This window comes from Bacteroides sp. K03, from assembly GCF_019734355.1.
GTDB lineage: Bacteria > Bacteroidota > Bacteroidia > Bacteroidales > Bacteroidaceae > Bacteroides > Bacteroides nordii.
On the sequence record NZ_JAASHC010000006.1, the window covers coordinates 1 to 217,269 of the forward strand.

Here is a 217,269-nt window from a genome sequence, read left to right on the forward strand (position 1 = left end):
ACTTCTGCCTAGATAACGCAATAGGTCACCTGCTTTCCTTGGTTAACTTGTTTTAACTACAAAGATAATATTTCAACATCTATTTATTATGATGCAAATCTAAAGGATTAACGCAGATTTTCGCAAAGGGAAACAAATCTAAGATAAAGAAATACAGTCTTTTAATCTGTGTTTATCTGTGTTAATCCGCGTTTCATCAGATAAATAATACTCTGTGAAACTCTGTGCTACTCTGTGGTGAGTTTTGCTCATATCTATTCAATTATAAATCAAACCTATCTCAAACTCAGTTTTTTATATTTTTTCATTGTATATTTGTAACAACTTTATATATCACAACACGATTTCATATTAGCGACCTAAATAACCAAGGTCTAATTAAACATTTATATACCATGAGAAAACTAAAAATGACCCTGCTGTGCAGCCTGTTTCTGATAACCACAGTTTATGCACAAAAACAATTTACGTTGACTTCACCCAACGGACGTATCAGTACAACTATTAACATCGGCGAAAAAATCACCTATGACATTACACATGATGGACAGTCTGTCCTGTCCCCCTCCCCTATTTCATTAATGTTAAGTGATGGAGAAGTATGGGGCGACAATGCCAAACTATCCCAAAGTAACAAACGAAGCGTGAATGAAACAATCCTTTCACCATTCTACAAGAAAGATAAAATCCAGGATACATATAACGAATTGAAACTGACATTCAAAAAACAATGGGGATTGGAGTTTCGTGCATACGACGATGGAATAGCTTATCGTTTTATCAATCAACGGAAAAAGCCATTTAATATCCAAAGTGAAGAGGTCAATTACCAGTTTAACGATGATGCTATGGCTACAGTGCCCTATGTAAGGCCCGGAAAAGATGGAGATTATGAGTCTCAGTTTATGAATTCATTTGAGAACGCTTATACCACCGACCGGCTTTCAAAACTAAACAAAGGAAGAATGATGTTTCTGCCGCTGGTAGTCGAAGTAGGGAACGGAAAAAAAATCTGTATCACAGAATCGGATCTGGAAAGTTACCCCGGACTCTATCTGACTAACGCAAACGGCAATAACAGCCTGACCGGCAAGCAAGCTCAATACCCCAAAGTTACCAAACAGGGTGGGCACAACATGCTACAAATGCAAGTACAACAACGCGAACACTATATAGCCAAAGTGAATGGCCCACGGACATTCCCCTGGCGCATAGCGATCCTCTCTACTACAGATAAAGATTTGGCAAACAGTGACATGACTTACAAGTTAGGAGCGGCCTCACGAGTGGCTGATATCTCATGGATCAAACCCGGTAAAGTAGCATGGGACTGGTGGAATAATTGGAACATTGACGGAGTAGACTTTGTATCCGGAATCAACAATGCAACTTATAAATATTACATAGACTTTGCAGCAGCACATGGTATTGAGTATGTTATTCTGGATGAGGGCTGGGCAGTAAACCTGAAAGCTGACCTGATGCAGGTTGTAAAAGAGATCGACATCAAAGAACTGGTAGATTACGGCGCGAAAAAGAACGTAGGCATCATCCTATGGGCAGGTTTTCACGCATTCAACCGGGATATGGAGAATATCTGTAAACACTATGCCGATATCGGTGTGAAAGGATTCAAGGTAGACTTTATGGATCGTGATGATCAGGAAATGGTAGACTTTAACTACCGTGCCGCTGAAACCTGTGCAAAACACAAACTGATACTCGACCTGCATGGCACATACAAACCTGCCGGAATGAACCGCACATATCCCAATGTTCTGAACTTTGAAGGAGTGCACGGACTGGAACAAATGAAATGGAGCCCTGCTGTAGACCAGATGAAGTATGATGTCATTATTCCTTTCATCCGCCAGGTGGCAGGACCTATGGATTATACGCAAGGTGCCATGCGCAATGCGGCAAAAGGTAACTATTATCCTTGCAATTCAGAACCAATGAGTCAGGGTACAAGATGTCATCAACTGGCCATGTACGTTATACTGGAATCTCCGTTCAATATGCTTTGCGACGCACCAAGCAACTACATGCGCGAACCGGAATCACTGGATTTTATTGCAAACATACCCACCGTATGGGACGAAAGTATCACTCTTGATGGCAAGATCGGCGAATATATAGTAACAGCCCGCAGACACGGTAATACCTGGTATGTCGGTGGAATGACTAATTGGGATGCACGCGACATAGAGGTCGATTTATCATTCTTAAAAGAAAAAGGGAAAACAGTTACCTTGTTTAAAGATGGTATAAACGCACATCGCAGCGGACGGGACTATAAAAAAGAAAACATCAAGTTGAATGATAAAGATAAAGTGAAAATACATCTCGCACCCGGAGGTGGATTTGCAATGAAAATAGAATAAGGGATCAAATAAAAATCTTTGTTAGTGTTATTTTTAACACTTTTGACAAGCCTGTTTTTTATTGCTTAAAAGTACGTACTTTTACAGTATAAGAATACGTATTTAAGACGCTGTTAATATGCATTTTAACAAGGTATTAAATACGTATTTTCATGGAATAAAATAAGTAAGCCGGATCTATACATTCAGATAATCTGCCAACAGCATTTTTCATTTGATCCAAAATAAGGATACTTCTTACAGATACAAGAGAGGCAATTAATTCATTACGAATTAGTTGCCTCTCTTGTATCTGTAAGTGGGGGACATTCAAAAAGTATCCCTATTCTTATTATGAGTCATTACATCAAATTACTTGCCAATTCACTCAACTGGCTACGCTCACCTTTCACCAAATTGACATGGGCAAAGATATTTTGCTCTTTCATACGATCAATCATATAAACTAATCCATTGGATTGACTGTCCAGATAAGGCTGGTCAATTTGCTGGATATCTCCGGTAAACACCATCTTAGTACCTTCACCCGCACGGGTAATGATCGTTTTTATTTCGTGAGGAGTAAGATTCTGAGCTTCATCAATGATACAATAAGTTTCACTCAGACTACGTCCACGAATAAATGCCAATGCTTCAATAACCAATTGCTCACTTTTCTGCATATCTTCCAGACGTTTCACTTCAGTGGAATTAGCAGCAAACTGGCGTTTGATTACATTCAGATTATCAAATAAAGGCTGCATATAAGGAGCTACCTTCTCTTTTGCATCACCCGGCAAAAAGCCCAGATCTTTATTGGAAAGAGCCACAATAGGACGTGCCAATAAAATCTGCTTATAATCAATCAGATTGCCTAAGGCAGCAGCCAATGCCAAAAGAGTTTTACCAGTACCGGCCTTACCTGTCAAAGCAACCAGTTTCACATTGGGATCATTCAATATTTCAAAAGCAAAACTTTGTTCGGCATTGCGAGGTTCAATTCCATAATTCTTCGTTTTATTGACCCGGCAAACCGTATGGGTAAAAGGATTGTAACGGGCAAGTACACTACTACGATCACTTTTCAATATAAAGCACTCGTTAGGACGAATAATATTTTTAAAATCAAACTCGTTGATATCCAGTCCTTCCCGGGCAGAATAGATCTGATCGATTAGCGTAGGATCAATTCCCTCAAATACTTCATTGGACTTCTCAAAGATATCTACATTCACCACTTTGTCAGTAATGTAATCTTCACAAATCACACCAATAGAACGGGCTTTCATACGTAGATTGACATCTTTAGTCACTAATATAGTCTTCATATTAGTATGCTTGTGCGCCAGATAGTCTGCTACAGCCAGAATCTGATGGTCGGGCTTACGTGAAGGAAAAGAATCACGTACAGCCGGAGAATCGACTTCACCCGTAATAACAAACAAACGTCCCAGTCCCTCTCCTAATGAGGCACCACTCGTAAAAAGATTATCATCTGTAATCAAATCGAGTTCTCTGACAAATTCGCGGGCATTGTAATTAATCTGTTCATTGCCTTTTTTGAACTTATCCAGTTCTTCAATCACTACGATGGGGAGATAAATATCATTCTCTTGGAAATTCTTCAAGCAATTGTAGTCGTGAAGGATAACATTTGTGTCAAGCACAAAATTTTTCTTAGTTCCCATACTCTTCTTAGATTTAAAATGTTGATATTTGCAATCCGTTAAAGCAATCAGTCACTACGATGAAGGATTGTGGCACCTAAGATAAGAAATAAAAGGGCAATAAAGATTTCTTGCCAGTTAAATATTATAAAAGATGGACTATCAGAACACTTTAACGTACTTATATGAGAGTGCACCCATGTTCCAGCAAATAGGAAGCGGAGCATATAAAGAAGGACTGGAAAACACTAAAATATTAGATGAATACTTCGGACATCCTCATCGTGAATACCGCACCATTCATGTAGGAGGAACGAACGGTAAAGGATCCTGTTCCCATACGCTTGCCGCCATTTTGCAAGAAGCAGGTTACCGGGTCGGGCTTTATACTTCTCCCCACCTTGTCGATTTTCGCGAACGTATCCGTATCAACGGAGAGATGATGCCTGAAGAATATGTTATAAACTTCGTAGAAAAACACCGGTCTTTCTTTGAACCGCTCCATCCCTCCTTTTTCGAATTGACTACAGCTATGGCTTTCCGTTACTTTGCCGATGAAAAGGTGGATGTAGCAATCATTGAAGTGGGACTGGGAGGACGACTCGACTGCACCAATATCATTGCTCCGGATCTATGTATCATTACTAATATCAGCTTTGACCATACACAGTTTCTAGGTAATACACTGGCAAAGATTGCAGGAGAAAAGGCGGGAATTATTAAAAAGGAAATCCCGGTAATAATTGGAGAAGCGACAGAAGAAACCCGACCGGTATTTGTTGAAAAAGCGAAAGAGAGGGATGCTCCCATCGTATTTGCAGAAGATAATACACTTGTCTTAAATGCGAACTCCCAAAGCAATATGCTGGTATACGAAACTCAGGAGTATCCCCGTTTGGAAGGAGAACTTGGAGGATGTTATCAGATAAAAAACACCAATACAATACTGCATGCTTTAAAAGAGCTGAAAGCTCTGGGATATCGGATTGAAGAGAAAAGTGTTCGTAATGGGTTTTCTCATGTCAATGAATTGACAGGACTAATGGGGCGATGGCAGAAATTGAGTGATGCTCCCCTGTTAATATGCGACACGGGACACAATATCGGTGGAATTACGTATATCACCCAACAAATAAAATCGATCCCATACCACCATCTGCACATTGTAATAGGTATGGTAAATGACAAAGACATTCGCGGTGTATTAAGTCTGTTGCCTCAGGAAGCGAGTTATTATTTCACAAAAGCAAGTGTAAAACGAGCCTTGCCGGAAGGAGAATTGCAAAGTATAGCCAATGAATTTGACCTGAAAGGTACTACCTACCCAACAGTGGAGAGCGCCGTACGTGCAGCACAAGAAAAAAGCCTCCCCAAAGACTTTATCTTTGTAGGAGGCAGTAGTTTTATTGTTGCAGATTTATTAGCGAGCCGCAATGCACTCAATCTCAACTAAGGCATCTTTCGGCAAAGCTTTCACTGCCACAGCAGAACGGGCCGGGAAGTCTCCGTTGAAATAAGTTGCATATACGCCATTCATACCGGCAAACAAAGACATATCCTGCAGAAATACAGTCGTTTTGACAATGTCCGCCATTGTCAGTCCGGCTGTTTCCAGGATGTGCTTAATATTTTCTAAAGACTGGCGAGCCTGTGCCTCCACTCCTTCCGGCATTACTCCGGTAGCAGCATCGATAGGCAGTTGTCCTGATACAAACACCATACCATTGGCTTCAATAGCCTGACTGTAGGGTCCGATCGCTCCCGGAGCCTTTTCACTACAAATTACTTTTTTCATTCTATTCTCTATTTTATTATTAATGATGTACAATGTGTCAATTAACACACACAGTTAACCTGCCAACCGGTGTATTCAGCTCATTAACACGTTATTTTACGCTTCGAAGATAGTAAAAAAAAGATTCTGATAAAAATTCTAAGAAAAAAAGCAGAAGCCAATGCAGTATTCTGCATACCTCCGCATTTACTATATAGTTATACAAGAGAAAATACAAGACTAACTTTAAGGAACTAAAACCTGAGCTTGACTAAGTAAGGAGATGAGAGAGAGTGTTTTTATGGAAATCTCCAAAAAGAAGCCCCTATCCAACTGCGTGGACAGGGGCTTCACCATTTCTGTGAAGTTTTTTAGTAAGTTTTTGAGTTGGTAAGTTGGTAAGTTGGTAAGTTTTTAAGTTGATGAGCTTTTAATACATCCTTTCTATACATATAGTATCATATGAGGATTTACTATGAGAACTCAAAAACTTACCAACTTACCAACTCAAAACCTATTTACAGTGTTTCTTTATCAATTCATCCACATTGGCATCACCCAGTTCCTTTGCCTTGGCAAAGTTGGCACAAGCCTCTTCTTGCTTTTTCAATTGTATCAGGCAGATTCCTTTCAAACGATAAGCTTCAGCATATTTAGAATCAATTGCTAATACCTCATCCAACACTTTCAGCGCTTCCTCATAACGTCCCACACGTAAATTTATTACTGCCTGTTCAGCACGATAAGTCAGCTCTTTCGGATTGAGTTCAATAGCTTTAGCAATATCATCCAGAGCACGCTGATACTGACGGGCCTTAAATTCCGCCTGCTCACGGTAATAATAGAATACATCATTCACTTGTCCATTTACTGCTTTGAAATAAGTGTCATAATCAAGCATTGCCGAACGATATTCTCCTGCATTCATATTCATCTGGGCGCGCTCCAGCACGTAAGGAGCATTATCTGCGGAAACCGGTTGTGGACAGTGCGCTACGCAACTATCCATCACAGCAAGTACTGCCTTCGGATCGGCATTCATTAATTCCATCGTTTTAGCAGCACTGAAGAAGGTAGCAGGTGAAGCAAGATTGGTACGATTCACTTTTTCGTAGCTAACCAATGCTGCCGGATAGTCTTGCTTTGCAAACTGAATATCTCCTTCCAATTGTACATAAACAGACAAAGAATCAATAGCCAATGCTTTATGAACATACTCTAAAGCCTTGTCATACGTCCAATCTTTATAGACTTTCTCAGGTTTGCCAAGTTGGTAACTATAAATCTGTTTTGCCATATTATAGTACACATCATCTTTCTTCTGTGCTACTTTTAAGGCTTGTTCCATATCGGCCGCTGCTTTATCAAACGCAGCATCATCCTTTGCATTAAAAACAGTTGTTGAAGCCCGGCGAAGATATCCATCCGGACTGTTCGGAAACTGCTTCACAAAATCATCCAATAAAGACATATATACTTCGGGAGTAGATTGTGAAGAAGCCATATATAAATACACGAGTGCCTGTTCTTCTGTTTCAGGTAATCCTTTTTTGATACCAATATTCCGCAAAGTAAGATCACCGAGAGACAGTGCACTAATGCTTTGAGACATGGCAAAAGCGGCTCCGGCAGCATAACAGATGCTGGTAGTATCCTTGCCGGATGACTTCTGTGCAAGCCCGAACACCTGACCATCCGTTGTAGCCACAGGACAGCTCACCATCTTGTCTTTCAAACGCATATCAAGCGTATAATAATTATAATTCTCTCCTACCTTAGTCACCTTTTGTACTTTTCCCGGTGTACACGTACGATCTTTCTGAGTAGAATACGGTAGCAGATACACCTCTGCCCCTACAGCAGGAGCTGTAGTAGCTATTACCAGCGCAGGAACTTTCTTCTCAGTGATAGCCACGCGAAACTTGATAACATCATACATATCATCTGCTCCGAGAATAGCATTTACCGGCATCTGTTTTCCTTCAAAGTTAATAATAACGGCACGTTCCGCTCCTTTGAAAAGAGAATAATCCGACAGGGCTATACCATCTTCAGTAACGAAGAAGCCATTTCCGGTATTGAGTATTTTATCGTTCTTGTCATAAGTCACTACAGAGAATACAGCACGCTTAGCTTTTTCTACCCACTTAGGGGCTTGTGCCATGCTCCATTGTACCGACATACAAATAAGTATTAAAGGTAACAGAATCTTTTTCATAAATTAAAAATTAAAAAGTTAGTAGTTAGTAGCTGGCAGTTAGAAGTTAGTAGTTAGAAGCTGGTAGCTGGAATCCATTCGGTTTAAAAGTTATCACGCTGCATAGATTCTGACTACTGACTACTAAATTCTAACTACTCAAAGTTTAAAGGTCACTGTGACGTTGTTTCACAGCCTCATATATCAAAATGCCGGCAGCCACAGATACATTAAGTGATTCAATACTACCCAGCATCGGAATCTTCACCCATTCGTCACATAGTGCAAGATTCTCATAAGATACTCCTTTGTCTTCGGCCCCCATAATAATACATGTCGGAGTAGTATAATCGGCTTTCGTATAGTCATAATCTCCTTTCTCGGTGGCAGCCACAATATGAAAGCCACTATCTTTGAGGAACTGTAAAGTACTCTTCAAACTTTGTTCACGGCAAACAGGTAGAGTATGCAAAGCTCCCGCAGAAGTTTTCACAGCATCTGCATTTACCGTCACACTACCCCGGGCCGGAATGATAACGGCATCCACCGCAGCACACTCACAAGTACGGGCTATAGCACCAAAATTACGGACATCCGTCATACCATCCAGCATTACGAAGAACGGATTCTTACCCTGTTCAAACAAAAAAGGTACAAGATCTTCCGTCTTCTGATAAGTCACAGAAGAGATAAATGCTACTACTCCCTGATGATTCTTACGGGTAATGCGGTTGATACGCTCTACCGGAACACGCTGCACCGGAATAAGCATACCTTTCAAGGCTGCAAACAACTCTTTTGACAAATCACTCTGGATATCTTTCTTTACCAGAATTTTATCAATCTCTTTACCTGCTTGTATAGCCTCTATTACGGCACGAACACCGAAAATCATTTCACTTTGATCAATCATCTTATTTATTTACTATTTAACTATGTACAATTTACTATAAAAAAATACTCTCTATTTGCGATTCTTCCATTTCTACATTTACTCTTCCTGCCTTACGCAGCTAGATCGTAAATAGTAAATCATCAAATCGTAAATCCTAATAACGCTTTTGCATTACTCAACGCTGCCTCCGTCAAAGTAGCACCGCTCAGCATATGCGCTATTTCTTCTACCCGTTCTTCATCAGTAAGACGACGAATGTGGCTATTTGTTTCAGTATCACTATCACGCTTATACACCTTATAATGTGCACATCCACGGGAAGCGATCTGCGGCAAATGGGTGATACTTATCACTTGTCTTTCCTGCTCTCCCATCTCCTGCATAATGTCTGCCATGCGATCAGCAATCTCACCGGAAACACCGGTATCTATTTCGTCAAACACAATGGTAGGGAGTTTTACCGCTCCAGCTATCATTGCCTTAACAGATAACATGACGCGAGCGATCTCACCACCGGAAGCTACAGACGAGATGTTTTGCAATGCACTGTTCTTATTGGCAGAGAAAAGAAAGCTAACTGTATCCTCCCCCTGCAATCCGGGTTCTTTGCGTACCCCCATCTCTACCTGAAACCGCACATTAGGCATACCTAGCGGCACTAACCTGGAAGCCATCTGCTTCTCTACTTCACGGGCAGCAGTAACACGAGCCTTCGTAAGAACCCCGGCTTGTTTTTTCACATTATTATATTGGATATCTCTTTCGGCTGTCAGAGCAGCAATACGATCGTCAAACGAAGTGATAGCCGACAATTTCTCTTTATATCCCTCCGTCAATCCTATTAACTCCTCAACAGTCTGCACACGATGCTTTTGCTGCAAAGAATAGATCAGATTCAAACGGTCGTTAACTTCATCCAGACGAGTGGGATTAAATTCTATATTTTCACTCTGGGTACTAATTTCATCTACTATGTCTTTCAGCTCAATGAAACTACTATGCATACGTTCTGCAAGTTCCGTTGCAGGTGAATACACCTTTTGTAAGGCAGAAAGAGAACCAGAACTTTCTTTTAATGCAGCCAATAAACCACCCTCATCGGAAGTAAAAACCTGTTCAATACGGTATAGCCCTGCTTTTATTTCTTCAGCATGGCTCAATGTTTCCGACTCCTGTTCCAGCTCTTCTTGCTCACCTTCGACAAGATGTGCCTCTTCAAGCTGTTCAAGCTGAAAACGAATATAGTCTTCATCCTCTTTACTTTGTCCGGCCAACGAAATCAACTCGTCAAGTTCTTTATCCAAACGCTTCCAGTCTGTATAAAGCCGATGATAAGTGTTCAACGCATCATCATTGTGTGCCAAAATATCAAGTACGTTGAGCTGGAAACCTTCCTTATTCAATAATAAGTTCTGGTGCTGGGAATGCACATCAATCAGCTGTTCACCCAATTCTTTCATTTGTGTCAACGAAGCCGGGGTATCGTTAATGAAAGCCCGGCTCTTGCCCGACGCTTGCACTTCACGACGAAGAATACATTCATCTTCATACCCAAGTTCATTCTCTTCAAAAAAAGGTTTCATACCATAGGAAGAAATATCAAAACGAGCTTCTATAATACATTTAGATGCCCCCTGACGGATCGCTTTCACATCAGCCCGCTGCCCTAACAGCAAACCAATAGCCCCCAATATAATTGACTTCCCGGCACCGGTTTCACCCGTGATGACAGAAAATCCTGTATCGAAGTGGATATCCAACTTCTCTATTAAGGCATAATTCTGAATATACAGTGAACGTAGCATATATAATAACGTGCTAATATGCCAATTAGTCAATGTGCCAATTGGCTGTGCACATAATTTTATTAATTATTTAATTATTTAAATCTCTCTATTCTTTAAGTCTCTTTTCATTGGCACACAGGCACATTATTTTGATTTGATCTTGTCCCATACGCTATTTTGCGAAGGATTAATATTTGAAAGAATCTGATATACCTGTTCTCGTTCATTCTGAGCTGCAGGTGATTTTCCACCATAAATATTGACCAGTTCGTCTTTCTTTATTTCCGTAAATATCACAGGCAATGAAGACATAGGTTTAGTATCACGCGCCTGTTTCAATCCGGCAAGTGAAGCAGTAATAGCCGCACGCGCACGGGTGGCATTGGTTACCATTTCATCCATTCCTTTTCGATGATACTCATACATCATCTGACGAAGCGGACTCATACCCTCATCCAGATAGTCGGAAACAATAGCATAACGGTTACGACTATCATCAAAAGCCTTCCAACCTTTTTCATTCAAAGTTTGTGCAGCAGTCACTACATTCTCAGCTGCACGAAAAAGCTCTGTTCCACCTTTTAGTGACATCGTATCCATATCCAGGCCAATCATCAGATAGGCATAATAGGCAATAACAGCAGTGAGATTATTATCTATCAGATTATCACGTAACTCCAACGGATCAAACTCACGATAATTAAACTCTACATTATTATCCTTGAAAGTAAACACGGTAGACTGATAACCAGACTGATAAACCGGACGGGTGGATTGCACTATAAGCTCACACGTCCATCGACCTTCATTCTCATTATATCCTTTCACAGTAAGATTCATGGAACAACGAATACGCTCATTAATCTCGTACTGTGCTTGTGTCCAGTGGCGCTCATTGATAAATTCGGTCAGTGCGGTTTCAAGTGTTTTGAATACCTGCACATTCGTTCCCTGCACCTGAGCATGGTTGACAGTCACTTTACAATCAAGTTCCTGGGCCGAAAGAAACAGAGGAAATAACCATACCGCAAAAGCACTCAATATCTTCCACATTACATCACATCTTATGTTCCATATCCCCCCAATCCGCTTCATTGCAATTCCTCCACCAAACGGTTAATTATATCTTGTGCAACCTCCGGCTTCGACTTCAGCGGATAATCCGTATGTCCTTGCCGATCAATGATGCTGATCTTATTTGTATCATAACGAAATCCTGCTCCGGAATCGTTCAAAGAATTAAGTACGATAAAATCAAAATTCTTCCGTTCCAGCTTACTCTGGGCATTGTGCTGCTCATCATTCGTTTCGAGTGCAAAGCCTACCAATTTCTGCTTTGCTGTTTTAATCCGTCCCAGCGTAGCAGCAATATCCTGTGTAGGCTTAAGACGAAGCGTCAGATCGTCGTTCTCCCGCTTTATTTTATAGCCGGCTGTCGTTTCCGGTGTAAAATCTGCCACAGCAGCGCAAAGAATACCAGCATCAGCCTGCTGAAAATATAATTGTGCCTGATTGGCCATCTCAACAGCACTTTCCACATCAATACGATGAATACGCGGATGGGATGTCTGTAAACACACCGGGCCAGTAACCAACATCACTTCTGCACCTCGACCGGCACACTCTTCGGCAAGTGCAAACCCCATCTTTCCGGAAGAATAATTACCAATAAATCGTACCGGATCTATCTTTTCGTAAGTCGGACCGGCAGTGATCAATATCTTTTTTCCTGCCAGATCACCACTGGCCGAAAAATAAGCATTAAGAACACGAATAATATTTTCGGGCTCTTCCATACGTCCTTTCCCCACAAGATGGCTCGCCAAAAATCCCGTACCAGGTTCTATGATATGATTGCCATACGAACGTAAAATGTCCAGATTCTTTTGAGTGGAAGGATGAGCATACATATCGAGATCCATTGCCGGTGCTACAAAAACAGGTGCTTTGGCAGACAGATAAGTAGTAATCAGCATATTGTCGGCAATGCCGTTTGCCATCTTACCGATAGTAGCAGCAGTGGCGGGAGCTATCAGCATGGCATCTGCCCAAAGGCCAAGATCCACATGACTATTCCATGTACCATCCCGCTGTGCAAAAAACTCACTAATAACAGGCTTGCTGGTTAACGCCGACAGTGTGATAGGAGTAATAAATTCCTTCCCTGCAGGAGTAATAACTACCTGCACTTCAGCACCCAGCTTTATAAGTCCCCGAATAATATAACAGGCTTTGTAAGCAGCAATACTACCAGTGATCCCAAGAATTATTTTTTTACCTTTCAATTTTGTGATTTTTAATTTATGAATTATGATTTATCGGCTATACTATGTATCACACCCAACATAAATCATAATTTATAATTCATATTACTCATTTCTCTCAGCCTGATTTTTGTCAACATCGCTTTGGTATTGAGTGTAAAGTCACTATTCAGAATCCAACTGTAATATCCCGGATCTTTCTTCAAAACTTCTATCACGGACTGACCTTTATACTTACCGAAATTAAATACTTCTACCCCATTATCATCATATACCATACGCCCGGCAAAATCTACATTCTTATTGAAGCTGGAGTAATCTGCCAGAAATGCAATATCATTCTGCAACTCTTCTGAATAGCGGTCAAGCTGTGCTTTCAATACCTCATAGGTAGCACGGGTATCGGCTTCGGCAGTGTGTGCATCTTCCAAGCTTTTCTCACAATAAAACTTATAAGCAGCAGAAAGTGTACGCTGCTCCATCTTATGGAAAATGACCTGAACGTCTACAAATTTACGTTTACTAATGTCTATATCCACTCCTGCTCGCAAAAATTCTTCTACCAGCACAGGTACATCAAAACGGTTAGAGTTGAATCCTGCCAGATCACAACCTTCAATATCATTGGCTATATTTTTTGCTACTTCCTTAAAAGTAGGGCAATCTGCCACATCTGCATCAAAAATCCCATGCACGGCAGAAGAAGCTTCAGGAATATGCATTTCCGGGTTGATACGCATGGTTTTAGTCTCTTCATTTCCATTTGGATGTACCTTGAGGTAACAGATTTCTACGATCCGGTCTGTATTGATGTTTGTACCTGTCGTTTCAAGATCGAAAAAAACGATAGGATTCTTAAGGTTTAATTTCATATTCTGTTTAAAGTCTTTATCTGTAAAAAAAATAAAAGTTGAAAATTGAGAGTTGAAAGTCAGCTGCGCTATCATACTGCATAGCAACTTTCAACTCTCAACTTCAACTTTCAACTGAATCAATCGTTCAGCATCATCGGCATGAGTAACATCAACAGGTCTTCATTCTCTTCCTGCTCCACAGGAACAACCACACCAGCACGCGATGGATCTGCCAATTCAACTATGACTTCTTCTGCCGAAATATTATTGAGAATATCAATCAAGAACGTTGATTTAAAACCAATACTCATCGGAGCGCCAGCATATTGACATACCTGAGTTTCTTCTGCAGAAGTTGAGAAATCGATATCCTGTGCGGAAATTACTATTTCGTTCTCCTGGATACGGAGTTTTATCAAACTGCTGGCCTGCGACGAGAAGATTGACACACGACGCAAAGCTCCTATCAGTTGCTGACGGTCTACAGTCACCTTATGCGGGTTATTCTGCGGAATTACTGAGTTATAGTTAGGGTAACGGCCTTCAATAAGACGACATACCATACGATAGTTTTCAAGTGTGAAAACAGCATTGCGTTCGTCAAACTCAATCACTACCATGCCATTTTCTTTCGGCAGCAGATTCTTGAGCAAAGTAGCCGGCTTCTTTGGCAAAATAAAGGCAGCACGCTCATTGCCACGGGCAGCAAGTGTTTTACAACGTACCAATTTGTGCCCATCCGAAGCTACCATTGTAATATCTTCAGTAGTGATATCAAAATAAATACCATTCATCACAGGCCGCAATTCGTCATCTGCAGTAGCAAATACACTGCGATTAATACCACCCAGCAGTATATCTGCACTCATCTCCACCCTAACAGCACTTTCACCCAACGTGGCAGACTGAGGAAATTCATCGGCATTCTGCCCCATAAGGCTATATTTTCCGTTCTGATACTGCACAGTAATTTCAAGAGTTTCGGTATTTACATCGAACGTTAACGGCTGTTCGGGTATCTCCTTTAAAGCATCGAGCAATGTTTTGTTAGCCACTGCAAAGCGACCATTCATATCACTTTCATTGACCTCGACAGAGGTTACCATCGTCGTTTCACTATCAGAAACGGTCACAGACAACGTTCCGTCTTCCAGTTCGAAGAGGAAACAATCCAAAATAGGCAGCGCATTTTTTGAGTTTATCACACGGCTAATAGCCTGTAAATGGCTGAAAAGCGCAGTACTAGAAACGATAAATTTCATATATTTCCGAATGTTTAATTTTTAATTTTATCAATGCACAAAGTTACAAAAAAAGATTGGGGTGCACCAACAAAACGAAAGAAAAAACACCGGGTTGTGCTTTAGATATTCCTAAAAAATTGTAACTTCGCCGCAGAATTTAAATTTATCGCAATGGAATTTACAGGAAAAATTATCGCTATACTCCAGCCCAGAGGCGGAGTTTCTAAGACTGGGAACGAATGGAAATCGCAGGAATATGTTATTGAAAACCACGACCAGTACCCACGTAAAATGTGTTTTGACGTATTTGGTGCTGACAAAATAGAGCAGTTCAATATCCAGATGGGCGAAGAGCTCACCGTATCCTTTGACGTCGATGCACGTCAATGGCAGGATCGTTGGTTCAACAGTATACGTGCATGGAAAGTGGAACGCGTAGCAGCAGGTGCACCCATGGCTCCGGGCGCTCCGGTTCCTCCTCCAGCCCCGACAGCAGCACCCGAGTTTATCGCTGGTGACGCAAAGGATGACCTGCCATTCTAAGAAAAAAAAATTATCAGAGAGTTCTTTTTGTATTATCCCTGGTAAACCCTTACTTTCCTCGGGAGTAAATCCCGCTTTTCTCCCGAGGAAAATTAAGCATTCCCGCACACTTCTCTTGAGTGAGTTCTATGCTCTATATCTTTACGCGTGTTATTGCACAAGCACGTTATTAAGACCATACACAACTGATTATTAAAAAAAGCGACATTAAACTTTAGGATTATTTCTGACGAAATTCAGAAAGCACCCGGAAATCAGAAGCTTTTAACACAATAATTATCCAGCTAAACGAAGCTTAAAAAGCGCATCTTTATCCCGAAAAAATCAATAGTTCTCACTCCCTTTATATTGCAAAACTACGTTCGGATAAATCTGCCCATCCATACTCGTAAATTGGGCAGAAAGAACAAAATGACGGAAAAAGTCAGGGTTACGGAAGAAAAAACCTGGAACAAGCCTGACATAACTTTCAGGCTGAGCAAACATATTGCCCAAGTCGGCAACAAGCATAAAATTATACACATCAGATAAGCCTGATACACTTTCCTGATACGCAGGCAATTCTTCCAACACTTCTTTTTTATCCAAATGCCCAATGTAACAAGAGAGGCTCTCAGAATCAGGAGCTAACAACAACCGACCATCGTACAAACATGCATAAACATACAATGAAGATTGCGTCACACCAGTCAGTTGTGCAAACAACGTATTACGCGGCAGCACATAGAGGGTATATGCCCGATTAGAAGTATAACAAAAAGTCATAGGAGGTACAGAAGGCGCATCTTCCTCCTTTGGGGTATTCTCTATCAGCGATTTCAACATTCGTTCAGCCTGCACCACATCATCAACAGGCAAACTTGCCACGGCAGCCGGAAAAGTAACAGTATCATTACGGTGAAAAAGACAAGTCATTATATCATGTTTACCATTCTCTTTGAGATAAGACAATAACGCCTCATCACGTGCACTGATATAATCCGAATAAGTAGCTGTAGCATACTCCTGACCACTTGTAAAATCGAACATCGCCTGCAAATCACTTACCGAACGCTGACTGAAAAAGAATGTGGACACCGGAAGAATATCCCCAGGAAAACCCTCCAGCGGTTGTTGCTGACGCAACATGTTCATAAACGTCAGACATGTATCCGTATCATGGCTGATACCCGAGAAATAAATAGCATCTCCATTGAGCTTCATATCAAACTCTGTCCAGCCGCCAAGATCCGTATGCGAGCGGATACCATCAGTCATTTTACCCATATCCAGCGACTCCATGCGAGCATAAATCGTGGCAGCCACATTACTTTTTTTAGCCGCATGTATCTTAGAAAAAGAATCATCTCTAAGTAACGACTTACCTGACAAACGTGCATCAATCACCTGTTCTATCAATTTCTTCTGATAACTGACAGCTAAAAAACCGGAAGTAACATAACAAGCCAGAAAATCATCGTCCGGCAAAGGATAGATACGTATCTCCTCTCCTTTATAATCAAACAATTTGGAAGGAAATGTACTCGAACAATATTTTTTGATGAATTTTTCCACCAATTCATAATCCCCCGAACCAAGAGCACAATAGAGTACCTGATTACGATCGTTATCCGGCTCATGAAAACTAAGCAACATTTTACTCATCTGCCTGCTCAGCCCATGGGGAGTATCCTCGAGAAGCGTATAAAGATGCAGTTTAAGATAAGAGAAAATTTTAGAAATATACAAATAATTATTATCCCGACTACAGTTCAGTTCATTAATTTCCTGTACCAGGGTACACATGTCATCTGTCTCAAAAACAACTGTTGCCGTAGGCGGTACAAGTGTATAAAGTTCAAAGTCCTCCTTATTTTCTGCTGCCGACAACTTGAAAAATGAGAACACAACAAAACCTGTACACAAAAGCGCAACAGAAGTGGTAATTGCTATTTTGACGAAGGTACGAAGTTTCATAATATTGCTTCTTTTACCGACTGCAGGCAAAAATAAGGATTTCCGTTAAAGAATCAAAACTTTTGCGAAAATATTTCTGTTCCGTCCGATGCAAAGTGCACATGGGGAGGCAGTTGTTTTTCAACTTCCGCCTGAAGCCCTATGTGATGGCTCATATGAATGAAATAAGTTTCTTTAGCTCCAATCCTCCGCGCAGTGTCAAGGGCTTCTGCCAGGTTCTGATGCGTTGGATGAGGAGCAATCCGCAGCGCATTTACCACCAGAACATCAAGCTGGCGTAATTGTTCATAAGATACATCAGGCATTGTCAGCATATCAGTAATATACCCTATATTCCCAATGCGATACCCCAGAATAGGAAGCCTGCCGTGCATTACACGCAAAGGGGTTACCGGGATATGATTAATCAAAAAAGTACGATTTTCTTCAATCTCCTGCAACGGAATATTGGGAACTCCGGGATAACTATGATCCACAAAACAGTAAGGCATACGGGTACGCAGACGTTCCGCCGTATGTGGCTCAGCATAAATAGGTACTTCACCAAAACGGCAAAAAGGCCGCAAATCATCCAAACCACCTACATGATCGTAATGTTCGTGAGTGATAAGTACTCCATCTATCTTCTTAAAGGGAAGTCCGAGCACCTGAGTCCGGAAATCCGGGCCACAATCAATAAGTATACGCGTATCGTCTGTTTCAATAAGAGCAGAAGCACGCAGTCGGTGATCACGAGGATCAGAAGAAGTGCAGACAGGACAAGTACAACCTATCTCAGGCACTCCTGTAGAAGTACCGCTTCCTAATATTGTTATCTTCATGAGTTATAATTTATGATTGATGAATTATGAGCTGCATAGCATAATTCATTAAACAAAGTTTACTTCCGGATGAATGTCAATCCCGAACTTTTCGCGTACGGAAGCCCGTACCGCATCTGAAAGCGCAATAATGTCACTACCTTTTGCACCGCCACAATTCACTAACACCAATGCTTGTTTATCATGTACAGCAGCCGGTCCTAATGCTTTTCCCTTCCAGCCGCACTGGTCTATCATCCATCCGGCAGGAATTTTCACCCTTCCGTCTGCCAATTCATAGAATGGCATACGCGGATATTCCTGTTGCAAAGCTTCAAATTGCTTTCGGGGAACAATAGGATTCATAAAGAAGCTACCGGCATTACCCATTACTTTCGGATCGGGCAATTTACTCTTACGAATATCGATAATCACACGGCGTACTATTGGCAATGTCACCGCCGGATACTTCTCCAACTCCTGACGAATTGTGCCATAGTCCAATGTATAATGCTCTTGTTTACTCAGACAGAAACATACATGAGTAACGAAAACATCTTTCATTTCCGCACGCTTAAAGATACTATCACGATAAGCATACTGGCATTCATCTACGCTATAAACACGCTGCTCCCCTTCTATGTTCATTGTCACCACAGCCGTAATCAGGTCTTTTACCTCTACACCATAAGCCCCGATATTCTGCACAGCACTTGCCCCCACTTCACCGGGAATCAATGAAAGATTTTCGGCTCCATACCATCCCCTGGCAACACATTCGGCAACAAAATCATCCCACTGTACACCGGCACCTACCCGTACCCGTACTTCCTGCTCATTCTCATCGAGAATTTCCAGTCCATCAATGAGGGAATGAAGAATTGTACCCGGATAATCTTTGGTAAAAAGCAAATTACTTCCACCACCAATATGTAAATAGGGTTTAACAATCAGCCCCTGAAGTATCAGTTCACGGAGTTCATCCACAGAAGAATATTCCAATAAACAGGCGGCTTTCACATCAATGCCAAATGTATTGTGAGATAAAAGAGAGCAATTTTTTTGTTTCATAATTTAACCAATTATTCAATATAATAAAAGAATATACCGACTATATTCCTCTTATCTGTTGTGCCGCAAAATTAATGAAATTATTCTTTCTTTTGCCTTGATACAAAAGAAAGACAGAATAACCACACAAAATATTAAGTTCAAAACTGATGGAAAGGGACTAAATAGCTTTTTTTCTTAAAAAGGAACATTCCTTTTCCCGGTGCGCAGTCTTGTTTTAGATGTACATGTAAAGCTGCATGAGATGCGCATGTCGTACTGTCCCACATGCGCATGTCGTACCGCTTTACATGTACATCTAAAACAACGTTACACACCGAGGCTTCATACGTTGCTCCACGAGAAGGGGCTTTATCAATACCGGAGAAAGGGATGGATAGTTATGGCAGACAACATTTAGCATAAACGGATCAGAAATAAGGGAAATTCACCACAGAGTAACACAGAGTTCCACAGAGTAGTATCTATCTGATGGAACGCGGATTAACACAGGATTAACGCAGATTAAAAGACTGTAGTTCTTTATCATCATTTGTTTCCCTTTGCGAAAAACTACGTTCATCTACGTTTTGACGATGTAGCATCGCCTGTCGCACCTCCCTGTGCGGGAAGCACTCAAATACTCACATCCTCAAACTTATACAGTTCCCACTCTCCGCTATTTTCTTTCCTTTTGAAATAGAGAATATTAGAAAGTCCGTTTCCTATTCCCTTCAGGGCAAGAACTTTAGTAGAAGAATTATTAGTATTCTTTTGTCCGTAATTAATATTCGACAATCTATCGGTAGGTAATGTCGGTTTGAAGGCAAACCACTGGTTAAGATCAAGGGTTGTTTCCAAAACAGAAAAATCATCGTCCGGATCAGTAGTTACAAACATCAAGGGCTGACGTACACGACGACATTGAAAAAGACTATCCGTTGCAAAACGTCCGAAGAATTCTACAAAATCCTCAGTATCCCCTTTCTCTACAGGACGCAGATTAATAGCTTCCAGCATCCATGCTCCCTTCACCCGCTCGAAATAATACTTCTTCACCATGTGAGTACGGATAAAGATCCATTCTACCTGCACGGAAGTAAGCGCAGTATCGCCTACCAGATCCATATCTTCCTCGCTATCAAAAAGTAAAGTGTAATAGCTCTGCTTTGTAAACAGATCATCATGTTTCCAGTACTTCTTTTCAATTTTTGAAGGTTCATCTCCGTTATAATAAGCCAACGGAAACTTTACGCGCTGCTGCTGCAACTCGTCATCGGAAGCAAAATTATAAATAAAGTCATCGAATGATTCGTCAGCCTCTATCGGCTTCGGTCCCTCTGATGTCTTTGATTGGTGGAGCGTATCAGCTCTGTGAAGAACCGAATCCACCTCATTTGTAAGTGATGCGAAGGGGTCAAGATTCGCTCTCTTGTTTCCACAAGAAGCAAGAAGAGCGAGGGCAACAGCCCCCGCAATAAGTTTTTTCATTATTTCAGTTTAGCTCTTAATTTTTCAAGCATATCCACTGTCATACTTTCCAAATCATAAGCCGGTTTCCACCCCCACTCTTCACGAGCGCAGGTATCATCCAGGCTATCGGGCCAACTATCGGCAATACGCTGTTTCAAAGGATCTACCTGATAGATCATTTTGAAATCGGGCACATGCCTACGGATGGCTTCGTAAATTGCCTCCGGATCAAAACTCATGGAAGCAATATTGAAAGCATTACGGTGAATCAGTTTCTCCGGATCAGCTTCCATCAGCGAGATGGCAGCATTCAAAGCATCCGGCATATACATCATATCCATCAACGTACCTTTGGCGATAGGACATACAAAGGTTTCACCTTTTACGGCAGAATAATATATATCAACAGCATAATCCGTTGTTCCGCCACCCGGAGGGGTCACATTGGAAATAATTCCGGGGAAACGAACTGCACGGGTATCTACTCCGTATTTATTATGGTAATAGTCACTCAACAACTCAGTAGTCACCTTGGAAATGCCATACATCGTACGCGGACGCTGAATGGTGTCCTGCGGCGTTTTCGTGTGTGGTGTATCTGCTCCGAACGATCCGATAGAACTCGGTGTAAACACCGCACATCCATGGATACGCGCTGTTTCAAGTACATTCCACAAACCATCAATACCTATTTTCCAGGCAAGCTTTGGTTTTGACTCAGCTACAACAGACAACAAGGCCGCAAGGTTGTATATTGTGTCAATATTATATTCTTTTACTACGGACTCAATCATTTCGGCGTTCGTTACATCAACTACTGCCGCGGGGCCCGATTCTTTCAATTCTCCTTTAGGTTCTGCACCGGGAATATATCCGGCTACAACGTTCTCATTTCCATAGCGATTACGCAGTTCCATCGTGAGCTCCGAACCAATCTGCCCGGTAGCTCCAATTACCAAAATATTTTTCATTCTTCCAACTTATAGGGTATATTAAGCTAAATGGTGCGCAAAGTAAGCACTTTTTTTTCACTTTTATAGCAAATAGTCATTGTAATTTGGAGAAAAATAATGTCCTTTGCATAGAAACTAAAACTCCAAACGCTATGTACGGTAAAATGAAAGAACACCTCAGCAATACACTTGCTGAAATTAAAGAAGCCGGACTCTATAAAGAAGAACGACTCATTGAAAGTGCACAACAAGCAGCGATCACTGTAAAAGGAAAAGAAGTACTGAACTTTTGTGCTAATAACTATCTGGGACTCTCCAATAATCCCCGTTTGATAGAGGGAGCAAAGAAGATGATGGACCGTCGCGGATATGGTATGTCATCCGTCCGTTTTATCTGTGGGACCCAGGATATTCACAAAGAACTGGAAGCTGCAATCTCTGACTATTTCCGGACAGAAGATACAATTTTATATGCCGCTTGTTTTGATGCCAACGGCGGTGTTTTCGAGCCATTATTCACAGAAGAAGACGCTATTATTTCGGATTCACTGAATCATGCTTCTATTATAGACGGTGTACGCCTCTGTAAAGCTAAACGTTATCGCTATGCCAATGCTGATATGGAGGAACTGGAAAAGTGTCTTCAGGAAGCTCAGGCACAACGGTTCCGCATTATAGTGACAGACGGTGTATTCTCAATGGATGGCAATGTGGCCCCTATGGATAAAATTTGTGATCTCGCCGAGAAATACGACGCACTGGTAATGGTAGATGAATCTCACTCGGCCGGTGTGGTAGGTGCAACAGGTCATGGTGTGAGCGAACTCTACAAGACCTACGGACGTGTGGACATTTATACCGGTACATTGGGCAAAGCTTTTGGCGGTGCACTGGGAGGATTCACCACAGGACGTAAAGAGATTATCGACCTATTGCGCCAACGCAGTCGCCCCTATCTGTTCTCTAACTCATTGGCTCCGGGCATTATCGGTGCAAGTCTTGAAGTATTCAAAATGCTGAAAGAAAGTAATGCGTTACACGATAAACTGGTAGAGAACGTCAACTACTTCCGTGACAAAATGATGGCTGCCGGATTTGACATAAAACCGACACAGAGCGCAATCTGTGCAGTTATGTTGTATGATGCCAAACTTTCTCAAGATTACGCTGCCCGCATGCTCGAAGAAGGTATTTATGTGACAGGGTTCTACTATCCGGTAGTTCCGAAAGAACAGGCACGCATTCGCGTACAAATTTCTGCAGGACATGACAAAGAGCACCTGGACAAGTGTATCAATGCCTTCATTAAAGTAGGCAAAGAACTTGGCGTGCTGAAATGATCTTTAAATAAGTAATTAAGAGTAGTCAAGTAGTAAGTAGACGATAGCCCGGTTTCTGTGATTCAGATACTCAATCACTATCGTCTACTTACTACTTGACTACTTACTACTCTCTCATCTACTCTCAACCACATACCACTAAAAAAAACATTATGGAAGAACTTACACTCACAACGCCTGCCCTACTCTTTTCGGCAGTTTCACTTATCCTGTTAGCATACACGAATCGTTTTCTGTCGTATGCCCAACTGGTACGCCAATTGCGTGATCGTTATATGGAAAATCCTACCGACATCACCGTTGCACAAATTGAGAATCTGCGCAAACGTCTCAACCTGACCCGTACCATGCAAGGGCTGGGCATTGCAAGTCTGTTCTTTTGTGTTGTCAGCATGTTTCTTATCTATATCGGACTGCAATTACTATCTGCCTACGTGTTCGGACTGGCACTACTCTTGCTGATAGCTTCATTGGGAGTTTCTTTCCGGGAAATACAAATATCTACCCGTTCACTGGAGATCTACCTGAGCACAATGGAAAAAAAGATAAATTGACCAAAGTATGAACCGACAGCGGTCTTAGAAATCACAATTTAAGATACAACGTGACAGGGAAGTACCACTGTAAACCGGCTTCCCTTAGACGGTTCGGACCAAAGTTCAATGCTCCCACCGGACTTCTCAACAATCAACTGGCAAATGGATAATCCAAGCCCCGTCCCCTGTGCAAATTCATCCTGTTTATAGAACCGACTGAAAATAATACGTTGCTCTTCCACAGGGATACCAATACCGGTATCCTCCACATAGATACGTACCTGATTTTCTTCGGGTACATAGCGATACCCCAGCTTAATATATCCTTCTTTTGTGAATTTAGACGCATTGTTCAGAAAGTTAGTCAGCACTTGCGTCAGACGATCCTGGTCCACTTCTATTTCCATCGGAATATCATCCATCTCTTCTATAAACTCCAATTGAGCAGGAATCAATACCTTATGGGTAGTGTAAACCCTATTAACCAACTCAGATATCTGGCATTTGCTCTCCTGAAAAGTCATATTCCCCGACTCAATACGCGACAGTTCGAGAATATCATTAATAAGCTTTAGCAGCAACTCGCTATTCCGGTTAATAGTATCTATATATTCCATTTTATCTGATTCTTCCAAATCATCATCCATAGCCAGAATATTTGAAAAGCCAACAATCGCGTTGAGAGGTGTACGTATCTCATGGCTCATATTTGCCAGAAACGACTGTTTAAGCTCTGCCTTTTCAGCCAGACGACGCGCATCCTCCAGCTCTTGTTCACGGTCTTTAATGGTTTGAATATTTAATAGTAAACCAGCGGTTTTAGTCTGCCCGGAAACCGAATAAGAAGTTGTATAACGAAACTCCCACCATTGGTAACCCTGCCCGTCAAAATCACACTTTAACTGTACAATCTTCTTTTTTGCCAATGGCAAACTCTCCCGGTTCAACTCAAACTTATTACGCTGTTCCGGATGAACATAACTCTCCAATTCATCGATTGTTAACTTTCGGGGTAGTCCGTTTATAGATTTCCAAAAAGCATTTTCAAGTACAATACATTCATCCTGTAATTTCCAGGCATATGTATTCCCTCCCTCAATAGACAGTGCCAGCGTTTCTTTCTCGTCTGCTAAGGCATAAAGAGCCATTTTCTTTCGTTTCTGTTCACGCAGATAAAGAAACATCAACAAGCTGAATATACTAAACAGCAAAATGAAAACAAGTACCATCAATGCAGTCCAGATTCCTTTATACTGTTCTTTGAAAGGCATATTGATAAAGTGATACTTCTCCGGAATCCTTTCCTTATCCCACTGCAACTGCTTCAGTACCTGCCAGTCTATCAAAAACTCTTTCTTACTCTCACATACAGGTATATCTGCCGGGGAAGCTCCTTTAAGAATACGAACAGCAACCTTTACTTCCTCATTTGCTTGTACAGTTATCGGAGTGATATATCCTCCCAGTAATCTCTCACCATATCCAAATGCCTCATTAATCACCGTCATCCCGGGACTGGCTGAAACATTTCCCATATTTACCGTCGTAAAATCACGCTTCAACTGCACATAACATCCATTAGGGACATATTTGCTAAGACTCCATATAAGCGCACCTCCATAAGAATTACTACCTCTCGCAGCCATTGCATTGAAAGGTGTATAGCCTTCTTTCTTAACTAATGAATCTCTTTTTGCATTATTATATTCGGGATGGACTATCCCCGTTACCTTTTCGTCTTTCAGCTGCTCCTTCATATCATCCCGTATAGCCCTGTCAAGAAAAGTTTTGTCTAATATTGCAAAAGGACGTACATTTTCTCCAAACAATTCTTTCGCAACATGAAAATTCGTCCTGTAATCTATCTTATCATAAAATCCTGTCACATTAGGATATTGTTTTATCAACTCCCAGTTCGGATAATTAACACCGGCAAACACTATCGGAACCTCCTTTACCAAAGGATGTCCACACTTCAGTAATGAGTAGGTAGCCTGATCCTCATTCACCAAGATTACTTCCGGTTTCCAATCCTTTAATGAACTAAGTAATCTTCTCATTCTCTCCAGTTCAGGCTGCTCCTGATAGCTCTCGCAATCCAGGTAGAGTGTCCTTATATCCGGATCAATGGCTAATTTATTAAAATCTTCCTCTATCAAACGATTAAAATCAGGATAGGCAGCATAGCTAAATTCATAGGCATGAACAACCAGTATACGATGTGTATCTTTCTCTGAACACCCAGTAACAGATAACAGCAAAAAAAGCAAATATGTAAGTTTAAGAAATTTCTTATACATGTATTTTTTACTAATTAAAGATATAACGTATACCAAACTGAAGCTGCCAGCAATTACCGGATAAACGATTGGACATAAACGTTTCCGAAGGTAATGTAACGATTCCGTCATTCGACTGTGTCACCATAGTATAAACCGGCTCATTTGCAGAATTTACTCCCCTAAAGTTCAACAACTTATTAGTTCTGACACTCTTTGACACTCCCCAGGAACTATTCAACAAATTACCAATATTCATGATGTCTACACTAAACTGTAAAGTATTCATTGTCTTCCCGGCTTTTACCCGGAAGTCCTGCGTGAGACGTAAGTCGATACGATTAACCCAAGGCAAAAATGCTCCGTTTGTTTCAGCATATTCTCCTTTATGTTTTTTAAGATAAGGGTCCTGATTTACAAAAGTCCAAAAGGCATCCCGTTGTTCTTCGGCTGTAAATGTGCGATCCCCTACTTTCTGGTCCTGAAAGTTCAGTTCTGTTGAATTGGACGGAATATACATCAAATCAAATATATAACCGTCATTATTCATATCATTATCGTACAGATAAGAATAAGAACCTTCACGTTGTCCGGTATAGAAAATAGAAACAGACGTTGCATAATTATGTGCATACCGTATAGCATACGATGCTTCTGCTATCAACCGATGAGGAGAATACAGATAGGAAGCATTATGTAAAGCCAGGTAGTTGGCTCCCTGTACAGAAGCTTCCTGTTTCCAAGCCCCATCTATCTGATTACTCTGATTATTGGAAAGTGTACGTGAACAAGTGTAGGTGTAAGATGCCATCAGATTCAGCCCTTTTACCGGCATCATATGCAATGTAGCACTCAGGTTGTAACTATATCCTTTATGCGTATTCGTCATCAACATAGCATCCGTAATTTCCGGATGAATGTATTTTTCATCATTTCCCGGATAACGATAACGTTTGTCAGGACCTGAAAAAGTAGACATCTTTGGGTCATCCAAAGCTATCACATTAACATTCTGCTGTAAAATGGCATTGATATCCTTGATGAAAGTTCCTTCCAAAGTCATATCTGCCTTAAAGGGTAATAACAACTGATAGTCCAAGGCCAGTGATGTTTTCCATACCTGAGGCATCTTGAAATTACGGTCGATTGTAATAATATTGTTTACAGCTCCGGGTTCCGTCGGGAAACGGTCAGGAAATTGAGGAGCTATTTCCTGTAACACTTGTTGGGGCATACGAATACTTCCGGCCAGAGCAGTAAGCAAAGGGTCTCCCACAGTGGTTGTCGAAACCGTTGTCTGCAGTATACCACTTCCTTCCTGCATCTTTGAAAGGAAAATTAAAGGAAACCGACCGGTAAAAAGCCCTGTACCTCCACGCAGTTTGAGCCGGCTATCACCCAACAAATCATAATTAATACCCACTCTCGGAGAAATGAGCGGAGTGGCTTTAGGCCAGCTACCAGTACTCAATGTCTTTCCGTTAAAATCATATCCGGTAATAGAAGGATTCTCATATCGCTTATTTACATAGAAAGGAACATCCATACGGACACCATACACAAGTTTCAGACGGGAAGATACATTATAATCATCCTGTGCATATACTGAAAACTGATTGTAATGTACAGCCGATAATGCACGATCTTCTCCTGTCAGTGAATAGGTCATTGCAAAAGCAATCGGAGCCATCCGGTTAATAAAGTCATCATAGCTGGCATACCGGTAATATCCTGCTCCATAGCGCATGTAGCAGTTGGATACATTTTGTGACTCAAAGCTAAGTCCAGCACCTAAATTATGCGCCCCTAGCTGCGTAGAAAAATGATCGGTAACAGCCCATACTTTTTCTGTAATACCATTTCTCCATGCATGCTGATCGTAACCGGCATTCATAAAAGCACGGTTTATCCCTCCTTCGTCAGGCTTCATAATATCTACTGTCGGGAAGTCTCCGTTACATTTACGTTTGTTGCCGTCATTAAAAGTATAGCTTACCAATAGTTTATTATTCATCATCATCCCCAACCGGCTATTCAATTCGGCTGTCAAAGAGTTCACATTATTCGACTGCTTCCAAGTAGAATTTCGGAAGGTCATAGAGTAACGGCCCACCGGAGCCCCATTTATATTTAAAGCTGCGCCCACTACATTATTATCTTTCTGCTGGGAAGTATAGTTATAACGTACCATGAGTTTATGGCGTTCTGAAATATTCCAGTCCATACGCGCCATTGCACGGTAAGTATTTGTTCCTCCGCTAAAGTCGGTCCATGAACCTGTATCATAACCGTACATTGTTTTCAAGTCATTGGAAAAGCGACGCATGTCCGCGTCGGTAACACGCGATATCAAATGCTCAACATCTTCGGTTCCATCAGCAGAAAGTTTCCATTTATGCATTGGCTTCGGTTCATTCTCATACTCTCCATTGGCAAAAAAGAAAAGCCGGTTCTTCACAATTGGCCCTCCCAGAGTAAAGCCATAGATATTGCGTCGCTCTTCAGCACGTTCACCCAAATCTTCTCCATTCACCTCATTCCCACGGAGATTCTCGTTCTTAACATACATATACCCAGAACCACGAAACTGATTCGTACCACTCTTGGTCACAGCATTGACAGATGCTCCGATAAAATTAGTCTGCCGCACATCATAAGGAGCAATACTCACCTGGATTTCATCCAATGCATCTATGGAAATCGGATTACCACCGCCCGGTAAGACAGCTCCATCCAGTCCCATAGTATTATTAAAGTTTGCTCCATCAATACTATAATTATTCATTCTCTGATCCCGTCCTCCAAAGCCACTACCACTGGCATAAGGTGATAGTTTTGTAATATCACTCAAACTACGGTTAATGGTTGGCAACCGATTGATATCCTCAATAGTTATATGTGTGGAAGCACCTGTTTTCTCTCCGGCAAACTTTGAAGACGTTCCTACGACCACCACCTCATCCAATTCTGTCGATGAACTCAGCAAAGCATTACATGAGTAATTCTCAGCCAACCTCAAATAGATATCAGTAAATACAGCTCTGCGATGACCAACATAAGATATTTCAATCCGATAAGGCCCACCGATACGCATTCCCTGCAATTGATAATTCCCCTGAAGATTAGTGATAGTTCCATATTGAGTTCCCGAAGGCTCATGAATAGCCATAACAACAGCACCAGGTAGCGGTTCTTTATTTTCATCTGATACAAGACCACTCACAGAAGAGGTGGTAACCTGAGCATAACTCACTGTATAGCAAAATAAACAGCAAATTAGAAATATTATTTTGTTCATGCTTTCCACTTTATAAAAAAGATAAACGATCTTTTATCTTCTTTATGATAATTGGAGCAAAGATAGATAAATTTTGTAAAAATATGGGGGCTTACATTAAAAAAATCTTATTATTCCTATACAAAGAAAATATCGGATAACAAACAAACATTTTTCTTACATAAAAAAGGTCCCGAACGAATTGTCCGGGACCTTTTTATGTGAAAAGAATAGTTCGATCAGCGCTTACCCAACTGAGCATCAATAAAAAAGACACCTGCCTCACCTGCGCGTTTGATTTTATCTACAATCTCCATAGCAGTAGCTTCTTCTTCTACCTGCTCACGAACAAAGCCCCAAAGGAAATCTTGTGTGGCATTGTCTTTTTCGGAAGAAGCAATGGCTACCAGGTCGTCAATCATTTTAGAAACGTGGCATTCATGTTCATATACATGCTCAAAAACTTCCAATGGTGTACCCCATCCGGTAGGCACCACATCGATTTTGTCTACTTTTGCTATACCACCACGTTTTATGATATAACCGGCAATAGCATAAGCATGCTCCATCTCTTCCTGTGATTGCTTTTTCAACCAGGAAGCAAAACCGGTATACCCCTCTCTTTCAAGGTGGAAAGACATAGATAAATAAAGGTTAGCAGACCACATTTCTGCCGTAACTTGCTCATTCAGAACTTTCTGTAATTTCTCTGTCATCATAATAATTATATATTAGTGAATTAAACTCCTTACTTTGATTTCACAAGAAATATAAACATCGATAAATCACTATCTGTAAAATCAAAATTCATTTTATATAAAAACAATTGATGCTTCTTATTTGTTCTAAACAAATTTATTTTTTTAGACTAATTCATCCGATGTATAACCTTTCGGCAGTTCACGACAATTATAGGATGAAGCCATAATTTCGCCATATGCACCCGCAGAACGGAGAGCAATCAGGTCACCACGTTTCACTTTATTCAAATCGATCGCTTTACCGAAAACATCAGACGATTCACAAATAGGACCTACTACATCATAAGTCTGCATCGCCTCATCAGAAGTAAGATTCTCCATCTTGTGATGTGCCTGATAAAGTGCCGGACGAATCAAGTCCGTCATTCCGGCATCGAGAATAGCAAATTTCTTATTGGTGCCTTGCTTCACATACAACACCTTAGAAATAAGCGTACCACACTGCCCCACTACTGCACGTCCCAGTTCAAAATGCAATGTCTGATGCGGACGCAACTTCAACTGGCCTGCATAGGTAGCAAAATAAGCCTTGAAATCAGGGATTGGCTGGCGATTGGGATGATCGTAATCAATACCAAGTCCACCACCCACATTAATATGCTTTACAAAAATCTGGCGTGCCTCAAGTTTATTCTGCAGTTCGTTAACCCGGTTACAAAGAGCAATAAAATCACCCATATCAAGTATCTGCGAACCAATATGAAAGTGCAGACCGATAAAGTTGATATGCTTCATCTCCAAAGCCACATCTATCACTTTATCCATATCTTCCATACTGATGCCAAACTTATTCTCAGCAAGTCCGGTAGTGATATTTGCATGGGTATGTGCACCTACATTGGGGTTGATACGAAAAGCAACGTTTGCCACTTTTCCTTTGGCAGCAGCCAGTTCGTTAATAATTTCCAGTTCAGGAATAGATTCTACGTTAAAACAGAAAATGTCATAATCCAATCCAAGTTCGATCTCCCAATCGGCTTTCCCCACACCGGCAAATACAATCTTCTGTGCTGGGAAACCAGCTTTAATAGCTGCACGTATTTCGCCGCCACTTACACAATCGGCACCCAATCCACTCTCACGGATGACGGTGAGTATCTTCGGGTTTGCATTTGCTTTCACAGCATAATGCACGTCAAAATGTTCGTAACGGGTTACTTCTTTATTGATAGCAGTCAGTGTGTCACGCAGCACTTTTGTATCATAATAATAAAAAGGGGTACGCAACTCACGAAATTTATCAATAGGGAATATTCCTTTCATAAAAGATACTTTATTTAGGTCTACTACAGAGAGGACAGAGGGCACAGAGTTTGAATTTCTTTTAATCCTCTGTGTCCTCTGTGCCTTCTATAGTAGATATGTGATTATTATTTTCCGTTGAACAACATATCGCTCAGCGATTGTAATGCTACCTTCTTATCACACTCACGGATAAGGAAGGAGATGTTGTAATTACTACCACCGAAAGAGATCATACGTACCGGAATATTACGCATCGCATCAAGCGCTTTGGCTTCAAAACCTACATTTTCCCATTCAAGGTCTCCTACCACGCAAATGATGCACATATCTCTGTCAACCGTTACCGTACCATATTTCTTCAAGTCGTCCAGTATTTCATTCAGATGCTTGGTATTATCTACGGTAACAGACACACCCACCTCTGAAGTACAGATCATATCGATAGAGGTCTGATAACTTTCAAAAATCTCGAATACTTTACGCAAGAATCCGTGAGCCAGCAACATACGACTGGATTTAATCTTAATAGCAGTAATGTTTTCTTTAGCAGCTACAGCCTTAATCTTTCCTTTCTCCGTATCATTAGAGATCAATGTACCCGGAGCCTCAGGAGCCATTGTGTTAAGCAAACGTACCGGAATATTAGCATACTTAGCTGGCTGAATACAAGTAGGATGAAGAATCTTGGCACCAAAGTAAGCCAACTCAGCAGCCTCTTCAAAATGCAACTGACGCACCGGAGAAGTCTTGTCTACAATACGCGGATCATTGTTATGCATCCCATCGATATCTGTCCAAATCTGTATTTCAGAAGCATTGATAGCCGCACCAATCAAAGAAGCAGTATAGTCGCTACCACCACGTTGCAGGTTATCAATTTCCCCATAAGCATTACGACAAATGAACCCCTGCGTAATATAAATCTCTGCATCCGGATAGAGCTCCAGTTGTGCCAGCAATTTCTCCTTGATATAGATAGGATCGGGCTCTGCGTTTTTGTCAGTACGCATGAATTCTAAAGCCGGAAGCAGTACAGACTTCACGCCACACTCCTGTAGATAGAAGTTTACCATGGCAGTAGAAATCAGCTCGCCTTGTGCCAGTACTACTTTCTCTTCGAACAATGTGAAGAGATCCTTCGTGTACGAACGAATGTAGTCGAAATGAGATTTGACAACTTCCAGCGCTTTCTGTTTATATTCCGGGGTAGCATAAAGTTCATCAACGTGCTGTTTATATTTAGATTCCAGCTTATTGATAATCTCGTTGGCACCTTCCGGATTCTTCTTGTACAGATAGTCGGAAATCTCCACCAATGTGTTTGTTGTACCCGACATAGCCGAAAGAACAACAATCTTTTTTTCACCATCGGTAATCAATTTGGCTACTTCCTTCATCCGCTGTGCAGAGCCTACGGAAGTTCCTCCAAACTTTAAAACTTTCATTTTCGTTACTGTATTAAAATTAGTATGTATATTAATTATTTTTCTCTGTAAATTCATCCGTCACATCATTGATATGATGCTCCGAACACCGGTATACACGTCCGGGATATTCGCGCAACAACTGCAGATTATGGGTAGTCATCACTACAGATGAACCCGATTCGCAAATACTATGCAACAATTCCACAATGGCCTTTCCTGTTTCCACATCCAGGTTTCCAGTAGGTTCGTCTGCCAGGATAATAGCAGGTGAATTAAGTACGGCACGCGCAATAACAATACGTTGTTGCTCACCTCCGGAGAGTTCGTTAGGCAACTTGTAACCTTTGTTGCTCATGCCTACCAACTGCAATACTTCTTCAATACGCTCCTTTATCTCCTGTTTATTCTTCCAGCCGGTAGCACGAAGCACAAACTCAAGATTGTTATATACGGTACGATCTGTCAGCAACTGGAAATCCTGAAAGACAATACCAAGTTTACGCCTCAGTTGCGGGATGTACTTACGTTTGATCGTTTTCATATTATATCCCAACACTTCCGCTTCACCATCAGCGATATCGAGTTCACCATAGAAGGTTTTGAGCAGGCTCGTTTTTCCCGACCCTACCTTACCTATCAGATATACAAACTCACCTTTGTGCAACTGTAACGTAACGTCACTCAGCACGCAAAGTTCTTGCTGATGTATCTCTACATTGTTATATGTAATCAGTGCTTCGTCCATGAGGCGCTATGTCTTACCTGCAATTCGCGTGCCAGGTCTTCGATGCGATAGCCTTTAGAAGTTAGCAGCACGATGAGGTGATAGATCAAATCGGATCCTTCGTAAATCAACCGTTCATTGGTTCCATTAGTAGCCTCTATAACTGTTTCTACCGCTTCTTCGCCCACCTTTTGAGCTATCTTATTGATACCCGATTCAAAAAGGCTGGTAGTATAAGATTTCTCCGGCATCTCTTCGTGACGCTTATCAATAAAATCCTGCAGCAGTTTGAGAAACATTACAGGTTCTTCATTCTTTTCGCCCCAACAAGTATCTGTACCTGTATGACATACAGGGCCAACCGGGTTAACCTGAATCAACAGTGTGTCATTGTCACAATCGGCTTTGATAGAAACCACATTCAGGAAATTACCGCTCTCCTCTCCTTTGGTCCAGAGACGATTCTTGGTACGGCTGAAAAAAGTTACTTTCCCGGTCTCTACTGTCTTGTCATAAGCTTCCTTATTCATAAAACCAAGCATCAGCACCTTACGGGTGTCATTATCTTGTATGATAGCGGGAACAAGCCCATTCATTTTATCAAAATCCAACATTTTATTTACAATTTATTCCCTACGGTCATGACCATTATTTATTTTTTAACACATAGGTACGTTAACGATTTACGATTTACGATTTACGATTGAAATTACTTCTCCCTTCTCTCCTCTCAATTCTCCCTTCTTACAGTAATTCCCTGGCTGCAAAGATACGATTTTAAATCGGGAATTTTGATTTCTCCGAAATGAAAAACACTGGCAGCCAGCGCAGCATCCGCTTTGCCAAGAGTGAAAGCATCCCGGAAATGTTCCATCGCACCTGCCCCTCCCGAAGCAATTATAGGTATAGAAAGTTGCCCGGCAAGCGAAGCAAGTGCTTCATTGGCATATCCGGTCTTCACACCATCATGATTCATACTAGTAAAAAGTATCTCTCCGGCACCCCGTTCCTGAGCCTCTTTGGTCCACGCCAGCAATTCTTTATCTGTTTCTATACGGCCGCCATTCAGGTAACATTTCCAACCATTTTCAGTCATCTTGGCATCTACGGCAAGCACGCAAACCTGCGAACCGAAGTGCTTTGCTATATCATCAATCAATTGCGGATTACGAATGGCAGAAGAGTTTATAGATATTTTATCGGCACCGGCATTCAGCAAACGATCCACATCACTCAATTCATTGATCCCTCCTCCCACTGTAAAAGGAATATTAATATTAGCAGCAATTCGTTTCACCAATTCGGCAAAGGTCTTACGTCCTTCATGGCTGGCGGTAATATCAAGAAAAGTCAGTTCATCAGCTCCCTGTTCGCTATAAGCACGTCCCAGTTCAACCGGATCACCTGCCTGACGGAGGTTGACAAAATTGGTTCCTTTTACAGTCTGTCCATCTTTTATATCAAGACAGGGAATAATTCTTTTTGCTAACACGATACTAATATTTACGATTGGACAATTTACTATTTACGATTGAAAATACTATAAAAAACGGTAGAGATCTTTCAGGGTAATATGTCCTTCATAAAGCGCTTTGCCAAAAATAACGGCAGGCACTCCGGCTTCATGGAGGGCTTCAATATCACCCATGTTACTGACTCCACCACTTGCTATCAGATAGAGAGTGGGGTGTTCAGCAAGTATCTCTTTATACAGTTCAATAGAAGGTCCGGCAAGCATACCGTCACAACTGATATCCGTACAGATCACTTTCTCTATCCCTTTATGGATATACTCTTTCAGGAAAGGGAAAAGATCACAGGCACTTTCATCTTTCCAGCCATTGACAGCAATCTTATGATCTTTGACATCGGCACCAAGAATAATTTTCTCACTGCCATACTTGTCTATCCAACGGCAAAACAGTTCAGGATTCTTCACAGCTATACTTCCTCCGGTTATCATCTCTGCACCACTCTCAAAAGCAATAATAAGATCCTCGTCACTCTTTACCCCACCACCAAAATCGATAATAAGAGAAGTACGGGTAGCTATTTGCTCTAACGTACGGTAATTTACCACATGATGAGAGGCAGCCCCGTCAAGATCTACCACATGCAAGCGACGAATACCGTTGGCTTCAAACTCCTTGGCCACTTCCACCGGGTTCTCATTATACACCTTTTTACTGTCATAATCTCCCTGAGAAAGGCGAACGCATTTCCCATCGATAATGTCAATAGCTGGAATAATTTCAATCATATTATTATTTACAATTTGACGATTTACGATTTGACGATTGAAAATACATCAGACTGTACTCTCCATCGTATAATCATGAAAGTTATAGATCCAAAAAGTTTCTCAATATCTTCTCTCCTGTCCCACCACTCTTTTCAGGATGAAATTGTGTAGCATAATAATTATCTTTATGCAGAGCAGCACTGAACGGATGTATATAATCTGTCCGGGCAGCCGTAAAATCACAAACGGGTACATAGAAGCTATGTACAAAATAGACAAATTCATCCTGCGTGAAACCCTTAAAAAGTTCACTATTCAGATGTCCTATCGTATTCCAGCCCATATGTGGCACCTTATCCTCATGCTTGTGTGGGATAAAACGTTTTACCGGCACATCAAAAACTCCCAAACAGTCCACATCCCCTTCTTCAGAATAACTACACATCAACTGCATCCCCAGGCAAATACCCAGCACCGGCTGACGGAGATTCTTGATCAATTCATCCATCCCGGTAGCCCGCAAGTGATTCATGGTAGTCTCAGCCTGTCCTACTCCCGGAAAAATCACCTTATCGGCAGCCTGCAGCACCTCCTTATCGGCAGTGATCACAGCCTCCACTCCAAGACGCTTCAAAGCATAGTCTACAGAGCGGATATTCCCGGCATTGTATTTTATTACTGCAACATTCATCCTTATTTAGTTGACAGTTGACAATTGACAATTGACAGTGAGTTCAAATAACCAGACGCTTACAACGCAGTAACTGTCCACTGTCAATTGTCAATTATCAACTAATTAAATATTACCGTTTTATTTTTATAAGCCAATACCTTGCGTTCGATATGCTTCTGCACGGCACGCGAAAGTACAATTTTCTCCAGGTCCTTACCCTTATTAACCAGATCTTCTATCGAATCTTTATGTGTGATACGCACAACATCCTGTTCTATAATAGGTCCGGCATCCAACTCAGTCGTTACATAATGACTGGTAGCACCAATAATTTTCACACCTCTTTCAAAAGCAGCATGATAAGGTCTTGCACCTACAAAAGCCGGAAGAAAAGAGTGGTGAATATTGATAATCTTATTAGGATAAGCATTGATCATCTGCTCTGAGATAACCTGCATATAACGCGCCAACACAATAAATGTGATGTTATGTTTAGCCAGCAGTTCCATCTCTTTGCGTTCCTGTTCTTCCTTCGTCTCTTTTGTGATAGGGAAAAGGTAGAAAGGAATTCCAAAACGCTCTGCCACATGCTGCAAATCAGGATGATTACTAATGATAAGAGGAATTTCCACATTCCACTCTCCTGCCGTATACCGTGCCAACATATCAAAAAGACAGTGTGACATTTTGGATACAAAAATAGCCATTCGTGGTTTCACATCTGAGAAATAGAGACGGAAATTCATACCATACTTCTGGGCGTAGAGTGTTTCAAAATAATCTTCAATCTTTTCCTGAGGAACCAGAAAATCTTTCAATTCCCATTCAATACGCATAAAAAAGATGTTTTCCACATGGTCTACGTACTGGTCCAGATAGATAATATTTCCTTTGTTTACCGTGATAAAGTCTGTCACCTCGGCCAGGATACCCGGTTTATCGGGACAGTGCAATAACAGTTTGGCAGTTGTCATCATTGTTTCTACTATTTTACTAATTCATGCAGTGTTGTTTCACTGCCTGCGATTTTAGCTTGCAAAAATAACTAATTATTGCAAAATAGCGAATAATTTGAGCAAAAAGTTTACTCTAAAAGCAAGAAATAGATCAGATAGAAAGATTGAAGCTCAAAATTCAAAAAGAAATAAAGAAAATAATGTCATCATTTTAAGGTATTCAACCGCACGACAGGCAGAAAAGCATACATGAGATAAGACACGAATATACAGACTGAGGCAAAACAACGCCATATGCTACTGTATTACAGGTGGTTAAAAAGTACGTACTTTATAGATATAAACTATCCGTTTTAACACTGCCTTAATTAGGTAATTAAGACACATTTAAATACGTACTTTTACAGCCTATAAAATCAATTATCTAAATGCAGAAGAAAATATATTAACAACACACACTTTCTAAAGCATTAAAATCCCTCTATGGAGAAAGAAATAAAAAGAATTTCTATTTTTTATTCTAACAGAAATACCTCATAATGAAGCACAAAGCAAAAAATGACTATTTTACTCACAAAAAAACTTTTTGAAAGTATTGCAAATTACGTAAAAACAGCTACCTTTGCACCCGCAATCGAGAGAGAAAGCTGATTAAAATGAAATACTGGTGCGTTAGTTCAGTTGGTTAGAATACATGCCTGTCACGCATGGGGTCACGGGTTCGAGTCCCGTACGCACCGCTTCTTAATTTATCTAAGAAGTGTAAACGGTAAAATCTGATTAATCAAATAAATATTTGGTGTGTTAGTTCAGTTGGTTAGAATACATGCCTGTCACGCATGGGGTCACGGGTTCGAGTCCCGTACACACCGCAATCTTAATTTGCAAACATCAAGTAAAGCTCTGAAGCCAAACGCTTCAGAGTTTTATCATTTTTAGTTCATTTTACAAAAGATAGCCCATAAATAGACAATTTATTCAAAACTTTGAATCTTGGCTGAAAACAACCAAACATTACTATAATAATTCAGTATTAAAGCACTTGAAGAACCTACCAGAAAATTATTCGTATCGCCTTAGCTAATGAGTGGATTATAAAATTCCCTTTTATGGCATTCATTCCAAGTATGACGAAGTGAATGTTGAATTCTTATCTCGTGAGGAACAAGTGTCTATTTACTACAAGATAAATTACTCTCTAAACATCAAAACCAAGGTTTTCCATATTCAATACATGGGAATATCATTCTCTCAACCCCGTGAGTCAAGCAAAACTCTTTGAGAAATTCTTCAAGTTTTGTATAATACAAAAAATCAGAAGTCAGTAAATCATCTTTCCGGCAGAAATAATACAAGCCTTTTTTTGTGGGTGAATATTCATAAAAGGTATAAATAGGAACTGTCTGTTTATTGCGCGTATAGGTCGGCACAACAAATTTACCTTTTTTCAGATACTTTCTTTGTAATAGATGCAGATTACTTTTATACAATGAATCCAATACCTGGGCCTTTATAATAGCCCTGCCTGCATTATCAAAATATCTGGGAGAAGACATCTTTTTATAATCATAGATATAGATTTCGAGAGGAAGATGTAAGAGTTTCATAAGATCGCATGGACCTGTTAGCTTTGGATTTTTATACAATATCCAATCATTCAGTTTTATCACTACATCGCTATCGTTTTTCATAATCACAATATCGTTTTGATATTGTTCGAGAAAAAGAAAATCGTTTTTTAAAAGCACATCTCTTTCCGATTGCTCCCAAGAATTCACATCCGGATAAGCGAGAAAGTAACTTTTCTCAAAATCAATCAAAGATGTCATATTATCCGGATAGTCGTAATAATACAAGAAATAGGCTTCTATCATTCCACTGAATATCATTAAGTTAACCTTTTCTTTATCAATTGCAGTCTCTGGTATTTTCTCATCCTGCGCATACATAATATCTGGAAACAAAAAAAGCGGGAACAGGAATAAACAAATATATATCTTCATAAAAATTACTTTATAAACAGTCTATCATAAATTTTATTTATCTTTCTTGCAACGACTGGATTAGTAAAAACCATATCGGCAGAATATACAATTCTTGTTCCAGAAGTATTTACGCGTTCAAATCGCAATGACAAACTATAATATGTATTTCCATCATTATGAGTCTTGCTGTGATATGTGGCATCCTCCATTACTTTATCCAATGCTTTTTACGAATGGATATCAACATTATAGGTATAAACAGTATATAATCTTCATCTCGATAACTATAGCAGTCTTTCCCTCCAGGATCAATATTTCATAATTTTAGATTTAATAATCCAAATATATAAATATTTCATATAGCATCTATCTTATTTACAGACTTTTTGCAAAAATATTTTCAAAATAATCCTTCATAATAACCAATAGATGGAAAATGACTCAAGAACATGATTGCGAAAAGGAATAAATCTCTTTAAAATTTGATGATTTAAATGTGATTTCGTACATTTACAGTGTTCCAAGCAACAACAAAAAGCCAAGCAGAACAGCGAACTTAATATGTTGGACTATTCGTCGAACTAAATAGCAAGAGCATTACTAAGATATTAGTTATGTAAAGAATAGAATTTAGGTTCATCTTCCGTACGCACCGAAAAAACGAAAAGCAAATTCAAAAAAGCTCTGAAATTCAAGTATTTCAGAGCTTTTTTGAATTTGCTTCGGTGATCTAAAGTAGTTTGCATACGCATCAACACAAAGAAGCCACTAGATAAAGTTATCATTTTTTCACACAACGCACAAAACAAGCATCCCGACGGCTTCCTGTGGAGTAACTACCTATCGGATAGAAATCGAATGAGAAATAGTTTATATCCCAGCCTACGTATGGTCCGTCAGGTATATTTCCTCCCTGTGTTTTATACCAATATACAGCTCCCGGTCTCATATATATGTCATGCAACAACGGGGCATCTTTCACACCTTCAGGGTAAACAGCCGGTTTACTAGTGTCAGCCGGAACACGTCCCGTGGTGTAATATCCGGTCTGCCCCGCAGAATATCTTAATATTCCGCCTTCTAAGTGCTTTCTGTGTCCGTAGCCAGAAGCTCCTATCGGGAAGAAAAGATTTTTGCCTGTCATCTTGTTATATACAAAACAACCTCTCATTCCACATCCCATTACTCCATGGCTATAATCATATCCATATGCATGGTCTATATGATCAGCTGTCTCTACCGCATCATCTCCGTAAAGGATACCGTATCCTTGTTCTATATCTTTGCTATTATATAAGGCCTCATAGTCCTCCCATTTAGCAACTTCCATTCCATTTCCGGGATCATCAAATGAAACTACTATTTGCGGATTGTTTACATCAACCTTTGTTATTATCTGATCCCATGTTTTTTTCGTATCCGTTTTTCCGGCTATAATAAAGCCATCTGTCGGCTTTTTAAAATCTGCCGAGGTGACATTTATCCAAGGTGTTTTCGAATTTTTATTATTCAACGCATCAATCGGATCATCCCAGTTTCCCAACTTAAATAACGAACCTTCATCCAGCGGACTTGCCGCTAATTGGTTCTTGGTTTTCATATTTTCGGCATACCATAACGCACCACCATCAATCAAATTGTCGGGTTCGTTTCCCTGTCTTACAAATATCAGATGATAACAAGTATAATTATGATACTCAACCCTAATTATAGCATATCGGTTACCAACCGGCGTTCCGGAAAAATCAATGTTAAAATCCATATTTGTTCCCGTATTACCATATATAGTGTCATTTATACATTCCGACTTTCCCTGATATCCTGAAAGTTCAATCCCATCTCCATTATAATGTCTTACAATATAAGCTTTCCATGGACCTTCTGATTGAAATGTTTCAAAGCGCTCTGCATTTTCCCGCGGCAATCGTTTCAATACCACATGAAATGATTTATTATTATCGGCACTACGATAAACTCCTTTGGGATTCACGATACGACGTACTTGATACATGGTTACATTATTTTCAAATACTTGTTCCAACCCTTCCAACTTGGTTGTAATCTTTACATTCGCTTTACGCTGATATGCCACGTAAGGATTATTGCCGGTATAACCTGTTGCCTTAATCAACTGTTTAGCCCGCGTGTACATAGGAATATATACATTGAATGTATTCTCTTCCGTAGGATGTTTCTGTACACGATAAATATCGGTTATATTCGCATTGTCAGTCGTATGTTCTCCTTCTGTAAAGTCATTGTACTCCCGTTCACCTCGTTTGGGAGTTCTATTATAGTATTCCATATTCGATGTAGCGGTAAAAGGTTGGGTCCCGGTAATACGCGTCTCAGTCGTTTCATGCAACGACAGGAAACCATTCCATTGGTTTTGATTGGGTAAATCCATTTCATGAAAATAAACTTCCTTATTGGCATTATCCGGCGCCCAGCGATTATCGGTTATTTCCGCCTTTATGTATTCTATTTTCCTTCCGCCTGTATTGATTTTGAGCGGATACATCAATGAGTGGTTATACAGATAGGAAATATAGTAAGGTTCGGGAGTCATCACACCCGGCTCCGGCTCTTCATACTCTATATGCCAATCCACATCATTAGCAAAGTTGTTGAATATCAACGTCAGCTTATAATGACAGTTCCGTTTAGCATTATAGTCTGTCTTTACATCCTGTCCCAACATAAAACGATATATGATACGACCATTACCCAGTTTTTCCGAATTATTAGAAATATAGTGCGCTTCCACTTCTATATATGTGCCATACGGCTTGCCGTCTTTGAACACATAAGTCACATCCCCCGGCATTCCCGGTGCATCAAGCACTTTATCACCATCCGAATCCTGCCGTTTATCCTTGCCAATATCCTGCATATTCTCGTAAAAGAACAAAGCGTTAGCATTTTCTTCATGAGAACCATATTTTGGAGTTCCCACCGTAATACGAGGTCCTTTATAGTCAGGGCCGAATTCAGCCGGTTCTTCTTCTCCTTCATAATATTTGATTATCTCTCCGTCAGGCATGTCCGGTCCCTTTCCCGGACATTTTAACGTATATCCCTCAGTACCCACATTGTTGTCTTTCCCCAGATAACACTGCTCCGGTATATCTTTAATCTGTACCGACTTGAGATAAATAAAAACCCCTTCTTTCAAATTACTTCCGTCATAAGCGATAGTCACCTTTGAAGTTGCACGGCGTAACCATGCATGCAAGCGAACCTCCGATTCGTTTATAACAAGTGGATTGTCCTCCGGCTGTACAGTAGTGTTCTTTGTGAAATATCCTATCATCTGACTGTTTTGGCTTATATCCTTATCGTTCCATGTAAGCGGTATGCTCTTAAGTCCATCCACCGTTTTAATATTTTCTTCATAATTTTCAAGTAAATCGGGGATATTCGCCACTGCATACATAAGATATTTACCTTTGCCGATAGTTTTATTCAACTCGAAAGAGACGCGCTTCGTCTTTGCTTCTGCAGTTATCCCATTTTCCGCATCCGTGTCAATACGGTCCACATCTTTGGGTTGATAGTTCTCAATCTTCCAACTTTCTGTCAGATTCTTAGTTTCATAGTCGTATAACAACACATGAAGACTGGTAATATCTTTGATTGCATCTCCGGCAGTTCTTGTTTGTATCAGTCCCGATGACATTGGTTCAAAATCCACAACAGCAGACACTTTCGCCCTGCCTTCTCCAATAACAGAATCATATGCCATAAAATCATCACGGCAGCTTGTACTGGCAAAAGCCATCATACAAACAAGAATATATGATATCCAAAGTTTCATCTTTACATGTTTTTTACGGGTTTACAATCCAAATTCAGGTTTAAGAACAACCTCACTGTAAGGTATCACATCTACCTGTATTCCCTTTTCCAGAAAAGTAACATCTACCACTACATGGGTATTGCGGAAAAGGGCTTTTAAGTTGTCAAAAAGACAAGTAAAATTTTTCGTTTCATTTTTGTCATCCGTCAGACTGAGTATCATGGTGTATTCTTGCTCACCATACATTTCTTGAGAATTCTTCAAGTCCTTGCTTTCCGGAAGATAAAAAGTCGGATAAACCTTCCGACCCGGTTTCGGTACTCCCATATCATAAGCAAGCCCCGGTATCTGAAAATCATCCGGTGCCTTCACGGTGACTTGTCCGGATGTTGTTTCCTCAGGAATATCATAGTCTTGTATCCAGCCTCTCTTATCCGCCAGCTCCTTGTCATCCGGATTCAGTTGCGATTCGTCCGATATTTTTTTCAACCAATCTATCCAGAAAAGTTCGGTTTCACCTCCGTCCTCTTCCTGAAACTTCATCGTCAGATTCTTTTTGTGAGACATCAGGTAAGTCTTATCGGCTATATCTGAAACTGTGACACTGTTCAGTGTAACAGATCCACTACGCATATTCGTGAAGCGGAATGTAAATTTCGTAGCGGCACGCACCAAATAGAACTGACATTCTTTCCGCGGTTCATCTTTAATCTCAACCTCGTACACGGAACTCATAGGAATGGGTTTAAGGTAATCAGGACTAAAAGATTGACCGTCAATCGCATCCTTAAAACCGTCTGTACCCACCGTAAATTCATCTAAAGTATTATGCAGGCCATCATGTACGCTCCTTTCATTGGCTATCAGATAAATCGTTTTCGTTTCGTTCTGCTTTACCTGGATAAACCGTGTACACTCTGACAGCATCCCATCTCCAAAATCCATGAATTGGTTATGTTCCACCGTGCCATCCGGATGCAGGATAACAATACGAAGCGTGTGCATTTTGTCCCTACCCGACTCAGCCTCTCCGGCATACAACGAACCTATAATCTCAGTATTCAATACGAGCATAACCGAACCTTCATCACTGGATGACTTGTCCATAAAACCGGCGGCTTTGTTACAGGCCGTCTGCATCAAGGCAAGACAAAACACCGAAACCATCCATAAGATATGTCGCAATGTACATTTCATTTTATCTCTTTGAAAAAACTGTTTGTCAATTCAAATCCGAATTATTAACCACTACCCGCCAGGAAAGAATTTGTACCACAGTGCTTATCCAGTTGTTGTCCTGATCAAGAAAAAATGTCATATTGTATTCATCAGCCCGGTCCAGATATTCCTGATCATCCATTTGCCTGTGATGTTCACCTTTCACCAACAAGACATAATCAATAATCGGAATTGAAGCTACAAGCTTACCATCTGCAACAGTACGTATTGTCAACACAGAACGTTTATATTTTGTCCAATCCCTCATGAACAACCTGTTTACGGTCAGTTCCGCCACAGCTACTTTGACAGAGGTTATGGCACGCTTTGGGGTGGTTTCCACGCCCGCTTCACCAGAATAGACAGCCCATGGACGATATACGACAGGAACATCCCTCAACATCGAGTTATCATAAGCCAGCCAGCCGTTGTTGTCTTCTATGCTGAATTCAAAATCGTCGGCATCTATATCTTCACCGGACAGATGTTGTAACACGACACGGAACACGTTTGTATTTTTGGTAAGCGACATTTCGAAAGTATATTCTCCTCCATCGTCATTCACCGGCAGTTCCACATCCATCATACCATGAAACAGTGGCTGTAAATCTTTATCGGAACAGGCAGGAGATTCTCCACCACTTGAAGTTCCGACCGATGTTCCGGAAATACAATTCAGGCAGCAATGTAAGCCTTCGGGGCCGCATGCGGGTGACACATCAGGCAAACAAAAAGACTCCTCATTACCCAGTCCGCACCATGCTACCAGCCGATACTTACCGGGTGCGAGATCCAATGCCATGACATAATTTTCAGACGCAAGAACCTCTCCCTGTTCAGATGCCTGCCACACCAACTCTCCCTCCATATTGAACGCATAAAGCCTTACCGATTTCACCTCATGTGCGAAGGCATCAGCAAACTTCAAGTTCATGTCATAGCGGAACTTCAGACGGTAACTCACCAGGCAATCCCCCTCGTGCTCATAAATCAAGCTGTCGCAGGACGTAATCAGAAACAGTATCAATAGTACTATCCCAAACCGTCTGATATAAAACAATGTGTTCATCGTATATTATGTATATGTTATGTCAACCTACAATCTGCTGGTCACTATTACAATAAAATCAAGTGAAGAGACTGCGACATAAGAAGCCGCAGTCTCAAGGTTATACCTTATTATACCAATTACGAGGTGTTTTTAGAATAAAATCATTACCACACTAAATCAACATCATTATTCACAATTCGCCATGACAGGATGTTTATTTTTGCAGCAATATATGTTTCATCTTCACCCGGTTTTTGCGGAACAATCACTTCATCCGGATTATAGACTGGAGTACCCAGACCTACTACAGACTGAACGTTGACATCATAAATATGATTGCGCACTACGCCATACAACCCTTTCGTTGCTTCTGTTCCCAAGTGTCTGAGATCTGTGTAATAGTAAGTCATTCCGGTTTTCCATACTTTAGCGCCAGGTATACTTTTCAGAATAGTGTTCACAGCATCTACTGTCAATTTCGCATCTTCTGAGGTACTTGAATAAAAATCTAAAGCTTTAGCTTCCTCTGTCAATTGTAAATAACTTAAATACCTTGCACTGTTTTCACTTTTATCATCAGCCTCTCCTGCATTTGTACCGGTAACCAATAATACATGTTCAGGCTTAATCGAAACAAATTTTTCATTTCCACCACCATCTGTTTCTTTTATGTAAATCTGATTTGTCATTGTATTCAACATGGCTACCTTCACACTCTCTTCTGTATAATCCCTTCCTGCCCATTTTGCCAAATCGATAGGAGATGCTTGACTTCCATCAACAGTAACCAATACTGCAGCAATGATTGCCTGAGTACGATTACAAACCTGTGCATCAGGATTATAAGCGCTCTTGGTTCCATTATCAAAATTATCCGCTGCATTTTCCAGACAATATGCTACACCGTTTTCTCCAACTTCACAATCGATATCGTTATAACTGATATATCCCAGCTTTACATCTTCGGGATTCATTGCCCAAAAAGAACGGAAGAAGTCGGAATTATTCCATATCCAACCCAAATTCCATGCAGTTACAGAATTTACCTTTTTGAAAAGATATGACTTGTCTACAGTACCGGTAATATCCCAAGCTGTGAAAATGACATATATTTGTTTTTCATTAACATTAATATCATTACCCTTGTGGTCTTTCAATGCGACTGCCGTATAGGTTTTACCTTGATAGGTAACATTTTCTTTGACTGTTACCTTCTCAGTATTCCATTCAGCATTCAATTTCGTTTTTGCAACCACACGTTCTATATAAATATTTACAGGATTATTTTTGGCATCCTCCTCAGATTTACAGAGATTTACAGGATTAATCGTTGCCACAGTAATTTGTCCGTCTGTTCCTGCATAAGATGAACTTGTCATCAGGAAATGTGGAATCTTACTACCATTATTCTCTTCTTTTTCTACAGAGCTATAATCGCCTATTTTTTTACAGATTTCCGTAAGAGATAAAGCCCCTTCTCCAAGTTCTACCGTTTCATGATTGGCCACAGCAACCATGGAACTAACGTTGGCATTATTACCATCTTTCGTATTAATCACAACAATTGCCTGTAGTTTTTTCTCCACATTCGGCATATCATTCTGACCTTCCGATATAATTTCCGTACAATCCACATAATTTTTATCTCCGACAACATTTACAGAAACTGGTGCCCCTGTACCATCAAAGAAATAGAATCTTAAAGAATTGACCTTGTTCTCACCATCCAAACCAGCCTCGTAGTCACCATCTAATACACTTTCAGCTCTTGTCGTGGCCGGATTTGCAATTTCAACAGCTAAAAAACGACCGCCGTTTTTAACTTCCAAATCGTTCTCTTCCGACATTTCATTTTCGGAACAAGCACTAAGTGCCATTATTCCGAACAAACTCCATAATAAACTTGATAGCTTCATTTTTTTTAACTTATTTAATCATTCCGTATATCCTCTTTTTGTCAATTCCACAAGTGTGATTTCTGCCATTTGAAGTCCCATTTCGCGAGCTTTCTCCAAATGTAGTACCGCCATCTTATAATCTTTTTCACGTATGGCAAGCGAACCTCGTGCATAAACAGCTTCTGCCGAATTACCCGCCTTTGCCAAATACTTGCGCGCGGCATCCTGATTGCCCCGACGTATAGCGGCATTGGCTGCATTCAAGTTGGCTATTTCATCATGGGGAAACATACGTACCGCCGTTTCAAACACATCGGTAAATTCCACTGTACCAGGTTCGTACATTCTTGCCACGAGGTAGAATTCATTCAGGCTCAACTTCTGTGGCTGCTCCGCCATAATACATTTGATTTCCTCCACGTCGTTGTAATTACGTATATTGTAATCTATACGATAATCCGTGTGACGTAATGCCGGATAACAATGCTGTAACAAAAAACGGTATTCTTGGGGATAGCTTCGTTTTATTTTCTCCTCCTTGGCATCCGGTTCGATACTGCTGTCTATCATCTCCAAAATTTCCTTACGATGTTCAATATTAGACAGTTCCACATATCGACGCAGTCCTTCCCAGTCTTCCGGTTCATATTCCGTAACAATAATGTCATCGCCAAAATTATACAACTGTCGTACATACTTTTTGAGCGCCTCAGTACGCCCTATTGCCAAATCTTTGTTATGCGAATACGGGCTTTCGGGTGAGGCATATCCCTTGAGCCATACCGAAATAATAGACACATCTTTGTCGTTCCTCACAGAATCTATAGTAGCTTGTATTTTGCCAAGTTCTACCGTGTTTCGGCGATATTCAGGATAAATCACTGTCTGATCTACCGGAAAGTCTATAAAAGCCGATCCTGACAACGAACGGCTTTTCATGGTCTCAGCTTCAGGACGCACAAATACCAGTTCCGGAAAGAATGCTTCATTATGCCGTCCCAGTATGCCTTCATATTCTGCCAATATTTCATGGCAACATCCCCAGTCACTGCGATAAAACTTAAGAGTCGCCCCATTCATCCACTCCTTGTAAACAACAGGTTGATGATAGTCTAAATTGTCCGGTTTTCTTAAAGCCCGGCAAGCCGTTTCAGTTTCTCCTGAAATATTACTTATTCCATTTCTCACGTAATAATAATATCGCCTGCGTCCATAAATCCCTATCGATGGTAAGTCAAGTGAATCTATTCCATTAATAAGACGCGGCGTAAGTAATACAGCACGGTTAGCGTCCACGTCAAGTCCCGTTAAATCTATATTCATCTCCACAGTAAGGTACTTGCCGTTACGATCCATTTTGAAATGACTAACGGAAACATCGGGAATGATATTTTTTACACTCTGTGCCACACCTTCCATCATATCTCCAAACCCTAACAGGGCTGCCAATAGAAATATTGTCCTTCTCATGTCCATCCGCTTTAAAACAAGTAAACTAAGTTAATGGCTACCTTTGTAGGCCCCACATAATGATGCGGTTTGCTTGCTTCAATTTTTTTTCCGCACCCGGAACATCTGAACCTGTCGTAACGAGTATAAGAATATCCGAAACCGATTTCCGCTTCCAAGTTCCAATGACGATTCAGTATCCATGCGTAACCGTATGCTACCCCCACACCTAAAAACCAACCCTGATAGCGGGCGTTTTTCAGTTTCCGCGCATTCGTTCCCAAAAAGTTAGCTTGTCCATTGAAGCCTCCTATGTTATACTGCCCCCCATGCAAATGTGCCCCAAGAAAATGTCCGGAAAAACGGTCGCAGAACCAATAACGAGTCTCAGGTTGTACGGCCCAGTGTTTCCATCGCCGATTATGCGAAAGCGTCCAACCATTGAATTCGCTCGTAAAATCAAGTGTCCATTTGGGGGCAAGACCAATCTCTATCCCAAGATTGACATTCATGAAAGTATCGGAAAGCAAATTCGTTTTTATCGCCGCCTTTTGTGCCTGAAGTTCTTGTGAAATACCTGCCACAGCAATTGCCAACAATAAGATTATACGTTTCATTACCTTTATTATTTTAACACTCAAAATCACCCTCTCTTTGCAAGAGAGAGTGATAACAGACAGGCTATCTGAAAACGAGAACTATACTTAACTACGTTTACCTCTTTTACTCAACAATCCCCTTATCGTACTCAACAAAATTATTCATTCGCAAAACTTTTTTTATACATATATTGAGTCATTTGCAGATTTTTTCGTATTTTTGCGTCGTTAATCACTTCTCTTGCAAAGAGATAATAATCTCTTGCAAAGAGACACACAATTCGCTCAACAATTCTTTTCTTACAAAGATTTCAATATCAGACTATTCGCCTTGTCTATCGCCATGTTATCCAACGAAGCTAAATAGATGCGTGTTGTAGCTTCTGAATCATGCCCCATTCCTTCACTAATAACCGACAGTGGAACATTCTTGCTCTTGGCGATACTGGCCCATGCGTGTCGTGCGACATACATTGTCAAGGGTATAGACAGTCCTAACTCCCGACCGATAATTTTCAGGTTACGGTTTATATTATGACCGGCATAAATGTACTGCGTCCGTTCCTCTATGGAAGAGTGCTTGATAATTGGTAACAGGTAAAGCGAATTTTTCGTATCGTATTTATCCGCAATCTCCTGCATTGGTTTTTCCCACTTTATAAACAGCTGTTGTCCTGTCTTACGACGACGATAGGAAAGAATACCATTGGTAAGGTCTTTCTTCCTTAAATACGCCATATCCACGAGTGACATCCCACGAGTATAGAACGAAAAGAGAAACATATCCCTCGCAAAATCCAATGATGAACGATACGACAAGTCCATTTCTTTAATTTGCTTGATAACCTTTATCGGAACGGCCCGTTTTACGGTCTTGCCTATTCCTGTATAAACATGCTTGAACGGAAATCGCTGTGGTGTAAGTTCCTTTTCCACTGCACGATTATAAACAGCTCGCAAATTTCGCATATAGAACGATGAGCTGTTGAGACTAACACCACTTGCTTTCAGGAAGGCTTCATATGCTATCATTATATCAGAATCCACCTTATCCAATGCCACATCTTTCTCCTCTCTAAAACGACAGAAACTGTTAAGCGTAGCGGTATAGGTCTCAGAAATTCGTATCTTTCCCAACTTTCTCAGATTGACAATTACCTCCTCCATAAATCCGAAAAGAGTATTCTGTGGATTTAGAGATACAAAATCTGATACTACATTATTGGAATCATAGTCTACACCCTGCTGCTCTAATGATGTGATAATTCGTTGGAATTTGCGTATATCACTCTGTATATTGTCTCTTATCTTAGACAAATAAGCTCTTCTCTCTTCATCGAAACGGGACAATATAATCTCCGATAAACTACTGTTCCATTCACTTTCATAAATTCGGTACTCCGTTTTTACCTGACGAGCGACACGGTTATGAATCACTTGATAATATATGGTTCCTTGGCAGCCCTCTACGGTAGAGGTACGGAACTTAATCTTCACACTTGCCATAGGCTCACTCCTCAGATTCGTCTGTTTGAATGGTTTTACCTTCGATGGACTTCGTCATGCTATCCAGCCCCTTTATAGCCTTCTCTTTCAGTTGTGCTTGTTCGGCAAAGGTTAATTGTCCTATGACAGTATATGTACAGCCCTCCTTTTTGCATATCTGCTTAATTCGAACAATATCACGGTTTATTTCAAAAAGAGTTATCTGACCGAGAAGTATCTCATCTTTCATCTCTGTATAGCAATACTTCAAATTGCTGTTACTATGAGTTTGATCCGACTGCATTGTTTTATTAGTACTGTTATCTACTTCGTATCTTCCGTCGATCACTTGAAAATCAGATAATCTGTTTACCTCATTCTTTATTCTTTCCAAACATCTGCAAATGTTTTCCATAAAATCTTCAGGTTTCATATTATATTATTTTTAGATATAACATTTTAATAATCACTTATTATAGGTAAAAGTATAATCCTAACCTTTTTTGCATTTCTTTTTCTTCCATTTGCTTAATAACACATCATGGAAAATCGATAGCATATTGCCCCCCATTCCACAAGTGTCGCTGCCTTTATCAACTATTTTATCCTTCCCCCTTTGTACCCAAACAAAAATACCCCTGCTAAGTATTATGCTTGACAGGGGATTTTGATGTAAATTCGGTTTTCGTCGTGGCCGACGATATAAAACTCAAAATACAATGACAAAATTAAAAAATGTTCTCCATAACTATGCAATGGGTATGGGAATAAAAGGTATACGGAAGTAGGCACGCATCTTAGGCAACCCTCACATCATCGGGTTGATTTAAAAAGCACCCATACAGAAAAAAACGCCTCAGTACATGGGTTCATAGAAGATATGAAGAACAGATGTACATTGACCTCGCAAAAGACCGATTTGAAGTGACAGATGCCGTTACCAATGAAATAAAAAAAATTAAAGTGTTTATTACAATTCTACTATACACCCATTATACTTACTGTGAACCAGTATGATCCCAAAGTTAAAAATATCTTATCGAAACTTACGAGAACAAATTACATTGCTATGTTCGATCTGAGTTGATAGTCTTTTCTCTTTTAGCTATACGATGAGTTACTCTTTCATATTTATGGTTCTATACTCACAATTACTTTTCGATAGTCCCCATCACTTTTTTTCCTGAAACCGTTACCAAGAAGTGTTTTTACAGAGATAATATTCTCTTCACAGGGATCTGCCACCACCTCTTTAGCTCCGATTCTAATAAGTTTTGCTTCCAGCAACTGAATGATAATCTTACCGATACCTTTGTTCAAATACCCCTCTTCGCCAATCAGGTAACCTATTTCATAAGTATGATTTTTCGCTGTAACATCGCCATACAATGACTTAAAGTCATGACCCTCTTCCTCTAAATCTTTGATATAAAAACAATCGCCATAGAGACAATATCCAATTTTCCGGTCATTGTGATAAACGATGAAATGCGTTAAGAAACTGTATTTCCCGTTTCTTTCGCTTATCTCATGCAACCAATCCTCTTTGTCACCAAACCATTTTTTGATATATTCTTTGTCAAGCCAACTTTCAAACAATGGTATATCTTTGTCTGTCAGCTGCTTTAATGTAATTTCCTCCTTATTTATTCCCATAGTGTAAAATATGTATTATTGCAGGTTAATAAAATATGCAATGAAACTACTCAAAATCCTTCGCAAAGAAACTCTCAAAGCCACTCAGAAGAAATTACTGAAAAGAAGATACATTCCAAAATCACAATACTATCTTATACAAAATGTGTCTGTACAGAGGATGTTCGGGCTCCACTAACGGATGATTGAACTCTTTTATGCGTGCCATACCTATTTTTTGCATCACATGCTCTGAACGTTTATTTAGCAATGAAGTAAAAGAGACTATCTCTTTTAGCTTTAATTCATCTTTTGCATAATTCAAACAAGCAATAGCAGCTTCCGTAGCATACCCTTTGCCCCAAAACTCGGGTAACAGTCTCCATAAGATTTCAACAGCCGGAGCAAAGTCTACTTCAAATGTAACATTGTGCAATCCGACAAAACCAATAAAAATGCCAGTCTCTTTCTCCTCAACAGCATATGCACCAAATCCACATTCGGCAAACTCCTCTTGTATTTGATTGTACAAAGCAATCGTCTCTTGATAAGACAATTTATTCAAAAAATATTCCATAACCCTATCATCGCTGTTCAATCTGGCAAGGTGTGGAATATCCTCCTCTTGCCAGGAGCGGAGAATGAGGTGCTGGGTTTTAATATATCGTTTCATCTGTTTTTGCTTTTTGTATAATTCCAATTACTTTTCCTTATTTCCGGCATACACAGCCCATCAGGTGATCGTTAATAAACCCCGAAGCCTGCAAGTGAGCGTAACAAATCGTAGATCCGAAAAATTTGAATCCACGCTTTTTCATATCCTTACTCATCGCATCGGACTGGGGAGAAGATACAGGAATTTCGCTCAATGAACTAAAGGTGTTGATAATCGGTTTTCTGTCGGGAAAGAATGAGAGCGTATAGTTGTAAAAACTACCAAACTCTTTTTGTATAACGAGAAATTGTCTTGCATTAGTGATGGTTGATTTTATTTTCAGGCGGTTTTTCACAATACCATCAAACTGGACCAATCGTTGTACATCTTCATCGGTCATCTGTGCCACCCTCTCAACATCAAAATCACAAAAGGCTTTGCGATACCCCTCTCGTTTTCTAAGAATGGTGATCCAACTCAGTCCTGCCTGGGCACTCTCCAACACAAGAAACTCGAACAGTATCTTATCGTCAGTCACCAATCTTCCCCATTCTTCATCATGGTATTTTACATACAATTCATCGGTCCCACACCAACCGCAGCGTCCATTTGTTATATCTTCCATAAGCATATATTCTTTATTTTACCCCCGTTTGAGTTTTAGAAAAGAAGTTTTCAATGTTAATAATACGATTATTCAATTTCAGGCGCTTCCCAAACACCTGTTTTATTCATTCGATAACTTTTCTCTATCTTCTTCGGAGTATCTGCCTCTAAAACATAGAGTATTTCACGGGCAAATTCCAAAGCAGAAAAGCCGTTAGCTGTTACAATGTTGCCGTCTCTCACTGCTGGTTTATCGATATAGTGGCATTCGCCCTTATAGCCCGCTCCACCATATTCTTTCAGATAATCCAATCCATTGCTGGTATGATTCACCTCGTTTAGAAATCCGTGCATTCCAAGAAAAACCGAAGCGTTGCAGATACCTGCAACCAGTTTTTTGTTCTTAATGGCATCTTCTACTAACGGGACAATAAGTTCGGCCTTTGGAGTAAACCAACTCATACCTCCTATTAATACTACTCCGGCATAATCGGCAGGAATATCATTGATGCTGTAATCGGGTAATACCTTGAATCCACCACACGAGACAACAAAGCCTTCCGCTACCGATACCGTTTTAACTACATATTTATTTTCACTTCCGGGTTCAACTCCCCAATTCAGGCTCGGAGCAATATAGGCTCCTTCCCAATCAGCAAAGTTATCGAGCAGTACAAATAAAATTTCTTGTTTCATCCTTATATTTTTTGTTTAAAGTAAATCATATCTTTTAGTAATACACCCTCTTCAACCATTTCGTACTTCGTTAAAGCCTATTCGCTTTAATAAGTCACACCCTCCGCCTCGTTGTAATAATCCTTTTTAAATAGTCGATATTTAACAAATTCACTGTTTCAAAAACTCCTTTATAAAACACAGCAAAATTATTGAAAACGCAAGGTAATCCCTTGGCCTTCTGCAACGTATCTACTTGAATTAAAGATATAGGAAGGTCATTCATCTCACAATACCGTGCTATCATCTCAATGTTTTGATAGACGTAAGGGCATTGCATATCATAATAAATCGTCAGTTCTTCATTTTCTATTTTCAGCTTTTTAGCATTTTGCGCAAATGTCGGTACATTTCCGTCAAAAGAAAGAGCAAGCAATTCATATCCGTTATCGGTAGTATCAACAACCTCAAAGCCAAATTTCTTTGCAAATGATTGATCGGAAAGCCAGTTCTTCTGTTTTTTTGCCCCAAGCATACAAATACCGGATTTACCCTTTTCTATGGCATCAGCCAAGCAATACTCCATCAGTGATTTCCCATATCCGTTTCCTTTGTGGCTGCCCAAAACCCATAAGCAATATATGTAATAATAGTTGTCGCCGACTATGGGAACCCAAGCTGTTTCAAGAGGTGCATATTCAATAAAAACCGTAGCTTTTACGTTTAACTTCCTAAAGACATGACCTTCATTTAGCCGATCAGAAAGCCATTGCCGTTTTGCATCAATACCAGGATGGACTTTCTTACTGCGAATAATGCAGCACAAATGCTCATTGACAAGGTTTTCTGTTGTTAAGTTTACAAAATCAGTATCCATGTGTACCCTTGCTTTAAATTAGATATTATCAATATAACTGGCCACAATCATACCGATTTATTACCATTACAGGTAGATTGTAAAGTACAAATATAGTAAATTTATGCAGATCAGCTCTATTTGTGTAAACTATTTTTCCACAACACCTCATCCTGTATTTCTTTCTGCTCCTTATCACCCGAAAGGTCTGAATCTAACCTTTCCAATTAGCCTGGTTTTATTTCATGTAATCAATATATTACAAAAGGACATCCGCCACAGAAGAAAAATATAAAATATTTTATATAAAGCCATCCCTACTTTGCTGAAATTATACTACTTTTGCATGATATAAATCAATATATGAAAATCATTGTCCCCCAATTTAAATATATTATTGGCTTTACTCTCTTATTAGGAACTTTCTTATGCGGATATAATTTCAAACAGTGGTATGTTACAAATCACCGGGTGCAAAAACATATATATCTTATATATTCTTTTTCAAAGAATAGTATTGGCTACGGAAATTTTGAAGAGCTCATAACACAGGAACTCAGAAGAAAAGGTATAGAACCTCTATTCAATCAATTTTATCTCGACTGTAATCAATTCAATCCAGAAGTTTGTCTTGATAACATGAATAAATATCTCAATGTTATTAAAAGTAAACCAGTGGATCTTATTCTGGCTATAGGAGATCAGGCTACCAGTTCTTTATTATCGACCCGCCACCACCTCTTGTCTTCTACCCCGGTAATAGCCTGCAATGTACATTTTCCCGATGAGAGACTTATAAAAGAATACAGTACTAAAGAAATTTATATCCTCAGAGACAGTCCGGATTTCAAAAGCAACATAGATTTCATACAATCACTGCAACCTAAAGCAGAAATAGAAATTGTATACAATATCGATCTGACTACACTCGGACGTAAATCTTATGATTTATTGACTAAGGTTGTGGATAGGAGAAATGTACAAATTTTAGGCCACAAGTCAGCATATTCTATGGAATATGAATACAAGGAAATGAGCGAAATGATGGAGTATTACAATCTTATGGCGGCTGTAGCAAACCAACGTATCAAAGTAAAAAAAGATAAGTTAACCGTAAGCCTCTGCCCTTTCCGTTATATAAAAGGAGCTTCTTTACTTGTGATGATGGAAAAATCGAAAAGTGAACAGAAGAAAAAAGCATTTTTACTAGATAAATTTGATTCAATGTCGCTCCCAATAGTAAATGCTGTTAATATACCTTCTTTCAGTTGTATTTGCGAGGGGTTCGACGAAGGAACCAAGATTGTGGGTGGTTATATGGCTACAAAAGAAATTTCAGCTAAAATTGCCGCTAACCTATCTATACGATTAATGAATAAAGAAAAGACAGGCGTACCCCAAATAAGTGATTTACCTAAAGAATATATACTCGATTGGGGCAATATTTCTGTATATGGCAGCCAGGTCACCCAACAGATCCCAAAGAATGTACGCCTTGTCAACTATCCGTTTTATGACCACTACCGTGTTGAGTTATATCTCCTTGCAGTGCTATTCATCTTCGCATTCATTTTTATATCACTCAGTTTGCTGAGAATGCGAAAACGCTCGCAGATAGAGCGCAAAAATCTGCAAATACTTGAAGAAGCCCATAAACGCTTAACACTTTCTACAGACGGAGGCCAGATATCATTGTGGAACATGCAAGGAAATACAATCGAGTTCGATACCAATTATACACGTTTAATGGGTTTAAAACAACGTTCATTTACCAAAGATGATTTCTTGCAATACACACACGCCGATGATAAACAATTGCTGAGCTCATTTTATGAAACTCTGTATCAATCTCCAGGTATGGAAATACAGCGTGCACGTTTTGACTTCGGAAAAACCGAAAGCAACTACCAATGGTATGAACTACGATGCCGCAGCCTGAAAAATGCAAAGGGTGAAATGATGTTGGCAGGTATCATGCAAAACATCCAAAAATTAGTAGAACATGAACAACAACTGATTTTAGCCAAACAAATGGCTGAAAAAGCAGAATTAAAACAGTCGTTCCTAAATAATATAAGTCACGAGATTCGTACTCCGCTCAATGCCATTGTAGGCTTTACTAACATACTGGCGAGTGAATATGCCGACGAAATAGACCAGGAGGAAAAAGAAAGTATGCTCGAAATAATCAATCTTAATAATGAACTACTTTTGAAACTCATTAACGATATGCTGGAAATATCCAATTTAGACTCCGGTAACATGGACTTTGACATAAAGAACTATAATATAACGGATATTGTCAGAGAAATATATAATAACTATCAACCATTAATCCAACCTTCCCTAAAGTTCCATCTTGAATTAGATGACTCACTCTTTTTGCCAGTCAACATAGATCGTATTCGTTTTACACAAGTTATTTCCAATTTCTTAAGTAATGCTAATAAGTTTACCCAAAATGGCTCTATTACATTAGGATGCAAAATAGACAAAGAACATAATGCAGTTTGCGTGTATGTAAAAGATACAGGCAGAGGAATAGATGAAAAAGAACTCATGATGATTTTTGACCGTTTCTATAAAGCCGATGAATTTGAACAAGGTAGTGGCCTGGGGCTATCTATCTGTAAGGTTATTATCGAAAAACTTTCGGGGCGCATAGAAGTACAGTCGGAAGTAGGTATAGGCAGTTGTTTCGCTACAATTTTACCTTTAGCCACCCTCTCTTAAAAATGCACTTATTTGGAAAAATTAAAGATTCCTCGATAGGGATATTTTTATATATCCCGGTCTTTTTATATGAGAAGGTTAACATTCCCTTGAATAAATAAGGTAATCTATAACTTCTTATAAACATTTATATATTAATTAATAATACATCAAATGAAAAAATTACTCTTAGTTTTATGTGCCACAATCGGATTATTGACCGGATGTGGTGATGATGAAAACGAACCTGTTATCCCCCAAGAGTCAGAAGTGACCTTATTCGATAAAAGCACCCAGCCTATTGCCTACATAAACTATGTAGACAAAGATTCTACAATTTATATGTGGGATGGTACTCCAGTAGCTTATTTTGATGGAAAAGAAGACATTTATCATTTCAATGGCCGCTTTTTGGGATGGTATATAAATGGTGTACTATATGACACAGATGGTTATGCTGTTGCAGCCCAAAAAGAGATTGTAAGAGGAGAAATCATAATGAGTAACACTCACTTGGAATCAGTTAAAGGAGTTAAGCACATAAAACCTGTTCCCCATATTCATTCATTAAAACCGATAACTCCGTCTTTTAAAGATAAATGGAGTACCCGTTCACTATCCCAGCTACTTCTTCAGGAAGACAATACCTCTACAGATTCTCCAATAAAAGAGAAACAATATTAGTGTCGGAACAGAGACTTCAAACCGTCAAATATTCCCGGAAGAGCAACAGTACCATGCATCTCTTCCGGAAACTTTTTATAAACAACCCGTAGATGCCGGTTTTCCATATCGGGAACAATCTTTATTTTCAAACTATCTGCCAGCGAGAACTGATTTAATTTCACTCCGGGACGTTGCTGAGTGGCAAAAGCAACATATAACTGTTTACCGGAAAAATCCTGTCCTGACGCTTTTTGCCTCCACTGCCTTAGGAAAACTCACCGATCCCACCATAAGCTGGGATCTATTGCCATAAACGTATCAAATGATCCGGGGTGCTGAAGAAGCATCTCTAAAGTGAACAGACCTGCATATGAGTGTCCTACCAGAATTTTACTACCGCCACCAGACACTTTTTTTTCCACTTCAGGACGTAACTCCTCCGTCAGAAAACGATAGAATTGCTCAGCCCCTCCTCCCTGCGGTTTATCTCCGGAATGAATAGTTCCGTCCCGTCGTGCAGCCGAACAAGTGGGAGTAAAATCCCTGGTACGGTCCGTATTTAGTACCGCGACAACAATACATGGAGGCAAAGAAGAAACTTTGGAAGAAGAGAAAAAACGGGTAAATCCTACTACTGAATGAAAAAAAACATCCCCATCCAGTAAATAAAGAACAGGAAGGTTTCTAATCGAGTCCCCAGCCTGTCTTTCGGGTTCATAAACCCAATAAGCCCTCTCCTCATTTAATATCTGCGAAAACAGGGTATGCCGGGTTCCTATATGGATAGAATCCTGTGCTTGCACTGAAAAAGGAGTTAACCCTCCTATCACAACAAGCAATATTATTATATAAACATATTTCATTTATCGGATTTTTGGTGCAAAGTTCATGGAAAATATTGAGTTTATCAATCCCCACTTCTGGGTATTTATTTCCAAAAGAGTAACTACACAGAAATCATCCCAAAGACTTACATGCCAAATCGTGACGTATCTACTGATTTACTTTCTTTCTTTGTATATCCACCAAAGCGATAAGAGAAATGTACTGTAAATGCCCGTGAATAAAAAGCATTATCCATATCTAAATGTTGTCCTTTAAAACGGATTTTAATGTTAGGCATTCCGGTTTCAAAAATATCACTGCAACGAGCAGATACAGTCGCCTTGTCTTTGGCAAAGCTCCATTTCAAACCAGCCGTCAGATTAAAAACACTATTTACATCAAACGTCCCCTGTATGGCAGGTGTCTGCACATTCCCATTCAGTTCTAAAGACAAACCCTTATAAACTTTAAATGTATTATCAAGTGATCCGCTGAACAGCCATTTCTTCCGATTGAAAGGTATATCAAAAAAATTGTCACAGCGTTGATGCATTTGCATTCCTGTCAAAGTCAGCCGGGAATCCAGCCAACTCCCGCCTTTAAAAGGTAATATGACATTTGCACCCCACAAGCGCATATAGTTCCAGTTCGTATTTTTATAAATCAAAGCAAGCCTGTCTGTTGACTGATAGGCCGCTTGTACGAAATAATCTGCCGTGTGCATAAAGAACATACCGAAAATATACTTTTGCTTCAGGATATAATTACCATTCAGATTGTATGTTGTCATAGGCCTTATTCCCGGAGTTCCCCACAATTCGGTATATCCGTCTATATAACTGACGGATGATTGCATATCCCAATAGCTCGGATAAGTTTTATCCGTTGACAGCGAAAACTGGAGAATATGCTTAGGTGTCTTCATATAAGTGAATGTTGCTTGCGGATAAACAGCCCATTTATGATAATTGCCAATGGTATAATATTCTCCCGTAGCTGAAGCAGAAAACGAAGTCCCTGTTTCATACTCCTTGCTCACCGACACATAAAAATTAGTAGTCTGCTCTTTTAACTTTGAATCCGTATTTTGTGTCTGAATACCACCACCGACTTCATTATAAATCTGATAGTCATGGTCATTGGCAAATCTGTAAGAAGCTCCATAACCAAAGTTCCAGCCTCTGGTTAGTTGATGGCTCTGGTCTGCATAAATAGAATAACGGTCTATTTTCTGCCCGGCTGACAAATTAAAATGACTCTGACTATTATCTTCATAATTGACGTTCAGGTTTTGTTCATTATCTGAAGTATAACGGGTATAATCTCCTCCTATTTCCAATCCGAATCCTGAATGATATTGCAGTGATATGTTATGCATACGGGTATCTATGTACTTATCAGTATTACTGGTCTGGTAGTTTCCGACGGTCCGGCTGTTATTGTGTTGATCGGGGCTAAAATTCCCTGTATAAGACACATTCAGATTGTTTTTATCATTAAAATTATATTCAAACGCTGTCCTCAAATTATGATTCCAATATTTGGTACTTATCCGGTTATTCTGATTAATCTCGTATATTTTGTTTTTCAATGTATGTCTGGAATAAATATTCATATATTCCATCTGTTTTACATCACTTGAACCATACATTACATCAAAAGCCATTTTGGGAGTAGACAACCGAAAATTACCGTTCATACTTCCACTATTGAAATAATGGTTCGTATAATCAGCATTTACTTCTCCCTGAAAAGAATAATCATTCGAACGTTTCAACACTACATTAATGACAGCCCCTCTTACATGATATTGGGGTGGCGCGCTATACATTACCTCTGCCTTTTCCACATGATCAACAGGAGTATTTCTCAATAAAGTTTCCAGCTGAGCAGCGTTCATCGTCATAGGTTTGCCATTCAAAATAACAGTAACACTTCCGGCTCCTGCCAAAGTCAATCCCTCTTTATCTTCTTGTACACCCGGTAACTTTGTTAAAGCCTCATAAGCATTATTCACCACCTTACCATCAGCCAATTGTGCAAGATTATACCCCAAACGCCCCTCCTCCACTTTCACAAAAGGGCGCTCCGCCTTTATGACTACTTCATCCAAAGCATAATCTTCGGGTTCTAATGTGACAATCCCGATGTCATTCTTCACGTCTGACAGCAATCTGGTTTTATATAACAGATGTTGGATGATCAAACGATATTGTTCCGGTTGATGATTCAGCAGAAACACTCCATCCATATTCGATATCGAAGCGCCTATATAAATGGAATCCATCGTTTGTAACACAATAGTTGCTCCATCTATTGGTTGTTGATTACTATCTACAATCTTTCCTGTTATTGTCTGGGCTTTTAGTGCTACAGCAGCAATAAATATAAATGAAATTGAGACAAATAGTTTTCGTGTCATCGTTTGTTCTTTTAGGAAGCAAAAAGTGCTACACTATATTTGTCGGTAAAGGTATCGAATTTAGTCCTGTTCTTAGAAACTAATTATGAAAGATTATGGAACATACAACAAAACTAATGAATCGGATAGATGGGCATAACCTTAAAATCAGACTATACCCTTATTTTTATACTATCATTTACCCAATCCTACCAAATACTCTACTATTTTGGGGGCATAATGTGAAATCCGCAATCACCGGCTACAATCAACAGAGTATCTTTCATCTGATATTGTACACAAAGTTTTAAAACCAACTGATTAAAGTCGCCATGTACATCACCCGAAATGACAATATCTTTTGCTTCGAAAAAGGAAAGTGTGAAACACTCACTATCGCTTTTATTCATGCTTTAAGTTCTCCCAATAGGGTTTTAATGCAATTTGTAAGTAGCGAACCATATCTGAAAATGACAATTCACTTTTACTCGTTATCTTGCGGATGAATGCTTTCCATCTGGTTTGCATTTCTATATTGTCAGGGAACTCTGCTCGGAAGAACATTGTGTCGCTCATATATTCCGTATGCCGATTCTCAAAGGTTCGTTTAATTGCCTTTTTAAGTACTTCAGCATCATATTGACTGGCTGATAAAATCTGATAAAGGTCGTAGTAGTCCTTCATACGGCTACTTTGGTCTACCAAATCAACTACAGCATGCATTTTCTCTGCAATGACTGTTTCGATGGAATATGCCAAGATGTTAGTAGTTGGGAGATGCTTGAGTAAAATAGGGTAATCAAGAGGTATAGCCCCGGGAGTTACCACATCGCCAAATCCAATATCCATTGTCATTACCTGTGCAATGGTATCCATAGTAACAGAAATACTCAATCTGACACCATGATAATCTTTGAACTCTGTGATATTCTGTGCTGAGATGCGAGTAAGATCAAAGCATACACCGTCTTCATCGCAAGGTACAGCGCATATTTCTTTGAATACATTGACTATTTTTTCGCGATCATTACTAATGTCAGCTCCTAAGAAATCTATATCCAAGGTAGGTCGAGCTGAAAAACGTTCATAAGCATACATAAGTGCTCCACCTTTCAGGTAGAAGTTATTCTTGTAGTGTGTCTGTGACATACGATAAAGTAGCCGTTCCTGGAAATAGCGAGTCAATATCGTTTGGAAAAAGATATTTTCCTGTTTGGCTATATTAAGCAAACGAGCTCTTATAGATTTTCCGTAGTTCTTTATTTCTTCACTCATAGCTTTATTTCGAGATATTTTTCAAGAGTCTTTGTAACACGTAGTTTGCTTGCATAGTCCATCAGGAGAGTTAGGTTACGATTAGAAAGTGCTAAATAGCTGTTAACTACTTCGGAACATACATCCATACCAATCTTATTTCTATATTTAATAGCGTCACAAACAGAGCGTTCCACATTATATACTTTAACATGATAACCACTTACAATTCGGTCCTCAACACCAAGCTCCAATAGTGGCTCAGTAATGGAGTGTAGTTCTATCGGAGGATATTCGGGTAGCTGTATCTTTCTTCCTCTTTTGATGGCCACATGATAGGCCTGAGGCAAAGAAGTGGTAAGTCCATGGATATTCCATGCAGAAAACAAGCATAGAATACCAGCCGGCACCACAACATCAAGGTCTATCATGGTATCGGCCAACTGTTCCATTGTAGCGTACACACCTCGCCGGATGCAGACCATATTTCCTTCACGGGCACTCTTGAGGAGCTTATAGTATGCACTACGGCTCTTTTCCTTTACTTCTGAAGAAGAGATGAATCGATTTTTACTTTCTTCTGAATTCATTTCTGCAATTCTTTTATCACTGTACAAAAGTACTACAAATAATCAAATATGCAGTATGTTTGTACAAAAGTTATGTACTTTCTTTATTCTATTTGCCTTATTTTTCATATCTTTGCCCCTGCAAAACCATTTGTACCCAAGAGCGGTAAATGGCAGTAAATCAATCTTCTGAAATTAACTCCTACCAATTGTACAAACAGGGTTAAAAAAGTGCGGTACAACACGTATATCTAAAACACTGAAAATAAACACATTGCATTTGTGCCTACTTTCAATGTAATTGTAAAAATGAGGTTTGTACCATTTAAAAGAGCAAAACGCTAATAGTCAATAGTGTAAACATGCTGCCTTCACATAGTATCCCTATCATTCGCCTGTGGAGCTTTCAATCGTAAAATTCTCTGATTTAAAATTGCTATAGTATCTTCCGGAAACAGCAGTAAACTTTAAGACACAATAATCAGGATCCGTTACACCTTCTTTATAATACATCGTATCCCCTTCCCGCCATATCATTTCTTTACTTACATGATCTGTCAGGACTTCCACTCTTCCTTTTAGCATTATTCCCTTAAAGAAACGTGTATCACAGAAATAAAGACAAGAACGAGACTCCTTTAAAAACTGAGAGACGCGCAGGGATGAAGTATTTGTTGTTAAATAAATCACACTGATTCCCTCCCGTTTACGAGGTTGTAACATTGCTTTTATATTAGGAAAACCTTCTGTATCAACAGAACCGATAAAAGCGATTTTCTGTTTGTCTATCATATTTCCTACTGTTTTTTCTACATCTTTCATGATTTTACTGTTTTATGGTTTAATAAGTACCACAAAGATAAAGGGATAGAAAAGAAGTAATGTAATAGAAACAAAGGGGAAAATAGTACTTTTTACGGTTTATGCTCTTTACGATAAGCCAAGGGAGTGTAACCTGTACACTGACGAAAAGCACGAATAAAATAAGAGACGGACGAAAAGTTGAATTCAAATGCAAGTTCAGAGATAGAAGTATTTGTATAAACGAGCAATCCCCGGACTTCATCTATTACTCTATCCTATATATATTGCTTGGCACTAATGCTCATAACAGTGTTCATCAACTCATTCAGATAGTTGGGAGTAACACAAAGTTTATCTGCATAGAATTGAACAGAATGGTGCTCTCTCAAATGAATATCAACTAATTTTATAAATCCACTGATATGAATATTACGGCTTTCCTTATTCATTGTTCCTACAGGTATCTCATTTTGATAGGTTCTGTCCAGCAACATGAGTGCTTCATAAAGCAGTGCTCTCAATACATGTATATCATTTTGTTTATACCCGTCTATTTCTGCTTTAATATTCTGCAAAAGCCGGAGCATGCATTTATAAAGTTCATCAGACAGGTGTAGCTTGGAGCATGATTTATCCCATCCAAAAAATGAAAGATGCTGCACAAACAAAGAATCTTTAAAGACGGAAGATAAAAACCGATCTTCAAAAATCAGCGCATAGCCGTTTGTTATATGATTCGTATCCCAACTCCGTATTTCCCCCGGTTGAGAAAAAAACACGTCGCAAGAAGTCGCTTCATAATTCTTATTATCGATAGAAAAAGTCCCCTCCCCCTCAGTAATGAAAGTGATATCATAATATGTCAATGTATGAATAGGGTTTTCGGATAAAAACCTTTTTATGTATTTTAATTCTACGACGTCAATTAATAATTCACTTCCATACTTAGTCTTGTAAAAAGTATATTGAGGAATTGGGTTCTTCATATTCTATATTTAACTTCTGAATAAATATTCAGCAAAGATATTGAATCTCACGAAACTTTTATCACTCCATATACTTTCTTTATACTCATCTATTAAGGATCTCTTTATATCAACAGACTCTGACACACGGAATATCCAATAAGAAAGCAACTTTCTCCAGTTTATCCGCTATATGTCCTATTCCAATTGTACAATGATGTGAAGATCCCGATTTGCTCCATCTATCCATAAAAGTACGTGCACCACAAGAAAAGCGATAACGACTATTTGTATTACCAATCTGCAAAGTAGGTCTCCTTCTACTGATTCTGTTACTGGAATCCCCAAAATAAAATTTTAGAAAAAGACAAAATATAGAACTCACTTCAAAATTTGAAACATCATAATGAAACACATTTATATTACACAGCGGAAGAGAAAGAACGAATCGTCCGTACTTTAAAGCAGGCGAACGGAAACAAACAGCTTGCCGCCAAGCTCCTCGATATTGGAAGGACAAAGCCGTATACCCAAATGAAGGAATACGGGATAAAAAAGAATGATTCATAAAATCTTGATATAAGATGATTTTGATTGAATTTTTCTTTGTAATTTTGCTAAGGATAAAAACACTATTTGGTAAATGCAAATTTGAAAAATCTAATGAAATCGGTAAGTTGGCAAATCGTAACCCTGTGATAATGAATTTTAGTGTAATTCATTAGTAACCATCAGTTAATCAAAATTGATAAGCTTTTGAGCAGAAATAGGACAGCGTGATAAAAGGGACACTATATAATGAATGAAACAAAAAAGTGGTATAGTATAGAGAAACAATACATTCAAAAAGAATAACATAATATCGATAAAAAAGAAGCGCAATATGGAAAAGAAGTACGACCAATGGATATCAAAGTGTAATATGGCAATCTGTTTGAATCTTGATTCAGCAGATTTCTCAGATCGCGGACTTCTTTCCGTGAATATATTGAGCCAATTACGTAACTTAATAGATCACATTTGCGTGAAGATTTTTGCAACAAACGGAGGACATCTCGACGCAGTATATTACAATAACATCACGGAGGCAAAAAAGTATATACAAAGCAAAGGGGAATATCGTTTTATAAAACAGTTTTATGATTTATTGCAAATTTCCGCATCACACTATACTCTCGACCCTGAGAACTCAGAACGTCTGATGCTGAAATATTATGAATATTTGCTGCGAATAAAACAACTTATGAATGAAAAATATGGAGTGAAAATTTTGTATAACCTCAATAAATTCCCACTAAATACAGACCCTGCCTTTTCGACCTATTACAAAGCAATAGCAGACAAGATTACAAACCTTGATCTGTCAAATGCTTTAACCGAAGAAAGACGTTTCTATATTTATAAAATTAAACCTCTGTTCGTAGAAGATTCTATTTATTACGAAATCACATTCTCTCTTGCAAACGAAAGAGTGAGTAAATTCGACCGAATCATAGCCTTTTCCAAGGCAGAAATCATGCCTAATTATGCTACATTCCTACGTTTGACAACAACTGAAATCAGCGTATTGGGAGTGAATATGCCCATATTGATCATTGTAGACTGGAAGCCTTCAATAAGAATATGCGAATTGAAAAATTTTGGAAAAATATTAGGATTAGACTTTCCTGACTCGCGTACCAAGGAGTACGGTAATCTGATGAATTATCTGATGGACAGCCGATGCTCACTAACGGAAATTATAAATTTTGAGGACTCCCGTTTTAAGGATTTTTTATCAAAAATCCAACATGGAGGAAAAACACAGCACATCAGTTTGCTATTGGAGCGCTGCCGTTCTATCATTAAAAAGAACGATCCGGGAAGTAACGTATTACGCTACCTTTTATTAAGGATGAATAACAAAATTATCAAAAGCCAATACAATTGTACACCATGTTCTTCTCTCACCAACTTGTATCTTAGTATAAAAAGCAAGCCATTCGACAACATGCCTTTCAGCTTTTCGTTGTCCAATCACAATCCTCTATTATCCGATTTGTTGGAGGCTATTCCAACAGTTGGTCATGAGCCTGAATTTCTTGCCCGTCGCTTGGCAAATAACGCCGAACACAACGGAACACTTTATACTCCACAAACAGAACTGACAACTTTCACCAATGTTCCGTCGTTGGCAGAAGAGTACAATAACCGCCTATACTATAAGCATCAACACGCACGAATTGAAATGTTCAAGGAGTATTCATACATACGCAAATACGAAGAAAATGTCCATAGCATCTTACAAATACTGAACAATAAATCCAAAAGCGGGATTTCCAACTATACTGCAATTGCGAACAAATGGTTGGCAAACCCAGGAGTATATATAGATTGCAACGAAAAACGTACTGCCATACAAAATATCTTCTCCGATTCACAAGTAGCTTTTATCTATGGGGCTGCAGGTACGGGAAAGTCGACCCTTATCAATCACATTTCTCACATATTCAGCGATAAAGACAAACTTTATCTTGCAAACACAAACCCGGCAGTGGATAATCTGAAACGCAAAGTCAATGCTGCCAACACAAACTTTATAACCATTGCAAGTTATTTGAGTCGCAGAAACATCGAATGTGATATTCTGTTTATTGATGAGTGCAGTACAGTATGCAATGAAGACATGCTGGCCATATTAGAAAATGAATCATTCCGCCTTTTAGTACTCGTTGGGGATATGTTCCAAATTGAATCCATAAAATTCGGAAATTGGTTCAGTATTTCACATTCTCATTTCAAAGGTAACAACGTGGTAGAACTGACACAACCATATCGGACCTCATGCCTTGATTTGATAGAGACATGGGGAAAGGTAAGAACATTATCACCAGATATTCTTGAACATATCACTCGAAATGACTATTCGGCAAACCTTAACGAATCAATCTTCAGCAAGACAGAGCCGGACGAGATTGTCCTTTGTCTTAACTATGGCGGTCTATATGGTATTAACAATATAAACCGTTTTCTACAGAGTAGTAATCCCAATCCTCCTGTCCAATGGGGCATACATACTTACAAGAAAGGAGATCCTATTCTATTCAATGAGACAGACCGTTTTTTCCCTATTCTATACAACAACCTGAAAGGTGAAATCATAGACATCTCAACAAGTGACCATTCAATCTTTTTTACCCTAAAAGTAAACACACCGCTTTCTGATTTTGATCTTGAAGGAAGCGACATCGAGTATATTTCCACAAGTATGGATGGAACCACAACAATCCGCATTCAAGTGGAGGAAGAAGAGGACGGTGATTTCGATGCAAACTCCGACCGGGGAGTAATACCTTTCCAAATAGCCTATGCCGTCTCCATCCACAAAGCCCAAGGATTGGAATACCAATCAGTAAAAATAGTTATCACCCATGATGTGGAAGAACTCATAACACACAATATCTTCTATACCGCAATAACACGCACACGTGAAAAACTAAAAATCTACTGGACCCCGGAGACGGAGAATAAAATTCTAAGCAATATGAAATTCCAATTTAGCAAAAAGGACTACGGGATTATAAGGAATAAATACCATGACTTTTAACAGTATGAAAAAGTACTGCTTTATGACACCCACGAATTTTCGTCTCGATGCAATGAGCAAAACAAAAGGTATTTTATATGCAGCAGTGTCCTCCTCTACTTTTGGACTGGCACCGTTCTTCTCCATCATGCTTCTCACAACAGGATTCTCCTCATTTGAAGTACTGAGCTACCGTTGGGGAGTCGCTTCCGCTACATTAATACTTTTCGGTTTAATATCCGGATGCAGTTTCCGATTAAATAAAAAGGATTTCGGTACTGTGTTTTTATTGAGTTTATTCCGGGCAGCCACATCACTGAGTCTGGTGATTGCTTATCAGAATATAGCCAGTGGAGTGGCCTCTATCATTCATTTCATGTACCCGTTGGCTGTAGCTCTGGCCATGATGCTCTTTTTCCATGAAAAGAAGTCACTATGGACTATTACAGCTATCCTGGCATCTATCGCCGGAGCTGTATTTCTTTCATCGGGAGACATCAGTCACAGTGGAGGTAACACTACCGTAGGAATCATAGCCGCCTGTATCTCTGTATTTTCTTATGGAGGCTATATCATAGGAGTACGAAAAAGCCGTGCAGTACAGATCAACTCTACTGTGCTCACTTGCTATGTAATGGGAATAGGCGCTCTCCTTTTTATTATATGCGGCTGTTTCACCAGCGGTATCCGGATCGTGACAGACTGGAATACATGGCTGTATATATTAGGACTTGCCTTACCTGCCACCGCCATCTCTAACATGGCTCTGATCAAAGCAATCAAACACATCGGTCCTACCCTTACTTCTATCTTCGGAGCCATGGAACCGCTAACAGCTGTCATCATAGGGACGCTCGTTTTTCAGGAATTGTTCACTCCAAAGAGTGTTATAGGAATTGTTCTGATAGTAACAGCGGTTACTATCGTGGTTTTTAGAGAAAAGCGATCAGCGATAAACGATCATTCATCATCCACTGCAAATTATTTACCGTAAAAAAATATCTTTATCAATCGAAAACAAATCCATTCCGGCAGGTGTTGGTATAGGCAGTAAATAATAAAACCTAGACCAAAACGGAAATGAAAACAATTAAATTAATTTTAGCAGTAGGATTTCTGCTCGCCTTTGCTACGGGTACATATGCCCAAAAGCAAAGAACTCAAACCTATCTACCCAAATTTGCCATTAAAACAAATGCCCTTTACTGGGCCACAAGTACTCCTAACTTAGGATTTGAAATAGGACTGGCAAAGAAATTAACCCTTGATGTATCGGGCAATTACAACCCCTGGAAGTTTTCGGACAACAAACAGTTCAAGCATTGGTTAGTACAGCCAGAACTACGTTACTGGCTCTGCGAACGTTTTAATGGTAGTTTCTTCGGCCTGCACGGACACTATGCCGATATGGACATTAGTAACCTTGACATGTTCGGCCTGGGGCATGACCGGTATGATGGTAAACTTTACGGTGCTGGTATATCTTACGGCTATCAGTGGATATTAAACAAACGCTGGAGTATGGAAGCCACTATCGGACTTGGCTACGCTCACATCAAATATGACAAATATGAACCGGGAGACAACGGTCAGAAATTAGGTCATAGTACTAAAGATTATTTCGGTCCTACCAAAGTAGGTCTTAGCTTCATCTACATTATTAAATAATAACCTATAAACCAACTGTAACAATGAAAAGAAATGTTATATATCTCCTGCTGGCACTTGTCATAGCACTTCCCGCCAGTGCCCAGAAACTTTACAATGATGCCATCAGTTTATCTGACGTATCACTGTGGCAACAGGGCAACTCTCTTTATATCAGCATGACGATCGATATGAAGAATCTTGTAGTTAGTCCTCAACGTTCACTTACGTTGACTCCGCTGCTGACAGACGGCCAGCACAATGTACCCTTACAGGATATTATAATCAACGGTCGTCGTCGTCAGAAAGCATATATACGGGGGTTGGCAATAGAAAAAGAAAAGCCTGCAGGTATCGTTATCCCTTATGATAAAAGAGAAGTACTAAACTATACGCAGGTAATCCCTTATCAGCCATGGATGCAAAATGCAGCACTGAATCTGGTTGAAAACCTCTGCGGCTGTGGCAATAATGAAGAGATGATTGCACAGGAACTCATTACCAACGATGTATCTACCGAGGCGAAACGTTTGGCAGCCATGTCTCCGATAGTCGCTTATATTCAACCAGCTGTAGAAGTAGTAAAAACCCGTAGCGAACAATACGAGGCTCATCTGGATTTCCCGGTAAGCAAATCTGTTATCCTGACCGATTTCATGAACAATCATAAAGAGTTGATGAATATTCACTCTATGTTCGATAAAGTTCAGAATGATAAGAATCTCACCATAACCGGTATCAGTATTGAAGGTTTTGCTTCTCCCGAAGGTCCTTTGAAATTCAACGAACAGCTTTCTCAGAAACGTGCCGAAGCACTGAAGAAATACCTGAGTGAGAATGAAAAAGTTCCGGCTAACCTCTATAAGGTATCCTTTGGCGGTGAAAACTGGGATGGATTGGTGAAAGCCCTGGAAGCTTCTTCCATGAAAGATAAAGAGACGTTTATCAATATCATTAAAAATACCAGTGATGATGCTTTGCGCAAAAAAGAAATTATGCGTGTAGCAGGTGGTGTTCCTTATCGTGCCATGTTGAAAGATATCTATCCGGGATTACGTAAAGTAGATTGCAAGATAGATTATACTGTAGTAAACTTCGATGTTGAACAAGGACGCATCGTTATCAAAACAAATCCGAAATACCTGAGTCTGAACGAGATGTACCAGGTAGCCAACAGCTATCCGAAAGGAAGTGACGACTTTGTAAACGTGTTCGATATTGCCGTACGCATGTACCCGAACGATGAAGTAGCCAACTTGAATGCCGCTGCCGTAGCATTAAGTAAGAAAGATGTGAGAACTGCCATAAAGTTTATGGAAAAGGCAAACAAACAGACTGCCGAATACATCAATAATAGTGGTGTATACGATTTCCTTAACGGGGATATAAATCAGTCCATTGCAGCTTTCACGCAAGCTGCCCACATGGGTAATGAAGCAGCAAAAGCCAACTTGAAGCAACTGCAAAAAATACTGGATATGAAGAAGATGCCTAACAAATAGACATCCCATCTAATAAAAAGAAGTCCGGATATGGTTAACTAAATAAATCATATCCGGACTTTTTATTCAACTCTATAATGTAACTTATCGTTTTTTGTTTAAATCCGGCATATCACGGATAAAATCATAAAAAAATTGCTTTTCGGGCAGTCAAAACGATCTCCAGTTTTGTTATAAGAATATTATACATTATTAAATCTGACGATTATGACACTGATTCTTGCTATTATTCCGGTTTTACTCCTTATTGTATTAATGGCTTTTTTAAAAATGCCAGGCGATAAAAGTAGTGTCATATCTCTCATTGTAACGATGCTGATAGCCATCTTTGGTTTCCATTTTGCAGTGGACGATCTTGCTTATTCATTCCTCTATGGTGCATTGAAAGCAGTTTCTCCCATCCTGATCATTATCGTAATGGCTATTTTCAGCTATAACGTATTACTAAAGACCCAAAAAATGGAAATCATCAAGCAACAATTTTCCTCTATCTCTACCGACAAAAGCATTCAGGTGTTACTATTGACATGGGGATTCGGAGGGTTACTTGAAGCAATGGCGGGCTTCGGTACCGCAGTTGCTATCCCTGCTGCCATACTTATCAGCCTTGGTTTCAAACCCGTTTTCTCGGCAGTAGTAAGCTTAATAGCCAACAGCGTGGCCACGGCTTTTGGAGCTATCGGCACACCGGTACTTGTACTGGCTAAAGAAACCAATCTGGATGTATTAACCTTAAGCACCAATGTCGTACTACAGCTTTCCGTACTTATGTTCCTCATCCCATTGGTACTGCTTTTTCTCACAGATCCCAAATTGAAATCACTTCCGAAGAATGTGTTCCTCGCACTATTAGTGGGTGGTGTATCCCTTGTCAGTCAATATGTAGCCGCACGTTATATGGGAGCAGAATCTCCGGCCATTATCGGTAGTATTCTTTCTATTATCGTAATCGTGATTTATGGTAAACTCACAGCTTCTAAAGAAGAGAAAACACGCAAAAGTTCTCTTCGCGGAAAAGATATCCTGAATGCATGGAGTATTTATCTGCTCATTCTCTTGCTGATAATCCTGACCAGTCCCCTATTCCCGGGACTGCGCAATACACTTGAGAACAACTGGATAACACGTATCAGCCTTCCTATCAATGACTCTACAGTGAACTATACCATCTCATGGCTTACCCATGCAGGTGTACTTCTCTTTGTCGGTACTTTTATTGGCGGACTAATACAAGGTGCAAAAGTCAAAGACCTATTCATCGTACTTTGGAATACAGTGAAGCAGTTGAAAAAAACATTCATCACAGTAATCTGCCTTGTCGGCCTGTCAACCATCATGGATACTGCCGGAATGATCTCAGTTATTGCTACTGCTTTAGCTACTGCCACAGGTAGTCTTTATCCGCTTTTCGCACCGGTTATCGGATGTTTAGGTACATTCATCACCGGTAGTGATACTTCATCCAATATTCTTTTCGGAAAACTGCAAGCCAGTGTTGCCGGGCATATCAATGTAAACCCCGACTGGCTATCAGCCGCTAATACGGTAGGTGCTACCGGAGGAAAAATCATTTCTCCCCAAAGTATCGCCATAGCTACTTCAGCAAGTAATCAACAGGGAAAAGAGGGCGAAATTCTAAAAGCAGCCATCCCTTATGCACTTGCCTATATAGTGATAACAGGAATCATTGTATTTATTTTCAGCTAAAAAGTTAAGATATAGAAGAAAAGACTTATATTTGCCAACGAAATTTTAAAAATCATTTTTTGAAAACAACTCTTTCATATTTGTATATAATTGTGCGCTAAATAGCCTGTTGGTTTTATTTGCCCACTCAGGCTATCCCTTCCTAAATCTATTCGGGTTATTCTATCCGAAGAGAAAATTATTATATTTTTTTATCGGGACAAATAACGAAGTTGTCCTTTATATTCAGAATTTTATCAAAAAAATAAAATGATTGAAACAAAACAATTAAGAGTTATTCCGCTTACTCCGGAACAGTTCGCACTATTTCTAAATGGAATCAACTTTATGGAAGATGTATTAAAGTTAACTCCTTCGGGTGAAACATTAGACGCCCATACTCAGGAGGCTATGACCTGTCAGTATCAACTTGCCACAAAATATCCGGAGAGTTTCCCTTTGCTGACAAGCTGGCAAATCATCCTGAAATCAGAAAACAAAGCCATTGGCTCCGCCTGTTTCAAAAATCTTCCGGATAAAGAGGGAAATGTTGAAATAGGATATGGTATATATGAAGCTTACAGAAATCAGGGGTATATGTCCGAAGCTTTAGAAGGCATGTGCCAATGGGCATTCGCTCAGCAAGGAATACAATCCGTTATAGCAGAAACAGAAGAAAAGAATGTGGCTTCTCAACGCGTATTGCAAAAAAACGGAATGAAGCAATACAAAAAATCAACAAACAGTATTTGGTGGAAATTAAATAAAGAAAAAATGGAAAACAATAAAGCAATGATTATCAGACAAGAGACAAAAGAAGAGTATCAGGAGATATATAATTTAGTCCAAACAGCCTTTCAGACGGCCAAAGTAGCTGACGGAGATGAGCAGGACTTTACCGTACGCTTATGGAACAGCGAGAATTATATCCCGGAATTAGGATTAGTAGCCGAACAAAACGGTAAACTCATCGGGCATATCTTGCTGACACGTATGTACGTCATACAGGAAGACGGAAATAAATTTGAATCTTTATTAATCGCTCCCCTTTCCGTCCTGCTTGAATACCGGGACCAGGGAGTAGGTTCCGCACTAATCAAAGAGGGCCTGAAGCGCGGGCGTGAAATGGGATATAAAGCTGTATTCCTCTGTGGAGATCCTAATTACTATCATCGGTTCGGTTTTAAATCAATTAGTGAATTCGGACTCACTAATCCTGATATTCCCGAACCATACGTGATGGGATACGAACTGGAAGCTGGTGCATTGGATCATGTTACAGGGATAGCAAAGCTCGTATAATTATAATTTCCGGATAGGATGAAAAAGAAAGCCGATATGTCTCTTGTGAAAAGAGATGTATCGGCTTATTATTTTAAAGAAGTGTTTTTTCCTGAAACTCCCGCACAGCTTGCCTGATTGTTTCTTTCATCTTTTCCCACTCTACGGGAATAAGCATTTCAGGAGCTATTTGTGGCTCTGCATCATCAAAATAGGTTAAACTCATCAAAGCTCTAAACTCTGAGTTTTCAGGATACTTTGCTTTATAAAAAGATAGAATCTGCTCTAATGTAAAATGCCTCAATAAGAAATAGATATCAACAAAATCTTTTTTTGTACCTCGTCCTTCCACTGCATTAATTTTCATTGCCGCAATATCTTTCATGGAAGCCAAACGAATATCACCATCACACAAAGGAGCATCAATCCACTTATATACATAGTCAACAAAATCTATTTTTATATCATCCACCATATATATTTTTATATGCCGCGATTCCTTAATAACAGATAACTGCCCTATATCACGAAGAACATCCTTTATCTCTTCATTTTCACTCTTTATGCAACCAAAGAAGTCTAAGTCAATAGACTTGCGATGTCCTAATTGCAATGCCAATGAAGTTCCACCAACCAAACGAGTCTGTGAAAATATAGCAACAGACATAATAGCCCTTAATATCTCCAGTGTGCGTGGTTCGACTGTTGCATATGATAGCATCGATAATCCTCCTTCTTTGTATCGGAAAGACAACAAATGAAAGACAGCGCCCGAGGCTCCAAACTACGAAGCTGCTGACTCTCTTTCACTATCTTTTCCAACCCATAATAGTGTAGTATTAATTTCCAATCATCCAATGTACCATATTCCAACACACGTTGAATTATCTGCCCCGGGCAGGTATTCAAATCCAATAACCTTTTATCGATATCCCAAAAAAGATGACTGGAAAACGCATTTATACATTCATTTGCTGACATAGAAATTTTTCTTTGAAAACAAAGGTAATGCATTTTATTCAATTTACAAATCTTTCTTTCTCAGATAATAAGGATTAATTGAATTTATGTAAGCAGAAGAACCTCTTCATAAATAATAGATATAGCATGCTTAATAAAAAGACACTACCCAATAAATACCAGTATCCATATTCCCGTAATATCAAATACCCTATTACAACAATTGCCTGCACCATCATATAAATCAATGCCACCACCACATGAGGCATTCTCAGTTCATTAGCCATAATCTGATACATATGTTTCCGGTGAGGTAAACCAATGTTTTCATGCAACATCAATCGATGAACAATAGTTAACACACTATCTATCCCATACACTACCAGAAGTACAATCCAGCTAAAATCCCCAGTTTGAATAATCAACCTCCCAATCAAAAAAAGAATGGAAAATGCAATACTAACCGCCCCCACATCTCCGGCAAAACACTTCGCCCTCTTTCGGAAATTAAAGAAATTGAAAACCAGCACAGCACACAGCATTGTATAAATAAGATCCGGCTCAACAAACGAAACAACCGAATGATTAATAAATGCTAAAGCTCCAAGTATGATCAAAGAATACCCTCCCGTGATCCCATTGATGCCATCCATAAAGTTATAAGCATTGATAATACCAGTACAAATGATTAACGCTACAAGGATTGTCCACCAGGGTAAAGAGAATAATCCCCACTGATAGAACATCAAAGCCATAGCAGAAAAATGAAACACCAATCGCAATGCCTGAGAGGTAGAACGGATATCATCTATAAAACTGATTAAGGTGATCAATGTCAAGGCAAGCATAAACCAGGGATATTCAAAATGGTTCGTAAGGAAATAAGCCAATACGCCAAAATAGAAGATAACTCCCCCACCCCGTAAAGTGATCCGGGTATGTGAACTGCGTTCATTGGGTTTATCGATGATGTTGTATTTATCGGCGATATAGAAATAAAAAAGTTCTGCCAAGAAGAGCAGAACTAAGACTATAATGTAGTACATCATTTCTCAAATAAGATACAAATAAGAAATATTAAGCAACAGGTATTTCTATATCAAATCTTTATAATCATTCAAATCAAAATAAAGCAAACGCGTATCAGACTTTACATCTTCACAAGTCAAAAGCAAAAAACCATTTTTCTCATAAAAAGGAACAGCAGCAGAATACGCATCTACAGTAATAAAACGGCACCCTGTCTTATTATCCTTTAGAAAATAGGCTTTAATAAAATCAATAAGAACCGATCCCATCCCCATACCTTTTACCATTAAGCTAACTCCAAAACGACACAACTTTACAGCCGGATAACTTTTTAAGCGCTTTTCATTTACAAAACGATGTTTACGGAAACGGTTAAAATCCGTTTTTGATTCAAAATCAGAAAGAGACACTTTATCATTTGCCAAACTAAAATATGCCAGAACTGAGCTATTTTTATCTTCCAGAATATAAGTAACAGCCAACAATGCATCCCTATAAACATGAGCCTCATTCAAAATAAAATCATTCAGATCCTCATCTTCACAATCAAATGCCGTAACAATTTCCTTTTCTTCAAGTCGACGTACCTGGCATTCTTTTAGAAAATCTGATGTCTTATCTCTCATTTCAACTACTTCTTCAATATACTCATTATTGATTCATAGTTTCTCTTTACACGCTCAATTTCCTTTTGCGAAACCTCACGTTTTTGCTGCATCCGTTTCTCGAAACGACGTGCATCTTCTCCAAACAATATAGGAGTTTCTTTTACAGGTTTAGCCATAATTCTTTTTTCTCATTTATATTTAGATGCAAAGGTACGATTAAAAGTCTGATTTCAAAAGTATTTTCTTTGATTTACATATCATTCATACTTATTCATCAATAGCACCTATCATCATATAAAAGAAGCTCGGATAATATAAAGTTTTATATATTTAAAAAGTATCTTCAATCGTAAGTCGTAAATTGTCCAATTGTAAATCATTCAAAGGACTTTACTGTCTTTATCAGTCCTTCTTTTGCAGTAACAGGCATTTTATCTATCCCCAAAGCTGCTTTTATCTTTGCGTTACTTACTACATAATTCTCCGTCAACTTCCGAAGCCGTTCTGTATTTAAAGGTAAGTGAAACAAAGTGCCAAGCCCGGCACATCCTTCCATTATTCCCCTATTTATTTTCCAAATGTGCGGTTTCTTTCCCATCACCTCACACATAGTAGCAATCAATTCATTAGTAGACATCGCTTCATCATCCCCCATATGATAGATACCACCCGGAACATCCTTCGCCAATAACCCTTCTACCACGTAGCAAAGATTATCTATCGAAGTAAACGAACGACGATTCTCAAAAGCTCCCAAAGGCCACGGAATACCTTTCTTCACCACATTATAAAGCAAATTCAGGTTCCCTTTATTCCCCGGCCCATGTATCATACAAGGTCTTAATATATAAACTTGCTTGTTCAATTGACAGTTGACAATGGACAATTGACAATTAGCTGCGCTATCATGCTGCATAGCAACTGTCAATTGTCCATTGTCAACTGTCAATTTATTAAGAATATATTCTTCCGCCTTGATCTTGCTTTCTCCATAAGGACCAACAGGAGTTGGAATAACATCCTCGGTGAGTATATCCCCCACAACGCTATCGGCAGCAGCTTTTACAGAACTGAAGAAAATGAATTTCTTGGCAGAAGATTGAAGAAAGAAATCAAAAATCTTTTGAGTCAAACCTGTGTTGATATCAAAATAAGACTGGGCAACCGATTGATTCTTAGTGTCATGCGCTTTACCGGCTAAATGGATGATGGCATCAAGCTTCGAGAAGTTTTGAAAAGAAAAAGATTCCGGTTTTATATCCTCCCATGAGAAAGTTTTTATTACCCCATCTTTTTCTGTAGCCACAATATCCAGCCCATAAAGAGTATGACGACTCTTTAAAGCCATAACAAGATTAGAACCCACGAAACCGTGAATTCCGGTAATAAGAATGTTCATTGAATTAAATTATAGATAAAAACTAATCTATAGGATAAAAGTTATTTTTTACCAAATCATAAAAAGCAGCAATCAGTACATCCTTTTGCTGATTTTCTTTATTTAAATAAATAGAAACATACAGCTGATACCCCTCCGTAGAAGCAGACGCATCGAACTTTATTATTTTACCTGCATCATTATAACGAAGAAACCACTTGGAAAATAGCAATCTGCGTTTTTCCTCTTTTCCGTCCAGATTATCACAGACCATAATCATTGCACGTTCTTTTACAGCAAAGAAAAGTTTCAGTATATGTACTATTGTCAATGCAATTCGGGTATCTATAGGATGAGGAGTATCGGTTTCAGGCTCTATATTGAAAGTATAAACCTCACAAAATGCAGGATGATAAATAGAGTAATCAATAAAATAAGCATGATAAACAATACCATGCTTCGTCACGAATGAATAATTCCACTCGCTTTCTTCTGCTATATCATAAGGGAGTTGCAAACTTTATGCCTCGCTCTTTAGCCAACTTCTTCACATCTCCACCTTCTTGAATACATTTACGTATAGCACGTTTGTCTTCCAAAATTTTCTGGAAAAACGAAGTATTCTTATTTTTGATATCTTTATTCATACAGAAGTGTGATTATATTTGTCCATACAAAGATAATACTTTTCCATAAATGGCCCACTATCTATTCACTTTTTTGGAAATATTTAAGACGTATTTCAAGGCTGATACTTTATTATACTCCACAAAATCGTGAATCTCCGTAATAAGTATATTCATTCTTTTACCAATAACAATTCAAATACTTTCACTAAATACTTCAAGAATAAAAGTGGCATACAAGTCCAAATACCATTTTCTTTACAAGCTCTGACTATCTCTTTATTCAATAAAATATTGCTTCTTATAGATGCAGTACTGGTCCCCCCTGTACGCATTTTCATAAAATCGAATGGCAAATATTTACTTTTTAATTGATGTACATACAAGAAACGAATAAGGAGTTCATAATCAGCAGCTATTTTATAATCAGTCTTATAGTAACCAAACTCTTCAAAATATTTCCGATAAGTGAAAAAAGTGGGATGAGCAGGCATAAAACCAAATCGAAACATCTCAGGAGTAAACCTCTTAGAAGAGTAATAACGCACTGTTTTATCTAAATTCTGAGGATTTACAAAACGCACGTCTCCATAAACAACTTGTATATCATCATTCTTGAAGGCTTCAGAAACCTTCATTACAGTATCCTTTCTATGATAAAAATCATCCGAGTTAATAATGCCGATAATATCTCCGGTAGCCATCCGGATACCTTTATTCATGGCATCATAAAGACCTTTATCTTTCTCACTGATCCATTTTAGTCGACCATGAAACAAAGGTTCATACTCTTTTATTATATCAATGGTTTTATCTTGAGAACAGCCATCTACAATAATATATTCAATATCCGGATAAGTCTGAGATAAAACAGATTGAATGGTATCACGAAGAGTTTCGCTACTGTTATAAGTAACGGTAACGAGAGACATTTTTTTCACAAGAGTTAACCTATTAAACTTTCGTATATTTTTAAATATTCTCGAAAGCAGATATTTTGATTAAAATGATTCTTTGCATAATTTATAAGAACTGATTTTTCTTCCATTTCTCCATTTCGAATTTTATCAATACATCTAAGAACAGCATTGATATCACCTTTATCAACTACATATCCATTATTTGGAAAAATAGATTCCGGAGAACCGCCTGTATTATAAGTGATAACAGGGGTTCCACAAACTATAGATTCAAGATTTGTAGTAGGATAATTATCTTCATAAGTAAGATTAAGAAAAACATCAGCTCGATTATAGTACGAAGCTAACTCCGAGATACTTCCAGTATGCGAAATACCTATTATATTGGGAGGACATTTCCTCATTTGCTTTTTATTCAAGCCTATCAATATTATTACAAAATCATCTGATAAAAAGTGAGCTAATTTTATGAAATCAAGAAATCCCTTCCGCTTTTCCCACACATTGGCTACACCTAAAATAATAAACTTTCCTTCTAGCTCATTAAAGTGTAAATTTGGATTTGGAATAAAGCTCTCAATATTAATACCATTCCGTATAACAACAGATGGATATTTTTTTAGAAAAGACTCCTTCAGTAGTTCATTCAACCATTCCGAAACAGGAACAAAAAGAATTTTATCAGGTAAAGTAAAAGCCTTTTTCTTATCCAAGAAGTTTTGCTCGGCTCTATCAATAAACGCTTTAGGGTAGGTATTTATCTGAGGACAATCCTTGCAGCATACTTTCCATTTATCACAACGACAAGTATCAAAATAGACGCAGTGTCCAGTAAAAGGCCAACAATCATGTAGCGTCCATACAATCGGGATATTAATTTTAGATAAATATTGAAACAATACCCGATAATTAATATAGTAACCATGTAAATTATGGATATGAATAACATCAGGATTGATTGAACTTATCTGCTTTATCAAATTCAATGTAGCTTTTGTTGAATATAAACCATGCCTGTCAGTCAAACGAGTTCCTAATACATGAGAATATACACCTACCTGATTACCAATTTTAATCAAACGAAAGTTATCGCTTCTGCCATATCTAGCATAAGCAATATAGCTCTCCCAACCATTATCCTGTAACACTTCACCTATACCTTGTACAATACGCCCTACAGATCCTTTGTTGAGAACAGTATTAATTTGTAATATAGTTTTCATAAACTAATAAAAAAATATCACTCACAATAACATGACACCTGATACTGTTCGATGGATTTATAATCTATCTTCGAAATATTCTTTCTCAAATTATTGTAGAAATCAACATTTCTTATCATACACAACTTCTCTTCAAAGTTATCTGGTTGCAAAGAGAAGATGACACCATTCCCCTCATTGATAACCTCATCAATACATCCTACCTGATTACTCAACAGTACAGGAGTACCATTATTTAAGGCCTCTTCAACCACCACTCCCCAGGTCTCTGAATAAGAAGGTAAAACAAACACCTCCGCTTCCTGATAATATTTAGGTAACAGTTTATTATCTATAGCACCCACAAAATGAATATTGCTGTTAGCTATACTCTTTAATTCTTCATCCAGTACTCCAAAACCTACAATAGTCAGTGACAACTCTGGATAGCTATTGAATTTTTCAATTAAAAAAGTCAAATTCTTGACGGCAACAAGACGACCTACAAAAAGAAAATGTTTCACTTCTGAACGGGGTTGATAAGATGGCTGAGGTATAATATTAAATAAACCTACTCCTTTCGTAATGACGGAAACACCATCAAATCCCAAAGTACGAACCAACTGTTCATGAGATTTTCCCGACACATAAGCCTTCGATATTCTCTGAAGGAATACCCTTTTAAATATAGCCTTTAAACCACTTACACCAGATTCCTTGATAGTACTCTCAACCACAATAGAATTATAACTTTTAGGAAATAGAAAGACAGTAATCCACATAATCACACTATCCCATCCTCCTACAATGATTTCTTGATACGGATTCTGTTTCAAGAACCGGAATAATTGAAATGACTTGACTAATGAATTTCCTTTCAGAAAAAAATGAGGAAAATTCATTTTCCCACTGAAAAAATCAGTATTACGCCCATTGCTATCCTGCCCTGTATATATTACAAATATCTCTGTTTGTTTACATATTTTATTATAAAGATTTATTTTATAAAATGAAGGTAGATTAGTTACAAAAATTTTCATACATATAGTACATTGAGGATTATTTGATTAAAAAGTACCTAATTCATAAGGTACAACGCCACCTGAATTGGCATTTAAGAGTGTTAAATAAAGAGTGAAACCATAGATTATCATTGCCACCTTCATAAAAATAATATTACTTTTATATGCAGAGACAAAGTTGGAATAAATAAACAACTGACAGATAGTAAAATAAAGGGCCATACGCCCTACAGCAGGATTGGAACAGAAAAGATTATAAATCAAAATGCCTATAAAGAAACACTTGAGATAAAAATCTTTCTTATTGTTACTAAAAAGAAGCAAGACAAAGAAGATATTCAAAAGTAGACGAGAAGCAGAACCAGAAGCCCCTTCGCTAACGGCATAAAGTCCAAATTTACCAAATACAGTAAGGAGTGACATCAAATGTGGCACCACATAAATACCTGCAAAGTAAGATAGTGGTAATATCAACAGAACAACGTATTTAGATAAAGGAAGTTTATTCAAAACAGGAACAAATAAACCAACCAAAGCTGTATAATGAAAAGTGGCAGCAACTACTACAAACCAATAATACTTCTTCAAATGGTTACTTAAAATATATTCATAGGCATAAAATACAAATGAAATAGCTATCATCTGCCGAGTCCCATTGAAACAATTAAAATAAAAATAAAGTAATACGTAAAAAAGAATAGCTTCAAAAGGCCTATCACACGATTTCCAAACACGTATAAATACAGGAGTTATAGACAGGAAAACTCCAATATATAGAATAGTCCTATATTCGTATTGACACGTAGCAACAAACAGGTTTAATAATGCCCAAGAGGGTTCAGATAATGTTAACATATACTGTACATTTGGGTTATCCACAGCATAATTGAATATATTATAATAACTAAGCGTATCAGCCCCTACTGTATAATCCCTAAATGCACCTATATAAAAAAGCCCTGCATAAATAAGTAAATAAAGGAGCAAATTTTTACAGCCCAATAAAGCACAAAACAATAAGATTATACTTAAACAGATGTATATTTCCATTCAATGCCGCAGATAAGAGACTACTCTTATTATATAGAATAAAAGCTGAAATTGATGGATGTTTGAAAGATATAACAACAGCTTTCGATAGAAAGAGAGATTCAAATCAAAAATATTCAAATCAGGATATAACTTTGAAACTTCAGAATAAAGTTCATAACGTACCGAACAATACAAATTAATTTTGTTCATTGCTTTACATTCGGCCAACGGCCACAATGAAACATCTGGCTTTGAAGAAAAAAAATCTATTAAAACCTGATTCGCCTTCACCAAATCTCGAAATCCCTGCTTATCCACAAAATGAGTCCTCAGATGCTCATCAGATCGTAAATAACAATACAGAGGCTTCTCCACCTTCGTTATTTTATTAGCAAAATAAACGATTCTTGGCATAGTAGCATAATCCTCTCCATGGTACAAGCCTGGAATTGACAGTATAGCATGTTCTATAATCAACTCTCGTCTAATTAACCGACCTGCCATATTAACTGTGGTCTCACGCTTAAGAATGGCAGAAAGATAATCAACTTTAGAAGATGGTACAAAAAATGTAGTATTTTGAACATAATCTTCATAAATATAAGCAAAATCACAAACAACAATATCTGCCTCTTCCTTCAATGCTTCTGAGAGCAATACTTCAACAATCGTCTTATCCACATAATCATCACTATCCACATGCATCACATAAGTACCATTAGCACTTAAAAGAGCAGTATTTCTCGCATTGGACAGACCCATATTCTTCTCATGTTTCACAATCTTCACTTGTTCCTTCCTCTTGGAATAGCGTTCCATTGTGCTTTCCAGCAAAGCTATACTATCATCCGGCGAACAATCATCTACAAATACATACTCTATATTATCGTAAGTCTGCTCAAATAAAGACATAGCACACTTCTCAATGTACTTTTCCACCTTATATACAGGTACCAAAATAGAGACAAGTACAGATTCAGAATTAACTATCATATCTTAAAGTCTATTTACCAAAAAACGAAAACAACTTTTTTTCAAACGGACTATAACCGCAAAGTTATCATTGCCTATCATTCTTACAACTCTTTCTGTAATCTTTTGCTTGGGTGTTAACCAACTGCCTGCGAAATGATGTATAGCAACTGTATTTTCCGTTAGATAGATTTTCCCGTCATCATAAGATTTTGGACAAAAATATTCCTTCGGAAAAAGAGTAAAACCATTCACCGTCTGAAACCGGTTATTCGGAACCAAACCGTATTTCAAACAAGCATTAGTAATACGAACTACATTTGTAGTAAAATCCAGACTTCCATCCGTCTGTTTGAAGTGTATACCCTCATATTCGTCCAATAATTCTTTAAATAAAGGATACCCCTCCCGACACGCCATTAAACCTGTTGGGATTTGAGTTTTCGACTCAAACCCCGACACCGCATCATACTTTAGAAAAGTGTCCAAAGGTTTCAACACTTCCACATCCGTATCCATATAAATACCTCCTTCATGATATAAAGCATATAATCGCACAATATCAGTTACAAAGGCAAATTTCCGATTGTCGTATGCTTCACGGGCATAAGGATACGCATCCAGATCGAAATTATCCTCATTCCACTCTTTAATCACATAGTCCGGAAGATGTTTCTTCCATGACTCAAGACACTTCAATGCCAATTCTGGCATTTTACCTCTGCCAAACCAGCAATAATGGACTATCTTTGGTATCACACTTATCTATTTTTAAAAGAAACTATAACGTTAAAATACAATACCCCCAATAAAAGAGCTGACAACAATTACTGCCAGTATCAATAGGATATTTATGAAAATATTAAATGTTAATCTGAGTATCAAGAAAACTCCCAACACGAAAACTTAATAAGGGGAGGTGTAGTAAGTAAAAGATTAGTTATCAATCATTTTTATAAACAATATGACAGCTAACAAGTGTACTTCGTTAGATAATCATATTTTGGAGTTATTCAAAGTTTCCACAATTCTTTTGCAAGCAAAACCATCTCCATAAGGATTTACAGCTTTACTCATTCGTTCATAAGCCTGATTATCATCAAGTAAAACAGATACCTCGTTTACAATCTTATTGAAATCGGTTCCCACCAGTTTCACTGTACCTGCAGACAACGCTTCAGGACGTTCAGTAGTATCGCGCATCACCAGTACAGGTTTACCCAAACCCGGTGCCTCTTCCTGAATACCACCACTATCTGTGAGAACAATCGTCGATCTCTCCATCAGATAAACAAACGAAAGGTACTCCAGCGGCTCAATGAAAAACATGTTTCCTAAGCCAGACAAATCCTCACCGAATACCTCGTGAATCGGCTTTCGTACATGAGGATTGAGATGCATAGGATATACAAAGTCCACATCCAAATAAGTTTCTGTGAGATGTTTAATGGCCAGACACATACTAATAAATCCATCTCCGAAATTTTCACGGCGATGACCAGTGATAAGTACTAACCGTCTACCTCCCTCCAACCGCCGAATATCATACCCTGCCTTCAGCACCACTTTCTCCAGTTCAGTACCCAACACGTAATCATTACCGATACGGTTCAGTACCCAATAGAGGGCATCGATTACCGTATTTCCCGTTATGTTGATTCTTGCTTCACTTACCCCTTCCTGCAGCAAATTTTGCCGGCTGAGTGAAGTAGGTGCAAAATTATAGGTAGCAATACGTCCTGTGATCTGTCGATTCATCTCCTCTGGCCAAGGACTGTAAATATCATGTGTTCGCAATCCCGCTTCCACATGCCCCACAGGAATTTGCTGATAAAAAGCAGCTAACGCAGCCGCCATAGAGGTAGTGGTATCGCCATGCACCAAGACAACATCGGGATTCACCTCTTTAAGAATATCACGCATCCCTAACAATACCCTTGAGGTAACATCATACAAATCCTGCCCCTGTTTCATTATGTTTAGATCATATTGCGGGGTAATATCGAAAATACGTAGCACTTGATCCAGCATCTCTCTATGCTGACCCGTCACGCAAACAATTGTTTGAAAAGTTTCTAAATGTTTTTGAAACTCCTTCACTACAGGAGCCATCTTTATTGCTTCGGGACGTGTGCCAAAGACAAGCATTATTTTCTTAATCATAGTAATAATATATTTCGTTTTGGATATCAAGAACTGTAAAGGATAAAATGTGAAAACGATTATTTTATATCTTGATTCTTACTATCAAAGAGTAAATCAAAATCCATACGTTCAAAGGCATCCAAATATCCTCCCCGAGTAGCATTAAAAATCTTTATACCATGTTCATCAGCATAACGACGGGCAAAGTCATAAGCTACATTCATTTCCCATGTAGCAGCTACAGTAGCCCTATCCTTCTCGTCACTTCCTGCAAAGTAAGAAGCAGTACCATTATCCACTATAGTACCGTCCTTCTTTACTTCCTTGCCATAAGAATTATCACAGCCAATAATATAAATTTCACGGAAACCCATGTGAACAGCAATTTGCAGCATAGCATAAGTCACAGTAGCAATCCCATAGAGTACCTTACTACAATCTTCGGCAAAACGCGGATGGTTCAATAGAGCACGATCACCATTCATATTGATATACACACAGTTTCCGCCAGCTCTACGGGTTGTCATATAGCTAACAGTACGAAAAAACTTCACTTTAGCCGGTATCCTTTGCATCGTTTCTAATAAAGAGAATTGAAATGTCTCATCTGAAACACAATAAAAAGTAGGTCTCCAAGTTGTTTGACTAAATATTTTATCAATTTTATTCGATGCAAACGAGTAATCACCACTCCTAGCTATCTTATCAAGGTCAGCAGCAATCAAACTGGGACCATTACATACAATGAATATTCTCTTTCCTTTATAGGCATCTTTCAGCTTACTTAATTTTTCACTATTAACTAAAGAAGTATTACCCAAATTGAAAATGAACACCGACCAATGCTCTCTAAAGATCTGCCTCAACCTCACTATATAACTTTTAAAATTCATAATTGTAAATTTATTTGATTACAATCTATATTATCACAGACCAGTATTCTACTTTATATAGTAGGTATTTACTTCAATACATATATTTAATAGCAGATAATAATCCATTGACAGAATAAGAAAGAAACATGACATTTTATTTATGTTACTTCTCACAGTACAAAAGAAATGAACATAAAGTAATCATTTCGGAATATACAATTTATTTAATATCATTAATCCCTTTATAAATAATCTCTGCAAACTCAAAATCATCTTCCCAATCAATATCAAAGGAGTGGATTTTGTCTAATTCAAACAGCATCGGTTTTGAACCTATACGATCATGAAATTTAAAATAGTTTTCTTTACTATTAATATAGAAAGCATGATTAATTTCATAAAGAGGTTCCAAATCCTGAGTACGAGGCCACTTTACGATGCTTCTATCATGGTTCACACAGTCATTTTTTCTCTTTGACCATAAGAATTGCTGAACTTTAGAAACACTAAGGAGGCTATCATAAGACCTCTTTTCCAAGACTTCTGATTCGTAGCTGTCAAGTGCAGAATTCAGAATATCAACATCTGCAAAAGGAGCAGTAGCATGTACCCAAAAAATATGTTCAGCATCAACAACTGTCGGAATATAGTCAATAAAGTCTTCTATAACTGTAGAAGACAAGCATAACTCAGAAGGACGTTCTATTACTTTAATTCTATCATCACTAAATGAATGAGCTATTTCCATAGTTGATTCATCATTTGTCGATACATAAATAGAATCGACGCGCTTTACATCCAACAACTGTCGAAGTTTAAGCTTAAGAATACCACCCTTTATTCCAGCAAAAGTACGAGTGTTCTTGTTGGGCACTCGCTCACTACCTTTTCGAGTAGGTAAAAAAAATGCAATTTGATCCATACTACAAAAATTGATAAATTGATTTTACACTAAGTTCTTTATAGAGCGAAGGTGTAAGAGAGTGTAACACTGCCATGTTACTTTTCTCGAATTCTTTAAAAAGAGTCTTGTTCTCATTGGAAAGCTCCATCTCTTTCTCGGATAATACTTCACCCTTATAACCATCATAACCTACAACATTCACCTCGGTTGCTCCGAGAAATAATGCAGTCTGCAAAGCCACAGTAGTACAAGAGTCAGGATAGGAATTGGTAAAATTTATCTCCTCCAACTCAAAAGTTGATTTTTCAGCATAAACAGGTACCTCAGTTCCCATCAGTCGAGGATAAGGGGCAAGCACACATGTACCATTAAAGTCCTCTTCAACAACATTACGCTCCAATCTCTTCGCCTCATTCCCCACCAGGCAGTAATATTTCTTATTAGACACGTCATTATAATAAGCGACGTAGCGGGAAGTCACAAAGATAATGGGCATATCAGGATAAAGACGGATATACTCTTTAATAGCATCCAGATGCTCTATACTGGTATTGCCACCACCAATGATGAGCACCTTAGATACTTTATCTGTCTTTAGTAACGGATAACGAGCATTATCCTTCACCTTATTTTTTTTGTTATCAATTGCCCGTACTATACTATTGAAACTATAAGCACGGTTGGTCACCCACTCCATCACTTCTTTCTGTGGAATAGAGTTAGCACCAGAAAGCATATAAGGCAAGGTTGTTCCCCATTTATGGTTATCATAAAGCGGCTGAAAAGCGATGATGGCATCACCTAACACATTGAAATCAACATCCAGCCCCCGCTTATTGAGACAGGTAAGAAGTAACTCCATATTGAGATTACCGGCACCACGCCCCATACCAAGAATTGTAGCATCTACATAATTCACGCCACAATCAATAGCAGTCAAAGTGTTGACCAACCCCATTTGAAGATTATTGTGTCCATGAAAGCCAATGGGACAAATGGTGTTGGCTTTCACAATTTGAAAAACATCCTTGATATCATCAGGAGTTACACCGCCGAAAGAGTCGACCATACAGAAAAGGTCAGCTACCCCATTAAGCTTATTAAGTTTATTAAGAAAACCTTCATATTCGTGCCACTTCGACATATACATAGTGTTAAAGCCTACTTCAAATCCCATCGCCTTTACAGCTTCAGCAAGTATCAGTGCACGATCGAAGTTCTGTGGGTCAATGGCAAGGCGTACCATATCTGCCAAGCCCTGTATCGGTTTCAAAAGGTATTCAAGATCAGAAGGCAAAGTACCCTTCTCATTGAGCATCACCACCAGCTTCTTGCCACAAGCCTCTCTCAACTGCCGCAATACTGATACAGGAGTATAACCAAACTTACCAAGATACTCATTACTTATATTATTTCGATACCCCACCTCCAGATAATCAATAGGCAATTTATTCATCGCCTGTATATAAGCATTCACCACTTCGGATGAAAAATCCCAGTTAGTGTAGTAACCACCATCCCTGAGAGTACAGTCTAAAATCTTAAACATAAAATCATTTTTAGGAGAATCAACAATGGACATAATACTGTTTTAGTATATTATTATTAAATCAGGAATATTGTCAGATTAAAGAAAAAGACAATATATAATCTCACTCAAGCTTTTTAGTCAATTTTGATTTTATAAATGTAACGATATAATTCCTTTGACTATATGTAATTCCAAAGATCCAGATAGTAACGACAACCGATGAAACAATCAAAAAGATAAGTAATATAGTGTATGGTAATGTATCAGGTAGTAATCTGCTCAATCCGAATGCAATAAGTAAAGATATGGAAATCACCTTAGCTATAGGCAGGATGACATTCCGAAGATATTTATAACCTGAGAAATGAATATATCGATTAATAATAGTCAGTACTACTAATATATAACAACACCTTATACTAAACAGAATGACAAAAACAATCACTGGAGAACAGCCCCATCTCAAAGCTACATATGAAAGTGGAAATACCATAAGAGACACACAGCTTTCATAAGGAACGTATCGTTTCAAATCTCCTATCGCAAGTGCAATAGTCCAAACCGGATTATTAAACACAGTTATTAACGAATAGCCTAAAATCCATACAGTAAAGACATTAGCATATTCAGGTACTTCTGTCAGCCACAGATGAAAAATGGTGTCTATAGAAAAGAAAATAGGAAGACATAACATCCAAAGCAGCATGAATGAGAATTTAGAACTATTAAAAAAGAGTTTAATCAAATATTCGCGTTCTCCACTGGCATATGACTTAAAAATCTGAGGACGAACAGAAGTAAAGAAATTGATCGCAAAACTATTGACAGCACTACTTACCTGATAAGACACTGCACGAGCCGCATTCACTGCAGGACCAAAGAAGATATTCAACAGAATATTGATACCTGAATCATTCACTGCATATACAGTTGTTGAAACTATATTCCAACCTACTATAGAAGACGTTTTCGTCAACAAGACTCTGTCCCAAATAAACCTAATCTGACATTCCTCATAATGCTTCAATCCATAATAAGCATAATAACCTTGAACAGCCAACGTTGTAATCAGCAGCAACAATCCGTAAACAATTAATCGGTCAAAAGGTGATACGCTTATCAAAAAAGCAACTGCCAACTTAGCCACTCCCTCAAATATCCCTATATAAGAGTAGATGCGCATATTTTCGTGAACAACAATCTCGGAATTGAATACAATGCCAATCAACGTAATACATAAAGAAAGTACTGTGAATTGATATACACATACAGCCGCCACAACCCTATCAGGAGGAATAACAAGCTTATTCCATACAAACCAAAGCCCTATAGTCTCAGCAGCCACAATAACAACTATTGCTATAATACAATAGAATAAAAAATACTGACTGAATACATTTTTTGCACCATTCAAATTATTCTGCCCTAACTCAATATTTAAGAATCGCTGAGTAGCATTAGATAACGATGAACTAAAGAAAGTGAACATCGCAGCTAAACCACCTACCACATTGAATATACCAAAGTCTTCAACACCCAATTTGTCCAAGACCACTCTTGAAGTATATAATGAAATAAACATCAGAAACAACATTCTGACGTACAAGAACAGTGTATTCTTAGCTATACGCTTGTTATTAGAAGAAAGATTTGACACAAAAGTAAAATCTGAATGTAAATACTCTTTTCATATATAGCCACCTTTTGCTTTACAAAGTAAAAAGGTCGAGAACGATTCACTCACTTTTAGCTTTGGCTTACAGCAATATAAAATATTTCAGAGGAATATACAATCACAAAATCATCATTAGTAAACATAAATAATATGTTCGTCCAAATGAAAGTAGCATGTTGCGAGGCCTCAGCAGCAATGTAGCTTTTATCATTTAAGCAAATAGTATGCAGACAATTTCTACTCGTCAATATACTCCCACGGATAAGGATTGTCCACCACATTCTGAAATTCTGTGATGGCTTCCTGCTCTTCAGTAGTAAGCGACGCGGAATCCCACGACGCGATAATGGCACGGGCTTCATCCGCCAAAGGCTCATCGAACACTTCACCATAGCAGACGGTTAGCAGACGGAGCTTCAATAAGGAAGCGGGAAGGGCATCAAGAAGATCCCAACAACGGTCCAGAACTTCCTGAATGTGTTGCTGCTTTTCACCGTAATCGATGAAAGAGGCATTGTAACCCATCAGGAGAGCTAAGCAGACATGGGCCTGTTCTTCAAGGGTGGAGCCTTTGGCACCGGAATTATACAAAGCGGTGGTCAAACGGTAAACCTCACTGTTACGACGGGACAAATCATCACTATAGATGGGACTATCGTCCATACCCAAATACATCAGTTCATGCGCAGCGCGCTGAAGAGAGGCGGCTTCTTCGGAAAGAGTCATACTATTTAAGGAATTTGAATTATTTAATTACTTCTATCAGATCCGGATGGATGGACGCCATGGCAACGGCGATGACACCCTGGATTTTTATGACCAGACGACGGTCACGGGCACCCTTCACTTTCAGAAAAATGCCTTCCTGACCCTCGAAGTCACCACCCGTGACACGGACTTTAGCGCCTTTGGACAAATTCAATTCATCAGGACGGAAGTAAAGGAGCTGCTCATGATAAGTACCGGCCACGGCAATGAAACGTTGCATCTCATTGTCGGGGATGATGATCTTCTGACCACTTCGGGTATCGGTGATGTACTGCAAATAAGAGACCATGGACTTGACACGTTTCACTTCGGAAGGACAGGCATGAACAAAAATCAGATTGTAGATGACGGGAACCAAAACACGGACTTTTTTCCCGTTTTTGATGCTTATTTTATATTGCATGGGAACGAAACAGTCGATATGTTCCTTCGCAAACAGTCGCATGGCATCAGGCTCTCTACGGTAGGTGGCACGCATGGCGTACCAGATTTCAGTCTCTTTATCCGCTTCCATTTTTCTATGAGTAGTTCAAAAAAGGGTATTCTTCCGGGGCTTTGAATATCTGATATATTATTGATATTCAATCATTTGCGATGCATTCATGTAATATACAGCAATATTTGCATCTCTCTTTCCAAGTGGTTTTCTGTAGTTGTTCATTAACTGACAGATAAAATGCTATAAACGAGTCAGTTGAAAGCAAAAAGTGTTTCAATAGACGTTCGTTTAATGAAACACCTATTTGGGGAGATTTACGGCTGAGCATTCTTACGGAATAATGCATCAAATAACTAATTTTATCAATTACATAAACCGCTGAATATAAAGGATCTGAATCTTTAACTTTCAAAAACAAAAAAATATTTATAAGAATATTTTGTCATTTCAGATATACGTTTTAACTTTGTGCCATTAAACGAACGTCTATTGAAACACTTTTATAATTTCATCGACACCACATTAGCATTTACCAGATTTATCCCCTCTTTATACTCTTTTCTCTATAATAATGTACGCACGTGCTACACGCGCACAGACGCGTATTTTCTTCTTTTTTTAAAAGAAAAATCCCCGTGTATTAAATAGAGGGTAGGGTACCCTACCCTCTATTTAATACACGGGGATATATTTTATAAATATTGAAGTTTTTCTCATAAAACTTGTATTCCATGCTAATAACCATTAATTTCGCATCGTAAATATTAATTTATGTTTTATTTTAAAACCATTATTAGACATTTATGATTAAAACTACAAATTTTAAAAAGTGACGGTAATAGAGGACAAAGTGTTCATTATTATCACAGAAGGAACGGAGATAGATACGGAACGGTTAGTTGCAAGCGTGAAACTGGCATTATCGGAAAAGATACCGATAGAAGATCAGAAAGAGAACATCTTAGAGGCATTTGCCAGGCAAGCGCATGAACAGAAAAAAAAGGATAAGAATCAGAATGTAAGAAAAATAGCAAGGATATTATCGTTGTTTTTCAAGTTCCCGAAAACAAAAGGGAAAGGCAATCTGAGAGAAGAAAGTGCCGAGGCGGAAATCTATAAATCCATCCGGGACATAGCCGAAGCGGAGGAAGAGGCACTCAACGATCCGAAAAAATAAAAAGTTAAAAACAACCCTGGAAGATTAGGCTTTTTCACCGGAAAAGTCTAATCTTTTTTTTGAAATCTACTGTTTACCTTTGTACCGCTCAAGACAAACAAACATTGGGCACAAACAAACAGCTTAAAAAAACGAATACCATGAAAGACATCACAATCACCACCTACAACGGTTACAGCACCGTGACGGGAGAAACCACCCTCACGCAAGTGATAAAAGAGATACGGGAAGGGAAAAACCTGGCAATCGTACAACGGATAGAAAAGCTTGTGCAGCAAGGTGAGACGGAGAAAGCGGACCGGACAAAGAAGCAGCTACCCTACCTCACACTGACGGCCAATTACCACCAGGAGAGGTTAGCGTACAGCATCAAAAACTACAATCCGGTGATCACCATCGATATAGACAAACTGAAAGACGAGCAGATAGGCCCCCTACGCGAACGCATTGAAAGTGATCCGGACGTACTGGCGGATTTTCTCACTCCCAAACGACATGGATTCAAGGTATTTGTATACCTGCAATCGGCATGGGCCTGCAAAATGAGAAAAGCGGCATTCTCAACCCGGGAGATCACATACGAGCAGTTGGAATATTACCACGCACAGATGTACAAGGCATGTCAGGAGCACATTGAAATGTGGTTGGGAATACCTGTGGACAAAAGCGGGAAGGACATCGGACGGGGCTTCTTCACATCGTTCGATACGCAGGCTTATCTGAACACAGAGCTGATGGAAAAGATAGAGACGGTGGAAACGAGCATTATTCCTCCGGAAAAGAAGGAGAAAAAGCCCGGAAGGAAAAAGGAAAAGAGTAAAGGGCAGGCTTCTGAAGAGGGAGAAGCGGGCACGGTAGAACCCTGGGAGAAGTTAGAGTACAGAAAGGCATTACAAACCACCCGCCGCTCGGAGAAGTTCGAACCGGGAAACAGAAACACCTTCCTCTACACCTTAGGCAACCGATGCTACAAGAAGGGATTGAGCGAGAAAAGCGTACAGCAGCTGGTACGGCAGGATTTCGCAGAGGCAGAAATAGATATAGCCACCCCCATACACAACGCATACCTCTATACGAACAAGACCGAAGAGGCGGAAAAGAAAAAGGAGGATAAGAAACCGGTCATCACCCAGGTACTGGAATATCTGGAGGCACATTATGACATACGCAGAAATACGATATTGGAACGGTTGGAGTTCATCGACTTTGAGGAGCATGCGTCCGGGATGAAAGGAAAATACCGACCACTGAGAAACAAGGACTACAACTCGATATTCGTAAACCTCCAAATGGCGGGCATATCCTGTTTCCAGAACTATCTCAAAGCGGTGATAGACTCGAATTACGCGAAGAACTTCAACCCGTTCGAGAGTTATTTCTACGGACTGAAACCCTGGGACAGGACTACGGACTACATCGGACAGTTAGCGGATACGGTGAAAACAAAGGACACGGACTTCTGGAAGGAGAGCCTGAGAAGATGGATCGTGGGTATGGTGGCGTGCGCACTGAAGGAGGAGGCGGTGAACCAGTATGTGCTCATTCTATACAGCGAACAGGGAAAAGGAAAGAGCACCTGGATCAGGAAGTTGCTACCACCCGAACTCGCAGAATATTACCGCAACGGGATGATAGACCCGGGAAACAAGGATGACCTGTTACTGCTGTCCAACCGGCTGCTCATCAACATGGAGGAGTTTGAAGGGGCGAAACAGGGAGACATAGCGGCATTGAAACGGATCATCACACAGGAGAGCGTGACGGAGCGGAAGGTGTACGACGTACAGGCGGAACGGTACACCCGCAGGGCATCGTTCATTGCCAGCACCAACAACCGGCAGTGCATGCAGGACATGGGAGGAAACCGCAGGTTTCTGCTATCCGTACTCACGGAGATTGATTTCCACACACCGGTAGACTACGAAGGGGTATATGCACAGGCAATATATCTCTTGCAGAACGGATACCGGTACTGGTACGAGGGAGATGAGATTACAGGACTGAATAAACGGAACGAACAGCACCGCATGAAGGAGCCGGTGGAGGAGAATCTGTACGTCTATTACCGGGCGGCTACCCCCACGGACATTGAGGTGAAATGGAGGCCGGCGGCAGCACTGATGGGAACCATCAGTTTGTACGGACGCATACAAGCGAACAGGCAGACACAGCAGGTACTGGTACAGGTGTTGGAGAGGGACGGATTCCCTAAAAGAATGAACGAAAGCGGAATAACGGAATACGCGGTGATAGAGTTCACACCCGATCAGGTGAGTGCGAACAGCAGGAGAGTTGAAGAGAAGGGAAAAGGGAGAATGGAGAAGGGAGAAGGAAAGGGGGAGAGACAGGAGGAGCTGCCGTTTTGAGGAAGGGGATTCACCACAGAGTAACACGGAGTTTCACTGAGTTTTTATTATCCGGATAAAACGCAGATTAACGCGAATGATCGCAGATTAAAATCCTGTTATTCTTTATCTTATACCTGTTTTTCTTTGCGAAAATCTGTGTTAATCTGCGTTTCAATTAGATAAGTATACATATCATGCCCCGTAACGTATATTCTAACGTAGCATGGGATATATTGTCACGGGGCATGACATATTAGGGCGTTTTATTTACAAATATTTTATCAGGGGGCATCGAGGTAGCGGACGATCAGGCTGACCTGACGGCGGGTATAGGAGTGGTCGTTCTTCCCTTCCCCACCCTGATAAAGGAGGCTATGGAGTTCTTTGTTCTTACGGATCCAGCCACGGAGCTTACACATGGCATAGGGAATGGGCAGGTTGGGGTGATACAGATGGGCAAGGTCGGCTTTGAGGTAGGACTTGACGATAAACTTCGTTTCTTCTTCATTTTCATTCATTACAGTATGTTTTTATGGTTGTTTTTTGTTCTTCAAATATAACAAATATTACGGACATCAGCAAGCTATAACACAATATAAACGACTATGAATCAAAGTGTTTACAATACAGAATAATCTACAAAAAAGTACGTTCACCCACTCTTATGGAAGAGGTTATCTTTGTCACATCGGAAAGGAAAAGAAGCGCTGTTTCCTACCGGTAAATCAAATTTTAAAACTAAAAAATCATGGGAGTACCTTTTAAAAAGATTGCAAGAAAAGACCCGAGAAAGGCGGATGCGGTGGAGAAGTTCTACCCGCAATTGGTGACCACGGGACCCAATGCGGATCTGGACGCAGTAGCGTTCAAAATGAAAGAGAAGAGTTCGCTTACATTAGGAGACATACAGAGTGTGTTGACCAACTTCGTAGAGGCGATGAGGGAAGTGTTGTACAGCGGACAGTCAGTCAATATCAAGAACTTCGGCGTGTTCAGCCTCTCAGCACGGACCTTAGGGACGGAAGATGTAAAAGAGTGCACCGCCAAGAACATCAAAGCGGTGAAAATAAATTTCCGACCTTCAACCAGCATCCGACCGGATATTACAACCACACGCGCCGGAGAAAAAATAGACTTCTATGACCTGGAAGCCTTGCTGAAGAAGAAAGAGGAAGAAGGGGGCGAAGGAGAGGGAGAAGACCCTTCAGTTTAATGGAAAATTGAAAGTTGAAAATTGAAAATGGCTATGCAGTGTAAAAGCAATGATCAATTAAGAAAAGAGTGCTTAGAAAATTAAGAAAGCAGGTATAATGTAACTACACTGCGCAGCCAATTTTCAACTTTCAACTTTCAATTTTCAATTAATTAAGTTCTTCTCATTTTCAATTTTCAACTTTCAATTTTCAATTAAATAAGTATGAAGAAATCAATCTGGGATAAAATCCTAAAAATTGTGATAGCAGTAGCTTCGGCTGTGTTAGGGGCGTTAGGGGCAAATGCGATGAACGTATAAGTTCGGAAGGCATGAAAATGCGACAGGTTCGCAGATCGTTTTAAATTGAAGGCTGGACAGTAGAAGATACTGTACAGCCTTCATTTTTGTTTAGTTCTTGTTCAAATATTCCTCTTTATAGATTACAATATCACTGTATCCGACTTATCTCCAGATAATCCAGATTGCAATCATTGGCATCTTCCCTGCCATGAGACATATTAGAATCAAATCCTTTTCCTTCCGGATTGAGTCGCAAACTGACCACATGACGTCCGGCTTTCAAATTTTTCAATATATAATTTGACCTCGTCCATTTGTTCCAATCACCTGTAGCTTCCAGAATAAATGTCCCGGAATCAACATTATCGACAAAGACAGAACGGATGGTGCAGTAGGTTCCATCCGGACCGTGCCCGTTAGCGCCGGAAAGGACAAGAGCATAATCACCATCAGCAGGAACATCAATTGTAAAGGCCACATCTGCCGGTTTAGTATATAAGTCCACTACAAATCCCTTCCCGGAATAGCCGGGATGAACATTACTGAACGTTCCCTTCGATACAGCATCTTCCGCTTCAAAAACTTCCCGCCAGTCAGTTTTAATCACCGGATTGGAACAGTCGGACTTAAAACCCCGTTTGTCCACCGAATACACAGAATAAAAACCAGCAGGTTCCCGGCTAAGATCATATGGGAACGTTATTTCTTTATCTTCTATCTTTGTGCCACACAAGAAATAACGCAAGCCGGATTCTACCGGACAGTTAATAATCTGTCCTTTTTGTTCCAGTACAGGTTCTATCGGTGACCAATCCTCACGAGGTCCCGGCTGAACCAGATTCATTTTATCACTTGCGTGTGTTGCTGTCATCACAATATCAATTGTATAGTCTCCTTGTGCCGTAGCAGGCAACACATAAGGTAATTTTTGGTCTTGTCCGTTCACTGTAATTTTTTTGACTGTATTCCCTTTTCCGGTAATATTGATATTCAGTACTGCATCCCGATAACGGAAGTTCTCCAATGAAATTTTACCGGCCACAAGATCGGGTACTACCGGAGTAAAAGTAATCCCTTCTTCTTCCATGGTCATGCCAAACAATACACGGTAAACCATACTGATATAAGATGCCACCGACCACAACTGACGGGAAGAATTCAATGCCGTACCGCAATCATAACCCGTATCATAAGTCATATTCTCTTTGTGAGTCAAAAATAATGCACCGGCACGGACCAATGATTTTATCATATGTTCCACAACTTTCGTATTTTTTACATCACGGGCGGCATACATATAAGGGGTTTCCCAGACCGGCCATACACTCTTGTTGTGATAAGAAAAGTCATCCGGAATGCTCGGATATAGTACGGCAGCTCCATAAGGATAAAGCGGAAAGTTCTCTACCATTTGTATACTCTGCCCGGTAGTCGCTATATCCAATACAGCTGCCAGACCATTGGACATCACCCCTACTCTTTGAGTCGGCCTGTAACCCAGGTATTCCGGATAAAGATAGCAAGTATAGCATCCTTGTTTTTCATCCCAAAAGTGCTTATTTATATTCTCCTTCAAAAGACCGGAATATTTCTCCCACATAGCAATCTCTTCTGCCGGTTTCTGAATAATACGCCCTGCAGTTCCAAGAAATTGATAAAAGAATTTATGTAATGCATTAGTTCCACTGGAAAAAGAATCAGCAATCACAGAATTTATAAACCAGTTGGGATAGGTATGTGTACGCCAGTCCATCGAACAGGTTTCACCTTTAAACAAGCCAACATTGGCATCAAATGCCACGTGGATGTCTTTCAACGCCGTGTATTTCAGACCGTCATATACAGATTCCAACCAGCTCTTATCACCTGTGTACAAATAATATTCCCAGGCGGCCATTGCCCACACGACACGATCGGTAGAAATAGGCCAGGATCCGCCGCTACCTGTATCCTGAAGTGCTTCTTTCGGATTTTGTAAAGTCTGTTTTTCTAATGTCTTACGTGAAACCTCCGGCAGTATCCAGGCATAAGAGAAATATATACTGTACACAGCATCACGTGTCCATGTATCGGGCCATAAAGCGCCTGCCATAAACGTACTGTCCGTGCGGATATCAAGCTGCATCTCTTCCAGGGCCATATTATAAAGGGCTACCAACATACGGTTGTTTTCAGCTGTAAACCGAGGAAATGTAGAAATGTCTTTTTGTAACTTCCAACGATTTTCTCCATGATAATTCGACTCTATTTCCGTATCAGAAATAGCAACAGCTTCTCTTGTCCCAAGGAAAGAAGCATCAATCACTTCCTCCGGAGTTATCATAAAAGAAAGGTCTGTACCTTTTTCACGTACAATATTCCAATGTGATTTAAAGTCTTTTACACGATCGGAAGCTCCCATTGCGATTCCATCTCCCCGACGCATCAGATGTAAATCCCGTGAAGTAGCCTTGTTCTCAAGTGTATACCAACCGCAGTTCTTCTGAGTCAAGAAATCAAAGCCACCATATTTCCATTTCAGGTTTTCTTGTCCCTTACCATCAGAAGTTACGCACACAACCTCTTCTCCGTCAAACTGCAGGTATTTCCCGCTTTTCTTATTCTTGATCAGAAACTCTTCTCCGGAGGTACTTTCAATAATCCAAAGGAAATCATCTCCTGAGGGCTCGGCAGCGAAACAAAAAGTTCCCTCTTTCTCGCCTAAGTACTCTCCGGTATCACGATTCTGTAAACTCCACTCGGAATAGACTCTATCAGTACGACAGGAAACCAAAGACAATAATACAATCAGACTAAAACATAAATGTAATTTCATATAAGTAGTACTTCAAATTTAATTCATACTATGACAACCTATCATTGAAACGCAGATTATCGCAAATTCACGCAAAAAATATCGTCCCTCAAGTACAGCAAACCTTCTAATTTGCGAAAATCTGCGATCATTTGCGTTTTAATAAAACGTTCATTTAATGAGGATACAGTACTTAAAGGAATTATTTTATAATCAATTTTTTAGTAACCACATTATTTCCGCATTCTACACGAACGAAATAATGTCCACTGCTCCAACCATCCACTTGTATGTCTGTGGTATGACCTGCAACAATCGTTCTAACCAGTTGTCCGGTCACGTTATAAACAGAGATCCGATTATTATCAGAATTCGTCTTTACGGCAAACGAAGCATCTTTTTCAACGATTACAGGATAAACAGATACAGCTTCTTCCTGCTTTTGCGTACTTACGCCTGTCCCACTTCCCTTACCAAGTTTTACACCACGTACACAGGTCGGCTTAATCCCGGCAGGCATAAAAAAGGTTTCATCAAAAGAACCACGACCACTTTTACTATACCCGTTATTCTCAGGCTTAGTAGCCGGATTACGAAGGTTAACATTTACTTCTTCGTCGTTCACCGAACAGATTGCCATATCATCATATCCGTCACCATTAAAATCCAACAATAAAGGAATGTCATTTTTAGTTCCAAACTGCATATTCGCAATATCCTGATTTGCAAAATCCGGAGTTTTATATTCTGTAGCAGAAGGAGTAAAAGAGCATAGCCAATTTCCTTTATCATATAAAACAACATCTGCCTGTCCATCATTATTCATATCTCCAGCCAACAAATAATCGCTTTCCGTAATACCAAAAGCAAGATTTACATCCGGAGCCATTGCTATAAAATGCATAAGCCACCAAAGTCCGTACTCATTGTCACGGCGAATAGCAACATCACCCACACCGTCACCGTTGAAATCTGCCGAGAGTGCTTTATCGCCTACTGCCATTCCATACACAACATCCTGCGGATCAATAAAATTATTATTTCCATCGTTATAATAGAATCTCCAATGAATAAGCTGGTCTACCGAACAGGAACGGTCTACCTCGCATAAATCAAAATAACCGTCACCGTTGGCATCATATACAAAGACTTCGGATATCTGCAAATCTTTAGTCTGCGTAGGAACCGTAAGGTCAATCTTTCCATCCAAATCGAAATCGAACTGATAACCTGCCCCGTAAGACCAATACACGATACCATCGGATTTTTGAGCATACATAAAAACAGCCATCAAACAGGCCAGAGTTGCAAGTATTAACTTTTTCATAACCATTAAATTTAAATTATACAATAGTAATTCATCGACATTTATTTAAAACTTTACCGAAATACAACTGAAGAATATAAAGAGTTAAGACTCTTCTCTTCAGTATCATTAATAGTCAGCAGATAAGCACCCTTCGGCAATGGAGGAATGCTGCAAGAGAGTATTCCGTTATTAAACCGGAGTCTGTCTTCGTAACAGATACGGCCTCCCATATCCATTAACCGGATTTCGTAAAGATGTTCCTGTTGCATTCCACCAGATACAATCATCAGAGAACCTTCGTCAGTAAAACAGATTTCTATTTCCTCTTTTTTTTTAAGAGAATCAATTCCTGTATACCCGTCAGACATGAAAATCAAATTATCATAGTCGGCACTATTCCTGTCTACCGGTCCCATGAAAACAGATATTACGATAGCGTCCGCCCAGTCTTCTCCCCACAATCCGATGAGGTCTTGCTGGATATTCCTTTCATATTCCACCCATTCACCATCTTTGGGCTTTACGGGTGTCAATGTAAGGTAAGCCAATCCCGGTTGAGAATATCCTACCCGATAGAATATGTCTTTCGTTTCCCATACAGGAGAACTGGCAGACGGTTTTATCAGACGGAAACCAAACCAACAAGCCGTGGTGTTGTGAGAACGAATCGCTATTTTAAAGCGGTTGAATTGATCAATAGGTACACGTATGGCACCATCCGAAGTGGTGGTGAAACGAATCATTCCCGGAGTTACCTGCAATGCTCTCTCACCTGTAAATGCATCCGTTATCCCATCGGCATGAGATACATTACCGTTATAATCATTGGATACGATGAGAGGTTCCTGATCATCAAGAACTGTAATAGCACTGACTTTTCCGGAGCGTAGGGTTTCTCCTTTGGCATCGTATTGGAAAGGAAACAGATCAAATGTAGCAGCCTCTTTTCCGGGTTCCTGCGGTATTCCAACCGTATTATTCAGATTCAGTACCAAGGTGGCAAATGTATCCAATGAAGGAAGTGACACCCGTATTTTAGTACCTTCCAGGGTATAATCCACTTTCCGGCTTTCTTCCAAAGTAATGCAGTAAAGGTCTGTCGGAGTCACATTGTCCGGCAGTGTAAAAGATACCTCTACTGTTTTTGTCTGAGGGACTGCATTAACTGCATCCCAGCGTAAATCTACTGTAGAACCATAATTTACCAAATCGACAATCAGAGCATCCATCCGGCGAGTTCGTTTGTCCCAGCGTCTCTTTAACTTGGCATAGATACCGGTGGCATTACTCAATGATAAATCCGAATAATTATAATCGGCAATCACATAGGCATGATTGGAATAATACAGATAGGCTCCGTAAGCTTCTGTAAACTTATTCCAGCTGGCTATCCGTTCGAGTACTTCCACCGGATAATTTACAGCATGGAAAGGTACGGGATCTGTAAAGCTTGCCACTCCGTCTACGACCTGTGCAGCCGGATAACCACCGGCAGAAAGGCAGGTAGCAAATTGATAATCGATATTCTGTTTGGGCCAGCCAGTCGTTAAATTCATCTCAGCAGGCGGATAAAAATTGGCAAATACAGGCTTATCCGGATAACGTGATTTTGCTTCATAAACATCACGGTAGAGGTCTGTATATTTGGTTCCCGTACCAAAAGGCCAAAGCTCCATAAACTGATGGTTGGCTACGGCTCCCGTAGTATAATGGGGAATATTTCCACTTGTAGAAGGCAGTTGCAAAGCCGTAGTAGTGACATCTGCACGTACCTCTTTCACTGCCAAATCCAAACGATTAACCAATGGAGCCATTTCGGATGAAAAGTTGCAAGCTGCAGAAGTTCCGTCACAAACATAGTTCTCAGGTAGTCCATACCAATCCCAACGATATCCGTCCCAGTTATACTCCTTCTGCGCCTTTACAGCCTGAGATACAAAATAATCATTGAAATTTTTAAAAGTCTCCCCTCCTATTGTATAGGAGGCATCGACTGATTCGTTGGTAGACATCAAGTAAAGATAAGAGTTGCCATAAGTAATGAAACTGCGGTCAGCTACATTCCGCATAGCCCAATCGGGATAATTATGAGCGAAAGCCGGAGTGGCGGCATATATACCGGTATAGCAAACAGAACGTCCTCCGATACTGCGGAATTTCTCTATTTTCTTTTTCATTGTCTCTTTGCTTGTCCAAAGGCGATCGTCTCCTACATAGGTGTTCCACGTTTCCGTTTGAGGAGCAATCTCTTCGTGAGCTCTCATCCAGGGATGATACTCCAATGTATTAATTCCTACAGCTTCCAGATTATGAGCCCATTTATCCACATTCAAGGAATTATCAAAAATACAGGTCCACCCGTGACGGAGATTCACCTCCCGGCCCGTTTCTTCAAAGGTAGCCAAAGGCAAAGCCGCAGGACGCGAATTATCCATATCAGCAGACATGACAGCAAGAACACCCGTTAGCGGTACCATTACAGTACCATCGACAGTACCATACCCTTTTGAATCGGCATAATGTTCATAACGAGGCTTGTCTGCCGACCAATAATTAATAAGAACCTGTCCGGTAGAAGGACGATAAAGAGCCATATCGGTATAGCCGTCGCCATTAAAATCACCGGTAAAAGGAATATCTTCTGTCGTACCGAACACTACTCCGTTAATAGCCAAAGGCATATCGAATTCAGGATAACCGGTCAAAGAAGAGAACGCAACATACCAGGTTCCCGTAGAAGGACGATAAACAGCAAGATCATCTACCCCATCACCGTTAAAATCACCCGATAAAGGGATATCTCCGGGTAATCCGAATTGACCTCTGGCATCGACATTCCCCTCACAAGGGGAAAAGTCGATATACCAGGTGGCCAGTCCTCCGGCTCCGGAACGCATAACGGCAATATCAGTCTTTCCATCACCATTAAAGTCACCAGTCACGTACTTATCGGTAGCACTGATACCAAAACTTACCGAAGGGCTTGTTATCCAATCTTTTTTACCATCATTTATTTTCCATACCCATTTTATATTTTCACCGCTAATCTCTACCTCACAAATATCCACCAACCCATCGCCATTATAATCGCCCACACAAGCTCCCCCTATAAAAGCAGCATCCACCGTTTGAGTAATATGAGACTGATTGCCGATATCATAACTCCATCCCGATTGTGTCCTGTAAATCAAATCGTCGTGTGCATTCATCCAGGAAGCCAGAGCCCCAAAGGCAACTAACAATAGAAATTTCTTTTTCATACTTTTTCTGATTTAAATTAATATCCGGGATTATTCGGTCTCAAATTGGGGTTAGCATCAATATCATCCATTGGAACAGGCAATAACAGATGTTTGGGAGTAGTGAAATTGGTTTTGCCTATACTATGAAAGAAATTCTTTGCATACTCTCCGTTTTCATCATAACGAATCAAATCGAACCAACGGTGACCACCTTCAAAAGCCAATTCCATACGACGCTCGTGACGAATGATTTCACGCAACTCTGCCTGGTCTTCGGTAGTAACATTGGGTAATCCCGCCCTGACACGAACACGATTCAACGGACCTCCTTCTTCATAAGAAGCAGCAGGAGCACATGCCTCTTCGGTATGCCCGGTTTCATTCAAAGCTTCGGCATACATCAGCAACACATCCGCATAACGCAATATGGGAAAGTTCAAAGGACTATCCATTGCACGGTCCTGCCCAATATCTTCACACAAGAATTTCTTCACATTATGTCCGGTTTGAGAAACCGAAGGATTATAGGCCCATCCTTTATACTGGTCGCCCTGACACCAGACAGATACTACCTTACGCAAATCTCCGGCTTCATATGAATTCACAAATTCCGGATAAACGGCAAACCAGCCAAAGTTTCCCCATCTGCCACCAATGGCTACCGGAGCCAAAGGAGCCATATAGTCATTGTGCCAAGCTCCCTGTCCAAGTATGTCAAATTCGGAATAGGTAGTTATATCTTTTTCGTACTGTACCTCAAACAAGCTTTCGGGGCCATTCTCACGCAAATAATCAAAGTTCCAATCGTACCTTCTGTTTAATGAATACACATTCAAAGCATTCAATTCTTCGATGGCCTGAATGGTATCATCATATCTTTTCAGCGTAAGATAAACCTTTGCCAATAATCCTAAAGAAGCACCTTTGGTAGCACGACCAATGTCGGAAGATTGTTCATATTGCACAGGCAGCATGGTAGAAGCATCTTTCAAATCCTGTATAATCAGTTCATAAACCTCTTCTTTGGGTGTACGATGAACCTGTAAGTCGTCTCCTGCTGTCTGCTGAGTCTTAATCAGCGGAACATCTCCAAACAAACGTACCAGATTGAAATAATACAGAGCACGAAGGAAATGTGCTTCTCCCTTATATTGAGTAATCTTATCCGGACTTACATGGACAGCATCATCTATGTTATTCAAAATCCAGTTCGTACGACTGATGCCTGCCCAAGGGCCCCGCCATAATTCTTTTGCACCAGAGTTATCACTGGTAGTTATAAAATTGGCAAGTTGGGTAGTTTCCAACCCATTGCCTCCCGCTTCATTGCCTACACTACCCTCTCCAGCCACAATATCCAGTGTCCACATACGGAGATTGTACATATACGAACTTTGCAGACGCTGGTACATGGAGTTGACTCCACTTTCTATTTCTTCTGCCGTCCCTTTCTCGAAGAAATTATCGGTAATAATCTGGTCACTGGGTAATATTTCCAGCTTATCCATACAACTCTGACTACAGAGTGACAGTCCTAAAAAGGCGAATATATAAATATACTTTTTCATGGCTTTATCATATTAGAATTTAACGGATACACCAAACATATAGGTACGGGCGGAAGGATAAACTCCATAGTCCAGTCCACTTAATCCGACTTCCGGATCCAATCCTGAATAGTTGGTTATAGTACAGAGATTATCGAAACTAACATAAAGGCGTAACGCTTTTACTTTTGCCCTGTTTGTCCAGTTTTCCGGAAGCGTATAACCGAATGTCAGATTTTTGAGCTTTGCATAAGAACCATTTTCCAGCCAACGGGTAGAAGCACGTGAGTTATTATTCGGGTCGGCATATATGGCACGTGGCATAGAACTGCTGGTTCCCTCACCCGTCCATCTCTCTAAAGTAGATGCCAGTTGGTTATAGGTACTGTTCATACTCTCATGGCTGGCTCTCACACCATTCCAAACCTGATTGCCCAAAGCACCCTGAAAGAAAATACTCAAATCAAAATTTTTATAACTGAACGTGTTATTGAAACCAAAAATACAATCCGGAGACGGATTACCGATAACCGTACGGTCCAAATCATTAATTTCACCATTTCCGTCCACATCAACAAACCACATATCACCGGGAGAAGTGTTTTTATAAGGGTTGTGAGATGCTTTGTCCGCTGCACGATTTTCCATTACAGGCCCGGTGAACACTTCATCAAGTGTCTGGTATACTCCTCCCAGTTTGTAGCCATAGAAAGAGTTTATAGGTTGTCCTTCCCGAATAAGGCTTACACCGTTCATAATTTCAGGACCGCCAATAGAGACAACTTCATTATGGTTGAAGCTCATATTAAGATTGGTCTCCCACTTAAACTCTCCTACAAAGTTCTTTGTATTGATGGTAAATTCAAAACCCCGATTCAGTACCTTACCTATATTTACCGGTGGCCAATCTGCCTGTTCCAAGGAAGTACCACTTGTTTGGGGAACCGGTTTTTTAGTTAACATATCACGTGTGTTTTTCACGTAAAAATCAAGATTTGCAACAATACGGTTCTTTAAGAAACCAATGTCAACACCCACATTATACTGTTCTACAGCTTCCCATTTTACTGACGGGTTGGATAAAAGATAAGGATATATCAAATTTACCAGATTTGATTCGAAACCACGTTGAGAACCAAAATTGTAAACTCCGTTCACGCTCAGCTTATCGGCAAAAGTATAAGCACCGATATTCTGATTACCTGTCTGTCCGTAACCGGCTCTGAGTTTCAGTTGAGAGATGGGCTTCACAGATTGCATAAAAGATTCGTTGCCTATATTCCATGCGGCAGCAAAGGAGGGAAAGTAACCAAAGCGATTATCTTTACCGAATTTCGACGAACCGTCTGCCCGGAAAGTTGCTGTCACTAAATAACGGTCATCATACGAATAATGTAAACGTGCCATGTACGACATCAACGCCCAGCGTAATGAATTACCTCCTACATCGGTTGCTTTAGTTGCATTATCCAGTTCCGTAGTCAGTTCGCTGGCACGCCCGGAACCAGAGGCAGATACACTCTCTTTTTTATATTCCTGATAAGAAGTACCTGCCATGGCATTTATCCGGTGTTTCCCGAAAGACTTATCATAGTTCAAAGTATTATCCCACAAATACAACTGTTCATAAGCAGAAGAAACAGTTTGCATGGTATTCTTCGATTCATTCATTCCCCATTTGTACTTAGGAATATACGAATTATTATAATCATACCCTAACTCAGCTCCACCTGTGGTTTTGAACTTCAGTCCTTTTACAATTTCCCACTCAAGAGAAATATTGGATAACATACGGAATCCTTTCATCCGATAATTTTGCTCATTGATAATAGCCACCGGATTTAGTGCATTTCCATTCCATTCTGCATTACCGGTAGGACCGGCATATTCACCATTTTCATCCTGAATTGGAATAGAAGGCAAAATACGCATTGCATTTTGAATAACTGTGCTGACCGGTTGAGTACGACGATTCTCCGCACTCAGGTTTACGTTTGCTCTTACCGTTACATTCGATACAATTTTAGAGGATATATTCGATTGCAGACTCAAACGATTATAAGACGAGTTCTTCATAATACCATCCTGCGTATAATAGCCCAATGAGGTAGCATGGCTTATCTTCTGATTTCCACCTAACATGGAAAGATTCACCTTTTGCATGGGTGCAGTACGGAAAATGGCATCCATCCAGTCGGTACCCGTTCCTAACGATTCCGGATCGGAGAAAGCCGGGTTTAAAGAATATTCAGGTCCGGCATTAGTACGCATTTCGTTATGTAAAGCGGCATATTGTGATGCATTCAGCATATCATATGTTTTTGCCGTATGTTGTATGCCGTAACTATAATCAAAATTAATTTCCGTATGCCCTTCCTGTGCTTGTTTAGTAGTAACCATCACTACGCCGTTGGCTCCCCGGGAACCGTAAATAGCCGTAGCCGAAGCATCTTTCAAAACATCGATAGATTCTACATCATTAGGATTCAGATACCACATACCGCCACTGACAGGTACCCCATCGATAACATACAAAGGAGATGCATCATTTATGGTACCAACTCCACGTATAAGAATAGAGACATCACCTCCCGGAGTTCCGGAATTTTGTACAACCTGTACCCCCGACATCTTTCCTGCAATGGCTTGCATCACATTAGAAGTAGCATTCTTAGTAATATCCTCTGTCCGGACTGAAGATACGGCTCCCGTAACGTCTTTCTTACGCATGGTTCCGTATCCTACTACCACTACCTCATCCAATGCTTCGACATCTTCCTGTAACACTACTTCAATAAAAGCCCTTCCTGACACATTTACTTCCGTAGTGACATATCCTATATACGAAATAACCAGAACAGGGTGTTGTCCTGTAATATTCAGTGTAAAGTTACCATACAAATCGGTAATGGTAGCATTATTAGTTCCCTTCTGGGAGATATTGGCAGCAATAACGGGCAATCCGTCCGGTCCTTTTACAATACCTTTTACAGTCTGTTGTTGCTGTGCCACATTCATGATTCCGGTTTCAGTATTAGTATTCAGGTCTACTGTAACACCGGCATAAAGGGTAATGGGAGAAATAAGAAACATTGCAGTCCCTATAAGCAAAATATGCTTTATACGACTCTTACATAGATACTCTGTTTTCATATTCATTGTGTTTTCATTTATTATAGTCTATTTATATCCCGATCAATAAAAGAGTTTTGGTTAGCATCGAATGACGAATGTAAAAGTACGGATAAGCAACATACCTTCTTTTCGCCATTTTAGCTGATAATTATGATATCTTACCATAATAATCATTTCAAGGTCTGTTTATTGGTATTATTCCAATATTTCGTTCGGTTTTTCTATTTCAGAAAGCGTGGTTTGCCACCTTTGCGCCAATACTCCTCGATCTTTTCCAAAGAGATTCCTTTGGTTTCCGGAACATAGAAGTATCCCCATATCAAAGCTGCTAAAGCCACTACTGCATAAAACCAGAATGCACCGGCCGGATTTCCCAGATTCTCACCTTCCACATATATCTCGGTGCCACTGATAGTGAAAGCATGCACAATTTTGAAAAAAGTAAAAGATACAATACTATTAAAAAACCATACGGACAAAGAACCGATGGAGGAACCCAGCCCTCTGAGTTTCTGAGGAAATACTTCGGAAATGATAAGCCACCCCAACGGACCAATGCTGATAGCGAAAAAAGCCACATAGAAAAAGACCAATGTGACGGACAACCATTTACCCGCATCGCCTAACGAAGCGGAGAAAGCGAAACAAATACCTAATAAAATCAGAGAAACCGTGATTCCTGTCAGACCAGTGAAAAAAAGTTTGCGCCTTCCCAACCGATCTACAAAATATACAGAAACGATGGTAAAAAGCAGATTGACGGCTCTCACTCCCACAGAAGCCCAGATAGCAGAAACCGTACCGTCAAACCCAGCCATAAGAAATATTTTAGGGCTATAATAGATGACTGTATTAATTCCCACAAACTGTTGAAAAAACATAATGCCAATACAAATGATCACAGCGTTGCGTAACCAGGGTTTAAACAATTCACGATACCCGGCTTTCTCCTCGCGACTTTTGACTACTTCTCTCTTAATTGCTTCAAATGCCTCGTCTCTCGATTCCGGACTCTCGATACGTGACAGAACGGCCAATCCTTCCGATTCTCTTCCACGACTCATCAGCCATCGCGGAGTTTCGGGCATATATAGCATACCTACAAACAAAACAATAGCCGGGATAACCCCGACGTAAAACATCGGCCGCCAACAATCTATCTGACTTTCATCGGCAAAAAATAAATCGGAAAGATAAGAAACCAATACTCCTATCGTAACCATCAATTGAAACATCGAAACCAAAGCTCCCCGTTTTTTTGCAGGAGAGATTTCTGCAATATAAAGAGGTACGGCAAAAGAAGAAACTCCGATAGCTACACCCAAAAATAAACGTGAAGCAATCAGATGATAAACATCGGGAGCAAATCCGGACCATAAAGCGCCAATGGCAAAAATGACAGCGGATACCAATATTACTTTTTTACGTCCGAGCGTATCTGTAATCTTTCCACAAAAGAGTGCTCCTAAAATAGCACCACACAATCCGGAAGCCGTAATTATTTCAATCATACTATTATCGATTCCAAAATCTTTCTGGAAAAAAGGAATGGCTCCTGATATCACTCCGGTATCAAATCCAAACAACAGTCCACCTGTAGCAGCAACTACTGCTATGACATAAATAAGCTTACTATTATACTCTGTTTTCATGGTAGTTAAATTGGGTTGTTTATTAATGTTTCTCTGCTTTATTAAGGTTCATAATTCTCCCATACTTCTTTTTTCAGTTCCGGACGGGGAACATATAAAAATGTATCCGGGTTCTTTTCAAAAGTTGTATAGATTGCTTCGCCTTTTACAATACCCAGCTCTGAATAACCGGCAGGAGATTTACATATCAGTTCCGACTTATCATACAATGGATTTGCCTGCCACTCTATCTCATTTTTATCGTTGAAAACGGGAAACCAGGCGATGCCTTTATGCTTACGGACTCCATCATATTCAAAACCATAATCACGATCACACCAGGCACCGAATGTCAATGGTTTATCCGGATTGGCACTAATAGTGGCATGTGCCCAGTATGGAGGTACAATCACAACATCACCGGGATGGGCATAAACGGCAAAGCAACGTCCGGGATTGTCTTCTGCAAACTCCTGCATATAAATAATAGCTTCACCCGACCATATCTCATAAACTTCCGGAGTAGACCAATGACTGAACTTTGAAACCCAATGAATGTGCCCCTGGCTACGTATCGGTTCTTTGCCTAATTTTCCGGCTGCATAGGTCACTACTCCATAAAGAAGATGTCTCTCTTTCAATAACTCTGCATGGATCTTTTTACCAACATCCATAGCAATGGCATACACTACTTCCGGACCCTCACAATCAGGATCGGATAAACTTTTGCGAATGTCTTTCAACAAACGATTCTCTACCTGAGGACCAAAAACATCGGCCCCATAAACGAACCCCATGGGGTTCGTTGTAGGTTCTATATTAAAACCCGGATTAAAAATCATATCAAAAAGCAGATTAAGGATTATGTTTGACAAAAGCTTTAATAGTAGCACATTGCTTTCCTTCAGATTCTCCGTAAGGACGGATCGTATACTCCTTCACAGATTCGGGAACTATAAAAGTCTCAGCATAATGAACCACAAAAGGCTCAAATTTTCCTGTCGGACTTTCTACAATAGCTTCTCTTCCTTCCACCAGATTAAGCACATTCACACTACCATCTGTCCGATGCAAAACAGGAACCGTAAACCAATGCCGGCGGGTTTCAATAAACTCATTCTCATGCAAACCGGTTCGCTCTTCTTTCCAGCCTTCCCCTTCAGCGATTCGTTCTATCCGATTGAATATTTCTTTTTTAACCCAGGATTCTGTACGGTTCCACTGAATAACTTCCTGACCATGCTTTATATTGATAGGACGTGGACGACCATCCAATCCTAAACGTCCCCAATCCCAGAGTTTGAAAGTAAAAATATAAGGGGTTGCACTAATTTCAAGTACCATCCCGTTTGTTCCGGAACAATGTATCGTACCTGCCGGTATCAACAAATGATCGTGCTTCTTAACAGAGTAATTGCCCACATATTTCTCCGCATCAAAATGTCCGCTCTCCTGTGCCTCATTAAGGGCATTAATCATCTCTTGCGGATCAATGCCTTCTTTCACACCCAGATAGACAGTAGCATCTTCTGCGGTATCCAGCATATAGTAACTCTCATCTTGTGTGTAGTGCATACCAAATTTCTCTTGTATATATTGTGTCAGAGGATGTACCTGTAAACTCAGATTTCCCCCTCCCATCGTATCAAGAAAGTCAAAGCGGATAGGGAATTCATCGCCAAAACGTCCATATACCGGATTGCCCAGCAAACGTGCCGGATAAGCAAAAACAAGATCAATAGACGGTATTTCAAAACGAACGTCTCCAAAACTGAAATAAAGGCTGTTTTCTTCAGGAACACAATCAAAGCACCAGGCAAAATTAGGAACATCGCGGTCCAGGTCACAGACCTCTTTCATCCATTGTCCGCCCCAAGGTCCCGGATCAAAAAAAGGAACTACCCGAAACGGCGTACGGGATGCTTTTTCCAATCCGTTCCATACTGCCTTTGCTGTCGCCATCTTAGGAGTACCAGCTATATTCGTATCGAGCACGTAATCCCATCTCTTCATCAATTTCTTCTTAAACCGGTCACAGATGCGCCAATCAACAAAAAAAGCACGTTTATACTGTAAAGAAGCACGTTCCTCTTTGTTTTCAACACCAACGTTGGATACTTCATTACGACGGAAACGCATCTGTATTTCCCAACGGGCCATATCGGCATAAACCAATAAGTCGGATGTCGGCTGTACATAAGCAGCTCCAACTCCATAGACAAAAACAATACCTTCGGTAACGGCAGCAATCTCCGAACGGACATCTTTCAACTTCTCTTCGTCAAAATAACAATCCATTGTCTGACGAGTCATATAACCGAATATTTCATCGTCTGTAATATCCTGTTTTAAAAGAGCATTTATCCTTTCCGGTGACAACATAGCATCCTGCGAAAAGAACCAGTGAGAAGAAGAAAAAAAGGACTGTAAAGCCGTTACTACCTCATCATCCAACACTCCCTGATAACATTCCAGAACTACGATCTTTACTTTTTTATCTATTTGCGACAAGTCTTTATTCAAACAATCGGAAATAGCTTCCCAACCCACCCGGCATTCTTCTTCCATACCCGGTACATTTACCACCGGATATTTATCATAATTAGATTTATCATTAAAATATCTGTTCATAGCATTTTTCTTTTTTTATTGTTGACAACGTACATGAAATTCCCAAAAGGGCTGCATTATCTCCTAATAAAGAAGTTGTTATTTCCACTTTATTTTCCGGAGCCCACACCAGACGATTAATCCGTTCTTTGAGATAAGGTAGTATGATATCCGCACTACGCATAATGCCACCACCAATCACAACGATTTCAGGATCATAAGCATGAATATAATTGATGATGGCTGCCGCCCATACATCCATACAATCTTTACACAACAGAGTAGCTTCCGGCTCTCCCCGTCTCATCAGGTCAAACAAGGTCTTAAAATCATAAGAAGAAGCTTTTGCTTTATATTCACTGCTGATTTTGGGATGGGTACGAATTATTTCCGGCAGAAAGAAAGAAGAAGCCATTGCTTCTACACAACCAATATTACCACAGGTACAACGTCGTCCCCGATAATCCACAACGATGTGTCCTCCCAATGAACCAGCCTGATAGTGAGTCCCTTTAATAATCCGTCCATCTAAAACAACTCCGGTACCAATACCTGTCCCGATAGTCATCATTACCATATTCCGGCTATTTTTCCCGGCCCCCATGTACCATTCTCCGGCAAGTGCCAGACGAGCATCATTATCGATAATAAATGAGGTTCCCCAATTCCTGTCAACCCAGGAAGGCAGATCTATGTCACAAGCATCATCGTATTTATCATTGGTAGAAGTTACTCTCTTTTCCTTCGGATTTACCATACCCGGAAATGCGAGACCAATACCTGAGAGCTCTTCTTTCGGCACTTTCCATTTGTTCAGCAGTCTGTTTATTACTCCTCCCATAGCAGGGAGATTACTATCCAGACTACCAGTTATGGCAGGAAATGAACTGAATTCAAGTATCTCATCTCCTTTTACCAAACCGATTTTAATAATCGTCCCTCCTAAATCTATTGCTATACAAAACATCGCAAATCAGATTAAATGAGGAATACCATTTACTTCAATCAGCCTTGCGGAAAATCCTTTCTCGGCAATTTCGGCATAATTGTGTCCCGCATCCGAAGGCCAACAAGCTGCAAATGAAAAAAGAGAACTTCCTACATTTGCCATCCGGTGGGCCACTCCTCCCGGAATATAATGCAAACTGCCGGGAAACACCCGCTCTGCCCATACATTGCGTTGTTCGTCCATGAGAATAAGCATTCCTTCTCCCTCTAAGCCCCAATAAAATTCTGCCCGGTCGATACTCGCATGATAATGTCCTTTCGTCATCATATACTCATTGCCGACTTTTCCCGGATACAAATAAGTAATACCGAAATACAATCCTCCCGGAGTCCCTTCCTTTTCGGGTAAAAAACTACTGACTTCGTAGGCAAGCTTGTCCTGAGGCATTTTCTCAAAAGCTTCCACATCGGCAAAGATGCCTTTTAAATCAGATAAATTCCGGGAAATTTTACAAACATCACGTCCAACTAAATTCTTATCGGTAAAGAACAGTTCAGGAAAGATAATTTTTTTATTTTCCATAATCACCTATATTTTAAGATTCCACATGTAATTCGATGGGAACAAAGGTAGGTGATAGACACAGGCGTCCTGTCTCCTATTTTCCCCGATAATTATGTTATCTTATCATTAATATAGGTATATAGATTTTAATTGATAATATTCCAGAATACAGAGTACGCGTTAAATAGCCTTTTTGTTTTTTACACCATACTGTTTCTGGTACTCAGTGGGCAACATATTAACTGTCTTTTTGAATTGCTCAATGAAGTTGGATAGATTATTAAATCCCACTTCCATACTCACGGTAGAGATTTTCATCTTACCTTCTATCAAGAGCCGCTTGGCATGCCCGATACGCATATCATTCAGATATTGTACAAAAGTTTTCTTTGTCCGTTCTTTAAAATAACGGCAGAAAGCAGTAGGGGTAAGTCCTACTAAACCGGCTACATCTTCAAGTTTTATCGGCTGATTAAAGTTTTTCACCAGATATTGGTATATCTTATTAAAACGTTCAAAATCGGAAGAATTGACTGACTGGGTAAAACCAACACTAGCAAGCAACTCATACTCATCCGTATTAGCCATCATTTCCAATAGAGTGATCAGGTTGGTAACCCTCACTACCCCATTTGAATCAAAAGTATTACGGATAAAATCGGCAATACGCTCACGTGCCGTTCCTGTGAACTTTATGCCCCGTCGGGAACGTTCTATCAAACTCCGGATATGCATAAATTCCGGCAAGTTGATCATCACTCCTTCAAATAGCTCTTTACGGAAGTAAACACACAAACATACAGATCGCAATCCGGTTTCTTCTCCAAAAAACTCTTTATTGTTTCTCCACTCATGAGGCAGCTGAGGACCAATAATACAAACATCTCCAACCTCATAACTCTCAATATGATCACCCACAAAACGAGTTCCACTACCTTGTTCTATACACATAATCTCTATTTCGGGATGATAATGCCACGGAACAATAAAGTAAGGTAAATCTTCCCGATAAAAATTAATGTAATTCTCCACAGAAAACGGAAGTTCTTGATAAAGTGGTTTCATAGTAATACACAATTGGCTAAGTAATCGTTCTAAATTATATGATATTATTATTGAAACGCAGAGAAACTCGCAGATTCACGCAAAAAATATCATCGCTCAAGTATAGCGCAGCCATTTAATCTGCGATCATTTGCGTTTCAATAAAACGCTGTCATAGTATGAACTAAATTTGAAATGCTACTTATTATTTAATTCAAAACTATAGATGGAGCAAATATAGACGATAAATGCATAAATACAGTCTTTAGCAAACAAAAAAAAGAATGAGATGTGTTAAAGAAGACACATCTCATTCATTATTTAAAGTATATATTTCAAATGCATCATTTGGCATATATACTTATGTAAGAAGTACTAAAAGATAGACTTTGCAATACCCAACTCAAGACCACGTAACTCTGCCAGACCACGGAGACGTCCCAGGCATGAATATCCAGGATTCGTCTTTTTCTTCAGATCATCAATCATCTGATGGCCATGGTCAGGACGCATGGCAATAGAGCACTGGCGACGTTGCTGCAACTTCAACAGGTTCTTCATCACATTGTACATATCTACGTCTCCTTCCAGGTGATTGGCTTCATAGAAATTACCTTCAGCATCACGTTGTGTACTACGCAGATGAACAAAGTTTACTCGATCACCCTGACGCTCCATTATTCCGGCAAGATCATTATCGGCACGCACACCGAAAGAGCCAGTACATAGACAAAGACCATTTGATTCGTTAGGAACCGCTTCTATCAGTTTAACAAAATCCTCCTCCGTACTCATGATACGGGGTAAACCTAAAATAGGATAAGGAGGATCATCCGGATGAATCACCAGCTTCACTCCCACTTCATCGGCAACCGGAGCTATCTCTTTCAGGAAGAAGATAAGGTTGGAACGAAGTTTCTCCGCATCAATATCATTGTATCTGTCAAGAGCTTCCTGGAATTGCTCAACAGTGAAACTTTCTTCTGAACCCGGAAGTCCGGCAATCATATTACGAACGAGAAGTTTCTTATCGTCCTCATTCATCTGTTCGAAACGTACTTTTGCCTTGGCTATCTCTTCATCCGTATAATCCTTTTCAGCATTGGGGCGTTTAAGGATGAACAGGTCAAAAGCTACAAAAGCTGCCTTTTCAAAACGAAGTGCTTTAGAACCATCGGGCATTGTATAGGCAAGATCAGTACGTGTCCAGTCAAGTACAGGCATGAAGTTGTAAGTAACGACCATAATACCGCATTGGGCCAGATTACGGATACTTTCTTTATAATTCTCAATATATTTCAGGTAATCACCGGTCTGGGTCTTAATATGTTCGTGCACAGGTACACTTTCAACTACCGACCAGGTAAGACCCACTTCCTCAATCATCTGCTTGCGCTTCATGATTTCTTCTACTGTCCACACTTCTCCGTTAGGGATGTGATGAAGGGCATTCACTATTCCGGTGGCACCAGCCTGCTTTATATCCCACAGACTCACAGGGTCATTAGGACCATACCAGCGCCAGGTTTGTTCACATAAATACATACTATTTTTATTTACGATTTGACAATTTACGATTTACGATTGAGATTACTCTCATTCCAACTTCCAGCTACTAATTTATTTACGATTTGACAATTTACGATTTACAATTGAGATTACTCTCATTCCAACTTCCAACTACTAACTCCCAACTTCTAATTTAAATTGAGAAAGCATCGAAGCCACCATCAATAACAGCTACTGTACCGGTTACGAATTTGGAGGCATCACTAATAAGATACTGGATGGTTCCGTACAAATCTTCCGGTTCACCAAAACGGCCAAACGGAGTATGAGCAATGATAGTCTTTGCACGGTCAGTCAGAGAACCATCGGGATTGGTCAACAGAGTACGATTCTGTTCAGTCAGGAAGAATCCCGGCGCAATTGCATTTACGCGCAAACCATCACCAAATTTCAAAGCCAGTTCACCAGCCATATATTTAGTAAAATTAGCGATAGCAGCTTTGGCCGTTCCGTAACCTACTACGCGAGTCAACGGACGAAGAGCCGATTCTGAACAGAAGTTTACAATACTACCTTTCTTCTGATCAACCATGATACTGGCAAATACCATCGTAGGCAAAACTGTTCCGAAGAGGTTCAGATCTACCACCTTTTTAAAAGCATCGATCTCAAGGTCAAAGAAAGTCTTATCCGGCGCAATGGTAGCTCCCGGCATATTTCCTCCGGCAGCATTCAGCAATACGTCGATACGTCCGTAAGCTTTCATAATTTCAGCTTTATTCCCTTCAAGTACTTCCTTATTCATCACATCAGTATAAAGGAACATTGCATCCCCTCCATCGGCTTTAATGCTCTGTACAAGTGCATTTCCAGCTTCTTCACTACGATCAAGAATTATAATCTTAGCACCTTCTTTTGCCAGATAAGCGGCAATACCTTTACCTAAAATACCGGCACCACCGGTGATTACAACAACTTTGTCTTTTACACTAAATAATTCGTTCATGATTCTCTGTTTTATTAAGTTATAATTTATTGTTCAAATAATATTTCAGATTCTCTTTAATGAGAATATCTATCGGCATCAGATTTACTTTTTCAGGGTCTTGTTTCAACACAAGATGATTACACAAAGACTTAATGCCGTTATATCCTTGTTGTTCGGGACGTTGGGCTATCAAAGCAGTAATCACTCCCTCGGAGAGTAATTCTGTGTTTTTATCAATCAAGTCGTATCCCACCAGTTTTATATTTTTCAGCCCTCTTTCTTTGAGATAATTCCCTAAAATGTAACAGGTTGAATTGAATATAACAGCTCCTTCTATCCGGGGGTTATCACAAAATATCTTATCCAGTTTTGCAAAATTATATTCAGAATTAGCAATCTTTAGCTCAACCTCATGCAGTTTTCCTCCAAATCCATTCTCGTTCAGGTATTGTAAAAAGCCTTCTTTACGGTTCCTCCCCTGATTGGAATCATTCTTTCCATTATGAATGATCCGGGATATCAGAATGTCCGGTTGATTGCCAATCTGACTCGTCAGTAGCTTGGCTGCAATAAATCCTGCATCAAAAGATTCTGTACCAAAATAGGCCAATTGGTGCTCACCCGCGATATTGGAATCCACATAGACATAAGGGATATTTCTGATATCGAGCATACGGGAAAGGCGACTCACAGAATCGGTAAATAAGGTAGCAATCAGTACTCCATCTATCTCTTCTTCATCAAAGAGATTGCGTACAATCACATCAAAGGTATTATTATCGTACTGATTAAAAAAGAGTTTGGTTACATTGATATTATAAAGTTCCGTCTCGGAAGCGGCTTTATCTATCCCTTCGGAAATGGCTTCCCAATACTCTCCCGGCTCAAAAGAGGGAGTGATAGCAATAAAATGATATTGTTTCTTGGAAGCGAGAGAACGTGCCATCAGATTGGGCTGGTAGTTTGCCTTTTCAAGGATGGCCTTTACTTTTTTCTCATTCTCTTCGGATACACGCCCACGATTGTGGATCACCCGATCTACCGTACCAACGGATACCCCTGCCATTTCGGCAATGTCTATAATACGAATATTTGAAGATTCTTTATTCATAGGATAAATAGCTTAAACTCTATTTTTCTTCTGCAAAAGTAAGATGAATAATCTGAATAAGCAACAATGTGTGCGCACACACGTTGCGCATATAAAAAGTTATATATCTATAATTCAGCAAATTAAAGCAACATCAACGAATAAGAATATGTTGTCAAACATATAAAGAACTTAAGTTTAGCTTTCGTTAAACTAGAATAGTATAATCGGTTGATATATTGGTTCGTTATTCTTCAACCTGTTTTATTCTATTTTAAGTAATATACCTCTTAATGGTGATTGCAGCGTATTACATCCACGACATTTTCCATGCATAGATTACCTAATCATAGTGATTGTGCAGAATCTAAATAATAAAGACCTTTGCAAAGTTTTAAAAACAAATAATAATAAAAGCACATTGAAAACAAAAAGATTTAAACTGGTTCTCCTATTTTTAATAACTCTCAGCCTGTTTTCTGTCTCTGCACAAAAACAGAGAGCAATGTTGTCAGGGAAAATTATATCTACCGAAACCAAAGAAACCATTGACTTTGCCACCGTCTATTTAAAAGGTACCACCTTTGGCTGTACCACCAACGAAAAAGGCATTTATCACTTAAAGGCCCCGGCCGGACATTATACATTGGTTGTGTCTGCTGTAGGTTTCGAAACAGTAGAAAAAAAAGTAGAACTGACACAAGATGAGAGAAACAAACTAAATATTATGATCAACCCGGCTACTACCGAACTGGATGAAGTAGTAGTGACCTCTACGGGTGTAAGCCGAATAAAAAGATCGGCATTTAATGCTGTAGCAGTAGATACGAAAGAACTTCAGAATACCACAAAGAATCTAAGTGACGCACTAACCAAAGCACCGGGAATGAAACTCCGTGAATCGGGTGGTGTAGGTTCGGATATGCAACTCATGCTTGACGGTTTCAGCGGTAAACACGTCAAAGTGTTTATTGACGGTGTACCTCAGGAAGGGGTGGGAAGCTCCTTTGGATTGAATAATATCCCCGTGAACTTTGCTGATCGCATCGAAGTATATAAAGGGGTAGTACCGGTAGGTTTTGGAACTGACGCCATTGGTGGTGTCATTAATATTGTCACCAACAAAAAACGCCAGCGTTGGTTTCTGGATGCATCTTATTCTTACGGATCGTTCAATACTCACAAATCATACGCCAACTTCGGACAGACTTTCAAAAATGGATTTACTTATGAAATCAATGCTTTCCAAAACTATTCGGATAACGACTACTATGTGGATTCTCCTGTAGAAGATTTCGAAACCGGCAGAATTGACAGAGATAAGAAGGTGCGTGTGAAGCGTTTCAACGATACCTATCATAATGAAGCCGTTATCGGTAAACTCGGAGTAGTAGACAAGAAATGGGCAGATCGGCTGATGTTTGGTTTTACCTACTCCAATATGTACAAAGATATCCAGACAGGCGTACGTCAGGAGATTGTATATGGCCAGAAGCATCGTAAAGGACATTCGCTGATGCCCTCGTTGGAGTACAACAAGCGTAACCTGTTTACAAGAGGTCTGGATGTTGTGTTAACGGCCAATTACAACAAAAATATGACAACGAATGTAGATACCGCTTCGTATAAGTACAACTGGTATGGAGATAAGAAGTTACTGAATTCACCGGGAGAACAATCCAATCAGTATTCAAAAGCGGATAACAATAACTGGAACGGTACTTTAACCCTTAATTATCGTATCGGCAAGGCTCATATGCTGACTTTCAATCATGTGTTAAATACCTTCCATCGCTCTAATACCTCTCTGCTTGCCAAAGAAGAACAAAAAGATGCCATTGCCAAAGAGACCCGCAAAAATATTTCCGGTTTGTCTTATCGCCTGATGCCATCTGAAAAATGGAATCTCTCCGTATTTGGTAAATACTACGACCAGTTTGTGGCAGGTCCGATAGCTACGACTACCAACCAAGATAAATATGTACGTACCACCCGTAGCATCAATTCCATGGGTTACGGAGCAGCAGGTACCTATTTCATTCTATCCGGTTTACAGGTGAAGGTATCTTATGAGAAAGCCTACCGTCTGCCCACCATCGAAGAGATGTTCGGTGATGAAGACCTGGAGATGGGAGATATCGGCATCAAACCGGAGAGCAGTGATAACCTAAACCTTAATCTGAGTTATAATAAAACTTTCGGTAAGCACTCCATATACGTAGACGGAGGGTTGATATATCGTAATACAAAAGATTATATCCAACGTAATATTGCAGATCTGAGTGGAGGGAAATATGCCGCTACTTATATTAACTATGGCAAAGTATTGACAAAAGGATATAACATCTCCGCCCGTTATGGGTTCGGAAAATGGTTGAGTATAGGAGGGAATTTTACACAAATGAATGTACGTGACAACATGAAAACCTCCATTTCCAGCAACGCAGCCAATCTTGCCTATGGTGAACGTATGCCCAACCTACCCTATATGTTTGCCGATTCGGATGTATCCTTCTACTGGCGGAATCTTTGGAAGAAAGGCAATACACTGACCATGTCTTATGACAATCAGTATTTGCATAGTTTCACTTATTATTCATCCAATCTTGGTTCAAATAAAGGTGATTATGTGGTACCCAATCAATTCTCACACAATCTGGCACTCTCATATAGCCTTCAGAATGGCCGGTATAATATATCGTTTGAGTGCCGTAACTTCACGAACGAGAAATTGTATGATAACTTCAGCCTTCAAAAAGCCGGACGTGCATTCTATGGAAAGGTTCGCATACATTTTGGAAACTAAAAAACAATAAGTAATGGTTCAAAATTATATGATACTATTATTGAAACGCAGATTGTCGCAGATTCACGCAAAGCATATCATCGCTCAAGTATAGCGCAGCCATTTAATATGCGAAAATCTGCGATTATTTGCGTTTCAATAAAACACTATCATTGTATGAACTAAATTTGAAGTACTACTTAGATAAAAATAAATAACAAATCGTTTTAAATTAAAAATAACATGAAGAAAAACTTCTTTTTAAATGGACTATTTGCAACAGCAATGGTCGGATTGACATTGACAGCCTGTTCAGATGATGAACAGGGTAATGGAGCAGGTACTGTAGGCAAAGGTGAATATGTAATCGCATCCTCTGTCACAGCCTCCGGAAATACAACTAACGTTCTGCTGACTTCCGAAACTTTAAACGGAGGAACTGTTTCTACTATAAATAATGGCCTTGTGAACGATGGTGCAACCCAATGGGTATTTTATAAAGACCAATATCTGTATGGGTTGACATACAATCAGGGAAATGCCGGTACAACCCGGTCGTATTTCATGAATGCCAACTATGAAATGCAGGCACGCTCAGGAGAATATGCCGTCAAGAGATTTACCACCTACGGTATCTATGACAAGTATATCATGACTTCTTCCACCGGCGACGGACCTACGGAATATGCTGACGAGAATGGATATTTGCCAAAGATGTTTTTGTTATCTTATCTGGATGTAGCAGCCGAAACATTTACGACCAATAATACCCAAAATAAAGCATACATGTCAGAAAACTTTTTGGGTAATGGCGAATTTGTAACACTTGCAGGTATCCTGGAACATAACAATAAAATTTATAGTGCTGCAGTTCCAATGGGTTTGAGCCAATATGGTGGAAAAGCCAACGGGGGTCAATGGATATTGCCGGGTAACGAAGATCTGGTAAAAACTGAAGATGGTGGTTCGAACAGTAGCAGCTATAAAAAAGGAGAACTACAGTGGACACAATACCCTAACGAATGCTGGGTAGCAATTTTTGATGACGAGACGCTTACAACTAAGAAGCTTATCAAAACAGAACAGATCAGTTATGCCTGTGGCCGTATGAAGTCTCAGTACTACCAGACCATCTGGAGCGCAGATAACGGCGATATCTATGTATTCTCCCCCAGCTATGCCAAGACAATGAGTGATGCCCGTCAACGGACTACACTGGATGCCGGAGTGGTACGTATCAAAGCCGGAACAGAAGAATTTGATCCGAACTACTATTATAGCATTGAAGCACAAAGCGGCGGGAAGTCTTTCCTCCGTTGCTGGCACCTCACAGGAGATTATTTCCTGATGTTGATGTACGACCGTCCTTTAAGTGAAGAAGATTTTGTTGCCAACCAACTGGCTATTTACAAAGGAACAACCGGAAAACTTACTTATGTAGATGGCCTGCCATCAGCTGATCAGATCTCTGGTTTCGGTAATACCCCGTATACAGAAAACGGTTTCACTTATATCACAGTTACAACTACTACCGGCCATCCTGCTATCTACAAGATTGACCCGACAAATGCTACCGCAACAATGGGTATAGCAGTAGAAGCAACACAAGTCAGCGGTGTTGGTAGATTGAAAATAAAATAAATAATAGCATAAAATAAACAGATTGAAGAGCCTGCAAGCCTTATGTGCTGCAGGCTCCTTTCATGACCTTACTAAAGAAGATATATGAAGAAGATATTTCGCCAAATACATCTCTGGCTTTCTATTCCTTTCGGCTTAATCATTACTGTCATCTGCTTCTCCGGAGCAGCTTTAGTTTTCGAGAATGAAATTATGGAATTGTGCCGGCACGACTTTTATTATGTCAGTAAAGTAGAAGAGACTCCCCTACCCGCTGGAGAACTGGTACAGAAAGTAGCAGCAACTCTGCCTGATAGTATATCAGTGACGGGAATCAGCATTTCATCCGATCCGGCAAAAGCATATCAGGTCAACCTCTCCAAACCCAGACGGGCATCTGTATATATTGATCAGTATACAGGTGAAATAAAAGGAAAATATGAACGTGCTCCGTTTTTTACGACCATGTTCAAGCTACACAGATGGTTGCTGGATAGCATGAAACCAGATGGAGGTATCTTTTGGGGTAAGATGATTGTTGGCGTCAGCACGTTGATGTTTGTCTTTGTGCTGATATCCGGAATTATTGTCTGGATTCCACGTAATGCCAAAGCTCTGAAAAACAGTCTCAAGATTTCAGTGAATAAAGGCTGGAGAAGATTCTGGTATGATTTGCATATAGCAGGTGGACTGTACACATTTATCTTCTTACTCGTACTGGCTCTCACCGGACTGACCTGGTCTTTCGGTTGGTATCGCACTGGATTCTATAAAGCATTTGGCGTAGAAGCCACACAAGGAACCTCTTCTCAGGAAACGACCTCTCAGACATCAAATAAAGAACGACAGGGAGAAAGAAACAAAGAAAGCAACAAAGATGGACGTCACAGAGGAGACGAAAAAAGATATAGCCGGAGCGAAGGCCGTAATCGAAGCGAAAGTCACAATCGTGGTGAAGATCGTGAAGAAAGAAGAGGAAACAGAGAATATTCTCCTTACGCCTTGTGGCAAAAAGTATACGAACAACTGAAAGTTCAAAATCCCGATTATAAACAAATCACTGTATCAAACGGTACAGCAAACGTCTCTTTCAACCGTTTCGGTAATCAACGTGCATCAGACCGTTACAGTTTTAATCCGAGAAATGGAGAAATAACTGAGGCTACACTTTATAAAGACCTGGATAATTCCGGCAAGATACGTGGCTGGATTTTCTCTGTACATGTAGGTAGCTGGGGAGGTATGTTTACCCGGATTCTGAGTTTTATAGCTTCACTGTTAGGTGCTACCTTACCCCTGACAGGATATTATCTATGGATAAAAAAAGAAATAGCCCGCTCGGCAAGGAAAAGAAGAAAATGATGCATTCATCAAACACAGGGCTTGTTAATATTGTTAACACGTTTTTTAACACTCTATTTTTTGCTTTACAAAAGTGTACTATTTAGTACATCAGGAATGTACAGTTAAGTATGGCAAAAGTGTACAATTAACACTCACAGAAATGTACACTTTTGCCTACCTCTAAAAAGAGGTTTATATTCGTTATAAATCAAGCAATTACATAAGATCAAGAATCCATACTCCATCTTAATATTTCCTCTGAAAGGATCTTTATAATTACTTTTTTGGTAACTATACATTTATCGAATGAAGCATAGCTATTATGTATCGAAGAAATCATTGGAAATAATAAATTAACAACATTAACAGCGTTTCTTAATCATAAATTTTAGTCTGACAAGAGTACGTACTTTTTATAGATAAGAGTACGTACTCTTCTTATATAAAAGTACGTATTTAATACACACTTAAATACGTACTTTTACAGCATAAAGAACACATTATTTAACCACACTGTCATTCAATAATTTACATTCATATTTACTCTTTACCATCCATAACCTTCAACGACGATTATCAGTCAATAAGTACTGTTTTGATAACTGAGAACGAATAGAAAAAACTGTTCGAAAATAAATATTTATCAAAATGAATCTGATGAATGACAATTAATTACTATGTTTGCAACAAGATATTTAACGAAGATAAAAAACTATTTTATGCAACCAACAGTAAATAAAACACCACGTATTGAAGTGATAGATGCCTTGAGAGGATTTGCCGTAATGGCAATTTTATTGGTACACAGTTTAGAACATTTTATATTTCCTGTCTATCCGACCGATTCGCCCGAATGGCTGAACATTCTTGATAACGGAACACTTAATGTAGTATTCTCACTCTTTGCCGGAAAGTCTTACGCAATATTTGCTTTACTTTTCGGATTTACATTTTATATCCAATGCCACAATCAAGAGAAGAAGGGAAAAGATTTTGGTTATCGCTTTCTTTGGAGGTTAGTATTATTAGTTGGTTTTGCTACCATAAACGCCGCATTCTTTCCTGCGGGAGATGTATTACTGCTTTTCTCTATTGTGGGGATTGTATTGTTCTTAGTGCGGAAATGGAGTAATAAAGCTATTCTGATCACAGCAATCTTTTTCCTGTTATAGCCCATTGAGTGGTACCATTATCTGATGAGTTTATTCAATCCGTCATATACGTTGCCCGATTTGGGTGTGGGTGCAATGTATCAGGAAGTGGCCGATTATACCAAAGCAGGTAACTTCTGGGATTTCATTGCAGGTAATGTCACTCTGGGACAAAAAGCCAGTCTGTTTTGGGCTATCGGAGCAGGACGTTTTCTGCAAACAGCCGGACTTTTCTTAATGGGTCTGTACATCGGCAGAAAAGAGTTGTTCGTAACCACCGACTCGCATCTTCGTTTTTGGATTAAGACGCTCATTGTTGCTGCCATATGTTTTGCCCCCCTCTATTCACTAAAAGAGTTGATTATGCAAAGCGAAAGTGACATAGTCAAACAGACAGTTGGTACTGCTTTTGATATGTGGCAAAAGTTTGCATTTACGTTTGTCCTGGTTGCCTCCTTTGTGATCCTGTATCAAAAAGAAAAATTCAGAAAGGCGGTAACAAACCTACGTTTTTATGGAAAAATGAGCCTTACCAATTATATCAGCCAATCTATCATGGGAGCTATCATTTATTTTCCGTTCGGATTCTATCTGGCTCCTTACTGTGGCTATACAGTCAGTCTGATTATCGGTATTATTCTTTTCTTACTGCAAGTCCGGTTCTGTAAATGGTGGCTATCCAAACATAAACAAGGACCTTTGGAAAGTATCTGGCATAAGTGGACATGGTTATTGGCTGAAAAGTAATGAATATATTTCACCACAGAGTTATTTGTTTAAGTAGTTAATTCATACTATAACAGCGTTTTATTAAAACGCAGATGATCGCAGATTAACGCAAATTAAGAGACAGTTGTTCTTCCTCTTTATATTCTTTGCGAAAATCTGCGATCATCTGCATTTCAATAATTAATCATCGCTTGTCGTACCTCCCCGTGCGGGAAGTACCCGAAAGCCTACAAATTCGGATTGGCATCGATCTCAGCTTTCGGGATAGCATACAGATAGTTGATACTGTTTGGCACAAATGCATCTCCTCCGGAGAATGTAAGGAACCAATGCCCTAACGGAGTGCGTTTGGCAAATCCTCCTCCTTCCTGCCAGGCATCTACTTGCTGCGCCTGCTCTTCGACGGAAAGTGCAACACGCTTCACAGACTGCTGTGTACGCAAGATATCAGTAATACTGAAACCCTCTCCCCAAAGTTCACGACGACGCTCCATCAGGATCTCATTGACAACATCTTCCTGTGATTTACCTGTTAAATCATAGTCACCCAATCCGCGGGCATGGCGCAATTCATTTAATGGTATTACTGCTTTCTCCGGGAAACCTTCACGGGCAAGGGCCTCAGCCTCTACCAGAAGCATCTCGGAGGCACGCATCAACACGATATCGGCAGTATCATCTGCACGCATATGGAACTTTTTATAACCCAGATATCCCTCACGCATCCACTGGAATAATCCCAAACGAATATCTCCTTCGGAGAATGTATCCCTGAAATGAGGATCGGCCATGAAACTACTGTAAGCACCTACATAGGTTGCGTCCAGGTAATAAAAGTTATAGGAAGCATCGGATTGGGCAAGTGTCTGCGGATGCCCCCAGATCCATTCTTTATTAGATACGTTGTTGAATCCTTCGTATTCGGCAGTCGTTGTCATCAGCGAATATCCCTGACGGGCAGCGACGGCTGCCTTTGCTGCCTCCTCCCATTGTCCGGTCAACAGATAGGCACGGGCAAGCAGCCCATTGACAACATTGGTATTCGGCTTGAATTTCTGCCCATCCCCTTTACGGGTATAGTTCTTCAAATAACTTTGTGCCAGGTTAAGATCATCAAAAACGCGCTGATACACCTGAGCTACAGTAGATTTCGCTTTAGGCACCGTTTCACTTGTAGTTGGCTCTGTATAGATAGGTACACAGAGAGCAGTGGGATCTTTCAGGTAAGTGAACTGATAGTGTTGCGCCAGATGAAGGTAACAAAACGCCCGCAAAGCAAGTGCCTGTCCTTTTGCCTGAAAAAATTCTTCCGAATCACCATCAATAGCAATGGCGGTGTTACAGTTATCAATCGTTTTATAAATGAGATACCAGGCAAAAGAGGTTCGGCTATTGTTCGGTATTGCTATATCATTGAACTGATAAGATGAATTAAACCCATAAGCAGGACGGGAAACGACATCATCCGCCATCATATCGTCCTGGCACTGAAGAGCACGATAACCAATATTGGCATAGGTTGTGCCATACTCAAACAGATTATACCAGGCACCATTAAACAATCGTTCGGCATTACCGGGTACACCAACCTCATCGGAACTAACAGAGTCCGTAGGTTCTTTATCAAGAAAGTCACCACTACATCCCGCCAATAAAAGCAGGAAGGCCATATAAGGATAGATATATTTTTTCATAAACTATAAATTAGTTAGTAGTAAGTAGTTAGTAGTTAGGAATTGGGAGTTAGAATCCTAAAACGTCACATTCACTCCTCCCGAGAAAGTTCTCATTGCAGGATAACGATAATAGGTCAGTCCGGTAATGCCTTGTTCCGGATCGAGCCCCTGATTACGATGAATAGTAAACAAGTTATCACTTTGTACGAAAACCTGTACATTACTCAACGACGCCCGGTTGACGAGCTGTTTCGGCAATGTGTAAGAGAGGGTAAGGTTCTTCAGCCTCATGTAGGAATTGTTCTGCAAGAAACGTGTAGAGTAGGAAGTCCAGTTATTGGAAGTAGTACCCAATGCCGGAACATCCGTATACCGATTCTCCGGTGTCCAGCGATCCAATATCTCTTTTGACCATGAACGCCCTTCGGCACTACCATTATGCAGAATCATAGTGATATCACGATTCATGATATACCCACCTACGCTATAGGCAAAGATCGCCGAAAGCTCGATGCCCTTATAAGAAAACGCTGTATTGAAACCACCATATATCTTGGGCAAAGATGACTTGTTGACATAATAATCAGTAGCATCTTTATACACATTGGTTGTACCGCGACCTATCACATTTTCATCCTTATCGAGTATATCCATATACCACAACGGATCTCCGTTTTCCGGGTCTACCCCAGCCCATTCCTTCGTATAGAAATCATAGACGGAACGCCCCTCTTTTAGCTTGTTCACCCCTACCGGAGGCATGTCTTTCAAAGGTAGTTCGGTGACTACGTTCTTGTAATGTGTCAGGTTGAAACCAAGTTTCCACATGAAATCCTTTGTATGGATCACCGTACCATTCAGCGTCAGTTCGATACCGGTATTTTTCAGTGCCCCCACATTTTCATCAACCGAACTATATCCCATAGAAGGAGCTACAGGGCGTGAATAGAGCAAATCTTTGGAACGGCGCTGGAAGAAATCGAACGAACCGGATACACGATTGTTCCATAAAGAGAAGTCCACACCCACATTGAAGTTGAGATTGGTTTCCCACTTCAGTTTCGGAGTGGCAATACGGTCGGATACAAGTGCATTCTCCCCCAGGTTGGATACAATGGCATAAAGTCCTTTGCTGGCATAGTAAGTACCTAAGTTATCATTTCCCTGTGCTCCGTAACTGGCTTTTAAAGTCAAAGCCGAAAGCCAATCGGAAGTAGAAACCATGAAGTCTTCACGATCGATACGCCAGGAAGCTCCTACCGACCAGAAATTACCCCAACGGGTCTCCGGTGCAAAACGGGAAGAACCGTCACGGCGGTAAGAGGCAGAAAAGAAGTATCTGTCCTGGTAATCATACAGGAACTGAGAGAAATAACCCACCAGGGCATAATCAATCCGATAACCGGAACCTCCGGTGAGTTGCGAACCAACTACCAGTTCGGGCATATTAGGTAACGCCATTTTCGTACGGGAAGCAGAAAGTTCATCATAACGGTAGGAATAAGCTTCCTGCCCAACAAGTATATTGAAGTGGTGCTCACCAATCGTCTTATCATAAGTTGCAATATTGTTCCACGTCCAGGAGAAGGTACGGGTGTTGACACGACTTGAGCCACCTCCGGTAGTGACCGAAGGACCGATAAGGGAATTTGTGAAATCGAGAGAATTGTAATTGATAAGGTCGAAATTAAAACTCGTCTTGAACTTCAAACCGGGAATAAAGGTAACTTCCAGAAAAGTACGTCCCGAAAACTCATCTTTCATCCGTTCGGACTTATCGAGCGGAAGAGTAGCGGGCAGGTTCCAGTTTGCCATAGAACCGGAAGGACGATAGGGTCCGAAATCAGGTACAGGACTTCCGTCTTTATAAATGATACTTCCATCATTGGGATTTACCTCGTAGATGGGATAGAAACCGGGCATCGTACGTCCTGCATTGATCACATTACTGGTTTTGGTATCCGAAGATACCGGATAGTTCTGCATGGAATGCGCAAAACTCATGTTAACGCCACCTTTCAGCCAGGAGGTCATTTCACTGGTGATGTTGGAACGCAGATTGAAACGCTGATATCCGGATTCAAGCGCAATCCCCTTATCATTCAGATAACCGGCGGAAAAGAAATACTGATTCTTCTGTCCGCCTCCGGATACATTGAGGTTAAGTTCCGTACGCAAAGCTTGCTGTTCCATAGCATCACTCCAATCAAAATCCCACAGAGGGGTAGCACCGTCTACAAGTTTGCCGTCCGTGCCTACAGGTTGTGAATAATTGGGTCCATAAGGGTTGGGACCATCTCCCATAAGTTTGGTTACCAAGTCTTTTGAAGCCTGTACGGCAGCTGTAGCAGGAGTATAGTTCTGCGTATCCTTGGCATATTGATTGCGCAAGGCTTCCCAATAGAGTTGGAAATAATCATTTGTGCCTATACGGTCATAATCACGTACGGCACGATTGGAACCACCGAAGGAGGCTTTTACATTGACGGTTGTTTTAGAGTCTGTTTGTCCCTGTTTAGTGGTGATAATAATGACTCCATTGGCACCACGCGAACCGTAAAGAGCAGCCGAAGCAGCATCTTTCAGCACTGTCATGGAAGCAATATCATCCGGATTGATAGCGTTGACGGAACCATCAAAAGGCACACCATCCACTACATAGAGCGGTGCACTGGAAGCATTGATAGACCCGATACCACGGATACGTATCTCGGCATCCGTACCGGGTTGCCCGCTGGAAGCACTTGCCTGCACACCGGAAACAGTACCTTCAAGAGCACGCGAAACACTGGCTACCTGTAGTTTGGCTATCTCATCTCCTTTTACAGTAGAAGCGGCTCCGGTAAAGCTATATTTTTTGGCTGTGGCATAAGCTACTACCATGACCTCGTCCAGTTCCTTACTGTCGGATTCAAGAGTAACATCAATGGTACTCCGTCCGTTCACAGGCTTCTCTGCCGTCTTTAACCCTACAAAGCGGAAAACAAGTATCCCATCGGCAGGGGCAGATATAGAATATTTTCCATCGATATCGGTAATGGTACCGGTAGTGGCACCTTTTACCTGTACGGAAACACCGGGTAATGGTTCTCCGTCGGATATTACGGTGCCCGAAACACGTTTCTCCTGTTGTATGGCCGCCTGCAACGATACAGATACAACAAAGACCAGAAACGCTACTAATAGACGTAGATTGATTCTCATATTTTCTTGTGGTTTAGGATTTATTTACGTGAGGTATCTAACATTACATGGCCTTGTTTTGTTTAAGATACGAAACAAAATTTAAAGGAAGATTGCACAAACGGGAAGGAAGTATTAATTTCGCGAATGATGAGGTTAGTAGTCAGTAGCTAGTAGTTAGTAGTCAGTAGTTAGAATCTATGCAGCATATCAGCGTTGTCATTCCGAAAGGATTCTAACTACTTACTACTAAATTCTAACTACTTATTATAATAGTATGAAACAACTTGTAATTTGTCTGTTGGTGATATTGCCTCTCTCTTTGTTCGCTCAGAATGAAGAGAGCAACATCGTCATGCCGGACAGTGTGAAGACAACCAAACGTCCCAACGGATTTATAAGAGCTTTCAACTATCTGTTCAACCCCAGTGATATCGATACTACTTATATCAGCCCCAACCGTTACAACTATGCACTGATGCTGGACCACTTCACCAACTACGAATATTATAGTTTAAGCAGTAGTACTCCTCAGTCACAACGGTTACGGTTCTCTCCCAACCCCCGCAATAAGATAGGTCCCTACTTCGGTTGGCGCTGGATATTCCTGGGATGGTCTATAGACACCGACGGGCTTTATGGCAAACAGAAAGGAAAAAGAAAAGGAACGGAGTTTGATTTAAGTCTTTACAGTTCCAAATTAGGGGTGGATATTTTCTATCGACGCACCGGTAACGACTACCGGATACACAAAGCGGACGGTTTTGATGACATGCCCGATAATTATTCCGAAAGTTTTGATGGATTGAAAGTAGACATAAAGGGGCTAAATGCATTTTACGTATTCAACTACCGCCGCTTCTCCTATCCGGCAGCTTTCAGCCAAAGCACTAACCAAAGGCGCAGTGCCGGATCGATGATTGCAGGGTTCTCTATCTCAACACATCATCTGAACTTCGATCCTACCAAATTGCCGCAAACTATTCAGGAAAGCCTGAATGAAGACATGAGAGTGGAACACATCAAATACACAAATATCAGTCTCACTCTCGGTTATGCCTACAACTGGGTGTTTGCACGCAACTGGCTCGCCTGCCTCTCACTGACACCTGCCATAGCCTACAAAACCTCACGGATTGAAAAAGTACAAACAGAAACAAACGACTGGTACCAAAACTTCAACATAGATTTCATACTGCGTGCAGGGGTAGTTTACAACAACAGCAAATATTTTGCCGGGACCTCCTTTGTGGGCAGAACCTATGATTACTACCGGAATAATTTCTCACTAAACAATGGCTTTGGTACCCTGCAGATATATGCAGGATTCAATTTTTATCTGAAGAAGCAATACAGGAAAAAGCACTAAGTAATAATCTGGCAATAACTACTCCACCAGCCAACGACTGATATTTCGTGTTTCGGCACTGAACTCTACTCCCACCTTCACTATTTCACGCCCATCCACCAGATAAGGTATCAGATAACCCCTGTCATCAATCTGCTGTAAGGCTTGTTCTGCCGTGCCATTCAGCTTAAACTCAAAGACATAAATCTGATCGGGAGTCTTTACCACAGCATCCGCCCTTCCACGGGCACTACGCACTTCTGCCTCGGTGAACTGCCCCATCAACTTGAACACCAGATAAAACACAACCTGATAATGGCGTTCTTTGTTTTCGTTCAACTCATAAGGGAAATCGGCAAAAAACGATTGAAGACGAGTGAGGAAAGCTGATACATCACCTGCCTGTAGTTCCTTGATGAACTTGCCAATGTAGAAACGTCGTTCTCCGTCCGGTATTGGTGTATAAAAAGGCAATATGAAATTCATAAAACCGTACTTCACTTCATCATTCGGAAAAGCCAAACGATACATCTTGAAACGCTTATCATACTCTTTTATCGTGAGATATCCACTCTGGTAGATTAACGGGATAGGATTACGTGCCTCTACCCGATATTCAGTAAAAGCGGTAGAAGATGCTTCCACGCCATCAATCAAAATACGAAGATCGTAGTCACTCTTTTTAAGCAGTTCAACGAGAAAAGTAGGTGTCCCGGTCTGGAACCAATAATCATTAAATTCTTTTGCTTTCAGCGCATTGAGCACACTAAACGGATTGAAAACGCCCTCTCCCGCAGGATGAAAATGATAACCATCATACATCCGGGTCATCTCATCCACCGTTTCTTCATAAGTGGTATCGTTAGCTCTGCCCAGCACTTCCAGCTCAGGCTGGAAAATCGAAATTAACTCATCCCGGGTAATACCACAAACAGTAGCATAGTCATACCACAGACTGATATCCTGCAATTGGTTCAAATCACTGAATACACTTACCTGGGCAAATTTGGTCACTCCGGTAAGGAAAGCGAAACGCAGGTGACGATCGGAGCTTTTCAGTACGCCATAAAAAGCTTTCAGGGTCGTGCGATACTCATCCAGCAAAGCCTCATTCTGCATGGCCTGAAGCAAGGGCTTGTCGTATTCGTCTATCAGGACAACGACATTGCGCCCGGTTAATTCGGAAGCACGTCTAATAACTCCCATGAAACGGCTCGACAGGGTAGTTTCGTCAACTCCTTTTCCGTATTTCAGTTCCCATTGAGTTAAGTGGTTACTGAGAATGCTGTTCAGTCTTTCGGGAGTATCATACTTCTCGGCGTTCAAGTCGAGGTGCAGCACAGGATAGGTGATCCACTCTTTCTCCAAATCTTCGATAGCCAACCCCTTGAAAAGTTCTTTCTTCCCCTCAAAATAAGCCTCGAAAGTAGACAGCAACAAACTTTTCCCAAAGCGGCGGGGACGGCTCAGAAAATAAGGAGTACTGGTACTTACCATCTGCCAGACAAGCGCAGTCTTATCCACATAGAGATATCCCTCTTTACGCAACTTCTCGAAAGTTTGTATCCCGATGGGGAGTTTACGGCTTAAATCAATCATAAGGCTATTATTCTAAGTATGACATTAGTAGTACGCAAAGATAGGTCTTTATGTTCACATACTCAAAATTTCTTTGTACATTTGCCCCGTTCAAAACCTGAAAAAAGAATGAAAACGAACCGTCCGATCCATAGACCTGCCATCCGTTTCCGCTGTTGGAGCCGGAAGGGATATGCTGCCTTTGCCAGCCTGGGACACCAGGTTACCATCGGGCAGTTGCATCTCAACGTGACGGAACGTTCGCTCGCCAAGCAAAAAGCTGCTCAAACTATCCCTTATCATACATTTATGACACTTGAAGAACTTAAAGACCAGGTGCTGCAAGGCGTTGATATCACGCCCGAACAAGCGGCCTGGCTGGCTAATACAGCCGACAGGGAGGCGCTATATGCGGCTGCCCATGAGATTACCGTCGCCCGTGCACAGCGCGAATTCGACATGTGTTCCATCATTAATGCCAAGTCCGGACGTTGCCCGGAAAACTGTAAATGGTGTGCACAATCTTCTCACTACCAGACAAAAGCCGAGGTTTACGACCTCGTCAGTAAAGATGAATGCCTCCGACAGGCACAATACAACGAAGCACAGGGCATAGCCCGGTTCTCACTCGTCACCAGCGGACGAAAACCTTCCCCGAAACAACTTATTCAACTCCGTGATTCCACCCGCTACATGCGCAGGCATACTTCCATTCAGCTATGCGCCTCCTTAGGGCTCCTCGAAGAAGATGAATTACAGGTACTCTATGACGCAGGTATCACCCGTTATCACTGTAACTTAGAAACGGCGCCTTCCTATTTTCCGAAACTTTGCTCTACGCATACGCAAGAGCAGAAACTGGCTACACTCAATGCTGCACGCCGGGTAGGTATGGATATCTGTTGCGGCGGCATTATCGGTATGGGAGAAACACTGGAACAGCGTATTGAATTTGCTTTCACCCTCCGGGAACTTGGGGTACAGTCCATCCCGATCAACCTGCTCAGCCCGATCCCAGGTACCCCACTGGAACACGCAACACCGCTGACAGAAGAAGAGGTATTAACCGCTATCGCACTTTTCCGCTTTATCAACCCGACAGCCTATCTGCGCTTTGCCGGAGGACGTTCACAACTCTCTCCGGAAGCTATGAAACGGGCTTTACATATCGGTATCAACTCGGCTATCGTGGGAGATTTGCTAACTACACTCGGCTCAAAAGTATCGGAAGACAAGCAGATGATTTGTGCAGCAGGATACGAGATAAGGGAAGGGAGAAGGGAGAATGGAGATGGGAGAAGGAAAGAGAGGGAGGATGGGTTCGATCGGGAACATCTGTGGCATCCTTATACTTCGACCACGAATCCATTGCCGGTATATAAAGTAGAACGGGCAGAAGGGGCTACGATTACACTGAGTGACGGGCAGGTACTTGTAGAAGGAATGTCGTCGTGGTGGTGTGCGGTACATGGATACAATCATCCGGTATTGAATGAAGCGGTACGGGAGCAGTTGGAGAAAATGTCGCACGTAATGTTTGGCGGACTGACACACGATCCGGCCATTGAATTGGGAAAGCTGTTGCTCCCTCTGGTTCCTCCCTCGATGCAGAAGATATTTTATGCAGACTCCGGATCGGTGGCAGTAGAGGTAGCACTGAAAATGGCCGTGCAATACTGGTATGCCGCCGGGAAGGCAGAAAAGAATAATTTCATTACCATACGCAGCGGATATCATGGTGATACATGGAATGCAATGTCTGTTTGTGACCCCGTAACAGGGATGCACTCGCTGTTCGGATCAGCACTACCGGTACGTTATTTTGTACCTCAACCCGCCTCACGTTTTGATGGCGAGTGGAATCCGAAAGATATTCTCCCTCTGAAAGAACTGATAGAAACACGTTCCGACGAGCTCGCCGCACTTATCCTTGAACCGATTGTACAGGGGGCAGGCGGTATGTGGTTTTACCATCCCCGGTATTTACAGGAGGCAGCTAAACTTTGCCATGAGCACAATCTGTTACTTATCTTTGATGAAATAGCTACCGGCTTCGGACGTACAGGAAAGCTCTTTGCCTGGGAACATGCCGGAGTAGAACCGGATATCATGTGCATCGGCAAGGCACTGACCGGAGGATATATGACACTGTCTGCCGTATTGGCAACCAATGAAGTGGCGGATATGATTTCCAATCATGCACCGGGAGCTTTTATGCACGGCCCTACATTTATGGGGAATCCGCTGGCTTGTGCCGTAGCTTGTGCTTCGGTACGCCTGTTATTAGAGTCCGGTTGGCAAGAAAATGTGCGCCGTATCGAAGAGCAACTGAAGCGGGAACTGGCTCCGGCACGTTCACTTCCGGCCGTAGCAGATGTACGGGTATTGGGTGCTATCGGAGTTATTGAGACACGTCAGCCGGTAGACATGGCATACATGCAACGGAGGTTTGTTGAAGAGGGTATCTGGGTGCGTCCTTTCGGAAAGCTGGTATACCTCATGCCCCCGTTTATCATCACGCCGGAACAATTAAGTAAACTTACGAGTGGAGTTATCAAAATAATGAGTAATTGAGTAGTTAAGTAGTCAAGTAGTAAGTAGAATACATTAGGCGAGTCATTTCTACTTGACTACTTAACTACTTGACTACTTACTACTAATTAATAAATAAGTCAAAGAATTATGACCACCATCGAACAGATGCAACAAGAGTTGCAGGAACTGAAAGAGAAAAGTAATCTACGAAAGCTTCCTGCCATTACACACGAAGGCAGAAACGTTATTGTAGACGGGCGACGGATGCTGAACCTCTCTTCAAACGACTATTTAGGATTGGCAAACGATAGGAAACTACGCCGGGAGTTCCGGGAAACCCTGACCACGGAGACTTTTCTGCCCACCTCCTCCTCTTCACGTCTGCTGACGGGGAACTTCAGTATTTATGATCGGTTGGAGCAGCAACTTGCCGATAGCTTCGGCACCGAAGCGGCATTGACATTCAACAGCGGATATCATGCCAATACAGGTATCCTGCCGGCAGTAAGCAATACACACACGCTCATATTAGCAGACAAACTGGTACATGCCAGCCTGATAGACGGCATACGCCTATCGGCAGCAAAATGTATCCGGTACCGCCACAATGAATACAACCAGTTGGAACGTCTTTTGCAGGTGAATCATTCGGAATACGAACGCATTATCGTCGTCACCGAAAGTATCTTTAGTATGGATGGTGACGAAGCCGATCTCCGGGAACTGGTTCGTTTGAAAAAACAATATCCCAATGTACTGTTGTATGTAGATGAGGCTCATGCCTTCGGAGTACGCGGACAGAGAGGATTGGGATGTGCAGAAGAGCAGGATTGCATCAACGATATCGACTTTCTGGTAGGTACATTCGGCAAGGCACTGGCTTCGGCAGGAGCCTATATCGTCTGCCGGAAAGTGATACGGGAATACCTTATTAACAAGATGCGTACTTTCATCTTCACCACGGCATTGCCTCCGGTGACAGTACAGTGGACTTCCTTCATGCTGGAACGTCTGGCAGGCTTCCGGCAAAGACGTGAAACCCTGCGGTTCCTTAGTAATCAACTCAGGGAAGCCCTGAAAAACAAAGGATATGACTGCCCTTCAACCAGTCACATCGTGCCGTTGATAACAGGAGAAAGCTGTGTGGCCATCCGGAAGGCGGAAGAACTACAACGCAAAGGATTCTATGCTTTGCCCGTACGCCCGCCTACGGTACCGGAAGGCACCTCACGTATCCGGTTCTCGCTGACGGCAGAGATCAGAGAAAGTGAAATGGAGAAATTAATAAATGAAATATCAAAAGTCGAAGAACCTGTTTAAATTTTCCTCAAAAGAAGATACTAAGATGCCAACCGTTACTTCCGTTTTGTCTGAATATATAAGTTTAAACAATATGGAATCCACCTCAAGCAGAGTCGCATTATTTTACATACAGTTTTCTCCCAAAGCCGTACGCCTTGCCCGGCTCCGGGGAGGAGGTAGCCCGGCTCCGGGGAAGAGCTTCTTCGGCACCGGGGAGCAGGCTGTTCGGCTCCGGGGAGAAAAGCGTTCTGTAAGCCCTTTAATAATCAGTGCTTTACAAAGACAGACTTTAGTATTCCAAACTGTGCAACAATAGTAATATTACACAACATTATTTTAAGTATCACATCTACCTATGAACCAATATATCCATACGTCAACAAATCAGAAACGAGATCGCCTTCTCCTGTTCTTCGCAGGCTGGGGAATGGATGAACGCCCTTTCATACAATATACACCCCGTGAAAGCGATTTTATGATTTGCTACGATTATCATACACTCGATTTCGACACTTCCCCGACAGCCCGTTACTCCCATATCGACGTTGTGGCATGGTCTATGGGGGTCTGGGCGGCCTCACAAGTACTCTCACGCATTGCACTTCCCGTCAACAGCTGTGTCGCGATCAACGGCACCCCCTTCCCTATCGACGAGAAACGGGGTATTCCTCCTGCCATTTTCAAAGGAACATTAGAGGGGTTGAACGAAGCATCCCTTCGGAAATTCCAGCGCCGGATGTGCGCCAATGGAAGTGCTTTTGACAGCTTCCGCCACATTGCCCCCCAACGGTCAGCAGAAGACCTGAAAGAGGAACTCGCCGCCATCGCCCGGCAATATCGGGCACTTTCTCCTGCCGGTTTCTCCTGGAAGAAAGCCATCATCGGTGAAAACGACCGTATCTTCCCGCCCGCCAATCAACATACTGTCTGGGAAGAGACTTCCGCTTCCATCCTCCATGGTAACGAAGCTCATTATGACGAATCACTCTTTACGCAATACCTGAAATGAATATGGACAAGAATCTGATAGCCGAACGTTTCTCTAAAGCAATCGGTACTTATACGCGGGAAGCAAATATACAGCAACAGATAGCCGAAAAAATGATTCACCTCTTACAGCAATATCTCCCTCCGACCCCGTTGGGGAAAGTGGTAGAATTTGGTTGCGGCACAGGTAATTACTCCCGGCTGCTCTATCATACCCTGCAACCGAAACAGCTTCTCCTGAATGATATCTGCCACGACATGCAGACCTGCTGTGAAGACCTGCTCAATCAGGGCGTAGCTTTCCTTGCCGGAGATGCCGAAACACTCGCATTTCCCGAAGATACGGAACTTATCACCTCCTGTTCTACCCTTCAATGGTTTGAAAACCCGGAACACTTTTTTCACCGTTGCACGAACTATCTGAGTAGAAACGGGTATTTCGCTTTCACCACTTTCGGGCAAAAGAACATGGAAGAGATACGCAGTGTCACCGGTCACGGACTTACCTACCGTTCGCTCCACGACCTGAAGGCTTCGCTCGCTCCTATGTACGATATCATTTATGCAGAAGAAGAGGTAGTCCCCCGTACCTTTACCACTCCGCTGCAAGTGCTCTATCATCTGAAAGAAACAGGAGTTACGGGTATCGGTAAACACCATTGGACACGGCGCGAACTAAACCGCTTCTGCGAGGACTATCCCCGTCAATCCGGTAACAACCGCTCCGTGACACTTACTTATCACCCTATTTATATCATCGCAAAAAAGAAGAAACAATGAAACAGAATGTATTTTTTGTATCCGGCATTGACACTGATGCCGGAAAGAGCTATGCCACCGGTTTCCTGGCCCGCGAACTCAATAAGAACGGAAAGCGTACTATTACCCAGAAATTTATTCAGACCGGCAATGTAGGTTATTCCGAAGATATTGACCTGCACCGCCGTATCATGGGAATTCCTCACACCGAAGAAGATCGTGAAGGACTCACTATGCCGGAGATTTTCTCCTATCCGGCTTCGCCGCATCTTGCCTCGCAATTGGACAAGCGCCCCATAAACTTCAACAAGATGGAACAAGCCACCGCCGAACTCAGCCGCCGTTATGACATCGTTCTGCTCGAAGGTGCCGGCGGACTGATGGTGCCGTTGACCGAAGAGTTGCTGACTATCGACTATGTAGCCCAAAAGGGTTACCCGCTCATTTTTGTAACCTCCGGCAAGTTGGGAAGCATCAACCACACATTACTCAGCTTTGAAGCCATACGTAACCGGGGGATCCATCTTGATACTGTGATGTATAATCTGTATCCCACAGTAGAAGATAAAACAATACAAGAGGATACGCAAAGCTTTATCAGAAAGTATATGGAGAGATACTTCCCGGACACCCGGTTTATACTTGTGCCGGAAATAAAGCTCCGGAAATAAAATATCTTCTATGGCAACGGACGAAACGGACAATACGGATGACAACGGATCTTTTTATTCTATTTACTGATAATCAGTGAAAAATAAGATTCGATCCGCCGTCATCCGCATTATCCGTTTCATCCTGTGTGCCGATGAAAACACAGCACAATATTAGCTCAGTTGCTCCGTGCTACTCTGCAGTGGAGTCTATTAAAGTTTTACTTTTGCTTCTTTGCCCATTCCAACCGACGTGTATCAGGCAATTGTTTCACCTGAAAATCTTCAAAGATAGCTTCAAATCCCGTACCATCAGGACATGCTCCCATTAATCCCACCATTACCGGGCAGTTATCCTGCAGCCAACAGGTACGCATCATCGTATACTTCTTATCATCCAATGAGAAGAATATTTCTACGGCATCCAGCTTTCTGACAGCTTTTATCCAGATAGAACGAGGAGTTTTATCCAACTCTACCACACTCCAGTCACTTGTTTTATGTGTCACCACAGCACTTACATTCTGTTTACCATTCACATACTCCACACCTGCTTTTATCCAGTTCTCATGATCCACACGAATCATCAGTCCCATTTGGTCAAAAGTAGTCACATAGTTTCCCGTTATTTTAACTTTCGCTTCAAACTCCCCACCGTAAAGAGCATAGTAAAAAGGTGCATCATCTACTGTAAAACCATAATGGGATATTCTCCAATAATCCGTTTTCGGAGGGACTATCATTGAGAAAGTACGTGCATCCCGTATCTCCCATTTATCAGGTTCATTAAACCAATTCATCTTTTCAAGACTTTGTGCCATAATTGTTTGATATTGCACAGCAAATGTCATAAACAGACCAGCTGCAAGTAAAAAATGTTTCTTCATATTCCGTTTTATCTAAAGTATTTTATTTCCGTTCGTCTTCGGTAAGTTCCCGAATCACTTTACAGGGATTTCCCACAGCAACAACATTGGCAGGAATGTTCTTTGTCACCACACTTCCGGCACCTATTATGCTATTATCACCAATCGAAACTCCCGGAAGTATCACTACATTACCACCAATCCACACATTATGCCCTATTGCTACCGGACAGGCATACTCCCAACCGGCTATGCGCCGTGTCACATTTACAGCATGTCCTGCCGTATAAATACTCACATTAGGAGCCAACAGTACATTATCTCCAAAGGTCACCAAAGCCTCATCTAATATCGTACATCCCATATTGGCATAAAAATTCTCGCCGACACGAATATTATAGCCATAATCGCAACGGAAGGGTTGTTCGACCAGCAATTGCTTTCCGGTTGCACCCAAGAATTGCTTCAGTATTTCAGTACGTCTTTCCATGTCCGACGGACGCAAATTGTTGTATTCAAACAAAACGTCTTTTGCCCGGGCACGATCTTCTACCAACTCGTCACAGAAAGCCAGATAGGGTTCACCTGCCAGCATTTTTTCTTTATCTGTTTTCATTTCTTTATACTTCGTGATTTGTGGGAAACTTGTATAGGAACAGCAAATATAAATGAATAAATAGAATAGTAACCCACATTCCCTCCCTATATTTTCCTTATTAGAGAAATATTTCTTACGTTTGTATCTGAAAGACAAATGTATTGTTATAAAAAGAAGAAGATAATGACCTGCCCACTGAAAGTAATGAAACGTTTTTTGCTCCTTATACTGTTAATCATTCCCTTGGCATTTACATCATGCGAACAGGAGGATTGGCCTGTCAAAACGGATCAGACCGTACTCATGTATCTTCCATGGTCCAGCAATCTTAAATCTTACTTCGAAACCAATATATCGGACTTTGAGAGTGTAGTACAACGAAACATACTCAAGAACGAAAGGGTTGTAGTATTCTTCTGTACTTCGCCCACTGAAGCAGTACTCTTTGAGTTGGCATATGATAATGGCAAATGCATACGCAAACCCCTGAAAATTTATCATAACCCCGCTTTCACTACGGCCACGGGTATTACTTCCATTCTGAATGATGTTAAAACCCTCGCTCCTGCCAACCGCTATGCCATGACAATCGGTTGTCACGGAATGGGATGGATTCCTGTACCAACCACACAGGCGCGAAGTATAGGCCAAAAGAAACACTGGGAATATGAAGGCGTACCTATGACACGCTATTTCGGTGGATTAAGTCCTGAATATCAGACTAACACCACCACTCTTGCAGAAGGGATTGCAAATGCCGGAATAAAAATGGAGTATATTCTCTTTGATGACTGTTACATGGCTTCTGTAGAAGTTGCCTATGATCTGAAAGAAGTTACCGACTATCTGATTGCTTCCCCTTGTGAGATTATGGCTTACGGTATGCCTTATGCTGAGATTGGTCCGCATCTGTTGGGTAAAGTCGATTATGAAAGTATATGTGATGCATTTTACGAGTTCTATAAGAACTACGAAGAAATGCCTTGCGGGACAATCGGAGTAACGGTATGTTCCGAGTTGGAAAATTTAGCTGTTACAATGAAAGAGATAAATAACCAATATACTCTTCCTTCCTCTTCATTATATACCATACAGACAATGGACGGGTATACCCCCACCCTCTTTTTCGACTGTGGGGACTATGTAGCAAAACTCTGTACAGACGCCGGCCTATTGGCACGATTTGAAGAACAACTGGAACGCACTATCCCCTATAAAAGGCATACCGATTATTATTACACCATGAACAAGGGAAAGATTAAAATCAATACATTCTCCGGTGCAACAATCTCAGATCCAAGTACTAACCCTTATGCCACTGAAAAATATCAGACTGCGTGGTACAAAGCGACTCATTAGTCTTTTTTATATACATAAATAGTTTATAAGCGTTTATAATCCCCACCTCAAAACGTTTACGTATGCTTTTAAAACTATTACTCAATTCTGATGAAATATCCTACAAGAGTCTGGTGGAAGTAAAATAACAGGATAATTCTTGAGAAAAGTTTTTATGAAGAGCGTTAAAAGGGAAAAATCGCCAAACATTTCAGCTAAATTGTCATTTATATATATGTTTGACAGCACTATCTTTGCAACAGTAAAAACAATAAAAAAGGAAGTATATGAAATCAATTAAAACCTTAACTGCAATTTTTGCCCTCACACTGACTTTTATAGCAACAGCCTGTGCAGGCAATAAAGACAATAAAAGTGCTAATTTTCAAAAAGAACAAAGCAATATGGAAGTAATAGCATTAACTAAAGCAGACTTTTTAAAAAAAGTATATAATTACGAAGCCAATCCCAATGAGTGGAAATTTGAAGGCAATCGTCCTGCGATCATCGATTTTTACACGACATGGTGTGGTCCTTGTAAAGCAATGGCACCCATTTTGGATAATATAAGTAAAGACTATGCCGGGAAAATAGATGTATATAAAATAGATGTGGATAAAGAGTCTGAACTTGCCGGAACATTCGGTATCCAAAGTATCCCCACCTTATTAATGATCCCAGTAAAAGGAGAACCGAAAATTTTACAAGGAGCAATGCCCAAAGATCAGCTGATTAAAATAGTAGACGAGTTTCTATTAGAAAAGAAATAAAAAATGGAAGCTATATAGAAATAATCATCTGTAAATAAAAATGCCCATATATAGTGCCTCGTTAAAATATATTATAATGAGGCACCATATATATGGTAACAGAGCATTACTCCTCACTCCAAAGACATCCTTGCCATGAGATAGCAAGTAGTAGATTCGGCTCCCTGATTCAAGTTAACATTATTCTCTTCCAACCCGTCATAACAGCCTCCTGTAGCAGGATTGTAAACTATCTGATGCAGTTGATTGTGCCCCAAAAACCAATTAAAGGCAATTCGCTGTCTAATTAGGTATTCTTCTTCCGGAAATACCCGATAAAAAACAGATAATGCAATGACACACCCTGCCACATCCACCGGCTGTTCACCATATTTATGGCATTCCTTTTCCTTATGCATCCAGCCCTGGTTGGAAACTACCCGGATATGATCTTCAGGAAATAGTTTCTCCAATAAAAAATCGAACGACTTTCGTGCTATCGTCTTATATGTGTCGTCTTCCGTTGCCAGATAAGCCAGTAACATCGCCTCGGGCAGAATACTGTTATCATAAGTGAGGTAAGTCTCAAACCAGTTCCATTTGCCCTTTGCCGTCAACCGGTAACACCGAGCCAGCTTATCTGCCGATAACCGGATCAGTTCTTGTACCTCATCAGAGGGGTACATCAGGTTATAATAATACAAACCTTTGAGTGCAAAAGCTATGCTACGGGGAGACTTCATCCATCTGATCTGCTGAAAAGTATTTTGAAGCACTACCCGAGCTTCTTCTACCCAAGAGTCCGGAAAAAGCCTGCCATAAAAAATAAAGTATCCCAGTGCCCAAATACCCCGGCCATTGGAATCTTCAAGTCCTACCACTTTATTCTGATTTGTGAAGGTATGATTCTTATCTATATAATTCAGAAAAGAACCATCCGGTTGCTGGCAGTAGCAGATAAGTTCAAGATAAGTTTTAATATACCGAGTACAAGATCCGTTTATCCCGGAAGCGACAATCTGGCACAGTGCAATCAACGCACGCGCATTGTCGTCCAGTGTATAACCCGTTTTTAAATCGGGACGGTTTCCCTTTGCAAATTGTACAATTCCCCACTGACGGGTCATCCGCAATATATGACGAATATTAATCGGCGGCAAAGAGTAGACAAGAGGTTCTCTCTCTTTTTCACCGATAGTACGAAATAATAAAGCATAGGCAATGGCTGAGTTTTCCCAGGCAGTACCGGCTGTTTTTTGCAAGCCGGCAATCTGCATCTCCGAACGCGATACCTCATCGGCAAGCAAACGATTAACCGCAATGGCCAGTTGAGCAGAATCTTTGAAATCGAAGATGACACCGGATTCATCACTCAACAATTCCAGTGCGTGCGGTATAGGCGTAGCCACAATAGGGCATCCGCAACTCAGTGCATAAACAAAAGTGCCGCTTACCGCCTGGCAAGGATCGCTGGAGGTGAAGAGATAAATATCAGTAAGTTGCAGATATTCCAATAGTACCGGAAGCTCAAGATAGCAATTGACAAACCGGACATACTCTTCCAGTTCCAGATTGGCAACCTGCGCTTTAAGCATTTCACGATATGCCTCTCCTTCTGCCTTAAGCACCATAGGATGTGTTTTCCCTATGATGAGAAACAATACAGTGGGATTCTTTTTCACAATCTCCGGCAGGGCTTTCAGCGTAGTTTCAACACTCTTTCCGGCACTCAGCAGACCAAAGGTAGAGAGTATCCTCCTACCGGAAACATAATATATTTCCTTTAATTTCTTCTTATCGCGAAGTGAAACCAAATGAGTACCATGGGGGATAACTGTCAGCTTCCCGGTAGGAACATGGTATTCTCTTTCAAGAATACTATAAGAAGTATACGTCATCACCACAAGAGAATCACAGGCAACCGCCATACGCCCTATATAGGCGTACAACCCAGAAGAAGGATGGGATAGCACCGTATGGAAAATTAAAACTACCGGTTTACACAATTGTTCCAACAATTGCAGGAAGGCCATTCTATTCTCATGAAACAGTCCGAACTCATGTTGTACAAGTATCATCTCCACTTCCCGCTCTGTATTCAGTTGTACAGCAAGTGCACCAAAGGCAGCAGCGTCTGATGTATCCAACGTATATTCCACCTCTTTTGAATAAACATGCTTTTCTGTATCGGATTCTACCGCACACACTTTTATAGAATAAGAATCACCAAATTTAGTCATTATATTCCGAATCAGGTCTTGTGCAAAAGTAGCAATACCACATTCACGAGGAGGATAAGTAGTTATGCATATTATCTTTTTCATTTAATTTGACTTATTAACTCATTCAATAACTCAGTCAGTTGTACCGACACACAAGCCACTTGTTTATCAGCCGCTCCATAGTAGATATAAAGTGTATCGCCAAACGAAGCTGAACCCGTAGGGAAACACACCCGGCTGACTACACCGGAAAGTTCATATCCGATTGTAGGAGAAAATAAAGGATACGGCAAGCGTGCCAGTTCAACGGACGGATCGTTTATATCCAGCAAGGCAGCACAAGCAGAGTACACATATCCGGCAGGAGTATCATATACACTGTGGTATATCAGCAGCCAGCCGACAGGTGTTTCTATGGGAGGACATCCTGCACCAATATAACTTGACTCATGCTCATAGAGAGGAGCCAGCAATATATGAGATGCAAAATTCAAGAAGTATTGTTTCCAGAAGGCTACAGTAAGTTCTTCCAATTGCTCTACAGCTACAAACTGGATGTCGGGACGGATCCGGTGCATAAAATAAAACTTCCCGTTTATCTTACGGGGGAAAAACACCAGATTTTTATCCATTAGATACAAAGGTTTCCCTTTGTCATTTACGGCTTCCCGTTTGTTATAGGAACGATAATACTTGGCTATAACAGCCGGTTGCGAACGAAGTAACTCCTTAAAACGAGGATACGTAATCTGAGAAGTGAGAACTCCTTTTTTCTCAAAATGTTTTAGGTCAGAAGAGACAGCCCAAGCACCTACAGCACTGAAACCGTCATAAGCTGTATAGGTTAAATAATAAATGTCTTCAATCTGTACGATACGGGGATCTTCCACCCCCTGACATTCATACGGAAACTCAGGCACCAGCAATGGAACTGTATTCCTTTCTACCACCTTCAAGGGGCCCTCAAGACGACAGTAACCAATGGTGGAATGATTACCCTCTCTCACGGCACGATAGAACATATGTACCGTATTTCCTTCGGCAATTACTGCCGGATTCATCACACTTTCATTTTCAAACTCAAGAGAAGTCGTTTCAAGTATTACGCCTTCCCTTTTGATTTTTACCATTAAGTTTTGGGCATTACGAACGTTTTGCTTTCACTCTTACTTTGTTTCTCTCTCTGATACTCAGTCAGAACTTTTGAGCCTGCTTTGTCTGACTTCTCTTTCTTGGCTTCTTTTTTTCTTTCTTTACCTTTCATGATTCATTTTTTTAGAATAGTTTATACTGAGGCGGGATAAAATAGGCGGGAGTCTATTCTTCATATCCTGCAAGATACGGTGATTAAAACAGTAAATACCATAATGTGTTGATTATTGTTCTTTTATAACATTCGTTGGCTGAATTAATCATGGAAGAATGTGAATACATAACAATGGGGTGCTCAGTACCAATACATCTCTCTGCAAAAGATGCACTTCAAAAAAAATAATTCCATCTATAGACCCTAATGTTATTTCCCGCTTTGATCAGGATTCAATGTTTTATAGTATTTAATACGTTCTCCCCAAGGACGGTATTCAAAAGGAAAAACGTGTTGTTGTTCTGCCCATCGGTTCCACTTCTTTTCCAAAGCTCTTACTTTCAATAATATTAGGATGTTCCTTGTCCGGAACAGTGCCGGCAACTGTACTACCTCCTATTGAAGACAACAGTAAAGAACTTATCAAAAACTTATTCTTCATAGTATACTATTTTTGTTCTGACAAAATTATGATACTTTACCTGCTTATATGTTCTAATTTAGTTATTTTATTATCCAATATCGTCTAAACGTATCACCTTTTCAAAGAAACAATATACAAACAAACTTATCTGATTCTCTTTCGTAATACAAACTCTTCAAAAAAAGCATCACGGTAACTATTACCGATAGCTATCTCGTTGGATTTAATAAAGATATCGTTATTATCAAAAGAATCAATATGCCGGGTATTAACTATATAAGACTTATTTACCCGAATAAAAGTGTTTTCCGGTAAAAGGTCGAAAACTGCTTTCAGAGTCATGCGGGTAATAATACGCTGGTCGTCAAGTTGTAGAATTACATAGTCTTTTAGCCCTTCAATAAAAAGAATATCAGCAAAGTTCACTTTAAAGTAACGGCGGTCTGCCTTGACAAAGAAGTATTCAGCAGCTTTAATGGTTTCAATAGCCTCTTTTTCTTCTTTCAATAAAAGTAAGTGATAGGAAACGGCTTTGTCAACAGCTTTTCTAAAGCGTTCCGGTTCAATGGGTTTGACAAGATAATCAACAGCATCTACCTCATAACTATCAAGGGCATATTCTGTATAAGCAGTAGTGAAAATAACAAGTGTCTTCCTGGAGATGGTACGGGCAAACTCAATACCGGTAATACCGGGCATCTGAATATCCAGAAAGATAAGATCAACCGAATACTCTTCCATGAAACGGGAAGCAGACACCGCGCTGTTGAAAGTTCCCATAAGATTGAGTACGCCGGTATCTGCAATCAGCAATTCCATCGCCTCTCGCGCCAGTGGTTCATTATCTACAATAATACAATTCATAAATCCAAATATAAAATTACAGTATAGTTTTCTTTGGTTTCTTTTCTCTCTAAAAGATAATGCCCGGGATATAACAAAGTCAATCGGCGACGGATATTTGCAAGTCCGATACCTCCTACCCTACCTTTCTCTTTCACTATAACCGGCTTTGAGTTTTCACACTGAAACTCCAGATGCGCGTCACAAACTTTAAAAGAAACATGAACATAAGAAGGATTCTCACTGTCTGAATTGTGCTTCACTGCATTTTCTACAAAAGGAATAAACAATAAAGGCGGAAGCCAGACAGAATCGATGTCTCCCTCTTGGATAAGGGTATACTCAAACTTGTCACGACGTATCTTTTCAAGATTCAGATAATCATTCAAAAAACGAATATCAGAGCTAAGAGAAACATTCTCACGAGAGCTATCATTCATCTGATAACGCAATAAATCCTCCAATTTAAAAAGTATCCAATGCCGAAATAGCATAATAGCAGCCGTACCGGCAGTAATAAAACCAATTGTGAGAATTCCGGAAAAAGCATTGACGAACATAGCAAAACTACCGGGATACTGACTGGGCATCGCAGAAGCATATAGTATATCCTGATAAACAACCGTGATAAGTATAGCAAGAAAAATCACTCCCAGGACCGTGAGCAAATAAAGTCCTAAGCGATTCTTTTGCAAAAATCGGGGAACCAGCCAATATATGTTAGTATAAATTACAAAATCGATTGTAGCCCAATAAATAACCCATCCCAATAAACGATGCAGGATCGTAAGAGACTGCAAAGGTTCGTACCAAAGTACATTTACGGTTATCAGTAAAACCACAAGCTGTAGTAGCAGATGCCGGTAAAGCCTACAACGAGGACCTAACAAGAAATCGGAAACAACCCCATCATCTATTTTCTTCTCCATACCTCACCTCCTCTCAACTCCAGATGAATATTTTCCTTTTCTAATTGCAGATCATAATACTGCCCGTATTGGAGATCAAGCCTTTGTCTGATTCGCTCTAATCCTCGTTCGTCACCTACAAAGAAATCAATGCCCGGACAGGAACAGACAAATATAATATCGTCGACATCAGCCTTCAGACGGATATGTACAGATATAAATGAAATGCCCTGTTCACACATCTGCTCTACCGCATATTGCACAAAAGGAATGAAAAGCAAAGGAAGAACAAAGGTACAATTCACATCTCCATCCGAAGAGAGGCTATACTCAAACCGCTCCGAACTTAATTGTTCCAACGTCAGATAATTAGTGAGAAAACTTATTTCACTTCCAAGCAGCACCTTTTCTCTACTGCAATCATACAGCTGATAACGTAGTAATTGGCTAAGTTTCATTAACATCTTTGAAGCTTTGATCGGATCAGTAAGAGCCAGATGCCCCGAACGGTTTAATATTTTAAATAAAAGTGAGGGGCTGACTTGTTCTTTCAGTTGTTCTACCTCTGATAAAACATGTGCTTTCTCCAACTGTGCAATACGCTGATTATTAACTATCCATAGTTTCAATAAAACAGTCATAGAACCTCCTACCATACAAAGTGTAGTCATCAAGAGTGCAGAAATATAATCTATCAACATGATTACAGTAAAAAAGGGTTGTGACGCTTTTATTTGTGGCCAAAAAGAATAAACAATGTATTCTTGAAATCACTTACAGTACCCATCTCCGGTTTATCTGTCAATTGAACCGTAGCATAAGGAATGGGATGACGGGATGCACCATCAATAACTATTCCACGGATGATCTGTACAGGAGCCCGCATTGCCTTCTCCTGACCAAACACACAAACAGACACCAATAAAGCTATTCCTAATAAAATCCAGCTGCCACTCCGTCGAAGTTTCTGTGATAATTCATCACTTACAACCTTTTTTAAAGATTTCAACATCCGGCTACAATCGTCTACATTCATATCAGACTGTGTGGACATAGCCGCCAGTAATTCTGTCTTATTCATTCTTTTTGTTTTTTTAATTCTGCTGCGAAGGTAAAGCAAGATAAAAACTGATCTTCGGAAATGAGACATACAGTGTTATTTTGTAGACAAGGAGAGAATGTCAAGAGACATTAGAATCAACATATATGAATATTTTTTCTTTTATCAATTGGATATAGAACAAAAATATTTAACTTTACCCACAAGACAAGCCAAACAGTATATATGGAAAAACTAAATACATTAAAGCAATATGTATTGCCATTCATACGTGTCAACACGTTAATGACAGGCAGCTGGATCATTCTGGTAACTCTGTTCAGAATGAGTGGATTGGAAATTCCCTCAAGTTTATCGAAACAATATGGGACTCTCATTTTATTTGGGATCAGTGCACTCATCAGCTTCTTATGGATTTACTGTCCTCACTTCAAAGAATTGTACCGTAACTCGGAAAAGAATGACAACATCGGATTACCTGTAGGCTCATTGGGAATGGCAATCTGTATGCTTATGTTTGCAGAGACACAATATTCTCATGCAGCCATAGCATATTTTACATCAATAGCCGCATTTATCCTCTTTCTGTACTGGGACTTATACAAAATGAGACTAAGGAAACAAAAAAGACAAACAGAAAGAACACGAAGAAACTGTATACTCACACAGAATAAAGTATCCAATAACAAAATAATATTAGTAGAGAAGGTGGATAGCAACGAAATTGAAACATTAGTAAAAGATTTCTGCGCCATGTATAATAAAGAAAAGGACAGAGCTATTATCAAGATACAAAAATTCACTAACAAAGCGCATGTACTAAGCTTTCCTTACGATATTGATTTCGATACCTATTGCTATCTTTTCAACTATATAACTTATCCGCTGAATATAAAAAACAGACCGTTTGTCACCGGCTGGTATCCTGTTTCTAAAGAGGAAGAAAGTATGTTTTATATTCCCTTTAATGAAAGAGAAAAAGACAATGTCTATTATGTAACCCCCGAAGGTAAAAACTACAAAGTAGATTTTGGTACAATGAAACCTTTACGAACAGAAAGCGTACAACCTTATGGTCCGCTTCCCACAATGATAGAAGATTGGGTAAAAGCAGATATGGATTGATATCTTCCCCATATCTATAAATGACAGATGGTTAGTATCTCCCTATTTTATTACCACAAACCAGCCGGGAAAAACAATATTCGTCATAGAACCTCCATAATCTCAAACCTTTATAGCTCATTTTGCGTTTATATTTATGATAAAACATTAAACTATGAGTACAAAAGAGCAATATTGGAAATTTTCACTTATCGCTATTATTATTGGATTAGGAATCATCCTGTTCAAACAGATCACTCCTTTCCTGGGTGGTCTTCTGGGAGCATTGACTATCTATATTCTTGTTAGAAAACAGATGATGCACCTCACTGAAATACGAAAGATAAAACGAAGCATTTCGGCTCTGCTGATCACTGCCGAAGCTATTTTATGTTTTCTGGTCCCTATTTCACTTACCGTGTGGCTCATAGTCAACAAATTGCAGAATTTCAATCTGGACCCACAATCTATCATTGCTCCCATTGAAGAGATGGCAGGTATTATCAAAGCCAAAACAGGTTATGATGTATTGGGCAGTGATACTGTGTCGTTTATTGTTTCGGCTCTTCCCCGCATCGGGCAAGCTGTAATGGGGGGCATCAGTAGTTTTGCCATCAATCTGTTCGTACTGGTATTCGTACTATATTTCATGTTGATAGGTGGCAGCAGAATGGAAGCCTATATCAACGATATTCTTCCATTCAATGCCACAAATACGAAACATGTGATACATGAAATTAATATGATTGTACGCTCCAATGCCATTGGAATTCCACTTCTTGCAATCATACAAGGAGGAGTGGCTATGATTGGTTATTTCATTTTCGGAGCTCCCGATGCCTTGTTACTTGGTTTCTTAACCTGTTTTGCCACAGTTATCCCAATGGTAGGCACGGCTCTGGTATGGTTTCCTGTAGCTGTATATATGGCAGTTACAGGTGATTGGTTCAATGCCATCGGACTGGTAGCCTACGGAGGCATTATTGTTTCGCAGCTTGATAACCTGATACGTTTCATCCTGCAAAAACGAATGGCAGACATCCATCCGCTCATTACTATTTTCGGAGTAGTCATTGGCCTCTCTCTATTTGGATTCATGGGAGTCATCTTCGGTCCTTTACTTTTATCCTTATTTTTCCTCTTTGTTGATATGTTCAAGCGGGAATATCTGGATGGACGAAAATAACCGAATGGTAAAACAGTGAATCTCCCGAAAAATTGCGTACTTTTGCAAGACCAAAACGACATAAAAATCAATGGAAGCATTTACATTCAATACTTTCGAACTGATTCTACTATCAGCAGCCGGAATTCTTCTCGTGATTCAGTTATTCTATTATCTGGGCATCTATAACCGGATACATACACGAAATATCGCAGATAAAAAAAACGAACTGCACTTTACCAAAGAGCTTCCTCCTCTATCGGTCATTATCTGTGCACGCAATGAATCGTCTAATCTACGCCAGTTTCTGCCTGCCATTCTTGAACAAGACTACCCACAATTTGAAGTGATTGTCATCAACGACGGTTCTACGGATGAAAGCGAAGAAGTACTCTCTGCCTTTGAAGAGAAATATCAACATCTATATCATAGTTTCACTCCGGAAAGTGCCCGGTATATCAGTCGTAAAAAGCTGGCATTAACACTAGGTATCAAAGCGAGTAAATACGATTGGCTGGTATTCACCGAAGCCAACTGTCAACCTACAAGTAACCAATGGTTACGACTAATGGCACGCAATTTTACCCCTCATACCCAGATTGTATTGGGATACAGCGGATACGAACGTGGCAAGGGATGGTTGCATAAACGCATATCATTCGATGCTTTATTTACATCACTGCGTTATCTGGGATTTGCTCTTGCCGGAAAACCATATATGGGACTGGGACGTAATCTGGCATACCGGAAAGAGATGTTTTTCAAAGAAAAAGGATACTCTACCCACCTGAATCTGCAACGAGGCGAAGACGACTTGTTCATTAACCAGATTGCGACTCCTGATAATACACGGGTAGAAACAAATAGTAATGCTGTAATACGGATGCAACCCGTAGAAAGATACAAAGACTGGAAAGAGGAGAAAGTGAGCTATATGGCTACTGCACGTTATTTTAAAGGTGTCCAGCGCTACTTTCTTGGTTTTGAAACCTTCTCACGCCTGTTGTTTTATATAGTTTGTATAGCTGGTATTATATTCGGAATACTGCATCTCCATTGGTTAGTAACCGGTATTGCTCTATTTATATGGTTAATACGTTATATTACACAAGCCATTGTGATCAATAAGACAGCGACAGAACAAGGAGACAACCGACGCTATTATTTTTCTCTTCCTGTATTTGACCTGTTACAACCCCTTCAGACTCTCAAATTCAAACTCTATCGTTTCTATCGGGGGAAAGGAGACTTCATGAGAAGATAACACAACAAACCTACTTTAAATACATTATTATGAAAAAGAATCTTTTAATTTTAGCCGTCCTGCTCATAGGTTTACTCAGTTGCCAAAGTCAAAAACCGATTGAACACGGAGCATTTACAGCAGCATCTTATAACCTTCGTTATGCTAATGAAGGCGACTCTATTGCCGGAAACGGTTGGGGAACGCGCTATCCGGTTATTGCCAAACTCATACAATACCACGACTTCGATATCTTTGGAACACAGGAAGGATACATTCGCCAATTGGAAGATCTGAAAGCGGCATTACCCGGTTATACCTACATTGGTGTAGGCCGTAACGATGGCAAAGAGGCAGGAGAACATTCTGCTATTTTCTACCGTACAGATAAATTTGATCTTCTCAAGAAAGGAGATTTCTGGCTGTCGGAAACACCCGATACAGCAAGTATAGGTTGGGATGCCGTATTACCTCGCATCTGTAGTTGGGGACATTTTAAATGCAAAGATTCCGGATTCGAATTTCTGTTCTTTAACCTCCATATGGATCACATTGGTAAAAAAGCCCGTGTAGAAAGTGCCTTCCTCGTACAAGAGAAGATGAAAGAACTGGGAGCTAATCTCCCTGCTATCCTCACAGGAGATTTTAATGTAGATCAGACACACAGTTCTTACAAAGCATTAACCGAAAAGGGAGTACTTGTTGACTCTTATGAAACAGCAGACTTCCGCTACGCTACCAATGGAACATTCAACAGCTTTGACCCGAATAACTTCACGGAAAGCCGGATAGATCATGTTTTTATATCTCCGCTGTTCAAAGTAAAAAAATACGGGGTACTGACAGATACTTATAGAAGCGCAAAAGCTACAGGAATAGAAAAAGCCAATGCAAAGGATTGTCCGGAAGAGATTTCTATTGAAAGCTACGAGGCACACACACCCTCTGATCACTTCCCGGTAAAAGTGGAACTGATGTATTAGTGCTTGTGCTTCCCGCACGGGAAGGTGCGACAGGCGATGGATGCAGAGCTATTGAAACGCAGATTAACGCAGATTTTCGCAAATATAAAGGGATATTCCTAAAATAAGAAAATTAAAGGCAACTAATTCATTGCGAGTTAGTTGCCTTTTTTGTATCTTTAAGCAGGGATATTCAGTAAATGTCCCTATAAAAGAGAGAATATCAGCACTTTAATCTGCGTTTTATCCGGATAATAGCACTCTGTGGAACTCTGTGTTACTCTGTGGTAAACCCGTATTCATCATTATTCATATCGCATTGAACTCGCAGGATTAATCTTTGTAATCAGATAAGAAGGACCTAACAGCATCAATACAGAGGCAAACAACGTACCCATATTAATCAACAGAAATAATCCGATATTAAAAGAGACGGGAACAGAATCTACATAATAACTTTCCGGATCGAGTTTCAAGATATGGAACTGGGATTGCAATACACAAAACAGCAATCCAATAGCATTTCCCCAAATCATTCCTTTACCAATCAGAAAGACAGAGAACCAAAGAAAAACCTTACGAATGGTGAAATTATTGGCTCCTAAAGCCTTCAGGATACCAATCATATTGGTACGTTCAATGATAATAATCAGTAAACCGGAAATCATAGTAAACCCGGCTACACCTACCATTAAAATAAGAATTACCCACACGTTGAGATCAAGTAATCCAAGCCATTCAAATATCTGAGGATTAAGCTGCTCTATATTCTGTACAAAGTAAACGCCCCCATATTTATCAGCGCGGTTATCCGTACTCTCTGCCACTTCATAAGTAATGCTTTCCAACCTGTCATAATCATTGACCTGCAACTCTGCACCACTTACCTGTTCCGATTTCCAATTGTTCAGACGATTCACTGTGTACAAATCCGTCAATAGAAACAGATTATCATACTCAGAAAAATTGGTCTGATAAATCCCTTTGATAGTCAACGGCCGAACACGAACATTATCCTGTATATAATAAGTATATATCTTATCACCCAGTTTCAACTTCAACTTATCAGAAAGTGCTTTAGATATGACAACCTGGTTGGTTGCAACCGAATCACTAAATGCAGGAATCTCCCCCTCAACCAGGTTACTACGAAAAAAAGAAGCATCAAACTCAGGTCCCACTCCTTTCAGAACCATTCCCTGAAAAGCATCATCCGTCTTAATCATTCCCGGCTTTGTAGAGTAACGTTGCACATGCTTCACATCCGGATAAGCAGAAAGCGCAGCCATCATACTATCACTCACCACAATAGGATGTGTTTCAAAGGAACGGACAGCATCAAAATTACTGATCTGAATATGCGATCCGAAACCGGTAACCTTATTACGAACCTCTCCCTTAAAACCAATGACCACTGCCACCGTAATAATCATCACCGCCAAACCAATAGCAATCCCCACCATAGCGATGAGAACAGCCGGACGTGAAACTTGCTTTCCGCCATCGGTATCACGATAAAGGCGACGGGCGATGAAAAGGGATAAAGACATAGAAAAAGTGATTAGTAAGTTAGTGATAAGTGATTAGTAAGTTAATGAGTAGTGATAAGTGATTATATTATAATCCGCATGGTACTGATCACTTATCACTAAATCCGCTTATCACTAAATCACCTTTCCCGGATATGCCTCCAAAGCCTTTTGCAACACAAAGAGGGCACGATTCAAATCTTCTTTTTTGAGCACATAGGCTATACGGACCTGATTTATTCCCGCACCGGGAGTAGTATAAAAGCCGGAAGCAGGAGCCATAAATACTGTCTGACCTTCATACTCAAAATCAGAAAGGCACCATGCACAGAATTTATCCGAGTCATCTACCGGCAACTTAGCTACCGTATAAAATGCTCCCATCGGAATGGGAGAATATACCCCCGGAATACGATTTAATCCGTCAATCAGACATTTACGGCGTTCTACATATTCGTCATACGTATCACGCAGATAATCCTCATTGGCTTCAAGTGAAGCCTCAGCAGCAATCTGGCCAATCAATGGAGGACTCAGACGAGCCTGGCAGAATTTCATAACAGCATCACGTATTTCTTTGTTCTTCGTAATCAAAGCACCGATACGAATACCACATTCCGAATAACGTTTTGACACTGAATCAATCAATACTACATTATTCTCTATTCCTTCAAGATGACAAGCAGATATATAAGGAGAACCGGTATAGATAAACTCACGATATACCTCATCCGAGAAAAGAAACAAGTCATATTTCTTCACCAAATCACGAATCTGGTTCATCTCCCGGCGACTATACAAATACCCTGTCGGATTGTTCGGATTACAAATAAGAATGGCCTTCGTACGTTCATTGATCAACTCTTCAAACTTTTCTACTTTAGGCAATGAAAAGCCCTCTTCGATAGTAGTAGCAATCGTACGAATCTTTGCTCCGGCAGAAATGGCAAATGCCATATAGTTAGCATAAGCCGGTTCGGGAACAATGATTTCATCCCCCGGATTCAAGCAAGAGAGAAACGAAAAAAGTACAGCTTCCGAACCTCCGGAAGTTATGATTATATCGTCTGCAGTAAGATTGATATTAAACTTCTGATAGTATCCCACCAGCTTCTCGCGATAACTGCGATATCCGGCACTTGGACTGTATTCCAACACTTTACGATCAATATTGCGTATCGCATCAATCGCGACCTGAGGAGTGGGCAGGTCTGGCTGTCCGATATTCAGGTGAAACACATGAACCCCTCTTTGCTTGGCTGCATCAGCCAGAGGAGCCAGCTTTCTGATTGGAGATGCAGGCATCTCGTTTCCGCGAATGGAGATTGTTGGCATAAGGCAATTTACAATTTATATATTTACAATTCACTTTTTTTATTAGAAGGGGCAAATGTACACAATAAATCGGATACAGAGACATAAAAACTTTAAAAACCTTATCAAGGTTAAAAACGTTATGGTATTATGAAAAGAAAGCTATACATTTGTCATATATGAAACCTAAAACAATACCATAATGACCATAAACCTCATCACATTCGCATCATTACTACACAAACAATCTTCGATACGTAGTTCGCACGAAGCAATTCTAAGCGAATTAGAGAAATACTTCACTGTACGGTTTGTTAATTATGAAGATATTGACAAACTCAGCAATGACGATTTTAAAATAATATTCATTGCCACCGGAGGAGTAGAAAGACTGGTCATACAGCACTTCGAATCTCTTCCCCGTCCTGCTGTAATCCTTGCAGATGGCATGCAAAACTCACTTGCCGCTGCACTTGAGGTATCTTCCTGGCTTCGCAACCGGGGAATGAAAAGCGAGATTCTGCATGGTGAACTTACCTCTATTATCAAACGTGTACATATCCTATATAATAACTTTCAGGCACAGCGTTCACTTTTTGGTGTCCGTATCGGTGTGATTGGCAGTCCCTCTTCCTGGCTAGTAGCAAGCAATGTAGATTATCTGCTGGCCAAACGCCGATGGGGAGTAGAGTACATTGATATACCATTGGAGCGGGTGTATAAAATCTATGACCGTATCACCGACAATGAGGTAGGAGCCTCCTGTGCTGCTGTTGCCTCACAAGCATTGGCCTGCCGGGAAGGAACTCCGGAAGATATGCTCAAAGCGATGCGCCTCTACCGCGCTATCAAAAGGGTATGCAAAGAAGAGAAACTAAGTGCCGTCACATTGAGTTGTTTTAAGATGATAGAACAAACAGGTGCCACCGGTTGCCTGGCATTAGCAATGTTGAATGATGAAGGTATCCTTGCCGGATGTGAAGGTGATCTGCAATCTATATTTACTCTTCTCACAGCAAAAGCATTGACCGGAAAGGTTGGGTTCATGGCAAATCCTTCGATGATTAATACCCGCACCAATGAATTGATTCTGGCTCATTGTACCATAGGTTTAAAACAAACAGAAAAATATATTATTCGCAACCACTTTGAAACAGAAAGCGGAATCGGTATTCAGGGATTACTACCAACAGGAGATGTTACCATTGTGAAATGTGGCGGTGAATGTCTGGACGAATATTATCTGTCAACAGGTACACTAACGGAAAATACGAACTTCATCAATATGTGCCGTACGCAGGTACGAATAAAGATGAACACTCCTGCCGAATATTTCCTGAAAAATCCACTGGGCAATCATCACATCCTGATACAGGGCAACTATGAAGTCTTATTAAATGAATTCCTGCAGGCAAATACATGTAAAAGAACAGAATAACTGAAACCTCCCATAATAATATATGTAATGCCCCATTAGAATATACCTAATGGGGCATTACATATATTGGCATTTTATTTACAAAATACTACATTCCACCCATTCGCCTTCATGCATTTCCATTACAGTTTTAAATCCGGCCTGCTTCAATGCCTTCAAGGCTTCCGGACGTCCGGCATTGATCTTTTCGGGATAATGGGCATCACTGTTTACCATCACCCGGATACCCAATTCTTTCAACAAAGGAAAATAACGTTCATTTGGGAAAAATGTACCGTATAGATGATAAGCTTTAGAGTTAATCTCTACCATATAGCCATAACGGGCAATCGTTGTGAAATAATCACGCATCAGGTTTTCATACCACAGTTCATCCAACAAACCGGGACGATAGGAAGCCGCATTATAATGCATCTTATCCGCATGCCCCAAAATATCAAAACCTCCTAACTCCATCATACGGAGTTGGCGATCATAATAGAGACGGATCACCCGGTCAAGGTCACCATGAAAGTGCTCATCCACTATCTTACGAAACACAGGAGGAGCTACATCAATATCCACAACTTCTCCCTTATCATTATATAACAAATGCACAGAACCGATGCGATAGTCAAGAGGCAACTTACGGAAACGAGCTATCGAAGGATTACTCTCCTCATTCAAATAATCAATTTCGAGACCGGAATAGAATTCGATCTTGCCTGCATACTTCTCTTTCACCCGGCGGAACTCAGCCAGATAATCTTCCATTTGATCCCATTCCATGGTCCACGCAGTAGGGAAAGGAAGCGGTGCATGAGAAGAAATACCATACGATGTAAATCCTTCAGCAATTGCAAAACGGATAAATGCATCCATATCAGCACGCCCGTCACAATACAGGCAATGACTGTGATAGTTTGTCAGATTCATGATTCTATTTCGCTTAATTCCAACCAACGCATTGTTTTCTCATCAATCAAATCATTCACTTCGGGCAGACGTTTAGACTTTTCAGTTAATTCGTCTACAGAAAGCATACCGCTACATAACTGCTCTTCAATCGCTGCTTTTTCAGCTTCCAGTCCGGCTATCTCTTTCTCCAGTTGTTCAAACTCCCGTTTTTCCTTGAAACTCATTTTACGTTTCTCATTCAGGCGAACACGGGCTGTCTTCTCTTCCTGTGGTTTTTCAGCCTCTTTCTCCTGCTGCGCTTTGGCCTCTTTCCAGTCACGATAGTCACTGTAATTACCCGGGAAATCCCGAATATCCGCTTGCCCGTTAAACACCAGAAGATGATCTACCACCTTATCCATAAAATAACGGTCATGGGATACAACTATGACACATCCTTTGAAATTCTGAAGATATTCTTCAAGCACATTCAACGTGATAATATCGAGGTCATTGGTAGGTTCGTCCAATACGAGGAAGTTCGGATTACGCATCAGCACTGTACAAAGATAAAGGCGACGACGCTCTCCCCCACTCAGTTTATAGACATAACTATGCTGGGTCTCAGGCGTAAAGAGAAAATGTTGCAGAAACTGCGAAGCTGTCAGCTTCTTACCGTTACCAAGTTCTATGACTTCGGCAATGTCCTGCACAACATCAATCACTTTCATCTGTTCGTCAAACTGGAGCCCATCCTGCGAATAATATCCAAAACGAACGGTCTCACCTATATCTATCGTACCACTGTCCGGTTGTACCTGCCCCATCAGCATCTTGATAAAAGTAGATTTACCCGTCCCGTTATTACCAACAATACCCATCTTTTCATACCGGGCAAAGATATAAGAGAAATCTTCCAGTATCTTCAAATCACCGAAACTCTTGTATAAATGATCGGCCTCAAAGATCTTACTACCAATATAAGATGCTTTTACGTCCAACTTTACATTATCATTATTAAAGCGCTGTTTAGCCACTTTTTCTATTTCATAGAAAGCGTCCTGACGATATTTTGCCTTGTGCGCACGAGCCTGTGGCATTCGTCTCATCCAGTCAAGTTCCGTACGATAAAGATTATTGGCACGTTCAATTTCTACATTCGTAGCCTCAATACGTTCCTGCCGCTTCTCCAGATAATAACTGTAGTTTCCTTTATATTGATACACCTGACGATTGTCTATTTCTATAATTTCAGAGCAGACCCGATCCAGAAAATAACGGTCATGCGTTACCATCAACAAACTAAGGTTGGTACGACGCAGATACTCTTCGAGCCATTCCGTCATATCGAGATCGAGGTGATTGGTAGGCTCATCCAGAATCAGCAGATCAGGCTCAGTGATTAAAGCATTTGCCAAAGCTACCCGTTTAAGCTGTCCACCCGAAAGATGCTTCACCTGCTGATCGAAATTACGGATTTTCAATTGCGAAAGAATCTGCTTGGCTTTTTGCTCATATTCCCATGCCTTTTCATGATCCATACGAACCAACAGTTCTTCCAGTCCCGGATGTCCCTCTGTCTCCATGCAGCGTTCATATTCTTTGATCAGTTCTACCACACTGTTACCATGATGAAAACAGGCTTCCAATACGGTAAGTTCTTCAGGATATTTAGGATCTTGTTCCAGATAATCGACACGGAGGTCACGACGAAATACAATATTCCCGCTATCATATCCCTCCTTCCCGGAGATTATATTCAATAACGTAGTCTTTCCTGTTCCGTTTTTAGCTATCAAGCCAATACGTTGTCCTTCGGCAATGCCAAAAGATATATTTTCAAATAAAACTAAATCTCCGAAAGATTTAGTAAGGTTATCTATCTGTAAATAAGGAGTCATTTTTTTAGCGATTAGTGATTAATGATTAGTGATAAGCAAAGATTTCTCTCTCAGCGCAGCCCACTAATCACTCATCGCTAACAGATCACTTATCACTAATTTATACGTTTCCCCTGCCTTTACCCTGCTCCACAAAAGTTTCATAGGATCAATCAGTTTTCCATCTTTATACTGCAACACCGGCACTTCCCGGTTACCATCAATCAATGTCATCCATTCCAAACCTTCTATTTCATTGGTTAGTATAGTACAAACAGTAATGCCAATAGCCAGCCAATCTTCTTTCTTTTTACCGATCACACCACTGTCAATCACCTGCTGGAGTTTAGGTAAATCTTCCTCCAATCCTTGAAAATCCTTCTTCAATTGTTTCTTTACGGTGTTTACTGTCCATTCATATCCTTCATTAATGACATAAACCTCAGACAAACGCACAGGTATTACTTCCGCCGGATATTTCTGCCCGTCTTTACGGATATCCAGCGTGGCAATCACTTCTTCCGCTTCCTTCACTTCGCCCCCTTTGGGTACGGTGAAAGAACATTCAAAGGCTACATTATCTATACCGGTTATCCACAGATGAGTAGTATAGTAAGCTCCTTCTTCCTGAAACATTTCTTTACTATATGCACATTCCAACCTGCCAACTTTCACCAGTGAAGCCGAAGGATTATCTTTTAATTCCTGTTTTACGGCCTCTCTTCCATAATTTATACTACCACGCGCAGCAGCATCCGCTTTGAAAGCCGAAATTCGGAAATTCCCTGTCCATACGTCGGGATTATAAAAAAGAAAGGAACCCTCACCATCTTCAAACTCACTCCAGGTTGAAGGATAAATCATAGTAAACCAAGCTCCCGGAGAGATAAATTTCTTACCTTGTATCATACTTATTCTGACTTTTTCTTTTGTGCAATAGATAATATTCCGACAAAAATAACACTCCAAAAGCGGATATGCAAAAAACAATAAACAATAAATGTTGTCTCATTTGTTTTTCCTTCACAGAACTCTTATCTTCGGCAACAAATACAATAAATTAAAAGTAGGAAGAATATGAAAACATTCGCAGTGCTCATTGCCCTATGGTTAGGGGGAATCGTATCGTTATCAGCTCAGGAACCGGACGTAAACGCCCGCTATATTGAAGTTACCGGAAGCTCCGAAGTAGAAATCATTCCCGATGAAATTCATTTTATGATTACTATAAAAGAATTCTGGCAGGAAGAGTTCGAAGCAAAAAGCAAACCGGAAGATTACAAGACGAAAGTCCCCATAACAGAAATTGAACGTTACCTGATGAACGCTTTAAAGCGTGCCGGCATCCCCCAAACAGATATTCAGACCCAGGAAGTAGGAGACTATTGGCGTGAACAGGGAAAAGATTTTCTGATAGCCAAGAGATTTGATATAAAACTACAGAATTTCGGGCAGATAGACCGGATTATAAAGTATGTCGATACCAGAGGAATTCAGTCGATGAACATTGGTGAACTAAAGAACAAAGACATGCAGGAGTATCGTGCAAAAGGGAAGATAGAAGCCTTAAAAGCTGCACGGCAGAAAGCCGCTTATCTGGTAGAGTCTTTGGGACAGAAACTCGGAAATGTTCTTCGGATCATAGAACCGGAAGACAGAAACTACTATCATTTCCAACCCCAGTCCGCCATGAGTAATGTTGCTTTGCAAAGTTATGATAACAATCCGGAGAATTTTAAAACAATCAAGCTGAGATATCAAATGACAGCACGTTTCGAAATACTCTCCGCCCAATAACTCAAGGCCAGCCGATAGGACCATTTCTACTTTCCTATCGGCTGGATCTTTCTTCGTACGTCTTTTGATATTTCAAGAAACATATAATTCAGCCTGCCGGAGTGAATTCCTTTTTCATTCTCCTTGTACTTCTTATTCGCATACTGCTTCGACTTCTCAAAAGTAAGCAACGACATTTGATTCTGTGACTTGCCTACCATGGTAGAATCCAGTTGTTCATCCGGGAAGAAATCATCCAAATCAACATCACCAATCATTGTAGTCTCCAGAAAATTCATCTCTTTATGAGAGTTATCTGTATAATAGCCCACAAACATATGCCCCGGCGTACGTACCAGAATAGGATCAATATTAATGGCACGAAGCAAAGAAGCAAACAATACACTCCCATCCACACAGTTTATCTGCGAAGACTCCAATGCATCATCAAACGTGCGTACCCGCTGCGAAAAGACCACATTGCTCGAAAGGCTGGTATTAGAAACCGAACTGTAACGAAAATTACGCTTCTGAAGCACATTCCAAAGAGCATATACTTGCTTGTCTACCGCGCCGGCTGTTGTATTCTGATACCCTAAAAAGCGATTTACAATACGGGTATTCAGTGCCTCACGCAACAGTTTATCAATCATCGGATTTTCTTCATTGACATAAGCTGCAAAAAAGATGCCGGTATCATGGAATTTTGTTCCATTAGTAACATACCCCAACAGGCACTCATTGACGCTACGTACCGAAAACGTTCGTACCCGTTGTCCCATATCTTCACCATTCATCTCTACCGTAATAACCACACTGACCGGCTCTGCCTGCACATTATTTTTCAGTGCTTCATAATTCCAGATAATATCAGGATAGATCGTGTACTCTTTTCGTGGTTTCTCAAGAATGAATTCAGACACGGAACGTGAAAAGAAAGGAGTCTCGGCCACTTCAATGCGCACCCGGCTATAAGCCGAGCGGGATTTTACTCTTATAGCAATACACGATTTCGGATTGCCTATATAAAGAGAATCAGACGGTTCAATAACCTGTGCATCCGTCGTAGCTACGGACAAGATGGCAGAAGGGAAAATATTCCCACCCAAATCATCCACTATTTCAAAGCCGGAATGAAAAGAAGTACATTTGTATATAGACATACCGCTCACAATGATAAGCAATATGGCAATAACACCCAGCACCTCTCGTTTCCGCTGTTTCAAATCTATTTTCATCATTTTGTCTTCCGTTTGTTTAGATATAACAAAGATAGTTCTTTTTTGTTGGAAAACAGAAAGTCGTAACGCAATTGTAATACGTGTTTCACTCCGTCGTAACAAAAAGGTCTCACCTTTGCAACGAAATAAAATAAAGATTATATTTGTAATATGAATAATATGCCTGTTGGTTGCATTATCTTCTTTTAATTGGCATATTAGCATATTGGCACATTAAATAATTATTAAATTATGAACGATTACCGCATTTTAGTTGTCGACGACGAAGAAGATCTCTGTGAGATTCTGAAATTCAATCTTGAAAATGAAGGATACGAAGTAGACACGGCCAATTCTGCCGAAGAAGCTCTGAAAATGGACATCAGCAGTTATAACCTGCTACTATTGGATGTGATGATGGGAGAAATCTCAGGATTCAAGATGGCTAATATGCTGAAAAAAGATAAGAAAACAGCCCACGTGCCTATTATCTTTATCACAGCCAAAGATACGGAGAACGATACGGTTACCGGATTCAATCTCGGAGCAGACGATTATATCTCCAAACCCTTCTCTTTGCGTGAAGTGATAGCCCGCGTCAAAGCTGTATTACGCCGCACTGCTACTATAGAAACAGAAAAAGCACCGGAACAGATCACTTACCAAACTCTAACTATCGACATCACCAAAAAGAAAGTAAGTATAGATGATGAAGAAGTAGCATTAACAAAAAAAGAATTTGAAATTCTCTTTCTGTTATTACAAAACAAAGGTCGCGTATTCTCCCGCGAGGATATCTTAGCCCGGATATGGAGTGATGAGGTATATGTACTCGATCGTACTATTGATGTCAATATCACCCGACTGCGTAAAAAAATAGGTATCTATGGTAAGCGGATTGTAACCCGCTTAGGATATGGGTACTGCTTTGAAACAGAATAAAATAATAATGTGTCAATATAATAATGTGCCAATATGCTAATGTGCCAATGTGCCAATGGGCTGCGCTGTCATGCTACCAATATGCCAATATGCTAATGGGCCAATGGGCTGCGCTGTCATGCTGCATAGCAATTGGCATATTGGCACATTGGCCTATTAGCACATTATTTAATAATTATTTATCATGAATCTACCTGTCAATCAAAAACATTTTCTCTCTTTCAGCCGAAAACTCTTTCTTTCGGTCATCTCTTTGTTTCTGGTCTTTGCAGCCTGCTTTATAGCCTACCAGTATCAACGTGAAAAAGAGTATAAGGTAGAACTCCTGCATTCACAATTACAGGACTATAATGCCCGTTTGCATGAGAAGATCCCTACTTCTTCCTCTATGCAGAAGGAGTTGAATGACTATATCAGTAGTCATGCTTTGAAAGATCTTCGTGTGACGGTTATTAATTTGGATGGAAATGTACTTTATGACAGCTATGAAAAAAACAACTCCCGGTTTGAAAACCATATTAATCGTCCGGAAGTGGCAAAATCTCTAACGGCAGGCAATGGCTTTGATGTACGGCGCACCTCCGAAACTACAGGTACACCTTATTTTTATTCCGCTACTCTCTACAAAGATTATATTATACGATCTGCCTTACCTTATAATGTCAGTCTGATAAACAACCTGAAAGCGGATTCACATTATATATGGTTTACTGCTATTGTAACTTTATTGCTGGTTATTATCTTCTATAAATTCACCAATAAGTTAGGAACCTCTATCAGCCAACTGAGAGAATTTGCTATGCGGGCAGACCGGAATGAACCTATCGAAATGGCTATGCAATCGGCCTTCCCCCATAACGAATTGGGAGAAATATCCCAACACATCATTCAGATATACAAACGTCTGCACGAGACCAAAGAGGCTCTTTACATTGAGCGTGAGAAGCTAATCACTCACCTTCAGATTTCCCATGAAGGATTAGGGGTATTTAATAAAGACAAGAAAGAGATATTAGTAAATAACCTGTTTACACAATACAGCAACCTTATTTCGGACTCTAATCTTGAGACGGCTGAGGAGGTATTTACTATCAGTGAGCTGAAAGAGATCACAGACTTCATCAATAAAGCTCCCAAACGCCCATCCGGTAAGGAAGAGAAACGAATGTCCATCACCATTAACAAAAATGGTAAAAACTTTATCGTAGAATGTATCATCTTCCAGGATATGAGTTTTGAAATAAGTATTAATGATGTCACTTTGGAAGAGGAACAGGTACGTTTGAAACGTCAACTCACTCAGAACATTGCTCATGAGTTGAAGACACCAGTCAGTAGTATTCAGGGGTATCTGGAAACAATTGTCAGCAATGACAATATCCCACGTGACAAGATGAACGTGTTCTTAGAGAGATGTTATGCACAAAGTAACCGCCTCAGCCGACTGCTACGTGACATCTCAGTACTGACCCGCATGGATGAAGCAGCCAATATGATAGATATGGAAAAGGTGAATATCAGTATATTGGTGACCAATATCGTCAATGAAGTATCGTTGGAATTAGAAGAGAAACACATTACAGTAGTCAACTCTTTGAAAAAAGACATTCAAGTACGCGGCAATTACTCCCTACTCTACTCTATTTTCCGTAATCTAATGGATAATGCCATTGCTTATGCAGGGAGTGACATTCATATCCATATCAACTGTTTCCGTGAAGACGAGAACTTCTACTATTTCAGTTTTGCAGATACCGGTATAGGTGTCTCTCCCGAGCACTTGAACCGTTTGTTCGAACGCTTCTACCGGGTTGACAAAGGACGCTCACGCAAATTAGGCGGAACAGGGTTAGGACTTGCTATTGTGAAGAATGCAGTGATTATTCACGGAGGAAGTATTTCAGCGAAAAATAATCAGGGCGGAGGACTGGAATTTGTGTTTACATTGGCAAAAGAGAAATAAGAAAAAATTGCGTGGTTCTTAACACATGCACTTTTGAATCGATTCTTCTCCCCCAAAAAGTATCCTCCAACAACAAAAGGATTAGCTATATGCATACTATAGATTATCACATTTACAATTATTGTAAATATAATAATTATAATTTAGATAAAGAGAGGTAATTGGAAGAATTATATTATATCAAGAAATGTAAACGGAAATATTTCCGCATAAACAATATGTACATTCCACTTAGGATAAGTATACTCCCTAACAAATACCAATAGCTATATTCCTGAAGATAGAAATATCCTGTTATCACCAATGCCTGTACTATCATATAAACAGAAGAAACTGCCACATGAGGTACCTTCAGTTCATTTGCCATAATCTGATACAGATGTTTCCGATGCGGCAAACCAATATTCTCATGAAGCATCAGGCGATGGATAATGGTAAGTACACTATCTACTCCATACACAACTAACAGTATAATCCAACTGAAATCCTCCGTCTTGATTATCAGCTTACCGATAAGAAACAAAACGATAAATGCTATACTCACCGAACCTACATCACCGGCAAAACACTTCGCACACTTTCGGAAATTAAAGAAATTGAAGACCAGTACGGAACAAAGAACAGTAACAATCAATTCTTGTTCCACAAAAGAAACAATCTCTCTGTTTATATAGGCAAGAGCTACTAAAATAATCAGAGAGTATCCGCCTGTGATACCATTAATACCATCCATAAAGTTATAAGCATTGATGATACCGGTACATATTATTAACGCGACAAGGATTGTCCACCAAGGAAGAGAAAACAATCCCCATTGATAGAACATCAAAGCCATAGCGGAGAAATGAAACACCAATCGCAATACCTGAGAAGTAGAACGGATATCATCTACAAAACTAATAAAAGTGATCAGCGTCAGGGCAAGCATGAACCAGGGATATTCGAAATGGTTCGTGAAGAAATAGGCTAATACACCAAAATAAAAGATGATCCCCCCACCCCGTAAAGTGATCCGGGTATGTGAACTGCGTTCATTGGGTTTGTCGATGATATTGCATTTATCAGCAATACGGAAATAAAAAAGTTCTGCCAGGAAAAGCAGAACTAAGACTGTTAAATAATACATTATTCGTTTTTATTAATCAGATAAAACCACAGTTGGAGGCCACTAAAGATTAAAATAACAAGAGCAAGCAAACCTCCTATAACTCCCCAAAGCATAGCTATTCAATTTTAAAATTCTCCAATACATTCATTGGTTTCCACCCCAATTCACGCATTGCTTTCTCATTACTAAAAGTCAAAGATTTGGTTATTTTATTCAGTTTTAAAGAGTTAACAGGTGCTTTGCTTCCAAAACAGTCACCAACAACAGCCATACTTTTTGCCAACCAATACGGAATGGAAAGCGGCATTGACTTACCAAGTTGCCTACATATCACGGACTCTAATTCCCGGAATGTAGGTTGATAAGTATCACAAACATTATAGATTCCCCCTTTCTCTGCTAATAATGGGATCAAATTCGCAATATCTTGCACCATCAAAACACTTTTCCGGGCTTTACCACCAGCAATGCTGAAATATTTACTATGACGTATCCCATTGATCATAGCACCTAAATTTCCCGGAGGATTAGGCCCTGCAATCAATGAAGGACGAATAATTCCTAAAGTCACATGATGTTTATTACACCACTCCTGTAAATATTGCTCTGCTTGTATTTTACTTAAGGCATAAGGTGTCATTCCATTTAAAGGATGTTCCTCTGTTATATTCTCGCCATAATCACAGCCATAAACAGCAACAGTACTAATAAAGATGAAGGCTTTGGGTACACCACTATTTTCTAAGGAAGTACATAAATGCTTAGTGCCTCGTAAATTGACATCAAAAAAAGCCTGTTTTTCCTCCTCTGTTTTAGGGATTGAATGGGCTTTACCGGCAGCATGAAGAACAATATCATACTTTTCTGTTAGATTAGGTATTTCTATAGCTAAATTGGCGGAATAATTATCTTGTAAAGCCAATCCGATAGTAGCAATAGAATAATTATCTTTTAATAGAGGATAAATGTTATTGCCCAGGAAGCCAGAAGCTCCTGTAAATAGAAGATTCATAGAAGTGATTATTTTACTGAATAAATAGTTTTTGTTTTTCTATTTATTAAAGTACGTTCCTTATCAAAAAACCATCCCCACTTATTCAAATAATATATAGCAGCCTTAATATGAATCCACAATAATCTAAAATTTTTATGAGACCCCTTCTCAAAATTATGGGTTATGACTGCTTTGGGATAATACATCGTTTTATATTTCTTATAAATTCGTCTATTCAAATCAGTATCTTCACCATACATAAAAATACCCTCATCGAACACACCGATTTCTTTTATGACAGTTTTACGTAAAAACATAAAACAACCTGATAAATATGGTACATTCATCTCGCTATCATAGTCCGCGAAATGCATTTCTAAATTATAATCGATTCTTTCTTTTATCTTTTTTATAGGAATAAACATTCTAACAATCCAGTCTTGAGGAGTAGGTAATAGTTTACATAAATATTGAAGTTCACCATTTGGAAAAATAACTTTAGGCATTACATTTCCAACATCCAGATTATTTTCCATATAATCATACAATTTTTCCAATGTTCCCTTTTCAAAAAATACATCAGGGTTTAAAACTAAATGATATTTCCCCATTTTGGATGCATTACGTAAAATCACATTATGCCCTGCTCCAAAGCCATTGTTAGAGTTCATAAAAATATATTCTACACGAGGATCATTACAAATATTCCTTAATCTATCTGTTGGAGAATTATCTATAATATATAACCGCACTTCAACTTTTGTATTCAAAAAGCTATTGATAGTTTTCAACAAAATGGAATCAGGATTCCTATATGTGACAATAGTAGCTGTTATTTCATACACCTTATTCTAAGTTTTAGTTAATACTCAATTTAGATCATTCCGCTATTTTAGGCACTTTCAGTGCCTAAAAACGTATATAATTAAAATTTAAACGATTTATTAACGGTTGATTACTGTCAAACCGATGTTTCGAGGAGTGAGATTAACATAACCTCTGTACCCATTAAAAATATTCTTAAAAAAAATCACACAAATATTCCAAGCCGATCGGCCATGAAACTTCACTGTACTTATAACACTATGATAAGCTGCTACCATATTCACCCCTTCGTCACTACCGAAATGAAGCATATTGTTACACTGAGTGGTCAGCTTTCGTAAGGTTCGTTCCGTAAGGTTATTGATAGATTACACTCATTTTCTTACTACTTTTACCGCCATTTCTGACGATATCGTAGTTTAATGGAATATAATGTCTATGGCTATTAATGTTCAATTTAATAATCAAGTTATGATTGTTTCTCAGAACTTAATTTTTAGTCTAAAAATCTTTGCCCAATGATTAAAAGCATTCTTATCTCCAATCATCACGGGACAATAACGGCGAATAAATTTTACGACAACAGTTATCATTAATGAGGTGATAACTGCCATAAATAGTATCTCTATATATCCAAATTGTTGTTGAATAGCAATCGGCAGATGTAAATTCAATCTATTACAGATGGCAACTATAATCGTAATAGCTCCACCATTCAAGTAATAAAATACCAAGCTATTAACTCCTATAAAACAAATCCATGGTATAGGGGGTACCAGCTTCACAAGCCTTACCATCATCATAATACCTAAAACAGCATAGCAAAGATATAGCATGAAATTATGATAATCCTTGGCTCCGAAGGCCGAAGTCATGGTATGCCAATGCATCGAATCATAGATATAGAAACCAAAATAACAAACTACTAAAAGCAATAACACCCACCATTTCACTGGTACGTATCGATCAACTATATTTTCATAGATACGATAAAAAAATCCCAATCCAAAGAATGGCACAATTAATAATGCTCGATCGAAATAGTAAGGCAAACGCTCAGGATACCAAATAGAAATACAATAGCCCAATATCAGGCACACTAAACTAAAGGTAGAAATTGCTTTATGGTTCTTAGTCTTGCTTAATACCCATCCGAACATCACCTGTGCTACACCTAAAGCTACCACAAACCAAGAAGCCCAACCTAATACAATTTCTTGTAATCCAACAGATAAAGGAATATTATGACTGATAGATTTAGGAACAAATAATATAAGAGTAAATATCAGATATGTCCAAACGATTCCTCGTAAAATTTGAAGCATCTTACGTTTCAGCGAAAATTGCAGGTAGTTAGATGTAAATAAATAGCCTGAAAGAAAAAAGAAAAACGGCATCCTAAAGTATGCAAACAGATAGCTAAAATTATAATTTGTGACAGGGTAATAGACTTCACTATGGTAGAGTACTACTAAAAACATTGAAATTCCCTTGCCGAAATCTACCCATTTCTTTCTTTTGCCTCCAATTAATGATTTGTTAACATCTTGATCATTATTTGTTATCTCCAACATGGTATATAAGATCTATTTCAATAGTTTATTAAACAAATTTGTCCATGTATACACGACATCATCAGATTCAGCCTCTTTAGGAACTAATTTGAAATGACTCAAGTTCCCTTCAATAACCTCACTCATTCGAGCCATCAAATCTTCAGCCGATTCTGTATTGAAGAAAGCGGTTTGTTTAGCTCCCATAGCAGTTTCGTATGCATAAGGTAAGTCGGCTACAATCATTGGCTTATTAAAAGGAATGAATTCCGAAATAGGCAATCCCCATGTTTCAAGTTTCGAAGGGAATATCAAACAAGATGACTTGACATACATCTCCGAAACCTTCTCTTTAGACATTAATCCTGCAAATTTGATTTGCTTGATATTTCCATAAGCTTTTAAAATGTCACGTGTATAGCGGTTTTCACTTCCATCAATCGTCAGCACCACTTTAAAACTATTCACCCCCTTTTGGAGCAACAACTTAGAAGCTTCACAGATTATCTCAAAATTCTTAAAAGTTCGTGGTAAAGACGGATAGAAAAAAGTAGTAATACTATTGTTATCAGGTCTCAATGAGATCTCTACCTCAGGAGAAGGATTTTCAAAAGGCTTAGCCACAATTATTTTCTTATCTTCTAAATTATACAACCCCATAAAAGCCTTTTTCAACCAATTTTGCTGCACTATTACAGCATTATTTTTTTTGATATTTATTCGATAAAGGTATTTATAAAACTGGGAGAAGAGATACTCTTTATAACTATACTTAATCGAAGATAGCTTTGGATGGTAGAAAGGAGTGGAATTATGACAGTAAACAACTCGTAATGTTGCAGTTACATCCGGTGTCATATCATGAATGGCTAACCATAGATATGCGTTAAGCTTTTTAGAGAGTGAACGACAAAAGAAATATTCAAAATATACACGATTAATCCATCTCTTCTTCACCCATGGATACTCAAGATATTCGATATTGGGGAAATAAGCCAATTTTTTATCATGTACCAAGGCAATAATACGATATCTTTCCGCAAAATGTTCGTTCAACTCTGTAAGTGCATTTTTGAAAATTGTTAAGGTACCACCTTCTACTAAATTCACAGCAGAAACTACTATGATTTTTTTCATAAATTCGTTTATACTTAAAGCGACTTATATAAATTCATGTATTGTTTAGCGATTTCCTGACTTTGGAAACGCATGATGTTCTTTAATCCATTTTCAACGAGACGCAATCTCAGTGTGGAATCATTTATTAAGTTCAAAAATCCTCGACGCATATCTTCAACATCGTAAGGAGATACAAGAAGGGCTGCATCACCTGCAATTTCGATAAGCGGTTCGATACAAGAAGTTATCACAGGACGCCCCATAGCGTTCCCTTCAATAATAGGCATTCCAAAACCTTCATAAATTGAGCAAAAGCTTACGATGTCACAAGCCCGATATTCTTCGATAATCTCCGCATCTCTCAATTTTGTTTTTATAATGTAATCCATTTGATGCTTTTTGAGCGCATTAGATATTTCGTCATTTAGATGGCCGATTATAATTAACTGACATTCAATGCCACTCAATGCTTCAATTGTGCGGACCACATTCTTATTAACATTGGTTCCAATCAAAAGAATATGGGGCTTCTTATGGTATGGAACAGGCTGAGTTTTTTGTCGAAGAAATGAATCATCTACTGCATTGTAGATCACCTCTATATCCTTTCGTTTAGAAAATTGCAGTACCCTACGTTTTGTTTCAGTAGAGATACATACCACTTTCCCAGCAAATCTAATTGGTAACTTAAACCAAAACAAACGAAACACCCATCGCTTCAGCGGGTTCCTGCAGAAATCATACATATTCGTGTCGTGGATAGTCAGAACCGATTTGCAACCTAATAAAGCCATAATGCAATAATGAATATCACCTGTTATATGGTTTATTGCATGTTTATTACGATACCGGAGAACAAATAATAAATTCCTCAGCAGACTTATTACATCAGCACGATTAAAAGGAGCATAAAACTCTTGGTAATCATCTATTTTTCGAATAAAAGTCTGTGATACTTTATTTATACTAAAGCCACATTTGATATTTCTGTGAAAGAACAAAATAGGTTTCATTATACAACTCCAATTATTAATGTAATGCGACATATTCAGAATCAATATAAACGGCATTATATGGCCTAAATATATCAACTCCGAGATAACTATATGCATCCATACTTTTATTCATAGAATATAACCCCCAAATAATCAAAAAGCAAAAAGCAATTTGTTTTGCTTTTACACTATTAAGTATTCGAATTAAATAAGGGATGAGCAACACTTCAAAAATAGAGTAAAATAATACCCCGCGCGATACTAATATTTGCAAAACCGTTCCACTAAAAAATATATATAAGAGTAAGGATAAAAGACTTACGTTAAAAACAAAATCAAAACTCTTATCAACAGAAGGTATTCGATTCCGCAGTAATAAAACCGAGAACACTATTATGCCACGACGAGCGATACCTAATAGTTTTGAGGGAATTGAAGAAGTGAAATCAGAAGTATTTTCTATATAAAAAGACATCTTATGATCCAAATCATCACTTGCCACAAATAACATTTCAAAAGGCAACTTGTTGATTACTCCCGAAATAGATACCAAAGAAATTATTAACAAAGAAAACCATATAATTTGAGATGGAATTCGTCTTGTAAAGAATAACAAAGGTACAAACATTAAGGCACTGATATGAAATAAGCACGCAAAAGCAATAATAACAATACTTACCATATACTTATGTCTTAGTATAAAAGGAACAGACAATAAACATATAACTAATGCCAAGTATTGCCTATTCATTCCCAAATAACCTATCATCGAGTAGTATAATACCAAAAGACTCATTAGCGGATAGGGTGAATACTTTTTAGTAAACCAATAGAATACTGAATATACAACAATTGCATGCAGTAGTAAATATACAGTATAGCTGTCTGTAAAGCCCCTAACAAACTTATTCATCAAAGCATAACCAAGCTCAAATCCGGTTCGATTATCTGACATCAGACAATTTTGAAAATACTTATAATAAGGTGTCCAGTCAGATCCTATCCCCCACCTTAAACCATCATGCAATATAAACCATACTATACATAAGATTAATAAAGTACCTATGGACCTTTTTGTCCACCCCTTTGTTATCTCTATATACGCGCACAACGCTAAAAACAGAAAAGTAATGTAATACATTCAACTAACGACTATCAATGTATATAAATCACACAATCTGTAATTTATGGCTGCCTTTACGAATAAATTCCTTAATAAACATGCTACAATTAAAGTCTTCTGAATTTATAACTTTCAGTTCCTTTGGTTATTAAAAACGAATGATTTTCCCAAATTCCATATTTGCGCAATGCCCTTGTCAAATTATAATATCGATCTGCACCAATAATTTTAAATACAAAACCGAATAAAGTATTAATTCGAGATATTGTTTTTTGAGTATTTTGCGATTGTTCATTATAAACTACTGAGTTAAACTCTTGATTCTTTCTCACAAATCCCTTACTACTTAAACGGTTAAAGAAATCTGAATTACAATCAAATGGATTTTCTATATCATTACCATTTTCAACCAACCCTCTAAATAATCTTCTAACAGCCAGACTAATGGTATATGTATGATTAGAAAAATAATTATAGGTATATTTTTGGTCTATAAAAGCTGCAATGTTAGCTTGCTTAAGTGCAGATCCATACTCATTGAAAAGCACAATGATATCTTCGTACTGTTTGATGTCCGATATATTCTGTTGAATCACTTCACCCGATATGAGTGATTTATAATTATATCCAGAGTAATGCACAAAAATCAAATTATCTAATTCTTCATCCAGCAGTCTTGATCCTATTTTTAGTTTTTCTGTACCTTGAATGACTTTTCTTTCATGAAAATTCCAAGGAGCAACATTCATCCCTTTATTTCTTGACACATATAGCTGTGTACCTAAAAAGCAAGGAAGCATATCAACCCACTTCTGGTCTGTAAACAAATTCAGATTAGAATCGGCAAAACAATAGTCTTCAAGACGATTTTTCCACCATTTTAAGAAATTAGTAACATCACGAGTCTGTTTAAAAGCTCCAAAACCCATATTAAATACTCCAGAATAGAGTAATCTCTGTTCCTTTAAATTCCCCGAATATTCAACTTCTGCCGTTAATATGTGAGGAGTAACAACAGCACTGTAATCATTCAACTTGTTCCAAACGAAATCCAAACTGTCAAAAGTAAGAATGTCAGGATCGAAATATATAACTTTATTGTAACCTTTAGCAAAGAAATATTGTATAGAAGCAGGCTTGATGGCAGTACAAAACTCTGTTAGATTATACTTAAATGCCATTTCATACCATTTCGAATCGGAATATGACAATATTTCTTTAGCTACAAATACGTTACATGGTAATTTTGATTTTACTTCACCAGCAGGTTCATCTGCAACAACAATATAGAAATCAACATCCTTATTATATTTTTCAATGGATTTCTGCAAAGCTTGCGCCAGTCCAACGTAGTTGGTGGCAACTATAGTAAATACACAATTTTTCATAAATATAAAATTATAATTTAATCCATTCTGCTGGATAAACATCAGGAGTGGATAAATCTTTTATATACTCCTCCGGAGTAATTACGATTTTATCATCATATTCACAAAGCCAAGCACCCCACCATGAGAAAGTACTATTAGAATTAATATGATGACGACAAAGAGACATAAGATATAAATCACGCCATGAATTTAAACCATTATTGCAATCAACAAAGTGATATTCATTACCGATAAAATGTTCTCGGCACCAATTTATGTCATCTGAAAATACATAAAAAGAAGGATTATTTATATGCTTAATTGTGTATTGAATAGCCTTTTTAAAATAATCATCTGTAGCAACTCCTCCAAATTGATAAATGCTATTTGTTTTCTTCAGATAATCTCCTCTTCTTATATGCAACGAAACAGAAGTTGGATTCTTTTCTATTTCAGTTTTTATTTTATTAAACACCTCATCTTCTTCAGAATTTGGGAATGAGAAAGTTCCCTTCACCTCTTTTTCTATTGCCTTAAAATGCTTCTCGCTAGGCCATCCTCCCCAATAAAAATTAATACCCAAAGGACTCTTAACGAGCAAATCTTCATTAAAAAGATATTTGTTGTCTTCTTTTATTATTCTAATTTTCAGTAATGATAAAAGTGAAGATACGATTTTTCTTTTTTTGAGTTGAAATAGCCAATATAGAATTCTATTTTTTATAGTATTGGGGATTTCAATGCCAAAGAGACGATTCAATTCGAAACCATTATGGTTATTAACGCCCCGCGAATCAAAAATACAGGTACAATTTTTACAGTATTTCTGTTTAGCCAAATAAAAGCTATACTGAGATAACTGATTACCTAAACCATTAAATATGACTACTACATCCATAACGCTTTATTAATTTCATATCTTTCTTTTATGGAAAAAACGATGGTATAATTGTTTTTTTTCATTGCCAGTTAACCCCAACAAATAAATTATAAAAGCAACATAAGGCATCCCTAAAAAAAGAACTGCTACAAGTCGATAACTATTATGAAATAATGTAACATATAAAAGAAGTGGTAAAAGTAGACTAAGAAATGTAACAACTAATAATCTCATTACTACCTTTCTCAAAAAATAGCCTATAGGAAAATTAAACATTTTCTTAGCATATATAACCTTAATCCCTATTCCAAATAGCACAGGAAACAAAGAAGAAATAAAAGCAAATACAGGAGATAAACCTAACGAAGAAAATAAAAGGCAGAATGGTAACGCGGTACAAATACTAACAAAAAAAATTGCTATCATATATTTTTTTATATTACGACATCCCACTATAGCTATTACTACAGTACCTGTAAGACTTTCCAACAATGTACCTACAAAAGTTAAACGCACAAACTCAACAGTATACGGAGGATATTCATTCAACCATAGCTTTAAAACCAAAGGAGCTTCCAATATAATAGGTATAGATATTATTAATACTAAATAGTAAGAAAACCTGGTACCATAAAAAATTAAATCATATAATTCGTCATATTTTTTTTGAGCTAAATTTTGTAATATTTGAGGTCTAATTGCCAAAAGAAAGTTACTAACAAATCCAGTAGCCATCGTAGATATTTTAACAGAAATTCCTCTTGAAGCATTTATAACAGAACCATAAAAATAATTCATCACTAAATCAATCCCTTGCGTCCTCGCTAGAATTGAAGAATCACCTAAAAAATTCCAACTCGCATAGCCAAACATATCTTTTATTACGGCTTTATCATAAATCAACCGAAAATGCGTTTCATAAAAATTTCGAGTACAATACAGCATGTAAATGCCCAACATCAATAAAGATACTAAAAATAAAAGAAACGAATAAAAAATCAACTTATCAAAAGTAGATACTTGTAATAAATAAACGATTATGAGTTTTAATAATACATCAACTATACTTATATATGCAAAAATTCCCATCTTTTCGTGAGCTATAATAGAAGCATTATAAGGAACAGCGAACAATTGAGCGATCAGAGTAAACAGACTAAATTGTAAACACCAGTTTGCCGCATATAAACGATCAGGCGTAATGTTCATATATGTATTTAAATACCACAACCCTATAGTTTCTACAAACACTACAAGTATTAATGATAAAATAGCCATAATCATTAGAGATGTGGAAAACATTAAATTTAATCTGTTTCCAGATTGTTTCCCCATCTCATATGTAATAAATCGACTACAAGCGTTAGAAAGAGAAGATGTTAAAATTGTAAATGTCGTTACAAGTCCACCTACAACATTATATATACCAAAATCATCAAAACCTAAAGCTGATAAAATAATTTTTGTAGTATAGATTCCGACCAGTAATACTACAACTAATCTTATATATAAAAAGAAAGTATTTTTTAGTATACGTCCTTTATTCCCCATACTGTAGTAAGAAAAAATTAATCCTCGTGATCTTTAGGATCCTCATCAAACGGGTCTCTATAATAACCAACGCCTACAATAGTTGCAGGATTACCAGAAACAATACATTTGTTGACAAATTCAGTTCTTTTCGTTAAAACAGAATATGCCGAAACTATAACATCATTACAACTATGTGTTCCTTTTAAAACCAATGTCCTAAAACCCAGCCAATTATTATCTCCTAAAATAATTTCCTGAGTAGCAACGGAAACAGTATTCTTTTTCAAATTTTTAAAAACATGACTATCAGTATCTGTTATTCTAGACTTCTTGCCGACAGCACAGCACCTACCTATTGTTATTCTTTTATAACATTTTAATTCAGAACATGTCATACCAAAACCATTACCAATATCTAAAATAGCTTTCTCACCAATTTCAATTATACTATCATTCCCAATAAAACAACTTCCCCTAAATTTTATGATACCTCCTCTATTAACAAAAGCAACTCCCTTGGGTCGATTAAAACAATAATTAATAGCTCCCATTTTTATCATACCAGGATAAATTTTATCCGATTCAATAACTAACCTACCTTTAAATAAACAATAGTTTCGGTATGTAATCCAAATAGGTAAAAATATAGCTTGCTTAAAAGGCAAATAATGAAAATTGAAATATATTGTATTAAACAAAGAATATTTTCTAAAATCAAGAAGAACCCTTTTTATTTTTAATAGTTTTTTTTGTATCATAATAAAACTATTTTTATTTTAATAATAAATCAGCTCAAAAATCTATCTATATATCCAATACTTCAATAATATATAAAATTGAAAATATCAGTTTCATCAAATCAACATAAAACAGACAGAATTCTCTGTTTCATCAATATAAATCATTAATGTTTTTCAACAATAGATGTTTACTATCTTTCTCACTTAATAATACTTTATCCCTTGGTATCTTCCAATCAATCCCCAGCTCCGCATCATTCCAGGCTATTGCTCCTTCCGCTTCCGGATGATAAAACTCATCACATTTATATTGGAAAATAACCTCTTCACTCAATACACTAAACCCATGTGCAAACCCGCGAGGTATAAAAAACTGGCGATGGTTTTCCTCCGTCAATTCCACAGCCACATGCTGTCCGAAAGTAGGGGAACCTTTGCGGATATCTACGGCAACATCCAATACTGCACCTTTTATCACACGCACCAGTTTGCTCTGTGCAAAAGGAGGTTTCTGATAATGCAACCCGCGAATCACACCATAACCGGATTTGGATTCATTATCCTGAACAAACGTCGTTTTACAGACCTTTTCTTCAAACTCTCTCTGATTGAAAGATTCGAAAAAGTAACCACGCTCATCCTTAAAAAGACGTGGCTCGATAATGATTACGCCTTCTATGGAAGTCTTTATTATATTCATAATTTGATAGGAAAAGTATACGATTTAAAAGAGAAATATAAAGGTGTACATTTTTGTGTGACAGGAGTGTACATTATTACACTGCAAAAGTGTACACTCTTGTTATACAAAAATGTACACTTTTATATCGATTGATAATCAATGCTTTAACTCGTCTATTACTTTCAGTAAATATTGCCCGTACTGATTCTTCAGCATCGGCTTTGCCAGTTCCTGCATTTTATCTGCCGTTATCCAGCCTTGACGTAGTGCAATACCTTCCAGGCAGGCAACCTTCAATCCCTGGCGCTTCTCTATCACTTCGATAAAGGTACTGGCTTCCGAAAGAGAATCATGTGTACCTGTATCCAGCCATGCAAAACCACGACCTAACAACTGGACTTTGAGCTCTTCGTCATTCAGAAATTCCTGATTCACGGTGGTTATTTCTAACTCCCCACGGGCAGATGGTTTGATATTTTTGGCCACTTCAACCACTTTATTAGGATAAAAATAAAGTCCGACTACGGCATAGTTACTTTTGGGATGAACCGGTTTTTCTTCAATGCTCAGTACATTCCCCTCCTTATCGAACTCGGCAACTCCGTAACGCTCCGGATCGCTGACCCAGTAACCAAACACAGTTGCTTTCTGTTCTTCTTCGGCCAGACGAACTGACTCTTTCAACATCCGGGTAAAGCTTTGCCCATAGAAAATATTATCTCCCAATACCAGACAGACAGAATCATTACCGATGAATTTCTCGCCGATGATAAATGCTTGCGCCAATCCATCGGGTGAAGGTTGCTCTGCATATTCAAAACGAACACCAAAGTCGGAACCGTCTCCTAATAAGCGCTGGAAGCCCGGCAGATCATAAGGCGTGGAGATGATTAATATTTCGCGGATACCGGCAAGCATTAATACGGATATCGGATAGTAAATCATGGGTTTGTCGAAAATAGGCAACAACTGCTTACTTACCCCTTTGGTGATAGGATACAGACGGGTGCCTGAACCGCCGGCTAATACAATTCCTTTCATAAAACCATCTATTGAAAATTAAGATTATAAGAAAATAAAATTTACATAAAAAAAGTAATTCTATTAACTTCTCAATATATATATTGTCAAATTTAGGAAACTCTTATTCTTTTCTCTACGATAAACGCCTCATTTCTCTACGAGAATCGACACGATCTCCGTAGAGTTTCTCTCTATTCCTCGTAGAGAAAAATTAGCAAAACATAACTATTTAGTAATCAAATCGTTACAACAAATCAACATTGTATATATTTTCCACCATTATCCTATAACAAAATAGTCTATTGAAATACTAAATGAATACGAAATATTACAACTTACTATCTTCTAATTCTTTCAAAGCTTCCACTACCGTTTCTTCCTCCGAAGATAGCTGCCGTCCACCTCCCCAACCATCAACAATACGCCGAACCTCTTCTATCAATTCTTCATCAAACACTTCACCATAACAAGAGAGCAACAAACGGCATTTCAATACTGAATCCCCCAAGTGATCCAGGACAATAAAAGCACGATCTAATATTCCCTGTATTTTTGCTTCTTTATTACTATCCGAGTACGCTGTGGCCCTATACCCCATCAACAACGCAAGGCAAAGTGAAGCCTCTTCTTCGTCCGTCTCTCCTTTTTTGTCAAAAAGAGATTCGGACAAGCGAAAAACTTCTGTGTTAAGTTGGCAAAAACGATCTGTATAGATAGGGGTACCATCAATACCCAGATACAATAATTCGTGAGAGATGCTTTGCAACTCCCGAACCTGGTTCATTAATTTATCCATTTACTTCGTAGTTAGAAATCAGTAGTAAGCAATTACTATTATTTATGAAAGGATGTGCAGATAACTTTTGGGAACTTTAATACTGGCAGTGAGAATGCCATTAATCCGGATCATCACATGTGTGCGATTAGCAATACTGACAAGTTCGCCCTCAACCCCACAAAGGTCTCCTTTGACAACCTGGACCTTAACTCCAACAGCAAAAGATTCGTCATTCAATATTACACTTTCGGGAGAGAGATCCATAACGAACATGAAATCACGCATTTGCTTATCGGGAATAATGAGCAGGCTATTTGTCCGGAGGTCCTTCATATAGAATAACTGAACATTATAATCTTTCGTTATAGACCAAGCACGATCTTTGGTAGCACGAACAAATATCAGATTCCTGATAACAGGTACTTCCACACGACGTTTGCGATACTTCAACTGGCGAATCACAAACTGAGTGGGCATAAAGCACTCGACATTCAGTTTCTCCAAAGAATTACGGATCGCAAACTCCTGATCCTTACGGGTTCGGGCAGCAAACCAATATTCCTGTTGTTCAGACATTTATGATTTTAAAATTGGGGTGATTTAGTAACCTTCAGGTACGCTACGCGGCTTGGACGAGACATCTTACTCATTCAAGCCGAAAGAATTAAAAAACTGTTTCAGACAACAAACGAACAGAGATATAATTTTACTGAACGTTCTTTTTTAGACGGGGACAAAGGTAAAACGGATAAATGAAACAACAAAACATTTTTGATAATTTTATTTCGTTTCTCCATCGGTATGGATTCTTTGCCATTAAAGAATAGGTAATTAATACTATGTTAATTAGGTAATTAAGGGTATAATAAATACTATTTTAACACTGCGTTAAATACGTACTTTTAGTACACAAAAATAGGATAGTTGATAAAAAGCCCTCGAATTAACTAAAAAGGAATATTTAGTTATCATATAATAAAGTAAAGGACTTTCCCGGGCTTTTTTATTGCCCCGAAAGAATAATCATGTAAATTTGTAACACAATAAAAATTCTGGAAATATGAAATATATAAAGTATCTTCCGATTGCTCTTATGCTTTGCTTCTGTTCCTGCAAAAGTGGAAATGCAACTAGTCAGGCTACTGATATCCCACAAGACAGTATTAAAACATTCACCTTACCCGCTATCCCCGCCATGCTGAATACTCCGGAATTAAGGGCTGATTTTCTGGTACGCCATTATTGGGATAATGTCAACTTTGCAGATACTAACTATATTCATCATCCGGACATCACCGAACAAGCCTGGGCTGATTATTGCGACATCCTGAATCATGTCCCCTTGAAAACAGCACAGGAAGTCATGAAAGAAACAATCCAGAAAACGGAAGTAGAAAGAAAGATGTTTGACCACATCACCGAATTGGCAGACAAATATCTCTATGATCCAAACTCACCGTTGCGAAATGAAGAGTTTTATATTCCGGTATTGGAAGCAATGATAGCCTCTCCTATCCTGAGTGAAACTGAAAAGATTCGCCCACAGGCCCGATTGGAACTCGCACAAAAAAACCGCGTAGGTACAAAAGCACTCGACTTTACGTATACATTAGCATCGGGCGCACAAGGTACGCTCTATCAGATTAAATCCGACTATACCCTCCTATTCATCAACAATCCCGGTTGCCATGCCTGTACGGAAACAATAGAAGCATTGAAAAGTATTCCCATGGTAAGCGAATTGATAAAAAAGAAAAAATTAGCCATTCTCTCTCTTTATCCTGACGAGGAACTGGATGAATGGAGAAAACACCTTAGTGAATTCCCTGCCGAATGGATTAACGGATACGATAAATCATTCACCATCAAAACAAAAAATCTCTACGACCTGAAAGCCATTCCAACCCTTTATCTACTGGATGCCAACAAAAAGGTATTACTGAAAGATGCTACAGCACAGGCTATCTATAATAATTTGCCAATGCAATAATTATGTGCCAATGTGTTAATGTGCCAATGTGCCAATTGGCTGCGTTGCCACGCCGTATGGTAATTGGCACATTGGCATATTGACACATTGGCATATTACCACATTATTTTTGTTATTCTGAATTTTCTTCCTATCTTTGCCGTGCATTGGTTCGCAACCTCTTCTTATTCGGAAGAATGCGATTAAAAGGGAATCAGGTGTAAATCCTGAACAGTCCCGCTGCTGTAAGTTCCAATGAATTATGTTATGAACAACTACCACTTTAGCCACTGGGGGAAATCCTGGGAAGGCGTTCGTAACAGGAACAAGTCAGAAGACCTGCCATGCAATCTTTTTTCATTGCTTTCGAGGAAAAAGCGTTGAGTCTAATGAGCCGGATAAGTTCTATCCATCATTTCATTCACCACTCTGATTCAGAGAAAGTATATTTTTTTTAATAAACTCTGCCAAGTTTATTTATATGTCCGGCCGAAGGGATTTCGCCCGGACATTTTAATGCAAAACTAATGAGATGAACAAATTGAGCCAGATCATTAAGTATAAACTCTGGGGTACAGTTGCCTGTTACCTTTTCTATATTCCTCTGCTTTCTGCGCAGCAGCAAAAAGTGGATACCACACATATTTATTCGATCCCCGAAGTGATTGTTGCCGACCGCTACCAGACACGGGAAGTACGTTCGACAGCTCCCATACAAGTTTTTTCTAAAGAAGAACTTAAAAACCTGCATGCATTACAGGTCTCTGATGCTGTGAAACATTTCGCAGGAGTAACCATCAAAGATTATGGTGGTATCGGAGGACTGAAAACCATATCTCTACGCAGCCTGGGAGCACAGCATACAGCCATAGGATATGACGGTATTACTTTAACGGATTGTCAAACGGGACAAATTGATATCGGACGTTTCTCATTAGACAATGTAGACCGGTTATCGCTCAGCAATGGACAAAGCGACAACATATTCCAACCTGCACGCTTCTTTGCATCCGCAGGGTTACTGAATATCCAGACGTTGACTCCACGATTCAATGACAATAAAAAAACAAACATCAGTGGTTCTTTTAAAACCGGTTCGTGGGGGCTGATCAATCCTTCTCTAATGATAGAGCAAAAAATAAGTAAGAAATGGGCGTTCTCTGCCAATAGCGAATGGATGTCAGCAGATGGCCAATATCCTTTCACACTCTATTATGGTGATAAAAATGATATGACTTCCCGCGAGAAAAGAAAAAATACGCAGGTAGAAAACTTACGTGCCGAAGCCGGACTATTCGGAAACTTCTCTGCGACGGAACAGTGGCGGATGAAAGCATATTACTATCAATCATCACGTGGGTTACCCAATGCCACTTCACTGTATTATGACTACGCGGCACAGCACTTATGGGATAAAAACGTTTTTGTGCAAAGCCAGTACAAAAAGGAATTTAACCGCCAATGGGTGTTCCAGACCTCAGCAAAATGGAACTGGAGCTACCAGCGTTATCTGGACCCTACTTACAATAACTCAGAAGGCAAACAGGATAACAGTTATTATCAACAGGAATACTATCTGTCAGCATCGGCACTCTTCCGGGCGTTGGACAATCTTTCGTTTTCACTCTCTACAGACGGAAGTATCAATACCCTCAATGCCAACCTGCACGAATTCGCCTATCCTACACGCTACTCATGGCTGACGGTAGTAGCCGGAAAATACGTAAATGAATGGTTGACGCTTTCAGCTTCGGCACTCGCTACAGTGATTAATGAAAAAACTCAGCAAGGAGCCAGTGCAGGCAATCACCGTAAACTAACTCCCTATGTAAGTGCTTCATTCAAACCTTTCAGCAGCGAGGAATTCCGAATTCGCTTTTTCTATAAGGACATTTTCCGCCTGCCCAACTTCAATGATTTATATTATGGGAAAATAGGAAATATAGATCTGCGCCCGGAAAATACCCGGCAATACAATATTGGAGTCACATACAGCAGAGCCATTTCCGAATTCCTCCCCTATCTCTCTGCCACAGTAGATGCCTATTATAATAAGGTGTCGGATAAGATTATCGCCACTCCCACAAAAGATATCTTTGTATGGAGTATGACCAATCTGGGTAAGGTGGAGATAAAAGGGGTAGACGTTACCGGAAACATAACGCTACAGCCGATGGAAAAACTACGTATTAACCTCTCTGGAAACTATACGTACCAGCGTGCACTGGACGTTACCGACCCGGTGAATGAACCTCAAAAAAGAACCTACAAGCATCAGATTGCTTATACGCCCCGCGTATCGGGTTCGGGACAAGCAGGTATAGAAACTCCCTGGATCAATTTCTCCTATGCCTTCCTCTTTTCCGGGAAACGCTACACACAAGGAGAAAACAGAAGTGCAAACCGTCTGGATGGTTATAGTGATCACAGTCTGTCGGCAAGCCGTGATTTTAAAATCCGGAACATCCAGACGTCACTGAGTGTAGAAGTACTCAACCTGTTAGATAAGAATTATGAAATCATCCGAAACTTCCCCATGCCGGGACGTTCGGTACGTGCCACGCTGAAAGTTACTTATTAAACAATCCACATGATGAACTATAAATATCTTATATATCTGCTCTTCTCTCTGCTGCTGCATGCCTGTGATGACATGATCGATCAGGATACACCCGGTGGTGGTAACGGAAATGTCACAGAGACCGGAACATCCGAAATGTATGTACTCAACGAAGGACTTTTCAATCTGAACAACAGTACTTTGATGCGTTATTCGTTCAAAGACAGACAAATGAACCTGGATTATTTCCGTAACCTCAATCGTCGCGGACTGGGTGATACTGCCAACGACCTCGCCATTTACGGAGAGAAACTTTATATTGTAGTCAATGTTTCGAGCCAGATAGAGGTGATAGATTTACAATCGGGGCTTTCGCTAAAGCAGATTCCAATGCTGACGGAAAGCGGTAGTTCACGACAGCCGCGATACATCACTTTCCACAAAGACAAAGCCTATGTATGTTCGTCCGACGGAACAGTAGCACGGATAGATACGACATCACTCGTCGTTCAGGATTATGTCAAGGTAGGACGAAACCCGGACGGCATCTGTGTACAGGGAGATAAACTCTATGTTTCCAACTCCGGAGGACTTGACTGGGACGGAGCAGGCGTGGATAATACCGTATCCGTTGTTAGCACAGACCCCTTTAAGGAAATCAAAAAAATACAGGTAGGCCCCAATCCCGGTAAAATAGCAGCAGACGAATACGGTCATGTGTATGTAGCTACCCGTGGAGAAAATATTAGCACAGGAGACTATAACTTCGTACAGATAAATACGACCACCGATGAAGTGGCACAAGTTTACAACGAGAAAGTAATGAACTTTGCCATTAATGACCAGCTTGCGTATTTATATAATTTCAACTACGGCACACAGACGGCACAGATAAAAGTATTCAATCTGCAAACAGAAACCACTCTGCGTGAGAACTTCATTACAGACGGTACGGAAATACATACTCCTTACAGTATTTGCATCAATCCTTATAGCGGAAACGTATACATCACGGAAGCCTACAACTACCAGGTGAGTGGAGATGTATTATGTTTCAATCCGCAAGGAGAACTACAATACAGTCTTCAAAGTATCGGACAAAACCCGAATGCAATAGCCTTCTCTGATAAGAGTTCACAAAGCAGTGGGGGTGGGTCAACTGAAGATCCCCGGGCTGCCGCTTTTGCCAATAAGGTATTGGAATATCATCCCGCTCCGTCACAATATACCAATACCACTACTACCGCTTACAAAGAAGGATTCACCTACGAGCAAGTATTGGAATATGCTACCGAGCGAATACAGAATCGCTTTCTACTCTCGTTGGGTGGATTCGGAGGAAACATCATATTGGGATTCAATCAACCGATTCGCAATGTGTCAGGTGAGTATGACTTTAAAGTATACGGCAATGCTTCGTATAACATGTATGGCACAAGCACAGGCAAACCGGGCGGTAGTGCCGAACCGGGTATTGTACTGGTATCAAAAGATGTGAATGGCAATGGTCTGCCGGATGACGAATGGTATGAACTGGCAGGAAGTGAGTATGGCACAGATACGGAAACGCGTGGATATGAAATTACCTATCATCGTCCTCAGTCAGCGAACACAAATGTACGTTGGACGGATAATCAGGGGAAGGACGGATTTATTCTCCGAAACAGTTTCCATACGCAAGCTTCATACTATCCGGCATGGATAGCAGAAAATGAAATTACTTTCCGGGGAACACGCCTGAAAGACAATGCTGTGAAGGAAAACGGTATGTGGGTAGGTTATTGTTATGCCTGGGGATATGCAGATAATCATCCGAACAGTACGAAAATGTCTCAGTTTAAAATAGACTGGGCAGTGGATGCCAATGGCAATAAAGTGATGCTGGACGAAATTGATTTTGTGAAAATATATACCGCAGTCAATCAGGATGCCGGACCAATGGGAGAAATCTCTACGGAAATAATGACGGTGGAAGATTTACATTTCGACAATTAAATAAACTCAATTAATAAATTATTAAATCAAAACAACAAGATGAAAAAATTATCTTTATTAATGCTGTTATCAGTATTTGTATTTTGGGGATGTAGCAATGATGACGATGAAGTAAAAAATGAAGTAACTATTAGCTTTGAAAATCAACTAACGGAAGAGAATAGTGAATTCATCTCTAACGCAAGCGAACCTAACGGCATAAATTTCCAAAAAGACACGTTCAAAGATTCTCAAAGCCTGGCGACATTTGAACATTCCTATGCAGATTGGGGAAGCGGATACAGTTTTGCTTCATTTACTTATACCAACAAAACTGATAATGAAACAGGTAATAGCCCGGCTCCTATTTGTGGAAAAGCCAAAATAGGTAAAGTATATCTGGCTGCTAATAGCTCGGAAGGAGAATGGGGAAACTCTGCATTTATGACTATCAATAATCCGGATAAATACAGCATTAAAGGTGCTTGGATCACAAACAGTACGTGGGCTTATATAGGTATGACTGAAGGAGACGGATATGCTAAAAAATTTAAAGCTGGAAGTTGGTTTAAAGCTATAGCAGTTGGTTACAATAGTGAAAATAAAGAGATAGGAAGACTCGAATATCTATTGGCAGACTATAAAACGGATACTGATTTGCCTATAAAAGACTGGGTATGGTTTGATATGTCATCTCTGAAAAATGCAGTTAAAATAAACTTTGTTACAAGTTCTTCAGATCCGGGAACTGCCAATTTTTTCTGTCTTGACGGCATCACCCTCATCGAAAAATAAAAAACTATTATGATATTCACTCTTAAGAGTGAATATCATTTACACATAAACAATTTAAATTATGAAAACATTTATTGCTACCTTATTTCTCTCCTTTTTTATCTTCTCATGTACAGACAATGAAATCATTACAGATTTGAATACTGAAAAAGAAAATACTCCCACTACACGAAGTGCAGGCGATGGAGTATATGATTTATTGGGATATGGATACAATTGTTTCTATTCTGATTTTAAAGATCCATTGTATGCGAAAGCTAAAATAATAGATTTAGATCGATTAGAAAAAGGATTAGGACGAGATCCAATAACAGGACAAGAAGTTATTTTCAATCCTTCAAAAATAGAAACGTCTTTATTACATGGTAAAACCGAAACAAAAACAGTATATGGTTCGTCCGTAAGAACATTAACTGAAAACCTTAATATTAATGCCACTGCAAAAGTCGGAACAAAAGATTTAAATTTATTTTCTTTAGATTTAGAAGCAACAATAAATTCAGGCGGAACAAGCGAAAATCGAGATGCCTTCTATAGAGTAGATGCACTAAAAATGACTCGCCGAATAACCTTGCCATATACAACACCTTCAAGGTTGAAATATTTTTTTACTGATGAATTTTTATCTGATTTAAAAAACTTATCCGGTAAAGATTTACTTGAAAAATACGGTACTCATGTTATGACTGATATTTTATTAGGTGGTAATTTTTCAGCATTCTATACCGGAAAATATACAAGTACAGAATCTACTCAATTATTAGACTTTAAGGCTTCATCTAACTTTTTAATGTCATCAATTACAGCAAATGTACATTACGATAATAAGTTATTTAACAGCTTTAAAAATGTGAACATATACATCAAGACACAAGGAGGTTCTCAAGTAATTACATCTATAATAAGTCAAAATGCTAATGGAGATTTAGATAATGTAACTTTTGATTACGCAAGTTGGATGAATAGTGTAACAACTGAGACCGAATCATTAATAGGAATAGGTAATCCTGATACTAAATTTTATCTATTAAGTGAATTTATTGATGATTTATCAAAGAAAAAAGAAATAGAATTAGCGTTACGCTTAAAAAAAACTAATTATACTATAGGAATAATTCTCACATCACCTTACACAAAATTCAATTCTAATGAATCCGGAAAAGGTTTCTTAACTGAATTCCCAAACTCTGGAGGAAATACAGTTCTTCTTCCTATCATGTATCTAAGACCTCCATACAATGAAACAGGTTTATTTCTTTTAGAACTCGAAAACGATTATATAAAATTGAAAAGAAGAGAAAACGAATATCTAGATAATACTTGCAAAATTACAATTAACAAGAACAATAATACCCAACATTGGAAAATAGAGTTTGTAAATGGGAACAATTACTTCAGACTAAAAAACATTGCCAATAATTTATATCTTTCATCGTTTGATCTTAAATTCTACAAAGACTCAACTGTAATTGATGATAACAAGCTCTATTGGTGTTCTTCTTCTAATAACATCTAATAATTACTCAACCCAAAAACATATACTTTCTTAGGGAAAATATATAGATAAAATAATAGGAAGAAAATGGAATATAATTTTCTTCCTATTATTTTTTCATCATATTACATAAGCATTATTTTTTTCTTTTTACTAAATTTATATTACAACATTCAATAGTCTACATACTACTATCAAATGCATGTCCATACATTTTCTGTTTTGTGTACTCTTCCCTATTTTACCAAAGCTATCAAGAATTAGAAAACAAATATTGTGATAAAAAAGATAATTACTCTTCCACAATAATTCAAAACAAACAATATACCAATAAGTTGATTCAAATAAAAAAGCCATATTGATCATAGAAAAAAGTAATAGAACGTAAATTCATACATACCAATTTCCTAAAATTTGGAAAAACAATTATGGTTGAGCAATCTATAATCAATTATTCACTTTCCATATTCTCTTTTAAAGCTTCACACCTTACAGATTTTCCGTACCGAAACATATCTAAAAGCACTTTACTCCAACAAAAAGACATAAATTCATTGCACATGAAAAAGAAAAGCACTAATTTCAGCAAGTAAAACCAAATATCTAAAGAAATGAAATTACCTTTTGCTGAATCATAGAAAATAAAATGATAAAGCCCATCCGTAAAAGCACCCTCAGGAATGTGAATAATAAAGTAAAGCCACAATTCTTATTATTAAAGAGCCGCAGCTATTTTGCGTACTTGCGCCAACCGCTTCATAAACGTTTCATCTTTACGAGTGGTTTGCATATTATATTTCAACTGTAAGCGCATCAACGGTTCTGCTTCAATCCCTAAGGCGGCTTCAAAGAGTAATGCAGTTTTTTCCGTCATTGGACGACGGGCATTCAATATCTCGTTCAAAACGGAATATGCCAACCCCATTTGCTCTGCCAGCTTTCGTTGCGATATTCCTCTATACTCGATTTCATCTTTCAAAATCTCACCCGGATGTGTCGGGTATGCGGGAGTAAGATTGTTCGCAATCATTTGAGGGTTAATCTCTTGTTTGGTAGTACTCATATCTGTTCCTCCTATTTATAATGATTCGACAATTCTGTTATGCTGCATATTGTTGCGATAATTTCGCCATCCTTGATTTGTTCTTCGAACTCGATACGATATTGATCGTTCACCCTTACCGAGGATAATCCCGCTTTATCACCTTTTAATTTCTCATAATTCAGCGAATTATATTGTGCGAGAGCCGTTACATCAGCTTTTTCAATCATCAAATCAATGATGCGAATATACTTACGAATAATCTGCGGTTGAAAACGGTGTTTTTTATCCGCCTTTCCTGTGATATATAAATCTCGTAAATACTCCTTATCAAAAATTATCTCCATATCGATTAGCTTTACAAATACAAATATAACACCATTTACCTGCATTCGCAAATATTGCGAACTTTTTTATTATGATTTATGCATTTCCCAGCCTAAAAGTTCTTTCGTTATCGTACACCTGCATCCGGTGTACAGGTTTAATAGAATTTCAATTCCATGTCAAGTACCTATTGCATTCACTCCAAATGCAACAGGTATTTTTTATTACCCCATCCTATCAAAAAGTCAGTATTTCATTGCCTATATCAAAGTAAAACAGTAAATTCGGCAAGTAAAACCAAATATCTAAGGAAATGAAATTACCTTTTGCTGAATCATGGAAAATTAAAATGGTAGAGCCCATCCGCAAAAGCACCCGTCAGGAACGTGAGCAATGGATAAAAGAGGCACACTACAATGTATTTCAACTAAAAGCCGAACAAGTCTATATTGACCTCATCACCGACTCCGGTACCGGAGCTATGAGTGATCGCCAATGGGCAGGAATGATGTTAGGAGACGAGAGCTATGCCGGAGCTTCCTCATTCTTCAAGCTAAAAGACAAAATCACCCAGTTAACAGGATTCGAATATATTATTCCTACCCATCAGGGACGTGCTGCTGAAAATGTACTATTCTCTTATCTTGTACACGAAGGAGATATCGTACCGGGAAATTCACACTTCGATACTACCAAAGGTCATATCGAAGGACGCAAAGCCCTCGCACTGGATTGCACGATTGATGAAGCGAAGCAAACACAACTGGAAATTCCCTTTAAAGGGAACGTAGATCCTGCCAAGTTAGAGAAAGCCTTACAGGAACATGCCGACCGAATTCCCTTTATCATAGTAACCATCACCAATAACACAGCCGGCGGACAGCCCGTTTCTATGCAAAACTTACGGGAAGTACGTGCTTTGGCCGACAAATATAATAAACCGGTACTTTTCGATTCAGCCCGCTTTGCCGAAAATGCCTACTTTATCAAAACGCGTGAAGAGGGATATGGGAATAAAACAATCAAAAAGATCACACGCGAAATGTTTGACTTAGCAGATGGTATGACCATGAGTGCCAAGAAAGACGGTATCGTAAATATGGGAGGCTTTATTGCCACCCGTCGTAAAGAATGGTATGAAGGAGCAAAAGGCTTCTGTGTACAATATGAGGGGTATCTTACGTATGGAGGAATGAACGGACGCGATATGAATGCTCTTGCTATCGGTCTGGATGAAAACACTGAATTCGATAATCTTGAAACTCGTATCCATCAGGTGCAATACCTCGCAAAGAAACTGGATGAATATGGTATCCCTTACCAGCGTCCTGCCGGAGGGCATGCCATCTTTGTAGATGCTCCGAAGGTACTGACCTGCGTACCGAAAGAAGAGTTTCCGGCGCAAACACTAACGATTGAATTATACCTGGAAGCCGGTATCCGTGGATGCGAAATAGGATACCTGCTGGCAGACCGTGATCCGGTAACCCGACAGAATCGCTTCAACGGATTGGATCTGTTACGCCTTGCTATCCCCCGTCGTGTATATACTGACAATCATATGGATGTGATTGCCGCCGCATTAAAGAATGTATACGATCGCAGAGAAAACGTAACACGTGGAGTACGTATTGCATGGGAAGCTCCATTAATGAGGCACTTCACTGTACAACTGGAAAGATTATAATAATGTGCTAATGTGCCAATTACCATGCGGCGTGACAGCGCAGCTAATTGGCACATTGGCACATTAGCATATTGGCATATTATTGATACGTTCCATAAACGATATCATACGGCTGAGCCTTTAAGAATTTTCCAATAATCCCCATCAACTCAGTCAACTTCTCTTCCATTTCTTTACGATGCCCTGCCGCATCAAAATCATAGATATCTCTGAATCCAACTGCCTTTCCTTCGGCATTAAAGTAAACAGTAGAGCATCCAAAAGCATAATCAAAATCGGTATTATCATAAAATGAAATCGCCTGCGAACGATATTTCACTCCATTGATCGTAACATAAGAAATAGATCCAATCCCTTTTCCGGCTGCAAACTGAGGTTCTGCATGAGCAGCTACCTTCTGAAAAATTTCGTCAGAAAGTACCATCGTCTCTCCTTTTCCTATCAAATAATGACGAAGGCATTCGCACTCAAATTCTGTATTCAGTTTTTCAAGCATCTGCGTCAACTTATCATTTATTTGTTTCAATACCACATCCCAAAAACCGTTTTGTTTCTGTACTCCCATAGTCGTTTTGTTTTTAAATTGATACTATCTTCCAAATGTATAAATTTCTAAAGAAGAGACAAACAAAAACTCCGGATAATCTGTTTATAAAATATATATTAAACAATTAACGTAGAAAATTATGGCAGAAGATTATGAACTCATTGACAATGAAGAAAATAGAAGATACGAGTTTCGCATTGATGGCCACATCGCCAAAATAGAATATATAAAGACCCCGAACGGAGAAATATACCTGACTCATACTGAAGTTCCACGAGCTTTGGGAGGTAAAGGAATAGGCTCCCAGTTGGTAGAGAAAGCACTAAAAGACATCGAACAAAAAGACTTACGTCTGGTGCCACTTTGTCCGTTTGTAGCCGGATATATTCACAAACATCCGGAATGGAGACGTATCGTAATGAAAGGTTTTCATATTCAATAAAAATTAAAAAGATATGGGAAAGAAAATAGAATATTCAAATGGTGAAATGACCATTATATGGCAACCTGAACTTTGCCAGCATGCAGGTATTTGCGTAAAAATGTTACCTAATGTATACCACCCCAAAGAAAGACCGTGGATACAAATTGAAAACGCAACCACAGAAGAATTGATTGCACAGATCAAAAAATGCCCTTCGGGAGCATTAAGTTATAAAATGAATAAAAATAAATAGAAAAGGAAACTATATAGAAAGTCTGCTAAAGTAACAAATGTGTAATTTTAGAAACGCAGATTTACGCAAATTATCGCAAATCCAATTAACATTTGCGTAAATCTGAGTAAATCTGCGTTTTATGAATAGCTAATTTTACCTTCAGCATACTCTGGCCTTTAATGCTCCTCCATATATTTTTTCTTCTCCTTCTTACTCATCTCCTGCATGATAATCTCTTGAGGGTGTTCAGAAACATAGAGTTCTCCAACAGCCGGTTTACCCGTCTTCCCCGGAGAAAGATAAAAACAGGGAACAAACGTGAACTTACGCATGTCAGGACAATAGATACTAAAACGCAGATGTGAACCTCGTTCATAATTACTCCCGCCAATGATTCCAAGAGGTTGTCCGGGGATAACCTGATCTCCCGGAGAGACCAAAATACCATTATCACGAAACAAGATATAACGGGCAAAAGTACCATCATCCTGGCATATCTCTACAAAATTCTCTTTTGCACTAAAGCTCTTATGCTCTGCTTCTGAAGCTGAATTATCTTGTACTTCGGTTACAATGCCACGACGAGCAGCTACGATAGTATCTCCATCGGCAGTCTGAAATGAGATGCCTGTAAGCCGGGATTTATCATCACTACCCAGCACCTTTTCCAAAGAGACCATGTGGTTCATACGTACCCGTTTGCCTTCTGTAAGCGGAAAGAGATATACAAAATTAGTATCCGTTTTAGCGTGCCAGTCGCCTTTAGTGATATTAGAACGATAAGAGAAACCTATACCTGCATTTTCTGTAACCGGCTTCAAGGTCAGTAATCGTGTTTTTCTACGAGAGAATGCGGTTGCCTTATGGATATCTCCTTCCTGAAGAGAGAGGGTACCACTCAAACGGGTAAAGGTCAAAGCAACCGTATAGGGAGTATATGATATATTATCAGCATAAAAAGTCACCTCTCCTTTTCCCGAACGTTCGTAAGTAATCGTAACCGGACTATTCTGAGCTACAACCCAAATGGGCATCAGGAAAAGAATAGTACTTAAGCAGTGTTTTAGTTTCATAGTATTCTGTTTTTTTATATTTAATCAATCTGCCAAGTCATCACAAACTCAGGATGAATCAGATAATGAATCCGGAAGTTACGCCGTTGCTCCGTTCTATATTCGTGAGCCAGAAGAACGCCTTGTTGCTCTGTTGTAAAAGGTTCGATATGCAAATGTTCCCGAAAGTCTACTTCGGGAGTATTCATACACTTGAACATGACTTCTTTGGCTGACCAATGCAACAGAAGGCTCCAGGTATCATCTTCCCCATAAGAAACGAGCTGTTCATCCTCCCGCATATACTTATGCGCCACTTTGTATACACGCCGGCTATATTGCTCAATATCAATACCTACCGGTTTCTCTTCACTCAAGATAACAGCTACGTAACCTTTAGTATGTGAGATACTGATAAAATAAGAGTCATCTGCCAGATAAGGTTTTCCACTTGGTTCGTAACACACCTCTTTATGCACACCCACCAAGTGGAATAGTAACGCACGGACAGAAAGCCATTCCTGTTTACGGTGCGGAGCATTAAAACGCTGTAACTCCTCTTCGTAATACGCTCTCTCCGGAAGCAAACCAAGTAAAACCTCTATCGGTTCCTCCATCTTCCAGATTCCCCATTGGAAAGAAGGCTCTCTATGCTGCAGAAATAATGCCATAATTATGCATCCTCTTCTGTTTGAGGTTGGTTGATGATAAATTTAACTTTCAAAATGCGGCGATTATCCATCTCAAGTACTTCAAACTCATAGTTCAGATAAGAAACCTTTTCATGAAGTGCAGGGAACTCCCCTTTTATCTCAAGTAAAAGCCCCGCTAATGTATCAGCATCACCAACCACTCTTTCAAAATCATCTTCATCAAGTTTTGTGATCTTATAGAAATCACTCAACTGAGTCTTGGCCTCAAAAACCCACGTATGATCATTCAGTACAGCGTAAGTACGCTCTTCATCGTCATATTCATCATGAATCTCACCTACAATCTCTTCGATAATATCCTCCATTGTTACAATGCCGGAAGTTCCTCCAAATTCATCAACCACAATGGCAATATGTATCTTATTAGCCTGAAAATCACGTAAAAGATCATCTATCATCTTTGTTTCAGGCACAAAGTAAGCCGGACGAATCAGAGACTGCCAACGAAAATTATCACCCTTGTTGACATGAGGTAAAAGATCTTTTATATAAAGCACTCCTTTTATGTTATCACGGGAACCGGAATAAATAGGAATACGCGAATAAGCATTATCTACAATACATTTCATCACGTCCTTAAACGAAGTACGTATGTCAAGGTCTACCACATCCAGGCGGGAAGTCATCACCTCCTTTGCTGTCTCACCTCCAAAGCGAATAATACCTTCGAGTATGTTGTTTTCCTCAGAAAGTTCGGCTTTATCAGTCAGTTCCAATGCCTGTGAGAGTTCGTCAACCGAGATATTATGATTCTTACGCGTAAAATGTTTATTCAAAAAAGTAGTAGAACGTACCAGCACTGCAGAAATCGGCCTAAAGACTTTGCGCAACAGATAAATGCCCGGAGCGGCAAAACGACAAAAAGCCAATGTTTTCTGTGCCGAATAAATCTTTGGCATAATCTCACCAAAAAGTAACAACAGAAAAGTTAGGATTACTGTTAATATCAAAAACTCCGCAACAGGTGAATGAAAAATAAAAACATTCATGAAAAAGAAATTGCAGAGCATAATTATCGTCACATTAACAAAATTATTGGTGATCAGTACAGTTGCCAGCAAGCTCTCTGAATTTCCAAGCAAACTACTGATTTTCTCATCCGAGGGATGATTACGTGACTCTATTTCATTGAGGTCGGAAGGAGATAATGAAAAAAAAGCTATTTCTGATGCAGAAGCAAAACCGGAGGCGAGCAAAAGCACACCGGCCAAAATAATAGCTACAATTGCCGAAAAGGAAGGTGGGTTTACGGTTATACCGTTAAAAATGTCTGCCAAATGGCATAAATAAGCGTCTGGGTCCAAAATCCTGGGTTTTAGTTAAACAATTATTTAGTTGACAGTGGACAATTGATAATTGACAGTTATGATGCAGCATGATGTGCAGCCAATTGTCAATTATCAATTATCAACTGTCAATTTAGAACGGCAAATCATCTGCCGGATTATTCTGTATAGGGTTAGCTTGCGATTGCTGTGGCTGCACAGTCGGTGCACCCTGCTGAGCTGCCGGAGTATATGAAGAAGCACCTGGTGCAGTATTCTTAGGAGTCAACATCTCCATATTATCTACGAATATTTCTGTAATATACCGCTTGGCACCCGTCTGATCGTCGTAAGAACGGCTTCTTATTTTTCCTTCAATATAAAGCTTATCACCTTTGTGAACATATTTCTCTGCCGTTTCTGCCAGTCCACGCCACAACACAAGATTGTGCCACTCTGTTCTTTCGGGCACTTGCGTTCCGTTAGCCAAAGTATATGCACGGTCGGTAGTAGCTAAAGGAAAAGTTGCCACAGCAATACCTGTATCCAGATATCTAACCTCCGGGTCTTTACCAACATTTCCTAACAATATCACTTTATTTACTGACATATCATTCTATATTTATATTATTTTGTGCCAAAATTAAACAGAAATACAACACCAAACAAGTTTTTATACATATTTCTCCAGGAAAGCATGTATCAATTTGGGCACGGCATATTGCTCTAACTCGTCAATCCTCACTTTCAGGTAAGAAGAGAAAGAAACAGTATCTTCCGGCAAGCTAACTTCATAGAAATTAGCATAAAGCACCCGGTGAGAAAGCACATGTTTCACATCCCGGCAGACCAAACGAACCATAGGAACTTCTCCTCCAACGAATAATTCAGTGAATTCCGGAAGAGCCAGGAACGCCTCTTCTGTAACAGATTCTGCCGTTTCTATCAACGGCAATTCAAAGAGATTTTTCCAAATATCATTTTCCGTCCGTTTATTAATAAAAGTATATGCACCCGCACGTACATACATATAATTGAGATAACGGTTTGTTGTCTTTGTCTTATGCTGTTTTACGGGAAGCTGCTGGACTGTCCCTTTCGCCAGTGCCATACAACCATCTGCTAATGGGCAAAACAGGCAAGCCGGAGCTTGCGGAGTACACTGTATCGCCCCAAAATCCATAATAGCCTGATTATAAATAGCCGGCTGAGTCTTATCCAACAATTCACCGGCCAACGAAGCAAATAGTTTTTTCCCTTCCGTAGAGTCTATAGCAGTTTCAATCCCAAGATAACGCGACAATACCCGATATACATTACCATCGACCACCGCATAAGGCATATTATAAGCAAAGGAACAAATGGCAGCTGCCGTATACTCTCCTACTCCCTTCAAGCCCAATACTCCCGAATAAGTGTTAGGAAATACCCCATTCATACTACGGGCAGCAGCATGAAGATTGCGTGCACGGGAATAATATCCCAGTCCCTGCCAGAACTTCATTACCTCATCTTCATCAGCTTCGGCAAGTGTCTTCACATCAGGGAAGCGTTCAATAAAACGCACAAAATAATCATACCCTTGTACAACCCTTGTCTGTTGCAAAATGATTTCAGAAATCCATATCAGGTAAGGATCAGAAGACTCCCTCCAGGGTAAGTCACGTTTATGTTCGTGATACCAGTTTATTAGTGTTTCGCTGAAGTTATTCATTAAAATAATGTATTAATATAGCAACGTAAAAAATACGTTATTTGCCTTATTAATGCACCTCATAGCCAACTAATACATTGGCATATTGGTACATCAGAACCGCAATTCGTGTACAAAAGTAGCTCTTTTTAAATCTAACAAAACTTAAGGAAGAGACTTTTTTATAAAATTGTTCAGAATATATTTTTTTGAGAGCTTAAAAAGCTATATATTTGCAGTCCAAAAAATTAGAAAGAACATAGTAATAATATTTTTTTTAAGGAAAAATGACTAAAGCAGATATTGTAAACGAAATTGCAAAGAACACCGGAATTGACAAAGTAGCAGTATTGACAACTGTTGAAGCGTTTATGGACGCAGTAAAAGATTCTTTGGCGAAAGATGAGAATGTTTACCTTCGTGGATTTGGTAGCTTCGTAGTAAAGAAAAGAGCTCAGAAAACAGCTCGTAATATTTCTAAAAATACTACAATTATTATCCCAGAACATAATATTCCGGCATTTAAGCCAGCGAAGACATTTACAATCGCGGTAAAGAAATAATAAACAAGAGTATTAACCATAAAATTTTGAAGCTATGCCAAGCGGAAAGAAGAAAAAAAGACATAAAATGTCTACGCACAAGCGTAAAAAAAGACTAAGAAAGAACAGACATAAAAGCAAAAAGTAATTTTTAGTCTGTATCGGACAGAAATAAAGAACAAACTTGTGAAGCAAATGTCTTTCGAGTTTGTTCTTTGTTTAAATGCCCGACTCCAATGAACAAGAGCTCAATTTATTTGTTCATTTTTTAAAAATAAATAATTAGGAAACAATTGTGACAAGCGAACTAGTAGTAGACGTACAGCCCAAAGAGGTCTCCATCGCCCTGCTCGAGGACAAGAGCCTGGTGGAACTTCAAAGTGAAGGAAGAAATATTTCCTTTTCAGTGGGTAATATGTATTTGGGCCGCGTCAAGAAATTGATGCCCGGACTAAATGCCTGCTTTGTAGATGTTGGTTACGAGAAAGATGCTTTCCTTCATTATTTAGACCTGGGTCCTCAATTCAATTCACTCGAAAAGTTCGTAAAACAAACTTTAAGCGACAAGAAAAAACTCAACTCCATTTCTAAAGCAACCCTGCTTCCCGATCTTGATAAAGATGGCACAGTAGCCAACACATTAAAGGTAGGACAAGAAGTAGTGGTGCAGATCGTAAAGGAACCCATCTCCACCAAAGGACCAAGATTAACTTCCGAACTTTCATTTGCTGGAAGATATCTGGTATTAATTCCTTTCAATGATAAGGTTTCTGTTTCACAAAAAATTAAATCGAGCGAAGAGCGTGCACGCCTCAAGCAATTGTTAATGAGCATCAAACCGAAAAACTTCGGTGTCATTGTTCGTACTGTAGCCGAAGGGAAACGCGTTGCCGAACTCGACGGAGAGCTTAAAGTATTGATTAAACACTGGGAAGACGCAATCACCAAGGTACAGAAAGCTACCAAGTTCCCGACGTTGATTTATGAAGAGACAAGCCGTGCCGTAGGGCTGTTGCGTGATCTCTTTAACCCTTCTTTTGAAAACATCTACGTCAATAACGAGGCGGTATACAACGAAATAAAAGATTACGTCACTCTCATTGCCCCCGACCGGGCAGAGATCGTAAAACTGTACAAGGGTCAGCTTCCCATTTATGACAATTTCGGTATCACCAAGCAGATCAAGTCATCTTTTGGTAAAACTATTTCTTACAAGAGTGGTGCCTACCTGATTATTGAGCACACTGAGGCGCTTCACGTAGTAGACGTGAACAGCGGTAACCGCACCAAGAATGCCAACGGGCAGGAAGGTAACGCACTCGAAGTAAATCTGGGGGCCGCCGATGAGCTGGCACGCCAATTGAGACTAAGAGATATGGGTGGTATCATTGTTGTAGACTTCATTGATATGAATGAAGCCGAAAACCGTCAAAAGCTTTACGAACGCATGTGTGCCAATATGCAAAAAGACAGGGCACGCCACAATATTCTGCCGCTCAGCAAATTCGGTCTGATGCAGATTACCCGGCAACGTGTACGTCCTGCTATGGACGTAAACACGATGGAAACCTGTCCTACCTGTTTTGGCAAAGGAACTATCAAGTCGTCCATCCTATTCACGGACACTCTGGAGAGTAAAATTGATTATCTGGTCAATAAACTGAAGATAAAGAAATTCTCGTTACACATCCATCCGTATATCGCTGCATACATCAATCAGGGACTCGTTTCTCTGAAACGCAAATGGCAGATGAAGTATGGATTTGGTATTAAGATTATTCCGAGTCAAAAACTCGCTTTCCTGGAATACGTATTCTACGATTCCCATGGAGAAGAGATTGACATGAAAGAAGAAATCGAGATTAAGTAAAAGATAAAGGCGACCCGGAAAACGAGTCGCCTTTTCTTTTGAATAAAAAACAAATAGACAAGCTACTTCACGAGAGGATATAAAAAATCAATAAAAACTTTATACGTTCACTATAATCAATATATCTTTTTATATTTCAAAATCTGATATTGATTAGTATCGCCAACAATAATTCTTATATTCACTATAAATCAGCTGATTACATAAGTATAAACATTCACATTCTAAACTTATATTTCCTTTTAAGGGATTCTTATAATTACTTTTTTGACAACTATGTATTTACCGGATGAACTAAATCTGATTTTATCCGCGTTATTTGTACCCATAATAGAATACCCCAATTGTCTATATCAGGATTTACCCCACCCGAATGCATAATCTCCCCAAAGTACGGCATCCACTCTGTCTGGATATAGCTATCCCCCCATTGGAATCAGCAAAGAAAAATGATGGAAACATCATCCTATTGCCACAATATACAAAATCATCAAAAAAATGAGCTTTACAACAAAATATAAGAGAATATAAATCCCTATTTTTGCAAAAAATAAAAGGATTAATATGGAACGACTGAATGTATTCGATTGCTCGAATGTACTTATAGCGAGTTATTTCACCGATGACCGGGGATGTGCCCACGAAAACCGGGAACACACGCTCATTTACCTGTGTTCCGGTGAACTGGAAATTGAAGAACGCGGACAAAGAACAGTTCTGCATCCGGGCGAGTGTGCCTTTATGAGACGGGATAACTGGATGTGGTTACAAAAACATGCCAATAAGAACAATCCTTATCGTTCTATCGTATTGAAATTCACGAGACCTTTTTTGAGGGAATTTTATCAGACGCTCGACAAAAATGATATTCCGGTGGAATCGAAACGCGAGAAAGTGAGCCTGCGCGTGTTGCCGAATAATCGGCCAGACATCCGTAGCTTGTTCGAGTCGGTCATCCCATATTTCGATTCGGGAGTAAAACCATCCGATGATGTATTGAAACTGAAAATGATCGAAGGAACTTATGTTTTGCTCAATACAGACAAAAATCTCTATGCCTCTTTGTTCGACTTCGTCGATCCGTGGAAAATAGACATTCTCGATTACCTGAACGAAAACTATATGTACGACCTTTCGATGGAGAAGATCGCCGGTTACACGGGACGTAGCCTGGCAACTTTCAAACGCGATTTCGCTAAAATAAGCGAACTTACTCCACAGAAATGGATCATCAGGCGACGTTTGGAAGCAGCGCACGATTTGATAAAATCCGGCAAGAAAAAAGTTACGGAAGCCTGTTTCGATGTCGGTTTCAAGAATCTTTCGCATTTCTCTAAAGTCTATAAAGAAACATACGGTTATGCCCCCAGCGCGATTTAAATCGGATATAGCCGGAACAAATTATGAAATGAACTTCATAACAAAGTAAATTGAGCCTCGCAGCAAAGTCACTGCGAGGCTCTTCGTTTACCTTTGCATCAGAATATTAAAACAGAGCATCATGGAAACAATGAAAGAAAAAGTGGTAATGATTACCGGTGCTGCGGCAGGTATCGGTTTAGCCTGCTCCGAAGCATTTGCAAAAACAGGTGCAATGACGATTATGGTCGATATCAACAAACCGGAAGAGCAAGCCCGGAAACTTATAAATGAAGGACACAAGGTAATCGCCTACGGTTGCGACGTATCGGACACGCAGGCAGTGAAAGAGATGATCGATTGGATTGTTACAACTTATGGCCGTTTGGATGCTGCGCTGAACAATGCCGGTATTCAGACTCCACAACGACCGATGGCCGAAATTACCGACGAAGAATTCGACCGTACGGTAGCCGTTGATCTAAAAGGCGTGTGGAACTGCATGCGCTACGAGATTATCCAAATGCTGAAACAAGGCGGCGGAGCCATTGTCAATACCTCATCACAGGGCGGTGTAACGGGATTTCCGGGACAGGCTGCCTATATCGCTTGTAAGCATGCCGTTATCGGACTGACCCGTACCGCTGCCATAGACTATGCAGCCAAAGGTATCCGCATCAATGCCATTTGTCCGGGAGCTATCCGTACTCCAATGGCTGAAGAACTCATGCGCCGTAATCCAGACCTGGAAGAAGAACTGATACGCGATATTCCGGCCGGTCGTCTTGGCAAGCCCGAAGAAATCGCCAATGCCGTATTGTGGCTATGCAGCCCGCAGGCTAGTTTCGTGGATGATGGTCATGCCTTGTTGGTGGACGGCGCTTTTTCAATACATTAAACTTATAAAACAAGAATCACAATGAAAAACAAGAATAAACAAGAAGGGATCAGCCGCCGTGGTTTTCTGAAAACGGCGGCTGCCATAGGTGCAACATTAACGATACAACCTACAATCAATAAGGTAAAAGCGGCCAATGTTACCCTTAACGGAGGGAACACATCTCCCACAATCCCCCAAAAGATGCAGCATCGCACGCTCGGTAGCGGTCATACTGCCATGGAAGTATCTACTCTCGGATTCGGGGTGATGGGTATGACCTACAACCGCAGTCAGCATCCCGACCGCAAAGAATGTATCCGGCTCTTGCATGAAGCTGTGGATCGTGGAGTCACTCTCTTCGATACGGCCATCATCTATGGTCCACTGACTAACGAAGTATTGGCGGGTGAAGCACTCTCAGGATTCAAGGACCGGATCAGTGTAACGACCAAATTCGGACACGAAGTAATCGAAGGGAAAGGTACGGGCCGTCAGGATAGTCGTCCGGAGACAATCCGCCGCTACTGCGAGGAATCATTACGCCGCCTGCGCATCGATTCCATTCCGCTTTTCTACCAACATCGTTTTGACAGAAACGTGCCTATTGAAGATGTTGCAGGAACGATTTCTGATCTGATAAAAGAAGGAAAAATTCAGCGGTGGGGTCTATGCGAAGTAAGTACGGAAACCATCCGCAAGGCACACTCCATCCAGCCGCTTACCGCCATCCAAAGCGAATACCACCTGATGCACCGTCTCGTTGAGGAAAACGGTGTGTTGAACGTATGCCGTGAACTGGGTATCGGTTTCGTACCTTACAGTCCGTTGAACCGTGGCTTTCTGGGAGGTTGCATTAACGAATACACAGTGTTCGACCCAAACAATGACAACCGCCAGACCTTGCCCCGCTTTCAACCGGAAGCCATGCGTGCCAATATGCGTATCGTGAATGTACTGCAGCAGTTTGGACGTACACGCGGTATGACTTCCTCACAGGTAGCCCTCGGATGGCTGTTGCAGAAAGCCCCCTGGATTGTGCCTATTCCGGGAACAACGAAGCTCGCACATCTGGAAGAAAACCTACACACGCTCGACTTCAATATTCCAACAGAAGAGTGGAAAGAACTGGAAGATGCCGTTGCCGCCATTCCTGTAGTAGGCGACCGCTATAATACCGAGCAGCAGAAACAAATAGGATTCTAAATTAAATTCACTATGGATCGCAGACATTTTTTAATATGCTCGAGAAGTTGGGTATCGGCTTCGTTCCCTATTGCCCGCAGGAACGTACCTTCCTCTCTCCGACCAGATGCCGCTCAATCCATCTAATTTCATCCAATAAACGAAACGATTATGAATAAACTCCTTTTATTTTCAGTATTCAACATTTTAACACTTACTGTTATGGCACAAGAAAAGATAGTACAGACAGCAGGGCGCAACCAATTAGGAGAGTTTGCCCCAAAATTCGCGGAACTCAACGATGATGTCCTCTTCGGCGAGGTATGGAGCCGCACCAACAAACTCGGCCTGCGTGACCGCAGTTTAGTAACAATTACATCACTCATCAGTCAAGGCATCACAGACAGTTCATTGACATTCCATCTCCAGTCGGCGAAAAACAACGGTATCACCCGAACGGAGATTGCTGAAATTATCACGCACATAGGCTTTTATGCGGGATGGCCCAAAGCATGGGCTGCTTTCCGATTAGCCAAAGAGGTGTGGGCCGAAGATACGACGGGCAACGATGCGAAAGCGGCATTCCAGCACGAAATGATTTTTCCTATCGGCGAACCGAACACAGCATACGCACAGTATTTCATCGGTAACAGCTACCTCGCACCGATTTCACAAGAACAGGTAAACATCTCCAACGTCACGTTCGAACCACGTTGCCGCAACAACTGGCATATTCACAAGGCATCAAAAGGCGGTGGTCAGATGCTTATCGGCGTAGCCGGTCGTGGTTGGTATCAAGAAGAGGGTAAGCCGGCAGTAGAGATTCTTCCCGGAACGGTCATTCATATACCTGCGGGTGTGAAACACTGGCACGGAGCAGCTGCTGACAGTTGGTTCGCCCATCTGGCATTCGAAGTTCCCGGCGAGAATACATCCAATGAATGGCTCGAACCTGTGACCGACGAACAGTACGACAAGCTTAAATAAATTCGGCAGGATATGAAAACCAACCGACTGCCCATCCAATAGTAGTTTTCGTGTTGAATACCTGCGCAAGACAGGACAACACGATTACTTAAAGGATATAATGCATTAAAAGATCCAAGTGCAGAGCCCCGTTTGTCATTACTTGCCCGATATAATGGAAAACCAGTCGGACATATACTGTTTACAAAGGCAGAGATTGAGGAAGCGACAATTCAGCCACTCATCCATATCCTTGCTCCACTGGCTGTAATACCCGATTTTCAGAAACAGGGAATTGGAGGGTTACTAATCCGCAAAGGGATACAAATGCTGAAAGAAAAAGGTACCAAACTTGTCTTTGTATTGGGACACAAGGAATATTATCCCCGACATGGTTTCATACAAAACGCCCAAGGTATGGGTTATACCACACCATACCCGAACCCGACACCCGCAGAATATGCCGAATATTGGATGATGCAAGCACTGACAGATGAAGAGTTGGTAAAAGGCAGAATTAAATGTGCAGATGCATTATTCAAACCGGAACACTGGCGAGAATAAAAATTTCATCACTTACAGCTCCGTTACAATATATCCGATTAGAAGAGATGTAACGGGGCTGTACATATATTGGCATTTTATATGTAAAACGAACACCTTCTACAACCTTTCTTTCTCTTTTTTAGAGAGAGAAAGAAATACAATATCATACGACCGTTTTACGAGTTCTTTTATTTTATTATCCGGTACATCCTGATTGAAATAAACACTAATCCAATATTTCTTATTCATATGCCAACCGGGAGTTATCCCGGAATATTGGGCTTGCAATTCTACCGATTCATTGGGATCACACTTGATACAACAAAAATCGAATACCTCGATATTTACAAAACAAAACCATTTATCTCCCACATAAAAGCAAAGAACATCCCGGCTATATTTATCTGCTACATTGGGAAACGGCATTTTTTCATAAACGCCTTTCAATGAAAGGCAATATTCTCTAAACTCTTCAACATTCATAAGTCCGGTATATTTATATCATGTATCTTTCGTAACTCCTCCCACTCTTACGTAACAAGGATTATAAAAGTACGTATTTAAGCATCTATTAAAATACTAATTAACAGCATGTTAAGTACGTACTTTTATAGTTATAAAGTACGTACTTTTAAAACTGAGACTTTCTATTGTTAAAAAATCGTTTTTTAATAACGATAGCTCTCTTATTACTATATACTCAGTATCCCGTTACAATATATCTGATGATGGGTTAGAATATATGTAACGGGATACTAAGTATATTGGCATTTTATTTACAAAGCCAACCGGTAAATATCTTTACTATCTTCTTTCGTCAGCTTCACATAATTGCCTACCAGTTCTCCTTTGTTCCGATGCAGACTATCTGCCAAACGGTCGATATCGGGATTCTCAATACCCAACTCACTAAAAGTAACAGGCAATCCGATGGATTTGAAAAAAGATTTCAACCGGACAATACCTTCTAAAGCAACCGCTTTCTTATCATCCGTTTCGGAAACATTCCATACACGAACGGCATACTGTGCTATCTTATCTACATTATGTTCAGTCATCCAGGTCATCCAGGCAGGAAAAACGACAGAAAGTCCCGCACCATGCGTCACATTATAAATGGCACTGATTTCATGTTCAAGAAAATGAGATGCCCAGTCTTCTTCACAACCTACCCCACACGTGCCATTGTGTGCTATATTCCCACACCACATCAGATTGGCACGGGCACCGTAATTCTCCGGTTCTTTCATAACGATAGCTGCTTCTTTTATAATGGTAAGAAGCGTCCCCTCACAAAGACGATCACCAATTTCCACCTCTTTTGTATTGGTGAAATAGCGCTCCATAATATGGGCCATCATATCAGCAATACCACAAGCTGTCTGGAAAGGAGGAAGTGTATAAGTAAGTTCAGGATTCATCACAGCAAAAACAGGGCGTAATAATTCCGGTACGCGGAGACTGAGTTTCTGCAAACCATCTGTTTTTGTAATTACCGTATTGCCGGAGCCTTCACTTCCCGCAGCAGGGATGGTTAGAACAACCGCCACTCTCAACGCCTCTGTCACCTTAGCTTTACCAATATAGAAATCCCAAAAATCACCTTTATAAGGCACACCTGCTGCGATGGCTTTGGCAGTGTCTATCACCGAACCACCACCTACTGCGAGTAACAAGTCTGCCCTCTCGCTCCGGCAAAGCTCAATGCCTTCGTATACTTTGATATCGACAGGATTAGGTTGTACACCACCCAGCATACAATATTCAATCCCAACCTCTTTGAGTGAAGACTCTACGCGCGATAACAATCCACTACGTATCACTGAGCCACCACCATAAACAATCATTACTTTCTTAGCACCCTGCTTTTTCACTAAAGCACCGGTTTGTGCCTCTGTGTCTCTGCCGAATACAAATTCGGTAGGACTGTAAAAGATGAAATTATTCATTGTATTTTATTTTTTAGAATTTCCTATTTTCATCAGCACAAGGCCGATTACAATCCACACAAGTTCCCGTACTCGGGTTATCAAAGCGGTATAAACGCCATATCCTCCCGAAAGAGAAAGTCCGCCAACCGCCAGTGCAAACCCTCCTTCACGCCCTCCAAGCTGCATAGGCAGGAAAAACAGTAAATTAGCAAGTAAAGAAGAGAAAGCCATAATAAGAATACAGCTCATAAAACTAACATTTGTGGTGAGTACATTCAAAATAAGCCATACTTCAAGACAACCAACGATACGGGCTGTATATTCCAAAAATAATGCACTATAAAAAGTGCTTTTCCGTTGTTGATGTAACAGAGCTATCTGGCCATCAATATTTTCCAACTTATCCTGATGTGCTTCGGCAAAGCGAATGGCTTTATCTTTCAAAAAAGGGATATGACTACCGAAACGAACACATGCCACTGCCATCCCGTGCCGGTACCCCTTCACAAAAAGAGAAACAAGCAACACACAAAATAAGGTGATCAGAGTAAGCACAATTCCCATTCCCCAACCCACCGGATAAAATAAAGCATAAATAAGGACAGCACTGAGCCAGAAGCAGAAATGAGAAAAGATATGCATCATTACATACAGAATCACGGAAGAGGTAGCACGCTCTACACCAATATAAGGAGTCAGTTCCATAATACGATAAGGCTCACCACCCATCAATCCCACAGGAGTAACATAATTAAGAGCAAAGCCGGAAACCGTAAACTTATACAAACGGGTGAAAGTAAGCCCTCCCCGCTCACCACCACTACGTATGATGATATACCATGACAGGGTATTGATAAGGTATATAAACAACCAGAGCAGCAAAACGAGCGGCAGATAATAACCGGCACGTTTTAAGCTGCTCCACAGTTCTTCATAAGACATATCAAAAGTGAAAAGCATAATAACAACAGCGATAATGCCGAAACCAAGAAATATATTACGATATTTATTTTTCATTTGAGTTTCAGTGACTATGTGCCGATAACTTATCCACTACAGATTACATCTTTTTTATTTGATATAGTTATAATATCGTTCAAAGAAGCGTTTGAACCCTCTTGTCTTCATGAGTCCTTTTTCAAAAACCAGGATACCAAGCAAAGCACAAAAGATTCCCAGTAATACATCAATAATATAATGATGCGACGAATAGACAGCCGTACACCAGATACCTACCAAAATAATGGCAAAAAGAGCAATCAGCATTTTACTGGATTTCCGCACGATAGCATAATAGAGCGGAATCACCATATAAGCAGCATGCAAAGAAGGTACGGCAGCAAATACATTGGCATTGCGCCCGTAGATAGACTGGAAAACAGACAAGCCGGTCAGTTCATCAAAACGACCCAGCCCCGCCACATTGCCCGGAGTATTCAGAATCGCTTCCATCCCATAGTTAATAGCATACCAGGGTGGAGCAGCCGGATGAATATAATAACCGGCAAAGCCTATCAGATTGACAAATAAAAACACCATAGCGAAACGCAGATACAGGCTTCTCTCCTTTTTCAGATAGAGATAAATGCCAAATGCAATAGGTACAGGCACCCAGCACAGGTAAAAGATACCTGCCATGAAATCTGCAAATTTCCAGTTGTGCAATGTGAAGTATTCGCAGGGAATGAGAAGATTCCCATTATCATTGATACCAAACCAGGATTTCTCCAGATTATAGATTCCTGCCACATCAATAGGATTTACTTCGTAATTGGGAAATACACGCATCCAATCATACGAAATACCAAAAATGAAGAAAGGTAACAGGGCTACTGCCAACTTGCGGGTGGGTATACCGGCAAAGAACAGAGCCAGAAAGATAAACGCCATCAGCAAATGCTCCGGACGCAGTCCGAGGCATACAGCCGTAAGTAATAAAAAAAGAATGGTTACACCTACAACGGTCAGCGTTTCTTTCCGCGAAGGCATCTTAAAAGTATATCTCATAATCAGAGTTTACATATCTTTCATCACCTTACGGCAATGGTTCAAACGGGCAAATGCCGTAATATTGGCAAACACAGCTACCAATGCTACGGGAATCATTAATATCAGAATCGGATCAAATGAAGTGACATCATCGAAAACGCCACAGAAAATAGCTCCCAGACTAATCAGCACGACACGTTCCGGACGCTGCATAAGACCAACCTTACAATCAATCCCCAGTCCTTCGGCACGGGCACGCACATAACTCACCATCAATGAGCCAATCAAAGCAATGAAAGCAATAATCGATCCCCACATATACCCTTTGAGTATCAGATAATAAAAGATACCAAACAGAGTGATCAATTCACTGTAACGGTCGAGTACCGAGTCATAGAGTGCACCGAAAGTGGAACTCATATTTCCCAAGCGGGCCACACGCCCATCCATCATGTCGAATAGCCCGGCAAACAATATAATACCGCCTCCCCAGCCTACATAAGAAAGGTCTCCCCGCTCTCCGTTGATACCGCCATAAATCAATACGCCTGCTGCTACAATATTCAAAACCAGCCCGGTAGTAGTAATAAAGTTGGGCGTGATACCTATTTTAATCATCCCTCTGACAACGGGATTGATTATTTTATAAATTACCTGTTGTAACCAGTCTCTGTAATTCATTTCTATTCTTTTGTTATTTTTTTATAGTTTGTTTTCTCTCTTAAAAAAATTCTTTATATTCACATTCCGATATACAAACACACGTTGCAGGTAGTAATTCCAAAACAGTGCAACTAATATGGAAACCACTATTTTCGGAACAATAAAAAGGTCTTTGGAGTAAAGACTTAATGTATCTCTGACCCATGAAATCCCTGCTATCCATTCCGTAAGATAATACGTCCCGTATGTATTCAAAAAAACACTACCTGCCCACACCAATGTATACTTTATAATCACATGTGATTTCTTGCATTCGTGACACTTGAAAGTCCATTCATAGTTAACGAAGCAATTGAACATACCTCCGCAAACCGAACCAATGCAAGTGGCATATACATAATACATTCCGAAAAATTGTGCCAACGCAATCGTTATCACAAAATCCGTAACCGTGGCCAATTGTGCCGAAAGCTGGGCTCTCAGAAACATGAAAATCCCCCCTTTCTCCGAGAATGCTGTTATCAGTTGTTTCATCCAATCAGCCATCTGATACCTGCTAACAGAATAAAACTATAAATACCTGCCAGGATATCATCCATCATGACTCCTACTCCTCCTTTCAGACTCTCCATCTTACGAATGCCCAATGGCTTGAAAATATCAAAAAGGCGAAACAATGCAAAAGCCGCTACCGGATACCAGAAATTACCTTCGGGTGCTGCCAGCAGTGCAATCCATACGCCTACCATTTCATCCACAACCACCCGCGAAGGATCTTCACCCCAGAATGGTTCCAGTTTATTAGACGACCAGATACCACCGATAGTAAAAAGGATAATCAGTGCAACAGTCAATAGCCACACAAAATTGAATGGAAAGAAATACAGTAGAATACACCACATCACAGTAGCCAGTAAAGCTCCTGCCGTACCTGGAGCAAAAGGAGAAAATCCTGCTCCAAAACCAGTAGCAATCATTATATGAAAAAGGGAAACTTTTTTCATCACTCAGATAAAATATATGCAAAGTTATAAAAATAATAAAACTTTCCCCTTTTTTATAAGAGGAAAGTTTTATGGATGTACCCACAGAGTCAGATCATCTCTTTCTCTTTAGTAACTAATATTTTTTTATCAATCCAGATAACTTGGTGATTTCTGACCAACCATATCACGCAATGTCTGCTTAACCATTCTCCATTGAGTAAACAGATCGTGTACAGGCTGGCTTTCCAGATCATGCATCGGGCTCTTGCAGAAGAATGACAACCAGGTCTGAATGCCAGACATTCCGGCACGCATAGCCAAGTCACTGAACAATACAAGGTCAAGTGCAATAGGAGCAGCAAGAATAGAGTCGCGACACAGGAAGTTTACTTTAATTTCCATCGGGTAACCCATCCATCCGAAGATATCGATGTTATCCCATGCTTCCTTATTGTCTTTACGGGGTGGGTAGTAATTAATACGTACTTTATGATATACATCACCGTACAGGTCAGGATATTTTTCCGGTTCGAAGATATTGTCGATTACAGACAGCTTACTTACTTCTTTTGTTTTAAAGTTATCGGGATCATCGAGCACTTCTCCATCACGGTTACCCAGAATGTTAGTAGAGAACCATCCGCTCACACCCAACATACGGGTTTTGAACATCGGAGCCAAAACAGTTTTCATCAAAGTCTGTCCACTCTTGAAATCCTTACCGGCGATAGGCACATTCATCTTTTTAGAAAATTCCCACATAGCAGGAGTATCTACGCATAAGTTAGGAGCACCCATAATGAACGGAGCACCTTCTGCAATAGCAGCATAAGCGTAACACATACTTGGAGAAATAACGTTTGTGTTGTTTTCTTTCATTGCTTTTTCCAAAGCGGCAAGTGACATGTGCTCGTCTGACAGAGGAATATAAATCTCTGTACTTGCAGCCCATAACACAGCAATACGTTCGCAATTGTTAGCAGCTTTGAAGTCACGGATATCCTTACGCAACTGTTCTACCATTTCCCAACGGGTAGCAGCTTGTTTAACATGAGTACCGTTCAAACGTTTTGCCCAATTATGATCAAAAGCAGCAGGCATTGGCTTGATAGTCTCCAATTCATCTTTCACCCCATTCAAGTCCTTTTCTTTCAAAACCTCAGCATACATAGCAGCTTCATAAGCATTGTCGGGGAAAATATCCCAGCCACCAAATACAATGTCGTTCAAATTTGCTAAAGGCACTATGTCTTTAATAAGTTTTTCCTCGTTGTTTTCCATACGCATTGTTGCCATTTCTGCGATAGAACCTATTGGTTTTGCCAATCCCTTGCGAGAAGCCAGTGTTCCTGTAATCATAGTGGTAGCAACTGCGCCACCAACACCTACCACCAACACGCCGAGACGGCCTGATGCCGGTTTAATTTCTTGTTCCATTTCTGTTGTTTTAGATAAATTAAAATTGCCTACAAAGTTAGGCTCAACTCCATACTCAAAGAAGTTCTAATAGTCGGATTAATTGTTCCATTTGATGTATTATCCTATTTACAAGCTCATATAGAGAACAATACGCAGATCTGATTCATCTATGACGAATAAATTTAAAATATATCTGATAACGAAATATGATATATTACAAAACTTAAAAATAAGATTGGCATAGAATTTTATCAGCTTTTTTTCTTACAATTCAAAAGAGAATGTCTATACTCTACCAATGTTTTTTGTCAAAGCTTATAACTTTTCATCTTGTTGCTCGTAGAAAAACACCCTTTTGCTCGTAGAGAATCGGATCGATCTTCGTAGAGAATCGAGCCGTTCCTCTACCATTATCTTTGCCATGGAAAACATAGTTCTTTATGAACGTTAATAAGAATAAATTTCTTAATATTGTC

182 protein-coding genes, 2 tRNA genes, 6 pseudogenes and 1 riboswitch are annotated in these 217,269 nt (G+C 39.8%); of the genes and pseudogenes, 57 read left to right on the plus strand and 133 right to left on the minus strand.

Features of this window, described 5'->3' with window-relative positions:
* The first annotated feature begins 395 nt into the window (after nucleotides 1-395).
* Entirely contained in the window at nucleotides 396-2,384 is a 1,989-nt protein-coding gene (locus tag HCG69_RS06320; protein WP_221649348.1) for a glycoside hydrolase family 97 protein, read from the plus strand.
* A 341-nt stretch (nucleotides 2,385-2,725) separates the two neighbouring features.
* Here HCG69_RS06320 and HCG69_RS06325 read toward each other — a convergent pair whose 3' ends face one another.
* Complete coding sequence (locus tag HCG69_RS06325; protein WP_002561526.1) at nucleotides 2,726-4,051, minus strand: PhoH family protein; 1,326 nt, start codon at nucleotides 4,049-4,051, stop codon at nucleotides 2,726-2,728.
* A 133-nt stretch (nucleotides 4,052-4,184) separates the two neighbouring features.
* Between HCG69_RS06325 and HCG69_RS06330 the strand changes: the two genes are divergently transcribed.
* Nucleotides 4,185-5,483 (plus strand): folylpolyglutamate synthase/dihydrofolate synthase family protein, encoded by a 1,299-nt coding sequence (locus HCG69_RS06330; RefSeq protein ID WP_221649349.1) that lies wholly within the window; start codon nucleotides 4,185-4,187, stop codon nucleotides 5,481-5,483.
* On the opposite strand, the gene HCG69_RS06335 is transcribed toward HCG69_RS06330, so the two are convergent.
* The 8 genes from HCG69_RS06335 to dnaN all read right to left on the minus strand — a co-directional run bounded on the left by HCG69_RS06335 (nucleotide 5,451) and on the right by dnaN (nucleotide 15,063).
* Entirely contained in the window at nucleotides 5,451-5,825 is a 375-nt protein-coding gene (locus tag HCG69_RS06335; protein ID WP_221649350.1) for a RidA family protein, read from the minus strand. The two genes, HCG69_RS06330 and HCG69_RS06335, sit on opposite strands and share 33 nt — an antisense overlap.
* Nucleotides 5,826-6,318: 493 nt before the next feature.
* Complete coding sequence (locus HCG69_RS06340; protein WP_221649351.1) at nucleotides 6,319-8,022, minus strand: serine protease; 1,704 nt, start codon at nucleotides 8,020-8,022, stop codon at nucleotides 6,319-6,321.
* A 145-nt stretch (nucleotides 8,023-8,167) separates the two neighbouring features.
* The gene (gene rlmB, locus HCG69_RS06345; protein WP_221649352.1) at nucleotides 8,168-8,914 is read right to left on the minus strand and encodes a 23S rRNA (guanosine(2251)-2'-O)-methyltransferase RlmB; all 747 of its coding nucleotides are present in this window, start codon (nucleotides 8,912-8,914) and stop codon (nucleotides 8,168-8,170) included.
* 122 nt (nucleotides 8,915-9,036) lie between these two features.
* Nucleotides 9,037-10,701, minus strand: coding sequence for a DNA repair protein RecN (gene recN, locus HCG69_RS06350; protein ID WP_221649353.1), 1,665 nt, complete (start codon nucleotides 10,699-10,701; stop codon nucleotides 9,037-9,039).
* Nucleotides 10,702-10,827: 126 nt separating this feature from the next.
* Entirely contained in the window at nucleotides 10,828-11,736 is a 909-nt protein-coding gene (locus tag HCG69_RS06355) for a DUF4835 family protein (protein ID WP_221649354.1), read from the minus strand.
* Nucleotides 11,737-11,774: 38 nt separating this feature from the next.
* Entirely contained in the window at nucleotides 11,775-12,968 is a 1,194-nt protein-coding gene (gene coaBC / locus HCG69_RS06360; RefSeq protein WP_221649355.1) for a bifunctional phosphopantothenoylcysteine decarboxylase/phosphopantothenate--cysteine ligase CoaBC, read from the minus strand.
* Between the two features lie 65 nt (nucleotides 12,969-13,033).
* Nucleotides 13,034-13,819 (minus strand): 3'-5' exonuclease, encoded by a 786-nt coding sequence (locus tag HCG69_RS06365; protein ID WP_221649356.1) that lies wholly within the window; start codon nucleotides 13,817-13,819, stop codon nucleotides 13,034-13,036.
* A 119-nt stretch (nucleotides 13,820-13,938) separates the two neighbouring features.
* Entirely contained in the window at nucleotides 13,939-15,063 is a 1,125-nt protein-coding gene (dnaN, locus tag HCG69_RS06370) for a DNA polymerase III subunit beta (RefSeq protein ID WP_221649357.1), read from the minus strand.
* 153 nt (nucleotides 15,064-15,216) lie between these two features.
* Here dnaN and HCG69_RS06375 point away from each other — a divergent pair, with 153 nt between their 5' ends.
* Nucleotides 15,217-15,588, plus strand: a complete 372-nt coding sequence (locus tag HCG69_RS06375) for a DUF3127 domain-containing protein (RefSeq protein ID WP_221649358.1) — start codon at nucleotides 15,217-15,219, stop codon at nucleotides 15,586-15,588.
* A 324-nt stretch (nucleotides 15,589-15,912) separates the two neighbouring features.
* Here HCG69_RS06375 and HCG69_RS06380 read toward each other — a convergent pair whose 3' ends face one another.
* The 5 genes from HCG69_RS06380 to HCG69_RS06400 all read right to left on the minus strand — a co-directional run bounded on the left by HCG69_RS06380 (nucleotide 15,913) and on the right by HCG69_RS06400 (nucleotide 21,838).
* Entirely contained in the window at nucleotides 15,913-17,544 is a 1,632-nt protein-coding gene (locus tag HCG69_RS06380) for a DUF3352 domain-containing protein (RefSeq protein ID WP_221649359.1), read from the minus strand.
* A gap of 53 nt (nucleotides 17,545-17,597) precedes the next feature.
* Nucleotides 17,598-18,365, minus strand: a complete 768-nt coding sequence (locus HCG69_RS06385; protein ID WP_221649360.1) for an MBL fold metallo-hydrolase — start codon at nucleotides 18,363-18,365, stop codon at nucleotides 17,598-17,600.
* A gap of 48 nt (nucleotides 18,366-18,413) precedes the next feature.
* Nucleotides 18,414-19,415, minus strand: coding sequence for a UDP-N-acetylmuramate dehydrogenase (gene murB / locus HCG69_RS06390; protein ID WP_221649361.1), 1,002 nt, complete (start codon nucleotides 19,413-19,415; stop codon nucleotides 18,414-18,416).
* A 615-nt stretch (nucleotides 19,416-20,030) separates the two neighbouring features.
* Nucleotides 20,031-20,885, minus strand: coding sequence for a DUF4348 domain-containing protein (locus tag HCG69_RS06395; RefSeq protein WP_221649362.1), 855 nt, complete (start codon nucleotides 20,883-20,885; stop codon nucleotides 20,031-20,033).
* Nucleotides 20,885-21,838 carry an NAD-dependent epimerase/dehydratase family protein gene (locus tag HCG69_RS06400; protein ID WP_025867600.1) on the minus strand — a complete coding sequence of 318 codons (954 nt, stop codon included), beginning with the start codon at nucleotides 21,836-21,838 and terminating at the stop codon, nucleotides 20,885-20,887. Before HCG69_RS06400 ends, HCG69_RS06395 begins: the two co-directional genes overlap by 1 nt.
* A gap of 134 nt (nucleotides 21,839-21,972) precedes the next feature.
* On the opposite strand from HCG69_RS06400, the gene kbl reads away from it, so the two are divergent.
* Together kbl and HCG69_RS06410 are read left to right on the plus strand one after the other, a co-directional pair.
* Complete coding sequence (gene kbl, locus HCG69_RS06405) at nucleotides 21,973-23,160, plus strand: glycine C-acetyltransferase (RefSeq protein ID WP_221649363.1); 1,188 nt, start codon at nucleotides 21,973-21,975, stop codon at nucleotides 23,158-23,160.
* A 152-nt stretch (nucleotides 23,161-23,312) separates the two neighbouring features.
* Nucleotides 23,313-23,714: a DUF2721 domain-containing protein gene (locus tag HCG69_RS06410; RefSeq protein ID WP_002561509.1), complete on the plus strand. Its 402-nt coding sequence runs from the start codon at nucleotides 23,313-23,315 to the stop codon at nucleotides 23,712-23,714.
* A gap of 38 nt (nucleotides 23,715-23,752) precedes the next feature.
* Here the strand turns inward: HCG69_RS06410 and HCG69_RS06415 are convergent, their stop codons facing one another.
* The 11 genes from HCG69_RS06415 to purU form a co-directional block, all read right to left on the minus strand.
* Nucleotides 23,753-25,996 carry a sensor histidine kinase gene (locus tag HCG69_RS06415; protein ID WP_221649364.1) on the minus strand — a complete coding sequence of 748 codons (2,244 nt, stop codon included), beginning with the start codon at nucleotides 25,994-25,996 and terminating at the stop codon, nucleotides 23,753-23,755.
* Nucleotides 25,997-26,006: 10 nt separating this feature from the next.
* Nucleotides 26,007-29,273: a carboxypeptidase regulatory-like domain-containing protein gene (locus HCG69_RS06420; protein WP_221649365.1), complete on the minus strand. Its 3,267-nt coding sequence runs from the start codon at nucleotides 29,271-29,273 to the stop codon at nucleotides 26,007-26,009.
* 218 nt (nucleotides 29,274-29,491) lie between these two features.
* Entirely contained in the window at nucleotides 29,492-29,971 is a 480-nt protein-coding gene (locus tag HCG69_RS06425; protein ID WP_221649366.1) for a ferritin, read from the minus strand.
* A 144-nt stretch (nucleotides 29,972-30,115) separates the two neighbouring features.
* Nucleotides 30,116-31,276 carry a diaminopimelate decarboxylase gene (lysA, locus tag HCG69_RS06430; RefSeq protein WP_221649367.1) on the minus strand — a complete coding sequence of 387 codons (1,161 nt, stop codon included), beginning with the start codon at nucleotides 31,274-31,276 and terminating at the stop codon, nucleotides 30,116-30,118.
* 107 nt (nucleotides 31,277-31,383) lie between these two features.
* Nucleotides 31,384-32,703: an aspartate kinase gene (locus HCG69_RS06435; protein ID WP_221649368.1), complete on the minus strand. Its 1,320-nt coding sequence runs from the start codon at nucleotides 32,701-32,703 to the stop codon at nucleotides 31,384-31,386.
* Nucleotides 32,704-32,734: 31 nt separating this feature from the next.
* Nucleotides 32,735-33,430, minus strand: a complete 696-nt coding sequence (locus HCG69_RS06440) for a cell division ATP-binding protein FtsE (protein WP_002561501.1) — start codon at nucleotides 33,428-33,430, stop codon at nucleotides 32,735-32,737.
* Nucleotides 33,415-34,023: a bifunctional phosphoribosyl-AMP cyclohydrolase/phosphoribosyl-ATP diphosphatase HisIE gene (hisIE, locus tag HCG69_RS06445; protein ID WP_002561500.1), complete on the minus strand. Its 609-nt coding sequence runs from the start codon at nucleotides 34,021-34,023 to the stop codon at nucleotides 33,415-33,417. Before hisIE ends, HCG69_RS06440 begins: the two co-directional genes overlap by 16 nt.
* A 116-nt stretch (nucleotides 34,024-34,139) precedes the next feature.
* Nucleotides 34,140-34,901 (minus strand): imidazole glycerol phosphate synthase subunit HisF, encoded by a 762-nt coding sequence (gene hisF / locus HCG69_RS06450; protein WP_221649369.1) that lies wholly within the window; start codon nucleotides 34,899-34,901, stop codon nucleotides 34,140-34,142.
* A 48-nt stretch (nucleotides 34,902-34,949) separates the two neighbouring features.
* Nucleotides 34,950-35,669, minus strand: a complete 720-nt coding sequence (gene hisA, locus HCG69_RS06455) for a 1-(5-phosphoribosyl)-5-[(5-phosphoribosylamino)methylideneamino]imidazole-4-carboxamide isomerase (RefSeq protein ID WP_221649370.1) — start codon at nucleotides 35,667-35,669, stop codon at nucleotides 34,950-34,952.
* A gap of 82 nt (nucleotides 35,670-35,751) precedes the next feature.
* Nucleotides 35,752-36,342 carry an imidazole glycerol phosphate synthase subunit HisH gene (gene hisH / locus HCG69_RS06460; RefSeq protein WP_221649371.1) on the minus strand — a complete coding sequence of 197 codons (591 nt, stop codon included), beginning with the start codon at nucleotides 36,340-36,342 and terminating at the stop codon, nucleotides 35,752-35,754.
* Between the two features lie 101 nt (nucleotides 36,343-36,443).
* Nucleotides 36,444-37,301 carry a formyltetrahydrofolate deformylase gene (purU, locus tag HCG69_RS06465; protein ID WP_025867592.1) on the minus strand — a complete coding sequence of 286 codons (858 nt, stop codon included), beginning with the start codon at nucleotides 37,299-37,301 and terminating at the stop codon, nucleotides 36,444-36,446.
* A gap of 645 nt (nucleotides 37,302-37,946) precedes the next feature.
* Between purU and HCG69_RS06470 the strand changes: the two genes are divergently transcribed.
* The 3 genes and pseudogenes from HCG69_RS06470 to HCG69_RS20625 all read left to right on the plus strand — a co-directional run.
* Nucleotides 37,947-38,020: transfer RNA gene (locus tag HCG69_RS06470), tRNA-Asp, on the plus strand.
* A gap of 58 nt (nucleotides 38,021-38,078) precedes the next feature.
* Nucleotides 38,079-38,152: transfer RNA gene (locus HCG69_RS06475), tRNA-Asp, on the plus strand.
* An 89-nt stretch (nucleotides 38,153-38,241) separates the two neighbouring features.
* A pseudogene (locus tag HCG69_RS20625) lies at nucleotides 38,242-38,445 on the plus strand (phage integrase SAM-like domain-containing protein); the annotation flags it as partial.
* 40 nt (nucleotides 38,446-38,485) lie between these two features.
* On the opposite strand, the gene HCG69_RS06480 reads toward HCG69_RS20625, so the two are convergent.
* The 14 genes from HCG69_RS06480 to HCG69_RS06545 form a co-directional block, all read right to left on the minus strand.
* Nucleotides 38,486-39,283 (minus strand): hypothetical protein, encoded by a 798-nt coding sequence (locus HCG69_RS06480; RefSeq protein WP_221649372.1) that lies wholly within the window; start codon nucleotides 39,281-39,283, stop codon nucleotides 38,486-38,488.
* 763 nt (nucleotides 39,284-40,046) lie between these two features.
* Complete coding sequence (locus HCG69_RS06485; protein WP_221649373.1) at nucleotides 40,047-43,082, minus strand: hypothetical protein; 3,036 nt, start codon at nucleotides 43,080-43,082, stop codon at nucleotides 40,047-40,049.
* Between the two features lie 21 nt (nucleotides 43,083-43,103).
* The gene (locus HCG69_RS06490) at nucleotides 43,104-44,261 is read right to left on the minus strand and encodes a hypothetical protein (RefSeq protein ID WP_221649374.1); all 1,158 of its coding nucleotides are present in this window, start codon (nucleotides 44,259-44,261) and stop codon (nucleotides 43,104-43,106) included.
* Between the two features lie 25 nt (nucleotides 44,262-44,286).
* Nucleotides 44,287-45,351 (minus strand): FimB/Mfa2 family fimbrial subunit, encoded by a 1,065-nt coding sequence (locus HCG69_RS06495; protein WP_221649375.1) that lies wholly within the window; start codon nucleotides 45,349-45,351, stop codon nucleotides 44,287-44,289.
* A gap of 146 nt (nucleotides 45,352-45,497) precedes the next feature.
* On the minus strand, nucleotides 45,498-47,249 hold the full coding sequence (locus HCG69_RS06500; RefSeq protein ID WP_221649376.1) for an Mfa1 family fimbria major subunit: 1,752 nt from the start codon (nucleotides 47,247-47,249) through the stop codon (nucleotides 45,498-45,500).
* Between the two features lie 18 nt (nucleotides 47,250-47,267).
* Nucleotides 47,268-48,701 (minus strand): DUF3868 domain-containing protein, encoded by a 1,434-nt coding sequence (locus HCG69_RS06505; RefSeq protein ID WP_221649377.1) that lies wholly within the window; start codon nucleotides 48,699-48,701, stop codon nucleotides 47,268-47,270.
* 11 nt (nucleotides 48,702-48,712) lie between these two features.
* On the minus strand, nucleotides 48,713-49,297 hold the full coding sequence (locus HCG69_RS06510) for a DUF3575 domain-containing protein (RefSeq protein WP_221649378.1): 585 nt from the start codon (nucleotides 49,295-49,297) through the stop codon (nucleotides 48,713-48,715).
* Between the two features lie 282 nt (nucleotides 49,298-49,579).
* Nucleotides 49,580-50,785, minus strand: coding sequence for a site-specific integrase (locus HCG69_RS06515; RefSeq protein WP_221649379.1), 1,206 nt, complete (start codon nucleotides 50,783-50,785; stop codon nucleotides 49,580-49,582).
* Between the two features lie 4 nt (nucleotides 50,786-50,789).
* Nucleotides 50,790-51,197 (minus strand): hypothetical protein, encoded by a 408-nt coding sequence (locus HCG69_RS06520; protein WP_221649380.1) that lies wholly within the window; start codon nucleotides 51,195-51,197, stop codon nucleotides 50,790-50,792.
* 698 nt (nucleotides 51,198-51,895) lie between these two features.
* Complete coding sequence (locus HCG69_RS06525; RefSeq protein WP_221649381.1) at nucleotides 51,896-52,420, minus strand: GNAT family N-acetyltransferase; 525 nt, start codon at nucleotides 52,418-52,420, stop codon at nucleotides 51,896-51,898.
* Between the two features lie 121 nt (nucleotides 52,421-52,541).
* Nucleotides 52,542-53,072: a GNAT family N-acetyltransferase gene (locus HCG69_RS06530; protein ID WP_221649382.1), complete on the minus strand. Its 531-nt coding sequence runs from the start codon at nucleotides 53,070-53,072 to the stop codon at nucleotides 52,542-52,544.
* 37 nt (nucleotides 53,073-53,109) lie between these two features.
* On the minus strand, nucleotides 53,110-53,679 hold the full coding sequence (locus tag HCG69_RS06535) for a DNA-3-methyladenine glycosylase I (protein WP_221649383.1): 570 nt from the start codon (nucleotides 53,677-53,679) through the stop codon (nucleotides 53,110-53,112).
* A gap of 68 nt (nucleotides 53,680-53,747) precedes the next feature.
* Nucleotides 53,748-54,356: a type 1 glutamine amidotransferase family protein gene (locus HCG69_RS06540; protein ID WP_221649384.1), complete on the minus strand. Its 609-nt coding sequence runs from the start codon at nucleotides 54,354-54,356 to the stop codon at nucleotides 53,748-53,750.
* Nucleotides 54,357-54,450: 94 nt separating this feature from the next.
* The gene (locus HCG69_RS06545) at nucleotides 54,451-55,212 is read right to left on the minus strand and encodes a GNAT family N-acetyltransferase (RefSeq protein ID WP_221649385.1); all 762 of its coding nucleotides are present in this window, start codon (nucleotides 55,210-55,212) and stop codon (nucleotides 54,451-54,453) included.
* 342 nt (nucleotides 55,213-55,554) lie between these two features.
* Here HCG69_RS06545 and HCG69_RS06550 point away from each other — a divergent pair, with 342 nt between their 5' ends.
* Together HCG69_RS06550 and HCG69_RS06555 are read left to right on the plus strand one after the other, a co-directional pair.
* A complete protein-coding gene (locus HCG69_RS06550) occupies nucleotides 55,555-57,924 on the plus strand; it encodes a HAMP domain-containing sensor histidine kinase (RefSeq protein ID WP_221649386.1) in 2,370 nt (789 codons plus the stop codon).
* A gap of 153 nt (nucleotides 57,925-58,077) precedes the next feature.
* Nucleotides 58,078-58,587 carry a 4-fold beta flower protein gene (locus HCG69_RS06555; RefSeq protein WP_221649387.1) on the plus strand — a complete coding sequence of 170 codons (510 nt, stop codon included), beginning with the start codon at nucleotides 58,078-58,080 and terminating at the stop codon, nucleotides 58,585-58,587.
* On the opposite strand, the pseudogene HCG69_RS06560 reads toward HCG69_RS06555, so the two are convergent.
* The 8 genes and pseudogenes from HCG69_RS06560 to HCG69_RS20630 form a co-directional block, all read right to left on the minus strand.
* A pseudogene (locus tag HCG69_RS06560) lies at nucleotides 58,584-59,432 on the minus strand (alpha/beta hydrolase). The gene HCG69_RS06555 and the pseudogene HCG69_RS06560 overlap by 4 nt on opposite strands.
* A 107-nt stretch (nucleotides 59,433-59,539) precedes the next feature.
* A complete protein-coding gene (locus HCG69_RS06565; protein WP_221649388.1) occupies nucleotides 59,540-61,816 on the minus strand; it encodes an outer membrane beta-barrel family protein in 2,277 nt (758 codons plus the stop codon).
* Between the two features lie 224 nt (nucleotides 61,817-62,040).
* Nucleotides 62,041-62,205: pseudogene (locus tag HCG69_RS06570) on the minus strand (serine/threonine protein phosphatase); the annotation flags it as partial.
* Nucleotides 62,198-63,070, minus strand: a complete 873-nt coding sequence (locus HCG69_RS06575; RefSeq protein ID WP_221649389.1) for a nucleotidyl transferase AbiEii/AbiGii toxin family protein — start codon at nucleotides 63,068-63,070, stop codon at nucleotides 62,198-62,200. The pseudogene HCG69_RS06570 and the gene HCG69_RS06575, both read right to left, overlap by 8 nt.
* Nucleotides 63,067-63,639: a hypothetical protein gene (locus tag HCG69_RS06580; RefSeq protein WP_221649390.1), complete on the minus strand. Its 573-nt coding sequence runs from the start codon at nucleotides 63,637-63,639 to the stop codon at nucleotides 63,067-63,069. Before HCG69_RS06580 ends, HCG69_RS06575 begins: the two co-directional genes overlap by 4 nt.
* Before the next feature lie 366 nt (nucleotides 63,640-64,005).
* Nucleotides 64,006-64,440, minus strand: a complete 435-nt coding sequence (locus tag HCG69_RS06585) for a pyridoxamine 5'-phosphate oxidase family protein (protein ID WP_221649391.1) — start codon at nucleotides 64,438-64,440, stop codon at nucleotides 64,006-64,008.
* A 92-nt stretch (nucleotides 64,441-64,532) separates the two neighbouring features.
* Nucleotides 64,533-65,408, minus strand: a pseudogene (locus HCG69_RS06590) (AraC family transcriptional regulator).
* Nucleotides 65,409-65,517: 109 nt separating this feature from the next.
* A pseudogene (locus HCG69_RS20630) lies at nucleotides 65,518-65,700 on the minus strand (arabinose isomerase); the annotation flags it as partial.
* Nucleotides 65,701-65,780: 80 nt separating this feature from the next.
* Here HCG69_RS20630 and HCG69_RS06595 point away from each other — a divergent pair.
* The 7 genes from HCG69_RS06595 to HCG69_RS06625 all read left to right on the plus strand — a co-directional run bounded on the left by HCG69_RS06595 (nucleotide 65,781) and on the right by HCG69_RS06625 (nucleotide 75,089).
* Entirely contained in the window at nucleotides 65,781-65,957 is a 177-nt protein-coding gene (locus HCG69_RS06595; protein ID WP_221649392.1) for a helix-turn-helix domain-containing protein, read from the plus strand.
* Nucleotides 65,958-66,270: 313 nt separating this feature from the next.
* Nucleotides 66,271-68,973 (plus strand): ATP-dependent RecD-like DNA helicase, encoded by a 2,703-nt coding sequence (locus tag HCG69_RS06600; RefSeq protein WP_221649393.1) that lies wholly within the window; start codon nucleotides 66,271-66,273, stop codon nucleotides 68,971-68,973.
* Nucleotides 68,974-69,025: 52 nt separating this feature from the next.
* Nucleotides 69,026-69,946 (plus strand): DMT family transporter, encoded by a 921-nt coding sequence (locus HCG69_RS06605; protein WP_221649492.1) that lies wholly within the window; start codon nucleotides 69,026-69,028, stop codon nucleotides 69,944-69,946.
* 86 nt (nucleotides 69,947-70,032) lie between these two features.
* Nucleotides 70,033-70,620 carry a DUF3575 domain-containing protein gene (locus tag HCG69_RS06610; protein ID WP_221649394.1) on the plus strand — a complete coding sequence of 196 codons (588 nt, stop codon included), beginning with the start codon at nucleotides 70,033-70,035 and terminating at the stop codon, nucleotides 70,618-70,620.
* 23 nt (nucleotides 70,621-70,643) lie between these two features.
* Nucleotides 70,644-72,101 carry a DUF3868 domain-containing protein gene (locus HCG69_RS06615; RefSeq protein ID WP_122200626.1) on the plus strand — a complete coding sequence of 486 codons (1,458 nt, stop codon included), beginning with the start codon at nucleotides 70,644-70,646 and terminating at the stop codon, nucleotides 72,099-72,101.
* Between the two features lie 207 nt (nucleotides 72,102-72,308).
* Nucleotides 72,309-73,808 carry an L-lactate permease gene (locus tag HCG69_RS06620; protein WP_122200627.1) on the plus strand — a complete coding sequence of 500 codons (1,500 nt, stop codon included), beginning with the start codon at nucleotides 72,309-72,311 and terminating at the stop codon, nucleotides 73,806-73,808.
* 249 nt (nucleotides 73,809-74,057) lie between these two features.
* On the plus strand, nucleotides 74,058-75,089 hold the full coding sequence (locus HCG69_RS06625) for a GNAT family N-acetyltransferase (RefSeq protein ID WP_221649395.1): 1,032 nt from the start codon (nucleotides 74,058-74,060) through the stop codon (nucleotides 75,087-75,089).
* Nucleotides 75,090-75,162: 73 nt separating this feature from the next.
* Here HCG69_RS06625 and HCG69_RS06630 read toward each other — a convergent pair whose 3' ends face one another.
* The 21 genes from HCG69_RS06630 to HCG69_RS06730 form a co-directional block, all read right to left on the minus strand.
* Entirely contained in the window at nucleotides 75,163-75,789 is a 627-nt protein-coding gene (locus HCG69_RS06630; protein WP_195348594.1) for a nucleotidyl transferase AbiEii/AbiGii toxin family protein, read from the minus strand.
* Nucleotides 75,744-76,049 (minus strand): hypothetical protein, encoded by a 306-nt coding sequence (locus HCG69_RS06635; RefSeq protein ID WP_195348593.1) that lies wholly within the window; start codon nucleotides 76,047-76,049, stop codon nucleotides 75,744-75,746. The genes HCG69_RS06630 and HCG69_RS06635 overlap by 46 nt, the downstream gene beginning before the upstream one ends.
* Before the next feature lie 74 nt (nucleotides 76,050-76,123).
* Entirely contained in the window at nucleotides 76,124-77,074 is a 951-nt protein-coding gene (locus HCG69_RS06640; protein ID WP_221649493.1) for a glycosyltransferase family 4 protein, read from the minus strand.
* 48 nt (nucleotides 77,075-77,122) lie between these two features.
* The gene (locus HCG69_RS06645; RefSeq protein ID WP_221649396.1) at nucleotides 77,123-77,683 is read right to left on the minus strand and encodes a GNAT family N-acetyltransferase; all 561 of its coding nucleotides are present in this window, start codon (nucleotides 77,681-77,683) and stop codon (nucleotides 77,123-77,125) included.
* Nucleotides 77,684-77,688: 5 nt separating this feature from the next.
* Nucleotides 77,689-77,841, minus strand: coding sequence for a hypothetical protein (locus tag HCG69_RS06650; protein WP_221649397.1), 153 nt, complete (start codon nucleotides 77,839-77,841; stop codon nucleotides 77,689-77,691).
* 200 nt (nucleotides 77,842-78,041) lie between these two features.
* Nucleotides 78,042-79,064 carry an NAD-dependent epimerase/dehydratase family protein gene (locus HCG69_RS06655; protein ID WP_221649398.1) on the minus strand — a complete coding sequence of 341 codons (1,023 nt, stop codon included), beginning with the start codon at nucleotides 79,062-79,064 and terminating at the stop codon, nucleotides 78,042-78,044.
* A gap of 22 nt (nucleotides 79,065-79,086) precedes the next feature.
* On the minus strand, nucleotides 79,087-79,560 hold the full coding sequence (locus HCG69_RS06660; RefSeq protein ID WP_195348590.1) for a DUF6169 family protein: 474 nt from the start codon (nucleotides 79,558-79,560) through the stop codon (nucleotides 79,087-79,089).
* Nucleotides 79,544-79,690, minus strand: coding sequence for a hypothetical protein (locus tag HCG69_RS06665; protein ID WP_195348589.1), 147 nt, complete (start codon nucleotides 79,688-79,690; stop codon nucleotides 79,544-79,546). Before HCG69_RS06665 ends, HCG69_RS06660 begins: the two co-directional genes overlap by 17 nt.
* 152 nt (nucleotides 79,691-79,842) lie before the next feature.
* Nucleotides 79,843-80,601 carry a glycosyltransferase family 2 protein gene (locus HCG69_RS06670; protein ID WP_221649494.1) on the minus strand — a complete coding sequence of 253 codons (759 nt, stop codon included), beginning with the start codon at nucleotides 80,599-80,601 and terminating at the stop codon, nucleotides 79,843-79,845.
* 14 nt (nucleotides 80,602-80,615) lie between these two features.
* The gene (locus HCG69_RS06675; protein ID WP_221649399.1) at nucleotides 80,616-81,812 is read right to left on the minus strand and encodes a glycosyltransferase; all 1,197 of its coding nucleotides are present in this window, start codon (nucleotides 81,810-81,812) and stop codon (nucleotides 80,616-80,618) included.
* A 17-nt stretch (nucleotides 81,813-81,829) separates the two neighbouring features.
* On the minus strand, nucleotides 81,830-82,831 hold the full coding sequence (locus HCG69_RS06680; RefSeq protein WP_221649400.1) for a glycosyltransferase: 1,002 nt from the start codon (nucleotides 82,829-82,831) through the stop codon (nucleotides 81,830-81,832).
* A 27-nt stretch (nucleotides 82,832-82,858) separates the two neighbouring features.
* Nucleotides 82,859-83,863: an EpsG family protein gene (locus HCG69_RS06685; protein ID WP_221649401.1), complete on the minus strand. Its 1,005-nt coding sequence runs from the start codon at nucleotides 83,861-83,863 to the stop codon at nucleotides 82,859-82,861.
* The gene (locus HCG69_RS06690; protein ID WP_221649402.1) at nucleotides 83,864-84,838 is read right to left on the minus strand and encodes a glycosyltransferase family 2 protein; all 975 of its coding nucleotides are present in this window, start codon (nucleotides 84,836-84,838) and stop codon (nucleotides 83,864-83,866) included.
* A 3-nt stretch (nucleotides 84,839-84,841) separates the two neighbouring features.
* Nucleotides 84,842-85,576 (minus strand): glycosyltransferase, encoded by a 735-nt coding sequence (locus HCG69_RS06695; protein WP_221649403.1) that lies wholly within the window; start codon nucleotides 85,574-85,576, stop codon nucleotides 84,842-84,844.
* A 237-nt stretch (nucleotides 85,577-85,813) separates the two neighbouring features.
* Nucleotides 85,814-86,977: a non-hydrolyzing UDP-N-acetylglucosamine 2-epimerase gene (wecB, locus tag HCG69_RS06700; protein WP_221649495.1), complete on the minus strand. Its 1,164-nt coding sequence runs from the start codon at nucleotides 86,975-86,977 to the stop codon at nucleotides 85,814-85,816.
* A 62-nt stretch (nucleotides 86,978-87,039) separates the two neighbouring features.
* Nucleotides 87,040-87,855, minus strand: a complete 816-nt coding sequence (locus tag HCG69_RS06705) for a 6-hydroxymethylpterin diphosphokinase MptE-like protein (RefSeq protein ID WP_221649404.1) — start codon at nucleotides 87,853-87,855, stop codon at nucleotides 87,040-87,042.
* A 202-nt stretch (nucleotides 87,856-88,057) separates the two neighbouring features.
* Nucleotides 88,058-88,759, minus strand: coding sequence for a cytidylyltransferase domain-containing protein (locus HCG69_RS06710; RefSeq protein WP_221649405.1), 702 nt, complete (start codon nucleotides 88,757-88,759; stop codon nucleotides 88,058-88,060).
* 1 nt (nucleotide 88,760) lies between these two features.
* Nucleotides 88,761-90,290 carry an aldolase catalytic domain-containing protein gene (locus tag HCG69_RS06715; protein WP_221649406.1) on the minus strand — a complete coding sequence of 510 codons (1,530 nt, stop codon included), beginning with the start codon at nucleotides 90,288-90,290 and terminating at the stop codon, nucleotides 88,761-88,763.
* A 103-nt stretch (nucleotides 90,291-90,393) separates the two neighbouring features.
* Nucleotides 90,394-91,854 carry a lipopolysaccharide biosynthesis protein gene (locus HCG69_RS06720; protein ID WP_221649407.1) on the minus strand — a complete coding sequence of 487 codons (1,461 nt, stop codon included), beginning with the start codon at nucleotides 91,852-91,854 and terminating at the stop codon, nucleotides 90,394-90,396.
* A 330-nt stretch (nucleotides 91,855-92,184) separates the two neighbouring features.
* A complete protein-coding gene (locus tag HCG69_RS06725; protein WP_221649408.1) occupies nucleotides 92,185-92,673 on the minus strand; it encodes a UpxZ family transcription anti-terminator antagonist in 489 nt (162 codons plus the stop codon).
* Between the two features lie 19 nt (nucleotides 92,674-92,692).
* The gene (locus tag HCG69_RS06730; protein ID WP_221649409.1) at nucleotides 92,693-93,229 is read right to left on the minus strand and encodes a UpxY family transcription antiterminator; all 537 of its coding nucleotides are present in this window, start codon (nucleotides 93,227-93,229) and stop codon (nucleotides 92,693-92,695) included.
* A 754-nt stretch (nucleotides 93,230-93,983) separates the two neighbouring features.
* Here HCG69_RS06730 and HCG69_RS06735 point away from each other — a divergent pair.
* Nucleotides 93,984-94,331 (plus strand): hypothetical protein, encoded by a 348-nt coding sequence (locus tag HCG69_RS06735; protein WP_221649410.1) that lies wholly within the window; start codon nucleotides 93,984-93,986, stop codon nucleotides 94,329-94,331.
* Between the two features lie 140 nt (nucleotides 94,332-94,471).
* Nucleotides 94,472-96,697, plus strand: coding sequence for a VapE domain-containing protein (locus HCG69_RS06740; protein WP_221649411.1), 2,226 nt, complete (start codon nucleotides 94,472-94,474; stop codon nucleotides 96,695-96,697).
* A 263-nt stretch (nucleotides 96,698-96,960) separates the two neighbouring features.
* On the opposite strand, the gene HCG69_RS06745 is transcribed toward HCG69_RS06740, so the two are convergent.
* Nucleotides 96,961-97,197 (minus strand): DUF4248 domain-containing protein, encoded by a 237-nt coding sequence (locus tag HCG69_RS06745; RefSeq protein WP_221649412.1) that lies wholly within the window; start codon nucleotides 97,195-97,197, stop codon nucleotides 96,961-96,963.
* A 230-nt stretch (nucleotides 97,198-97,427) separates the two neighbouring features.
* On the opposite strand from HCG69_RS06745, the gene HCG69_RS06750 reads away from it, so the two are divergent.
* Together HCG69_RS06750 and HCG69_RS06755 are read left to right on the plus strand one after the other, a co-directional pair.
* A complete protein-coding gene (locus tag HCG69_RS06750) occupies nucleotides 97,428-97,892 on the plus strand; it encodes an HU family DNA-binding protein (RefSeq protein WP_025867616.1) in 465 nt (154 codons plus the stop codon).
* A gap of 204 nt (nucleotides 97,893-98,096) precedes the next feature.
* On the plus strand, nucleotides 98,097-98,192 hold the full coding sequence (locus HCG69_RS06755; protein WP_007486699.1) for a smalltalk protein: 96 nt from the start codon (nucleotides 98,097-98,099) through the stop codon (nucleotides 98,190-98,192).
* A 130-nt stretch (nucleotides 98,193-98,322) separates the two neighbouring features.
* On the opposite strand, the gene HCG69_RS06760 is transcribed toward HCG69_RS06755, so the two are convergent.
* The 14 genes from HCG69_RS06760 to HCG69_RS06825 all read right to left on the minus strand — a co-directional run bounded on the left by HCG69_RS06760 (nucleotide 98,323) and on the right by HCG69_RS06825 (nucleotide 120,607).
* On the minus strand, nucleotides 98,323-100,989 hold the full coding sequence (locus tag HCG69_RS06760; RefSeq protein WP_221649413.1) for a carbohydrate-binding protein: 2,667 nt from the start codon (nucleotides 100,987-100,989) through the stop codon (nucleotides 98,323-98,325).
* Nucleotides 100,990-101,170: 181 nt separating this feature from the next.
* Nucleotides 101,171-102,295, minus strand: a complete 1,125-nt coding sequence (locus HCG69_RS06765; RefSeq protein ID WP_221649414.1) for a T9SS type A sorting domain-containing protein — start codon at nucleotides 102,293-102,295, stop codon at nucleotides 101,171-101,173.
* A 53-nt stretch (nucleotides 102,296-102,348) separates the two neighbouring features.
* Nucleotides 102,349-105,537, minus strand: a complete 3,189-nt coding sequence (locus tag HCG69_RS06770) for a glycoside hydrolase family 66 protein (protein ID WP_221649415.1) — start codon at nucleotides 105,535-105,537, stop codon at nucleotides 102,349-102,351.
* Between the two features lie 17 nt (nucleotides 105,538-105,554).
* Nucleotides 105,555-107,087 carry a RagB/SusD family nutrient uptake outer membrane protein gene (locus HCG69_RS06775; RefSeq protein ID WP_221649416.1) on the minus strand — a complete coding sequence of 511 codons (1,533 nt, stop codon included), beginning with the start codon at nucleotides 107,085-107,087 and terminating at the stop codon, nucleotides 105,555-105,557.
* Between the two features lie 12 nt (nucleotides 107,088-107,099).
* Nucleotides 107,100-110,219 (minus strand): TonB-dependent receptor, encoded by a 3,120-nt coding sequence (locus HCG69_RS06780; RefSeq protein ID WP_255585487.1) that lies wholly within the window; start codon nucleotides 110,217-110,219, stop codon nucleotides 107,100-107,102.
* Between the two features lie 203 nt (nucleotides 110,220-110,422).
* Entirely contained in the window at nucleotides 110,423-111,853 is a 1,431-nt protein-coding gene (locus HCG69_RS06785) for a sugar porter family MFS transporter (protein WP_221649418.1), read from the minus strand.
* A gap of 41 nt (nucleotides 111,854-111,894) precedes the next feature.
* A complete protein-coding gene (locus tag HCG69_RS06790; protein WP_025867622.1) occupies nucleotides 111,895-112,674 on the minus strand; it encodes a glucose-6-phosphate isomerase family protein in 780 nt (259 codons plus the stop codon).
* 13 nt (nucleotides 112,675-112,687) lie between these two features.
* Complete coding sequence (locus tag HCG69_RS06795; protein ID WP_221649419.1) at nucleotides 112,688-114,463, minus strand: class I mannose-6-phosphate isomerase; 1,776 nt, start codon at nucleotides 114,461-114,463, stop codon at nucleotides 112,688-112,690.
* The gene (locus tag HCG69_RS06800; protein WP_221649420.1) at nucleotides 114,447-115,409 is read right to left on the minus strand and encodes an ROK family protein; all 963 of its coding nucleotides are present in this window, start codon (nucleotides 115,407-115,409) and stop codon (nucleotides 114,447-114,449) included. The genes HCG69_RS06795 and HCG69_RS06800 overlap by 17 nt, the downstream gene beginning before the upstream one ends.
* Nucleotides 115,410-115,415: 6 nt before the next feature.
* Nucleotides 115,416-115,973 carry a glucose-6-phosphate isomerase family protein gene (locus HCG69_RS06805; RefSeq protein ID WP_007486685.1) on the minus strand — a complete coding sequence of 186 codons (558 nt, stop codon included), beginning with the start codon at nucleotides 115,971-115,973 and terminating at the stop codon, nucleotides 115,416-115,418.
* A 162-nt stretch (nucleotides 115,974-116,135) separates the two neighbouring features.
* On the minus strand, nucleotides 116,136-117,020 hold the full coding sequence (locus tag HCG69_RS06810; RefSeq protein WP_002561484.1) for an AraC family transcriptional regulator: 885 nt from the start codon (nucleotides 117,018-117,020) through the stop codon (nucleotides 116,136-116,138).
* Between the two features lie 354 nt (nucleotides 117,021-117,374).
* Nucleotides 117,375-118,544 (minus strand): mannonate dehydratase, encoded by a 1,170-nt coding sequence (uxuA, locus tag HCG69_RS06815; protein ID WP_221649421.1) that lies wholly within the window; start codon nucleotides 118,542-118,544, stop codon nucleotides 117,375-117,377.
* A 157-nt stretch (nucleotides 118,545-118,701) separates the two neighbouring features.
* Nucleotides 118,702-119,514 (minus strand): SDR family oxidoreductase, encoded by an 813-nt coding sequence (locus tag HCG69_RS06820; RefSeq protein ID WP_002561482.1) that lies wholly within the window; start codon nucleotides 119,512-119,514, stop codon nucleotides 118,702-118,704.
* A 19-nt stretch (nucleotides 119,515-119,533) separates the two neighbouring features.
* Nucleotides 119,534-120,607 (minus strand): substrate-binding domain-containing protein, encoded by a 1,074-nt coding sequence (locus tag HCG69_RS06825; protein WP_221649422.1) that lies wholly within the window; start codon nucleotides 120,605-120,607, stop codon nucleotides 119,534-119,536.
* 484 nt (nucleotides 120,608-121,091) lie between these two features.
* Between HCG69_RS06825 and HCG69_RS06830 the strand changes: the two genes are divergently transcribed.
* The 4 genes and pseudogenes from HCG69_RS06830 (at nucleotide 121,092) to HCG69_RS06845 (ending at nucleotide 128,233) form a co-directional block, all read left to right on the plus strand.
* A complete protein-coding gene (locus HCG69_RS06830) occupies nucleotides 121,092-123,392 on the plus strand; it encodes a TonB-dependent receptor (RefSeq protein ID WP_221649423.1) in 2,301 nt (766 codons plus the stop codon).
* 222 nt (nucleotides 123,393-123,614) lie between these two features.
* Nucleotides 123,615-125,012, plus strand: coding sequence for a DUF4374 domain-containing protein (locus HCG69_RS06835; protein ID WP_221649424.1), 1,398 nt, complete (start codon nucleotides 123,615-123,617; stop codon nucleotides 125,010-125,012).
* A gap of 84 nt (nucleotides 125,013-125,096) precedes the next feature.
* Nucleotides 125,097-126,353, plus strand: coding sequence for a PepSY domain-containing protein (locus HCG69_RS06840; protein WP_221649425.1), 1,257 nt, complete (start codon nucleotides 125,097-125,099; stop codon nucleotides 126,351-126,353).
* A gap of 701 nt (nucleotides 126,354-127,054) precedes the next feature.
* Nucleotides 127,055-128,233, plus strand: a pseudogene (locus HCG69_RS06845) (DUF418 domain-containing protein).
* Nucleotides 128,234-128,442: 209 nt separating this feature from the next.
* Here the strand turns inward: HCG69_RS06845 and HCG69_RS06850 are convergent.
* Together HCG69_RS06850 and HCG69_RS06855 are read right to left on the minus strand one after the other, a co-directional pair.
* Entirely contained in the window at nucleotides 128,443-129,909 is a 1,467-nt protein-coding gene (locus HCG69_RS06850; protein ID WP_221649426.1) for a RagB/SusD family nutrient uptake outer membrane protein, read from the minus strand.
* Between the two features lie 57 nt (nucleotides 129,910-129,966).
* Nucleotides 129,967-133,095 (minus strand): TonB-dependent receptor, encoded by a 3,129-nt coding sequence (locus tag HCG69_RS06855; protein WP_221649427.1) that lies wholly within the window; start codon nucleotides 133,093-133,095, stop codon nucleotides 129,967-129,969.
* 256 nt (nucleotides 133,096-133,351) lie between these two features.
* Here HCG69_RS06855 and HCG69_RS06860 point away from each other — a divergent pair, with 256 nt between their 5' ends.
* On the plus strand, nucleotides 133,352-134,443 hold the full coding sequence (locus HCG69_RS06860) for a DUF4421 domain-containing protein (RefSeq protein ID WP_221649428.1): 1,092 nt from the start codon (nucleotides 133,352-133,354) through the stop codon (nucleotides 134,441-134,443).
* Nucleotides 134,444-134,461: 18 nt separating this feature from the next.
* Here HCG69_RS06860 and HCG69_RS06865 read toward each other — a convergent pair whose 3' ends face one another.
* Nucleotides 134,462-136,021: an ATP-binding protein gene (locus HCG69_RS06865; RefSeq protein WP_221649429.1), complete on the minus strand. Its 1,560-nt coding sequence runs from the start codon at nucleotides 136,019-136,021 to the stop codon at nucleotides 134,462-134,464.
* A gap of 108 nt (nucleotides 136,022-136,129) precedes the next feature.
* On the opposite strand from HCG69_RS06865, the gene bioA reads away from it, so the two are divergent.
* The 6 genes from bioA to bioD all read left to right on the plus strand — a co-directional run bounded on the left by bioA (nucleotide 136,130) and on the right by bioD (nucleotide 142,254).
* Nucleotides 136,130-138,574: an adenosylmethionine--8-amino-7-oxononanoate transaminase gene (gene bioA / locus HCG69_RS06870; RefSeq protein ID WP_221649430.1), complete on the plus strand. Its 2,445-nt coding sequence runs from the start codon at nucleotides 136,130-136,132 to the stop codon at nucleotides 138,572-138,574.
* 108 nt (nucleotides 138,575-138,682) lie between these two features.
* Complete coding sequence (locus HCG69_RS06875; protein WP_221649431.1) at nucleotides 138,683-139,855, plus strand: 8-amino-7-oxononanoate synthase; 1,173 nt, start codon at nucleotides 138,683-138,685, stop codon at nucleotides 139,853-139,855.
* Between the two features lie 73 nt (nucleotides 139,856-139,928).
* Nucleotides 139,929-140,153: a hypothetical protein gene (locus tag HCG69_RS06880; RefSeq protein WP_255585492.1), complete on the plus strand. Its 225-nt coding sequence runs from the start codon at nucleotides 139,929-139,931 to the stop codon at nucleotides 140,151-140,153.
* A 39-nt stretch (nucleotides 140,154-140,192) separates the two neighbouring features.
* On the plus strand, nucleotides 140,193-140,846 hold the full coding sequence (locus tag HCG69_RS06885; RefSeq protein ID WP_221649433.1) for a DUF452 family protein: 654 nt from the start codon (nucleotides 140,193-140,195) through the stop codon (nucleotides 140,844-140,846).
* A gap of 2 nt (nucleotides 140,847-140,848) precedes the next feature.
* Nucleotides 140,849-141,604, plus strand: coding sequence for a malonyl-ACP O-methyltransferase BioC (bioC, locus tag HCG69_RS06890; RefSeq protein WP_221649434.1), 756 nt, complete (start codon nucleotides 140,849-140,851; stop codon nucleotides 141,602-141,604).
* On the plus strand, nucleotides 141,601-142,254 hold the full coding sequence (bioD, locus tag HCG69_RS06895; protein ID WP_221649435.1) for a dethiobiotin synthase: 654 nt from the start codon (nucleotides 141,601-141,603) through the stop codon (nucleotides 142,252-142,254). The genes bioC and bioD overlap by 4 nt, the downstream gene beginning before the upstream one ends.
* 200 nt (nucleotides 142,255-142,454) lie before the next feature.
* On the opposite strand, the gene HCG69_RS06900 is transcribed toward bioD, so the two are convergent.
* Together HCG69_RS06900 and HCG69_RS06905 are read right to left on the minus strand one after the other, a co-directional pair.
* Nucleotides 142,455-143,084 carry a DUF1349 domain-containing protein gene (locus HCG69_RS06900; RefSeq protein ID WP_370634131.1) on the minus strand — a complete coding sequence of 210 codons (630 nt, stop codon included), beginning with the start codon at nucleotides 143,082-143,084 and terminating at the stop codon, nucleotides 142,455-142,457.
* A 58-nt stretch (nucleotides 143,085-143,142) separates the two neighbouring features.
* Nucleotides 143,143-143,715 (minus strand): sugar O-acetyltransferase, encoded by a 573-nt coding sequence (locus HCG69_RS06905; RefSeq protein ID WP_221649437.1) that lies wholly within the window; start codon nucleotides 143,713-143,715, stop codon nucleotides 143,143-143,145.
* A 165-nt stretch (nucleotides 143,716-143,880) separates the two neighbouring features.
* Here HCG69_RS06905 and HCG69_RS06910 point away from each other — a divergent pair, with 165 nt between their 5' ends.
* Together HCG69_RS06910 and trxA are read left to right on the plus strand one after the other, a co-directional pair.
* Entirely contained in the window at nucleotides 143,881-145,056 is a 1,176-nt protein-coding gene (locus HCG69_RS06910) for a clostripain-related cysteine peptidase (protein WP_221649438.1), read from the plus strand.
* 266 nt (nucleotides 145,057-145,322) lie between these two features.
* Entirely contained in the window at nucleotides 145,323-145,805 is a 483-nt protein-coding gene (gene trxA, locus HCG69_RS06915; RefSeq protein ID WP_221649439.1) for a thioredoxin, read from the plus strand.
* Between the two features lie 113 nt (nucleotides 145,806-145,918).
* On the opposite strand, the gene HCG69_RS06920 is transcribed toward trxA, so the two are convergent.
* The 8 genes from HCG69_RS06920 to HCG69_RS06950 all read right to left on the minus strand — a co-directional run bounded on the left by HCG69_RS06920 (nucleotide 145,919) and on the right by HCG69_RS06950 (nucleotide 152,568).
* Entirely contained in the window at nucleotides 145,919-148,108 is a 2,190-nt protein-coding gene (locus tag HCG69_RS06920; protein WP_221649440.1) for a glycosyltransferase, read from the minus strand.
* A complete protein-coding gene (locus HCG69_RS06925) occupies nucleotides 148,105-149,136 on the minus strand; it encodes a pesticidal protein Cry7Aa (RefSeq protein WP_221649441.1) in 1,032 nt (343 codons plus the stop codon). Before HCG69_RS06925 ends, HCG69_RS06920 begins: the two co-directional genes overlap by 4 nt.
* Nucleotides 149,136-149,270 carry a hypothetical protein gene (locus HCG69_RS20635; RefSeq protein ID WP_255585496.1) on the minus strand — a complete coding sequence of 45 codons (135 nt, stop codon included), beginning with the start codon at nucleotides 149,268-149,270 and terminating at the stop codon, nucleotides 149,136-149,138. Before HCG69_RS20635 ends, HCG69_RS06925 begins: the two co-directional genes overlap by 1 nt.
* A gap of 319 nt (nucleotides 149,271-149,589) precedes the next feature.
* The gene (locus HCG69_RS06930) at nucleotides 149,590-149,754 is read right to left on the minus strand and encodes a hypothetical protein (protein WP_221649442.1); all 165 of its coding nucleotides are present in this window, start codon (nucleotides 149,752-149,754) and stop codon (nucleotides 149,590-149,592) included.
* A 126-nt stretch (nucleotides 149,755-149,880) separates the two neighbouring features.
* Nucleotides 149,881-150,600: a LytTR family DNA-binding domain-containing protein gene (locus HCG69_RS06935; protein ID WP_221649443.1), complete on the minus strand. Its 720-nt coding sequence runs from the start codon at nucleotides 150,598-150,600 to the stop codon at nucleotides 149,881-149,883.
* Nucleotides 150,597-151,508: a sensor histidine kinase gene (locus HCG69_RS06940; RefSeq protein ID WP_221649444.1), complete on the minus strand. Its 912-nt coding sequence runs from the start codon at nucleotides 151,506-151,508 to the stop codon at nucleotides 150,597-150,599. The genes HCG69_RS06935 and HCG69_RS06940 overlap by 4 nt, the downstream gene beginning before the upstream one ends.
* Nucleotides 151,493-152,188, minus strand: a complete 696-nt coding sequence (locus HCG69_RS06945) for a sensor histidine kinase (RefSeq protein ID WP_221649445.1) — start codon at nucleotides 152,186-152,188, stop codon at nucleotides 151,493-151,495. Before HCG69_RS06945 ends, HCG69_RS06940 begins: the two co-directional genes overlap by 16 nt.
* 29 nt (nucleotides 152,189-152,217) lie before the next feature.
* Nucleotides 152,218-152,568: a carboxypeptidase-like regulatory domain-containing protein gene (locus HCG69_RS06950; protein ID WP_221649446.1), complete on the minus strand. Its 351-nt coding sequence runs from the start codon at nucleotides 152,566-152,568 to the stop codon at nucleotides 152,218-152,220.
* Nucleotides 152,569-152,772: 204 nt separating this feature from the next.
* On the opposite strand from HCG69_RS06950, the gene HCG69_RS06955 reads away from it, so the two are divergent.
* The 4 genes from HCG69_RS06955 (at nucleotide 152,773) to HCG69_RS06970 (ending at nucleotide 157,042) form a co-directional block, all read left to right on the plus strand.
* Entirely contained in the window at nucleotides 152,773-153,672 is a 900-nt protein-coding gene (locus tag HCG69_RS06955; RefSeq protein ID WP_255585498.1) for a hypothetical protein, read from the plus strand.
* A 154-nt stretch (nucleotides 153,673-153,826) separates the two neighbouring features.
* Complete coding sequence (locus HCG69_RS06960; protein ID WP_221649447.1) at nucleotides 153,827-154,837, plus strand: AI-2E family transporter; 1,011 nt, start codon at nucleotides 153,827-153,829, stop codon at nucleotides 154,835-154,837.
* Between the two features lie 70 nt (nucleotides 154,838-154,907).
* The gene (locus HCG69_RS06965) at nucleotides 154,908-156,080 is read left to right on the plus strand and encodes a glycosyltransferase (protein WP_221649448.1); all 1,173 of its coding nucleotides are present in this window, start codon (nucleotides 154,908-154,910) and stop codon (nucleotides 156,078-156,080) included.
* 29 nt (nucleotides 156,081-156,109) lie between these two features.
* A complete protein-coding gene (locus HCG69_RS06970) occupies nucleotides 156,110-157,042 on the plus strand; it encodes an endonuclease/exonuclease/phosphatase family protein (protein WP_221649449.1) in 933 nt (310 codons plus the stop codon).
* A 284-nt stretch (nucleotides 157,043-157,326) separates the two neighbouring features.
* Here HCG69_RS06970 and HCG69_RS06975 read toward each other — a convergent pair whose 3' ends face one another.
* A complete protein-coding gene (locus HCG69_RS06975; protein ID WP_221649450.1) occupies nucleotides 157,327-158,571 on the minus strand; it encodes an ABC transporter permease in 1,245 nt (414 codons plus the stop codon).
* 114 nt (nucleotides 158,572-158,685) lie between these two features.
* Nucleotides 158,686-159,885 carry a pyridoxal phosphate-dependent aminotransferase gene (locus HCG69_RS06980; protein ID WP_002561446.1) on the minus strand — a complete coding sequence of 400 codons (1,200 nt, stop codon included), beginning with the start codon at nucleotides 159,883-159,885 and terminating at the stop codon, nucleotides 158,686-158,688.
* Nucleotides 159,886-160,066: 181 nt separating this feature from the next.
* Here HCG69_RS06980 and HCG69_RS06985 point away from each other — a divergent pair, with 181 nt between their 5' ends.
* A complete protein-coding gene (locus HCG69_RS06985; RefSeq protein ID WP_221649451.1) occupies nucleotides 160,067-161,302 on the plus strand; it encodes a fucose isomerase in 1,236 nt (411 codons plus the stop codon).
* A gap of 78 nt (nucleotides 161,303-161,380) precedes the next feature.
* On the opposite strand, the gene HCG69_RS06990 is transcribed toward HCG69_RS06985, so the two are convergent.
* The 3 genes from HCG69_RS06990 to HCG69_RS07000 all read right to left on the minus strand — a co-directional run bounded on the left by HCG69_RS06990 (nucleotide 161,381) and on the right by HCG69_RS07000 (nucleotide 164,967).
* Complete coding sequence (locus HCG69_RS06990; RefSeq protein ID WP_221649452.1) at nucleotides 161,381-162,217, minus strand: histidinol-phosphatase; 837 nt, start codon at nucleotides 162,215-162,217, stop codon at nucleotides 161,381-161,383.
* The gene (gene abc-f / locus HCG69_RS06995) at nucleotides 162,214-164,079 is read right to left on the minus strand and encodes a ribosomal protection-like ABC-F family protein (RefSeq protein WP_221649453.1); all 1,866 of its coding nucleotides are present in this window, start codon (nucleotides 164,077-164,079) and stop codon (nucleotides 162,214-162,216) included. Before abc-f ends, HCG69_RS06990 begins: the two co-directional genes overlap by 4 nt.
* A 63-nt stretch (nucleotides 164,080-164,142) precedes the next feature.
* The gene (locus HCG69_RS07000) at nucleotides 164,143-164,967 is read right to left on the minus strand and encodes a DUF3805 domain-containing protein (RefSeq protein ID WP_002561442.1); all 825 of its coding nucleotides are present in this window, start codon (nucleotides 164,965-164,967) and stop codon (nucleotides 164,143-164,145) included.
* Nucleotides 164,968-165,135: 168 nt separating this feature from the next.
* On the opposite strand from HCG69_RS07000, the gene HCG69_RS07005 reads away from it, so the two are divergent.
* Nucleotides 165,136-165,855, plus strand: coding sequence for an SIMPL domain-containing protein (locus tag HCG69_RS07005; protein WP_221649454.1), 720 nt, complete (start codon nucleotides 165,136-165,138; stop codon nucleotides 165,853-165,855).
* Nucleotides 165,856-165,881: 26 nt separating this feature from the next.
* On the opposite strand, the gene HCG69_RS07010 is transcribed toward HCG69_RS07005, so the two are convergent.
* Nucleotides 165,882-167,075: a hypothetical protein gene (locus tag HCG69_RS07010; protein WP_221649455.1), complete on the minus strand. Its 1,194-nt coding sequence runs from the start codon at nucleotides 167,073-167,075 to the stop codon at nucleotides 165,882-165,884.
* A gap of 231 nt (nucleotides 167,076-167,306) precedes the next feature.
* Between HCG69_RS07010 and HCG69_RS07015 the strand changes: the two genes are divergently transcribed.
* Entirely contained in the window at nucleotides 167,307-167,996 is a 690-nt protein-coding gene (locus HCG69_RS07015; RefSeq protein ID WP_221649456.1) for a response regulator transcription factor, read from the plus strand.
* A 184-nt stretch (nucleotides 167,997-168,180) separates the two neighbouring features.
* Complete coding sequence (locus tag HCG69_RS07020; RefSeq protein ID WP_221649457.1) at nucleotides 168,181-169,959, plus strand: cell wall metabolism sensor histidine kinase WalK; 1,779 nt, start codon at nucleotides 168,181-168,183, stop codon at nucleotides 169,957-169,959.
* A 175-nt stretch (nucleotides 169,960-170,134) separates the two neighbouring features.
* On the opposite strand, the gene HCG69_RS07025 is transcribed toward HCG69_RS07020, so the two are convergent.
* The 15 genes from HCG69_RS07025 to HCG69_RS07095 all read right to left on the minus strand — a co-directional run bounded on the left by HCG69_RS07025 (nucleotide 170,135) and on the right by HCG69_RS07095 (nucleotide 185,258).
* The gene (locus HCG69_RS07025) at nucleotides 170,135-171,085 is read right to left on the minus strand and encodes a glycosyltransferase family 4 protein (protein ID WP_221649458.1); all 951 of its coding nucleotides are present in this window, start codon (nucleotides 171,083-171,085) and stop codon (nucleotides 170,135-170,137) included.
* Between the two features lie 97 nt (nucleotides 171,086-171,182).
* The gene (locus HCG69_RS07030; RefSeq protein WP_221649459.1) at nucleotides 171,183-172,079 is read right to left on the minus strand and encodes an NAD(P)-dependent oxidoreductase; all 897 of its coding nucleotides are present in this window, start codon (nucleotides 172,077-172,079) and stop codon (nucleotides 171,183-171,185) included.
* An 8-nt stretch (nucleotides 172,080-172,087) separates the two neighbouring features.
* Nucleotides 172,088-172,906 (minus strand): glycosyltransferase family 2 protein, encoded by an 819-nt coding sequence (locus HCG69_RS07035; RefSeq protein ID WP_195450316.1) that lies wholly within the window; start codon nucleotides 172,904-172,906, stop codon nucleotides 172,088-172,090.
* A 462-nt stretch (nucleotides 172,907-173,368) separates the two neighbouring features.
* Nucleotides 173,369-174,460: an acyltransferase family protein gene (locus tag HCG69_RS07040; protein WP_221649460.1), complete on the minus strand. Its 1,092-nt coding sequence runs from the start codon at nucleotides 174,458-174,460 to the stop codon at nucleotides 173,369-173,371.
* Between the two features lie 12 nt (nucleotides 174,461-174,472).
* The gene (locus tag HCG69_RS07045; RefSeq protein ID WP_221649461.1) at nucleotides 174,473-175,576 is read right to left on the minus strand and encodes a glycosyltransferase; all 1,104 of its coding nucleotides are present in this window, start codon (nucleotides 175,574-175,576) and stop codon (nucleotides 174,473-174,475) included.
* A gap of 14 nt (nucleotides 175,577-175,590) precedes the next feature.
* The gene (locus tag HCG69_RS07050) at nucleotides 175,591-176,571 is read right to left on the minus strand and encodes a glycosyltransferase family 1 protein (protein ID WP_221649462.1); all 981 of its coding nucleotides are present in this window, start codon (nucleotides 176,569-176,571) and stop codon (nucleotides 175,591-175,593) included.
* 16 nt (nucleotides 176,572-176,587) lie between these two features.
* Nucleotides 176,588-177,694, minus strand: coding sequence for an EpsG family protein (locus tag HCG69_RS07055; RefSeq protein WP_195450312.1), 1,107 nt, complete (start codon nucleotides 177,692-177,694; stop codon nucleotides 176,588-176,590).
* 89 nt (nucleotides 177,695-177,783) lie between these two features.
* Complete coding sequence (locus HCG69_RS07060) at nucleotides 177,784-179,064, minus strand: hypothetical protein (RefSeq protein ID WP_195661176.1); 1,281 nt, start codon at nucleotides 179,062-179,064, stop codon at nucleotides 177,784-177,786.
* A gap of 10 nt (nucleotides 179,065-179,074) precedes the next feature.
* A complete protein-coding gene (locus tag HCG69_RS07065) occupies nucleotides 179,075-179,944 on the minus strand; it encodes an alpha-1,2-fucosyltransferase (protein WP_221649463.1) in 870 nt (289 codons plus the stop codon).
* Nucleotides 179,945-179,959: 15 nt separating this feature from the next.
* A complete protein-coding gene (locus HCG69_RS07070) occupies nucleotides 179,960-181,477 on the minus strand; it encodes a lipopolysaccharide biosynthesis protein (RefSeq protein ID WP_195661174.1) in 1,518 nt (505 codons plus the stop codon).
* Between the two features lie 17 nt (nucleotides 181,478-181,494).
* Nucleotides 181,495-182,217: a hypothetical protein gene (locus HCG69_RS07075; RefSeq protein WP_221649464.1), complete on the minus strand. Its 723-nt coding sequence runs from the start codon at nucleotides 182,215-182,217 to the stop codon at nucleotides 181,495-181,497.
* Between the two features lie 133 nt (nucleotides 182,218-182,350).
* A complete protein-coding gene (gene rfbC, locus HCG69_RS07080; RefSeq protein WP_221649465.1) occupies nucleotides 182,351-182,899 on the minus strand; it encodes a dTDP-4-dehydrorhamnose 3,5-epimerase in 549 nt (182 codons plus the stop codon).
* Nucleotides 182,900-183,037: 138 nt separating this feature from the next.
* Nucleotides 183,038-183,922: a glucose-1-phosphate thymidylyltransferase RfbA gene (rfbA, locus tag HCG69_RS07085; RefSeq protein WP_221649466.1), complete on the minus strand. Its 885-nt coding sequence runs from the start codon at nucleotides 183,920-183,922 to the stop codon at nucleotides 183,038-183,040.
* A 310-nt stretch (nucleotides 183,923-184,232) separates the two neighbouring features.
* The gene (locus tag HCG69_RS07090) at nucleotides 184,233-184,688 is read right to left on the minus strand and encodes a UpxZ family transcription anti-terminator antagonist (RefSeq protein WP_221649497.1); all 456 of its coding nucleotides are present in this window, start codon (nucleotides 184,686-184,688) and stop codon (nucleotides 184,233-184,235) included.
* 54 nt (nucleotides 184,689-184,742) lie between these two features.
* The gene (locus HCG69_RS07095) at nucleotides 184,743-185,258 is read right to left on the minus strand and encodes a UpxY family transcription antiterminator (RefSeq protein ID WP_007486614.1); all 516 of its coding nucleotides are present in this window, start codon (nucleotides 185,256-185,258) and stop codon (nucleotides 184,743-184,745) included.
* A 484-nt stretch (nucleotides 185,259-185,742) separates the two neighbouring features.
* On the opposite strand from HCG69_RS07095, the gene HCG69_RS07100 reads away from it, so the two are divergent.
* The 5 genes from HCG69_RS07100 (at nucleotide 185,743) to HCG69_RS07120 (ending at nucleotide 193,496) form a co-directional block, all read left to right on the plus strand.
* Nucleotides 185,743-186,672: a DUF5106 domain-containing protein gene (locus HCG69_RS07100; RefSeq protein WP_221649467.1), complete on the plus strand. Its 930-nt coding sequence runs from the start codon at nucleotides 185,743-185,745 to the stop codon at nucleotides 186,670-186,672.
* Between the two features lie 130 nt (nucleotides 186,673-186,802).
* A riboswitch (cobalamin riboswitch) is annotated at nucleotides 186,803-187,013 on the plus strand.
* A gap of 170 nt (nucleotides 187,014-187,183) precedes the next feature.
* A complete protein-coding gene (locus HCG69_RS07105) occupies nucleotides 187,184-189,232 on the plus strand; it encodes a TonB-dependent siderophore receptor (protein WP_221649468.1) in 2,049 nt (682 codons plus the stop codon).
* A 12-nt stretch (nucleotides 189,233-189,244) separates the two neighbouring features.
* Nucleotides 189,245-191,206 (plus strand): YncE family protein, encoded by a 1,962-nt coding sequence (locus HCG69_RS07110; RefSeq protein ID WP_221649498.1) that lies wholly within the window; start codon nucleotides 189,245-189,247, stop codon nucleotides 191,204-191,206.
* Between the two features lie 39 nt (nucleotides 191,207-191,245).
* Nucleotides 191,246-191,980 (plus strand): DUF4465 domain-containing protein, encoded by a 735-nt coding sequence (locus HCG69_RS07115; protein ID WP_221649469.1) that lies wholly within the window; start codon nucleotides 191,246-191,248, stop codon nucleotides 191,978-191,980.
* A 61-nt stretch (nucleotides 191,981-192,041) separates the two neighbouring features.
* Nucleotides 192,042-193,496 (plus strand): MAC/perforin domain-containing protein, encoded by a 1,455-nt coding sequence (locus HCG69_RS07120; RefSeq protein WP_221649470.1) that lies wholly within the window; start codon nucleotides 192,042-192,044, stop codon nucleotides 193,494-193,496.
* A 694-nt stretch (nucleotides 193,497-194,190) separates the two neighbouring features.
* Here HCG69_RS07120 and HCG69_RS07125 read toward each other — a convergent pair.
* Together HCG69_RS07125 and HCG69_RS07130 are read right to left on the minus strand one after the other, a co-directional pair.
* Nucleotides 194,191-194,538 (minus strand): HigA family addiction module antitoxin, encoded by a 348-nt coding sequence (locus HCG69_RS07125; RefSeq protein WP_221649471.1) that lies wholly within the window; start codon nucleotides 194,536-194,538, stop codon nucleotides 194,191-194,193.
* 11 nt (nucleotides 194,539-194,549) lie between these two features.
* Nucleotides 194,550-194,864 (minus strand): type II toxin-antitoxin system RelE/ParE family toxin, encoded by a 315-nt coding sequence (locus HCG69_RS07130; RefSeq protein ID WP_221649472.1) that lies wholly within the window; start codon nucleotides 194,862-194,864, stop codon nucleotides 194,550-194,552.
* Nucleotides 194,865-195,157: 293 nt separating this feature from the next.
* On the opposite strand from HCG69_RS07130, the gene HCG69_RS07135 reads away from it, so the two are divergent.
* Nucleotides 195,158-196,531, plus strand: coding sequence for a tryptophanase (locus tag HCG69_RS07135; RefSeq protein WP_221649473.1), 1,374 nt, complete (start codon nucleotides 195,158-195,160; stop codon nucleotides 196,529-196,531).
* 79 nt (nucleotides 196,532-196,610) lie between these two features.
* On the opposite strand, the gene HCG69_RS07140 is transcribed toward HCG69_RS07135, so the two are convergent.
* Complete coding sequence (locus HCG69_RS07140) at nucleotides 196,611-197,096, minus strand: hypothetical protein (protein ID WP_221649474.1); 486 nt, start codon at nucleotides 197,094-197,096, stop codon at nucleotides 196,611-196,613.
* 121 nt (nucleotides 197,097-197,217) lie between these two features.
* On the opposite strand from HCG69_RS07140, the gene HCG69_RS07145 reads away from it, so the two are divergent.
* Nucleotides 197,218-197,520, plus strand: coding sequence for a GNAT family N-acetyltransferase (locus HCG69_RS07145; protein ID WP_221649475.1), 303 nt, complete (start codon nucleotides 197,218-197,220; stop codon nucleotides 197,518-197,520).
* Between the two features lie 13 nt (nucleotides 197,521-197,533).
* Nucleotides 197,534-197,755 (plus strand): (4Fe-4S)-binding protein, encoded by a 222-nt coding sequence (locus HCG69_RS07150; protein WP_221649476.1) that lies wholly within the window; start codon nucleotides 197,534-197,536, stop codon nucleotides 197,753-197,755.
* Between the two features lie 158 nt (nucleotides 197,756-197,913).
* On the opposite strand, the gene HCG69_RS07155 is transcribed toward HCG69_RS07150, so the two are convergent.
* The 5 genes from HCG69_RS07155 to mutY all read right to left on the minus strand — a co-directional run bounded on the left by HCG69_RS07155 (nucleotide 197,914) and on the right by mutY (nucleotide 202,481).
* On the minus strand, nucleotides 197,914-198,810 hold the full coding sequence (locus HCG69_RS07155) for a M23 family metallopeptidase (RefSeq protein WP_221649477.1): 897 nt from the start codon (nucleotides 198,808-198,810) through the stop codon (nucleotides 197,914-197,916).
* A gap of 20 nt (nucleotides 198,811-198,830) precedes the next feature.
* The gene (locus tag HCG69_RS07160) at nucleotides 198,831-199,460 is read right to left on the minus strand and encodes a 4'-phosphopantetheinyl transferase superfamily protein (RefSeq protein ID WP_221649478.1); all 630 of its coding nucleotides are present in this window, start codon (nucleotides 199,458-199,460) and stop codon (nucleotides 198,831-198,833) included.
* 2 nt (nucleotides 199,461-199,462) lie between these two features.
* On the minus strand, nucleotides 199,463-200,806 hold the full coding sequence (locus HCG69_RS07165; RefSeq protein ID WP_221649479.1) for a gliding motility-associated protein GldE: 1,344 nt from the start codon (nucleotides 200,804-200,806) through the stop codon (nucleotides 199,463-199,465).
* Nucleotides 200,807-200,921: 115 nt separating this feature from the next.
* Complete coding sequence (locus HCG69_RS07170) at nucleotides 200,922-201,377, minus strand: single-stranded DNA-binding protein (RefSeq protein ID WP_007486602.1); 456 nt, start codon at nucleotides 201,375-201,377, stop codon at nucleotides 200,922-200,924.
* A gap of 63 nt (nucleotides 201,378-201,440) precedes the next feature.
* Nucleotides 201,441-202,481, minus strand: a complete 1,041-nt coding sequence (gene mutY / locus HCG69_RS07175; protein ID WP_221649480.1) for an A/G-specific adenine glycosylase — start codon at nucleotides 202,479-202,481, stop codon at nucleotides 201,441-201,443.
* 266 nt (nucleotides 202,482-202,747) lie between these two features.
* Here mutY and HCG69_RS07180 point away from each other — a divergent pair, with 266 nt between their 5' ends.
* The 7 genes from HCG69_RS07180 to HCG69_RS07210 all read left to right on the plus strand — a co-directional run bounded on the left by HCG69_RS07180 (nucleotide 202,748) and on the right by HCG69_RS07210 (nucleotide 209,823).
* Nucleotides 202,748-203,023 carry an HU family DNA-binding protein gene (locus HCG69_RS07180; protein WP_002561408.1) on the plus strand — a complete coding sequence of 92 codons (276 nt, stop codon included), beginning with the start codon at nucleotides 202,748-202,750 and terminating at the stop codon, nucleotides 203,021-203,023.
* A 274-nt stretch (nucleotides 203,024-203,297) separates the two neighbouring features.
* On the plus strand, nucleotides 203,298-204,872 hold the full coding sequence (locus HCG69_RS07185; protein ID WP_002561407.1) for an Rne/Rng family ribonuclease: 1,575 nt from the start codon (nucleotides 203,298-203,300) through the stop codon (nucleotides 204,870-204,872).
* Nucleotides 204,873-205,436: 564 nt separating this feature from the next.
* Nucleotides 205,437-206,252, plus strand: coding sequence for an AraC family transcriptional regulator (locus tag HCG69_RS07190; RefSeq protein WP_221649481.1), 816 nt, complete (start codon nucleotides 205,437-205,439; stop codon nucleotides 206,250-206,252).
* A 121-nt stretch (nucleotides 206,253-206,373) separates the two neighbouring features.
* Entirely contained in the window at nucleotides 206,374-207,129 is a 756-nt protein-coding gene (locus HCG69_RS07195; RefSeq protein WP_221649482.1) for an SDR family NAD(P)-dependent oxidoreductase, read from the plus strand.
* 21 nt (nucleotides 207,130-207,150) lie between these two features.
* Nucleotides 207,151-208,314, plus strand: coding sequence for an aldo/keto reductase (locus HCG69_RS07200; protein WP_221649483.1), 1,164 nt, complete (start codon nucleotides 207,151-207,153; stop codon nucleotides 208,312-208,314).
* A gap of 150 nt (nucleotides 208,315-208,464) precedes the next feature.
* Entirely contained in the window at nucleotides 208,465-209,280 is an 816-nt protein-coding gene (locus HCG69_RS07205) for a carboxymuconolactone decarboxylase family protein (RefSeq protein WP_221649484.1), read from the plus strand.
* 132 nt (nucleotides 209,281-209,412) lie between these two features.
* Complete coding sequence (locus HCG69_RS07210) at nucleotides 209,413-209,823, plus strand: GNAT family N-acetyltransferase (RefSeq protein WP_255585504.1); 411 nt, start codon at nucleotides 209,413-209,415, stop codon at nucleotides 209,821-209,823.
* 99 nt (nucleotides 209,824-209,922) lie between these two features.
* On the opposite strand, the gene HCG69_RS07215 is transcribed toward HCG69_RS07210, so the two are convergent.
* The 8 genes from HCG69_RS07215 to HCG69_RS07250 all read right to left on the minus strand — a co-directional run bounded on the left by HCG69_RS07215 (nucleotide 209,923) and on the right by HCG69_RS07250 (nucleotide 216,811).
* Nucleotides 209,923-210,288, minus strand: a complete 366-nt coding sequence (locus HCG69_RS07215) for an MmcQ/YjbR family DNA-binding protein (protein ID WP_122200692.1) — start codon at nucleotides 210,286-210,288, stop codon at nucleotides 209,923-209,925.
* A gap of 293 nt (nucleotides 210,289-210,581) precedes the next feature.
* Nucleotides 210,582-211,754: an iron-containing alcohol dehydrogenase gene (locus tag HCG69_RS07220; RefSeq protein WP_221649485.1), complete on the minus strand. Its 1,173-nt coding sequence runs from the start codon at nucleotides 211,752-211,754 to the stop codon at nucleotides 210,582-210,584.
* A gap of 6 nt (nucleotides 211,755-211,760) precedes the next feature.
* Complete coding sequence (locus HCG69_RS07225) at nucleotides 211,761-212,753, minus strand: lysylphosphatidylglycerol synthase transmembrane domain-containing protein (protein WP_221649486.1); 993 nt, start codon at nucleotides 212,751-212,753, stop codon at nucleotides 211,761-211,763.
* A gap of 54 nt (nucleotides 212,754-212,807) precedes the next feature.
* Nucleotides 212,808-213,743 carry a phosphatase PAP2 family protein gene (locus HCG69_RS07230; RefSeq protein ID WP_221649487.1) on the minus strand — a complete coding sequence of 312 codons (936 nt, stop codon included), beginning with the start codon at nucleotides 213,741-213,743 and terminating at the stop codon, nucleotides 212,808-212,810.
* 9 nt (nucleotides 213,744-213,752) lie between these two features.
* Nucleotides 213,753-214,406 carry a CDP-alcohol phosphatidyltransferase family protein gene (locus HCG69_RS07235; protein WP_221649488.1) on the minus strand — a complete coding sequence of 218 codons (654 nt, stop codon included), beginning with the start codon at nucleotides 214,404-214,406 and terminating at the stop codon, nucleotides 213,753-213,755.
* A gap of 21 nt (nucleotides 214,407-214,427) precedes the next feature.
* On the minus strand, nucleotides 214,428-214,934 hold the full coding sequence (locus HCG69_RS07240; protein ID WP_221649489.1) for a GtrA family protein: 507 nt from the start codon (nucleotides 214,932-214,934) through the stop codon (nucleotides 214,428-214,430).
* Complete coding sequence (locus tag HCG69_RS07245; protein WP_221649490.1) at nucleotides 214,919-215,392, minus strand: phosphatidylglycerophosphatase A; 474 nt, start codon at nucleotides 215,390-215,392, stop codon at nucleotides 214,919-214,921. The genes HCG69_RS07240 and HCG69_RS07245 overlap by 16 nt, the downstream gene beginning before the upstream one ends.
* Nucleotides 215,393-215,521: 129 nt before the next feature.
* On the minus strand, nucleotides 215,522-216,811 hold the full coding sequence (locus HCG69_RS07250; protein WP_221649491.1) for an inositol-3-phosphate synthase: 1,290 nt from the start codon (nucleotides 216,809-216,811) through the stop codon (nucleotides 215,522-215,524).
* Between the last annotated feature and the right edge of the window lie 458 nt (nucleotides 216,812-217,269).

Excerpts from the sequence above, each read along its gene's own strand:
- HCG69_RS06320 (WP_221649348.1), top strand. The coding sequence starts at position 396 with ATGAGAAAACTAAAAATGACCCTGCTGTGCAGCCTGTTTCTGATAACC.
- HCG69_RS06325 (WP_002561526.1), bottom strand. The coding sequence starts at position 4,051 with ATGGGAACTAAGAAAAATTTTGTGCTTGACACAAATGTTATCCTTCAC.
- HCG69_RS06330 (WP_221649349.1), top strand. The coding sequence starts at position 4,185 with ATGGACTATCAGAACACTTTAACGTACTTATATGAGAGTGCACCCATG.
- HCG69_RS06335 (WP_221649350.1), bottom strand. The coding sequence starts at position 5,825 with ATGAAAAAAGTAATTTGTAGTGAAAAGGCTCCGGGAGCGATCGGACCC.
- HCG69_RS06340 (WP_221649351.1), bottom strand. The coding sequence starts at position 8,022 with ATGAAAAAGATTCTGTTACCTTTAATACTTATTTGTATGTCGGTACAA.
- rlmB (WP_221649352.1), bottom strand. The coding sequence starts at position 8,914 with ATGATTGATCAAAGTGAAATGATTTTCGGTGTTCGTGCCGTAATAGAG.
- recN (WP_221649353.1), bottom strand. The coding sequence starts at position 10,701 with ATGCTACGTTCACTGTATATTCAGAATTATGCCTTAATAGAGAAGTTG.
- HCG69_RS06355 (WP_221649354.1), bottom strand. The coding sequence starts at position 11,736 with ATGTGGAAGATATTGAGTGCTTTTGCGGTATGGTTATTTCCTCTGTTT.
- HCG69_RS06365 (WP_221649356.1), bottom strand. The coding sequence starts at position 13,819 with ATGAAATTAAACCTTAAGAATCCTATCGTTTTTTTCGATCTTGAAACG.
- dnaN (WP_221649357.1), bottom strand. The coding sequence starts at position 15,063 with ATGAAATTTATCGTTTCTAGTACTGCGCTTTTCAGCCATTTACAGGCT.
- HCG69_RS06375 (WP_221649358.1), top strand. The coding sequence starts at position 15,217 with ATGGAATTTACAGGAAAAATTATCGCTATACTCCAGCCCAGAGGCGGA.
- HCG69_RS06380 (WP_221649359.1), bottom strand. The coding sequence starts at position 17,544 with ATGAAACTTCGTACCTTCGTCAAAATAGCAATTACCACTTCTGTTGCG.
- HCG69_RS06385 (WP_221649360.1), bottom strand. The coding sequence starts at position 18,365 with ATGAAGATAACAATATTAGGAAGCGGTACTTCTACAGGAGTGCCTGAG.
- murB (WP_221649361.1), bottom strand. The coding sequence starts at position 19,415 with ATGAAACAAAAAAATTGCTCTCTTTTATCTCACAATACATTTGGCATT.
- HCG69_RS06395 (WP_221649362.1), bottom strand. The coding sequence starts at position 20,885 with ATGAAAAAACTTATTGCGGGGGCTGTTGCCCTCGCTCTTCTTGCTTCT.
- HCG69_RS06400 (WP_025867600.1), bottom strand. The coding sequence starts at position 21,838 with ATGAAAAATATTTTGGTAATTGGAGCTACCGGGCAGATTGGTTCGGAG.
- kbl (WP_221649363.1), top strand. The coding sequence starts at position 21,973 with ATGTACGGTAAAATGAAAGAACACCTCAGCAATACACTTGCTGAAATT.
- HCG69_RS06410 (WP_002561509.1), top strand. The coding sequence starts at position 23,313 with ATGGAAGAACTTACACTCACAACGCCTGCCCTACTCTTTTCGGCAGTT.
- HCG69_RS06415 (WP_221649364.1), bottom strand. The coding sequence starts at position 25,996 with ATGTATAAGAAATTTCTTAAACTTACATATTTGCTTTTTTTGCTGTTA.
- HCG69_RS06420 (WP_221649365.1), bottom strand. The coding sequence starts at position 29,273 with ATGAACAAAATAATATTTCTAATTTGCTGTTTATTTTGCTATACAGTG.
- HCG69_RS06425 (WP_221649366.1), bottom strand. The coding sequence starts at position 29,971 with ATGATGACAGAGAAATTACAGAAAGTTCTGAATGAGCAAGTTACGGCA.
- lysA (WP_221649367.1), bottom strand. The coding sequence starts at position 31,276 with ATGAAAGGAATATTCCCTATTGATAAATTTCGTGAGTTGCGTACCCCT.
- HCG69_RS06435 (WP_221649368.1), bottom strand. The coding sequence starts at position 32,703 with ATGAAAGTTTTAAAGTTTGGAGGAACTTCCGTAGGCTCTGCACAGCGG.
- HCG69_RS06440 (WP_002561501.1), bottom strand. The coding sequence starts at position 33,430 with ATGGACGAAGCACTGATTACATATAACAATGTAGAGATACATCAGCAA.
- hisIE (WP_002561500.1), bottom strand. The coding sequence starts at position 34,023 with ATGTTGGATTTTGATAAAATGAATGGGCTTGTTCCCGCTATCATACAA.
- hisA (WP_221649370.1), bottom strand. The coding sequence starts at position 35,669 with ATGATTGAAATTATTCCAGCTATTGACATTATCGATGGGAAATGCGTT.
- hisH (WP_221649371.1), bottom strand. The coding sequence starts at position 36,342 with ATGAATGTTGCAGTAATAAAATACAATGCCGGGAATATCCGCTCTGTA.
- purU (WP_025867592.1), bottom strand. The coding sequence starts at position 37,301 with ATGATGACAACTGCCAAACTGTTATTGCACTGTCCCGATAAACCGGGT.
- HCG69_RS06480 (WP_221649372.1), bottom strand. The coding sequence starts at position 39,283 with ATGAAGATATATATTTGTTTATTCCTGTTCCCGCTTTTTTTGTTTCCA.
- HCG69_RS06485 (WP_221649373.1), bottom strand. The coding sequence starts at position 43,082 with ATGAAACTTTGGATATCATATATTCTTGTTTGTATGATGGCTTTTGCC.
- HCG69_RS06490 (WP_221649374.1), bottom strand. The coding sequence starts at position 44,261 with ATGAAATGTACATTGCGACATATCTTATGGATGGTTTCGGTGTTTTGT.
- HCG69_RS06495 (WP_221649375.1), bottom strand. The coding sequence starts at position 45,351 with ATGAACACATTGTTTTATATCAGACGGTTTGGGATAGTACTATTGATA.
- HCG69_RS06500 (WP_221649376.1), bottom strand. The coding sequence starts at position 47,249 with ATGAAGCTATCAAGTTTATTATGGAGTTTGTTCGGAATAATGGCACTT.
- HCG69_RS06505 (WP_221649377.1), bottom strand. The coding sequence starts at position 48,701 with ATGAGAAGGACAATATTTCTATTGGCAGCCCTGTTAGGGTTTGGAGAT.
- HCG69_RS06510 (WP_221649378.1), bottom strand. The coding sequence starts at position 49,297 with ATGAAACGTATAATCTTATTGTTGGCAATTGCTGTGGCAGGTATTTCA.
- HCG69_RS06515 (WP_221649379.1), bottom strand. The coding sequence starts at position 50,785 with ATGGCAAGTGTGAAGATTAAGTTCCGTACCTCTACCGTAGAGGGCTGC.
- HCG69_RS06520 (WP_221649380.1), bottom strand. The coding sequence starts at position 51,197 with ATGAAACCTGAAGATTTTATGGAAAACATTTGCAGATGTTTGGAAAGA.
- HCG69_RS06525 (WP_221649381.1), bottom strand. The coding sequence starts at position 52,420 with ATGGGAATAAATAAGGAGGAAATTACATTAAAGCAGCTGACAGACAAA.
- HCG69_RS06530 (WP_221649382.1), bottom strand. The coding sequence starts at position 53,072 with ATGAAACGATATATTAAAACCCAGCACCTCATTCTCCGCTCCTGGCAA.
- HCG69_RS06535 (WP_221649383.1), bottom strand. The coding sequence starts at position 53,679 with ATGGAAGATATAACAAATGGACGCTGCGGTTGGTGTGGGACCGATGAA.
- HCG69_RS06540 (WP_221649384.1), bottom strand. The coding sequence starts at position 54,356 with ATGAAACAAGAAATTTTATTTGTACTGCTCGATAACTTTGCTGATTGG.
- HCG69_RS06545 (WP_221649385.1), bottom strand. The coding sequence starts at position 55,212 with ATGGATACTGATTTTGTAAACTTAACAACAGAAAACCTTGTCAATGAG.
- HCG69_RS06550 (WP_221649386.1), top strand. The coding sequence starts at position 55,555 with ATGAAAATCATTGTCCCCCAATTTAAATATATTATTGGCTTTACTCTC.
- HCG69_RS06555 (WP_221649387.1), top strand. The coding sequence starts at position 58,078 with ATGAAAAAATTACTCTTAGTTTTATGTGCCACAATCGGATTATTGACC.
- HCG69_RS06565 (WP_221649388.1), bottom strand. The coding sequence starts at position 61,816 with ATGACACGAAAACTATTTGTCTCAATTTCATTTATATTTATTGCTGCT.
- HCG69_RS06575 (WP_221649389.1), bottom strand. The coding sequence starts at position 63,070 with ATGAGTGAAGAAATAAAGAACTACGGAAAATCTATAAGAGCTCGTTTG.
- HCG69_RS06580 (WP_221649390.1), bottom strand. The coding sequence starts at position 63,639 with ATGAATTCAGAAGAAAGTAAAAATCGATTCATCTCTTCTTCAGAAGTA.
- HCG69_RS06585 (WP_221649391.1), bottom strand. The coding sequence starts at position 64,440 with ATGAAAGATGTAGAAAAAACAGTAGGAAATATGATAGACAAACAGAAA.
- HCG69_RS06600 (WP_221649393.1), top strand. The coding sequence starts at position 66,271 with ATGGAAAAGAAGTACGACCAATGGATATCAAAGTGTAATATGGCAATC.
- HCG69_RS06605 (WP_221649492.1), top strand. The coding sequence starts at position 69,026 with ATGAGCAAAACAAAAGGTATTTTATATGCAGCAGTGTCCTCCTCTACT.
- HCG69_RS06610 (WP_221649394.1), top strand. The coding sequence starts at position 70,033 with ATGAAAACAATTAAATTAATTTTAGCAGTAGGATTTCTGCTCGCCTTT.
- HCG69_RS06615 (WP_122200626.1), top strand. The coding sequence starts at position 70,644 with ATGAAAAGAAATGTTATATATCTCCTGCTGGCACTTGTCATAGCACTT.
- HCG69_RS06620 (WP_122200627.1), top strand. The coding sequence starts at position 72,309 with ATGACACTGATTCTTGCTATTATTCCGGTTTTACTCCTTATTGTATTA.
- HCG69_RS06625 (WP_221649395.1), top strand. The coding sequence starts at position 74,058 with ATGATTGAAACAAAACAATTAAGAGTTATTCCGCTTACTCCGGAACAG.
- HCG69_RS06630 (WP_195348594.1), bottom strand. The coding sequence starts at position 75,789 with ATGCTATCATATGCAACAGTCGAACCACGCACACTGGAGATATTAAGG.
- HCG69_RS06635 (WP_195348593.1), bottom strand. The coding sequence starts at position 76,049 with ATGTCAGCAAATGAATGTATAAATGCGTTTTCCAGTCATCTTTTTTGG.
- HCG69_RS06640 (WP_221649493.1), bottom strand. The coding sequence starts at position 77,074 with ATGTACTACATTATAGTCTTAGTTCTGCTCTTCTTGGCAGAACTTTTT.
- HCG69_RS06645 (WP_221649396.1), bottom strand. The coding sequence starts at position 77,683 with ATGAGAGATAAGACATCAGATTTTCTAAAAGAATGCCAGGTACGTCGA.
- HCG69_RS06650 (WP_221649397.1), bottom strand. The coding sequence starts at position 77,841 with ATGGCTAAACCTGTAAAAGAAACTCCTATATTGTTTGGAGAAGATGCA.
- HCG69_RS06655 (WP_221649398.1), bottom strand. The coding sequence starts at position 79,064 with ATGAACATTCTTATTACCGGAATTCACGGTTTCGTGGGTTCTAATCTT.
- HCG69_RS06665 (WP_195348589.1), bottom strand. The coding sequence starts at position 79,690 with ATGAATAAAGATATCAAAAATAAGAATACTTCGTTTTTCCAGAAAATT.
- HCG69_RS06670 (WP_221649494.1), bottom strand. The coding sequence starts at position 80,601 with ATGTCTCTCGTTACCGTTACTTATAACAGTAGCGAAACTCTTCGTGAT.
- HCG69_RS06675 (WP_221649399.1), bottom strand. The coding sequence starts at position 81,812 with ATGAAAACTATATTACAAATTAATACTGTTCTCAACAAAGGATCTGTA.
- HCG69_RS06680 (WP_221649400.1), bottom strand. The coding sequence starts at position 82,831 with ATGAAAATTTTTGTAACTAATCTACCTTCATTTTATAAAATAAATCTT.
- HCG69_RS06685 (WP_221649401.1), bottom strand. The coding sequence starts at position 83,863 with ATGGAAATATACATCTGTTTAAGTATAATCTTATTGTTTTGTGCTTTA.
- HCG69_RS06690 (WP_221649402.1), bottom strand. The coding sequence starts at position 84,838 with ATGATAGTTAATTCTGAATCTGTACTTGTCTCTATTTTGGTACCTGTA.
- HCG69_RS06705 (WP_221649404.1), bottom strand. The coding sequence starts at position 87,855 with ATGAATTTTAAAAGTTATATAGTGAGGTTGAGGCAGATCTTTAGAGAG.
- HCG69_RS06710 (WP_221649405.1), bottom strand. The coding sequence starts at position 88,759 with ATGGATCAAATTGCATTTTTTTTACCTACTCGAAAAGGTAGTGAGCGA.
- HCG69_RS06715 (WP_221649406.1), bottom strand. The coding sequence starts at position 90,290 with ATGTTTAAGATTTTAGACTGTACTCTCAGGGATGGTGGTTACTACACT.
- HCG69_RS06720 (WP_221649407.1), bottom strand. The coding sequence starts at position 91,854 with ATGTTTATTTCATTATATACTTCAAGAGTGGTCTTGGACAAATTGGGT.
- HCG69_RS06725 (WP_221649408.1), bottom strand. The coding sequence starts at position 92,673 with ATGACTCTTTCCGAAGAAGCCGCCTCTCTTCAGCGCGCTGCGCATGAA.
- HCG69_RS06730 (WP_221649409.1), bottom strand. The coding sequence starts at position 93,229 with ATGGAAGCGGATAAAGAGACTGAAATCTGGTACGCCATGCGTGCCACC.
- HCG69_RS06740 (WP_221649411.1), top strand. The coding sequence starts at position 94,472 with ATGAAAGACATCACAATCACCACCTACAACGGTTACAGCACCGTGACG.
- HCG69_RS06745 (WP_221649412.1), bottom strand. The coding sequence starts at position 97,197 with ATGAATGAAAATGAAGAAGAAACGAAGTTTATCGTCAAGTCCTACCTC.
- HCG69_RS06750 (WP_025867616.1), top strand. The coding sequence starts at position 97,428 with ATGGGAGTACCTTTTAAAAAGATTGCAAGAAAAGACCCGAGAAAGGCG.
- HCG69_RS06755 (WP_007486699.1), top strand. The coding sequence starts at position 98,097 with ATGAAGAAATCAATCTGGGATAAAATCCTAAAAATTGTGATAGCAGTA.
- HCG69_RS06760 (WP_221649413.1), bottom strand. The coding sequence starts at position 100,989 with ATGAAATTACATTTATGTTTTAGTCTGATTGTATTATTGTCTTTGGTT.
- HCG69_RS06765 (WP_221649414.1), bottom strand. The coding sequence starts at position 102,295 with ATGAAAAAGTTAATACTTGCAACTCTGGCCTGTTTGATGGCTGTTTTT.
- HCG69_RS06770 (WP_221649415.1), bottom strand. The coding sequence starts at position 105,537 with ATGAAAAAGAAATTTCTATTGTTAGTTGCCTTTGGGGCTCTGGCTTCC.
- HCG69_RS06775 (WP_221649416.1), bottom strand. The coding sequence starts at position 107,087 with ATGAAAAAGTATATTTATATATTCGCCTTTTTAGGACTGTCACTCTGT.
- HCG69_RS06780 (WP_255585487.1), bottom strand. The coding sequence starts at position 110,219 with ATGAAAACAGAGTATCTATGTAAGAGTCGTATAAAGCATATTTTGCTT.
- HCG69_RS06785 (WP_221649418.1), bottom strand. The coding sequence starts at position 111,853 with ATGAAAACAGAGTATAATAGTAAGCTTATTTATGTCATAGCAGTAGTT.
- HCG69_RS06790 (WP_025867622.1), bottom strand. The coding sequence starts at position 112,674 with ATGATTTTTAATCCGGGTTTTAATATAGAACCTACAACGAACCCCATG.
- HCG69_RS06795 (WP_221649419.1), bottom strand. The coding sequence starts at position 114,463 with ATGAACAGATATTTTAATGATAAATCTAATTATGATAAATATCCGGTG.
- HCG69_RS06800 (WP_221649420.1), bottom strand. The coding sequence starts at position 115,409 with ATGTTTTGTATAGCAATAGATTTAGGAGGGACGATTATTAAAATCGGT.
- HCG69_RS06805 (WP_007486685.1), bottom strand. The coding sequence starts at position 115,973 with ATGGAAAATAAAAAAATTATCTTTCCTGAACTGTTCTTTACCGATAAG.
- HCG69_RS06810 (WP_002561484.1), bottom strand. The coding sequence starts at position 117,020 with ATGAAACCACTTTATCAAGAACTTCCGTTTTCTGTGGAGAATTACATT.
- uxuA (WP_221649421.1), bottom strand. The coding sequence starts at position 118,544 with ATGTATTTATGTGAACAAACCTGGCGCTGGTATGGTCCTAATGACCCT.
- HCG69_RS06820 (WP_002561482.1), bottom strand. The coding sequence starts at position 119,514 with ATGAACGAATTATTTAGTGTAAAAGACAAAGTTGTTGTAATCACCGGT.
- HCG69_RS06825 (WP_221649422.1), bottom strand. The coding sequence starts at position 120,607 with ATGAATAAAGAATCTTCAAATATTCGTATTATAGACATTGCCGAAATG.
- HCG69_RS06830 (WP_221649423.1), top strand. The coding sequence starts at position 121,092 with ATGTTGTCAGGGAAAATTATATCTACCGAAACCAAAGAAACCATTGAC.
- HCG69_RS06835 (WP_221649424.1), top strand. The coding sequence starts at position 123,615 with ATGAAGAAAAACTTCTTTTTAAATGGACTATTTGCAACAGCAATGGTC.
- HCG69_RS06840 (WP_221649425.1), top strand. The coding sequence starts at position 125,097 with ATGAAGAAGATATTTCGCCAAATACATCTCTGGCTTTCTATTCCTTTC.
- HCG69_RS06850 (WP_221649426.1), bottom strand. The coding sequence starts at position 129,909 with ATGAAAAAATATATCTATCCTTATATGGCCTTCCTGCTTTTATTGGCG.
- HCG69_RS06855 (WP_221649427.1), bottom strand. The coding sequence starts at position 133,095 with ATGAGAATCAATCTACGTCTATTAGTAGCGTTTCTGGTCTTTGTTGTA.
- HCG69_RS06860 (WP_221649428.1), top strand. The coding sequence starts at position 133,352 with ATGAAACAACTTGTAATTTGTCTGTTGGTGATATTGCCTCTCTCTTTG.
- HCG69_RS06865 (WP_221649429.1), bottom strand. The coding sequence starts at position 136,021 with ATGATTGATTTAAGCCGTAAACTCCCCATCGGGATACAAACTTTCGAG.
- bioA (WP_221649430.1), top strand. The coding sequence starts at position 136,130 with ATGAAAACGAACCGTCCGATCCATAGACCTGCCATCCGTTTCCGCTGT.
- HCG69_RS06875 (WP_221649431.1), top strand. The coding sequence starts at position 138,683 with ATGACCACCATCGAACAGATGCAACAAGAGTTGCAGGAACTGAAAGAG.
- HCG69_RS06880 (WP_255585492.1), top strand. The coding sequence starts at position 139,929 with ATGGAATCCACCTCAAGCAGAGTCGCATTATTTTACATACAGTTTTCT.
- HCG69_RS06885 (WP_221649433.1), top strand. The coding sequence starts at position 140,193 with ATGAACCAATATATCCATACGTCAACAAATCAGAAACGAGATCGCCTT.
- bioC (WP_221649434.1), top strand. The coding sequence starts at position 140,849 with ATGGACAAGAATCTGATAGCCGAACGTTTCTCTAAAGCAATCGGTACT.
- bioD (WP_221649435.1), top strand. The coding sequence starts at position 141,601 with ATGAAACAGAATGTATTTTTTGTATCCGGCATTGACACTGATGCCGGA.
- HCG69_RS06900 (WP_370634131.1), bottom strand. The coding sequence starts at position 143,084 with ATGACATTTGCTGTGCAATATCAAACAATTATGGCACAAAGTCTTGAA.
- HCG69_RS06905 (WP_221649437.1), bottom strand. The coding sequence starts at position 143,715 with ATGAAAACAGATAAAGAAAAAATGCTGGCAGGTGAACCCTATCTGGCT.
- HCG69_RS06910 (WP_221649438.1), top strand. The coding sequence starts at position 143,881 with ATGACCTGCCCACTGAAAGTAATGAAACGTTTTTTGCTCCTTATACTG.
- trxA (WP_221649439.1), top strand. The coding sequence starts at position 145,323 with ATGAAATCAATTAAAACCTTAACTGCAATTTTTGCCCTCACACTGACT.
- HCG69_RS06920 (WP_221649440.1), bottom strand. The coding sequence starts at position 148,108 with ATGAAAAAGATAATATGCATAACTACTTATCCTCCTCGTGAATGTGGT.
- HCG69_RS06925 (WP_221649441.1), bottom strand. The coding sequence starts at position 149,136 with ATGGTAAAAATCAAAAGGGAAGGCGTAATACTTGAAACGACTTCTCTT.
- HCG69_RS20635 (WP_255585496.1), bottom strand. The coding sequence starts at position 149,270 with ATGAAAGGTAAAGAAAGAAAAAAAGAAGCCAAGAAAGAGAAGTCAGAC.
- HCG69_RS06930 (WP_221649442.1), bottom strand. The coding sequence starts at position 149,754 with ATGAAGAATAAGTTTTTGATAAGTTCTTTACTGTTGTCTTCAATAGGA.
- HCG69_RS06935 (WP_221649443.1), bottom strand. The coding sequence starts at position 150,600 with ATGAATTGTATTATTGTAGATAATGAACCACTGGCGCGAGAGGCGATG.
- HCG69_RS06940 (WP_221649444.1), bottom strand. The coding sequence starts at position 151,508 with ATGGAGAAGAAAATAGATGATGGGGTTGTTTCCGATTTCTTGTTAGGT.
- HCG69_RS06945 (WP_221649445.1), bottom strand. The coding sequence starts at position 152,188 with ATGTTGATAGATTATATTTCTGCACTCTTGATGACTACACTTTGTATG.
- HCG69_RS06950 (WP_221649446.1), bottom strand. The coding sequence starts at position 152,568 with ATGAATAAGACAGAATTACTGGCGGCTATGTCCACACAGTCTGATATG.
- HCG69_RS06955 (WP_255585498.1), top strand. The coding sequence starts at position 152,773 with ATGGAAAAACTAAATACATTAAAGCAATATGTATTGCCATTCATACGT.
- HCG69_RS06960 (WP_221649447.1), top strand. The coding sequence starts at position 153,827 with ATGAGTACAAAAGAGCAATATTGGAAATTTTCACTTATCGCTATTATT.
- HCG69_RS06965 (WP_221649448.1), top strand. The coding sequence starts at position 154,908 with ATGGAAGCATTTACATTCAATACTTTCGAACTGATTCTACTATCAGCA.
- HCG69_RS06970 (WP_221649449.1), top strand. The coding sequence starts at position 156,110 with ATGAAAAAGAATCTTTTAATTTTAGCCGTCCTGCTCATAGGTTTACTC.
- HCG69_RS06975 (WP_221649450.1), bottom strand. The coding sequence starts at position 158,571 with ATGTCTTTATCCCTTTTCATCGCCCGTCGCCTTTATCGTGATACCGAT.
- HCG69_RS06980 (WP_002561446.1), bottom strand. The coding sequence starts at position 159,885 with ATGCCAACAATCTCCATTCGCGGAAACGAGATGCCTGCATCTCCAATC.
- HCG69_RS06985 (WP_221649451.1), top strand. The coding sequence starts at position 160,067 with ATGACCATAAACCTCATCACATTCGCATCATTACTACACAAACAATCT.
- HCG69_RS06990 (WP_221649452.1), bottom strand. The coding sequence starts at position 162,217 with ATGAATCTGACAAACTATCACAGTCATTGCCTGTATTGTGACGGGCGT.
- abc-f (WP_221649453.1), bottom strand. The coding sequence starts at position 164,079 with ATGACTCCTTATTTACAGATAGATAACCTTACTAAATCTTTCGGAGAT.
- HCG69_RS07000 (WP_002561442.1), bottom strand. The coding sequence starts at position 164,967 with ATGATACAAGGTAAGAAATTTATCTCTCCGGGAGCTTGGTTTACTATG.
- HCG69_RS07005 (WP_221649454.1), top strand. The coding sequence starts at position 165,136 with ATGAAAACATTCGCAGTGCTCATTGCCCTATGGTTAGGGGGAATCGTA.
- HCG69_RS07010 (WP_221649455.1), bottom strand. The coding sequence starts at position 167,075 with ATGATGAAAATAGATTTGAAACAGCGGAAACGAGAGGTGCTGGGTGTT.
- HCG69_RS07015 (WP_221649456.1), top strand. The coding sequence starts at position 167,307 with ATGAACGATTACCGCATTTTAGTTGTCGACGACGAAGAAGATCTCTGT.
- HCG69_RS07020 (WP_221649457.1), top strand. The coding sequence starts at position 168,181 with ATGAATCTACCTGTCAATCAAAAACATTTTCTCTCTTTCAGCCGAAAA.
- HCG69_RS07025 (WP_221649458.1), bottom strand. The coding sequence starts at position 171,085 with ATGTATTATTTAACAGTCTTAGTTCTGCTTTTCCTGGCAGAACTTTTT.
- HCG69_RS07030 (WP_221649459.1), bottom strand. The coding sequence starts at position 172,079 with ATGAATCTTCTATTTACAGGAGCTTCTGGCTTCCTGGGCAATAACATT.
- HCG69_RS07040 (WP_221649460.1), bottom strand. The coding sequence starts at position 174,460 with ATGTTGGAGATAACAAATAATGATCAAGATGTTAACAAATCATTAATT.
- HCG69_RS07045 (WP_221649461.1), bottom strand. The coding sequence starts at position 175,576 with ATGAAAAAAATCATAGTAGTTTCTGCTGTGAATTTAGTAGAAGGTGGT.
- HCG69_RS07050 (WP_221649462.1), bottom strand. The coding sequence starts at position 176,571 with ATGAAACCTATTTTGTTCTTTCACAGAAATATCAAATGTGGCTTTAGT.
- HCG69_RS07055 (WP_195450312.1), bottom strand. The coding sequence starts at position 177,694 with ATGTATTACATTACTTTTCTGTTTTTAGCGTTGTGCGCGTATATAGAG.
- HCG69_RS07060 (WP_195661176.1), bottom strand. The coding sequence starts at position 179,064 with ATGAAAAATTGTGTATTTACTATAGTTGCCACCAACTACGTTGGACTG.
- HCG69_RS07065 (WP_221649463.1), bottom strand. The coding sequence starts at position 179,944 with ATGGATGTAGTAGTCATATTTAATGGTTTAGGTAATCAGTTATCTCAG.
- HCG69_RS07070 (WP_195661174.1), bottom strand. The coding sequence starts at position 181,477 with ATGGGGAATAAAGGACGTATACTAAAAAATACTTTCTTTTTATATATA.
- HCG69_RS07075 (WP_221649464.1), bottom strand. The coding sequence starts at position 182,217 with ATGATACAAAAAAAACTATTAAAAATAAAAAGGGTTCTTCTTGATTTT.
- rfbC (WP_221649465.1), bottom strand. The coding sequence starts at position 182,899 with ATGAATATAATAAAGACTTCCATAGAAGGCGTAATCATTATCGAGCCA.
- rfbA (WP_221649466.1), bottom strand. The coding sequence starts at position 183,922 with ATGAAAGGAATTGTATTAGCCGGCGGTTCAGGCACCCGTCTGTATCCT.
- HCG69_RS07090 (WP_221649497.1), bottom strand. The coding sequence starts at position 184,688 with ATGAACCAGGTTCGGGAGTTGCAAAGCATCTCTCACGAATTATTGTAT.
- HCG69_RS07095 (WP_007486614.1), bottom strand. The coding sequence starts at position 185,258 with ATGTCTGAACAACAGGAATATTGGTTTGCTGCCCGAACCCGTAAGGAT.
- HCG69_RS07100 (WP_221649467.1), top strand. The coding sequence starts at position 185,743 with ATGAAATATATAAAGTATCTTCCGATTGCTCTTATGCTTTGCTTCTGT.
- HCG69_RS07105 (WP_221649468.1), top strand. The coding sequence starts at position 187,184 with ATGAACAAATTGAGCCAGATCATTAAGTATAAACTCTGGGGTACAGTT.
- HCG69_RS07110 (WP_221649498.1), top strand. The coding sequence starts at position 189,245 with ATGAACTATAAATATCTTATATATCTGCTCTTCTCTCTGCTGCTGCAT.
- HCG69_RS07115 (WP_221649469.1), top strand. The coding sequence starts at position 191,246 with ATGAAAAAATTATCTTTATTAATGCTGTTATCAGTATTTGTATTTTGG.
- HCG69_RS07120 (WP_221649470.1), top strand. The coding sequence starts at position 192,042 with ATGAAAACATTTATTGCTACCTTATTTCTCTCCTTTTTTATCTTCTCA.
- HCG69_RS07125 (WP_221649471.1), bottom strand. The coding sequence starts at position 194,538 with ATGAGTACTACCAAACAAGAGATTAACCCTCAAATGATTGCGAACAAT.
- HCG69_RS07130 (WP_221649472.1), bottom strand. The coding sequence starts at position 194,864 with ATGGAGATAATTTTTGATAAGGAGTATTTACGAGATTTATATATCACA.
- HCG69_RS07135 (WP_221649473.1), top strand. The coding sequence starts at position 195,158 with ATGAAATTACCTTTTGCTGAATCATGGAAAATTAAAATGGTAGAGCCC.
- HCG69_RS07140 (WP_221649474.1), bottom strand. The coding sequence starts at position 197,096 with ATGGGAGTACAGAAACAAAACGGTTTTTGGGATGTGGTATTGAAACAA.
- HCG69_RS07145 (WP_221649475.1), top strand. The coding sequence starts at position 197,218 with ATGGCAGAAGATTATGAACTCATTGACAATGAAGAAAATAGAAGATAC.
- HCG69_RS07150 (WP_221649476.1), top strand. The coding sequence starts at position 197,534 with ATGGGAAAGAAAATAGAATATTCAAATGGTGAAATGACCATTATATGG.
- HCG69_RS07155 (WP_221649477.1), bottom strand. The coding sequence starts at position 198,810 with ATGAAACTAAAACACTGCTTAAGTACTATTCTTTTCCTGATGCCCATT.
- HCG69_RS07160 (WP_221649478.1), bottom strand. The coding sequence starts at position 199,460 with ATGGCATTATTTCTGCAGCATAGAGAGCCTTCTTTCCAATGGGGAATC.
- HCG69_RS07170 (WP_007486602.1), bottom strand. The coding sequence starts at position 201,377 with ATGTCAGTAAATAAAGTGATATTGTTAGGAAATGTTGGTAAAGACCCG.
- mutY (WP_221649480.1), bottom strand. The coding sequence starts at position 202,481 with ATGAATAACTTCAGCGAAACACTAATAAACTGGTATCACGAACATAAA.
- HCG69_RS07180 (WP_002561408.1), top strand. The coding sequence starts at position 202,748 with ATGACTAAAGCAGATATTGTAAACGAAATTGCAAAGAACACCGGAATT.
- HCG69_RS07190 (WP_221649481.1), top strand. The coding sequence starts at position 205,437 with ATGGAACGACTGAATGTATTCGATTGCTCGAATGTACTTATAGCGAGT.
- HCG69_RS07195 (WP_221649482.1), top strand. The coding sequence starts at position 206,374 with ATGGAAACAATGAAAGAAAAAGTGGTAATGATTACCGGTGCTGCGGCA.
- HCG69_RS07200 (WP_221649483.1), top strand. The coding sequence starts at position 207,151 with ATGAAAAACAAGAATAAACAAGAAGGGATCAGCCGCCGTGGTTTTCTG.
- HCG69_RS07205 (WP_221649484.1), top strand. The coding sequence starts at position 208,465 with ATGAATAAACTCCTTTTATTTTCAGTATTCAACATTTTAACACTTACT.
- HCG69_RS07215 (WP_122200692.1), bottom strand. The coding sequence starts at position 210,288 with ATGAATGTTGAAGAGTTTAGAGAATATTGCCTTTCATTGAAAGGCGTT.
- HCG69_RS07220 (WP_221649485.1), bottom strand. The coding sequence starts at position 211,754 with ATGAATAATTTCATCTTTTACAGTCCTACCGAATTTGTATTCGGCAGA.
- HCG69_RS07225 (WP_221649486.1), bottom strand. The coding sequence starts at position 212,753 with ATGAAAAATAAATATCGTAATATATTTCTTGGTTTCGGCATTATCGCT.
- HCG69_RS07230 (WP_221649487.1), bottom strand. The coding sequence starts at position 213,743 with ATGAGATATACTTTTAAGATGCCTTCGCGGAAAGAAACGCTGACCGTT.
- HCG69_RS07235 (WP_221649488.1), bottom strand. The coding sequence starts at position 214,406 with ATGAATTACAGAGACTGGTTACAACAGGTAATTTATAAAATAATCAAT.
- HCG69_RS07240 (WP_221649489.1), bottom strand. The coding sequence starts at position 214,934 with ATGGCTGATTGGATGAAACAACTGATAACAGCATTCTCGGAGAAAGGG.
- HCG69_RS07245 (WP_221649490.1), bottom strand. The coding sequence starts at position 215,392 with ATGAAAAAAGTTTCCCTTTTTCATATAATGATTGCTACTGGTTTTGGA.
- HCG69_RS07250 (WP_221649491.1), bottom strand. The coding sequence starts at position 216,811 with ATGGAACAAGAAATTAAACCGGCATCAGGCCGTCTCGGCGTGTTGGTG.